This is a genomic window from Novosphingobium sediminicola, assembly GCF_014196525.1.
GTDB classification, from domain to species: domain Bacteria; phylum Pseudomonadota; class Alphaproteobacteria; order Sphingomonadales; family Sphingomonadaceae; genus Novosphingobium; species Novosphingobium sediminicola.
In genome coordinates, this window is the sequence record NZ_JACIDX010000004.1 from 33763 (window position 1) to 264448 (window position 230686).

At 64.0% G+C, this 230686-nt stretch carries 192 protein-coding genes, 4 tRNA genes and 1 riboswitch (2 of these 197 running past the window's edge); of the genes, 94 read left to right on the forward strand and 102 right to left on the reverse strand.

The genetic code is table 11. The annotated features are described in order from the left end of the window. The 3 genes from GGR38_RS06070 to GGR38_RS06080 all read left to right on the forward strand — a co-directional run. Nucleotides 1-1265, forward strand: the 3' portion of a protein-coding gene (locus GGR38_RS06070; protein WP_343059004.1) for an oligosaccharide flippase family protein. The gene continues 259 nt to the left of window position 1, outside the view; 1265 of the gene's 1524 nt are visible here — the last part of the coding sequence; its start codon lies beyond the left edge, outside the window; the stop codon is at nt 1263-1265. An 86-nt stretch (nt 1266-1351) separates the two neighbouring features. Next, nucleotides 1352-2275: a retroviral-like aspartic protease family protein gene (locus GGR38_RS06075; RefSeq protein ID WP_183623693.1), complete on the forward strand. Its 924-nt coding sequence runs from the start codon at nt 1352-1354 to the stop codon at nt 2273-2275. Nucleotides 2276-2324: 49 nt separating this feature from the next. Further along, nucleotides 2325-4181 (forward strand): ABCB family ABC transporter ATP-binding protein/permease, encoded by a 1857-nt coding sequence (locus GGR38_RS06080; RefSeq protein WP_183623695.1) that lies wholly within the window; start codon nt 2325-2327, stop codon nt 4179-4181. A 33-nt stretch (nt 4182-4214) separates the two neighbouring features. On the opposite strand, the gene GGR38_RS06085 is transcribed toward GGR38_RS06080, so the two are convergent. From GGR38_RS06085 to GGR38_RS06100, 4 genes are read right to left on the reverse strand one after another with little or no spacing between them, the layout of a single operon-like run. Then, the gene (locus GGR38_RS06085; protein ID WP_183623697.1) at nt 4215-4421 is read right to left on the reverse strand and encodes a DUF1737 domain-containing protein; all 207 of its coding nucleotides are present in this window, start codon (nt 4419-4421) and stop codon (nt 4215-4217) included. A 49-nt stretch (nt 4422-4470) separates the two neighbouring features. After that, complete coding sequence (gene hslU, locus GGR38_RS06090; RefSeq protein WP_183623699.1) at nt 4471-5772, reverse strand: ATP-dependent protease ATPase subunit HslU; 1302 nt, start codon at nt 5770-5772, stop codon at nt 4471-4473. 6 nt (nt 5773-5778) lie between these two features. Continuing rightward, nucleotides 5779-6354 (reverse strand): ATP-dependent protease subunit HslV, encoded by a 576-nt coding sequence (gene hslV / locus GGR38_RS06095; protein WP_281379369.1) that lies wholly within the window; start codon nt 6352-6354, stop codon nt 5779-5781. Nucleotides 6355-6408: 54 nt separating this feature from the next. Beyond that, entirely contained in the window at nt 6409-6921 is a 513-nt protein-coding gene (locus GGR38_RS06100) for an outer membrane protein assembly factor BamE (RefSeq protein ID WP_172339390.1), read from the reverse strand. Between the two features lie 200 nt (nt 6922-7121). Between GGR38_RS06100 and GGR38_RS06105 the strand changes: the two genes are divergently transcribed. Both GGR38_RS06105 and GGR38_RS06110 read left to right on the forward strand, forming a co-directional pair. Then, nucleotides 7122-7667, forward strand: coding sequence for a ubiquinol-cytochrome C chaperone family protein (locus GGR38_RS06105; protein WP_183623701.1), 546 nt, complete (start codon nt 7122-7124; stop codon nt 7665-7667). Further along, on the forward strand, nt 7664-8179 hold the full coding sequence (locus GGR38_RS06110) for a YceD family protein (protein WP_183623703.1): 516 nt from the start codon (nt 7664-7666) through the stop codon (nt 8177-8179). The genes GGR38_RS06105 and GGR38_RS06110 overlap by 4 nt, the downstream gene beginning before the upstream one ends. A gap of 52 nt (nt 8180-8231) precedes the next feature. Here GGR38_RS06110 and ssb read toward each other — a convergent pair whose 3' ends face one another. From ssb to GGR38_RS06135, 5 genes are all read right to left on the reverse strand, one after another. After that, nucleotides 8232-8822, reverse strand: coding sequence for a single-stranded DNA-binding protein (gene ssb, locus GGR38_RS06115; protein WP_183623705.1), 591 nt, complete (start codon nt 8820-8822; stop codon nt 8232-8234). Between the two features lie 14 nt (nt 8823-8836). Next, complete coding sequence (gene feoB, locus GGR38_RS06120) at nt 8837-10681, reverse strand: FeoB small GTPase domain-containing protein (protein ID WP_183623707.1); 1845 nt, start codon at nt 10679-10681, stop codon at nt 8837-8839. After that, nucleotides 10678-10929: a FeoA family protein gene (locus tag GGR38_RS06125; protein ID WP_183624079.1), complete on the reverse strand. Its 252-nt coding sequence runs from the start codon at nt 10927-10929 to the stop codon at nt 10678-10680. The genes feoB and GGR38_RS06125 overlap by 4 nt, the downstream gene beginning before the upstream one ends. A 144-nt stretch (nt 10930-11073) precedes the next feature. Further along, nucleotides 11074-11739: a COQ9 family protein gene (locus tag GGR38_RS06130; RefSeq protein ID WP_183623710.1), complete on the reverse strand. Its 666-nt coding sequence runs from the start codon at nt 11737-11739 to the stop codon at nt 11074-11076. 11 nt (nt 11740-11750) lie between these two features. Continuing rightward, entirely contained in the window at nt 11751-12371 is a 621-nt protein-coding gene (locus GGR38_RS06135) for an ankyrin repeat domain-containing protein (protein ID WP_343059006.1), read from the reverse strand. Nucleotides 12372-12455: 84 nt separating this feature from the next. Between GGR38_RS06135 and GGR38_RS06140 the strand changes: the two genes are divergently transcribed. Genes GGR38_RS06140 through GGR38_RS06165 form a run of 6 tightly spaced genes read left to right on the forward strand, consistent with a single transcriptional unit; the run spans nt 12456 to nt 16357 of the window. Continuing rightward, nucleotides 12456-13067, forward strand: coding sequence for an SCO family protein (locus tag GGR38_RS06140; protein WP_183623712.1), 612 nt, complete (start codon nt 12456-12458; stop codon nt 13065-13067). After that, complete coding sequence (locus GGR38_RS06145) at nt 13055-13531, forward strand: YcgN family cysteine cluster protein (protein WP_183623714.1); 477 nt, start codon at nt 13055-13057, stop codon at nt 13529-13531. The genes GGR38_RS06140 and GGR38_RS06145 overlap by 13 nt, the downstream gene beginning before the upstream one ends. Next, nucleotides 13531-14259: a M48 family metallopeptidase gene (locus tag GGR38_RS06150; RefSeq protein WP_183623716.1), complete on the forward strand. Its 729-nt coding sequence runs from the start codon at nt 13531-13533 to the stop codon at nt 14257-14259. The genes GGR38_RS06145 and GGR38_RS06150 overlap by 1 nt, the downstream gene beginning before the upstream one ends. A gap of 54 nt (nt 14260-14313) precedes the next feature. Next, nucleotides 14314-14778: a hypothetical protein gene (locus GGR38_RS06155; RefSeq protein WP_183623718.1), complete on the forward strand. Its 465-nt coding sequence runs from the start codon at nt 14314-14316 to the stop codon at nt 14776-14778. After that, nucleotides 14778-15767, forward strand: a complete 990-nt coding sequence (gene ribD / locus GGR38_RS06160; RefSeq protein WP_183623720.1) for a bifunctional diaminohydroxyphosphoribosylaminopyrimidine deaminase/5-amino-6-(5-phosphoribosylamino)uracil reductase RibD — start codon at nt 14778-14780, stop codon at nt 15765-15767. Before GGR38_RS06155 ends, ribD begins: the two co-directional genes overlap by 1 nt. Beyond that, nucleotides 15740-16357: a riboflavin synthase gene (locus GGR38_RS06165; RefSeq protein WP_183623722.1), complete on the forward strand. Its 618-nt coding sequence runs from the start codon at nt 15740-15742 to the stop codon at nt 16355-16357. The genes ribD and GGR38_RS06165 overlap by 28 nt, the downstream gene beginning before the upstream one ends. Before the next feature lie 253 nt (nt 16358-16610). Here GGR38_RS06165 and GGR38_RS06170 read toward each other — a convergent pair whose 3' ends face one another. Then, the gene (locus GGR38_RS06170; protein WP_183623724.1) at nt 16611-17789 is read right to left on the reverse strand and encodes an amino acid aminotransferase; all 1179 of its coding nucleotides are present in this window, start codon (nt 17787-17789) and stop codon (nt 16611-16613) included. A gap of 63 nt (nt 17790-17852) precedes the next feature. After that, nucleotides 17853-18590, reverse strand: coding sequence for a DUF1134 domain-containing protein (locus GGR38_RS06175; protein ID WP_183623726.1), 738 nt, complete (start codon nt 18588-18590; stop codon nt 17853-17855). Nucleotides 18591-18863: 273 nt separating this feature from the next. Between GGR38_RS06175 and GGR38_RS06180 the strand changes: the two genes are divergently transcribed. The 3 genes from GGR38_RS06180 to GGR38_RS06190 all read left to right on the forward strand — a co-directional run bounded on the left by GGR38_RS06180 (nt 18864) and on the right by GGR38_RS06190 (nt 21577). Further along, a tRNA-Ser gene (locus tag GGR38_RS06180) sits at nt 18864-18955 on the forward strand. A 52-nt stretch (nt 18956-19007) separates the two neighbouring features. Continuing rightward, a complete protein-coding gene (locus tag GGR38_RS06185; RefSeq protein WP_183623728.1) occupies nt 19008-19292 on the forward strand; it encodes a hypothetical protein in 285 nt (94 codons plus the stop codon). After that, nucleotides 19289-21577 (forward strand): TonB-dependent receptor domain-containing protein, encoded by a 2289-nt coding sequence (locus GGR38_RS06190; protein WP_183623730.1) that lies wholly within the window; start codon nt 19289-19291, stop codon nt 21575-21577. Before GGR38_RS06185 ends, GGR38_RS06190 begins: the two co-directional genes overlap by 4 nt. A 40-nt stretch (nt 21578-21617) precedes the next feature. On the opposite strand, the gene nadB is transcribed toward GGR38_RS06190, so the two are convergent. From nadB to GGR38_RS06205, 3 genes are all read right to left on the reverse strand, one after another. Continuing rightward, nucleotides 21618-23192: an L-aspartate oxidase gene (nadB, locus tag GGR38_RS06195; protein WP_183623732.1), complete on the reverse strand. Its 1575-nt coding sequence runs from the start codon at nt 23190-23192 to the stop codon at nt 21618-21620. 564 nt (nt 23193-23756) lie between these two features. Continuing rightward, nucleotides 23757-24707, reverse strand: a complete 951-nt coding sequence (locus GGR38_RS06200) for an ABC transporter ATP-binding protein (protein ID WP_183623734.1) — start codon at nt 24705-24707, stop codon at nt 23757-23759. Nucleotides 24708-24748: 41 nt separating this feature from the next. Continuing rightward, nucleotides 24749-26002, reverse strand: coding sequence for a glycosyltransferase (locus GGR38_RS06205; RefSeq protein WP_183623736.1), 1254 nt, complete (start codon nt 26000-26002; stop codon nt 24749-24751). A 314-nt stretch (nt 26003-26316) separates the two neighbouring features. Between GGR38_RS06205 and GGR38_RS06210 the strand changes: the two genes are divergently transcribed. The 3 genes from GGR38_RS06210 to GGR38_RS06220 all read left to right on the forward strand — a co-directional run bounded on the left by GGR38_RS06210 (nt 26317) and on the right by GGR38_RS06220 (nt 28579). Then, entirely contained in the window at nt 26317-26520 is a 204-nt protein-coding gene (locus GGR38_RS06210) for a zinc-finger domain-containing protein (RefSeq protein ID WP_168603085.1), read from the forward strand. A 94-nt stretch (nt 26521-26614) separates the two neighbouring features. After that, nucleotides 26615-28042, forward strand: coding sequence for a metalloprotease TldD (gene tldD, locus GGR38_RS06215; protein ID WP_183623738.1), 1428 nt, complete (start codon nt 26615-26617; stop codon nt 28040-28042). 81 nt (nt 28043-28123) lie between these two features. Beyond that, complete coding sequence (locus GGR38_RS06220) at nt 28124-28579, forward strand: hypothetical protein (protein WP_246404281.1); 456 nt, start codon at nt 28124-28126, stop codon at nt 28577-28579. A 2-nt stretch (nt 28580-28581) separates the two neighbouring features. Here the strand turns inward: GGR38_RS06220 and GGR38_RS06225 are convergent, their stop codons facing one another. The 4 genes from GGR38_RS06225 to GGR38_RS06240 form a co-directional block, all read right to left on the reverse strand. Next, a complete protein-coding gene (locus GGR38_RS06225; protein ID WP_183623740.1) occupies nt 28582-28725 on the reverse strand; it encodes a hypothetical protein in 144 nt (47 codons plus the stop codon). Beyond that, nucleotides 28722-30281, reverse strand: coding sequence for a glutamine-hydrolyzing GMP synthase (gene guaA, locus GGR38_RS06230; protein ID WP_183623742.1), 1560 nt, complete (start codon nt 30279-30281; stop codon nt 28722-28724). The genes GGR38_RS06225 and guaA overlap by 4 nt, the downstream gene beginning before the upstream one ends. Before the next feature lie 437 nt (nt 30282-30718). Beyond that, entirely contained in the window at nt 30719-32839 is a 2121-nt protein-coding gene (locus GGR38_RS06235; RefSeq protein ID WP_183623744.1) for a TonB-dependent receptor, read from the reverse strand. A gap of 180 nt (nt 32840-33019) precedes the next feature. Then, a complete protein-coding gene (locus GGR38_RS06240; RefSeq protein WP_183623746.1) occupies nt 33020-34459 on the reverse strand; it encodes a M20/M25/M40 family metallo-hydrolase in 1440 nt (479 codons plus the stop codon). A 167-nt stretch (nt 34460-34626) separates the two neighbouring features. Between GGR38_RS06240 and gyrB the strand changes: the two genes are divergently transcribed. Beyond that, a complete protein-coding gene (gene gyrB / locus GGR38_RS06245; RefSeq protein WP_246404302.1) occupies nt 34627-37149 on the forward strand; it encodes a DNA topoisomerase (ATP-hydrolyzing) subunit B in 2523 nt (840 codons plus the stop codon). A 43-nt stretch (nt 37150-37192) separates the two neighbouring features. Next, nucleotides 37193-37462: a hypothetical protein gene (locus GGR38_RS06250; protein WP_183624085.1), complete on the forward strand. Its 270-nt coding sequence runs from the start codon at nt 37193-37195 to the stop codon at nt 37460-37462. Nucleotides 37463-37716: 254 nt separating this feature from the next. On the opposite strand, the gene GGR38_RS06255 is transcribed toward GGR38_RS06250, so the two are convergent. The 3 genes from GGR38_RS06255 to lgt form a co-directional block, all read right to left on the reverse strand. Next, the gene (locus GGR38_RS06255; RefSeq protein ID WP_183623749.1) at nt 37717-38412 is read right to left on the reverse strand and encodes a hypothetical protein; all 696 of its coding nucleotides are present in this window, start codon (nt 38410-38412) and stop codon (nt 37717-37719) included. A 108-nt stretch (nt 38413-38520) separates the two neighbouring features. Continuing rightward, a complete protein-coding gene (locus GGR38_RS06260; protein WP_183623751.1) occupies nt 38521-39582 on the reverse strand; it encodes a class I SAM-dependent methyltransferase in 1062 nt (353 codons plus the stop codon). Then, nucleotides 39575-40495: a prolipoprotein diacylglyceryl transferase gene (gene lgt / locus GGR38_RS06265; RefSeq protein WP_183623753.1), complete on the reverse strand. Its 921-nt coding sequence runs from the start codon at nt 40493-40495 to the stop codon at nt 39575-39577. Before lgt ends, GGR38_RS06260 begins: the two co-directional genes overlap by 8 nt. A 199-nt stretch (nt 40496-40694) precedes the next feature. On the opposite strand from lgt, the gene GGR38_RS06270 reads away from it, so the two are divergent. Next, on the forward strand, nt 40695-43448 hold the full coding sequence (locus GGR38_RS06270) for a [protein-PII] uridylyltransferase (protein WP_183623755.1): 2754 nt from the start codon (nt 40695-40697) through the stop codon (nt 43446-43448). Between the two features lie 170 nt (nt 43449-43618). On the opposite strand, the gene gltX is transcribed toward GGR38_RS06270, so the two are convergent. The 6 genes from gltX to crtY form a co-directional block, all read right to left on the reverse strand. Next, complete coding sequence (gene gltX / locus GGR38_RS06275) at nt 43619-44947, reverse strand: glutamate--tRNA ligase (RefSeq protein ID WP_183623757.1); 1329 nt, start codon at nt 44945-44947, stop codon at nt 43619-43621. 107 nt (nt 44948-45054) lie between these two features. Beyond that, on the reverse strand, nt 45055-46716 hold the full coding sequence (locus tag GGR38_RS06280) for an NAD+ synthase (protein WP_183623760.1): 1662 nt from the start codon (nt 46714-46716) through the stop codon (nt 45055-45057). A gap of 382 nt (nt 46717-47098) precedes the next feature. After that, nucleotides 47099-51376 carry a DNA-directed RNA polymerase subunit beta' gene (rpoC, locus tag GGR38_RS06285; protein ID WP_183623762.1) on the reverse strand — a complete coding sequence of 1426 codons (4278 nt, stop codon included), beginning with the start codon at nt 51374-51376 and terminating at the stop codon, nt 47099-47101. A 70-nt stretch (nt 51377-51446) separates the two neighbouring features. After that, complete coding sequence (gene rpoB / locus GGR38_RS06290) at nt 51447-55598, reverse strand: DNA-directed RNA polymerase subunit beta (protein ID WP_183623764.1); 4152 nt, start codon at nt 55596-55598, stop codon at nt 51447-51449. A gap of 540 nt (nt 55599-56138) precedes the next feature. Further along, the gene (locus GGR38_RS06295; RefSeq protein ID WP_183623766.1) at nt 56139-57620 is read right to left on the reverse strand and encodes a phytoene desaturase; all 1482 of its coding nucleotides are present in this window, start codon (nt 57618-57620) and stop codon (nt 56139-56141) included. Continuing rightward, complete coding sequence (gene crtY / locus GGR38_RS06300) at nt 57617-58855, reverse strand: lycopene beta-cyclase CrtY (RefSeq protein WP_183623768.1); 1239 nt, start codon at nt 58853-58855, stop codon at nt 57617-57619. Before crtY ends, GGR38_RS06295 begins: the two co-directional genes overlap by 4 nt. Nucleotides 58856-59006: 151 nt before the next feature. Further along, a riboswitch (TPP riboswitch) is annotated at nt 59007-59112 on the forward strand. An 81-nt stretch (nt 59113-59193) separates the two neighbouring features. Between crtY and GGR38_RS06305 the strand changes: the two genes are divergently transcribed. The 3 genes from GGR38_RS06305 to GGR38_RS06315 all read left to right on the forward strand — a co-directional run bounded on the left by GGR38_RS06305 (nt 59194) and on the right by GGR38_RS06315 (nt 62031). Continuing rightward, nucleotides 59194-59595, forward strand: a complete 402-nt coding sequence (locus GGR38_RS06305) for a hypothetical protein (RefSeq protein ID WP_172342284.1) — start codon at nt 59194-59196, stop codon at nt 59593-59595. Nucleotides 59596-59612: 17 nt separating this feature from the next. Next, complete coding sequence (thiC, locus tag GGR38_RS06310; RefSeq protein WP_183623770.1) at nt 59613-61475, forward strand: phosphomethylpyrimidine synthase ThiC; 1863 nt, start codon at nt 59613-59615, stop codon at nt 61473-61475. Nucleotides 61476-61611: 136 nt separating this feature from the next. Next, entirely contained in the window at nt 61612-62031 is a 420-nt protein-coding gene (locus GGR38_RS06315; RefSeq protein WP_425497041.1) for a DUF4440 domain-containing protein, read from the forward strand. Between the two features lie 277 nt (nt 62032-62308). Here GGR38_RS06315 and GGR38_RS06320 read toward each other — a convergent pair whose 3' ends face one another. The 4 genes from GGR38_RS06320 to GGR38_RS06335 form a co-directional block, all read right to left on the reverse strand. Further along, the gene (locus tag GGR38_RS06320; RefSeq protein WP_168603106.1) at nt 62309-62599 is read right to left on the reverse strand and encodes a hypothetical protein; all 291 of its coding nucleotides are present in this window, start codon (nt 62597-62599) and stop codon (nt 62309-62311) included. A 379-nt stretch (nt 62600-62978) separates the two neighbouring features. Continuing rightward, complete coding sequence (locus GGR38_RS06325; RefSeq protein ID WP_183623772.1) at nt 62979-63419, reverse strand: cupin domain-containing protein; 441 nt, start codon at nt 63417-63419, stop codon at nt 62979-62981. Continuing rightward, entirely contained in the window at nt 63412-64353 is a 942-nt protein-coding gene (locus GGR38_RS06330; RefSeq protein WP_183623774.1) for a 1-phosphofructokinase family hexose kinase, read from the reverse strand. The genes GGR38_RS06325 and GGR38_RS06330 overlap by 8 nt, the downstream gene beginning before the upstream one ends. Nucleotides 64354-64355: 2 nt before the next feature. Next, nucleotides 64356-64661, reverse strand: a complete 306-nt coding sequence (locus GGR38_RS06335; protein ID WP_183623776.1) for an alkylphosphonate utilization protein — start codon at nt 64659-64661, stop codon at nt 64356-64358. A gap of 180 nt (nt 64662-64841) precedes the next feature. Here GGR38_RS06335 and GGR38_RS06340 point away from each other — a divergent pair, with 180 nt between their 5' ends. Beyond that, a complete protein-coding gene (locus tag GGR38_RS06340) occupies nt 64842-65717 on the forward strand; it encodes a hypothetical protein (protein WP_183623778.1) in 876 nt (291 codons plus the stop codon). A 238-nt stretch (nt 65718-65955) separates the two neighbouring features. Further along, nucleotides 65956-67206, forward strand: a complete 1251-nt coding sequence (locus GGR38_RS06345) for an MFS transporter (protein WP_183623780.1) — start codon at nt 65956-65958, stop codon at nt 67204-67206. A 19-nt stretch (nt 67207-67225) separates the two neighbouring features. On the opposite strand, the gene GGR38_RS06350 is transcribed toward GGR38_RS06345, so the two are convergent. Further along, nucleotides 67226-67966: a dienelactone hydrolase family protein gene (locus GGR38_RS06350; RefSeq protein ID WP_183623781.1), complete on the reverse strand. Its 741-nt coding sequence runs from the start codon at nt 67964-67966 to the stop codon at nt 67226-67228. Between the two features lie 129 nt (nt 67967-68095). On the opposite strand from GGR38_RS06350, the gene GGR38_RS06355 reads away from it, so the two are divergent. Next, nucleotides 68096-69652: an aldehyde dehydrogenase (NADP(+)) gene (locus tag GGR38_RS06355; protein ID WP_425497045.1), complete on the forward strand. Its 1557-nt coding sequence runs from the start codon at nt 68096-68098 to the stop codon at nt 69650-69652. Nucleotides 69653-69692: 40 nt separating this feature from the next. Here the strand turns inward: GGR38_RS06355 and GGR38_RS06360 are convergent, their stop codons facing one another. After that, nucleotides 69693-70961 (reverse strand): LysR family transcriptional regulator, encoded by a 1269-nt coding sequence (locus GGR38_RS06360; RefSeq protein ID WP_183623783.1) that lies wholly within the window; start codon nt 70959-70961, stop codon nt 69693-69695. Between the two features lie 449 nt (nt 70962-71410). Here GGR38_RS06360 and GGR38_RS06365 point away from each other — a divergent pair, with 449 nt between their 5' ends. The 10 genes from GGR38_RS06365 to GGR38_RS06410 all read left to right on the forward strand — a co-directional run bounded on the left by GGR38_RS06365 (nt 71411) and on the right by GGR38_RS06410 (nt 84785). Beyond that, nucleotides 71411-72394, forward strand: coding sequence for a PhnD/SsuA/transferrin family substrate-binding protein (locus GGR38_RS06365; protein ID WP_183623784.1), 984 nt, complete (start codon nt 71411-71413; stop codon nt 72392-72394). 15 nt (nt 72395-72409) lie between these two features. Then, entirely contained in the window at nt 72410-73435 is a 1026-nt protein-coding gene (locus GGR38_RS06370) for an amidohydrolase family protein (protein ID WP_183623785.1), read from the forward strand. 65 nt (nt 73436-73500) lie between these two features. After that, on the forward strand, nt 73501-74352 hold the full coding sequence (locus tag GGR38_RS06375) for an amidohydrolase family protein (protein WP_183623786.1): 852 nt from the start codon (nt 73501-73503) through the stop codon (nt 74350-74352). Between the two features lie 24 nt (nt 74353-74376). Further along, nucleotides 74377-75684 carry an MFS transporter gene (locus GGR38_RS06380; protein WP_183623787.1) on the forward strand — a complete coding sequence of 436 codons (1308 nt, stop codon included), beginning with the start codon at nt 74377-74379 and terminating at the stop codon, nt 75682-75684. A gap of 22 nt (nt 75685-75706) precedes the next feature. Then, on the forward strand, nt 75707-76708 hold the full coding sequence (locus GGR38_RS06385; protein WP_183623788.1) for a DODA-type extradiol aromatic ring-opening family dioxygenase: 1002 nt from the start codon (nt 75707-75709) through the stop codon (nt 76706-76708). 25 nt (nt 76709-76733) lie between these two features. After that, the gene (locus GGR38_RS06390; protein WP_183623789.1) at nt 76734-77588 is read left to right on the forward strand and encodes an HpcH/HpaI aldolase family protein; all 855 of its coding nucleotides are present in this window, start codon (nt 76734-76736) and stop codon (nt 77586-77588) included. A 4-nt stretch (nt 77589-77592) separates the two neighbouring features. Beyond that, complete coding sequence (locus GGR38_RS06395; protein ID WP_183623791.1) at nt 77593-79152, forward strand: acetolactate synthase large subunit; 1560 nt, start codon at nt 77593-77595, stop codon at nt 79150-79152. 19 nt (nt 79153-79171) lie between these two features. Then, entirely contained in the window at nt 79172-80068 is an 897-nt protein-coding gene (locus GGR38_RS06400) for a substrate-binding domain-containing protein (protein WP_183623793.1), read from the forward strand. Nucleotides 80069-80508: 440 nt separating this feature from the next. Further along, a complete protein-coding gene (locus GGR38_RS06405) occupies nt 80509-83319 on the forward strand; it encodes a TonB-dependent receptor domain-containing protein (RefSeq protein ID WP_183623795.1) in 2811 nt (936 codons plus the stop codon). Nucleotides 83320-83432: 113 nt separating this feature from the next. Next, nucleotides 83433-84785 (forward strand): alpha/beta fold hydrolase, encoded by a 1353-nt coding sequence (locus GGR38_RS06410; protein WP_183623797.1) that lies wholly within the window; start codon nt 83433-83435, stop codon nt 84783-84785. A gap of 57 nt (nt 84786-84842) precedes the next feature. Here GGR38_RS06410 and GGR38_RS06415 read toward each other — a convergent pair whose 3' ends face one another. After that, complete coding sequence (locus tag GGR38_RS06415) at nt 84843-86048, reverse strand: MFS transporter (RefSeq protein ID WP_183623799.1); 1206 nt, start codon at nt 86046-86048, stop codon at nt 84843-84845. Between the two features lie 212 nt (nt 86049-86260). Here GGR38_RS06415 and GGR38_RS06420 point away from each other — a divergent pair, with 212 nt between their 5' ends. Beyond that, nucleotides 86261-87694, forward strand: a complete 1434-nt coding sequence (locus tag GGR38_RS06420; RefSeq protein ID WP_183623801.1) for an MFS transporter — start codon at nt 86261-86263, stop codon at nt 87692-87694. Between the two features lie 41 nt (nt 87695-87735). Next, nucleotides 87736-88623 (forward strand): LysR family transcriptional regulator, encoded by an 888-nt coding sequence (locus GGR38_RS06425; RefSeq protein WP_183623803.1) that lies wholly within the window; start codon nt 87736-87738, stop codon nt 88621-88623. Nucleotides 88624-88901: 278 nt separating this feature from the next. On the opposite strand, the gene GGR38_RS06430 is transcribed toward GGR38_RS06425, so the two are convergent. Then, on the reverse strand, nt 88902-90230 hold the full coding sequence (locus tag GGR38_RS06430; RefSeq protein WP_183623805.1) for an aminomethyl transferase family protein: 1329 nt from the start codon (nt 90228-90230) through the stop codon (nt 88902-88904). Between the two features lie 255 nt (nt 90231-90485). On the opposite strand from GGR38_RS06430, the gene GGR38_RS06435 reads away from it, so the two are divergent. Genes GGR38_RS06435 through GGR38_RS06445 form a run of 3 tightly spaced genes read left to right on the forward strand, consistent with a single transcriptional unit; the run spans nt 90486 to nt 93059 of the window. Next, on the forward strand, nt 90486-91325 hold the full coding sequence (locus tag GGR38_RS06435) for a methylenetetrahydrofolate reductase (protein WP_246404283.1): 840 nt from the start codon (nt 90486-90488) through the stop codon (nt 91323-91325). 34 nt (nt 91326-91359) lie between these two features. Beyond that, nucleotides 91360-92211 (forward strand): formyltetrahydrofolate deformylase, encoded by an 852-nt coding sequence (purU, locus tag GGR38_RS06440; RefSeq protein WP_183623809.1) that lies wholly within the window; start codon nt 91360-91362, stop codon nt 92209-92211. Nucleotides 92212-92213: 2 nt separating this feature from the next. Next, nucleotides 92214-93059, forward strand: a complete 846-nt coding sequence (locus GGR38_RS06445) for a bifunctional 5,10-methylenetetrahydrofolate dehydrogenase/5,10-methenyltetrahydrofolate cyclohydrolase (protein WP_183623811.1) — start codon at nt 92214-92216, stop codon at nt 93057-93059. Here GGR38_RS06445 and GGR38_RS06450 read toward each other — a convergent pair. From GGR38_RS06450 to GGR38_RS06460, 3 genes are read right to left on the reverse strand one after another with little or no spacing between them, the layout of a single operon-like run. After that, nucleotides 93056-94036, reverse strand: coding sequence for an MBL fold metallo-hydrolase (locus GGR38_RS06450; RefSeq protein WP_183623813.1), 981 nt, complete (start codon nt 94034-94036; stop codon nt 93056-93058). The two genes, GGR38_RS06445 and GGR38_RS06450, sit on opposite strands and share 4 nt — an antisense overlap. Continuing rightward, nucleotides 94033-95331: an aminomethyl transferase family protein gene (locus tag GGR38_RS06455; RefSeq protein WP_183623815.1), complete on the reverse strand. Its 1299-nt coding sequence runs from the start codon at nt 95329-95331 to the stop codon at nt 94033-94035. Before GGR38_RS06455 ends, GGR38_RS06450 begins: the two co-directional genes overlap by 4 nt. 12 nt (nt 95332-95343) lie before the next feature. Beyond that, nucleotides 95344-97620 carry a TonB-dependent receptor gene (locus tag GGR38_RS06460; RefSeq protein WP_183623817.1) on the reverse strand — a complete coding sequence of 759 codons (2277 nt, stop codon included), beginning with the start codon at nt 97618-97620 and terminating at the stop codon, nt 95344-95346. Nucleotides 97621-97874: 254 nt separating this feature from the next. Between GGR38_RS06460 and GGR38_RS06465 the strand changes: the two genes are divergently transcribed. The 11 genes from GGR38_RS06465 (at nt 97875) to GGR38_RS06515 (ending at nt 109462) form a co-directional block, all read left to right on the forward strand. Next, nucleotides 97875-98939 carry an aromatic ring-hydroxylating dioxygenase subunit alpha gene (locus tag GGR38_RS06465; RefSeq protein ID WP_183623819.1) on the forward strand — a complete coding sequence of 355 codons (1065 nt, stop codon included), beginning with the start codon at nt 97875-97877 and terminating at the stop codon, nt 98937-98939. A gap of 155 nt (nt 98940-99094) precedes the next feature. Next, nucleotides 99095-100966, forward strand: coding sequence for a PD40 domain-containing protein (locus GGR38_RS06470; RefSeq protein WP_183623821.1), 1872 nt, complete (start codon nt 99095-99097; stop codon nt 100964-100966). 51 nt (nt 100967-101017) lie between these two features. Then, nucleotides 101018-102073: a hypothetical protein gene (locus GGR38_RS06475; protein WP_183623823.1), complete on the forward strand. Its 1056-nt coding sequence runs from the start codon at nt 101018-101020 to the stop codon at nt 102071-102073. A 29-nt stretch (nt 102074-102102) separates the two neighbouring features. Next, nucleotides 102103-102528: a thioredoxin TrxC gene (gene trxC, locus GGR38_RS06480; RefSeq protein WP_183623825.1), complete on the forward strand. Its 426-nt coding sequence runs from the start codon at nt 102103-102105 to the stop codon at nt 102526-102528. Then, nucleotides 102525-102917, forward strand: coding sequence for a group II truncated hemoglobin (locus GGR38_RS06485; RefSeq protein ID WP_183623827.1), 393 nt, complete (start codon nt 102525-102527; stop codon nt 102915-102917). Before trxC ends, GGR38_RS06485 begins: the two co-directional genes overlap by 4 nt. A gap of 80 nt (nt 102918-102997) precedes the next feature. Continuing rightward, complete coding sequence (locus GGR38_RS06490) at nt 102998-104155, forward strand: M20 aminoacylase family protein (RefSeq protein WP_183623829.1); 1158 nt, start codon at nt 102998-103000, stop codon at nt 104153-104155. Continuing rightward, nucleotides 104152-105414 (forward strand): MFS family transporter, encoded by a 1263-nt coding sequence (locus GGR38_RS06495; protein WP_183623831.1) that lies wholly within the window; start codon nt 104152-104154, stop codon nt 105412-105414. Before GGR38_RS06490 ends, GGR38_RS06495 begins: the two co-directional genes overlap by 4 nt. 141 nt (nt 105415-105555) lie before the next feature. Further along, complete coding sequence (gene cysD / locus GGR38_RS06500; RefSeq protein ID WP_183623832.1) at nt 105556-106476, forward strand: sulfate adenylyltransferase subunit CysD; 921 nt, start codon at nt 105556-105558, stop codon at nt 106474-106476. After that, entirely contained in the window at nt 106476-108413 is a 1938-nt protein-coding gene (cysN, locus tag GGR38_RS06505; protein ID WP_183623834.1) for a sulfate adenylyltransferase subunit CysN, read from the forward strand. Before cysD ends, cysN begins: the two co-directional genes overlap by 1 nt. A 45-nt stretch (nt 108414-108458) precedes the next feature. Further along, nucleotides 108459-108710: a DUF2061 domain-containing protein gene (locus GGR38_RS06510; protein ID WP_172342322.1), complete on the forward strand. Its 252-nt coding sequence runs from the start codon at nt 108459-108461 to the stop codon at nt 108708-108710. A 2-nt stretch (nt 108711-108712) separates the two neighbouring features. Further along, entirely contained in the window at nt 108713-109462 is a 750-nt protein-coding gene (locus tag GGR38_RS06515) for a 3'(2'),5'-bisphosphate nucleotidase CysQ (protein ID WP_183624089.1), read from the forward strand. Here the strand turns inward: GGR38_RS06515 and GGR38_RS06520 are convergent. Continuing rightward, the gene (locus GGR38_RS06520) at nt 109454-110233 is read right to left on the reverse strand and encodes a helix-turn-helix transcriptional regulator (RefSeq protein ID WP_183623836.1); all 780 of its coding nucleotides are present in this window, start codon (nt 110231-110233) and stop codon (nt 109454-109456) included. The genes GGR38_RS06515 and GGR38_RS06520 overlap by 9 nt on opposite strands. Nucleotides 110234-110312: 79 nt before the next feature. On the opposite strand from GGR38_RS06520, the gene GGR38_RS06525 reads away from it, so the two are divergent. Then, the gene (locus tag GGR38_RS06525) at nt 110313-111071 is read left to right on the forward strand and encodes a class I SAM-dependent methyltransferase (protein ID WP_183623838.1); all 759 of its coding nucleotides are present in this window, start codon (nt 110313-110315) and stop codon (nt 111069-111071) included. Between the two features lie 33 nt (nt 111072-111104). On the opposite strand, the gene GGR38_RS06530 is transcribed toward GGR38_RS06525, so the two are convergent. After that, nucleotides 111105-111178: transfer RNA gene (locus GGR38_RS06530), tRNA-Gln, on the reverse strand. Nucleotides 111179-111363: 185 nt separating this feature from the next. Here GGR38_RS06530 and GGR38_RS06535 point away from each other — a divergent pair. Together GGR38_RS06535 and GGR38_RS06540 are read left to right on the forward strand one after the other, a co-directional pair. Then, nucleotides 111364-112719 (forward strand): Ppx/GppA phosphatase family protein, encoded by a 1356-nt coding sequence (locus GGR38_RS06535; RefSeq protein ID WP_183623841.1) that lies wholly within the window; start codon nt 111364-111366, stop codon nt 112717-112719. Beyond that, nucleotides 112716-113408 carry an RlmE family RNA methyltransferase gene (locus GGR38_RS06540; RefSeq protein ID WP_183623842.1) on the forward strand — a complete coding sequence of 231 codons (693 nt, stop codon included), beginning with the start codon at nt 112716-112718 and terminating at the stop codon, nt 113406-113408. Before GGR38_RS06535 ends, GGR38_RS06540 begins: the two co-directional genes overlap by 4 nt. 250 nt (nt 113409-113658) lie before the next feature. On the opposite strand, the gene GGR38_RS06545 is transcribed toward GGR38_RS06540, so the two are convergent. Together GGR38_RS06545 and thrS are read right to left on the reverse strand one after the other, a co-directional pair. Then, entirely contained in the window at nt 113659-114438 is a 780-nt protein-coding gene (locus GGR38_RS06545) for a siderophore-interacting protein (RefSeq protein ID WP_183623844.1), read from the reverse strand. Nucleotides 114439-114665: 227 nt separating this feature from the next. After that, nucleotides 114666-116657: a threonine--tRNA ligase gene (gene thrS / locus GGR38_RS06550; RefSeq protein WP_183623846.1), complete on the reverse strand. Its 1992-nt coding sequence runs from the start codon at nt 116655-116657 to the stop codon at nt 114666-114668. Between the two features lie 89 nt (nt 116658-116746). Here thrS and GGR38_RS06555 point away from each other — a divergent pair, with 89 nt between their 5' ends. The 3 genes from GGR38_RS06555 to GGR38_RS06565 all read left to right on the forward strand — a co-directional run bounded on the left by GGR38_RS06555 (nt 116747) and on the right by GGR38_RS06565 (nt 123299). Next, nucleotides 116747-117481 carry an alpha/beta hydrolase gene (locus tag GGR38_RS06555; protein ID WP_183623848.1) on the forward strand — a complete coding sequence of 245 codons (735 nt, stop codon included), beginning with the start codon at nt 116747-116749 and terminating at the stop codon, nt 117479-117481. A 6-nt stretch (nt 117482-117487) separates the two neighbouring features. After that, nucleotides 117488-118357 (forward strand): tetratricopeptide repeat protein, encoded by an 870-nt coding sequence (locus tag GGR38_RS06560; protein WP_183623850.1) that lies wholly within the window; start codon nt 117488-117490, stop codon nt 118355-118357. A gap of 184 nt (nt 118358-118541) precedes the next feature. Continuing rightward, nucleotides 118542-123299, forward strand: a complete 4758-nt coding sequence (locus GGR38_RS06565; protein WP_183623852.1) for an NAD-glutamate dehydrogenase domain-containing protein — start codon at nt 118542-118544, stop codon at nt 123297-123299. A gap of 238 nt (nt 123300-123537) precedes the next feature. On the opposite strand, the gene queG is transcribed toward GGR38_RS06565, so the two are convergent. Next, on the reverse strand, nt 123538-124602 hold the full coding sequence (gene queG, locus GGR38_RS06570) for a tRNA epoxyqueuosine(34) reductase QueG (protein ID WP_246404285.1): 1065 nt from the start codon (nt 124600-124602) through the stop codon (nt 123538-123540). A gap of 53 nt (nt 124603-124655) precedes the next feature. Between queG and GGR38_RS06575 the strand changes: the two genes are divergently transcribed. The 3 genes from GGR38_RS06575 to msrB all read left to right on the forward strand — a co-directional run bounded on the left by GGR38_RS06575 (nt 124656) and on the right by msrB (nt 127478). Further along, nucleotides 124656-125600, forward strand: coding sequence for an ATP-binding cassette domain-containing protein (locus GGR38_RS06575; RefSeq protein ID WP_183623856.1), 945 nt, complete (start codon nt 124656-124658; stop codon nt 125598-125600). Continuing rightward, nucleotides 125597-126838, forward strand: coding sequence for an ABC transporter permease (locus GGR38_RS06580; protein WP_183623858.1), 1242 nt, complete (start codon nt 125597-125599; stop codon nt 126836-126838). Before GGR38_RS06575 ends, GGR38_RS06580 begins: the two co-directional genes overlap by 4 nt. Before the next feature lie 202 nt (nt 126839-127040). Next, nucleotides 127041-127478: a peptide-methionine (R)-S-oxide reductase MsrB gene (gene msrB, locus GGR38_RS06585; protein WP_246404306.1), complete on the forward strand. Its 438-nt coding sequence runs from the start codon at nt 127041-127043 to the stop codon at nt 127476-127478. Here the strand turns inward: msrB and GGR38_RS06590 are convergent. Genes GGR38_RS06590 through GGR38_RS06600 form a run of 3 tightly spaced genes read right to left on the reverse strand, consistent with a single transcriptional unit; the run spans nt 127475 to nt 131189 of the window. Continuing rightward, the gene (locus GGR38_RS06590; RefSeq protein ID WP_183623862.1) at nt 127475-129187 is read right to left on the reverse strand and encodes a hypothetical protein; all 1713 of its coding nucleotides are present in this window, start codon (nt 129185-129187) and stop codon (nt 127475-127477) included. The two genes, msrB and GGR38_RS06590, sit on opposite strands and share 4 nt — an antisense overlap. Continuing rightward, the gene (locus GGR38_RS06595; RefSeq protein ID WP_183623863.1) at nt 129184-129594 is read right to left on the reverse strand and encodes a GtrA family protein; all 411 of its coding nucleotides are present in this window, start codon (nt 129592-129594) and stop codon (nt 129184-129186) included. Before GGR38_RS06595 ends, GGR38_RS06590 begins: the two co-directional genes overlap by 4 nt. Further along, complete coding sequence (locus tag GGR38_RS06600; RefSeq protein ID WP_246404287.1) at nt 129594-131189, reverse strand: NAD(P)/FAD-dependent oxidoreductase; 1596 nt, start codon at nt 131187-131189, stop codon at nt 129594-129596. Before GGR38_RS06600 ends, GGR38_RS06595 begins: the two co-directional genes overlap by 1 nt. Before the next feature lie 185 nt (nt 131190-131374). On the opposite strand from GGR38_RS06600, the gene GGR38_RS06605 reads away from it, so the two are divergent. Further along, the gene (locus GGR38_RS06605) at nt 131375-133075 is read left to right on the forward strand and encodes a hypothetical protein (RefSeq protein ID WP_183623864.1); all 1701 of its coding nucleotides are present in this window, start codon (nt 131375-131377) and stop codon (nt 133073-133075) included. Here the strand turns inward: GGR38_RS06605 and GGR38_RS06610 are convergent. The 7 genes from GGR38_RS06610 to GGR38_RS06640 form a co-directional block, all read right to left on the reverse strand. Continuing rightward, nucleotides 133062-134153, reverse strand: a complete 1092-nt coding sequence (locus GGR38_RS06610; RefSeq protein ID WP_183623865.1) for a glycosyltransferase family 4 protein — start codon at nt 134151-134153, stop codon at nt 133062-133064. The genes GGR38_RS06605 and GGR38_RS06610 overlap by 14 nt on opposite strands. Nucleotides 134154-134417: 264 nt before the next feature. Further along, nucleotides 134418-134804, reverse strand: a complete 387-nt coding sequence (locus GGR38_RS06615) for a GtrA family protein (protein WP_183623866.1) — start codon at nt 134802-134804, stop codon at nt 134418-134420. Continuing rightward, nucleotides 134801-135499 carry a class I SAM-dependent methyltransferase gene (locus GGR38_RS06620; RefSeq protein ID WP_183623867.1) on the reverse strand — a complete coding sequence of 233 codons (699 nt, stop codon included), beginning with the start codon at nt 135497-135499 and terminating at the stop codon, nt 134801-134803. Before GGR38_RS06620 ends, GGR38_RS06615 begins: the two co-directional genes overlap by 4 nt. Then, nucleotides 135499-136731, reverse strand: coding sequence for a glycosyltransferase (locus GGR38_RS06625; RefSeq protein ID WP_183623868.1), 1233 nt, complete (start codon nt 136729-136731; stop codon nt 135499-135501). Before GGR38_RS06625 ends, GGR38_RS06620 begins: the two co-directional genes overlap by 1 nt. A 32-nt stretch (nt 136732-136763) precedes the next feature. Then, nucleotides 136764-136848: transfer RNA gene (locus GGR38_RS06630), tRNA-Leu, on the reverse strand. A gap of 139 nt (nt 136849-136987) precedes the next feature. Further along, nucleotides 136988-137266 (reverse strand): integration host factor subunit beta, encoded by a 279-nt coding sequence (locus tag GGR38_RS06635; RefSeq protein ID WP_172342343.1) that lies wholly within the window; start codon nt 137264-137266, stop codon nt 136988-136990. Nucleotides 137267-137454: 188 nt separating this feature from the next. After that, the gene (locus GGR38_RS06640) at nt 137455-137808 is read right to left on the reverse strand and encodes a GntR family transcriptional regulator (protein WP_172342344.1); all 354 of its coding nucleotides are present in this window, start codon (nt 137806-137808) and stop codon (nt 137455-137457) included. Nucleotides 137809-137913: 105 nt separating this feature from the next. Between GGR38_RS06640 and GGR38_RS06645 the strand changes: the two genes are divergently transcribed. Together GGR38_RS06645 and GGR38_RS06650 are read left to right on the forward strand one after the other, a co-directional pair. Next, entirely contained in the window at nt 137914-139698 is a 1785-nt protein-coding gene (locus GGR38_RS06645) for a peptide MFS transporter (RefSeq protein ID WP_183623870.1), read from the forward strand. Between the two features lies 1 nt (nt 139699). Continuing rightward, nucleotides 139700-140386, forward strand: coding sequence for an NnrU family protein (locus GGR38_RS06650; RefSeq protein WP_183623872.1), 687 nt, complete (start codon nt 139700-139702; stop codon nt 140384-140386). Between the two features lie 251 nt (nt 140387-140637). Here the strand turns inward: GGR38_RS06650 and GGR38_RS06655 are convergent, their stop codons facing one another. From GGR38_RS06655 to rpe, 6 genes are all read right to left on the reverse strand, one after another. Then, on the reverse strand, nt 140638-141132 hold the full coding sequence (locus tag GGR38_RS06655) for a Fur family transcriptional regulator (protein ID WP_183623874.1): 495 nt from the start codon (nt 141130-141132) through the stop codon (nt 140638-140640). Nucleotides 141133-141151: 19 nt separating this feature from the next. Next, the gene (gene msrA / locus GGR38_RS06660) at nt 141152-141829 is read right to left on the reverse strand and encodes a peptide-methionine (S)-S-oxide reductase MsrA (RefSeq protein ID WP_183623876.1); all 678 of its coding nucleotides are present in this window, start codon (nt 141827-141829) and stop codon (nt 141152-141154) included. A 1-nt stretch (nt 141830) separates the two neighbouring features. Beyond that, nucleotides 141831-142133 (reverse strand): hypothetical protein, encoded by a 303-nt coding sequence (locus GGR38_RS06665; protein ID WP_183623878.1) that lies wholly within the window; start codon nt 142131-142133, stop codon nt 141831-141833. Between the two features lie 17 nt (nt 142134-142150). After that, on the reverse strand, nt 142151-143725 hold the full coding sequence (purH, locus tag GGR38_RS06670; RefSeq protein WP_183623880.1) for a bifunctional phosphoribosylaminoimidazolecarboxamide formyltransferase/IMP cyclohydrolase: 1575 nt from the start codon (nt 143723-143725) through the stop codon (nt 142151-142153). Between the two features lie 321 nt (nt 143726-144046). Then, on the reverse strand, nt 144047-145921 hold the full coding sequence (locus GGR38_RS06675; protein ID WP_183623882.1) for a heparinase II/III family protein: 1875 nt from the start codon (nt 145919-145921) through the stop codon (nt 144047-144049). Nucleotides 145922-145924: 3 nt separating this feature from the next. Next, complete coding sequence (gene rpe, locus GGR38_RS06680; protein ID WP_183623884.1) at nt 145925-146587, reverse strand: ribulose-phosphate 3-epimerase; 663 nt, start codon at nt 146585-146587, stop codon at nt 145925-145927. 452 nt (nt 146588-147039) lie between these two features. Here rpe and GGR38_RS06685 point away from each other — a divergent pair, with 452 nt between their 5' ends. From GGR38_RS06685 to GGR38_RS06730, 10 genes are all read left to right on the forward strand, one after another. Beyond that, the gene (locus GGR38_RS06685) at nt 147040-149043 is read left to right on the forward strand and encodes a putative bifunctional diguanylate cyclase/phosphodiesterase (RefSeq protein ID WP_183623886.1); all 2004 of its coding nucleotides are present in this window, start codon (nt 147040-147042) and stop codon (nt 149041-149043) included. Nucleotides 149044-149073: 30 nt separating this feature from the next. After that, on the forward strand, nt 149074-150861 hold the full coding sequence (locus tag GGR38_RS06690) for a TadE/TadG family type IV pilus assembly protein (RefSeq protein ID WP_183623889.1): 1788 nt from the start codon (nt 149074-149076) through the stop codon (nt 150859-150861). Continuing rightward, on the forward strand, nt 150858-151436 hold the full coding sequence (locus tag GGR38_RS06695; protein WP_183623890.1) for a TadE/TadG family type IV pilus assembly protein: 579 nt from the start codon (nt 150858-150860) through the stop codon (nt 151434-151436). The genes GGR38_RS06690 and GGR38_RS06695 overlap by 4 nt, the downstream gene beginning before the upstream one ends. Continuing rightward, nucleotides 151427-152125, forward strand: a complete 699-nt coding sequence (locus GGR38_RS06700) for a TadE/TadG family type IV pilus assembly protein (RefSeq protein ID WP_183623891.1) — start codon at nt 151427-151429, stop codon at nt 152123-152125. Before GGR38_RS06695 ends, GGR38_RS06700 begins: the two co-directional genes overlap by 10 nt. A 650-nt stretch (nt 152126-152775) precedes the next feature. Then, a complete protein-coding gene (locus tag GGR38_RS06705; protein ID WP_246404289.1) occupies nt 152776-154497 on the forward strand; it encodes an ATP-binding response regulator in 1722 nt (573 codons plus the stop codon). Beyond that, nucleotides 154497-155435, forward strand: coding sequence for a response regulator (locus GGR38_RS06710; RefSeq protein WP_183623893.1), 939 nt, complete (start codon nt 154497-154499; stop codon nt 155433-155435). Before GGR38_RS06705 ends, GGR38_RS06710 begins: the two co-directional genes overlap by 1 nt. A 216-nt stretch (nt 155436-155651) precedes the next feature. Next, the gene (gene bioB, locus GGR38_RS06715) at nt 155652-156722 is read left to right on the forward strand and encodes a biotin synthase BioB (RefSeq protein ID WP_183623894.1); all 1071 of its coding nucleotides are present in this window, start codon (nt 155652-155654) and stop codon (nt 156720-156722) included. Further along, a complete protein-coding gene (locus tag GGR38_RS06720; RefSeq protein WP_183624093.1) occupies nt 156719-157867 on the forward strand; it encodes an aminotransferase class I/II-fold pyridoxal phosphate-dependent enzyme in 1149 nt (382 codons plus the stop codon). Before bioB ends, GGR38_RS06720 begins: the two co-directional genes overlap by 4 nt. Next, nucleotides 157864-158460: an alpha/beta fold hydrolase gene (locus GGR38_RS06725; RefSeq protein ID WP_183623895.1), complete on the forward strand. Its 597-nt coding sequence runs from the start codon at nt 157864-157866 to the stop codon at nt 158458-158460. Before GGR38_RS06720 ends, GGR38_RS06725 begins: the two co-directional genes overlap by 4 nt. 13 nt (nt 158461-158473) lie before the next feature. After that, nucleotides 158474-159214: a methyltransferase gene (locus tag GGR38_RS06730; protein WP_183623897.1), complete on the forward strand. Its 741-nt coding sequence runs from the start codon at nt 158474-158476 to the stop codon at nt 159212-159214. Between the two features lie 231 nt (nt 159215-159445). On the opposite strand, the gene GGR38_RS06735 is transcribed toward GGR38_RS06730, so the two are convergent. The 7 genes from GGR38_RS06735 to GGR38_RS06765 all read right to left on the reverse strand — a co-directional run bounded on the left by GGR38_RS06735 (nt 159446) and on the right by GGR38_RS06765 (nt 168753). Then, nucleotides 159446-160786: an anti-phage deoxyguanosine triphosphatase gene (locus tag GGR38_RS06735; protein ID WP_183623899.1), complete on the reverse strand. Its 1341-nt coding sequence runs from the start codon at nt 160784-160786 to the stop codon at nt 159446-159448. Nucleotides 160787-160805: 19 nt separating this feature from the next. Then, nucleotides 160806-162206 (reverse strand): efflux transporter outer membrane subunit, encoded by a 1401-nt coding sequence (locus GGR38_RS06740; protein ID WP_246404291.1) that lies wholly within the window; start codon nt 162204-162206, stop codon nt 160806-160808. Nucleotides 162207-162214: 8 nt separating this feature from the next. After that, the gene (locus tag GGR38_RS06745; protein ID WP_343059014.1) at nt 162215-163741 is read right to left on the reverse strand and encodes an MDR family MFS transporter; all 1527 of its coding nucleotides are present in this window, start codon (nt 163739-163741) and stop codon (nt 162215-162217) included. Between the two features lie 2 nt (nt 163742-163743). After that, nucleotides 163744-164835, reverse strand: coding sequence for an HlyD family secretion protein (locus tag GGR38_RS06750; protein ID WP_183623901.1), 1092 nt, complete (start codon nt 164833-164835; stop codon nt 163744-163746). 179 nt (nt 164836-165014) lie between these two features. Beyond that, complete coding sequence (locus GGR38_RS06755) at nt 165015-165935, reverse strand: formylglycine-generating enzyme family protein (protein ID WP_183624099.1); 921 nt, start codon at nt 165933-165935, stop codon at nt 165015-165017. Nucleotides 165936-166010: 75 nt separating this feature from the next. Continuing rightward, nucleotides 166011-167720 (reverse strand): sulfatase family protein, encoded by a 1710-nt coding sequence (locus GGR38_RS06760; protein WP_183623903.1) that lies wholly within the window; start codon nt 167718-167720, stop codon nt 166011-166013. Nucleotides 167721-167799: 79 nt separating this feature from the next. Further along, nucleotides 167800-168753 (reverse strand): LacI family DNA-binding transcriptional regulator, encoded by a 954-nt coding sequence (locus GGR38_RS06765; RefSeq protein WP_183623905.1) that lies wholly within the window; start codon nt 168751-168753, stop codon nt 167800-167802. Between the two features lie 237 nt (nt 168754-168990). Here GGR38_RS06765 and GGR38_RS06770 point away from each other — a divergent pair, with 237 nt between their 5' ends. Further along, complete coding sequence (locus GGR38_RS06770) at nt 168991-169527, forward strand: hypothetical protein (protein WP_183623907.1); 537 nt, start codon at nt 168991-168993, stop codon at nt 169525-169527. A 15-nt stretch (nt 169528-169542) separates the two neighbouring features. Here the strand turns inward: GGR38_RS06770 and GGR38_RS06775 are convergent, their stop codons facing one another. Then, on the reverse strand, nt 169543-170409 hold the full coding sequence (locus GGR38_RS06775; RefSeq protein WP_246404311.1) for a response regulator: 867 nt from the start codon (nt 170407-170409) through the stop codon (nt 169543-169545). A 565-nt stretch (nt 170410-170974) separates the two neighbouring features. Here GGR38_RS06775 and GGR38_RS06780 point away from each other — a divergent pair. Continuing rightward, on the forward strand, nt 170975-173167 hold the full coding sequence (locus GGR38_RS06780; RefSeq protein WP_183623909.1) for an ATP-binding protein: 2193 nt from the start codon (nt 170975-170977) through the stop codon (nt 173165-173167). After that, on the forward strand, nt 173164-174120 hold the full coding sequence (locus GGR38_RS06785; RefSeq protein ID WP_183623911.1) for an autotransporter outer membrane beta-barrel domain-containing protein: 957 nt from the start codon (nt 173164-173166) through the stop codon (nt 174118-174120). The genes GGR38_RS06780 and GGR38_RS06785 overlap by 4 nt, the downstream gene beginning before the upstream one ends. On the opposite strand, the gene GGR38_RS06790 is transcribed toward GGR38_RS06785, so the two are convergent. Both GGR38_RS06790 and GGR38_RS06795 read right to left on the reverse strand, forming a co-directional pair. After that, complete coding sequence (locus GGR38_RS06790) at nt 174117-175406, reverse strand: hypothetical protein (RefSeq protein WP_183623913.1); 1290 nt, start codon at nt 175404-175406, stop codon at nt 174117-174119. The two genes, GGR38_RS06785 and GGR38_RS06790, sit on opposite strands and share 4 nt — an antisense overlap. 14 nt (nt 175407-175420) lie before the next feature. Continuing rightward, nucleotides 175421-176557 carry an aldose epimerase family protein gene (locus tag GGR38_RS06795; RefSeq protein ID WP_183623915.1) on the reverse strand — a complete coding sequence of 379 codons (1137 nt, stop codon included), beginning with the start codon at nt 176555-176557 and terminating at the stop codon, nt 175421-175423. A gap of 221 nt (nt 176558-176778) precedes the next feature. Between GGR38_RS06795 and GGR38_RS06800 the strand changes: the two genes are divergently transcribed. Beyond that, on the forward strand, nt 176779-177252 hold the full coding sequence (locus GGR38_RS06800; RefSeq protein WP_183623917.1) for a cupin domain-containing protein: 474 nt from the start codon (nt 176779-176781) through the stop codon (nt 177250-177252). 39 nt (nt 177253-177291) lie between these two features. Here GGR38_RS06800 and GGR38_RS06805 read toward each other — a convergent pair whose 3' ends face one another. The 19 genes from GGR38_RS06805 to GGR38_RS06895 all read right to left on the reverse strand — a co-directional run bounded on the left by GGR38_RS06805 (nt 177292) and on the right by GGR38_RS06895 (nt 202953). Beyond that, entirely contained in the window at nt 177292-178680 is a 1389-nt protein-coding gene (locus tag GGR38_RS06805) for an alpha/beta hydrolase (protein WP_221227027.1), read from the reverse strand. Between the two features lie 93 nt (nt 178681-178773). Beyond that, a complete protein-coding gene (locus GGR38_RS06810; protein ID WP_183623919.1) occupies nt 178774-179916 on the reverse strand; it encodes a lactonase family protein in 1143 nt (380 codons plus the stop codon). A gap of 62 nt (nt 179917-179978) precedes the next feature. Beyond that, nucleotides 179979-181487: a tannase/feruloyl esterase family alpha/beta hydrolase gene (locus tag GGR38_RS06815; RefSeq protein ID WP_183623921.1), complete on the reverse strand. Its 1509-nt coding sequence runs from the start codon at nt 181485-181487 to the stop codon at nt 179979-179981. After that, entirely contained in the window at nt 181484-182062 is a 579-nt protein-coding gene (locus GGR38_RS06820; RefSeq protein ID WP_183623923.1) for a GlcG/HbpS family heme-binding protein, read from the reverse strand. Before GGR38_RS06820 ends, GGR38_RS06815 begins: the two co-directional genes overlap by 4 nt. A 5-nt stretch (nt 182063-182067) precedes the next feature. Continuing rightward, nucleotides 182068-183258 (reverse strand): PepSY-associated TM helix domain-containing protein, encoded by a 1191-nt coding sequence (locus GGR38_RS06825; protein WP_183623925.1) that lies wholly within the window; start codon nt 183256-183258, stop codon nt 182068-182070. 84 nt (nt 183259-183342) lie between these two features. Next, nucleotides 183343-185703, reverse strand: coding sequence for a TonB-dependent receptor (locus GGR38_RS06830; protein WP_183623927.1), 2361 nt, complete (start codon nt 185701-185703; stop codon nt 183343-183345). A 31-nt stretch (nt 185704-185734) separates the two neighbouring features. Next, on the reverse strand, nt 185735-186472 hold the full coding sequence (locus GGR38_RS06835) for a class I SAM-dependent methyltransferase (protein WP_183623929.1): 738 nt from the start codon (nt 186470-186472) through the stop codon (nt 185735-185737). 132 nt (nt 186473-186604) lie between these two features. Further along, on the reverse strand, nt 186605-187936 hold the full coding sequence (locus tag GGR38_RS24540; protein ID WP_183623931.1) for an ATP-binding protein: 1332 nt from the start codon (nt 187934-187936) through the stop codon (nt 186605-186607). Further along, nucleotides 187933-188598 carry a response regulator transcription factor gene (locus GGR38_RS06845; RefSeq protein ID WP_183623933.1) on the reverse strand — a complete coding sequence of 222 codons (666 nt, stop codon included), beginning with the start codon at nt 188596-188598 and terminating at the stop codon, nt 187933-187935. Before GGR38_RS06845 ends, GGR38_RS24540 begins: the two co-directional genes overlap by 4 nt. A 94-nt stretch (nt 188599-188692) precedes the next feature. After that, entirely contained in the window at nt 188693-189964 is a 1272-nt protein-coding gene (locus GGR38_RS06850; RefSeq protein WP_221227028.1) for an MFS transporter, read from the reverse strand. An 8-nt stretch (nt 189965-189972) separates the two neighbouring features. After that, nucleotides 189973-190659 (reverse strand): hypothetical protein, encoded by a 687-nt coding sequence (locus GGR38_RS06855; RefSeq protein ID WP_183623937.1) that lies wholly within the window; start codon nt 190657-190659, stop codon nt 189973-189975. A gap of 90 nt (nt 190660-190749) precedes the next feature. Continuing rightward, nucleotides 190750-191688: a helix-turn-helix domain-containing protein gene (locus GGR38_RS06860; protein WP_183623939.1), complete on the reverse strand. Its 939-nt coding sequence runs from the start codon at nt 191686-191688 to the stop codon at nt 190750-190752. Nucleotides 191689-191843: 155 nt separating this feature from the next. Beyond that, nucleotides 191844-194615, reverse strand: a complete 2772-nt coding sequence (locus tag GGR38_RS06865; RefSeq protein WP_183623941.1) for a TonB-dependent receptor plug domain-containing protein — start codon at nt 194613-194615, stop codon at nt 191844-191846. A gap of 182 nt (nt 194616-194797) precedes the next feature. After that, nucleotides 194798-195712, reverse strand: coding sequence for a ThuA domain-containing protein (locus GGR38_RS06870; RefSeq protein ID WP_183623943.1), 915 nt, complete (start codon nt 195710-195712; stop codon nt 194798-194800). Between the two features lie 15 nt (nt 195713-195727). Further along, on the reverse strand, nt 195728-197959 hold the full coding sequence (locus GGR38_RS06875) for an outer membrane protein assembly factor BamB family protein (RefSeq protein ID WP_183623945.1): 2232 nt from the start codon (nt 197957-197959) through the stop codon (nt 195728-195730). 128 nt (nt 197960-198087) lie between these two features. Continuing rightward, nucleotides 198088-199740 carry a family 43 glycosylhydrolase gene (locus GGR38_RS06880; RefSeq protein WP_183623947.1) on the reverse strand — a complete coding sequence of 551 codons (1653 nt, stop codon included), beginning with the start codon at nt 199738-199740 and terminating at the stop codon, nt 198088-198090. A 77-nt stretch (nt 199741-199817) separates the two neighbouring features. Beyond that, nucleotides 199818-200273, reverse strand: a complete 456-nt coding sequence (cueR, locus tag GGR38_RS06885) for a Cu(I)-responsive transcriptional regulator (RefSeq protein ID WP_183623949.1) — start codon at nt 200271-200273, stop codon at nt 199818-199820. Next, nucleotides 200270-202732, reverse strand: a complete 2463-nt coding sequence (locus GGR38_RS06890) for a heavy metal translocating P-type ATPase (RefSeq protein WP_183623951.1) — start codon at nt 202730-202732, stop codon at nt 200270-200272. Before GGR38_RS06890 ends, cueR begins: the two co-directional genes overlap by 4 nt. A 144-nt stretch (nt 202733-202876) precedes the next feature. Further along, nucleotides 202877-202953 (reverse strand) — tRNA-Arg (locus GGR38_RS06895). A gap of 120 nt (nt 202954-203073) precedes the next feature. Between GGR38_RS06895 and GGR38_RS06900 the strand changes: the two genes are divergently transcribed. After that, a complete protein-coding gene (locus GGR38_RS06900; RefSeq protein ID WP_183623953.1) occupies nt 203074-203478 on the forward strand; it encodes a hypothetical protein in 405 nt (134 codons plus the stop codon). A gap of 28 nt (nt 203479-203506) precedes the next feature. Then, complete coding sequence (locus GGR38_RS06905; RefSeq protein ID WP_183623955.1) at nt 203507-204001, forward strand: MmcB family DNA repair protein; 495 nt, start codon at nt 203507-203509, stop codon at nt 203999-204001. A gap of 332 nt (nt 204002-204333) precedes the next feature. On the opposite strand, the gene GGR38_RS06910 is transcribed toward GGR38_RS06905, so the two are convergent. The 3 genes from GGR38_RS06910 to GGR38_RS06920 form a co-directional block, all read right to left on the reverse strand. After that, on the reverse strand, nt 204334-205035 hold the full coding sequence (locus GGR38_RS06910) for a DUF1013 domain-containing protein (RefSeq protein ID WP_168603213.1): 702 nt from the start codon (nt 205033-205035) through the stop codon (nt 204334-204336). Nucleotides 205036-205193: 158 nt separating this feature from the next. Then, a complete protein-coding gene (locus tag GGR38_RS06915) occupies nt 205194-205844 on the reverse strand; it encodes a glutathione S-transferase family protein (protein ID WP_183624105.1) in 651 nt (216 codons plus the stop codon). A 269-nt stretch (nt 205845-206113) separates the two neighbouring features. Beyond that, the gene (locus GGR38_RS06920) at nt 206114-207118 is read right to left on the reverse strand and encodes an NAD(P)H-quinone oxidoreductase (RefSeq protein ID WP_183623957.1); all 1005 of its coding nucleotides are present in this window, start codon (nt 207116-207118) and stop codon (nt 206114-206116) included. Nucleotides 207119-207215: 97 nt separating this feature from the next. Between GGR38_RS06920 and GGR38_RS06925 the strand changes: the two genes are divergently transcribed. The 6 genes from GGR38_RS06925 to GGR38_RS06950 all read left to right on the forward strand — a co-directional run bounded on the left by GGR38_RS06925 (nt 207216) and on the right by GGR38_RS06950 (nt 212509). Further along, nucleotides 207216-207446, forward strand: a complete 231-nt coding sequence (locus tag GGR38_RS06925; RefSeq protein ID WP_183623959.1) for a DUF1192 domain-containing protein — start codon at nt 207216-207218, stop codon at nt 207444-207446. A 163-nt stretch (nt 207447-207609) separates the two neighbouring features. Continuing rightward, the gene (gene clpA, locus GGR38_RS06930) at nt 207610-210015 is read left to right on the forward strand and encodes an ATP-dependent Clp protease ATP-binding subunit ClpA (protein ID WP_246404293.1); all 2406 of its coding nucleotides are present in this window, start codon (nt 207610-207612) and stop codon (nt 210013-210015) included. A 94-nt stretch (nt 210016-210109) separates the two neighbouring features. Further along, nucleotides 210110-211117 (forward strand): porphobilinogen synthase, encoded by a 1008-nt coding sequence (gene hemB, locus GGR38_RS06935; RefSeq protein ID WP_183623961.1) that lies wholly within the window; start codon nt 210110-210112, stop codon nt 211115-211117. A 2-nt stretch (nt 211118-211119) separates the two neighbouring features. Continuing rightward, the gene (locus GGR38_RS06940) at nt 211120-211659 is read left to right on the forward strand and encodes a GNAT family N-acetyltransferase (RefSeq protein WP_246404295.1); all 540 of its coding nucleotides are present in this window, start codon (nt 211120-211122) and stop codon (nt 211657-211659) included. A gap of 9 nt (nt 211660-211668) precedes the next feature. After that, nucleotides 211669-212241: a gamma carbonic anhydrase family protein gene (locus tag GGR38_RS06945; RefSeq protein ID WP_183623963.1), complete on the forward strand. Its 573-nt coding sequence runs from the start codon at nt 211669-211671 to the stop codon at nt 212239-212241. Next, nucleotides 212228-212509, forward strand: coding sequence for a DUF167 domain-containing protein (locus tag GGR38_RS06950; protein WP_183623965.1), 282 nt, complete (start codon nt 212228-212230; stop codon nt 212507-212509). The genes GGR38_RS06945 and GGR38_RS06950 overlap by 14 nt, the downstream gene beginning before the upstream one ends. Here the strand turns inward: GGR38_RS06950 and GGR38_RS06955 are convergent. From GGR38_RS06955 to GGR38_RS06965, 3 genes are all read right to left on the reverse strand, one after another. Further along, a complete protein-coding gene (locus tag GGR38_RS06955; protein WP_183623967.1) occupies nt 212496-213110 on the reverse strand; it encodes a YoaK family protein in 615 nt (204 codons plus the stop codon). The genes GGR38_RS06950 and GGR38_RS06955 overlap by 14 nt on opposite strands. Further along, nucleotides 213111-213551 (reverse strand): globin domain-containing protein, encoded by a 441-nt coding sequence (locus GGR38_RS06960; RefSeq protein ID WP_343059016.1) that lies wholly within the window; start codon nt 213549-213551, stop codon nt 213111-213113. It lies immediately after the preceding gene. A 73-nt stretch (nt 213552-213624) separates the two neighbouring features. Then, the gene (locus tag GGR38_RS06965; protein ID WP_183623971.1) at nt 213625-215115 is read right to left on the reverse strand and encodes a M23 family metallopeptidase; all 1491 of its coding nucleotides are present in this window, start codon (nt 215113-215115) and stop codon (nt 213625-213627) included. A 151-nt stretch (nt 215116-215266) separates the two neighbouring features. On the opposite strand from GGR38_RS06965, the gene GGR38_RS06970 reads away from it, so the two are divergent. From GGR38_RS06970 to GGR38_RS06990, 5 genes are all read left to right on the forward strand, one after another. Beyond that, nucleotides 215267-217870 (forward strand): helicase-related protein, encoded by a 2604-nt coding sequence (locus tag GGR38_RS06970; RefSeq protein ID WP_183623973.1) that lies wholly within the window; start codon nt 215267-215269, stop codon nt 217868-217870. Then, nucleotides 217870-218184 carry an RNA-binding S4 domain-containing protein gene (locus GGR38_RS06975; RefSeq protein WP_183623975.1) on the forward strand — a complete coding sequence of 105 codons (315 nt, stop codon included), beginning with the start codon at nt 217870-217872 and terminating at the stop codon, nt 218182-218184. Before GGR38_RS06970 ends, GGR38_RS06975 begins: the two co-directional genes overlap by 1 nt. Continuing rightward, nucleotides 218181-218519 (forward strand): ferredoxin FdxA, encoded by a 339-nt coding sequence (gene fdxA / locus GGR38_RS06980; RefSeq protein WP_172340052.1) that lies wholly within the window; start codon nt 218181-218183, stop codon nt 218517-218519. The genes GGR38_RS06975 and fdxA overlap by 4 nt, the downstream gene beginning before the upstream one ends. Nucleotides 218520-218865: 346 nt before the next feature. Beyond that, nucleotides 218866-219399 (forward strand): CarD family transcriptional regulator, encoded by a 534-nt coding sequence (locus tag GGR38_RS06985; protein WP_168603226.1) that lies wholly within the window; start codon nt 218866-218868, stop codon nt 219397-219399. A gap of 128 nt (nt 219400-219527) precedes the next feature. Beyond that, entirely contained in the window at nt 219528-220256 is a 729-nt protein-coding gene (locus GGR38_RS06990) for a head GIN domain-containing protein (protein WP_183623977.1), read from the forward strand. 24 nt (nt 220257-220280) lie between these two features. Here GGR38_RS06990 and GGR38_RS06995 read toward each other — a convergent pair whose 3' ends face one another. Further along, entirely contained in the window at nt 220281-221243 is a 963-nt protein-coding gene (locus GGR38_RS06995; RefSeq protein ID WP_183623979.1) for an L-threonylcarbamoyladenylate synthase, read from the reverse strand. Between the two features lie 53 nt (nt 221244-221296). Between GGR38_RS06995 and GGR38_RS07000 the strand changes: the two genes are divergently transcribed. Further along, entirely contained in the window at nt 221297-222124 is an 828-nt protein-coding gene (locus tag GGR38_RS07000; RefSeq protein ID WP_183623981.1) for an ATP-binding protein, read from the forward strand. Nucleotides 222125-222388: 264 nt separating this feature from the next. Here the strand turns inward: GGR38_RS07000 and GGR38_RS07005 are convergent, their stop codons facing one another. Beyond that, nucleotides 222389-223858 (reverse strand): PQQ-dependent sugar dehydrogenase, encoded by a 1470-nt coding sequence (locus tag GGR38_RS07005; protein ID WP_425497042.1) that lies wholly within the window; start codon nt 223856-223858, stop codon nt 222389-222391. Between the two features lie 101 nt (nt 223859-223959). On the opposite strand from GGR38_RS07005, the gene GGR38_RS07010 reads away from it, so the two are divergent. Further along, the gene (locus GGR38_RS07010; RefSeq protein WP_183623985.1) at nt 223960-224448 is read left to right on the forward strand and encodes a GAF domain-containing protein; all 489 of its coding nucleotides are present in this window, start codon (nt 223960-223962) and stop codon (nt 224446-224448) included. A 99-nt stretch (nt 224449-224547) separates the two neighbouring features. After that, complete coding sequence (locus GGR38_RS07015; RefSeq protein WP_183623987.1) at nt 224548-225033, forward strand: hypothetical protein; 486 nt, start codon at nt 224548-224550, stop codon at nt 225031-225033. A gap of 34 nt (nt 225034-225067) precedes the next feature. Here the strand turns inward: GGR38_RS07015 and GGR38_RS07020 are convergent, their stop codons facing one another. The 6 genes from GGR38_RS07020 to GGR38_RS07045 all read right to left on the reverse strand — a co-directional run. Further along, nucleotides 225068-226039: a ParB/RepB/Spo0J family partition protein gene (locus GGR38_RS07020; protein ID WP_183623989.1), complete on the reverse strand. Its 972-nt coding sequence runs from the start codon at nt 226037-226039 to the stop codon at nt 225068-225070. Then, on the reverse strand, nt 226036-226815 hold the full coding sequence (locus GGR38_RS07025; protein WP_183623991.1) for an AAA family ATPase: 780 nt from the start codon (nt 226813-226815) through the stop codon (nt 226036-226038). Before GGR38_RS07025 ends, GGR38_RS07020 begins: the two co-directional genes overlap by 4 nt. Then, nucleotides 226812-227465, reverse strand: coding sequence for a 16S rRNA (guanine(527)-N(7))-methyltransferase RsmG (rsmG, locus tag GGR38_RS07030; RefSeq protein ID WP_183623993.1), 654 nt, complete (start codon nt 227463-227465; stop codon nt 226812-226814). Before rsmG ends, GGR38_RS07025 begins: the two co-directional genes overlap by 4 nt. A 1-nt stretch (nt 227466) precedes the next feature. Further along, nucleotides 227467-229311: a tRNA uridine-5-carboxymethylaminomethyl(34) synthesis enzyme MnmG gene (gene mnmG / locus GGR38_RS07035; RefSeq protein WP_183623995.1), complete on the reverse strand. Its 1845-nt coding sequence runs from the start codon at nt 229309-229311 to the stop codon at nt 227467-227469. Nucleotides 229312-229376: 65 nt separating this feature from the next. After that, on the reverse strand, nt 229377-230654 hold the full coding sequence (mnmE, locus tag GGR38_RS07040; protein WP_183623997.1) for a tRNA uridine-5-carboxymethylaminomethyl(34) synthesis GTPase MnmE: 1278 nt from the start codon (nt 230652-230654) through the stop codon (nt 229377-229379). Nucleotides 230655-230666: 12 nt separating this feature from the next. Beyond that, nucleotides 230667-230686: the 3' portion of a DUF6489 family protein gene (locus GGR38_RS07045; protein ID WP_172340040.1), read on the reverse strand. The gene runs 226 nt beyond the window's last position; the window shows 20 of its 246 coding nt (coding positions 227-246); its start codon lies off the right edge, out of view — the gene reads right to left on this strand; it ends in the stop codon at nt 230667-230669.

The following is a 230686-nucleotide window of genomic DNA, read 5'->3' on the forward strand; positions in this document are numbered from 1 at the left end:
AGGCCCAGGCGCGATGCAGTTCGGTCGCCCTTACCTTCTCCTTCGTCGTCGCCGGACTGATCGCCGCGCTGGCCCTGCCCATGGCCCATGCTTATCATCAGCCCGCGCTGGCCCCGATGCTGCTGATCATTGCGGGCTCTTATCTCTTTGTGCCGCTGGCGGTGGTGCCGATGGCGCTGATGGCCCGCACGATGAGCTTCCGCTGCCACTTCAGCGTCAATGTCGGCGGCGCTCTGGCGCAGGGCATCGTCGCACTTACGCTGGCGGCGATGGGGTTTTCCGCCTTTGCTTTGGCCTGGGCCACGCTGGCCAATGGCGCGGCGCGCGGGATCATTGCGCAATGGATGCGTCCGGCCCTGCCATGGCCCTTGCGTTTCGACGGCGTCAAACCCATCGTCACCACCGGTTCGCGCCTCACCTTCCTTTATGGCTGGGGGGCGCTGGGCACGCGCACGCCCGACATGATTGTGGGCAAACTGCTCGGCCTGCTGGCGGTAGGCCTCTACAGCCGGGCGACCAGCCTATCCGATCAGTTCCGTATGTTGATGTCGGGCGCCATCGGCAGCGTGTTCTTCCCCGCGTTTGCCCGCATCCGTGATCGCGGTGATCCGCTGGGCCCGGCCTATGCGCGGGTGATCGCGGGTTATACGGCGATCATCTGGCCCGGCATGGCGGGACTGGCGCTGGCAGCCGCTCCGGTGGTGCGCCTCCTTTACGGCGCAAAGTGGATGGCGGTCGCTCCGCTGCTCTCGACCATTTCATTGACCGAGATCTTTCTGGTGATGCTGCCGATGCATACCGACCTGTCCATCCTGATGGGGCGCACCAACCGGCTGATCGGGCTTTACATGGTCGATACGGCCGTCTCGCTCAGCCTGCTGGCCGCAGGATCACTGTTGTGGGGCACGCAGGGCGCAGCATTTTCACGGTTGATCTATGGTGCCTTCTGGGTGCTGCTCTATGGCCGATTCATCCATGGCATCGCGGGTTTCAATGTCCGCGCGGTGATACTTATCTATGCCAAAAGCGCCATTGCCTGCCTTGCAGCATTGGCTCCGCTGGTGCTGACCTATCTGCTCTGGGCGGGGCCCTATGTGATTTCCACGGGCTTGCTTTTTGCCAATGTTGCGCTGGGCGGCGGCCTGTGGCTGGCCGCGATGATAGGCCTGCACCACCCGGCGCTCGATGACCTGATCGGACTTGTTGCCCATTTGCCCGGTGGCCGAAAAATCCACCCTTTGCTGCGCACAATGGTGCGGGTCTGACCCCCTTCGCACTGGCCAAGGCTGCAGCATAGGCGTATAACTCATACATTAGACGACATAAGCCGCATATGCAGGAGAGAATGGCCATGGCTCTGACCGCCATCGCCCTGGCCCTTGCGCTGGCCAGCACCAGCGCCGAGGGTGCGGGTGCTATTGATTTGCCGGTTGCACGTCCCGCATCAGGCCCCATCGAAACCATCGCCGCCAAATCCGACGATTATAACCGCATGACCGTGCCGGTCACCGTGCGGGAGCACGGGCCATTCCGCTTTATGGTCGACACCGGGGCGCAGCGCACCGTCCTTACGGACATGGTCGCCGCGCGACTGGGCGTAACCGGCACGGAGCAGGCGCAGGTGACCGGCGTTGCCGGAACCCGCGTGGTCAATGTGGTCAATGTCGACAAGCTCAAGCTGGGCCGCCGCAGTTGGGAGGGCAAGCAATTGCCCATACTGCTGGCCAATGATGTGGGCGCCGATGGGATTATCGGCCTCGACGGCCTTCAGGGCCAGCGCGTGATGATCGACTTTCGCCGCAACGAGGTGACGCTGATCGACCGGGTAAGCCGGGACCCAGCCGCCGATGGTTTCGAAATCGTGGTCGAGGCCAAGCGCCATAATGGCGAGCTGATCATGACCAATGCGGTCATTGATGGCGTCAAGGTCGACGTGGTGATCGACACCGGTTCCGATGTCAGCGTGGGCAACCGGGCCTTGCAAAAGGCGCTCGGCTCGCGGGTACAGGGCCACACCGAATTGCAAAGCGTGACCGGCCAGAGCATCCAGGCCGAATATGGCACCGCGCGGCAATTCTCGATCGACGGGTTCAAGGTCACCGGCATGCCCATCGCCTATACGGACTCGCCTTCGTTTGCGCTGATGGGGCTGGACCGGCGTCCGGCGCTGCTGCTGGGCATGCCCACGCTGCGCCTGTTCGACCGGATCGCGATTGATTTCGTGGCCAAGCGGGTGATGTTCGACATGCCCGCCGCCTCGATACCCAATTCTTGAATGAAGCGGCCATTGGCGTTTGACCGCTTCCCCCCTACATAGGCGGGCGATGCCTCCTGACCATTCCGCCTCGCCCGCCCCTTCCGCCAAGACGCCGCGCCATGATGGCTGGCAAACCTTGCGCCGGTTCCTGCCCTATCTGTGGCCCCATGACCGGCCCGATCTGCGGATGCGGATCGTGGCTGCGGTGGTCTTCATTCTGGCCTCCACCGCCACGCAGATGTCTTTGCCCTATTTTCTGAAATGGGCGATTGATGCGATGAATCTGACCGGCCCGCGGGTGATGACTGGGGCGATGCTCTTTGTCGTGGCCTATGCGGCGGGGCGCTTCGCCGGGGTTGCCTTCGACAATCTGCGCAACATCGTGTTCGAGCGCGTAGGGCAGGAAGCCACCCGCATTCTGGCCGAAAATGTGTTTTCCCGGCTGCATCAGCTCTCGCTGCGCTTTCACCTTGCCCGCCGCACCGGCGAGGTCACCAAGACCATCGAGCGCGGCACCAAGAGCATCGACACGATGCTCTATTTCATGCTGTTCAACATCGCGCCCACGGTGCTGCAACTGCTCATCGTCGCGGTGATCTTTCAGATCAACTTCGGCTGGGGGCTGGTGGCGGCAACTGCCTTCAGCATCGCGGCCTATATCTATGTCACGCGCAAGATCACCGAATGGCGCACGCATCTGCGCGAAAAGATGAACAAGCTGGACGGGCAGGCCCTGTCGCGCGCGGTCGATTCGCTGCTCAATTACGAGACGGTCAAATATTTCGCCGCCGAAAAGCGCGAGGAAGCCCGCTATTCGGCCGCCACAAGCGCCTATGCCGACGCCGCCACGCGCAGCGAGAACAGCCTTGGCATGCTCAACATCGCGCAGGGGCTGGTGGTCAATCTGCTGATGGCGGGGGCCACTGCCTATACGGTCTGGGGCTGGAGCAAGGGGGAGTACACCTCGGGCCAGCTCGTTTTCGTCCAGACCTATCTGACGCAATTGTTCCGCCCGCTCGACATGCTGGGCATGGTCTATCGCACGATCCGGCAGGGGTTGATCGACATGGCCGACATGTTCCGCCTGCTCGATACCGAACAGGAGGTGAAGGACAAGCCCGGCGCGCCCGCGCTGGTGGTGCATCGCCCCTCGGTGGTGTTTGAGGATGTGGTGTTCGGTTATGACCGCGACCGCACGATCCTGCGCGGCCTGTCGTTTGAGGTGCCGGCGGGCCATCATGTCGCGCTGGTCGGGCCATCGGGCGCGGGCAAGAGCACGATCGGCCGCCTGCTCTTTCGCTTCTATGATCCATGGTCAGGCCGCATCCTGATCGACGGACAGGACATTGCGGCGGTCTCGCAAACCTCGCTGCGCGCAGCCTTGGGCATCGTGCCGCAGGATTCGGTGCTGTTCAACGACACCATCGGCTATAACATCGGCTATGGCCACCCGACCGGCGAGGCCACACCCGCCCAGATCGAGGCCGCCGCGCATGCCGCCGCGCTCTCGGGCCTGATCGACCGCCTGCCCGCCCGTTTCGACACCGAAGTGGGCGAACGCGGGCTGAAACTGTCGGGCGGCGAGAAGCAGCGCGTGGCGATTGCACGCACGCTGGTCAAGAACCCGCCGATCCTTTTGCTAGACGAGGCCACCAGCGCGCTCGACACCCGGACCGAACAGGACATTCTGGCCACACTCCATGCCCTGTCAGAAAACCGCACCAGCCTGTCGATTGCCCACCGCCTGTCCACCATCGTCGATTCCGACTCCATTCTGGTGCTTCAGGACGGGCGGCTGGTCGAACAGGGCAACCATGCGCAATTGCTGCGGATGGACGGGCTCTATGCCGAAATGTGGGCGCGGCAAGCTAATGAGACTCAGGCCAATGAGACGAGCGAAGCGGTCGCCAACGCCGCCGAATGAAGAAAGGGCCGGATCAACCGGCCCTTTTTCGCATCAGATAACAACCTCGTGCCAGACCACCGCCTGCCCGACCTTCACACAGGCATTTTCCGCATCATAGGTCATCGTGGGCGAGCCATAGAGCCGCCACCCCTGCGTCAAGGCTTCGGACACGCGCTCGCAAAAGGCGCGGTCATCCTTGCCGGTCAGCAGGCGGTAGATCGGACGGTCGTCGGGGGTTTGATAGGTTTTATCACTCATCGGGCCGGTTTCCTGAAATAGGGCGGCGTAATCCCGCCGCCCCACATCCTTAAAGAATGAACTTCGACAGATCGGTGTCGTGCGCCAGATTATCCAGCCGCGCCTCGACATAGGCCTTGTCGATGGTGATCGTCTCGCCGCGCCGGTCCTCAGCCTCGAACGAGAGTTCCTCCAACAGTCGCTCCATCACCGTCTGCAAGCGACGAGCGCCGATATTCTCGACATTCTCGTTCACCTGCGCCGCCGTGCGGGCGATGGCATGCACGGCATCTGAGGTAAATTCGACCGAAACATCCTCGGTTTTCAGCAAGGCGCGATATTGCTCGACCAGATTGGCGCGCGTCTCGGCCAGAATGCGCACGAAATCCTCTTCCGACAGCGCCTTGAGCTCAACCCGGATCGGCAGGCGCCCCTGAAGCTCAGGCAGCATATCGCTGGGCTTGGCCACGTGAAACGCGCCGCTGGCGATGAAGAGCACATGGTCGGTCTTCATCGGGCCATATTTGGTGGCGATCGTCGTGCCCTCGATCAGCGGCAGCAGGTCGCGCTGCACACCTTCGCGACTGACCGAACCGCCGCGAACATCCGACACGGCGATCTTGTCGATCTCGTCGATAAACACGATGCCATTGGCCTCGGCATTGGCCAGAGCCACGCGGGCCACATCGTCCTGATCCATCCGCTTTTCGGATTCTTCATCCACCAGACGGTCCCACGCATCGGCCACGCGCATCTTGCGGCGCTTCAAAGGCTTGCCACCCATCGCCTTGCCCAGCATGTCGGACAGGTTGATCATGCCGATGCCACCGCCCATGCCGGGGATCTCCATCGGCGCGGAGGGCGAATCCTCGACCTCCACCTCGACCTCGACCTCATTCATCGCGCCTTCGTTCAAGCGCTGGCGGAAACTCTCACGGGTCGCCTCGCTGGCGCCATCGCCCACCAGCGCCTTGAGCAGCCGGTCCATCGCCGCCTTGCTGGCCGCCTCGCGCACAGCCTCGCGGCGGCGCGCCTTTTCCAGCCGGATCGCTTCCTCGGCCAGGTCGCGCCCGATCTGTTCGACATCGCGCCCGACATAGCCGACCTCGGTGAACTTGGTGGCTTCCACCTTTACAAAGGGCGCATCGGCCAGCTTGGCCAGACGGCGGCTGATCTCGGTCTTGCCGCAGCCCGTCGGCCCGATCATCAGTATGTTCTTGGGGCTCACCTCGTCGCGCAGATCCGCCGAGAGGTGCTGGCGCCGCCAGCGGTTGCGCAGGGCCACCGCCACCGCGCGCTTGGCGTCCTGCTGGCCGATGATATGTTCATCCAGCGCGCGCACGATCGCCTTGGGGGTCAGATTGTCATTCATAGGGGGTCAACCAATGCTCTCGACCGTCACCCGGTCATTGGTGAAAACGCAGATCTCGGCGGCGACAGCCATCGCGCGGCGGGCGATCTTTTCAGCATCCTCTTCGTAATCGGACACCGCCCGCGCAGCCGCCAGCGCATAATTGCCGCCCGAACCAATCGCGGTAATCGTCCCGCTCTCGGTCGCCTCAGGCTCCAGCACATCGCCATTGCCGGTCAGAACCAGCAAGGTTTCGGCATCGGCCACGATCATCAGAGCTTCGAGATTGCGCAGATATTTGTCGGTGCGCCAGTCCTTGGCCAGTTCCACCGCCGCGCGCAGCAATTGCCCGCGATGGGTTTCCAGCTTGCGCTCCAAACGCTCGAACAGGGTAAAGGCATCGGCGGTGGCGCCCGCGAAACCGGCGATGACTTTTCCGCCTTCGCCAATACGGCGCACCTTGCGCGCATTGGGCTTCATCACCGTATTGCCCATTGACACCTGACCATCGCCCGCGATGACGGTCTTGCCGCCCTTCTTCACGCCGACGATGGTTGTGCCATGCCACTGGATCAGCCCGTGGCCGGCTTTGCTGTTATCCATGAGAGGCATATGGGGGCGGGCCGGCATTTGTCCAGACCGCCCTGATGCCAAAGATCAGCTGCCGTTGGGACCGGGGCGACCACCGCCCGTACCGCCCTGACCGCCGCCCATGCCCGCCGCGCCCACGGTACCGATATTGCCAAACAGATCTTCAAGGAAGGTCCGCTTGCGGCCCAGCGTCGGGGTCAGATCCTTGTCGGGATTGAACCGGGCCACCTTTTCCATCCCCGCGCGATCAACGCCCAGCACATTGCCCTTGGCATCGAAACGCACGCGCAGGATCGTCTGCGCCGTCGGCTGCGGACGGCGGAAAGCCAGCTGCTTGGTGTCGGTGGCGATGTAATACCAGTCCTGATCGCCATATTGACTCGACAGGGTGGGACGGCCCAGCGTGCGCTCGACCGACATCTTGTTATCCACGCCCGGCAGCACTGAATCGACCAGCGCCGTATCGACAAAGAACCCGCGATGGTCGCGCACCGTGGTGCAGCCGCCAAGGCCCATCGCCGCCAGCGCCAGAGGCGCCAAAACGCCGATCTTTGCCAGCTTGCCCGAAACTGCCCGCATCCCGCTACTGCTCCATCTATGGCCCGGCCTTGCGCGGCGGGAATATTCCGCCAATCCGCATTGCCAAAGCCTCAAGTCCATGCTTACCGAAAAACGCCTTACGGCTCCTTGGCGGCCTGCGCAACTCTCGTTGCTATGCGCGCTTGGGGTCGGGCGATTGAATAATGGCTGAACGATAAAAGGAGCGGCTGCCAAGCGCCATGACCAGTGCTGCACAACAAAAGCCCTCGCTGTTTTCGCGCCTGTTTGGCGGCAAGAGCGATGATTACGCCGCGGTGCGTCCGCTCTGGCACGCGCTGGTCGCGGCGGCCCGTTCGCGCGAATGGTATGCCCCCGATGGCCGCCCCGGCATTGCCGATACGCTGGCGGGGCGATTCGATGCGATCACGCTGGTGCTTTCCCTCGCGCTGCTGCGCATGGAGGGCGTCGAGGAATTGCGCCTGCCCTCGGTGCGGCTGACCGAATTGTTTGTGACCGATATGGACGGGCAATTGCGCGAATCGGGCGTGGGCGATCTGGTCGTGGGCAAACATATCGGGCGGCTGATGAGCGTGCTGGGCGGGCGTCTTGGCGCCTATCGCACGGCGCTGGCGGGCGATGCCGATCTGGCCGCCGCGCTCGAACGCAATCTGACGCTGGCGCCCGGCGCCGATCTGGCCGCGCTGGCGCAGGGCGCGCGCGAACTGGCCGATCATCTGGCCGCGCTTGACGATACTGCGCTTTTGGAAGGAAGGATCGCCCTATGAGCGACACACCCGAATTTTCCCGCATTCTCGACATCCGCCATCTGGACGAGAAGCCGGTCGAACTGACCGCCACGATCGAGGAATGCAAGGCGCTGGCCAAGCGCTTTCACCTCGTCTCGATCGGCCATCTGCGCGCGAGCGTCACCATTGCCCGCGATGGGGCGATCATCCGCGCCAAGGGCACGCTGTCCTCGGATCTGGTGCAATCCTGCGCGATTTCGGCCGAGGATCTGCCGCAAAGGATCCGCGAGAAGCTGGACCTGCGCTTTGTGCCGGAAAGCGGCGTCGATGGTGGGCCGGATGAGGAAATCGAGCTGAGCGAGGAGGATTGCGACGACATCCCCTATGAAGGCGAGCGTTTCGATCTGGGCGAGGCGGTGGCGCAATCGCTGGCGCTGTCCATTGATCCCTTTGCCGAGGGGCCGGAAGCCGCCAAGGTGCGCGCGGCGGGCCTGTTGGGGCAGGAAAACCTCAGCCCCTTTGCGGCGCTCGAGGCTTTGAAGAAGAAATAAAAAGGGGGCCATCTGGCCCCCTTCGCTTTTGGTGCAACCTGAACGGCCCCGATCAGAACGGGATATCGTCGTCCAGATCTTCGCCATAACCGCCGCCCGAGGACGAGCCGCCGCCAAAGCCGCCGCCCGAACCGCCAGAAGTGCGGCCCCAGTCGCTGCCACCCGACGAGCCGCCGCCCGAACGACCGCCACCATAGGAAGATCCGCCCGAGGAAGCACCGCCCGAGGAGCCACCGCCCCAGTCGCCGCCCGAACGGCCACCGCCGCCCATGCCGCCGCCCTGACCGCCGCCCTGCGGGCCGTCCAGCATGGTCAGAGCGCCGCCCACGCCCACGCTGATCTCGGTGGTGTAACGGTCATTGCCGCTCTGATCCTGCCACTTGCGGGTGCGCAGCTGGCCTTCGATATAGACCTTGCTGCCCTTGCGCAGAAAACGCTCGGCCACGCCAACCAGGCCGTCCGAATTAAGGACCACCTGATGCCACTCGGTGCGCTCTTTGCGCTCTCCGGTGGTGCGGTCCTTCCAGCTTTCGCTGGTGGCGATGCGCAGATTGGCGATACGCCCGCCGTTCTGGAACGACTTGACCTCTGGATCGGCGCCCAGATTGCCGATCAGAATGACCTTGTTGACGCTGCCTGCCATGAAACCCTCTTAGCCTAGAACCCCAGCGCAATCGCGCTCCAATAGGTGATGCCCGCAAAGACATAGGCAAGCGCGAAGAGATAGGCCAGCATGAAGGCAGGCCATTTCCACCCATTTGTTTCACGCCGCGTCACGGCGATGGTGGAAATGCACTGCGGCGCGAAAACGAACCATGCCAGAAAGGCCAGCGCGGTGGGCAGGCTCCAGTGCTTTTGCAACTGGTCGGAAAGCTGATGCGCGGTGGTGTCATCGTCGCCCGCCGCCACGGCATAGGTGGTGGCCAGCGAGGACACCGCCACTTCGCGCGCCATCATCGAGGGGATCAGCGCCAGCGCAATGTCGCGGTTAAACCCGATGGGCTTCAACGCCACGGCCAATCCATTGGCGATATGCCCGGCGAACGAGGCATCGACCTGATCCTGCCCCTTTTGCGCCTGAGGAAAGTTGAGCAGCAGCCACAGGACGATGTTCACCTGAAGGATGATCGTGCCCGCGCGGCGCAGGAAGATCCAGCCGCGCTGAAACAGGCCCAGTCCCAGATCGCGCAGGCGGGGGAGCTGATATTTCGGCATTTCCATGATGAAGCCGCTGGCCGCGCCCTTCGTCACGGAACGGCGCAGGATCAGCGCCACCACCATCGCGCCCACGATGCCAAACACATAAAGCCCGAAAAGCACCAGCCCCTGTAGGCCCACCAAGCCCACCGGACGATTGGGAATAAACGCGGCAATAATCACCGCATAGACCGGCAGACGCGCCGAACAGGTCATCAACGGCGCGATCAGGATCGTGGTCAGCCGGTCCTTGGGATCGGTGATCGACCGCGTGGCCATGATGCCCGGCACCGCGCAGGCAAAGGAGGAAAGCAGCGGAATGAAGCTGCGCCCCGACAGGCCCACGCCCGCCATCATCCGGTCCATCAGGAAAGCCGCGCGGGCCATATAGCCGGTGGCTTCGAGCACGAGGATGAAGAAGAACAGGATGATGATCTGGGGCAGAAACACCACCACCGCGCCCACACCTGCCAGCACGCCATCGGTGATAAAATCGCGCAGCAGGCCTGTCGCCATCTCGGCCTTGACCCCATCGGAGATCAGCCCGACAAAACCTTCCAGCCCATCCTGCAAAGGCGCGGCCCAGGCAAACACCGCCTGAAACACCACGAACAGCAAGGCCAGCAGGAACACCGGCCCCAGCCATGGGTGCAGCAGGAAATCGTCCATACGCGAATGCAGGCGATGCTTGGCGCTTTCCGAAATGATCACGCCATCAGCAATGGAATGAGCCTCCATCCGCCGCTCGGCCATATCGAGGCGCGCGCGCGGATGGGGCGCATCACCCGCATGGCCCTCGGCCTGCGCAATCGCCTCGCCCAATTCGGCAAGGCCGCGCCGCCGCACCGCCACCGTCGGGATCACCGGCACGCCCAATGCATTGGACAGCGCCTTAGGGTCAAGCACCAGTCCATCACGCTCGGCCAGATCGATCATGTTGAGCGCGACCACCGTTGGCTTGCCCAGCGCGATCACTTCCTGCGCAAAGACCAGATGCTGTTCCAGATTGCTGGCATCCAGCACGATCACCAGCACATCGGGCGCAGGCTCTCCGGCCAGTTCGCCAAGGATCACCTTGCGGGTGACTTCCTCATCCGGGCTGGTGGCCTGCAAGCCATAAGAGCCGGGCAGGTCAGTCAATTCAATCGGCGCGCCATTGGGCAAAATCATTCGTCCCGCGCGCTTTTCAACCGTGACGCCGGGGTAATTGGCGATCTTCTGCCGCGCGCCGGTCAAGGCGTTGAACAGGGCGCTCTTGCCCGCATTGGGATTGCCGACCAGCGCGGCTTTGTGCCAGCGGCTCACAGCCCGTTTTCCAATACTGCCACCTGCATCGCGCGGGCATGGGCCCGGCGCAGCGCCACCGTCATGCGGCCAACGCGCAGGGCCAGCGGATCGGCCCCGCCAAACACGCCGCGATGCGACACTGACAATTTCGATCCAACGTCCACGCCCAGCGCCCGCAAGCGCAGCGCCTCTTCCTCGACAAGGGCAGCCCAATCGACGGCCACAATCCGGGCATTTTTCCCCACGGGCAGCTTGTCGAGCGTCATCACGGAATCTGGCATCGCGTTCATACTTCTGCGCTGCCAGAGTTCAGAGCAAATTGCAACTCACTCGCAATAACCGGGTAAGATTTATGATGCGCCGGGGAAGAAGGCCGGTGTCGGGCGTGACGCGGGTGCGTCACGCCAACATCAAAGACTCGCAGGATACCGCAAGCGGCCGAGCAGGCGAACCGGGCTGAAATGCATCGCGTCGCGGCGCAGCAACTGGCCCTTGATCTTCTCAAAACGCATCACCCCTTCGATGCGGCGGTCGAGGAAGGCCAGCGTCTCGGCCTTGTCCTCGCTCTCATCATTGGCGAAAACCGCCAATGTCGCCGCATAGATGCCTGCCAGCGTGGCGCGCTTGGTGTAATGATTGAAATCAACCGCCCGGTCGCCCGCCAGACGCCACATGGCATCCGCGCTCTGCCAGCCCAGCCGGGCCGCAGCCGCCAGATTGCGCGGCCGCGCCATGATCGCCTGAGCGCGGCGCAAGGATTCCTCCGCCCCGCCCAAGGCCGAGAGGCGGAAACGCACCAGCCGCGAAATCCGCTCGCGAATCGGCAATTTGGCCAGCTCCGCCGCAGGCAGCGCCTCGACCATCGCCAGATCGATCGAGGCGATCCATGCCGAGATCATCGCCATCGCGCCCTCATTAAAGGCATAAAGCGCGACATCGGCCGACACGCCCTTTTCCATCGCCGCGGCGCGCACCGCCTCCTCGCCCCAGCCGTCGAACACCGCCGCCCGCGCCACACCGGGCGCCAGCAAAACGCGCAATTCGTCGAGCGAGAGATTATCGGCCTGCATCATCATGCGCTCCTGCGTCAGAACGAAGGCCCATAGGTGTGAGCCTTGTTGTCAGTCTTCTTGGCGTTGGTATTGATCTCTTCGATCAGATTGTCGTTGCGCTCCAGCTTGGCATAGTCTCGCGCGGTACGGCCCGAACTGTCGGCACGGTCGGGGCTGGCGCCAGCCTTGAGCAACACACGCATCATCGTGACATCACGGCGATGCACCGCCGAAATCAGCGGGGTTTCGCCGGTCGAATTGGGTTCATCCACCCGCGCCCCGCCCGCGATCAGCAATTCCATGCCCTCCACAAAGCCGAGGTTGGCCGCCACCACCAGCGGGGTCTGGCCCTTGGCGTCGCGGACATTCGCATCGGCGCCCTTGCCCAGCAGGAAGCTGATCCATGTGGTGTCACGGCGCGCGGTGACGATATGCAGCGCGGTTTCGCCGGTGGAAACATCGCGCGTGTTGATGATCGTCGTGCCCGGTTCGGCCAGAGCGTCGGTGACCTCCTGCCCTTCCTTCTTCTTGACGCTTTCGAGGAACTTGTAGCTTTTCGAAAACTGGGCCTGCGCCGGGCCGGGCAAAGCAACGCCCATCGCCAGCGCCGCAAACAGCGCCACGCGCAGCTTGCGCCGATATGTGCCAGAGATCACTTCACTTCCTCCATAGCCGAATGCGCCGCCCTTAAAGCCTCATGGGCGCATCATCGCACCTTGCGCAAGGGCCTTTAGCAGAGCATGAACAGCCGCGCCATGATCAAGCCCTTTCGTATCCCACTTGCCGCCCTGATCGCGGGCGCGCTGTTGCTGTCGGGTTGCAAATCCGCGCCGTCTCCTTCCGATCCGCCGCTGGCGGGCGCCGCCATCGGCGGGCCGTTCACGCTGGTGAACAAGGATGGCAAGACGGTGCAATGGTCCGATTTCAAGGGCTTCTACCGGATCGTCTATTTCGGCTACACTTTCTGCCCCGATGCCTGCCCCACCGATGTGGCGGTGGCGATGCGCGGGCTGGACGCCTTTGCCAAGACCCATCCCAAAGAGGCCGACCGCATCCGCCCGATCTTCATCTCGATCGACCCGGCGCGCGACACGCCCAAGGTGGTGGGCGAATTTGCCGCCGCCTTCTCACCGCGCCTGATCGGGCTGACCGGAACCCCCGCGCAGGTAGATCAGGCAGCCAAGGCCTTTGCCGCCTATTATGCGCGCGGCAAGGAAACCTCGGGCGGATATCTGATGGATCACAGCCGCATCGCCTATTTGATGGGGCCGGATGGTCAGCCTATCTCGATGCTGCCCGTTGATAAAGGCCCGCAGGCCGTGGCGGAGGACCTGACCACATGGGTGAAATGAGAGACCGCTTCTGGGAACTCCCCCTCCACCGCCTGAGCAAGGCGGAATGGGAAGCGCTGTGCGACGGTTGCGGTCAGTGCTGTCTGCACAAGGTCGAGGATGAGGACAGCGGCGAAATCTTCATGACCAATGTGGCATGCAAGCTGCTCGATCTGCGCACGGGCCAGTGCAGCGATTACAAGAACCGCCGCGCCCATGTGCCCGATTGCATCCGCCTGACGCCCAAGAGCGTGCGGCAATTGAGCTGGCTGCCCGAAACCTGCGCCTATCGGCGGCGGGGCGAGGATCGGCCTTTGCCCGAATGGCATTACCTGCTGACCGGCGACCGCCAGAGCGTCCATGATGCCAAGGCCAGCGTCGCGGGCCGCGCGATCAGCGAAACCGTTGCGGGGCCGCTGCACCATCACATCATCTGGCCCGAAGGCATGGTGCCGATGGAGATCCTCGAAGAGGACGAAGACTGATGCTCGACTGGCTGCTGCGTGGCCAGAAAGAGGAGCATCCCTCGATCGAATTAAACGGCCGGCGCGTGCCGATCGCCATCCGTCGCCTGCCGCAATCGCGCCGCATGACCATGCGCCTCGCCCCCGATGGCAGCGAGGTGCGGATCGCCATGCCCAAATGGGGCCGAACGCAGGACGCGGTGGATTTCGCCAATCTGCGCGCCGACTGGCTGGCCGCGCAACTGGCGCGCCATACGCCCAAGGTGGAGCTGGCGCCGGGCGGGGTGATCCTGTTTGCCGGGGCGCCGCACCGGATTGCCCACAGCCCCGGATCGACCCGCCGCGTGGTCTGCGAAGGCGGCGTGATCCATCTGGGCGGCGCGCTCGATTCGCTCGCCCCCCGCCTCACCCGCTGGATACAGGCGCAGGCGCGCGAGCATTTTACTCAGGATCTGGCCTTTTATTGCGCCCGCGCCGGGGTGCCCGTGCCCCCGCTGGCGCTCTCGGGCGCGCAGGCACGCTGGGGCAGCTGTTCGGCGCGGGGCAGCGTGCGACTCAACTGGCGCCTGATGATGGCCCCCGATTCGGTACGCCGGGCGGTGGTTGCCCATGAAGTCACGCATCTGGTCCATTTCAACCATTCGCCCGCCTTCCACGCCCTGCTTGCCCAATTGTTTGAAGGCAGTATCGAGGAAACCAACCGCTGGCTCAAACGCCATGGGCGCTCGCTCTATACGCCGCTTGGCTGATCCGGGCGCATAGTGCTGGCGTAAGGCGCGATTCATCCCTATTTGCGTGACGTGATGGTTTTCAAACGCAAGAATTCGATGTGGTCCGATGTGTCGCCCACGGGCGCAGTGTCCGATTTCGTCTCGGTGTGGCGCTCGTCGGGGCGGCATCGGTGGCGCTTTGTGCTGGCCGCTTTCGTAGCCAGCGGCACTGTTCTCTCGTTGATTATCCGCGAGGAACATCGCGCGCCTCCACGCCTGCCCTCGATCACCTATATCAATAGCTGGCGCGCGGATCGCAGCGACGAGGAAATCAAGGCCAGCAACCTTGCCTTCCAGAAGATCAAGGATGACCGCCTGCGCGAACAGGCCGAGGCCGAGGAAGAGACGAAAAAGCTCTACCGTACGCTGGGCCGGATTTCGGGCATGGACGTGGACAAGATCGAACGCGATGCCGCAGCGCAACGCGCCGCCGAGGCCAAGGCCGCCGCTGCCGAGGTCGAACACGCCAAGGCCGTGCAGGCCGCCGCCGCAAAATAATGGTCGATAGCGCCGATCTGCGCTGGCTGGCCGCCGCCGCAAGGCTTTCCGCGCGGGCGCGGCCCTTGTCCCGGCCCAATCCGGGCGTGGGGGCAATTATTGTGCGCGATGACGTAGTTGTGTCGCGCGGTTGGACGCAGGGCGGCGGGCGGCCCCATGCCGAGGCGGTGGCGTTAAACGGCGTCGATGCGCGCGGGGCCACGATGTATGTCAGCCTCGAACCCTGCGCCCATGTTTCCTCGCGCGGCCCGGCCTGCGCGGATCTTGTGGCGGCATCGGGGCTAGCGCGGGTGGTGATCGGCTGCGGCGACCCTGATCCGCGCACGGCGGGCGCGGGCATCGCGCGGATTCGCGGCGCGGGCATCGCCGTCGAACAGGTCGATTGCCCCGCCTCGCGCGCCTCGCTGGCAGGCTATCTGGCCCAGCGGACACTGGGGCGGCCGCATGTGACGCTCAAGCTCGCAATGTCGCTCGACGGCTGCATCGCGCGGACTGATGGCGAGAGCCAGTGGATTACCGGGCCTGAGGCGCGCGCCCATACCCACGCGATGCGCGCGCAATCGGACGCGATTCTGGTGGGCGGCGAGACATTGCGGACGGACAATCCGCGCCTCGATGTGCGCCTGCCGGGGCTATCGGCACAGAGCCCCCGGCGTTTGGTTTTAACGCATGGCGAAGCGCCCGAAGGCTGGCAGGCAATCCCCTCGCCCGAGGCGATCCACGGGCTGCGCGATGACCTCTACCTCTTTGTCGAAGGCGGCGCCGGGGCGGCATCGGCTTTCCTGCGGGCCGGACTGGTGGACCGCCTGTTGCTCTATCGCGCGCCCATCCTGATCGGCGGGGGCAGACAGGGCATTGGCGATTATGGCCTTTCCGCTCTGGCGCAGGCGCATGACCGCTGGCACAAGACCGATCAACGCCAGCTTGGCAAGGACACGCTGGAAATCTATGAGGCAAACCCATGTTTACCGGCATTGTCACCGCTTTAGGCACCATCACGCAGGCCACGGGCACGCAGCACGTCCACGCCCGCATCGCCGCCCCCTTTGACCCCGAAGGCATCGCCATCGGCGCATCCATCGCCTGCTCGGGCGTCTGCCTGACCGTGGTGGACAAGGGTGGGGTCGCAGGCGATTCGTGGTTTGCCGTCGATATTTCGGGCGAAACCACCAGCCGCACCGTCGCGGGGCGCTGGGCTGAGGGCACGACGCTCAATCTCGAACCGGCGCTCAAGCTGGGCGATGAACTGGGCGGGCATATCGTTACCGGCCATGTCGACGGCGTGGGCCGCGTGGTCAGCATCAGCACGGTGGGCGATTCGATCCGCGTGATCATCGCCGCGCCCGCAGACCTTGCACCCTATATCGCGGAAAAAGGCTCGATCACCGTCGATGGCATCTCACTGACGGTGAATGACATTGCCGATCAGGCCGATGGCACCTGCCACTTTGCCCTCAACATCATCCCGCACACCGCCAAGGTCACCACCGCAGGCGAGTGGGCCGAGGGCGCTTCGGTCAATCTGGAGATTGATGTGTTGGCGCGGTATCTGAAGCGGATGCAGGCGTTGAAGGGGTGATTTTGAAGGGAGTTTAAATGCGAAGGCCTAGACCCTCGCGCTCCCGTTACTGTCTTTGTTGCGCCATGGGTTCGGCGTTAGGTGTCGGACGCTGCGTTAAAATTTAAAGCCTGCGGCGCCCATTCTCTGCGCCGCAGGCTTTTTAGAAACGAAAAGAGCGCCCCGTTTTCCAACGAAGCGCCCTTCCAGTAACGGGATTGCAAAGGGACCTAGTCCCTTTGCCCGCCGGAGGCATAACCCCCGAAATCCCAAATCAAGCCGTAACGTCAGCCACCGCCGCGATGAACTTGTCGATGTTGCCCATCGTCAGGCCCGCCACGTTGATACGGCCCGAACCGGCCATATAGACGCCGTGCTTTTCGCGCATGGCCAGCACCTGATCGCCATTGAGCGGAACGATCGAGAACAGGCCGTTCTGCGTGCCGAAGGGCGCGAAATCGACCGAGCCCTGAACGCCTGCGCCGCCCAGCTTGGCGCGCACTTCGTTCATGCGCGCACGCATCACGTCCAGCTCGTTCAGCCACGAAGCGGTCAGGCCTGCGTCCGAGAGGATCAGGCGAACCACCGCGCCGCCGTGATCGGGCGGCATCGACCAGGCCGCACGGGCCAGCGTGGCGCCGTTCGACAGCACGATGTTCACCGCATCGGCATTTTGCGCCAGCACATAGAGCGCGCCCACGCGGTCGCGGTAGTAGCCGAAGTTCTTGTCGCAGCTATAGGCGATCAGCGCTTCGGGCACTTCGGCCAGAACGCGGCGGATGCCATAGGCGTCTTCTTCCATGCCCTGACCCAGGCCCTGATAGGCAAGGTCGAGGATCGGCAGGATGCCCTTGGCCTTGATGAGGCCCGCGATTTCGTCCCATTCGGCGTCGGTGTAATCAATGCCGGTCGGGTTGTGGCAGCAGCCGTGCAGCATGATGGCATCGGTGGCTTCGGCCCCGGCAATCGCTTCGCGCAGGGAATCCATGTCGGCAACGCCAGCCTTGGTGGCGTGGTTGAAGCCCTTGATTTCGACGCCGACATCGGCGGCGATCTGGGCATGATTAGGCCAGCTGGGCGTGCCCATCAGGATGCGGCCAACACCGGCCTTCTTGGCCAGAGCCACGGCCAGACGTACCGCGCCCGTGCCGCCCGGGGCCTGCATCCCATCGATGCGGCCGTCCATGGTCGGGTTTGCAGCGCCAAACACATAGGGCATCAGCGCATGGACAAAGCCCATGTCGCCTTCGGGGCCCAGATAGGCTTTGGAATCCTGCGTATCGAGCAGCAGCTTTTCAGCCGCCTTCACCGATTCGAACACGGGCGTGGCGCCCGTATCGGTACGATAGACACCCACGCCGAGGTCAATCTTGTCCTCGCGGGGGTCCGCATTGTGGAGCTTGATCAGCGCCAGAAGCGCGTCGGCGGGCTGTTGCTTGAGATTGTTGAGCATAGTGGCCGCGCCTTTACCCCCACGCGCCGGTGGGGGCAAGGGCGTATCGCCACGAATCGGCGCTTAGAGCGGGTTCCAGTTCTGCTTTTTCGAGAACTTCATATATCCGCCATTGATGCCCAACCGCAGCCCGACCCCCATGCGCACCGGAATCAGCACTACATCGCCGCGCCGCAGATAAGAAACATTGAAGCCTCCCACCATATAGGCCTGCCCCTCGCCCGCGCCAAAGCGGTGATAGAGGTCTTCGGTGTTGTAGAGATTATAGACCAGCACGAAAGTGTTGGCGGCATTGGCACCCGCGTCAAAGCCGATCGAGGGACCCGCCCAATAGGCCGGACGCTGCCCCTCGATCTTGTGATAAAGCGTGCCCGAACCATAGCGCAGGCCAAGTGCAAAGGCGCCGCCCGCCTCACGCCCGACGATATAGCCGTTCGGCTCGCCCTGCTTTTTCAGAATATCCTGAATGATCTGGGCCAGCCCCTTGGCGCCCTTGCCGAACACGCCTTCGGCCGCGCCGATCAGGTCGTCCTGATGATAGGTCCGCCCATCGGCGGGCGATGCGGGCGCTGCAGCCGGTGCGACAGGCTGGGCTGCGGCAGGCGCGGCCGGAGCATAGGTCGCACCACCCGCCGGCGGCGCATAGGCGGGCGCGGGCGCTGCCGGGGCATCGGGCCGGACCAGATCGGAATCGATCGGCGGGTTGCTCTGCGCATGGGCTACCGGCGTCAGAATCATCATGCTCAACGCCACCAGAGCGCCCATCCTTGCGCCATGGCCAGCCATACGGTTCGGCTTCATCGCTTCATTCCTCTCATCGCGGCAGGCCCAGTCTATCGCCCGCCGGCCTTGTGGACAATCCGGCCTTCCCTTGCGCAAGTCGGCAGGCGACAGGCCGAGTCGGATATGCGGCAAAACGTGGCCGGGCCTGCATTGCTGGAGGCTGAAGCGATTTTGCGCCAGCGGTAAATGAACGGCCTGCGCGCTGTTTCCCCAGCGAATAAAAAGAAATCATTCTACCCCCTTGCCGGTTCGAAATACCCCCGCTATAGGCCGCCTTCGCCGCTGCGATCCGGAGACGTGGGTGAGTGGCTGAAACCAGCGGTTTGCTAAACCGTCGAGCCCTTAAGGGGGCTCCCCGGGTTCGAATCCCGGCGTCTCCGCCATCACTGGCCCGATATTCGGGCGCCGGAATTCCGGCCTTGGTGGCGCCTTTGCATGATAGTTGAATTCTCGATCCGGCACGCCTCTGCGGGTGCCTGCGTTGTCCTGCTCCATACTTTATCGCGCGTCGGAAAGTTGATCGCCCACTGCGTCAAATGGATCAGGCTCGATCAAAATCAACCGATATACATCATCATAGAACAACAAATCGGGGAGGATGGATCGCATCCTGCAATGGTCGTTTACGGCCTGCAAAGTCATGCGCCCAAATCGCATGAAGCGATCCGTTCAAAACCCCGAAATAAGAATGACGATATTTCGGGAGGTATTGTATCGTGAGCAAGAATATCACCACCATGCGCAGCATCTTTATGGCCGGAGCCGCCATGGGGCTCGCCATTCCAGCCCTTTTCTGCGCCCAACAGGCCAATGCTCAACAGGCAGAAAAGGGCTTGGGCGAAATCGTGGTCACCGCGCAAAAGCGTGAGGAAAAAGCCCAGAACGTCCCCATCGCGCTGACAGCTCTGGGCACGGCCGAGTTGAAGGCCACGGGCATCACCGATACGCAAAGCCTGCGCGCGGCGGTTCCTGCTCTTAACGTCACTGTGGCGGCGGGCGGCTATGCCCTGCCCCGCATTCGCGGCATCGGCGCCACGGGTCAGGGACCGGGCATCGAAAACCCGGTCGCGGTCTATGTCGACGGCGTCTATTACGGTGCCTCCTTCGGCGTGCTGCAATCGCTGTTCGACGCAAAGCAGGTGACGGTCCTCAAAGGCCCGCAAGGCACGCTGTTCGGCCGCAACGCCACCGGCGGCCTGATCCAGATCACCACCCAAGGCCCCAGCAAGACCTGGACCGGCAAGGCCGAGGTCAGCTATGGCAATTACGAGACGATGAATGGCGCGGCCTATCTCTCGGGGCCGCTGACCGAAAATCTGGCCTTCTCGGTTTCCGGCCAATATGAAAACCGCGACAAGGGCTGGGGCAAGAATCTGTTCACCGGCAAGGACATCAACAGCGGCGAACAATATGTGATGCGCGGCAAGCTGCAATGGCAGCCCGGCCCCGACACCAACATCCTCGCTTCGATCGACAGCAACGGCCGCAACAGTTCCGAACCCGCCTTCCGCAATTTCACGCTCAACACGCTGGGCCAGAATGTGACGAGCCAGATCGTCGCGCTGGGCGGCAATCCGAACACCGATATTTATGCCGATGTCGATCCGGTGCTGCGCACCCGCCAGAGCGGCGGCGGCCTGACCATCGAACAGGGCCTTGGCGGGGTGAAGGTCAAGAGCGTGACCGCCTATCGCAAATCGACCATCCGCGGCTATTTCGACCCCGATGGCACCACCCAGCCCCAGTTGCGCATCGACAACAACCAGTATGACCGCCAGTTGACCCAGGAAGTGAACCTGATGTCGAACGGCGGGGGCAAGCTGCAATGGGTGCTGGGCGGCTTCTATATGTGGAATTCGGCCGGGACCGAGCCGGGCCGCACCACCGGCACCCGCGTGTTTGGCGGCAATGGCTATACCGACAATATCAACAATGTCCGCCTGACCTCGCTCTCGGGCTTTGCCGAGGGCACCTATGCCTTCGATCCCAACACCCATCTGGTGGCGGGCATCCGCTATACCCATGACCAGCGCACGCTGACCGCGCAGGTCAATTCCTATAATGGCGCGACCAGCACCACCACCATCGGCGCGCCCGTCAGCGATGCCCATACGTTCAACAAGGCGACGTGGCGCCTCTCGGTCGATCACCGCTTCTCGCCCGAAGTCATGGTCTATGCCAGCTATAACCGCGGCTTCCGCTCCGGCACCTATATCGCGCAGGCCTTTACGGCCGGTTCGGCCCCGCTGCTCAACCCCGAAGAGGTCGATGCCTATGAAATCGGCGCCAAGACCGACCTGTTCGACCGCCGGGTGCGCCTGAATGTCGCGGGCTTCTATTATGACGAGAAGAACATTCAGGTGATGCAGGTCATCTCCGGGGTTCAGAATGTCTATAATGCCAAGGGTGCGCGGATTTACGGTCTGGACGCCGATATCAACTGGCGCGTGACCGATCATCTGCGGCTGTTCGGCGGGGTCAACCTGACGCATGCCCGCTATACCAGCTTTACCGATGCCGTCCTTTCCACCCCCTATCCGGTGGCATCGGGCTTCAACATCGCCAACCTGACCTATGTGAACAGCAAGACCGGGGCCACCATGGCCAACACAGCTTGCCTTGGCACGTTCGGTTCGCCCGCCGCGCAATTGGGCGGCAATTGCCTCTATTACGGCGACGCCTCGGGCCACAAATTGCAGAACACGCCCGACATCACTTTCAGCCTTGGCGGCTCGTATGAGCTGGGCAAATTCACGCTGGCGGGCAATGTCTATTACAATGGCGGCTATGTCGGCTCGCCCGACGAGCGCGTGACGCAGGCGCAATACACACTGGTCGATGGCTCGCTGACCTATCGGCCCAATGACCGGGTCTATGCCCGCCTGTGGGGCCGCAATCTGGGCAATGCCTTCTATCGCACCCAGATCGGCGCCTCGAACAGCGGCGACAACGGCACCTATGGCGCCCCGCGCACCTATGGCGTCACGCTGGGCTTTGAATATTGATGATGCGACAGGCCGGGCTCACCCCCCGGCCTGTTTCCCTTTATGGCACCAGCACGGTGTCGAGCGGCGGCTCAACCGTCTTGGGGTAATCCAGCGTATAATGCAGGCCCCGGCTCTCGTGCCGCTTGAGCGCTGAACGCACGATCAGATCCGCGCTCTGCAGCAGGTTGCGCAATTCGATCAGATCGGTGGTCACGCGGAAGTGGCCGTAATAGTCATCCACCTCGTCAAACAGCAACTTGATGCGATGGGCCGCGCGCTCCAGCCGTTTGGTGCTGCGCACGATGCCCACGTAATTCCACATGAAGCGGCGGATCTCGGTCCAGTTCTGCTTGATGATGACTTCTTCATCCGAATCCGAAACCCGGCTCTCGTCCCACGCGCGGATCGCGGGGGGCGCATCGAATTCGTCCCAGCGCGCCAGAATATCAGCGGCCGAAGCATCGCCGAACACCAGGCATTCCAGCAAGGAATTGGACGCCAGACGATTCGCCCCATGCAAGCCGCTCTCTGCACATTCCCCGGCGGCATAGAGGCCGGGCAGATCGGTATGCCCATCCAGATCGGTAACGACCCCGCCGCAGGTGTAATGCTGGGCCGGAACGACCGGGATCGGCTCTTTCGTCATATCGATGCCCAGCGAGAGCAGCTTTTCATGGATATTGGGGAAATGCTCGCGCACAAAATCGGCGGGCTTGTGGCTGATGTCCAGATGGACGAAATCGAGGCCGTATTTCTTGATCTCGCTGTCGATGGCGCGGGCCACGACATCGCGCGGGGCCAGTTCGAGGCGTTCATCATAATCGGGCATGAAGCGCTTGCCCGTGCGCGGGTTGATCAGACGCCCGCCCTCGCCGCGCACCGCCTCGGTGATGAGGAAGTTCTTGACCTCCAGATTATAGAGGCAGGTGGGGTGAAACTGCATCATCTCCATGTTTGAAACGCGCGCGCCCGCGCGCCACGCCATGGCGATGCCGTCGCCCGTGGCCCCGCGCGGAGCGGTGGAGAACTGATAGACGCGGCCTGCGCCCCCGGTGGCCAGAATGGTGGCGCGCCCGACATGAGCCTCGACCTTGCCGCTGGCCTCATCCAGCGCATAGACGCCCCACACCCGGCCCGAACCGGAATAGCGCATCTCATGCCGCCCGGTGATGAGATCAATGCAGCTCTGTCCGGGCAGCAGCGTGATGTTGGGATGGGCCTCTGCGGCGCGGATCAGCGCTTCCTGCACCGCCCAGCCGGTGGCGTCGGCCACATGGGCGATGCGGCGATGCGAATGGCCGCCCTCGCGATGCAGATGCAGATGATCGCCCTCGGTGTTGAACGGCACGCCCAGATCGGCCAGTCGGCCAATCGCCAGCGGCGCACGTTCGACCACATATTCGACCGTATCGAGCCGGTTCAGCCCCGCGCCCGCAACCATCGTGTCGCGGATATGATCCTCAAACGTATCGCCCGCATCCAGCACGGCGGCAATCCCGCCCTGCGCCCATGCGGTTGATCCCCCCGTCAGCGTGCCCTTGGCCAGCACCAGCACCTTCAACCGCTGAGCCAGAGAGAGGGCGGCGGTCAAACCGGCAGCGCCCGAACCGATCACGATCACATCAGCATTCATAAGCCATTCCAAACAGGGCCGCTGCCTCATGGGCAGGCGGCACGCGATTCGCGGCCTCGCTTTGCGCCCAAAGGGCCGATTTGGAAAGCAGGCAACGCAACGAAACCGTCATTTTCGCCAAAGAGGGGCGGATATGGTTAAACGCATAAGAAAAAAGAGAAAGTATTTGCAAAATGGGTCAAGCAATTGCTTTTCCCCCGTCAGATTTAGGTATATGCACGTAATTGGATCGAAGATTACATGATTTTACCTGACAAGGTCAGCAGGCGTTTCCTACGAATTCGCCTGCCGTTGACCTGCGCCTGGATGGGGTCGTTACAATGAAACTCGACTTGCCTTTGTGTCTGTTCAACCGCCATGCTCCGCGCCGAAGCAGGGTCAAATGGGACGGGCTTAATTTTGTCGGCGCGTGCCGCTTTTGCAAAAAGCCCATTCGCCGGATGGATAAAGGCCGCTGGGTTCAGGATCAGATGGAAAGCACGACCTCTTCCACATCATCGGACATCTAAGGACGCCGGGGGCAGCAGCCTGCCCCCGCAATCATATCGCCTAGATGATCTGAGTTTACGTGGTCTGGGCCTGAGTGGTCAGGCTGACAAAGACATCCTCCAGATCGGCCTCACGCGTGGTGACATCGACAATGGCCATGCCCTGCGCCTGCACCGCACCAAGGATTTCGCCCGCGTTGGTCTTGTCCTTGTCATAGGTGATTTCGATAATATCGGGGGCCACCGCTGCGCATTTCACAAAAGCAGGATGGCCGGGCAGCGTATCGATCGGCTTTTCAAGCGTAAGCACAACGATCTTTTCACGCGCCATATCGACCAGTTCGCGGGTCGGCTTGTTTGCAATCAGCTCACCATGGTTGATGATGGCGATGCGGTCGCACAATTCCTCGGCTTCCTCCAGGTAATGCGTGGTCAGCACCACCGTCACCCCTTCATCATTGAGCCGCTTGACCAGTTCCCAAAGCTGGCGGCGCAGTTCCACGTCCACGCCCGCCGTCGGCTCGTCCAGCACCAGCACCGGGGGCTGATGCACCATCGCCTTGGCCACCAGCAGGCGCCGCTTCATGCCGCCTGACAGCGTGCGGGCATAGGCCTTGGCCTTGTCCGACAGATGCACATCGGCCAACAATTGTTCGGACAGACGCTCGGCCTTGGGAATGCCGTAGAGGCCCGCAGTGTTCTCCAGCACCTCATAGGGGGTAAAGAACGGGTCGAACACGATTTCCTGCGGCACGATGCCGATGGCGCGACTGGCGTTGCGCCGGTCGTGGTCAATGTCAAAGCCCCAGATCGAGACGGTGCCGCTGGTCTTGCGCACCATGCCCGCCATGATGTTGATCATGGTCGATTTGCCCGCGCCATTGGGGCCCAGCAGACCAAAAATCTGCCCCTGCGGCACATCGAGCGAAACGCCTTTCAGCGCCAGCTTGCCCTCACCGTTACCGGCGGGCGCATAGCGTTTGACAAGATTGCGGATCGAGATGGCGGGGGCGTCAGACTGGCTCATGCGCGCTGCTTAACCCCCTGACGCCATACGCGCAACAGCGCTTAACCTACAGAGCGCACCAGTTCGGGCAGCCGATGTTCGGCCCAGCGATAGACCGCCGAGCGCCGCTCCAGCGCGCGCATCATCGCCGCCGGATAGACCTCGTTCACCAATTGGGCAAAGGTCTTGTTCCAACTGAACCGCTGCACCACATGGTTGCGCGCAGCAGCCCCCATCGCGCGATAATCGCCGCGCCACAGCGCCTGAACATGATCGGCCATCGCGGCGGCATCATCCACCGGCCCCAGCCGCCCCAGACCCATCGGCACGCGCGCGGGCATCGCCCCGCTGGCCACGCCCACAACGGGCAAGCCGCTGGCCTGCGCCTCGATCACCGAAATGCCGAAAGTCTCATCCGCCATGGCCGAAACATAAATGTCCGAAGACGCCAGCGCGACCGCCAGTGCATCCCGATCATCGACAAAGCCGGGCAGCGCCACAGCCAGCCCGCGCGTCTCGCGAATCAGCCGATCCCGCAATTTGCCGTCGCCCAGCATGACCATCGCCGCGCCCATTTCGGGCGGCAGGCGGCGGAACATTTCCACCAGCCGATGCGCGCGCTTCTCATTGTCGATGCGCCCGGCATAGATCAGCAGCGGTCCATGGCCCGCCAGACCCAGCTTTTCGCGGAAATGGGGATCGCGCCGCGCCGGGCTGAACTGATCAGTATCCACGCCCAGCGAGAGCACATCGACATGGCCGATGCCCCATTGCGCCAGCTGATCGCGCACCGGATCGTTGAGCGCATAGAGCCGGTCGAACGCGCCATAGGTCTTTTGCGCATAGGCCACGCCGATCGAACGCAGGCCATCGGCCATGCGGCGGCCAAAGAGCTGCTCGCCCACGCGGTGAATATGCACATTGGGAAAATCGGTGTGATAGCCGGCAACCAACGCGGTTTCAGGATGGGCACGGCGATAGTTGATCGCCGTCCATGGCAAAACCCACGGACAAAGCGATTCGATCACATCGGGCCGGAAATGTTCAAGCACTTCGCGCACCGCGCCGGTGCGCAGGATGAAGCGGTAATTGGGGCTGCCGCGCACCTGTTCGGCGCCGACCTCAACCCAGATATGGCGCCCGGATTCGACCACGCGATCCTCCGGGCCGGGCACGATCTGGATCAGCCGGTGGCCGGTCTGCTCCAGAATATAACGTCGCTTTTCACGTAGATAGGTGCTGACCCCGCCGCCGCCGACGGGTGCATAAGACTGGGTAAGGTCACAAATCAACATTTCTCGATGGGCATGACGCATGCTTATTCGACCTCACCTATGCGGCCGCCCTTCCGTGCCGAAAGACACAGACAGGCAACCCATCAGCGGCGAGGAATGACCCCAGCATCGGCCTCGCACGCTTACTTACGCAAAATTCGGCCCCGTGCGCCCACCCTTAACGGGGTTCATGCAGTTTGGCAAAGGAGATAAATCACGCAAAGCCAAGTAACAAATTGTCTTAAGGAGCCGGGCCGGCTGATGTCGGGGTAAATCGCGCGGGCTGTTTTCCGTGTCAACAAACACGCCCGCGGGCTCTGGAAATCGCGCGAAACTCCTGCTAGTGGCCTTGACCCATGAGCGACCAGCCCGAAACCGTCACCGTTCACACCACCCGCGTTCATTGCGATGGCGCCGAAGCGATCCGCACCGATGGCACGTTCAAGCCCTCGGCGCTGGGTCACCCGCGCGTCTATCTCGAAATCGACGAGCGTGGCTTCGTGGACTGCCCCTATTGCGACAAGCGCTTTGTGCTGGATCAGGCGCACGCGCACCATTGATGCGACCGGCATCGGCGTGACAAGTGCCGCGCCCTTGGTGAGATAACCGTCGCTGTGCCATTGCGCGGCGGCGGCATCGGTCTATATCAACGGCATGACCTTTTCTGCCGATCCCCGCTCGCTGCTCTATCGCCCCGGCCAGCTTGAACCCGATGAGGCCCGCGCCCTGGTGGGCCGCACATTGGCCCAATGCGACGATGGCGAGCTTTACCTGCAATTCATCGCGTCAGAAGCCTTTGGTTTCGACGACGGGCGGCTGAAAACCTGCGATTACAGCCGCGAGGCGGGCTTTGGCCTGCGCGGCGTCTCGGGCGAGATGACCGGCTTTGCCCATGCCAACGAGATTTCCGCCGCAGCCATTGCGCGCGCGGGCGAAACGCTGACCCTGCTCGATCCGGCCAGCGGCCAGCGATCCGCGCCGCCGGTGCGCACCAATCGCCACCTTTACACCGATGCCTCACCGCTCGACGGGGTGGAATTTGCCGCCAAGGTTGCGCTGCTCGAACAGATCGACGCGGCCGCCCGCGCCCGCGATCCGCGCGTGGCTCAGGTCTCGGCCTCGATTTCGGGTTCATGGTCGGTGGTGGAAATCCTGCGCGCCGATGCCGATGCGGTGACCGACATTCGCCCGCTGGTGCGTTTGAACGTCTCGATCGTGGCGGAACAGAACGGGCGGCGCGAAACGGGCAGCTTCGGGATCGGCGGGCGCTATCTCTATGACGATCTGATGAAGCCCGAAACGTGGAACCGCGCCATTGACGCGGCGCTGGCGCAGGCACTGGTCAATCTGGAATCGGTGGCCGCGCCTGCGGGCGAAATGACCGTGCTGCTGGCACCGGGCTGGCCGGGCGTGCTGCTGCATGAGGCGGTGGGCCACGGGCTTGAGGGCGATTTCAACCGCAAGGGCACCAGCGCTTTCTCGGGCCGTCTGGGCGAGCGGGTGGCCGCGCCCGGCGTGACCGTGGTGGACGATGGCAGCATCGCCGGTCGCCGTGGTTCGCTGACGGTGGATGACGAAGGCACGCCGACCCAGGAAAATGTGCTGATCGAGGACGGCATTCTCAAGGGCTATCTTCAGGATCGCCTCAACGCCCGCCTGATGGGCGTGGCCCCCACCGGCAACGGGCGGCGCGAAAATTACGCCCATGCGCCCATGCCGCGCATGACCAACACCTTTATGCGGGCCGGGAATGACGATCCCGCCGAATTGCTGAGCCGCGTCAAAAACGGCATCTTCGCCAAGAGCTTTGGCGGCGGGCAGGTGGACATCACCAGCGGCAAATTCGTCTTTTCCTGCACCGAGGCCTATCGCATCGAGAATGGCAAGCTGGGCGCGCCGATCAAGGGCGCGACGCTGATCGGCGATGGCCCCTCCGTGCTGACCCGCGTGACCGGCATCGGCAATGACCTTGCGCTGGACGAAGGCGTGGGCATTTGCGGCAAGGGCGGCCAGTCCGTTCCCGCAGGCGTGGGCCAGCCCACCCTGCTGGTCGAGGGGCTGACCGTGGGCGGCACGGGTTGACCCGAATCATGGACGCCCGCGCCGACAGGGCGTAGAATGGCAAGTCTGAAGGGGGCGCTTCAGGCCTAAGGAGAAGGCAAAATGTCTGTTCTTTCCATGCTTCGCATCGCCGCTCTGGCTGGCGGCGCATTGGCCGCTCTGGCCGCCCCGACGGTTAACGCGCGCGAGCGCCTGACGCCCGAACAGGAACTGGCCAAGATCATCAAGGATCGCGTGCCGGGCAAGCCCGTCAATTGCATCAACCTGACCGAGATCCGCTCGACCACGATCATCGACAAAACCGCCATCGTCTATGACATGGGCGGCACGATCTATGTGAACCGCCCACCCTATCCGCAATCGCTGGACGATGACGATGTGCTGATCACCAAGACCTGGGGATCGCAATTGTGCAGCGTCGATATCGTGCAACTAGCCACGCGCGGCGGCGGCGCCGGCATGTGGTGGCGCGGTTCGGTGGGCCTTGGCGAATTCGTGCCCTATACCAAGCCCAAGGTGGCACCGGCACCGGCCGCACCCGCCCATCCCGCAGGCTGAAATCAGGGCGCGCGATGCGCCCACCAGATGACGCCCGCGACGATGGCGATGGCCAGCGCCATTTTGCCCGCGAACATATAAATCAGCCAGCGAGGGATGCCCCCGCTGGCTGATTTGTTTTTCGGTGTCGGTTCGGGACCGATCATTCCCACTCAATCGTGCCGGGCGGCTTCGACGTGTAGTCATAGACCACGCGGTTGATGCCCTTGACCTCGTTGATGATACGGGTCGCCACGCGCGACAGGAAGGCCGCGTCGAAGGGATAGATGTCGGCGGTCATGCCATCAGTGCTGGTCACGGCGCGCAGCGCGCAGACATGGTCATAGGTGCGCCCGTCGCCCATCACGCCCACGGTCTTGACCGGCAGCAGCACGGCAAAAGCCTGCCAGATGGCGTCATAGAGACCCGCGTTGCGGATTTCCTCAAGATAGACCGCATCGGCCTTGCGCAGGATGTCGGCGCGTTCGCGGCTGACCTCGCCGGGGATGCGGATGGCAAGGCCGGGTCCGGGGAACGGATGGCGGCCCACGAAAATGTCGGGCAGGCCCAGTTCGCGGCCCAGATCGCGCACTTCGTCCTTGAAGAGTTCGCGCAGCGGCTCGACCAGCTTCATGTTCATGCGCTCGGGCAGGCCGCCGACATTGTGGTGGCTCTTGATCGTGACGCTCGGCCCGCCAGTAAAGCTGACCGATTCGATCACGTCAGGATAGAGCGTGCCCTGAGCAAGGAAGTCGGCGCCGCCGATCTTCTTGGCCTCGTCCTCGAACACGTCGATGAAGGTCTTGCCGATGAACTTGCGCTTGGCCTCGGGGTCGGAAACCCCTTCCAGACCCTTCATGAACAGGGTCGAGGCATCGACATGGACCAACGGAATGTTGAAATGGCCGCGGAACAGGCTGACCACCTGCTCGCTCTCGCCCATACGCATCAACCCGTGGTCGACATAAACGCAGGTGAGCTGCTCGCCGATCGCTTCGTGGATCAGCACCGCCGCCACCGCCGAATCGACGCCGCCCGACAGGCCGCAGATCACCTTGCCGCTGCCGACCTGTTCGCGGATTTCGGCGATCTTGGTCTTGCGAAATTCGGCCATCGTCCAGTCGCCGGTCAGACCGCAGACATGACGCACGAAATTCTTCAGCAGCTTGCCGCCATCGGGCGTGTGGACCACTTCGGGGTGGAACTGCATCGCATAGATGCGCTTTTCATCATTGGCGATGACCGCAAAGGGCGCGCCCGCCGACGAGGCAACCGGGCGGAAGCCGGGGGCAAGGCTGGTCACCTTGTCGCCATGGCTCATCCACACCTGATGCTTTTCGCCAATCGACCACAGGCCGTTGAACAATGCGCAAGTGTCGTTGATGTCGATGAAGGCGCGACCAAATTCGCCGGCATCGCCGCCGGTCACTTCGCCGCCCAACTGATGCATCAGGCTTTGCTGGCCATAGCAGATGCCGAGGATCGGCAAGCCGCTGTCGAGCAGCACCTGCGGGATGCGCGGGCCATTGGCGTCAAGCACGCTGGCGGGCGAACCCGACAGGATGATGCCTTTGGGCTGCATCCGCTCAAAGGCGGCCTCGGCCATGGTGAAGGGGGCGATTTCGGAATAGACGCCCGCCTCGCGCACGCGGCGCGCGATCAGCTGGGTCACCTGGCTGCCGAAATCGACGATGAGGATGGAGTCGGAGGGCTGGACAGTCATGGCAGGCCCCTAAGGTTTACGGGGGCAAATGTCCAGATGGGGCCGGGCACAGGGCGGCAGAAAAGCGCAAGGTGGAGGGATTCAGCTTTACGCGAACAGGATTGCAAAAAACGCAATCGCGCGCGCCCTCTTCGCACGTGCAAAATAAAACTTTGGTCGTATATGCCACCTCACAGACGGCAGTCACTACGCCAAACAGCGTAAGCAGACGCCGCCATAACAACAAACCAGGAGTAATCCCATGTCGCGCAATATCGTGGCTTTTGCCGCAGCTATCAGCGTCAGCGGCCTGTTTTTCGCCGCTGTTCTGGCCTGATCGCCGGCACAAAACTATAGCTTCAATGGTCCTCTCACCCAATGAAGCATCAAAGGGCTGCCCCACTTCGGTGAGGCAGCCCTTCGCATTTGCAGCATAGAAATCCGCCGCAACGCAACAATCACACCGTCAGGCGCACCGACAGGCGAATGTCACGCCCGGCCAGCGGCGCATAATCTTTCAGGAAACTGGCCGCGCGGCGCGCATCCACGTTGAACAGATTGCGCGCGCCCAGCGTGAAGGACAGCCGCCCGTCCTTGCCGCCCGGCTTATAGCCGAACTCGACATTGACCAGCGTATAGGCGGCCGTTGGGGTTTCCTGCGCGGCAATGCGGTTTTGCGCGGTCACATGCTCGACCTCGCCGCGCAGATCCCAGCGCGGATCGCTCAGCGTTACGCCGCCCAGCACGCGCAAGGGGGGAATGCGCGGGGCCGGGCCCACGCCCGAAATCGTCGCCTTGACCGCATCGCCCATCGCATCGGCCTGCAAACGCCACGCGCCGATTTCCGCCAGCGTGACCGCGCCCTGCAATTCGAAACCGTAATAGCGCGCCGGGGCCTGACGCATCTGATAGACGGGCAGGCCATCCTCGACGGCCCCGGTCGGGTCTTCATAGATGAAATTGCCGAACCAGCTATGATAGACCGAGGCCTCGATCGAATAGCCCTTGCCGCCGCCGCGCAGGATCGCCTCGACGCTGGTCGAACGCTCGGTTTTCAGGTTCACATCGCCGATTTCAAACGCCTGCGTGCCTGCATGCGGCCCATTGGCGAACATTTCCTCGGCCGAGGGCGCGCGCTCGGTGCGCGATCCCGACAGGCCCAGCGTCCAGGCCGGATTGACCCGCCATGTCGCCCCGCCCGAGAAGGAGAACGTGTCGAAACTGCGCTGGCCGCCCCAGAACTGCGTCTGATCGGGCAAGGGCATCGCGGAGAGCTTGGAATGCTCATAGCGCCCGCCCGCCTCGAATTTCACCGCGCCCGCATCATAGCTTTGCAGCGTGAAGAGCCCCAGTTGCTGGGTGCTGTTGCGCGGCAAAAAGGCTTCATCGCCGATCACGTTGAAATCGCGGTTGACGAATTGCACCCCGCTCGCCCCCTGCCAGCCACCCAGCTTGGTCTGGGTCACTTCAAGGCGGCCCTCGATCCCGTGGTTGAAAAATCGCGTGCCGACCGCCCCGCTCGGGTCGAGTTCAGCATGCTGATAGGCGGCATAGCCAAAGCGCGCAGCGATCTTGTCGATAGGTCCGCCGACGGGGCGAATTTCCGCGCGCGCGTCCCAACGGTCCTGTTGCAGCTTGATGCGCGGACTTTCCTGATCCTGATCGGCTGCGGTGGCCAATCGGCTGGGGACGCCATAGAGGCTGTCCTTGTGGCTATAGGCGACGCCGATGCTGCCCTGCGCGCCGATATAGGCCAGACCCGCGCCCGCGTCCCAGCTCTTCGCCGCCGTATTGGCCAGGCGGCCCTTGGCATTGGCATTGGCGGCGTAATCAATATCGGGATTGCCCGTGCCGCTGGCCGCCGTGGCCAAGGCCTGCGCCCGCAGCGCCGGGGTCAGCACATAGCCGCCGATTTTCATGTCATCCGACACCGCCCGGCTGCCGTCGGCATGGGCCACCCAGCCCCCGCCCAGCGGCACATCCACTGTGCCCGCCAGCGAACGCTCATTGGCCGCCGAGCCATAGGAGGCGAGCGCCCCGATATGAATCGGCTCCTTGGGCACTTCGGTGGGAATGCGGCGGTCGATCACATTGACCACGCCGCCCACCGCCGCCGAACCATAGAGCAAAGCCTGAGGCCCGCGCAGCACCTCGATCCGTTCGGCCAGCAGGGGGTTAACCGCGGGCGCATGGTCGGCGCTGGTGTTCGACACGTCGATCGAGCCGATGCCATCGACCAGCACGCGCACCCGCTCGCCCTGCATCCCGCGCAGAACGGGGCGCGAGGCGGTGGGGCCGAAAGAGGTGGCCGTCACGCCCGGCGTATGGGCCAGCGTTTCGCCGATAGAGGAGCGCAGGGCCTGATCGAGATGCGCGCCCTTCAGCACGGCGACGCCCGAGAGCACGTCCTGCTGGTTACGGGGCAGCACGCCCGAGACGACGATTTCGGCGGGAGGCGCGGAATGAATCGCATCCTGTGCCGCATCGGCGGCGCTGTCATCCGCGGCAAGGGCGGGAAATGCCAGACCGGCGGCGATGGCCGCAATTGCGCAGGCGGGGGTGTTGCGCGTGAATTTCATGGGGAAAGCCAGACCCTTGTTCTTGTTGCAGCGCAGCTTTGCCGCGCCCTCATGCCCGCCTTCCTAACAGCCCCCAGAAAATGATACAATATTACATATCGTAAAATCTGCCCATTAGCCGCCATCCTGCGGCCAATCGAGGATCGGGGGCGGAATTCGGCCCACCCCCGATCCTGCGCATCACTTGTTGGCGTATTCCGTCACCAGTTCGTTGAGGAATTCGCGCCCCGTATAGACCGCCTTAACAATCGCGCGTTCGTTGAGCCCATGCGCCCCGCTGCCATCGGGATCGCCATAAAGGCCCGGAGGACCGTAAGAGGGAATCCCCACCGCCTCCAGATAGATGCCATCCGTGGCCCCGGTCGACATTACCGGCACCAGCGGCACGCCGGGGTAATATTTGGCCACCAGCCGCTCCGCAGGCCCCACGATAAAGGGCGTAAGCGGCGGCGATTTGGCCAGCGGGCCGCGATCATCGACCTGCTTCACGGTCATCTTCGGATCGGCGATCACCTTGGCCAGCGTCGCGCGCACGTCTTCGGCAGGCACGCCGGGGAAGATACGGCAATTGACATTGGCCCCGGCCCGCTGGGGCAGCGCATTATTGGCATGGCCGCCATCGAGCAGCGTAGCAACGCAAGTGGTGCGCAGCATCGAGTGATAGGAACGGTCCGTGTTGAGCAGCGCCTCGGCAGCCTTGGATTCCGGACTGCCGATGGGGGCGGTGGCGATGGTCACCATCGCCTTGCCCATATCGCCGCCGCGCGCGGGGCCGGCCTTGGCGAAGAACGCCTTGGTCGTGTCATTGAGCATCAGCGGGAAGTCGAAGGCGCGCAATTTGACCAGCGCGTCCGACAATTCATAGATCGCATTGTCGGGGATCGGGATCGAGGAATGGCCGCCCGGATTGGTCGCCTCGATGCGATAGTTCACGACAGTCTTTTCGCCCACATGCATGTTCTGCACGATGACCTTGCCGCCCGATCCGCTGGTGCGCCCGCCCCCGCCTTCATTCAGCGCAAATTCCGCATCGATCAGATCACGCTTATTATTGGCCAGATATTGCGCGCCATTGAAGGCCCAGCTCGTCTCCTCGCCGCAGGTCAGCGCCAGTTTGAGCGTGCGCTTGTTCTTGACGCCTTCCTTCTTCATCCGCGCCATCATGTCGATCCAGATGGCGTCCATCGCCTTCATGTCCGAGGCGCCGCGACCATAGAAATAGCCGCCCTCCTCGACGAATTCATAAGGATTGCGGGTCCAGTCCTCGCGCTTAGCCACCACCACATCGAGATGGCCGAGCAGCAGGATCGGCTTCAAGGTCTTGGACGTGCCCGGCAGGATCACCACCAGACCGCCCTCCTTGGGATGATCGGGCACGGCAAAGCGGGTGATGTCAGCATCGCCATAACCGGCGGCGCGCAGATGCTTTTCCACCTTGTCGGCCAGCAGCGTGCAGGAGCCGGTGGTGATCGAACTGTCGGTTTCCACCAGCTCCTTATAGAGCGCGCGGAAGGCCGCCTGATCGGGGCGCAAAGGCGCGTCCTGAGCCGCAGCAACGCCCCCCACCATAACCCCTGCCAGAGCCGCAGCCCCGGCCAACAACTGCCCACCATGCTTCATGGATGCCTCCTGCTTCGCCCATTCGCGAGTTTCGCGGCAATTCAGCAGGAAAACTCTGTGGAAGGAAGGGGTGAAAGCGCCTTTCGGTCCTGCGCCAAAATGCCTATAGGCTTCTCATGAGCACCGAAAATCCGAACACCGGCCAGTCAGGCACCAGTCAGTCCAGCATGGGTCAGCCCAACACCAACGCCTATGGCGCAGACTCGATCAAGGTCCTCAAGGGGCTGGATGCGGTGCGCAAGCGGCCCGGCATGTATATCGGCGATACCGACGACGGCAGCGGCCTGCACCACATGGTGTTCGAAGTGTCGGACAATGCCATCGACGAGGCGCTGGCCGGGCATTGCGATCTGGTGCTGATCGAGATCAACCCGGACGGTTCGGTCTCGGTCGAGGACAATGGGCGCGGCATCCCCACCGGCCTGCACCCCGAAGAAGGCGTCTCGGCGGCCGAGGTCATCATGACCCAGCTGCACGCGGGCGGCAAATTCGAGAACACCAGCGACGACAATGCCTATAAGGTCTCGGGCGGTCTGCATGGCGTGGGCGTTTCGGTGGTCAACGCGCTTTCGGAATGGCTCGAACTGACCATCTGGCGCGAAGGGCTGGAGCATTGGATGCGTTTCCGTCATGGCGACGCTGAAAACCCGCTGATCGTCAAAGGCGACGCGCCGATCTATGAAAGCGGCACGCGCAAGGGGCAGAAGAAGAACGGCACCCGCGTAACCTTTTTGGCCAGCGACGAGACGTTCAAGAATGTCACCGTCTATGATTTCGACAAGCTGGAGCATCGCTACCGCGAACTGGCGTTCCTGAACTCTGGCGTGCGCATTCTGCTGCGCGACCTGCGCGGCGAGGAGGTCAAGGAGCATGACCTTTATTACGAGGGCGGTATCGCCGCTTTCGTGCGCTATCTTGATCGCAACAAGCAGGCGCTGATCCCCGAACCTATCGCCATCACGGCGGACAAGGACGGAATCGGCATCGACGTGGCGTTGCAATGGAACGATTCCTATTACGAAAACGTCCTGTGCTTCACCAATAACATTCCCCAGCGCGACGGCGGCACGCACCTTGCCGCCTTCCGCGCCGCGCTGACGCGCACGCTCAACAATTATGCCGAGCGTTCGGGCATGTTGAAGAAGGAAAAGGTTTCCCTTTCCGGCGAAGACATGCGCGAGGGCCTGACCGCCATCGTTTCGGTCAAGCTGCCTGATCCCAAATTCTCGTCGCAGACCAAGGACAAGCTGGTCTCCTCCGAAGTGCGTCAGCCGTTGGAAGCGCTGATGGCTGACAAGATGACGCAGTGGCTGGAGGAAAACCCCGCCCACGCCAAGTCGATCATCCAGAAGGTGATTGATGCAGCCGCCGCGCGTGAGGCCGCCAAGCGCGCCCGCGAACTGACCCGCCGCAAGGGGGTGATGGACATCGCCTCGCTGCCGGGCAAGCTGGCCGACTGCCAGGAACGCGATCCGTCCAAGTGCGAACTCTTCCTGGTCGAAGGTGACTCGGCAGGCGGATCGGCCAAGCAGGGCCGCGACCGCCATTATCAGGCGATCCTGCCGCTCAAGGGCAAGATCCTGAACGTCGAGCGTGCGCGCTTTGACCGGATCATTTCGTCGAAGGAAGTCGGCACTCTCATTCAGGCGATGGGCACCGGCATCCGTGACGAGTTTACGCTGGACAAGCTGCGCTATCACAAGATCGTCATCATGACCGACGCCGACGTCGACGGCGCGCACATCCGCACCCTGCTGCTGACGTTCTTCCACCGCCAGATGCCCGACATCATCCGCGCAGGGCATTTGTTCATCGCCCAGCCGCCTTTGTACAAGGTCGCCAAGGGCCGGTCCGAGGTTTACCTCAAGGACAATGCCGCGCTCGACCGCTATCTGGTCGAAGCGGGCCTGTCGGGGCGGATGCTGGAAACCGGCACGGGCGCGCGCTCGGGCCGCGATCTGGAGGATCTGGTCGAACATGCGCTGCGCCTGCGCAACCTGATGGCCTTTGTGCCCCGCCGCTATAACCCCGCCGTGATCGAGGCGATGGCGCTGGCCGGCTCCCTCGAACATGGGCTGAATGCCGAGGATCGCAAGGTCGCACTCGACAAGGCCGCCGCATGGCTGGGCCGCGCCGACCGCGAGGCCAAGTGGGAAGCGGTGCTGACCGAGGCGGGCCATGTCGAATTCCGCCGCCACTGGCGCGGGGTGACCGACTATCACAAGATCGAGGCCGCCTTCCTGATCAGCGCCGAGGCGCGCAAGCTGGCGCGTCTGGCGGGTGAACAGGCCGAGGTTTACGCAACCCCCGCCAAATTCAGTCGGTCGAGCGCGGCAGCGGCCGAACCCGAACCGGTGATGGAGGAAACCGAAGGCGAGGACGCCCCCGTCGCCGCCCGCCCGGTCGATCTGGACGGCTCGATCACCCGCCCGTCGCAATTGCTCGAAGCGGTGCTGGCCACCGGGCGCAAGGGTCTCTCGATCCAGCGCTACAAAGGCCTTGGCGAGATGAACGCGGAACAGCTCTGGGAAACCACGCTCGACCCGAACAACCGCGCCCTGCTTCAGGTCAAGGTCGAAGACGCCGACGTGACCGACGAGATCTTCACCCGCCTGATGGGCGATATCGTCGAGCCGCGCCGCGAATTCATTCAGGAAAATGCTCTCAACGTGGCCAATCTCGATGTCTGACGAAGAAACCCCCAAGCGCGACTTCACCCACGCGGAGGCCTATATGCCCAGCGAAAGCAACCGTGCGACCGTCGACAACATCCCGTGGGACCAGCCCGCGACGATGATCGACCTCGAAGGCCGCGTGCCGGTGATCGCCCATGTGCGCGAATGCGTGACCCATTTCACGCTCTACAAACCCCATGCGCGCGAAAACGCCCGCCTGCTGCTGACCGCCCCTGTGCATCGCGCCGGGCGGATCACGCGGACATGGCTGCTGGAGCCGGTTGAGCTGGAAGCTTTGGCTGAGAGGTTGAAGCGGGAGACGCATTAAGGGATTTGCGGGGGTTTTGCCTCCGGCGGGCAAAGGGTCTCGACCCTTTGCAATCCTATTACTGTCATTGTTGCGCTATTTGGGTGTCAGACGCCAGGTTTAAGATTTAAAAGCCTGCGGCGCCGATCAGCGCAAAACTGCACCGCAGGCTTTATAAATACCGATGCGCCCTCGCCAACTAAGCGCAGCCCCATAACGGGATTGCAAAGGGCCCCCGCCCTTTGCCCGCCGGAGGCATAAAACCTCCCCAAAAATCACCCCTTGGTAAAATCAAACCTGATCCGCACCCAGGTCCCGATCTGCGGCTTGCCGTCGATGCGCGGCGGCCAGACGAGGAACTGCCACGAGGCGCGACGCAGGCCGCGCGCAAGGCCCGAGCCAAGCGGATATTCATCCAGCTCTTGGCAATTCTCGACATGGAAATGGTCGATGGTCTGACAGGCGATGGTCGCCCATGATCCGGGCGGCGCGTTGGCCCCGGCCAGGAAGGGCCGCAATTCGGCGTCGTTGGGCTCACGATACCATTGGGCAGCATAGAGGTGGACGCCCTTGGGCCCTTCGCCCGGCCCGGTAGCGGCGGCGCGCGCAGCGGCGGCATTGGCGGCGGCGACAGCTTCGGTGCGGCGACCGATGGCGCCAATATCCGAGGCCATGAAATCCTCGTGGCTCAGCTTGATATAGTTGGGCGGCGGGGGCGTGGTGGGTTCGGGCTGCGGCGGACTGGGCACCGGGGTCTTGGGAGGCTCGGCCAATTTGGCGACCTTGGGCGATGACACCTGCTGCTGCGCCTTGGCCTGCGCCTGCTGCTTGCCATCGTCCATCTGGATGGACACCAGACGCGGCTCGCCCGGCTGCTTGTTCGCCCCGGCCAGCCCGAGGCTGAGCAAAGCCGCGATGAACAACGCCATGATCGCCAGCGACAAGCCGATGGCTGTCGCGCGGCTGCGCAACCGCGATTGCTGGGCAAAGGAAGGCTGGGCAGAGATGGCGGGACTTTCAGAGCAGGATTCGGTCGGTAAGCGCGGAAGTCTATGCGCAGGGAAAGCTGTATCGCAGATTTACGAAACCGCTGCAGCAGGCGCAAATCCTGCTCCATCGGGCCATTCACGCCCCGCCAGCCCCAGCACCTTGAACAACACGCCCATCTGATCAGGCGCGGTGAGGCGGTGATAGGCTGCCTCGACGGCCTGCGTCTCATCGGGTGCAGCCTTGGCCAGCGCAGCGGCCCGCTCGGCCATGCCCAGCGCCATCAGCCATCCGCCCTGCCCGGCAAGGCCCATCACGCGCGCGCCTTGGGCCTGCGCCACCTGCGCCGCCGTGACGAAATCTACCAGACAGGTCAGATCCGCCTCGCCCGGCGCCTCGAACGGATCGACATGGGCATGGGCGCGCAAGGCCTGAAAGGTCGATCCCATCTGCCTTGGCGCATAACCATAGTCGATAATCAACGCCGCGCCGCCTTGCGCGGCCAGCCTTGCGCCGATTTCGCCCATCACCGCGCTGGTGGCTGGGCTGGTTTCAACAATCGCGCCCGTCTCGGCCTCACGCCATGCCTGCGGCACCGCACTGTCCATCGGCAATCCGCCCGACACCGGCACAAAGCGATCCCCATCCAGCCCCACCATCCGCTCGCGCCAGCCCTGCGGGGTTTTCACCAGTTGACGCACCGGCAGCGCATCGAGAAATTCATTGGCCACCAGCAGGATCGGCGCATCCTCGGGCAGGGTCGAAAGATCCTCATGCCACACCGCCTGCGGGAAAGCGGCGGCCTGCGCGCGGCGCAATTCGGGCGAGCCTTCGATGAAATGCACCTCGGGCATCAGGCCAAAACGCGCCGCCACACGCAAGGCGTCGCGCGCCAGCGTGCCGCGCCCCGGCCCCGGCTCGGCATAAATCACGCGCGCGGGCGATTCGGCCCGCCGCCACACATCGGCCATCCACACGCCCACCATCTCGCCAAACATCTGGCTGATTTCGGGCGCGGTGATGAAATCGCCCCCCGCGCCCAACGGATCGCGCGTGGAATAATAATGGGCATTGGCCTGCGCCATATAGAGCGCGAGCGGGATCGGCCCCTGCATCGCAATCAGGCGGCGTAGGCTGTCCGACAGATCAGCCATCGGCGCCCGACCGCACCGGCACCCGCGCCCCCAACATCGGCCGCGTCAGCGCCCGCACGATCAGGAACAGGCCCAAAAGGATCATCGGCACGGTCAGCCATTGCCCCATCGACATATGCGTGCGGGCGGCAAATTCCTGCAATTGCTGATCCGGCTCGCGAAAGAATTCGACGATGAAACGGGCCAGACCATAGCCCAGCGAGAAAGTGCCCATCAGCATCCCCGGCCGCCAGCGCGCCCGCGTCAGCCAGAACAGCGCAAACAGCACCGCCCCCAGCGTCAGCCCCTCAAGGCCAGCCTCGTAAAGCTGGCTGGGATGGCGCGCGAAATTGCCGGCCGCCTCGTCGGGAAAGACCATCGCCCAGGGCACATCGGGTCCTGCCACCCGGCCCCACAGCTCGCCATTGATAAAATTGGCGATGCGCCCAAAAAACAGCCCCACCGGCGCGCAGGGCGCGACATAATCCATGACCCGGATAAAGGACAGACCGCCCGCCCGGCACACGCCCCAGACCGCCACCAGCACGCCGATCAGCCCGCCATGAAAACTCATGCCGCCCTCCCACAGGCGCAGCATCTTCAAAGGCTCGGTATAGAGCGTGTGGTCATAGAAGGTGGCATAGCCCACACGCCCGCCCAGAATGATCCCCAGCGTGCACCAGAAGAACAGGTCATCGACATGGCGCTGGGCCAGCGGGCTGCCCGGTTGGCGGATCATCCGCGTCATGTGCCAATAGCCGAACACGATGCCCGCCAGATAGGCCAGCGAATAGAAGCGCAGGGTGAAGAAGCCCAGGCTGATGCCCTTTTTCAGCCCCAGATCGGCCCAGAAGATCGGCTGTTTCACCGCGCTTGCCCCGGCCGACAGAATATCGACGAGAGGCAGCGAGACATGCGCAAGGTCGTTCAACATGGAGAACTAAGGTCCGTGGCTGGGGCAAAAAGCCCATTTTTTCCTAATGAGCCGCGCGATACAACAAGGCGATGACAGAAGTCACCTTTTTCTGCGTCAAACCTCTGGCGCGGCCATGGTCCAACGGGGTAGAGTGATAAGTGTCGCTTAAGTAGAGATGTTTAGACTTGGCCTGCAAGCCTCCTGTTGAAAGCCGCCGATGAACGCCATTCGCATCCCCAACCAACGCGCGGTCATCGACCGCCGCGCTTTGACCATCGCCATTGCCGATGCGATGGATGCGGCGGGCAACAAGGCCAGTACCGCGCGCCAGCCCATCGTCGATCTGCTGCGCAAGGCGCTGGCCGATGGGCGCGAGGAGATCAACCGCCGCCTGATGGAACGCCCCGGCGCGGGCCATGATTGTGCCGAGGCGCAGGCTTTCCTGACCGACCAGTTGCTGCGCGTGATCCACGATCATGTGATTTCCGACGTCTATCCTTCGGTCAACCGCACCACGGGCGAACGGCTGACGATCATGGCCGTGGGCGGCTATGGCCGGGGCGAGATGGCGCCTCATTCCGATGTCGATGTGGCCTTCATCACGCCCTCCAAGCAGACCCACTGGTGCGAGCAGGTGATCGAGGCCATGCTCTATTTCCTGTGGGATCTGGGACTGAAAGTCGGCCATTCGAGCCGCAGCCTTGATGACACGGTCCGCATGGCCAAATCGGACATCACGATCTGCACCGCGCTGCTCGAAGGGCGCTATGTCTGGGGCGATCAGGCGCTGTTCGACGAATCGCGCCGCCGGTTTTTCGCCGAGGTGGTCGAGGGCAGCGAGCGCAATTTCGTCACCGAAAAACTGGCCGAGCGCAACGAGCGACACAAGAGGCTGGGCGACAGCCGCTATGTGGTCGAACCCAATGTGAAGGAAGGCAAGGGCGGATTGCGGGATCTGCACACGCTCTACTGGATCGGCAAATATCTGCACAAGGTGCGCAGCCCGGCCGAACTGGTCGATGTGGGCCTGCTCACTCAGGACGAATATCGCGCCTTCCGCCGCGCCGAGAGCTTTTTCTGGGCGGTACGCTGCCATCTGCACACGATCACCAACCGCGCCGAGGACCGGCTGACCTTTGATCTGCAACGGCAGGTGGCCCAGCGCATGGCCTTTGCCGACCGGCCGGGCAAAAGTGCGGTCGAGCGTTTCATGCAATATTTCTTCCTTCAGGCCAAACAGGTCGGCAGCCTGACCGGCGTGTTTCTGGCGCAATTGGAGGAGCAGACCGAGAAGAAGAAGCGCAAGGGCTTCCTCGCCTCGCTGCGCGGGCGCGCCCGCACGATCAAGGGATACAAGGTTTCCCATGGCCGCATCGCCGCGCCATCGGATGACTGGTTCGAGGCTGACCCGGTGCGGTTGCTCGAAATCTTCACGATTGCGGATGCCGAAAGTTTCGAGATCCACCCCGAAACCATGCGCCACATCGCGCGCGACGCCAAACTGATCGACGCCGAGGTCCGCAAGAACCCGCGCGCCAATGAGCTGTTCATGGAGTTGCTGACCAGCCGCCATGATCCTGAAACGGTGCTGCGCTGGCTGAACGAGGCGGGCGTGTTTGGCCGCTTCATCCCCGATTTCGGCCGGGTGAATGCCCAGATGCAGTTCGATATGTATCACCACTATACGGTGGACGAACATACGATCCGCGCGATCGGCCTGCTGGCCCGGATCGAGAAGGGCGAACTGGCCGAGGATCACCCGCTGGCCACCGCGATCATCGGCAAGCTGCATCACCGCCGCGCGCTTTATGCCAGCGTGCTGATGCATGACATCGCCAAGGGGCGCGGGGGCGACCATTCGGTGCTGGGCGCGGAAATCGCGCTGCGCCTGTGCCCGCGTCTGGGCATGACCAGCGAGGAGACCGAACTGGTGAGCTGGCTGGTGCGCCAGCATCTGCTGATGAGCGCCACCGCGATGAAGCGCGATCTGGCCGACTGGAAAACGATCAGCGATTTCGTCGCCGTGGTGCAATCGCTCGAACGGCTGCGGCAATTGACGCTGCTGACCATTGTAGACATTCGCGCGGTGGGTCCGGGCGTGTGGAACGGGTGGAAGCGCCAGTTGCTGACCGAACTGTTCTCCAGCGCCGAGGAACGGCTGCGTCTGGGCCATGTCGAGCGCCACCGCGCCGAACGCATCGCGGCCAAGCAAAAGGTCGTGACCGAACGCATGGGCGCGCAAGGCTCGCTGGTCGCGCGCTATGGCAAGCAGTTCACCGACGCCTACTGGATTGCCGAACCCGACGATGTGATCGCGCGCAACCTCGTGCAATTGCATGAGGCCAAGGGTGCGCCTTTGTCGATCACCACCAGCTATGACGAAACGCGCGGTGCCACGTTGGTCATGGTCATCGCCTCGGACCACCCCGGCCTGTTCTATCGCATCGCGGGCGGCATCCACCTGGCCGGCGGCAACATCATCGACGCGCGCATCCACACCACACGCAGCGGTACGGCGGTGGACAATTTCCTCGTGCAGGACCCGCTGGGGCGGCCCTTTTCCGAACAGTCGCAATTGGAGCGCCTGCAAAAAGCCATCGGCGATGCGCTGGCCAACCGGGTCAAGCTGCTGCCCCAACTCGTCGCCCGGCCCCTGCCCCGCCCGCGTCAGGAAGCGTTCGAAGTGCGCCCGCGCGTCGAATTCGACAATGACGCCTCCAACCGCTTCACCGTGGTCGAAGTCTCGGCCCGCGACCGGCCCGCGCTGCTCAACCGATTGGCGCGCGCGCTGTTCGAATCGCGCCTGATCGTCCATTCCGCCCATATCGCCACCTATGGCGAGCGCGCCGTCGACACGTTCTATGTCACCGACCTGTTCGGCGGAAAAGTCGATGGCGGCGGGCGGCAGAAGACAGTCGAAAAACGCTTGTTGGAGGCGGCCAGCGAAGAGGTGGCGGAGGTGGTGGCTTAAGGTTGCGCCTAAGGTGATGCCTCCGGCGGGTTAAGGGCGGGGGCCCTTAACAATCCCGGTATTGTCGAGATTGCGCTTGGGGTTCGACCTTGGGTGTCGGACGGGATGTTAGAATTTGAAATCCTGCGGCGCTTTTTGACGTGAGTTCGCCGCGCCGGAGGCAAAAACCCTTACCCCTTCAACCGCGCCACAACCTCATCCCGCCCGATCAGCGGCAGGAGAGCGCCCATATCCGGCCCATGCTCCATGCCGGTGATGGCCAGACGCAGCGGCAGGAACAGCGCCTTGCCCTTACGCCCGGTGGCTTCCTTCAACGCCCCGGTCAGCGCGGCCCACGGCCCCTCGTCCCAATCGAGCGTGGCGGCAATATCGGCGGCCTGAGACAGGAACGCGCGGGCTTCCTCATCCTGCGCCGGAGCGTTGATCGGCCCCTTGACCACGGCCCACCAATCCGCCGCCTCGGCCACGGTGTTGAGGTTGGGGCGGATGGCCTCCCATGCTTCCTCGCCCACGCCCTCGGGCAGGCGATCGGCCACGCGGGAATAGGGCATACGGTGGATGATCTGGGCATTGAGCCGCGCCAGTTCGGCCTCGTCAAAGCGGGCGGGTGCACGGCCAAAGCGCGAGAGGTCAAACGCCTCGCAAAGCTGCTCGACCGAGAGCGCGGCATCGACCGGATCGCTGGTGCCAAGGCGGGCCAGCAGGCTGATAATCGCTTCGGGCTCGATGCCCTGTTCGCGCAATTCGGCCACGCCCAACGAACCCAAGCGCTTCGAGAGCTTGCCCTCGGTCCCGGTCAGCAGCGCGCTATGGGCAAAAGCGGGCACAGGCGCGCCAAGGGCGGTAAACATCTGCACCTGCGTTGCAGTGTTCGAGACATGGTCCTCGCCGCGCAGGATCTGCGTCACGCCCATGTCGATATCGTCGATGACGCTGGGCAGCATATAGAGCCAAGACCCATCGGCGCGGCGGATGACCGGATCGGACATGGTGGCCGGGTCGAAATGCTGCGCGCCGCGCACGCCGTCGTCCCACGTGATCGGCTCATCCCGGTTCAGCAGGAAACGCCAGTGGGGCGCCTCGCCTGCGGCCGCCTTGGCCTCATGATCCGCCTCGGTCAGCGCCAACGCGCCGCGATCATAAATCGGTGGCAGGCCCCGGCTGAGCAACACCTTGCGCTTGAGATCCAGTTCCTGAGCCGTCTCATAGCAGCGATAGACACGGCCGCCCTCGACCAGCTTGGTAAATTCGCGCTCATACAGGGCAAAGCGCGCCGACTGCCGCTCCTCGCCCTCGTAGTTCAGCCCCAGCCACGCAAGATCGGCCCTTATGCCATCAACATAGTCCTCCCGGCTGCGCGCGGCATCGGTATCATCGATGCGCAGCAGGAACTTGCCCCCGCTCCTTTGCGCCAGCATCCAGTTGTGCAGCGCGGTGCGGATATTGCCGATGTGGAGCATCCCCGTAGGGCTGGGGGCGAAGCGGGTTACGGTGGTCATGGGGGAGCTATAATCGGGATAGGGAGGGGAGGAAAGAGAGAGATGCCTCCGGCGGGCAAAGGGCCCCCGCCCTTTGCCCGCCGGAGGCACCTTACCCTCTAACGCAATCAAGCCGTCCGAAACGCCTGCGTAATCGGATAGCGCCGATCCCGCCCGAAATTGCGCGACCCCAGCTTGACCCCCGGAGGCGCCTGCCGCCTTTTATATTCGGCCAGGTGGAGCAAGCGCTCGATCCGGCTGACGGTGGCGCGGTCAAAGCCTTCGCTCACCAGTTGCTCGACCGACTTTTCATGCTCGACCAACCCCAGGAGGATGGCGTCCAGCACGTCATAAGGCGGCAGGGAATCGGAATCCTTCTGGTCCGGGCGCAGCTCTGCGCTGGGTGGCTTGGAGATGATATTTTCGGGCATCACCGGCCCATCGGGGCCAAGGCCGATGCGCGGCTTGTTCCAGTTGCGCCATTTCGACAGGGCAAAGACCGTCATTTTATAGACGTCTTTCAGTGGGTTATAGCCTCCATTCATGTCACCATAGATCGTGGCGTAACCCACGCTCATCTCGCTCTTGTTGCCCGTGGTCAACAGCATCGGCCCGAATTTGTTCGACAGCGCCATCAGCGTCACGCCCCGGATACGGCTCTGGATATTCTCCTCGGCCAGATCGGGCGCGCGGCCGGCAAAGGGGCTGGAGAGCATCTCGTCAAAGGCTTTCACCGCCGGGACGATCGGCACGGTGTCATATTTCACGCCCAGCATATGCGCGCATTCGGTCGCGTCGATCAGGCTCTCGGTGCTGGTATAGCGGCTGGGCAGCATCACGCACCACACACGGTCCGCGCCCAAAGCATCGACCGCAATCGCCGCACACAGCGCCGAATCGATCCCGCCCGACAGGCCCAACACCACGCCGGGAAACTTGTTGCGGTTCACATAATCGCGCAGCGCCAGCACCATCGCGCAATAGACATCTTCGGGATGCTCTGCCTGCGGCTCGATCTCGCCCCGGTCGCAGCGCCAGCCCTTGGCGGTCTTGGTCCAGCGGGTCAGAACCTCCTGCTCCTCCCAGTCCTTCATCTGCACCGCAAGGCTGCCATCGCCATTGACCACGAAACTGGCCCCGTCGAACACCAGCTCATCCTGCCCGCCCACGCGGTTCAGATAGGCCAGCGGCACCCCCGCCGCCGAGGCGCGACGCTTGGCCACGCCGTCGATGCGCAGCGTGTCCTTGTCGATCTCATACGGGCTGCCATTGGGGCACAGGAAAATCTCGGCCCCGAAATCGGCCAGATGGCGGCAGACATTGGGGTGCCAGATGTCCTCGCAGATCGGCACACCGATCATGGTGCCGCGAAAGATGATCGGTTCCGGCAAAGGACCGGGCTGAAACAGGCGCATCTCGTCAAACGTGCCGTAATTGGGCAGCTCATGCTTAAAGCGGATCGCCGCCACCTTGCCCTGATCCAGCAAGGCCACGCCATTATGCAGCGCCCCATCGGCCACAAACACGCTGCCTACCAGCATTGCCGGACCGCCCGCCGCCGTGGTCTCGGCCATCTTCTGCAATTCCGCCGCCGCGCGTTCGACCAGACTGGGTTTGAGCACCAGATCCTCGGGCGGATAGCCAACCAACTGCAATTCCGGGAAAGCGATCAGATCCGCCCCCGCCTCTTTCGCACGGTCGCGAGCGGCCAACATGCCTGCGGCATTGCCGGCCAAATCGCCAACGGACTGGTTCAACTGGGCGAGGGTGATTTTCAACGTATCGGGCATGGCCGCAGGTTTAGGAGGGGTTTGTGCGAATGGGAAGGGTGCAAGAGGGTTTTGTTTCATGCCTCCGGCGGGTTAAGGGCGGGGGCCCTTAACAATCCCGATACTGTCGGCGTGGCGCGTGAAAGGCTGCCTTGCGTGTGATTGTGGTGTTTTGATGATAAAGCCTGCGGCGCTTTTAAGCCTGAGCCCGCCGCGCCGCAGGCTTTACAAATCATACCCCAACACACAACCCTCGCCGCCCCACCCCATTATCGGGATTGCAAAGGGCCCTCGCCCTTTGCCCGCCGGAGGCACCTTAACTCCCTCCCTCAAATAACAAAAAACCCCGCCGGATCGCTCCAGCGGGGTTTCCTGTGTTTTCAGCCCGGCAAAGGCGAGAGGATTATTCCTCGCCCTTGTTCAGGTAATCACCGGCATCGGCGTCGAGGCCATGGGTTTCCCCTTCCATCGGCGCCAGCGGATCGACCAGACCAGCAGCCTCAGGCCCCTGAGCCAGTTCGGCCGCATGCTCTTCGGCCGCGGTTGCCGGAGCGATCAGGTGCTCCTGCAGCTTGCGATACGAAGCGCGCAGCGCAGCATCGCGGCTGGAGGCGGCCACGCGGATACGGTTCATGCCCGCGCCGGTACCGGCGGGGATGAGACGGCCCACGATGACGTTTTCCTTCAGACCGATCAGGCTGTCCTTCTTGCCTTCGACCGCCGCCTGCGTGAGCACGCGGGTGGTTTCCTGGAACGAAGCGGCCGAGATGAACGAACGCGTCTGGAGCGAAGCCTTGGTGATACCCAGCAGCACCGGCTTGCCTTCGGCGGGGCGCTGGCCTTCGGTCAGCTTGCCGTTGGTTTCCAGCATCTCTTCCAGATCGACCTGCTCGCCCGGCAGCAGCGTGGTGTCGCCACCAAACGTGATTTCAACCTTTTGCAGCATCTGGCGAACGATCACCTCGATGTGCTTGTCGTTGATCTTCACGCCCTGCAAGCGATAGACTTCCTGAATTTCCGCGACGAGATATTCGGCCAGAGCCTCCACGCCGAGAACTTCGAGGATGTCATGCGGGTTGGGCGAGCCCGAGATCAGGTTGTCGCCCTTCTTGACCCAGTCGCCTTCCTGAACGTCGATCACCTTGCTCTTGGGGATCAGGTATTCGACGGGTTCGCCTTCCTGCGGCACAATGGCGATCTTACGCTTCGCCTTGTAGTCGCGGACAAATTCAATACGGCCAGCGATCTTGGCGATCACCGCATTGTCCTTGGGAATGCGCGCTTCGAACAGTTCGGCCACACGCGGCAGACCGCCGGTGATGTCGCGGGTCTTGGCAGCTTCGCGCGAAGCACGCGCGATAACGTCGCCCGATTCCACGAACTGACCATCCTCGACCGAAAGCGTCGTGCCCGGCGCCAGCATATAGCGTGCCGCCTCGCCCGAACCTTCGTCCAGCAGGGTCAGACGAGGACGCAGATCCTCCTTCTTGCCGCGGCTGGTCGAGCGGTTTTCGGTGATGATGCGCTGGGTCATACCCGTTGCTTCGTCCACCTGCTCGGTCAGCGTGCGACCGTCGATCAGGTCCTGATACTTCACGCTGCCCGACTTTTCGGTGATGATCGGCGTGGTGAACGGGTCCCATTCGGCCAGGCGTTCGCCCTGCTTCACGGTCGCGCCGGTCTTGTGCAGCAGATGCGTACCGTAAGGCACACGGTGCATGGCGCGTTCGCGGCCATCGGTGTCGATCAGCGCGATTTCGCCATTACGGGCCAGCGAGAGCAGACGCCCGCGCTTGTCCACGATGGTCGGGATGTCGCGATATTCGACATGACCGTCGCACAGCGCTTCAAGGTTCGACTGTTCGTTCACCTGCGCCGCGCCACCGATGTGGAACGTACGCATGGTCAGCTGCGTGCCGGGTTCACCGATCGACTGGGCGGCGATAACACCGACCGCTTCACCGATGTTGACCGGCGTACCGCGCGCAAGGTCGCGGCCATAGCAGGTGCCGCAAACGCCCTGGGTCGCCTCGCAGACCAGCGGCGAGCGAATGCGCGCCGACTGGATGCCATGCGATTCGATCAGCGCCACCGCCGGTTCGTCCAGCAGCGTGCCCTTGGCCACGATCACCGAACCGTCCTTGGCAAGGATATCGTCGGCCAGAGTACGACCGAGGATACGCTCGCCCAGCGAGGCAATGGTGCTGCCGCCCTGAACGATCGCGCGCATTTCCAGCGCACGCTCGGTGCCGCAATCGTTGATGACCACGACGCAGTCCTGCGACACGTCCACCAGACGACGGGTCAGGTAACCCGAGTTCGCCGTCTTCAACGCGGTATCCGCCAGGCCCTTACGAGCGCCGTGGGTCGAGTTGAAGTATTCAAGAACGGTCAGACCTTCCTTGAAGTTCGAGATGATCGGCGTTTCGATGATTTCGCCCGAAGGCTTGGCCATCAGACCGCGCATACCGGCCAGCTGCTTCATCTGGGTTGGCGAACCACGCGCGCCCGAGTGGCTCATCATGTAGATCGCGTTGATCGGCTTTTGACGGCCGGTTTCCGGATCGATCGGGCTGGACTTCAGCTCTTCCATCATGGCCGCAGCCACCTGATCGCCGCAACGGCTCCAGGCGTCGATGACCTTGTTGTACTTTTCCTGCTGCGTGATCAGACCGTCCTGATACTGCTGCTCATAGTCAGCCACCAGTTCCTTGGTCTCGGCAACCAGCGCATCCTTGCTGTCGGGGATGATCATGTCATCCTTGCCGAAGGAGATGCCCGCCTTGAACGCGTGGCGGAAGCCAAGGCTCATGATGGCGTCGGCGAACAGGACGGTGTCCTTCTGGCCGGTGTGACGATAGACCTCGTCGATCACGTCGCCCACGTCCTTCTTGGTCAGAAGGCGGTTGACGACGTCGAAGGGCACCTTGTGGCTCTTGGGCAGGCATTCGCCGATCAGCATACGGCCCGGAGTCGTTTCGAAACGCTTCAGGTACGTTTTGCCGTCTTCGTCGGTCTGCGGAACGCGGGCGATGACCTTGGAGTGCAGCGTGACGGCCTTGGCCTCCAACGCCTGATGCACTTCGGCCATATCGGCCAGCAGCATGCCCTCGCCCGGCTCGCCTGCGCGGTCCATCGAGAGGTAATAGATGCCCAGCACCATGTCCTGCGAAGGCACGATGATCGGCTTGCCGTTCGCGGGCGAGAGGATGTTGTTGGTCGACATCATCAGCACGCGCGCTTCCAACTGGGCCTCAAGGCTCAGCGGAACGTGGACGGCCATCTGGTCACCGTCAAAGTCGGCGTTGAAGGCCGAGCAGACCAGCGGGTGAAGCTGGATCGCCTTGCCCTCGATCAGAACGGGTTCAAACGCCTGAATGCCCAGACGGTGCAGCGTGGGCGCACGGTTGAGCATGACGGGGTGTTCGCGGATCACCTCGTCCAGGATGTCCCAGACTTCCTTGCGCTCCTTTTCCACCCACTTCTTGGCCTGCTTCAGGGTCATCGACAGACCCTTGGCGTCCAGACGGGCGTAGATGAACGGCTTGAACAGTTCGAGCGCCATCTTCTTGGGCAGGCCGCACTGATGCAGCTTGAGTTCGGGACCGGTCACAATGACCGAACGGCCCGAATAGTCGACGCGCTTACCCAGCAGGTTCTGACGGAAGCGACCCTGCTTGCCCTTGAGCATGTCGGACAGCGACTTGAGAGGACGCTTGTTGGCACCCGTGATAACGCGGCCGCGGCGGCCGTTGTCAAACAGGGCGTCAACGGCTTCCTGCAACATGCGCTTTTCATTGCGCACGATGATGTCAGGCGCGCGCAGTTCGATCAGGCGCTTCAGACGGTTGTTACGGTTGATCACGCGGCGATACAGATCGTTGAGATCCGAGGTCGCGAAACGGCCACCGTCCAGCGGCACCAGCGGACGCAGATCTGGCGGAATGACCGGCACCACGTCGAGGATCATCCATTCGGGACGGTTGCCCGAATCGATGAACGATTCCACGACCTTGAGGCGCTTGATGATCTTCTTGGGCTTCAGCTCCGACTTCGTCTCGGCCAGTTCCTTGAGAAGGTCTTCCTTCTCCTGAACCATGTCGAGGCTCATCAGCATGTGCTTGACCGCCTCGGCGCCGATGCCGGCGCTGAACGCGTCTTCGCCATACTCGTCCTGATAGTCGAGCAGCTCGTCTTCGGTCAGCAACTGGTACTTTTCAAGCGGGGTCAGACCCGGCTCGATCACCACATAGGATTCAAAGTACAGGATGCGTTCCAGCTGCTTCAACTGCATGTCGAGCAGCAGGCCGATGCGCGAGGGCAGCGACTTGAGGAACCAGATATGCGCAACCGGAGCGGCCAGTTCGATATGGCCCATGCGCTCGCGGCGCACCTTGGTCACGGTCACTTCGACGCCGCACTTTTCGCAGACGACGCCCTTGTACTTCATGCGCTTATACTTACCGCAAAGGCACTCATAGTCCTTCACGGGGCCGAAGATACGCGCGCAGAACAGGCCGTCACGCTCGGGCTTGAACGTGCGATAGTTGATCGTTTCCGGCTTCTTGATCTCGCCGAAGGACCAGCTGCGGATGCGCTCGGGCGAGGCCAGACCGATCTGGATCTGGTCGAAGGTTTCCGGCTTCGCCATCTGATTGGTAAATTTGGTCAGGTCGTTCATATGTCGTCCCTCTAAGGGGTCAAATCTCTGGGGCGATGGGCGGGCGGCCCGTTAAGGCCGCCCGATCCCCTCACTCCGCCGCGTCGGCCAGATCGTCGCCATCCTCGTCAGTCAACGAAGACAGTTCCACGTTCAGGCCCAGCGAGCGCATTTCCTTGACGAGCACGTTGAAGCTTTCGGGGATACCGGCCTCGAACGTGTCGTCGCCCTTGACGATGGCTTCATACACCTTGGTGCGGCCCACCACGTCGTCCGACTTGACGGTGAGCATTTCCTGAAGCGTGTAAGCCGCGCCATAGGCCTGCAGCGCCCACACTTCCATTTCACCAAAGCGCTGACCACCGAACTGCGCCTTACCGCCCAGCGGCTGCTGGGTGACGAGGCTGTAAGGCCCGATCGAACGTGCGTGGATCTTGTCGTCAACAAGGTGGTGCAGCTTGAGCACATATTTCATGCCCACGGTCACCTTGCGGTCGAACGCCTCGCCGGTGCGGCCGTCGAACAGGGTCACCTGACCCGATTCATCCAGCCCGGCCTTGCGCAGCATCGCGGTCACGTCGGCTTCCACCGCGCCGTCGAACACCGGCGAACCCATCGGCACGCCGTTGCGCACGCTCTGGGCCAGCTCGACGATTTCCTGATCACTGCGCGAGCTCAGCTCGGCCGTGTAGTTGTCGCCATAGATGTCCTTGAGCAATTCGCGCACCGCTTCGGGGGCTTCGCCCGCCTGCGGGTTCGGATTGGCTTCGCGCCATGCGTCCAGAGCATCACCGATCTTGCGACCCAGACCGCGTGCGGCCCAGCCCAGATGGGTTTCGAAGATCTGACCCACGTTCATGCGCGAAGGCACGCCCAGCGGGTTGAGCACGAAGTCCACCGGAGTGCCGTCTTCCAGGAAGGGCATGTCTTCCTGCGGCAGGATGCGGCTGATGATACCCTTGTTGCCGTGACGGCCGGCCATCTTGTCGCCCGGCTGCAGCTTGCGCTTCACAGCCACGAAGACCTTGACCATCTTGAGGACGCCCGGAGCCAGCTCGTCGCCGCGTTCCAGCTTTTCCTTACGATCTTCGAACTTCTCGACGATCGCCTTGATGGCCGTGTCATACTGCGCCTTGGTCGCTTCCAGCTGCTGCTGGCGCGCATCGTCGGCCACGGCGAACTTCCACCATTCGTAGCGCTCGACCTCGGCCAGCACTTCCTCGGTGATGTCGATGCCCTTCTTCAGCCCCTTGGGAGCAGCCGCGGCCACCTGACCAATCAGCATGTCCTTGAGGCGGTTGAAGGTGGCGCGGTTCAGAATCGCGCGTTCGTCCTCACGGTCCTTGGCGAGGCGTTCGATTTCCTCGTTCTGGATCGCGCGGGTACGGTCGTCGATTTCGATACCGTGACGGTTGAAGACGCGAACGTCGACAATCGTACCGGCAACGCCCGGGGGCAGACGCAGCGAGGTGTCGCGCACGTCGCTGGCCTTTTCACCGAAGATCGCGCGCAGCAGCTTTTCTTCCGGCGTCATCGGCGATTCGCCCTTCGGCGTGATCTTGCCGACAAGGATGTCGCCCGGATGCACTTCGGCGCCGATGTACACGATGCCCGCTTCGTCGAGATTGCGAAGCGATTCCTCGCCCACATTCGGAATGTCGCGGGTGATGTCTTCAGGCCCAAGCTTGGTGTCGCGGGCCATGACTTCAAATTCCTCGATATGGATCGAGGTAAAGACGTCTTCCTTCACGATGCGTTCGCTGATCAGGATGGAGTCTTCGTAATTGTAGCCATTCCAGGGCATGAACGCGACCAGCACGTTGCGGCCCAGCGCCAGCTCGCCCAGTTCGGTCGAGGGGCCATCGGCAATGATGTCGCCCTTTTCGACGCTGTCGCCCACCTTCACCAGCGGACGCTGGTTGATGCAGGTCGACTGGTTCGAGCGCTCGAACTTCTGCAGCGTGTAGATGTCCACGCCCGACTTGCCGGGTTCAATATCGCCCGACACGCGGATCACGATACGGGTGGCGTCCACCTGATCGACGATGCCCGCGCGGGCGGCAGCGATCGCAGCGCCCGAATCGCGCGCCACGGTTTCTTCCATGCCCGTGCCGACGAAAGGCGCATCGGCCTTCACCAGCGGCACAGCCTGACGCTGCATGTTCGAGCCCATGAGTGCGCGGTTGGCGTCGTCATTTTCCAGGAACGGAATGAGCGAGGCCGCGACCGACACGAGCTGCTTGGGCGAAACGTCCATCAGCGTGATGGTTTCACGCGGAGCCATCACGAATTCGCCGTTCTGACGCGCGCTGACCAGTTCTTCGACGAACGAGCCATCATCGTTGGTCGCGGCCGAAGCCTGCGCCACCGTGTGCTTCTGCTCTTCCATCGCGGACAGGTAGACCACGTCCTTGGTCACATGACCGTCGATCACCTTACGATAAGGCGTTTCGATAAAGCCATACTTGTTGACGCGCGCAAAGGTCGAGAGCGAGTTGATCAGACCGATGTTCGGGCCTTCGGGCGTTTCAATCGGGCAGATACGACCATAGTGGGTCGGATGAACGTCGCGGACTTCAAAGCCTGCACGCTCACGCGTCAGACCGCCCGGCCCGAGCGCCGAAACACGACGCTTGTGCGTCACTTCGGACAGCGGGTTGGTCTGGTCCATGAACTGCGAGAGCTGCGAGGAACCGAAGAACTCACGCACGGCGGCCACGGCGGGCTTGGCGTTGATGAGGTCGTTCGGCATCACGGTCGAAACGTCAACCGAGCTCATGCGCTCCTTGACGGCGCGCTCCATGCGCAGCAGGCCGACGCGATACTGGTTTTCCAGCAATTCGCCCACCGAACGCACGCGGCGGTTGCCAAGGTTGTCGATGTCGTCGACTTCGCCCTTGCCATCCTTCAGGTTCACCAGTTCCTTCACCACCGCCATGATGTCGTTGGTTTCCAGCGTGGTGACCGTGTCCTCGACATTGAGGCCAAGACGCATGTTCAGCTTGACGCGGCCCACGGCCGAGAGGTCATAGCGGTCGGCGTCAAAGAACAGGCCCGCAAACAGCGCTTCGGCGGTTTCGCGCGTCGGCGGTTCGCCGGGGCGCATCACGCGATAGATGTCGGCCAGAGCGTGATCGCGGTCTTCGGCCTTATCGGCCTTCAGCGTGTTGCGGATCCAAGGACCGGTCGAAACATGGTCGATGTCGAGCAGTTCGAAAGCGTCGATCCCGGCAGCGTCGAGCGCCGCAACATTCTCCGCCGTCACTTCCTCGCCGGCCTCGATATAGATACGGCCGGTCGATTCGTTGATGACGTCATTGGCGCTGTAACGGCCAAAGATTTCCTCGGTCGGGATCAGCAGGGTCTTGAGACCATCCTTCTCGGCCTTGTTGGCGGCGCGAGGAGAGATCTTGGTTCCGGCGGCAAACACCACCTCGCCGCTGGTCGCATCGACAATGTCGAAGGTCGGCTTGGCGCCGCGCCATGCTTCGGCCACATACGGGATCTTCCAGCCGCCGCTCGCGCGGTTCCAGACGATCGTCTGATAGAAGTAATGCAGGATCTCTTCGTCGTTCAGGCCCAGCGCATGCAGCAGCGCCGTGACGGGCAGCTTGCGCTTGCGGTCGATACGGACGTTGACGATGTCCTTGGCGTCGAATTCAAAGTCCAGCCACGAACCGCGATACGGGATCACGCGTGCGGCGAACAGGAACTTGCCCGACGAATGCGTCTTGCCGCGGTCATGGTCGAACAGAACGCCCGGCGAACGGTGCATCTGCGACACGATCACGCGCTCGGTGCCGTTGATGACGAAAGTGCCGTTCTCGGTCATGAGCGGCATGTCGCCCATGTACACGTCCTGCTCCTTGATATCGAGCACCGACCGGGTTTCGGTCTCGGCGTCGACTTCAAACACGATCAGGCGCAGCGTCACCTTCATCGGAGCGGCATAGGTGATCCCGCGTTGGCGACATTCGGTGATGTCGTACTTGGGCTCTTCCAACTCGTAATGCACAAAGTCCAGCTCGCTGGTGCCAGCAAAGTCGCGGATCGGGAACACCGAACGCAGCGTCTTTTCCAGACCCGAGACGTAACCCACAGCGGGGTTCGAGCGCAGGAACTGCTCATAGGATTCGCGCTGGACCTGAATCAGGTTCGGCATCTGCGTCACTTCGTGAATATCACCGAAGATCTTGCGGATCCGGCGCTTGGCCGAAGCGCGGGAGATGGGCTGGGTTGCCATAGGGCTTGACTTTGCCTCTTTCGTTGGTGGCGCAGCGGATCTTTTTCGCGGAAAAAAGAGCCGTTAAGCCGGAAAATAATGCCATGCGCGGGGTAAATGGCGGCACCGACAAACGCACAAAAGGCCGCTGGCGAATCACCCCTGCACAGGGATGAAGGCCCGCAGCCTCTGGCGTCAGATGCAAACCACCGCCTCCTTTCGTGGATGACCCCCGCGCTGGGCCGCCCTTGCTCGAAGCGATGGAACCGGCGGGCATTAGGCGCGTGGCGGCGGTTTGTCAATTGTCGGAGGAATGAGGGTTGCCTCCGGCGGGCAAAGGGTCTCGACCCTTTGCAATCCCATGAATGGGGTGAGGCAGGTTGACAAGGTGGCGCCATGCCCGATGGGCATAAAGCCTGCGGCGCGGCAAACTCGCGCCAAAAGCGCCGCAGGCTTTAAATTCCCCGAAACCAAAGGCCGAACCCATAACGCAACGCCGACAGTATCGGGATTGCAAAGGGCCCCCGCCCTTTGCCCGCCGGAGGCAAAAGCCCCAAACCCCTACCCCCGCAGATCCTCAATCATCAACCCGGCGGTTGCCTTCGCGCTGCCCACAACGCCGGGAATCCCCGCCCCCGGATGAGTCCCCGCGCCCACCAAATAGAGATTCGGGATCACATCATCGCGATTATGCCCTCGGAACCACGCGCTCTGCGTCAGGATCGGTTCGAGGCTGAAGGCGCTGCCCATATATGCCGAGAGATCCACCTCGAAATCGGTGGGGGCATAGTGGAACTTGGTGGCCACCCGGTCATGGATATCGGGGATCAGGCGGCGGCCCACCTCGTCCAATATCCGCTTTTCCAGGATCGGCCCCACCTCGTCCCAATCCACCGCCAGCTTGCCGCGATGGGCCACCGGGACCAGCGCATAGAAGGTGCTGCGCCCCTCCGGCGCCATGGACGGATCGGAAGCGGTGGGATGGTGCAGATAGATCGAGAAATCGCGCGGCAGCACGCCATTGTCGAAAATATCCTCCAGCAGCCCTTTATAACGCGGTCCGAACAGGATCATGTGGTGGGGGATATGGGGGAATTGCCCCTCCAGCCCGAAATGGACGACGAACAGGCTGGGCGACCAGCGTTTGCGCGCCAGCGACCGGGCATATTCCACCCCGCGCGGCGTATCGCCCAGCAGGTCGCGATAGGTATGCATCAGATCGCCATTGCTGGCCACCGCGTCGAATCTTTCGCGCCACCCGCTCTTGGTTTCGACCTCATGCGCGCGATTGCCAATCGTATGGATCTTGACCGCACCATCGCCCAGCCGCACCGTCCCGCCCAGCCGTTCAAACAGCGCAACCATGCCCGCCACCAGCCGATTGGTGCCGCCCCGCGCCCACCACACGCCGCCGTCCTTCTCCAGCTTGTGGATCAGCGCATAGATGCTGCTGGTGGCCATCGGATTGCCGCCCACCAGCAGCGTGTGGAAGGACAGCGCCTCACGCAGCTTTTCCGATTGAACAAAACCGGCAACGCGCGAATAGACGCTGCGCCACGCCTGATGCTTCATCAGCGCCGGGGCCGCCTTGATCATGCTCTTGAAGTCAAGGAAGGGCACATGGCCCAGCTTGACATAGCCTTCGCGGTACACCTCGCCCGCGAAATCGAGGAATTGCTGATAGCCCGCCAGATCGCCCGGCGCCACGCGGTTGATCTCGCTGCGCAATTTGGCTTCGTCGTTGGAATAATCGAAATGGCTGCCATCGGTCCATTGCAGGCGATAAAAGGGCATCACCGGCATCAGATCAACATCGCCCGCCATGTCCTGACCCGTCAGCGCCCACAGTTCCGACAGGCAGGACGGATCGGTGATCACCGTGGGGCCGGCGTCGAACGTATGCCCGTCACGCTCCCACACATAAGCGCGCCCGCCCGGACGCTCGCGCGCCTCGACCAGCGTCGTGGCAATTCCGGAGGATTGCAATCGGATGGCCAGAGCCAGTCCGCCGAATCCGGCGCCAATCACACAGGCCTTTTTCATGTTTCCTCGGTTTCCCCGGCAAAGGCCGGTATCGTGGTATCGTGCAAAAGGCGCCTGGGCGCCCCCAGATCGGCCAGCACCCGCCCCCGCCCGGCCAGACAGGCCAGCGCCGCGATCAGCGGCACCGGCGGACGCCCGATCAGCAGGCGGAGCCGGTCCGCCCGGGTCGATTGCCCGGCATAGAAACGTTCAATCAACCTGTCATTGAGGCGATAGAAGCGGGCGAAGACCCGGTACCGCTTGTCCGGCCGCGCCGCGCCAAACAGCATCCGCGCCAGCAGACGATAAAACCGCCCCGAGCGCCAATGGGCCCGCGCATAATTCTCCACCGCCCCGGCAATCGCCTCGCCCGACATATCGGGCAGATCGGCAATCATCATCGCCACGCGCACCGCCGTCGGCAGCGAATAGCCCGTCAGCGGATGAAACAGCCCCGCCGCCACGCCAATCCGCGCCGCGCCATGCATGCCCTCGATCAGAGCATGGGGCTCACCATCGGCCACCACCGGCAACACGCCCTGCTCCTCGTCCAGCACCTCGGCAATGGTCCAGCTGCGGCTGCGGGCATAGGCCGCGATGCGTTCACGCAGGGCCGGAGCGTCAATGTCGGGCGTGTCGGAATAATAGGTGTCCTCGATGAACACCGTATCCTCCGAAAAGGGCAGGACATAGACAAAGCGGAACCCGTCAAATTGGGCGCGGTTGCCATCCATGATGATCGGCGAGGTGAGACCATGAGGCGCGCCGGTCCGCACCATCTGGCCCACGAATTTCTGCCATCCGCCGCGCAGCCCCGGAAAAGCCGCCGCGCCGCGCGCATCGATCACCGCCCCGGCGCGAAACTGCCGCCCATCGGCCAATGTAAAGCCGCGCCGGTCAAAAGCCGTCACCGTCGCCCCGGTCAGGATCGAGCCGGCAGGCAAAGCCTCACGCAGGGCTGCATCAAAGCGGGCGCTGGAAATCGTGCGATAGGGATTGCCCAGATGGCGGCGATTGCCGGAAAAGCGCACGCTGTGGCTGTTCCATTTGCCCACCACCAAAGGTTTGAGCAACCAACGCGAGGCCACCGGAATATCACTGAGGAAAAAGGACCAGAGGTGTTGCCCTCCCAGCTTCTCCTCACGCTCAACCAACAGGATGCGCAAATCGGGCCGCCGCGCCGCCAGAGCCAGCGCTACCAGCCCGCCTGCCAATCCCCCCCCGAGGATGGCAATATCCGTGTCATTTCCCGCCATGGGCCCAAGTCTATGTTAGCAACCGCTTTCCGGCAACCGACCATACGGGCATATCCGGGAGAAATTTCCCGATGGCCGGACCAGCGCCAAAACCGCGCCCAAAACCGGGAGCGGGCGCTTGCCAAGGCCTTCGCCTTCGCATAACCTGCCCTGCATATCCCCGGGGAGCCATGTGGCTGAGAGGTGGGCGTCACGCCCCACGACCCGCTGAACCTGAACCCGTTAATCCGGGCGTAGGGAGGGAAGCGTCTGTCGGCCCGGTATGGTGCCCCCCGCTCCTCCTCTCCTGACGCCGCAGAACATGAAGGCGAGATAAAACGATAAAAACAGGAGAAGGTATGCAAGAAGCTGGAGATCCGACTGCATGGAGCGCCCTCATTCTTGGTCTGGCCGCGCTGGCCGCGGGAGCAGGGGCACTTAGGCAACCGGGAGTTTGGCAGACCATGATCGGCGAGGTGGAAGGCTCGCCCGCCCTGCAATTCCTGTGCGGAATGCTCGAATTGCTGGTGGGCAGCGTGGTCTATCTGGCCAACCCATGGATACCGCATGACCTTCTCACCTGCATCATCAAGGCGCTGGGCGGATTGATGATGGCCGAAAGCCTGGCCATCCTGTTCGCTTGTGATCTTTACACCCAGATGTGGCTGAAAACCCTTGGCAATTTTCACAAGGGCTGGGCCGGCATCACCACTCTCATCGGGCTGGCTTTGACCGTGATCGGCATGGCCCGCTTCGGATAAACAGCAGAAAGCACCCCATGGCCGACATCAACTCCCCCCTTGAAATAGGCGTCACCACCGGCGCGATCCGTGGCTCGAAAAAGATCTACGTCCCCTCGCCCAGTCACCCGGAAATCAAGGTTGCCATGCGCGAAATCGCGCTGGAGTCGTCGGCCAATGAACCGGCCGTGCGCGTCTATGACACGTCCGGCCCCTATACCGATCCCAATGCCACCATCGACATTTCGGCGGGCCTTGCCCCGCTGCGCCGCGAATGGATCATCGCGCGCGGCGATGTCGAGGAATATGACGCCCGCGCGGTCAAGCCCGAGGACAATGGTCTGAAGGGGCCTGATCGCAGCGGCGGCGTCCCTGCCTTCCCGGCGGTCAACCCCCGCCCTCTGCGCGCCAAGGCGGGCGCCAATGTGTCGCAGATGCATTATGCCCGCCGCGGCATCGTCACACCCGAAATGGAATATGTGGCGCAGCGCGAAAACCTTGGCCGCGCGATCCTGAAGGAAAAGCTGGAGCGTGACGGGGAAAGCTGGGGCGCGGAAATCCCTGATTTCGTGACAGGCGAATTTGTCCGGCAGGAAGTGGCCCGCGGCCGCGCGATCATCCCCAACAACATCAACCATCCCGAATCCGAACCGATGGCGATCGGCCGCAATTTCCTGGTCAAGATCAACGCCAATATCGGCAATTCGGCCGTGGCCAGCGATGTGGCATCCGAAGTGGACAAGATGGTCTGGGCCATCCGCCACGGCGCCGACACGGTGATGGACCTGTCCACGGGCCGCAACATTCACGACACGCGCGAATGGATCATCCGCAATTCGCCCGTCCCCATCGGCACCGTGCCGATCTATCAGGCGCTGGAAAAGGTCGGCGGCATTGCCGAGGACCTGAACTGGGAAATCTTCCGCGACACGCTGATCGAACAGGCCGAACAGGGCGTCGACTATTTCACGATCCACGCGGGCGTGCGCCTGCCCTATATCCCGCTGACCGCCAAGCGCGTGACGGGCATCGTGTCGCGCGGCGGCTCGATCATGGCCAAGTGGTGTCTGGCGCATCACAAGGAATCGTTCCTTTACGAGCGTTTCGACGAAATCACCGAGATTATGAAGGCCTATGACGTGGCCTACTCGCTGGGCGACGGCCTGCGCCCCGGATCGATTGCCGACGCCAATGACGAGGCGCAGTTCGCCGAACTCTACACCCTTGGCGAGCTGACCAAGCGTGCGTGGGAGCAGGACGTTCAGGTGATGATCGAAGGCCCCGGCCATGTGCCGATGCACAAGATCAAGGAGAACATGGACAAGCAGCTCAAGGCTTGTGGTGAAGCTCCGTTCTATACGCTCGGGCCGCTCGTGACGGACATCGCGCCGGGCTATGACCACATCACCAGCGGCATTGGCGCGGCAATGATCGGCTGGTTCGGCACGGCGATGCTCTGCTATGTCACGCCCAAGGAGCACCTTGGCCTGCCCGACCGCGATGACGTCAAGGTGGGCGTGGTGACCTATAAGCTGGCGGCCCACGCTGCCGACCTTGCCAAGGGCCACCCGGCGGCGAAATTGCGCGACGACGCCCTGTCGCGCGCGCGCTTCGACTTCCGCTGGCGCGATCAGTTCAACCTGTCGCTCGACCCGGATACCGCTGAGCAGTATCACGACCAGACCCTGCCCGCAGAAGGCGCGAAAACCGCGCATTTCTGCTCGATGTGCGGGCCCAAATTCTGCTCGATGAAGATCACGCAGGAAGTGCGCGACTTTGCCGCCAAGCAGAACGCGCCGATTGAGACCTTCGCCGCCGCCGAGGATGCCGAAGCGGGCATGGCTCAGATGAGCGAGAAGTATAAGGAAGCGGGCGATCTCTACATTCCGGCTGCGGAATAAGGGGGCGTTTGGGATTAACGGAAGGGTCGGGGGCCGGGGTGGCTCTCGGTCCTTTTGTTTTGCGGTTTTTAACAGGTTAAAGGGTGCTTCCTTGTGCCAAACACCCCCTTCCCTAAACCCGAAAAATCGCGCAGCGATGAAACCCATGCATAACCCCACCGCCGATCTTGCCATCCGCCTTGCCCGCGCAGAATTTAACCGCGCGCTGGAACAGGGCGATCTCAATGCCATCACGCCTTTGCTGGCACCGAATGTGACGCTGATCACGGGGACGGACAGCGCGCTGCTGAACGGGCGCAAGGCGCAATTGCTGGCATGGAAGCGCGAGTTTTCCGCTCCGATTGCCCAGCGCACGACCTATCTGCGAACCACTGAGGCGATTACAATTAGCCAAATTGAACCAATCGCGATGGAGTATGGCGCATGGCAGGGCATGGGCGCGAATGGCAAAATTCAGGCTTCGGGGACTTATGCGGCGAAGTGGCGCAATCTGGCGGCCAATGCCCCGCAACCGCGATGGGTGCTTGAAGCCGAGATTTTCGTCACGCTGACGTGATCAACCGACCCGCAAGGGCTCTCAACCAACCCCGTCATAAAAATTCATAAAATTCGCCAATGTGGCCATTTCATTCATGGATTTGTCAGACGCGCCCTGCCATATCGACCTCGCGGCCTAGCCGGCTCTTTTAGAAGAGGCTACCAACCCGGCTGGGCCGCAACTCTCCCCACAGACGCATATGCAAAAAGAGCGGCCGGAATAATCCAGCCGCCCCTTTGTGCGTTTTCGGCACGTATCTCAGCATTCAGAACCGGCCCGATGACGGGCCCGGCCCTTACTGGCCTTCAACAACGTCCTTGTTGTCGAGGTGCTGAACTTCGTGCATGTCGAAGTTGACCGGAGCGCGGTTGAAAGTGCCCGACACGCCGTTCTTCGTCACCTTCAGTTCGAAAGGCACCTTGCCGTTATAGGCCGAGCCCTTGAGAACCTTGACGCCGTTCTGCACTTCCGAGGTGTAGGTGTAGGTCACGCCCTGGTAGGTGAAGCTCTGCTTGGGTGCTTCTTCAGCGAAAGCGACGGTGGGCAGAAGAGCGAAAGCGGCGGCAGCGATAACAGTCTTGATCATGGCAATATCCCCTATTTGGTTAGGAACAATTGCCTCGAAGCACCCTTTATGTTGTTGAATGCCGTTTAACGTGAATGGTGGGAATGTAGCAATTGCATTCACCAACGATATAATTGCATTTTTTGCAATTTAGCCAAAGCTTACCGATGGAAAATCTCCACCTATCCCGTTAGAATTCGGCATATTTTCGCCAAATACCCGAGATTGCGGGCCTGAAATGCCCTATCGCCCCGCATCGACCTTGAATAGGAATGCATACAAGTTCGTCCCGCCCTATCCGGCGAAAAGTGCCAAAATCGCCCCGACATTCCTACGGCGAATCACGTCACGTGCATCACCAAGAAACCATTATGGAATGATGCGTCGCAACATAGAACCATTACCCACCCGGATTCCACCCCGGCGGCGCCAATTCGAACCCGTCAAAGGTAAATCCCGGCGCCACCGCGCAACTGACCAACGCCCAGCCATCACCCGCGCGCGCCGATTGCCAATGCCCGGTCGGGATCACCCCCTGCGGCGCCTCGCCATTCAACACATCGCCGCCCAGACGGATCCAACGCACCGGCCCCGCATCCCCGGCCGCCACGCCCAGATCCAGCGCCGACCCGCTATGCCACAGCCACACCTCGGTCGCATCGATCCGATGCCAGTGCGAGGTCTGCCCGGCCTCCAGCAGGAAATAGATCGTACTGACGCGCCCGCGATCCTCGCCTTCGCGCCACAATTCGACATACCATCCGCCTTCGGGGTGCGGCTGCATCCCCAATCGCTCGATAATCGCCACGGCCTGCGGATCACGCCTTGCGCGTTCACTCATGGCCCAAAGCCTCCCACATCTGCCGCACCGCCTCCGGGTGGCACAGGTCCGTGCCCGGCGACATTACCGCCGCCGTCCCCGCCGCCATGCCCCAGCGGAACGCGCCCGCCGCATCCTCGCCGCGCAAAAAGCCATGGACCATCCCGCCAACGAAACTGTCGCCCGCCCCGGTCGCGCTTTTCACCGGCACGTCCAGCGCGGGCCGCACGATCACCCCGCCCGCATGGGCCAGCACCGCGCCCTCATGCCCCATGGACACGGCCACATGCGCCGCCTTGCCGCTGCGCACCATCTCCATCGCCGCCTCGCCCACGGCCTGCGCATCGGTCAATTTGCGCCCGATCAGCGTTTCAAACTCGCCCTGACTGGGCTTGACCAGATAGAGCCCGCCCTGTTCCAACGCAGCCGCCAGCGCCGGGCCAGACGTATCGACCACCACCCGCACATCGCGCCCGGCCAGAGCCGCCGCAACGCGCGCATAGAAATCCACCGGCACTCCGCGCGGCAAAGACCCGCTGGCCACCAGCCAGCCATGATCGAACCCCGCGACATGATCGAAGGCAGCCTGCCACTCGCCCTCGGCCACCAGCGGCCCATCGGGGACAAAGCGGAACTCCTTGCCGCTCGACCTTTCATAAACGGCCAGCGATTGCCGCGTATGGTCACGGATGGCGATGCGATGCCGGTCCAGCCCATGCTGATCCAGCAATTCGTCGAGCAGCGCGCCTGTCGCCCCGCCCGCCAGATAGATCACCTCGACCGCGCCAAGAGATGAAGCATGGCCCATCCGCGCCAGCACGCGCGCCACATTGATCCCGCCACCGCCCGGATCGTAACGCTCGTCATGCGTGCGGATCTTGTGGGTGGGAAACACCGCCTCGGCCTCGCAGGCGCCGTCGATGGCGGGGTTCATCGTCAATGTGGCGACGCGCATCCTTACCTCTTGCGGACAAATTCGGCGCGCAGCACCAGACCCTTGATCCCGTCATAGCGGCAGTCGATCTCCTGCGGATCGCCCGTCAGGCGGATCGACTTGATCAAGGTGCCGCGCTTCAACGTCTGGCCCGCGCCTTTCACTTCCAGATCCTTGATCAACGTCACCTGATCGCCATCGGCCAACAGATTACCCACCGCATCGCGCACCTCGACCGTATCGGCGGCGGCCTGTTTCGCGGCCAGTTCGGAAGCTGACATCCATTCGCCGCTTTCCTCGTCATACACATAATCTTCATCAGCGCTCATTGTCTGGCTCCTTTCATGCGGCCCTTGGCACGCCATCGCGGCCTTGGCCATCTTCGGCCTCTAGCGGGTAACAAATTGTCGCGCTTTGCGCTGTGTCAGCCTGTGTTCACGCGGATCATGGCAAATGTTACAACAGAATTTCAGACAGGCCATCAATGGCCGATCACCGAGGATAGGCACATGACCCATTCTTTGCAAAAAACCCTGATCGCGGCCAGCGCGATCGCAGTCGGCCTCTCTCCGGTCGCCGCCAGTTACGCCTCGGCCCAGATCGGCTCGCCCTATCCAACCGCATCGTCGGGCCAAACCTACTCCAATCAGGGGACCTATTCCAATCAGGGCAACTACCCCGCCCAGAGTGGCTATCCCAACCAGCCCGGCTACCCCAATCAGGCGCCCTACCCCAATCAGGGCGCCAATGCCCAACAGGGCGGCTATCCCCAGCAAGGCGGCTACGACTATCGCAATCCCCCGCCCGAGCCGACCGAGCCCCAAGGCTATGACGGCCGCACCCCGCCCCCGCCCCCGCAGGGCTATGTCTCGGGCGGCGAGGATTATGGCGCGGATGCCCGCTATGCCGCCGACGCGGAAAACTGGGCGCGCAACAATTGCGTGAAGTCGCGCGGCAACACCGGCGCGGGCGCCTTGGTGGGCGGCGTGCTAGGCGCGATCATCGGCGGCGGATTGGCCGGGCGGCATGACACGGGCGTGGGCATGGCGGCGGGCGCAGCCATCGGCGCCGTGGGCGGCGCGGCCGTGGCCAGCAGCAGCGGCGGCGAAACCAGCCCCGGCTGCCCTCCGGGCTATGTCACGCGCGGCGGCGCTCCGGCCTATGCCTATGTCCAGAGCGATTATGTCTATGCCGCCCCGGCATGGTATCGCCCGTGGGTCTATGTCGACAATGCGTGGATCTATCGCCCCTATCCCTATCACAGCTGGTATGCCCGCACCTATCGCCCGATGCCGCGCGCCTATTATGGCGGGCCGGGCCGGGGCTATTACGGCGGGCGCGGCGGATATGGCTGGCGCGGCGGATATGGTGGCCATCATCGCTGATCGTTGAAAGCCAGTTCATCAGAAGGGGGAGGGCCGGTCATCGCGCCCTCCCCCTTTTTGTATGATCGCTTGGTTGCTCCCCTGATTGCTATCGCGCAGGCCATGGTTTGGATTGGCCGCGCAATGCCTGCATCCCTAACGCTCCCCCCTCGCCCGATCCGTGATGAGGGGGCCATCATGGCCGGATCGGCACAGTTCCTCCTCGACGCGGCCTGCCCGCGCTGATAGCCGGACGACCATGACGCAAGCGCCAAAGCATCCGCTGCATTACCGCGATTTCCAATTCTACTGGCTGGCCCGGCTGACCGCCATGCTGGGTCATAATGCGATGGTGATGGCGCTGGGCTGGGCGGTCTATGACGTGGCGCGCAGCACGTATGGCGTGCGCGCCGCCGCGCTGCGGCTGGGGCTGGTGGGGCTGGCGCAGTTCCTGCCTTTTCTGATCTGCAACCCTTTGGCCGGGCTGGCGGCCGACCGGCATGACCGGCGCAAAGTGGTGCGCGGCGCGCTGATCGGGCAATTGTGCTTTTTGGTCCCGCTGTGCCTGCTGGCGGCGCGGGGCGGGCTGTCGTTGATGGTGCTCTATGTTGTCGCTGCGGGCTTTGCCGCCTCGCGCGCCTTTTACATGCCGGCGATGAATGCGCTGCTCTCGGCCACGGTGCCGCCCGAAACATTGCCGCGCGCGATTGCGCTGGGGGCGATTGCCGGGCGCGTGGGGGGCATTCTGGGGCCGGTGCTGGGCGGCTATGCCTATGCGGTGTCGCCGGGGGCGGCTTTTGGCTTTGCCGCCGCGCTGCTGGTGCTTTCGCTCTGCGCGCAAATGCTGATCAGCGCGGACGCCAGCCATTCGCGCGGTTCGCGGGGGCGCCCGCTCGACCTGATGCGTGAAGGGCTGGCCTATGTGCGCTCGAACCGGCTGCTGTTCGGCACGATCACGCTCGATATGTTCGCCACGCTGCTGGGCGGGGTGACGGCGCTGCTGCCGGTCTATGCGCGCGATATTCTCCATGTCGGGCCGGATGGGCTGGGGCTGCTGCGGGCGGCATCGTCGGTAGGGGCGCTGGGGACGGCATTGTTCGTTTCATGGCGGCCGGTTGGCAGCCATGTTGGGGCCAAGATGCTGGGCGCTGTGGGCATTTATGGGGTCTTTACCGTGGTGTTCGGCCTGTCCACCTCGTTCTGGCTGTCGGCGGGATGTCTGGCGGTGCTGGGGGCGGCCGATATGGTCTCGGTGCTGATCCGGCAGACCTTGATGCAGCTTTCCACCCCCGATGACATGCGCGGGCGGGTGGGGGCGATCTCGACGCTGTTCGTTTCGGCCTCGAATGAATTGGGCGAGATGGAATCGGGCCTTGCCGCCGCGCTGCTGGGACCGGTGGGGGCGGTGGTGTTTGGCGGAGTGGCCTCTATTGCGATTGCGGCGGGATGGGCCCGATTGTTCCCCTCGCTGCTCGACGCCCATGGGTTTGAAAACCGCCCGGTGGCCTAGGACCGGGCGGCTCTCCGCCTTATTTCAACACGCCGTCAAAAAACGGGATCAATGTCTGCCAATGGCGCTCGGCCTGCTCCGGATTATGCACGGGCATATCCTCGGGCACCCAGCCATGGCGCGCGGGATAGGTTTCCACCGTAAAATCCGCCCCGGCCTGATCCAGCGCAGCGATCAGGCGGGCCTTTTGCGCATCGTCGAAATTGGCATCCTCAATGGCGCCCGCGACATAGATCTTAGCCCTGATCCGCCCGGCCAGCAGATGCGGGCTGGTGGGCGTATCATTGGCCAATCCGCCGCCGTGAAACGAGGCCACCGCCGCGATCCGGTCGGGATAGGTCCCTGCCGCGATCAGCGCCAGACGCCCGCCCATGCAATAGCCGGTCACGCCATAGCCGCCCGGCGCCACATCCGCGCGCCCATCCAGAACCGCAAGGAAAGCGGGAAAATCGGCCATCACCGCCTTGGGCGTCGCGGGCGCCATGAAACGCTCGCGATGCGCCTCGCGCAGGGTCTTGTCGGTGAACACCACCTTGGGATCGACCGGATCATAGGCCCCCGAACGATAGAACAGATCGGGCAACAGCACGACATAGCCATGGCCCGACAGCCTTTGCGCCATATGATGCACCGCAGGACGCATGCCCGGCCCGTCCATCAACAGGATCACCCCCGGCCATGGACCTTTGCCCTCGGGCGTATAGACCCATGCCGGGGCGGTTCCCTCCGCCGCTGTCACCGCGATCTGTTCAACAGCCATGTCTTGCGCCTTTCTCGTGAAACCTTGCGGGCGGAATATCGATCAGCCCGCCCGCAGAAGCGATAAGGTTGCCAAAGCGCGCGCGCTCATAGACACCGCCCCACGAGCTATTGAATCTGCGAAGGAGCCATCATGTCGTCTGCCTATCTGATCGGGGCGCAGCGCCGCACCGGCGCCGCAAGCTTTACCGGAATCGAGGCCGCCACCGGCAAGGCGCTGGACGGCGATTTCGCCATCACCACCGCCGATGACATTGCCCAGGCCTGCGCTTTGGCCGGGGCGGCTTTCGACGCCTATCGCGAAACCACGCCCGAGGCGCGCGCGGCTTTCCTCGACGCCATCGCCGCCGCCTTGGAGGCCCGCGCCGAAGCCATCGTCGCCCGCGCGATGCTGGAAAGCGGGTTGCCGCAGGGCCGCCTGAATGGCGAGCTGGGCCGCACCACCGGCCAATTGCGCTTGTTTGCCAAAGTCTTGCGCGAAGGCGACTGGGCGGGCGCGATCATCGAGCCCGCGCTGCCGGAACGCCAGCCCCTGCCCCGCCCCGATCTGCGCGCGCGCCAGATTGCCGTCGGCCCGGTCGCGGTTTTCGGCGCCTCGAACTTCCCGCTGGCCTTTTCGGTGGCGGGCGGCGACACGGCTTCGGCGCTGGCCGCCGGTTGCCCGGTGGTGGTCAAAGCCCATCCGGCCCATCCCGGAACCTCGCTTCTGGCGGGCGAAGCGATTGCCGAAGCGGTGGCCGCCTGCGGCCTGCCCGAGGGCGTTTTCAGCCTGATCCAAGGGCCGGGCAATGACATCGGCACAGCCCTTGTCGCGAATCCCCATATCAAGGCGGTGGGCTTTACCGGCTCGCGCGGGGGCGGTCTGGCGCTGATAGCGGTGGCCGCGAGCCGCCTCGAACCCATTCCGGTCTATGCTGAAATGTCATCGATCAATCCGGTTTTGCTCTTCCCCGCCGCGCTGGCCGCCCGCGCCGAAGATCTGGGCCGCGCCTATGTCGGCTCGCTCAGCCTGTTTGCGGGTCAGTTCTGCACCAACCCCGGCGTGGTGGTGGCACTCGACAGCCCCGACCTCGACCGCTTCCTTGGCGCGGCCAGCGAAGCGCTCAAGGGCGTTGCCCCGCAGGTGATGCTAACGGGCGGGATCGCGGCTGCCTATGCGCGTGGGATCGAGACGCTGAGCGGCGCGGATGGTGTGGCCGTGCTGGCCGCCGGGCCGGATGGGGATGCGCAATGCGGCGCGGCGCGCCTGCTGGCGGTCGATGCCGACGATCTGTTGAGCAATCCGGCGCTCACGCATGAGGTCTTCGGCCCCTCCTCGCTGGTCATCCGCTGCAAGGATGCCGAACAGATCGTCGCGGTTCTCGAAGGTCTGGAAGGGCAATTGACCGCCACGCTGCATATTGACGAGGCCGACTATCCGCTGGCCGCCCCGCTGCTGCCCATTCTGGAGCGCAAGGTCGGACGCATCCTCGCCAATGGCTGGCCCACGGGCGTCGAGGTGTCGCGCAGCATGGTGCATGGCGGGCCGTTCCCGGCCACGTCCGATCCGCGCACGACATCGGTGGGGGCCATGGCGATCCACCGCTTCCTGCGCCCGGTCTGCTATCAGGCGCTGCCCGATGCGTTGTTGCCCGATGCGTTGAAGGCGGGCAATCCGCTGGGTCTGCCGCGCCGTCAGTTCGATTGATCGGAAAAGCCCCGCAGCCGCACACTGCGGGGCTTTTTTTTCAGATGCTCTCCATTTCCAGCGCGGCGGCGGCATTCAACCGCGCATTCACACTGGACACCGCCATCTGATCGCGGATGATCTGCATGAACATGGCATGGGCGCGCGTGGGCAACCAACCCGCGCGGGTGGTGATGCCAAAGGCGGGCACCGGCGCAATCGGCCCGAAAGGCAGCGCCACCAGGCCTTCGCCCTCATGCTGGATCTCGAAAGAGGTCATCAGTGTCAGGCGGTCGCTGCCCTTCAGCAGATGTTTGATGATCGAGAGCGCAGAGGTCGCCACCGGGGCGCGCGCCTCGGTGCGCCCCTCGAACAGATTGGCGAAACAGGTGCGGCGGCTCGACCCCGGCGCGCCGACCAGCCATTCATAACCGGCCAGATCATCGAGCGTCACCTTCTCACGCGCGGCCAGCGGGTGGTCCTTGCGCGCGACAATCGCATGGGGGGTCCGCGTCAGCGCCTCATGCGCCAGATCATCGGGCGTGTCGGCGGGTATCAGGCCCACCACCATATCGACATCGCCCGCGCGCAGGCTCTTGATCATTTCCACCGCGCTTTCATTGCGCACCAGCACCTGCGCGCGCGGTTCGCGGGCCAGATAGGCCTCCAGCACGCTGCCCAGCAGGACATTGCCGCCAAGAGGCATCGCGCCCACGGTGATCGGGGTGATCGCCTCACCCTGCGCGGCGTTGAGTTCGCGGATGCCCCATTCGATTTCCTGCAGCGCCAGTTTGAACCGGCGGCCCAGTTCGATCGCCTCGACCGTGGGCACGGTGCCCGCCGCCGTGCGATAGAACAGGGGCTTGCGCAGATTGCTTTCCAGATCGCGCGCGGCGCGTTGGAGCGTGGCGGGAGAAAGGCCCAACTGTTCGGCAGCGGGGCCGATATTGCCCGCCTCGACAATGGCGATCAGCACGCGCACCTGAGAGCGCAGCAGCCGCGCCGCCGCCGAGCGCGCGCCATTGCGCCCGCCCTCGACATTGAACACGCTGAGCGCTTCCTCGAACTGGGTCAGGAAGCGCGAGACGCGGGCGTAGAAGGCATCGCCCTCTTTGTTGAGATAGCTGCCGCTGGCCCGCCTTTCGACCAGCCGCGCGCCCACCAGCACCTCCAGCTTGGACAAGGATTGCGTGACCGCCGGTTGCGATAAGTTGCAGTCCTCCGAGGCCCGGCGAACACTCTGCAATCTGCCGATGCTTTCGAACAGACGCAACTGCCTGAAACTGATCGCATCAAGGGCCTCAAAATCATAATTTTTTGTGCTTTTCATGGCCTAAACAACCTGACTCCCCGCATCCTTTTTATACCTATTCAAAAGAATGCGCCAGCCCCGACGCGCAAACATCCCGACAGGCCGTTTAGGCAAGGGACGGGAATTGGCAACGAATTGAATTTGCGAAACATCTTTTCCCACCCCTTTGCGCCCCATGCGCAAGGCCCAACCCCAGCCCGGTCGATTCTCCCCATCCGCGATAAGGATCATTCCCCGAATCGCGACGCATCCCGCACGCCCGCGCATCACGCGCCTCTCAACGCATCAGAACGAAACCAGCGAAAATCAGCGCCTAAACACACAGGTCCTCGCGCCTACCTCGCGCATTAAGGGCCACAATGGGGTGATTGAAAATCCGCCGCCGGTCTTTGGTATCGAGGCACCCACGATTGCCTTTGACGCGGGCTGAGAGGAAGGCATTCTGCAAGTCAGATCAGGAGAGCCTCGTGTCTAAAGTCCACCTGAAAATCGCGGTTGCCGAACATCCGCATACCGCCGCGATCCGCAGCGGCGAAATCGCCATCGAAGGCGTCGATGCCGAAATCGTCACCGTCAAGCCGCAGATCGGCGCGTTCCGCCGCATGGTGCGCGATCTGGAATTCGACGTCTGCGAAATCGCGCCCACGACCTATATTATCGCGCGCGCCTATGGGAAGAAATTCAAGGCTCTGCCGATCTTTGTCGTGCGCCGTTTCCACCATTCGGGCCTGTTGGTGCGCCCCGATGCGGGCATCAAGACCCCCAAGGATCTGGAAGGCAAGAACGTTGGCGTGCGAGCCTATTCGGTGACCACGGGCGTATGGACGCGTCAGGTGCTGATCGACGAATTTGGTGTTGATAACAACAAGATCAACTGGTTCGTGGACGACGAGGAACACGTTCAGGAACTGCAGCTCCCCGCCAATGTCAGCCACGTTGCCGCAGGCGACAGCCTTGCCGACATGATGGCGCGCGGTGACATCATTGCCGGTTTCGATGCGGCGGCGGGCATCGGCCGCACCGGCGCCCCCACCGGCGGGTGGCAGGAAGTGGAAACCAACTATCCCGACCTGTTCCCCAATGCCGTCGAACTGGAAGCGGAATATTACGCCCGCACCAAGATCTATCCAATGCACGGCACGATCGTGGTCAAGGATTCGGTGCTGGAAGAACACCCCTGGGTCGCCCGCTCGATCTATGACGCCTTCACCAAGGCCAAGAACGCCTATCTGGAAAAGCTGAATTCGGGCGAAGCGACGGGCCCCACCGCCGACAAGCACCGCGCGATCCAGAGCATCGTCGGCCCCGATCCGCTGCCCTATGGCATCGAGGAAAACCGCGCGACCATCGAGGCGCTGGAAAAGACCGCCTTTGATCAGGGCCTGACCCCGCGCCGGATGAGCATGGACGAACTCTTCGTCGACCCCACCAAGATCGCCGCGCTCGCGTAATCCCGGAGAGCTTTGATGATTATCGATTGCCACGGCCATTTCACCACCGTGCCCAAATCCTTCCGCGATTTCCGGGCCGCGCAGGTGGCCAATGCCGAAACCCCGGCCAACGCCCCGCCGCTGTCCGCCGCCCATGTGTCCGACGATGAAATCCGCGAAGGCGTGGGCAATGGCCAGTTGAAGCTGCAACAGGAACGCGGGTCCGACATCACCCTGTTCTCGCCCATCGCGGGCCTGATGAGCCACCATCTGGGCAATGAACGCACCAGCCTTGAATGGGCCACGATCAGCAATGATCTGGTCCGCAGGGTGTGCGACATCTATCCCGACAATTTCGTGCCGGTGGGCATGTTGCCCCAGTCGCCCTATGCCCCGCCCAAGAATTCGGTGCCGGAATTGAAGCGCATCGTGAATGAGCTGGGCTTTGTCGGCGTCAATGTGAACCCCGATCCCACGGGCGGCTACTGGACCGGCAAGCCTTTCACGGACAAGGAATGGTATCCCCTGTTCGAGGCCCTGTGCGAGCTGGACGTGCCCGCGATGGTGCATGTGGCCGCTTCGTGCAACCCGAACTTCCACGGCACGGGCGCGCATTATCTGAATGCCGACACCAGCGTGTTCATGCAGATCCTGCAATCGAACCTGTTTCAGGATTTCCCCACGCTGCGTCTGGTGATCCCGCATGGCGGCGGCGCGGTGCCCTATCACTGGGGGCGCTATCGCGGCATGTCGCTGGAAATGATGGACCGTCCGCTCGAAGGGCTGCTCGACAACATCTTCTTCGACACCTGCGTCTATCACCACCCCGGCGTTGAATTGCTGACCAAGGTGGTGCCCACCAGCAACGTGATGTTCGGCAGCGAGATGATCGGCGCGGTGCGCGGCAAAGACCCCTGCACCGGCCATTATTTCGACGACACCAAGCGCTATGTGGACGCCTGCGAGGCGCTCTCCGAAGCCGACCGCCACGCGATCTATGAGGGCAATGCCCGCCGCGTCTATCCGCGCCTCGACGCGCATCTCAAGGCCAAGGGCCTGTGATGAACCGGGGCGGGGCGCGCGATGGCCGTCCCGCCCCGCACCATAATTTCCGGGAGGGAAATTTCATGTCCTCTATCTGCGATATTCACCCGCATATCATCTCGGATGACGAGACCCGCTATCCGCCCGCGCCCCTGTTCGGCAAGCGTTCGGATTGGTCGCAGGAACGGCCCAATACGGTGGAAGCCCTGATCGCGGCGATGGATGAGGCGGGCGTGCATAAGGCCGCCGTGGTCCATTCCTCAACCACCTATGGTTTTGACAATGCCTATGTCGTCGATGGCTGCAACGCCTATCCTGACCGCCTGATCGCGGTGGGCAGCGTGGATGTGGCCGCCCCCGATGCCGTGGCCACGATCAAGGATTGGGTGGGCAAGGGCCTGAAGGGCCTGCGCATCTTTACCGGCGGTTCGACCAAGGATTTCGACCCCACCGAGCTGGAAAACCCCGCCGCCTATCCGGCATGGGAATTGCTGGGCGAACTGGGCATTCCGATGTGCATCCAGACCGGCCCGATCGGCCTGCCTCAGGTGCGCGATCTGGCTACGCGGTTTGGCAACGTCAACATCATCCTCGACCATCTGGCTCGCCCCGATGTGCTCGACGGACCGCCCTATGCCAATGCGCAGAGCCTGTGGGATATGGGCGATCTGCCCAATCTCTACATGAAGCTGACCCCGCGCATCATGGGCGATGTGAAGAAGGGCGAGGCCAGCGCCGAGACTTTCTTCCCCAAGGTGGTGGAAACCTTTGGCGCGGATCGTCTGGCATGGGGCTCGAACTTCCCCACCTCGCCCGGCACTTTGGCCGAAATCCGCGCCACGGCGGAAAATCGCCTCGCCTGCCTGTCGGACGAGGATCGCGCATGGATCTTCGGCAAGACCGCGCAGAAGCTCTATCCCGATCTGGCCGACTGAACATAACACAAGAGAGGTCCTGCAATGGCTACGTCCCTTAATTCCCCGGCAACGGAAACGACAGAAACGGACGAAGCCGCAGGCATCTCCGCTCCCTCGTCGTCCAGCACGCGCTGGTTCATCCTGTTCCTGCTGGCGCTGGGGGTGCTGATCTCCTTCATCGACCGCACCAGCATCGGTTCGGCCATTGCCGACAAGGGGTTTGTCAAGGAATTCGGCCTGTCCAATGTCGGGCGCGGCTGGATCAACTCGGCCTTCTTCTGGTCCTATGGCATTGCCCAGGTGCCGATGGGCTGGCTGGTGGACCGCTATGGGGTGAAACGCCCCTATGCGATCTTCTTTGCCATGTGGTGCGTGATCTGCGCGGTCACCGGCACGATCACCCTGCTGCCCGTCCTGTTCGGCGCGCGCCTGCTGGTGGGCGTGGCCGAAGCCATCGTGATCCCGGCCTCCTATCGCTGGATCCGCAACAATTTCGATGAAAGCCGCAGCGGGCTGGCCGTGGGCATTTTCGCCATGGGCAACAAATTCGGCCCGGCCATCGGCGCCCCGGCGGCGGCATGGCTGATCTATAATTATTCGTGGCGCGCGGTGTTCTACGCCATGTGCGCGGTGGGCGTGCTGTGGCTGGCCTCATGGGTGTTTCTGGTGCGTGACGACACGCCCCGCCCCGAGGAACGCGCCGCCATCGCCAAGCGCGCTTCGGGCATCACGTTGGGCGGCGCATTGCGCAGTCCGGTGGTGTGGGGCGGCATGCTCACCAACTTCTGCTATGGCTATTTCACCTTCTACTGCATGACGTGGATGCCCGCCTATCTGGTGGAAAAGCGCGGACTCTCGCTGGCCAAATCAGGCGTGTTCACCTTCTTCAGCTTTGCCGGGATCGCCATCATGGCGGCCATCGCGGGCTGGGCGGCCGATATGCTGATCGCGCGCGGCAAGGACCCCGTGCTGGTGCGCAAGGGCTTTGTCATCGCCGGTTTCTTTGGCGGCTGCACGGTGCTGCTCGGCTCTACCGCCTCGGATCTCAACACCGCGCTGTTCTGGAATGTCACCTCGCTCACCCTGCTGGGTCTGGCCACGGCCAACAATCTTGCGCTGTGCCGCCTGACGCTGATTCCCAAGCAGGCGGTCGGTCTGGTGACGGGCGTGCAGCAGGTGGCCACCAGCCTTGCAGGCGGCGTTTCGGCCAGCCTGTCGGGTTGGCTGCTCGCGGTCAGCGGTTCCTATGATCTGCCGATGAAGGTGATCTTCGTCTTTCTGCTGATCGGGGCGGCGGGCACATGGATTTTGCTGCGCCCTGAATGGGCGCCCAAGATCAACGAAAACTGAACCTCTTTTCGAAAGCATAATCATGGCCAAGATCGTATTTGGTATGGCGGTGCCGCACAGCGGCATGCTGGGGCAAAAGCCCGAAGACTGGCTGACCAATGGCGACCGCGATCGCAAGAACCCGGCGCTGTGGTACAAGGGCAAGACCTATACCTATCCCGAGCTGGAAGCCTTGCGCGGGGCCGCCTTTGCCCCTTTCCTGACCCTTGAGGAACGCACGCAGCGCGCCGCCCGTTGCCGCGCGGCGCTGGATGAAATGGCCGAGGCCTATGCCCGCGCCAATTGCGATGTGGTGATCGTGCTGGGCAAGGATCAGAAGGAAATCTGGCCCGATCAGTCGCCTTCGATCACCATCTATACCGGCGATGAAGTGCATAACGGCCCGCCCCAGCGCCCGGTCTATGCGCCCGACCACCATGTCGTGCATCAGGCCTATCCCGAATTCGCCACCTATCTGATCAACCGGTTTCAGAGCGAAAGCTTCGACCTCAACGATCTGATGGCCTGGCCGCAGAACACATGGATGGAAGCGCGCCAGGGCTATGCGCCCAATTATCCGGTCGTGCCCCATGCCTACAGCTTCGTCTATCATCAGATCATGGGCGATGATGTGCCGCGCCATGTGCCGGTGCTGTTCAACCTGTTCTATCCGCCGACCCAGCCTTCGATGAAGCGCTGCATCGAATTTGGCCGCGTGCTGCGCGAAGCCATCGAGGCATGGCCCGAGGATGTGCGCGTGGGCGTGATTGCATCGGGCGGCCTGACCCACTTCGTCAATGACGAAGATTTCGACCGCGACGTGATGGGTAAGCTGGCCGCGTATGATTACGAAGGCCTGATGACCTATGACGACAGCTGGTATCAGTCCGGCACGTCGGAAGTGAAGATCTATTCCATCGTCATGATGGCCCTTCAGCAGACCGGCGCGCAGATGACGCTGGTCGATTACGTCCCCTGCTGGCGCACCGAGGCAGGCACCGGCGAGGGCATGGGCTTCATGTACTGGGCCGCGCCCGAAGCCTGATTTTCAAGACACAAGGAACACCCCCATGACCACCCGCCTCAACGGCATCATCCGCGCGTTTGAATCCGGCAAGCCCGCCTTCACCTGCTTTGCCAAATCGGACAAGCAAAGCGCCATCGACCTTCAGGACAGCCCCTATGACGGCCTCGTCGTCGAAATGGAGCATAATCCCTTCGACATGAACGCGCTGGGCGATTTCCTGCAATATCTGCTCAACCGCAAGCAGATCTTCAAGGCCGAGACGCTGGCCCCGGCGGTCACGCCCATCGTGCGCATCCCGGCCAATGGCGGCGAGATGGACCAGTGGCAGGCCAAGCAGGCCCTGGACCGCGGCGTCTATGGCATCATCACGCCCCACGTCAAAACCGTGGAGCAGGCCTATAATGCGGTCGCCGCCTGCCGCTATGCAAGGCCCAAGAACGCGCCTTTGTATGAACCCAAGGGTGTGCGCGGCGATGGTCCGGCAACGGCTGCGCGCTATTGGGGCCTGTCTCAGGCCGAATATTACGAACGCGCCGATGTCTGGCCGCTGGCGCCGCAGGGCGAATTGCTGGTCGGCCTGATGATCGAAAGCGAGGAGGCGATCGAGAACCTCGACGATATGCTGGCCAATGTGCCGGGCATCGGCTTCTGCCTGATCGGTGAAGGCGATCTGTCTCAGGAACTGGGCTATGCGCGCCAGTATGAACACCCCGAAGTGCTGGGCGCGATGGCCAAGATCGTCGAGACCTGCAAAAAGCACAATGTCGTCGTCGGCAATCCGCACACCAATGCCAAGAATGTCGAACGCCTGATTTCCGAAGGCTATGGCTTCCTGATGAGCGCCCCCCAGCGCTCCTATGGCGTCATCGGTCAGGCGCGCGAAATGGCGGGGTACTGAGCCGATGACCCAGCCCCAGAATGGCGCCACAACGCTGGTCAACACGCTGGTCGATCATGGCGTCGACATCTGCTTTGCCAATCCCGGCACGTCGGAAATGCATTTTCTGGCCGCCCTCGACAATCCCCGGATGCGCTCGGTGCTGTGCCTGTTCGAAGGCGTGGCGACCGGGGCCGCCGATGGCTGGTATCGCATGAAGGAAACGCCGGCCAGCACCCTGCTGCATCTGGGGCCGGGTCTGGCCAATGGCCTTGCCAATATCCACAATGCCAAACGCGCCAGCAGCGGCATGGTCAATATCGTGGGCGAGCATTCGATCTCGCACCTCAAATATAACCCGCCGCTGTCGTCCGACATCGAGGGGCTGGCGCGACCGCTCAGCCATTGGGTCCGCCGCGCCGACAGCGCCGACACGATTGCGTGGGACACCACGCAGGCCGTGCAGGTGGCCAGCGAACATCCCGGCAAGATCTCGACGCTGATCCTGCCCGGCGATGTGAGCTGGCGCGCGGTGGAAACGCCCATTGTGCCACCGGCGCGCGACGCCGCGCGCAAGGCCCCGCTTCAGGCCCGCATCGACCATATCGCCCGCGTGCTGAAATCGGGCGAACCGGCGATGATTATCCTTGCCAACCGCGCCACGCGGGGACGGGCTTTGGATCTGGCCGGGCGGGTGGCGCGGGCCACCGGTGCGCGTCTGGGTTCGCAATTCTTCACCGCACGCATCGAGCGGGGCGCGGGCCGCACGCCTATCGAACGCATCCCGTATGCCGTCGCGCAGGCCACCGCCTTCCTCGAAGGTTTCCAGCATCTGATCACCGTGGAAACGGTCGAGCCGGTCGCCTTCTTCTCCTATCCCGACAAGCCCAGTCTGATGAAAAAGGAAGGCACCAGCGTCCATGCGCTGGCCGAGGCGGATGAGGATAGCGAACTGGCGTTTGAAATGCTGCTCGACGCGCTGGGCGTGAGCGCTGATGCGCCGCAGATGATCCAGCCGGCGCTGGAAACCGTGCCACCCACCGGCCCGCTCAACCCGATCAGCATCGCTCATGCGCTGGCCGTGGCGATTCCCGAAAACGCCATCGTGGTGGATGAAAGCCTGACCACGGGCCGCGAGAGCATGGGCCTGACCATGGGCGCCGCGCCGCATGATCTGATCAACAACATGGGCGGCTCGATCGGCTATTCGACGCCGGTGGCAACAGGCGCGGCGCTGGCTTGTCCGGATCGTCCGGTCATCTGCATGGTGGGCGATGGCAGCGCGATGTACACGATCCAGTCGCTCTGGACGCAGGCCCGCGAGGGGCTGAACATCACCACGATCATCTTTGCCAACAACAGCTACGCCATCCTCAAGGCCGAATACGCCAATATGGGGGCCGGTACGCCGGGGCCGCAGGCGATGGCGATGATCGACATCGGCAATCCGCGCATCGACTGGCTGGCCATGGCCAAAAGCATGGGCGTGCCTTCGCAGCCGGTGGAAACCGCCGAGGATTTCACCCGCGCGCTGGCCGATGCGGTGCGGCAGCCGGGGCCGAAACTGATCGAAGTTCGACTGTAATTTCAGGGAGAGACAAACCATGGCAACCGTGGACAACGGCGTGCTGACCTTGCGCACCAATCTGGCGGAATCGCCCTATACCAAGGCGATCCATGACGGCCGCGTGACATCGGATATCGTGAAGCTGGACCTGTGCGGGCCGAACCCGGCGCAGGGCGGCTTCAAGGACATGCTGCGCCGCAATATGTACGATTGCGGCGAACTGGCCATCGTCACCTATCTTCAGGCCAAATGCTACAACAAGCCCTGGGTGCTGCTGCCCGCGCCCGTCTCGGGCCGGTTTCAGCACCATTGCGCAGGGTTCAACCGCGAACTGGGCCATCTGAACCCAAAGGATATCGAAGGCCGCAAGGTCGGCGTGCGCACCTATGCCCAGACCACCGGCCTGTGGGTGCGCGGCATCCTTCAGCATGAATATGGCGTCGACCTCAACAAGGTGGATTTCTACACCGTGGGCGAAGGCCACCTTGAGGAATATACCGACCCGGAAAACTGCACCCGCTTGCCCAAGGGTTCGGACATTGGCCAGATGATGCTGGATGGCGAACTGGCCGCGACCTTGCAGGGCGTCGATCTGCCCAAGGACCCGCGCGTCGAACGCCTCATTCCCGATCCCTTCAATGCCGCCAAGGAATGGTTCGCCCGCGAAGGCGTGGTGCCCATCAACCACATCTTCGTCGTGCATCAAGACCTGACCCGCAACAACCCCGAGGCCGTGCGCGAAATCTATCGCATGATTTGCGAAAGCCGCGACCTGACCGAGGGTGGCCTGCCCGATCCCTTCCCGCCGATGGGCGTGGAGGCCAATCGCAAGGGGCTGGAACTGGCCGTCGAATGGGCGTTTGAGCAGAAGATCATCCCGCACAAGTTGAGCGTCGATGAATTGTTTGATGATGTGACGGCGGCGTTGGGGTGATTTGTTTTGGGGGCTTTTTGATGCCTCCGGCGGGCAAAGGGACTCAGTCCCTTTGCAATCCCGTTACTGTCGGCGTGACGCTGTAAATTCGGCCAAGGCTGATCTACGCGGCGTTGCAATTTTAAAGCCTGCGGCGCCAAGCAGCGAAACATCCCCGCGCCGCAGGCTATCAACCCCTTGCCCTATACGCGACGAGGCTGATCCCGCGCCCACCCCATAAAGGGATGCCGGAGGCCCCCTTCCTCCCTTTTCCAAACCCTCACCCCATAAGACAGGTAATCAATCCGTCCCGCCGTCAAATTGATCGGCCCGCAACCGCGCGAGCGGATATGTAACGTTTCAAGGGCGGGTCGCCGCTCTGGAGGCAAACGGACCATGGAGGCGTCATCCAAAGCGATGGCGATGGCCCACAAGATATAAACACAGGTAGAGAGAGCAAAATGCCGAAAATTCTAGCCGCCCTGATGGCGGGCACCAGCTTTGTGACGCTTGTCGGCGCCGCGCAGGCGCAGGACGCCACCCCCGCACAGGACATCATCGTCACCGGTTCGCGCGTGGTCAAAAACGGCGACAACAGCCCGACCCCGGTAACCGTGGTCAGCACCGAGAGCCTGAGCAATCTGCGCCCGACCAGCCTGACGGAATCGATCAACACCCTGCCGGTCTTTTCCGGTTCGCGCGGTCAGTTCAGCAATCCGGGCGTTTCGGGCGGCGTTTCGGGCGGCAATGGCAGCGCGGCCCAGTTGAACCTGCGCAATCTGGGCGGGGTGCGCAATCTGGTGCTGCTTGATGGGCGCCGCGTGCCGCCCACGTCCTATACCAACATCGTTGACGCCGACGTGATCCCGCAATTGCTGGTCAAGCGCGTCGATACCGTCACGGGCGGCGTTTCGGCGGTTTACGGCTCGGACGCGGTTTCGGGCGTGGTCAATTTCGTCACCGATACCAAGTTTGAAGGGCTCAAGGTTCAGGCGCAATATGGTCTCTCGACCTATAGCGACGACCCTTCGATGAATGCGGCCATCGCATGGGGCAGCAAGTTTGCCGGCGGCCGCGGCCATTTCGAGATCAGCTATGAATATCGCAACGATGACGGCATCATGCGCCGCTCGCAGCGCAGCTGGTACAATCGCGCGGTCGTGGTGGGCAATGGCACGACCATCCCCTATTCGCTGATCACCAACGGCACGCTTTCGGCCCAGCCTTTTGGCGGCAAGATCATCTCCTGCGGTACGGGCTGCGCGCTGGCGGGGCAATATTTCGCCAGCAACGGCGTGCTCTCCAGCTTTACCAACGGCACGACCTACAGCGGCACGACCACGCAAAGCGGGGGCGCGGGCGGCTATCTCGACATGTCGCTCAAGGCTTCGCAGCGTTCGCATCAGGTCTATGCCCGCACCGATTACGATTTCAGCGACAATGTGCATGGCTTCCTGACGCTGAGCGGCAATTTCAAGAAGAACGTGTCCTATGGCAGCGACATCAGCCTGGCCAATTACACGCTCTCGACCGGCAATGCGTTCCTGCCCTCGGCCTATGCCGCGCAGATGACCGGATCGACCTTTGTGCTGAGCGAGATCAACACCCAGATCGAACGCGCCCGTTTCGAGCCGCAGACCCGCCAGTTGATGGCCATCGCGGGCCTCGAAGGCAAGCTGGGCGAGTATAACTGGAACGTCTCCTATGTGTATGGAGACTCGCGTCTTTCCACCACCAGCTATAACACAGTCAACAACCAGAAGCTCTCGGCCGCGCTTGACGCGGTCAGCACCGCCGGCGGCCCGGCCTGCTATGCCGCAACGCAGGCGGCCACCGCATCGGCCTATGCCAATTGCGTGCCGCTCAACCTGTTTGGCCCCAGCGCGTCCAGCCAGGCCGCGCTCAACTACATCATGGACACCACCCATTATGTAGCCACCACGCGCCAGCATGACATCAACGCCGCCATTTCGGGCAGCCCCTTCAGCACATGGGCGGGCGAAGTCACTGCCGCGCTCTCGGGCGAATGGCGCGCGCAGTCGTTTATCTCGCAGAGCGACGCCACGCCCTCGATGTATGCCGATTGCACAAATCTGCGCTACAATTGCGTGGCGACCGGCTCGCGCACCCTGCTCTATGCCGGGACGCTGGCGTCGAACCCGCATGTCTCGCAATCGGTGTGGGAGGTCGCGGGCGAAGTGAACGTGCCGCTGCTCAAGGATGTGGCGCTGGCCAAGTCCTTGGCGATCAACGCGGCGGCGCGCTACACCAAATATAACACGGTCGGCACTTACTGGACGTGGAAGCTGGGCGCTGACTGGCACATTATTGATGGCCTGCGTTTCCGCGGCACGATCTCGCGCGACATCCGCGCGCCCACTCTGAACGACCTGTTCTCCTCGACCGCGATCACCATGGTCAACAATCAGGACCTGAAGACCGGCGCGACCAATCTGCTGCCCTCGGTCAATGTGTCGAACCCGAACCTGACGGCCGAAATCGGCAATACCTGGACGGCGGGCCTTGTGGCCAAGCCCTCCTTCCTGCCCGGTTTCAGCCTTGCGGTCGATTATTACGACATCAAGGTCAGCAATGCGATCACCACGGTTCAGGGTTTCCAGCCCACGATCCAGCAGGGCTGCAACACCGGCGGCCTGTCGATCTATTGCAACCTGATCCAGCGCGACAGCAGCGGCAATGTGACCGCATGGTACGTCCAGCCGATCAACCTGTCGAAGATCACCACCTATGGTCTGGACGTGGAGGCCAATTATGTCGGCGCGATTGCCGGGCATAAGCTGGCCCTGCGCGCTCTGGCCGCCTATCAGCCCCATATCCGCTATATCCAGCCCGGCGTCGCCACGGTGGATCAGGGCGGCGTGGCCTTTGGCACCAATGGTCTGACGGCCAGCCCCTCGTGGCGCCTGACCGGCACGGCCAGCTTCAACATCACCGATACGCTGCGCGTCGATGCGATCTATCGCTGGCGCAATGCGATGAAGCTGTGGGGCGATCCCTCGGTGATCTGGGCCACGGGTCAGGGCACGGTGGCGCCCTTCGGGCAACTGGGCATGAACATTTCCAAGACCGTCACCCTGCCCCACAATGGCAAGGCGGATCTGTTCTTCAACGTCCAGAACCTGTTCAACGCCACCCCGCCTGCGGCCAATGCTCCGGGCACCTCGACGGCGCCGGGCGGCTTTGGCGGCTTCTCGGTCGTCGACGATGCAGTGGGCCGCTACTTCACCGCCGGTTTCCGCGCCAAGTTCTAAATAGCCCCTAGGCCCCCCGGTCCCATCGCGGATCGGGGGGCCCTTTTTGTCTTTTATTCTGATGCGGGGCCCTTGCGGCATTGCCCATGGCCCTTGCCGAAAGGGCCTTTTCCATGTCCGCCTTCCATCATCGCCTGCGCCGCGCCCTGCTGCCGCTCAGCCTCGCTCTGGCCGCCCCAGCCGCCGCGCAAACACCCGTCACAACGCAATTCCTGCGCATCGCGCCGGGCGTTCCGGGCGTGCTTTATGCGCCCGCGCAATCGGGGCCGAAATCCTCCACCGGCGTGCTCATCATGCATTCGGCGGCCGATTATCTGGGCTTTCCCGGCTGCACCGAACTGGCCCGACGCGGCTATCGCGCGCTTTGCGTCAATAACAGCACCAGCAAATCGGGCGCCTTCAACGATGGCGTGATCGATCAGGTGATGCTGGAGATCAAGGCGGCGATGCTGGCCCTGCGCGCCCAGCCGGGGATCACGCGCGTGGTTCTGCTGGGCCATAGCGGCGGCGGCACGGTGATGAGCGCCTATCAGATGATCGCCGAGGGCGGGGTCAAATCCTGTCAGGGCGCGGAGAAGATCTGGAAATGCCCGGATGCTCTGGCAGGCCTGCCCGCTGCCGATGGGCTGATGCTGGTCGATTCCAATTGGGGCCTTGGCGCGATGACGCTCTTCAGCCTCGACCCGGCGGTGCGCGATGAAAATGACGCCACCCATCTCGATCCCACGCTGGATATGTTCAACCCGGCCAATGGGTTCAAACCGGCCGGATCGACCTATTCCCCGGCCTTCGTCCAGAGCTTCCTGCGCGCCGAGGGCCAGCGCAGCCGCGCCATCACCGCCCGCGCGCAGGCCGCCTTGGCCAATATCGCGGCGGGCAAAGGCCCCTATCAGGATGATGCCCCCTTCACCGTGGCCGGGGCCAGCCTGCTGGGCGGCAATAACAAGCTGTTTTCGCAGGACATCACCCTGATGGCCCAGACCAAGGCGGCCCATCCCCTGATCCATCCCGATGGCTCGGTGACAACGCAGGTGGTCAAAACCGTGCGCGTGCCGGAAAACACCGAGAATCTCTCGCCCTTCTATCGGCGCGGGGCGCTGCGCACCTCGGTGCGCTCCTATCTCTCGACCTATGCGATCCGCGTGGGAGAGGATTTTTCCTATGACGCCACCGGGGTAAAGGGTGTGGACTGGTCCTCGACCTATGCCAGCCCTCCGGGCAATGTGCAGGGAATTTCCGCGCCGCTGCTGGTGATGGGCATGACCGCGCATTGGGAATTTCTGGCCGCCGAAACGATCTATGATCTGGCCCGCTCGCGCGACAAATCGCTGGCCTTCGTCGAAGGGGCCGATCACCTCTATGTCACCTGCCGCCCTTGCGAAAAGGTGCCGGGCCAATATGGCGACACGCAAAAGACGACCTATGATTACATCGACCGCTGGCTGAGCGCGCCTGGCCGGTTTTGAACAGGGCCGGTTTTAAAACGAAAGGGGCGCTGCCTTCCACAGGCAGCGCCCCTTTCCTCATGCCGCCCGGCGCCGCCAGACCGGATAGCCCAGCAGGCTGAGCACCCCGCCGATCAGGAAAAAGCCCAAAAGCCCGTTCAACCCCATGCCAAGGCTGGCAAAGGCGGCGGGCGGACCGAACAACACGCCCAGCAGCGTGATCTGCGTCACCATCCCGCTGGTCGCGCCCATCGAAGCGGGCGATGGCGCCACCAGCGGCAAAAGCGCCCACATACCCACCAGAATGCCCAGCCCGGCCATCATCCCGCAATCGAGCAGCACCGCGCCCATCAGCCCCATGCGCAGCAACACCAGCCCCGCCCCGCAGCCCAGCACCAGCCCCACCGCGCCAAAGCCCAGCGCACTGGCCCGCACGCCGCGTCCGTACAAAACGCCAAACAGCGCCGCACCGGCAATATTGGCCACCATCGCGGGCAGGGTGAAGGAATGCACCACCGCCTCGTCAACGCCGATGGTCATGCCCAGCACATGCGGCAGGACCGCCACCAGCCCGGTCTGAACAAAGGCCGCCGCCGCAAAGCACAGGCCCAGTTGATAGGTCCCCCCGCTGCGCAACACCGCGCCCAGCCCGTCGAGCCGCGAGGCCCGCGCCCCGCCCTCACGCGCGGGCAGCAGCAGCCGCGCCATCAGTCCCAGCATGGCCACCAGCCCGGCATGGACGCCAAAGCCCATCCGCCAGCCCACATGCGGCCCCACCAGCGCGCCATAAAGGCCCGAGACGATGAAACTGGCCGGGATGACCGTGGACCACAGCGTCAGCGCGGCGACCCGCTGGCGGCCCTGCGTCAGGCGCAGGATCATCGCCACCGCGCCCACCACCATGCAGACATAGCCCAGCCCGCCGACCACGCGCCACGCCAGCAACGTCGACAGCCCGCCCGCCATCATCACCCCCGCCCCGGCCAGCGCCACCAACGCCGCCCCCGCGATCATCACCGGACGGTCGCCGATCCGGTCCACCATCGCCCCGATCAGCAGCGAGGCCAGCGCCGCCGCCAGCGCCGGGATCGACATCACCCAGCCGATGATCGCCGGGGACCGGGGATGAAACTCCGCCGCGATGCCGTGCAACGCAGGCACGGCGATGCTGACCACCAGCATGCCGAAAACACCGATCAGATAGATCAGGATAATGCGCGGCCATGGCGCCGCCGTTGATGGCAGCGCCGCCGATTGCGGCGCCGTTATATATGCCTCTGTCACGGACAGAATTCTCCCAAGGATAATGTTCTTGGCGCGCAGCGTCGCCCGGCGCGGCGCACGTGGCAACCGGGCGCACCCTCACCGCAGTGTCGCGGAATCCGCAACAATCCACCGCTTGCGCGCGGCCCCCCGCTTTGTCACGCTTTGGGCGAAAAGGCGGGCGCGATGCCCCGCGCATGACCATCGCCACGGCGCGATGCGGGAGAAATAATGTGAGCGAGCGTTTGTCGGCCCTTGTCGGGGGGAAATCCATGCTGGTTTCCCTGATCGTGGCGATTGCCTTTTTCATGGAGACGCTGGACGCGACGATCATCGTCACCGCCCTGCCGCAAATGGCGCGCGATTTTGGCGTCGATCCGGCGCGGATGAGCATGGGGATAACCGCCTATCTGATGGCGGCGGCCTGTTTCGTCACGGCCTCGGGCTGGCTGGCGGATCGGGTGGGCACGCGGACCTTGTTTGCAGGCGCCATCGGCCTGTTTGCCATCGCCTCGCTGATCTGCGGCTTTGCGGGCGATTTCACGGTCTTTGTCGGCGGGCGGGCGTTGCAGGGCGCGGCGGCGGCCATGATGTCGCCGGTCGGGCGGCTGGTGGTGCTGAGAACCTCGGAAAAGAAGGATCTGATGCGCGCGCTCTCGGCGCTGATCTGGCCGGGGCTGGTGGCGCCGGTGCTGGGGCCGCCGCTGGGCGGGTGGATCACGGGGATGGCCTCGTGGCACTGGATCTTCTTCGTCAATGTGCCGGTGGCCTTGGTGGGCATCGCGCTGGTGCTGGCCTATGTGCCCAATGAGGTGCAGGCGCCCACGAAATTCGACTTCAAGGGCTTTGTCCTGACCGCGCTGGCGCTGGGGTGCCTGACCTATGGGTTCGATCTGCTGGGGCTGCGCGATATGCGGCATCTGGCGATCGGGCTGGGGCTGATGGCGCTGGCTTGCGGGATCGGCATTGGGGCGCTGCGGCATATGCGCGCGGCGCCGGCCCCGCTGGTGCGGCTCGATGCGTTGCGGGTGCGCTCCTTCTTCATCTCCAGCGTGACGGGCGGCGTCCTGTCGCGCGCGGCGATCAGCGCGACGCCTTTCCTCCTGCCGCTGATGTTCCAGCTCGCCTTTGGCCTGTCCCCGCTGGAGGCTGGGGGCATGTTGATGCTCTATATGCTGGCCAATCTGGCCATGAAGACGATCACCAATCCGATCATCGCGCGCTATGGCATCCGCACCGTGCTGGTGTGGAGCAGCCTGATCGCGGGGGTCACCATCGCGCTTTGCGCCTTTATCGTGCCGGGCAACCATTACGCCTTCAACGCGGCGGTGCTGGCGCTGGCGGGCGCGGGACGCTCGATGCAACTGACCGCGATCACCATGGTCAATTTCGCCGACATTCCGCCGCCCCAGCGCCAGCCTGCCTCGGTGCTGTCATCCCTGACCCAGCAGATCGGCATGGGCGGCGGGGTGGCCGTGGGGGCGCTGCTGCTCACCCTGTCTCAGGCCGCGCGGGGAGCCCCCGTGCTGGGCATCGAGGATTTCCGCATCGCTCTGGTGCTGGCGGGCGTGATGAGCGCGAGCGCGGCGATCTTCTACCTCTCGCTGGCCCATGATGTCGGCGATGAAATCAGCGGCCACGGGAAACGAAAGGGACATGGCGCCTGATCCGGGCTAATCCATCATCATAATAAAAACAGGAGAGAGAGATGGACCGGCTGACCACGATGACGACATTTCTCAAAGTGGTGAAATGCGCCAATTTCACCAGCGCGGCCGAGGAATTGTCGATCTCGCGCACGCTGGTCTCGCGCCATGTGGCCGATCTGGAGGCGCATCTGGGCATCAAGCTGCTCAACCGCACCACGCGGCAGGTGACGCCCACCGAAGCAGGCATCCGCTACAGCGAACTGTGCCAGCGGGTGCTGGGCGATATACGCATGGGCGAGGAGCAGATTTCGGCCATCAAAAACGAGGTCGAGGGCGAAATCTCGATCCTTTGCCCGATCTGGCTGGGCAGTTTCGGGATATCCTCGGCCACGGCGGAATTTTGCGCGGCCCATCCCAAGGTCTCGATCAAGCTGCATTTCGAGGAACCATCAGCCAATCCGCATGAATTCCTCACCCTTGGCCATGACCTGTGCATCCAACCCAACGCGCTGCGCGACAGCTCGATCATGGTCAAGAAGATCGGGCGGATCGAACACCTCCTCGTCGCCTCGCCCTCCTATCTGGCCGCGCGGGGCACGCCCGAAACCATTGCCGATCTGGAAAGCCACGAATGTCTCGGCAAGCTGGGCGATACGCAATGGGTGCTGGCCAATGGTGACAAGCTGCCCCTGCGCATCCCGCCCAAATTCGCCTCCAACAGCGTCTTTGCCCTGCGCGAGGCCGCCGAAGTGGGCCTTGGCATCGCCATGCTGCCGCGCGGGATCATGTGGGGCGCGCTCGAACAGGGCTTGTTGGTCGAGGTCATGGCGCATAATCCGCCCGAAGTGCGCCCGCTCTATGTCGCCTTTCCGCCGGGCGGGGATGCACCCCGGAAAACGCGGGCGTTGATCTCGTTTTTGGGCGAGAAGTTTAAGGGGCGGGGGTGAATTAAGGTAGTGTGCCTCCGGCGGGCAAAGGGCGGGGGCCCTTTGCAATCCCGTTAATGAGTAGGGTTGGGTAGGCAGGCCTTGCGTTTGCCTGATGGTAAAAAAGCCCGCGGCGCTAGTTAATGGCGCCGCGGGCTTTAAAATTTCAACGCTGCGCTCCTTGCGCCTTGGCCTAACCCGACACGCAACGCCGACAGTAACGGGATTGCAAAGGGACAAGTCCCTTTGCCCGCCGGAGGCATAAAAAGGGGAGACCGCAACCGATCCCCCCAAATACCTCAATCCCGCCGATAATCCCCCCGCGCATGATCGTTATAGGGCGAAGGCGCCACGGTGACTTTCAACCGCTGAAACCCGAAATCGCCACCTGCATCATGCCCCGGCCCCGGATGCTCGCCCCAGACGAATTCCAGTTGCGTACCGGGAGCGGCATATTCCTTGTCCACCAGCCCCAGCGAGAGGATGGTGTTCAAAGGCCCGATCAGGCCGGTCTGGAACGACATGCCGACCATCTTGCCATCCTTCTCGACGCGATAGCGGCCATAGGTGTTGAGATAGTCGGGTTGGCCAAAGACGCGGGCAAGGTCGGCCTCGTCGAAGACGAAGGTCACCTTGCGGCGGCGGTGCTCACCCTTGGCCTTTTCCAGCGCCTCGCGGCCGAGGTAGTCGTGGGTGAAGCTGATCGATTTACCATAGCCCAGTTCGAAGGGCGAGACGTAGTAATCCTCGATATTGTCGGAATAGAAGCTGCCGTGAAGCGGCTTTTGCCCTTCATACGAGAACACCGAGAGCCATTCGCGGTAATCGCGCAGTTCCGGGTCGGTGAACACGCCGGGCGTAGGCGTGGGGATCCAGCCGCTTTCGATGCCATTGGTGTAATAGGCCTTGCCGCCCACGTGGTGCAGGCCAAATTCCTCGCCCGCCTGCAGGATGGCTTCCTTGACAGCGGCGGCATCCTTCCAGTCGCCGATGAATTCATAGCCCGGCATCCCCGCCATGCCATGACGAAACGCGCGGAAATGCGCCCCGCCCAGCTCCACCGGGGTCGAATGGAAGAATTTGGTCGAAGGCAGCGGCCCGCCAAACAGCTTTTCCGACAGAGCCATGGCCAGCGGCCCCTGAATCTGGAACCGGAAGATCAGCGGGTCGCCTTCCTTGCGCAGGCCCGAATCCGGGTCCACCTTCATGGCCACATCATAGCCGCCCTTTTCGCCCTGATACCGGATCCAGCTTTGCGAGGCAGGCACGCCCGACAGATTGAAGCGTTCCTCGCCGTCGCGCATCAGGATGCCATCGGTGATCAGATTACCCCGCGCCGTCACCGGCACGAATTGCTTGGCCTGACCCACCACGAAATTCTCGTAATTGTTGGCGCTGTAATCTTTCAGCAGGCGCAGCGCGCCCGGCCCCTCGATCCACAGATCCCACATGTGATGCGACAGATCCGACAGCGCCACGCCATCGCGCCACGCGGCCTGTTCGGCCCGCCATCCGGCATATTCGGGCGCGATCACCGGCACGCTCCACGCCTTGGCGTCGGGTTTCCACACCACGCCCATCGGCGAACCGGCATCGTCAATGGCCTGTTGCAGGCTCTTGGGTTTCATCGGGCAATCCTCTTGTGTTCAAGGGGCCGCAAGAGCGCGGCGCGGGCCAAGGATTAGCAAGCCCCACGGGGGCCAAGGTATTGCCTAAATCGGGGCAACATTGTCGCGGGAACGGGCACAATCGCCCCCCGCCCGAAAGCGCGCAATTGCGCCATTTGCGGCCATGGCGGCACGGGATTGTTGCAGGTTCGGATGCTACCGCCCCGCCCGCAACAATGGCAGGCGAAAGGGATCAACCCAAGGAACCATCCCGCCATGAACGCCCTTTTCAACGCCTATAGTATCGAAGCCACGACAAAGGATGTCGCCACGCTGGGCGCGCTGGATGCCGATGGTCTGCGCCCGGCGCAGGTCTTTGTCCCATGGCTGCCCGAGGAAGGCGACGAGGCGCGCATTGCCGCCTGCGCCGCCGTGGCGAGGGCCGGGTTTGCGCCTGTGCCGCATCTCTCGGCCCGCCGCATCGCCAGTGTCGAGGCGCTCGATGCCCTGCTGGCGGCGCTGCGCCCGCATACCTCCTCGCTGTTCCTGATCGCGGGCGACCTTGCCGCCCCCATCGGCCCCTTTGCCGACAGTCTCTCGGTCATCCGTTCGGGCCTGATCGAGCGGCATGGTTTCGCGCATGTCGGCCTTGCGGGCCATCCCGACGGCCATCCCGATGTTGCGCCCGCCATCCTGTGGGCCGCGATGGAAGACAAGATCGAGGCCCTGCGCCAGCGCGGGATCGAGGCCCAGATCGTCACGCAATTCTCCTTTGACGCGGGCCAGGTCCTGCGCTGGCTCCACGAACTGCGCGCACGCGGGATCACCGCCCCGGTGCGCATCGGCATTCCCGGCCCCGCCAGCGTGCGCACCTTGCTGCGCTTTGCCGCGCGCTGCGGGGTGGCGGCTTCGGCCGGGGTGGTGGGCAAATATGGCCTCTCGCTCACCCGCCTGCTGGGCAATGCCGGGCCGGACCGGTTTCTGGCACAATTGCAGGACGGGCTGGCGGCGCAAGATCTCGGCCCGGTCCATCTGCATGTGTTTCCCTTTGGCGGCTTTGCCCAATTCGCAGGCTGGCTCGACGGCGCCCGCGCGCCGCTGGCCCGTTCGGCCTGATCCCCCATTCAGACATAACATTCAGGAGAGAGAAATGTCCCAGTCCTTCACCCTTACGCTGAGTTGTCCCGACCGGCCCGGCATCGTCCATGGCGTTTCGGGGGCGATCCTGAACCATGGCGGCAATATCCTCGATTCGCGCCAGTTCGATGATCGCGAAACGGGGCGGTTTTTCCTGCGCGTGGTGTTCGAGGCAGAGGGCGATGGCGCGGGGCTGGAGGCGGCGATGCGCGATCTGGCGGCGCAATTTGCGATGGACTGGCGCCTGACGCCCAGCGACCGCCCGGTGCGGACGCTGATTCTGGTGTCGAAATTCGACCATTGCCTTGGCTATCTGCTGTATAAACAGCGGATGGGCGAATTGCCGATGGAGATCGTCGCCATCGCGGGCAACCATCCCAAGGACTCGATGACCGTCAGCCAGATCGGTGACATCCCCTTCCACCACCTGCCCATCACCCGCGACACCAAGACCCAACAGGAGGCCCGGATCAAGGCGCTGGTCGAGGAGACGGGGGCCGAACTGGTCATCCTAGCGCGCTATATGCAGATCCTCTCGGACGATCTGGCCGCGTTTCTCTCGGGGCGCTGCATCAACATCCACCATTCCTTCCTGCCCAGTTTCAAGGGCGCCAAACCCTATCATCAGGCCCACGCACGCGGGGTCAAGATGATCGGCGCGACCGCCCATTACGTCACCGCCGACCTGGACGAAGGGCCGATCATCCATCAGGCCGTCGAAGCCGTATCGCATGAGGACACGCCCGAGGATCTGGTGCGCAAGGGCCGCGAGATCGAGAGCCGCGTGCTGGGCCGGGCGGTGGGCTGGCATCTGGCGCATCGGGTGTTCCTCAACGGCGCGCGCACCGTGGTTTTCGGAAACTGAATATGGCTCAGGTGCTCAGGGGCGACCTTCTGGCCCGCGAGATCGAGGAGGAATTGCGTGGGCGAGTGGCGGCGATGGAGGCCCCGCCCACATTGGCCGTCGTGCTGGTCGGCGATGATCCGGCCAGCCACATCTATGTGTCGCGCAAGCGCAAGGCGGCGGCGCGGGTGGGGATCACCTCGATCGAACACCGCCTGCCCGCCGCAACCGATGAGGCGCAATTGCTGGCGCTGATCGGCGCGCTCAATGATGATCCGGGGGTGCATGGCATTCTGGTGCAATTGCCGCTGCCGGCCGGAATGGCGGCGGACCGGGTGCTGGACGCCATCGCGCCGGGCAAGGATGTCGATGGGTTTCATCCGGTCAATGTCGGGCGCCTCTCAACGGGGGGACAGGGCGGATTGGTCCCTTGCACGCCTTTGGGCTGCATGCTGCTGCTGGATCAGGTGGTGGAGGATTTCCGGGGTTTGAAGGCCGTGGTGATCGGCAAATCGAACATCGTGGGCAAACCTGCCGCGCTCCTGCTGCTGGAGCGCGAATGCACGGTGACGGTGACGCATATTCACACGCGCGGATTGCCCGAGATCTGCCGGGGGGCCGATATCATCATCGCGGCGGCAGGCGTTGCGCATCTGGTGCGGGGGGATTGGGTGAAGCCCGGCGCGATCATCATCGACGTGGGCATCAACCGCATCCCTGCCCCGGATAGCCGCCCGATGATCGTGGGCGATGTGGCGGCGGAAGAATGCGATCACGCCGCCGTCATCACCCCGGTTCCGGGCGGTGTAGGGCCGATGACCATCGCCTGCCTGCTGCGCAACACGCTCGATGCTGCACAGCGGCGTTAGAGGGGAATTTCCAGCAGATCTCGGCCCAGAATGATCTCACCCTTGGGAAAGGCGCGGCGCAGCGGAGCCAGCAGGCTTTCCCCTTCGCCACCCTTGCCCATCACGAAATGGGTCAGCACCAACTTCTTCACCCCCGCCGCGCTGGCCATCGCGCCCAAGGCTTCGGGGGTCAGGTGTTGATACGCCATATGCTGCATCAAGATATCCAGCGCCGCGCCGCTGGTGCCATTGGCCACCAATCCGGCGCGGATCGATTCCAGATCGACGATTTCCGACACCAGCACATCGGCCCCTTTCGCCAGTTCCGCCAGAGCGGACGAAGGCCCAGTGTCACCGGTGAACACCACGCTGCCAGCCGGCGTGTCGAAACGATAGGCATAGGCCTTGTCCACGCCGTAATCATGAGGGGCGCTGCGGATCTCGGCAAAGTGGCTGTTGGCCACGGCGCTGATCTTTATCCCATCGGCATCGGAGAGGACCTGCGGCGCGGTCACATCCCATTCGCGCGGCGGATAGAGGCTGGCCAGAGGGGGCCGGGCGGCGGCCTGCGCGCGGAAAATATCCTCGCCCACGCCAATCGCCGATGCGGTGCGTTCGACCAGCTTGCGTGTGCCGGGCGGCCCCCAGATCGGCATGGGGGCGCTGCGCCCCAGCATCCAGCCCGTGGCCATCAGATAATCCAGACCCAGCGTGTGATCCCAATGCAGATGGGTCAGCAAGGTCAGATCCACCTTGGAAGGCTGTACGCCTGCACGCAGCAATTGCTGTCCCGCATTCTCGCCCGCATCGATCAGGTAGCGCTTGCCGCCCACCTCCAGCAGGGTGGCGGGCTGGCTGCGCGCCAGATGCGGCGGCGGGCCGCCCGCCGTGCCCAGCAGGACGATCCGGGCCTTTGCAGCGCCCTGCGCCCGTACTCCGCACGCCATCATGGCCAGGGCAACACCCCCGGCCTTCAACATCCCACGCCGCTGCATCATGCTCTCTCCAGATCTATGCTCTGATTGCGGCCCTCACTCAGGTAGGGGAAGCGCGCGATCCTTGCTCTTACCTCCTTGATAGGCCCGCCATGATCGCCCCACAGCACCATGACCTCGTTTCCGATCACGGCCTGCGCGATATCAATCGTAGCGTGGGAAATGACCTTGCGGAAATAATAGCTGTAGACCGTGCCGGACGAGACGCCGACCGCCTCGCCGCCCTGCATCACATGATCGGCATGGCCGCATAGGCCGCGATTGGCGGGGGAGACGGGGATCTCCAGATATTTATACTCCGCCCCCTGCCGAAAATGCGAGGCGTAGATGTCGATCACATCTTCCGCCTCCCATTCCAGCGTCACCACCGTCCGGCGTGGATCGGACAATTCCGCCTCGACTGCCGCGCGGCCGGTGAAATCATGGTCGAGACGGATGGACTTCTCCCAGCCGACCTCGACCGGTGTGCGGCATCGGGCGCGCGTGTCATCCCTCGCGATGCTGCCCGCCATGGTCGGATCGGGGAAACGGCCCCCCATAAACGCCCGCCAGCCCGCGTCCCAATGCATGGATGAGGAGAAGGTCCAGAACTGTTGCGGAAAGCCGCCCTCGACATGGTTGACCTGAAATGTCTGCCAGCCGAGCGGTTCGATGCCATGGGGAGTGCCTGCACGCAGGATCGCGTCATAGATGGCGGGCGCATGTTCCATGGGGCCATGCAGTTCAAACGCCAGCGTGCCCGCCATGCCCAGCCGCATGATCTGCACCCGATGCCCCGCCACCTGTGTCTGGCGATAGCGCAGAAAGGCGATGTCGCGCAGGGCTTCCCCCGTGGCCGCCTCCAAAGCCGCCAGCGCGGTCGGCCCGGCGATCTGGAACAGGAAATCATCGCTGACCACCTGCTCCACATCCCCCGAAAAGCGGCTGAAGGCATAGGGCGCCCAGCCCCCAGCGACATAGAGCTTGAACTCCTCCTCGCCCAATTTCTGCAGCACGCCATGGCCCGCGATCAGGCCATTCTCATCACAGGCGATCGCATGTTTGGCCGTGCCGGTGCGAAATTTGGCAAAGCCATTGACGAAGGTCTGCGCCAGAAACGCCCCGGCATCGCGCCCGCGATAGGTGATCTGACCCATGCCCGAGAGGCCTGCGTGGATGTAACAGGTCTTCTTCCACGACAGGCTCTCGGCCTTCCAGCCGTTATATTCCCATTGCCGCACCAATCCGCCCGAGACGCTGAACAGGCCAAATTGCGGATAGAAGGGGATCGCGGCGGGCAGGTTGAAAGGATTATGCACGAAAGCCCCCGATCAGTATTTGAAGCCCAGCGTCACCCCATAGGTGCGCGGCGGAGCAGCCACCCGGTTGTCGCCCACATCCAGCGCGTTCTGCTGCTGCGAGTAAAAAGCGTCGGCCAGATTCTTGCCCCATGCCTTGGCGTACCAGCGATCCCCCGGCGCGCTGTAGGTCAGCGAGGCGTCGAGCAGCGTGTAATGGCGCTGTTGCAGGCGGTTTTGCGGATCGTCGTAATAGCCGCCATTGTAATAGGCATTGCCCGCAAGGCTGATCGTGCCATTGCCCAGCGAGGTCGTATAATCGAACCCGGCGTTCAGGGTCACATCGGGCGTGTTCTGCACATGGCGCCCCGACGCATCGCAGGGGGCAAAGACCGTGCCCGCATAATTCGTCCCCGCCACGCATTGGATCACCGAATTGCCGCCCACCGCATGGAAGAACGGATTGGCGTTCGAGGCCGCATTGGGGATCGGCACCGACCAGAAAGCCGTGTTGAACCCGTTCTTATACCGCGCATGCAGCCAAGCCGCGCTGGCAGTCAGCGTCAATTCGGGGGTCACCTTGATCGCCAGATCCGCGTCCAGCCCATAGTTGATCGAGCCGGGGGCGTTATAGACGTAGAGCTGGCCCTGAATGATCTGGTTAGCCTGAATATTGGTATAGTCGTAATAGAAGGCCGAAAGGTTCAGCCGCACCCGGCGATCCATCAGATCGGTTTTCAACCCCACCTCAAAGGCATCGACCGTTTCGGGCTGCAACACCTGCGGCGGGAAACTGTCGGGCTGATAGGAGCCGCTCTTGAAGCCGCGATTATACGAGGCGTAAGCCATGGCCTGCGGCGAAAAGCGATGATCCAGCGCCACTCGCCACGTCAGCTTGGGGAAAGTCTTGCTGACCAAGGGGGCGTTTACATTGACCACACTGGTCGCGCCGAAGAAGGGGACGGTGGTGATGGTCTGGCTTTCCTCCATCTGGCGCCGGTCGCCGGTATAGCGCAGGCCCAGCGTCAGATTGGTCGCCGGATCAATCGCATAGGAGCCTTGCGCGAAGGCCGCATAGGAGTTGAGCGTCTGCTTCACATTCTGGTTGATGCTGAAATCGGCGCAGGCATAGCCGCAGGCCAGCACGCCGCGCGTGGTGATCGGGTCATATTTGCCCTGTGACCACATATAGAACCCGCCCAGCACCCATTTGAACGGCCCCTTGGCGGTGGAGAGCAATTGCACCTCCTGCGTGAACTGGCGGTCCTTCTGGATCTCGCTGAAGGTCAAGCTGTTGGCGGGCGTCTGATCGGCGTCGATGATGGTGAAGAGCTGCGCCTCGCGATAGGCGGTGATGCTGACCAGTTGTATGGCGGCGAAATCATGGCGGATGTTCAGCATCCCCCCGCCCTGCCGCGTGTTCACCCGCGGATCGACATTCAGGTTGATGTCACGCATCCCACCCGGCGTCGGCGTCCCGGCAATGGTCAGGCCCTGAAAGGTGCGGATCGCCGGATCGCTGCGATTGAGCTTGGCATAATCGCCCGCCAGCGTGATCGAGGTGGCGCCATCCTCCGATGCCCAATGCAGCTTGGCGCGCAGGCCGAAATCCCAGCCCTTCTGAACCTGATGGCCGGTGGCCAGGTTCATGCCATAGCCCTTGTCCTGCTGGTTGAACACGCCCGCAACGCTGGCCGTCAGCCCCTTTGCCAGCCCGCCCGACAGATAGGCCGACCCGCCCCACGTGTCGTAATTGCCATAACGGATTTGGCCCGCTGCGTGGAAATCCTGACTGGGCGCCTTGGTGGTCACCTGTATCACGCCGCCCGTGGCGTTGCGGCCGAACAAAGTGCCTTGCGGGCCTTTGAGAATATCGACCTGCTGCACATCGGCCAGTTGAAAGATCGCGCCGGTGGACGATCCGATATAAACCCCGTCGACATAGGTGGCGACCGGGTTTTCGATGCCCGGCCCGGTGGCCGTGGTGCCGATGCCGCGAATGCGCGGCTGGCCAAAGCCGCCAAGGTTGGTGTTGAAATTGAGCGCGGGGCTAAGCTGCTTCAGCTCGGTCGTATCGGTGATCGAGGCGCGCTCCAGCCGGATGGGGTCGAGCGAGGAAATGGCCACCGGCACATTCTGCGCGGTTTCGGACCGCTTTTGCGCGGTGACGATGATCTCGCCCAGTTGCCCGCTTTGCTGCGCATGAGCGGCGATAGGGGCGCACAGCATGGTGCAGGACAGCGCAAGGATGCGCATCTTTTGAGAACGCGCAAGGATGCGGATGCGCGAAAGGGCGCTCTGATGGCTCATAAACTCTCCCATTGTCGTCTCTTTGCCCTGCCTCATCCGGCGGGTTGGACGGTTCCGATCATGGGATAATGCTTAACCGAGCGCCCCGCCCGGTTCGATAGCCGCGCCTGCAATGCAGTGTCGCGGGTTTGGCGACAATCGCGCGCCTTTCGCGTGCGGAATGCGCAACATTGCGGTTCGGAACCGCGCCTTTTTCGCACGGAAACGCGCGCCTATCCTTGGCCCCATATCCGATAATGGGACGAGGGAATGCTATGTCGATCAAGGCCGATTTCACGCAGGGCTTTGTCCGCAACCACTGGTACGCCGCCGCATGGAGCGAGGAGATCACCGACAGACCGCTGGCCCGCCGCTTGCTGGGCGAAAGGATCGTGCTGTTTCGCGCGCCCGATAGCGCGGTGGGCGCGCTTGAGGATCGCTGTCCGCACCGGCTAGCCCCGCTGTCCATGGGCGAATGCGCCGATGGGGGGCTGCGCTGTGGCTATCACGGCATGGTGTTTGACACGCAGGGCGCCTGCATCGCCATTCCGGGCCAGGACATCATCCCCCCCACCGCGCGCACCCGTGCCTATCCGGCGGTCGAACGCTATGGTCTGGTCTGGGTCTGGACCGGGGTGGGCAAGGCCGATCCTGCGCGCCTGCCCCGGATCGCGGGATATGGCGAGCAAGGCTGGGCCGCGATCACCGGCGGCTATCAGCATCACCATGGCAATTACCGGATCGAGATCGAAAACCTGATGGACCCGGCCCACACCACTTTCCTGCACAAGGAAACCATCGGCAATCGCGCGGCCAAGGATGTGCCGGTACAGGTGGCGCAGGGCGAGCATGGGCTGAAGGCCTATCGCTGGATCGAGAATGTGCCGCCCACCCCGCTCGACCGCAAAAGCCGCGATTTCGGCGAGAGCCATGTCGACCGCCAGATCTCGTTCAACTTCGAACTGCCCGCCACCAGCTTTGTCGATATTGCCGTGATCCCGGCGGGGATGGAGCGATCCGAGCATAATCTGATGCATGGCGGATTGCGGACCTTCAGCTATAAATTCCTCACCCCCGAAACCGACAGTTCGACCCATTTCTTCTGGCTCCACCTGCGCAATTTCCGGCAGGATGACGTCGAATTCGAGGATGCCCTGCGCGCCAGTCTGGAAAAGACCTTTAACGAGGACAAGGACATGGTGACCGCCATCCAGCGCGAACAGGAGGAAACCGGATTGCGCCAGCGCACCGCCATCGCCATCGACCGCGCACCGATCATGGCGCTGCGCATGATCGACCGGATGATCGAGCGTGAGAAGAACCCGCAACTGGCGCATTAAAGCCGTGCTGGTCCTCTCATCCGGGCGATCCAAACATGGCGCGCTGGCATAAGTTCGCCGCCATGGGGGGTGCATTGCCCCCGCACTCTGCCCATAGATCACCCATGGCCTGGATAACGGGCGCCGGATGCGGCATAATTTCGGAGACAGGTCTGATGGATCGACGTAAATTTCTGGGCGTCTCGCTGGCGTCTCTGGCGGGCAGCGCGGCGCATGCGGCGGCGGTCGGCAAAAAGGGCGTGATGTTCATGAACCGCATCGCCCCCTCGATCTCACAGCTTTTCATCGCCAATCTGGACGGCACGGGCGAGCGTAAGCTGCTCTCCGACAGCCAGTATGATTACAATGGCGCGCCCAGCATCAAGGGCGATGCCGTGATCTTCACCTCCGAACGCCGGGGCGATGGGCAGAGCGATATCTATCGCGCCAAAATCGGCGGCAGCGGGATCGAGCCGCTGGTGGTCTCGGACAATGTCGACGATGCGGGCGTGCTTTCGCCCGATGGGACGAAGCTGGCCTTTGTGTCCACCCGCAATGGCTATCGCGCCAATATCTGGGTGCTCGATATTACCAGCGGCGCGCTGAAGCAATTGACCGGCATCAGCGATATCCATGGCGAAGTCGGGATGCCCGATGGCTATTTCCGCCCCGCTTGGTCGCCCGACGGGCAATGGCTGGTGTTTTCGTCCGACCGCAACACGCGCTGGTATGGCCATGATGGCGGCGCGGGCTGGGAGCATACGCAGGAACTGGCAATCTATCGCATCCGCGGCGACGGCACCGGCTTTGAAAAACTGGCCCAGCGCCCCGAATATTGCCTCGGCTCGCCCAAATTTTCGCCCGATGGTACGCGGATTGTGTTTCACGAACTCAGCCGCGAGGCGACATGGGGCGCCCGCCGCCCGAATTATGTCGGCAAAACGCCCTCGCAGATCGTCTCGATGGATCTGGCCAGCCGCGAATGGACCTATCACACCAGCGGCAATGACCTGAAGCTGCAACCGCAATTCATCAATGACACCGAGATCGGCTATCTGGTCAAATACGGCCCGAACGAAGGGCTGCATTACACGTCCGACCGCGCGCCGGTGCTGGGCAAATTCCGTTCGCCCCATTGGACCGCCGACGGCAAGAGCGTGATCTATGAAAAGACCTCTTTCCAGCCGATCCGCCCGCTGGGCAAGGAACTGTTTAGCTGGGACAAGGATTGGGATTACCGCCACATGGACGTGTTCCCGATTATCGGGCGCGATGGCTGGCTGGTCTATACCGAAAAGCAGTTGGGCAATTCCTCGATCTTCATCATGCGCCCCGATGGCAGCGGCAAGTTGAAGGTGTTTGAATCATCCGGCCACGGCCTCGACATTGCGCGGGTCAAAATGGGCCTTGCCGGGGCGTTTCAGCCCAGTTGGTCGGGCGACGGCAAATGGATCGTCTTCGGCCTCGGCTATTGGTTTGCCGAGCGCGGCCATGAAACCGCCGCGATCTGGCGCGTGCGGCGCGACGGCACGGGCGCTGAACAACTGACCGACGGCACGATCCATTCGGGCTTCCCCAGCGTTGACCCCACCAACCCCAACCGCATCGTGTTCCGCGTGTGGAGCGAGAAGGAGAAGGGCCTGCGCCTGATGGACCTGACCACCAAGAAGATCACCGTGCTGACGCAGGAAGCCGACAACCTTCCCGGCTGGTCGCCCAACGGCAAAGCCATCGTCTTTACCCGCAAGCGCGCCGACAGCAATTTCGACGTGTACACGATCGAGCCGGACACCGGCAAATTGCGCCGCATCACCACCCACGAAGGTTCGGACGGCCATGCGGTGTGGTCCTATGACAATCGCATCCTGTGGTCGGGTTCGGAACAGGGCTTCCGCGACGAGGCCGCGCTGTATGAAATGACGTTCCAGCAATATGGCCAGATCTGGGTGTGCGATGCGGATGGCGGCAACAAGCGCATCATCACCGACAGCAAATGGGAGGATTCGATGCCCATTTACGTGCCGAACAACTACTTCCCCCGGAAATGATGATCGGGGCGGCCTGCGATCATCGGCAGGCCGCCCGAACGGGATTGCTCCATGGTTCGTTCTTTCGTCCCGATGCGCCGGGCGGCCCTTGCCCCGGCGTTGCTGCTGGCCCTTACCTGCCCCGCCCATGCGCAGGAGACCAGTCCGGCCCCGCGCGACCTGTTGGCGCGCGAATTTGGCACATCGGGCCTGACGGCGGATATGAACAGCGACGAATTGTTCGGCGCGGTGCAGGCGCGGCTGGGGGCCTATGGCGCGGCCTCGGCCAGCCCTGCGCTCTCGCTCGCCAATCTGGTGCTGCCCAGCCATGTCACGGTGCCGATAAGCGAGGATGGCCGCTGGGTCGTCAAACTGGGCGCGGCGGAAATTTTGGGGACGGCGGCGGACCATGGCGCGCGCCTCAGCGACAGTGCCAGCACCACCAGCCTGGCCCAGATCCAGTATCGCCCATGGGCCGGAACGCTGATCGGCGTGGGCGCGACCTATGAGAGCAATGTGGTCCACGCCGGCGGCGGCGCGCGGATTACGATGACGGGCGCGGGGGTGCGCTTCGATCTGCTGCAAAGGCTGGGCGATCATGCGGGGCTGGCGCTAAAGGCCTCGTGGCTGGATGGCACGACCGGGTTCAACCTGCCCGCCATCGGCCTGTCCTATCGCGCGTCCGACCCGCGCCTCTATGCGCAGGCCGGACTGATCGGCAATTTTTCCGCGCGCGATATGGGCTGGATCCCGCAAGGCTGGAGCCTGCGCCCCGCCGCCCATCTGGTGATCCAGCATTCGACGCAGGCCCAGACCATCAACAGCTATCACCAGAGCGTCCCGCGCGAAGTCAGTGATTATGCGATGGCCATGCTGACCGCCCGTTTGCAGCGCGAGGTGCGCGCCTCCTATCACCTTGCCCCCTTCATCGAGGCCGGGGGCGAGTTTCGCTTGCGTGACCGGCTGGGCGGGGCGGCGAGCGATCCGGCGCTGGCCTATCTGCGCGCGGGGGCGACGATGCGCGCGGGGCGCTGGGGCTTTTTCGACGCCTATCTGGCCCATCACGATTCGCTCGATGGGCGGATGCGGGCCAATGTCGTCGAAATGCTGGCCAGCTTCACCTTTTAATCGCCCACGCCCCGCGCCATATGGGGGGCATGACAAGCGAGATCGTTATCTGTCCGCATTGCGGGAGCGCCAACCGTGTGGCGCGCGAAAGACTGGGCGATGGGCCGCAATGCGGCAAATGCCACAAGGGCCTGTTCACCGGCCATCCTTTGGCGGTGAACGCCGCCGCGTTTGCCGCCCATGTCCATCGCGGCACGCTGCCGGTGCTGGTCGATTTCTGGGCGCCGTGGTGCGGGCCATGCCGGTCGATGGCGCCCGCCTATGAACAGGCCGCCGCCGCGCTCGAACCCTTTATCCGCGTGGTCAAGGTGGATACCGAGGCCGAGCAGGGACTGGGCTCCACCTATGGCATCCGCTCGATCCCCACGCTGATGCTGATCCAAGGCGGGCGTGAGATCAAACGGCAGGCGGGCGCGATGGACGCGCGCCGGATCATCGAATGGGCGCACGCATGAGCCAGACACCCTATGACGCCTTTGGCGGCGAAGCGACCGTTCGGGCGCTGGTGGCGCGTTTCTATGCGCTGATGGACAGCCTGCCCGAGGCCAAGGCCTGCCGCGATGTGCATCCGCCTTCGCTGGCGCGGGCGGAGGAGAAATTGTTCGAATATCTGACCGGATGGCTGGGCGGGCCACCGCTCTATACCGACAAATATGGCCATCCGCGCCTGCGTATGCGCCATTTCGTCGCCCCCATCGGCGCGGCGGAGATCGAGGGCTGGCTTCTTTGCTTTAACCGGGCTTGGGCCGAGATCATCCCGCCTTCGCCTCTGGCCGACACGATCCTTGAAAAGATCGAGGCGCTGGGCTGGCATATGGCCAATCAGCCGCAGCAGGCCAGCTGAGCTAATTTACGCCTATCTCCCTGCGCGATACCGGATTATCACTCTTGGCCTGCCCATTGCCGGGTGCTGAGAGCTGACCGATGACCGATCTTGCCGGGCTGATCGCCCCTCTGGTGACGCTGCGCCGCGATATTCATGCCCATCCCGAACTGGGCTTTGCCGAGCATCGCACGGCGGGGGTGCTGGCGGAGCAATTGCGTGCCATCGGGCTGGAGGTGCATGAGGGCATCGGCGGGACCGGTGTGGTGGCAACGTTGCGGGCGGGCAATGGGGCGCGTTCGATAGGCCTGCGCGCCGATATGGACGCGCTGCCCATCGATGAGAAAACCGGCCTGCCCTATGCCAGCACGATTCCGGGCTGTTTCCACGGCTGCGGCCATGATGGGCATATGGCGATGCTGCTGGGCGCGGCGCAGGCTCTGGCGGCCGATCATGGCGGTCTGGATGGCACCGTCCATTTCATTTTTCAGCCGGCCGAGGAAGGGCAAGGCGGCGCCAAGGCGATGATCGAGGACGGACTGTTCGAACGCTTCCCGTGTGACCGGGTCTATGCGCTGCACAATTGGCCCAGCCTGCCCGCAGGCACAATCGCCACGCGCGCCGGGCCGATCATGGGCGCGGCGGACCGGTTTACCATCCTGCTCAAGGGCAAGGGCGGCCATGCCGCGATCCCGCATGACGCCAATGACGTGGTGCTGGCCTCGGCCAGCATGGTGCAGCAATTGCACTCCATCATCGCGCGCAACATTCCGGCCAGCGCCAATGCGGTGCTGTCGATCACCCAGATCCATGGCGGGCAGGCCTTTAACGTCATCCCGCATGAAGTCAGCATCGGCGGCACGGTGCGCAGCTTTGACCCGGCGGTTCAGGACCGGATCGAACAGCGCCTGCGCCAGATCGCTGCGGGCGTGGCGGCCAGTTTCGAGGTGGAGGCCAGCGTCGAATATACCCGCTATTACCCCGCCACGATCAATGATCCGCAGGCGGCGCAGGACGCGCTGGATGTGGCCGCCACTGTAGGCCATGCTCTGCGCGCGCCTGAACCGGCGGCGACATCGGAGGATTTCTCCTTCATGCTGCAAGTCCGCCCCGGCGCCTATATCTGGCTGGGGCAAGGGGTGGGCGACAATCCGCCGCCGCTGCACAATCCGCATTATGATTTCAACGATGGGGTGATGGAAACGGGCATCCGGCTGCATCTTGAGCTGGTCCGGCATTGGCTGGGCGCTGCCGCATGAGCCGGAAGCAAGGCAGCATCGGCGCGATTGTCGCGGCCTCCAGCGGCAATCTGGTCGAATGGTTCGATTTCTACATCTACGCCTTCTGCTCGATCTATTTCGCCGGAGCCTTTTTTCCCAAGGCCGACCCAACCGGGCAATTGCTCAATACGGCGGGGGTCTTTGCCGCCGGGTTTCTGATGCGGCCCATCGGGGGGTGGTGGTTTGGCCGCTTTGCCGACCGGCATGGGCGCAGGTTGGCGCTGGTGATCTCGGTGGTGACAATGGCGGCGGGGTCTTTGGCCATCGCCTGCCTGCCCACTTATGCCAGCATCGGCACGCTGGCACCTGCCTTGCTGGTGGCGGCGCGGCTGGTGCAGGGTTTCGCGCTGGGCGGGGAATATGGCACGGCGGCCACCTATATGAGCGAGATCGCCACCGAAGGGCGGCGCGGGTTCCTCTCGTCGTTTCAATATGTCACGCTGGTGGGCGGGCAATTGCTGGCGGCGCTGCTGGTGGTAATTCTGCAAGGGTTGATGCCCGAAAGCGAACTCAAGGCTTGGGGCTGGCGCATTCCCTTTGTCATCGGGGCGCTGGCGGCTTTGGTGGCCTTGGCGGCGCGGTCGCGGCTGGAGGAAAGCGGCAGCGCCGATGCGCGCCAAGCGGAGGAGGCGGGCAGCCTGATCGCCCTGCTGCGCCAATATCCGCGCGCGTTCCTCAGCGTGCTTGGCTTTACCGCGGGCGGGTCTTTGGCCTTTTACACCTTCACCACCTATATGCAGAAATATCTGGTCAATTCGGCGGGCCTGCCGATCACCACGGCCAGTCGGGTGATGACGGTCAGCCTGTTTCTGTTCATGATTATCCAGCCCGTCATGGGCGCGCTTTCGGACCGGATCGGGCGGCGGACCAATATGCTGATCTTCAGCGGGGGGCTGGCGGTCTTGACGGTTCCGCTGATCGCGCTGCTCGAAAAGGCCGGGTCGCCGGTGATGGCGGGGGCGTTGATCTGCGTGGCCATGCTGCTGATGAGTTTCTACACCTCGATTTCGGGCATCATCAAGGCCGAGCTGTTTCCCACACAGGTGCGCGCGCTGGGGGTGGGCTTTTCCTATGCGCTGGCCAATGCGATCTTTGGCGGGACGGCCGAATATGCCGCGCTCTGGGCCAAGCAGGCGGGCCATGAGGGCGCGTTCTACTGGTATGTCAGCGCGATGATGGTGATGGTTTTCCTCGTCAGCCTGAGCCTGCCGCGCCGCGCGCCCTATCTGGGCGATTGAGCGCTGCTCATAAGCGTAACCAAAACGCAAAAGATAGCTTTGGGCCGCGCATAGAAAAGCCATGGGGCCAATTGCGCCTTGCCGCGTGTAGTAGGCTGCCCAAGCCGTTTGGCGCCTTATTGCAATTCCCGGAGTGAACCCATGTCGCAAGGTTTGGCCCGATCCACGCTCACGCATTTGGAGCGCTTGGAGGCCGAGAGCATTCACATCATCCGCGAGGTGGTGGCCGAGGCGGAGAACCCGGTGATGCTTTATTCGGTGGGCAAGGACAGCGCGGTGATGCTGCATCTGGCGCGCAAGGCGTTTTATCCCGCGCCGCCGCCCTTCCCGCTGCTGCATGTCGACACGACGTGGAAATTCCGCGCCATGTACGAATTGCGCGACAAGATGGCGGAGCTGTCGGGCATGGACCTCTTGGTCTATCACAACCCCGAGGCGCAGGAGCGCGGGATCAACCCGTTCGACCATGGCGCTCTCCACACCGACATGTGGAAGACCGAAGGGCTGAAGCAGGCGCTGGACAAATATGGTTTCGACGCGGCCTTTGGCGGCGCACGCCGTGACGAGGAAAAGAGCCGCGCCAAGGAGCGCATCTTCTCCTTCCGCACCGCGTCACACGGCTGGGACCCGAAGAACCAGCGCCCGGAATTGTGGAACCTCTACAACGCCAAGAAGGCTAAGGGCGAATCGATCCGCGTCTTCCCGATCAGCAACTGGACCGAGCTGGACGTGTGGCAGTACATCCACCTCAACGACATTCCCATCGTGCCGCTCTACTTTGCCGAGGAACGCCCGACGGTGGAGCGTGATGGCATGCTGTTGATGGTCGATGATGACCGCTTCCCCCTGCGCGAAGGCGAGACGCCGGTGATGCGTTCGATCCGGTTCCGCACTTTGGGTTGCTATCCGCTGACGGGCGCTGTCGAGAGCAGCGCCAAGACCCTGCCCGAGGTCATTCAGGAAACCTTGCTGACCACCACCAGCGAGCGGCAGGGGCGCGCCATCGACAAGGATGCGGGCGGCGCAGGCATGGAAGTCAAAAAGCAGCAGGGGTATTTCTGATGACCGATCCCGTTTACGTCGTCGACTCGCTGATTGCCGAAGACATCGACGCCTATCTCGACACGCATCAGCACAAGACGATGCTGCGCTTCATCACCTGCGGGTCGGTGGACGATGGCAAATCGACGCTGATCGGGCGGTTGCTGTATGATTCGAAGATGATCTTTGAAGATCAGCTGGCAGCCCTTGAGGCCGACAGCAAGAAGGTCGGCACGCAGGGGCAAGGGATCGATTTCGCCCTGCTGGTCGATGGTCTGGCCGCAGAGCGCGAACAGGGCATCACGATCGACGTCGCCTATCGCTTCTTCAACACCGAAAAGCGCAAGTTCATCGTCGCGGACACGCCCGGCCATGAACAATATACGCGCAACATGGTGACGGGCGCCTCGACGGCTGACCTCGCCGTGATCCTGATCGACGCGCGCAAGGGTGTGCTCACGCAAACCCGCCGCCACTCGTTCCTTGCGCATCTGATCGGCATCCGCAACATCGTGCTGGCGGTCAACAAGATGGATCTGGTGGATTATTCCCAGACCCGCTTTGACGAGATCGTCGCCGATTACCGCGCCTTTGCGTCCAGCATCGGCATCGAGGATTTTGTCGCGCTGCCGATTTCCGGCTATATGGGCGACAATATCACCACCCTGTCGGACAACACGCCCTGGTATGCCGCCCCGGCCTATTTCGGGCGCAGCCTTGTCGATCATCTCGAAACGGTCGAGGTGGACACCACGCGCGATCTGGCCAAGCCTTTCCGCATGGCGGTGCAGTGGGTCAATCGCCCCAACCTCGACTTCCGCGGCTTTGCCGGCCTGATCGCCAGTGGCAGCGTGAAGCCGGGCGATGCCATCCGCGTGTTGCCCAGCGGCAAGACCAGCACGGTGGAGCGCATCGTGACGCTGGACGGCGATCTGGACCAAGCCGTTGCGGGCCAATCGGTCACGCTGACCTTTGCTGACGAAATCGACTGCTCGCGCGGCGATGTCATCGCGCTGGCCGATAATCCCCCGCAGGTGGCCGATCAGTTCGAGGCCAGCGTGGTGTGGATGGCCGATCATGCGCTGATCCCGGGCCGCGCCTATTGGCTCAAGATCGGCACGCAGATGGTTTCGGCCACGGTGCAGGCGCCCAAATATACGATCAATGTCAATACGATGGAGCATTGCGCCGCCAAGACGCTGGAGCTCAACGCCATCGGCGTGGCCGAGATCACCACCGACCGCCCGATCACGTTTGAACCCTATGCGGAAAACCGCGCCTTGGGCGGCTTCATCCTGATCGACAAGATCGGCAATGGCACCGTGGCCGCAGGCATGCTGCATTTCAGCCTGCGCCGCGCGCAGAACGTGCATTGGCAGGCGCTGGACGTGACGCGCGAGGCCCGCGCCGAAATCAAGAACCAGCGCCCCGGCGTGCTGTGGTTCACCGGCCTGTCGGGTTCGGGCAAATCGACCATCGCCAATCTGGTCGAGAAAAAACTGCACGCGCTGGGCAAGCACACGTTCCTGCTCGATGGCGACAATGTGCGCCATGGGCTGAACAAGGATCTGGGCTTTACCGAGGCCGACCGCATCGAAAACATCCGCCGGGTGGGCGAGGTGTCGCGTCTGATGACGGATGCGGGCCTGATCGTGCTGACCGCCTTTATCAGCCCGTTCCGCGCCGAACGCGATCTGGCGCGCAGCCTGACGCCCGAGGGTGAATTCTTCGAGGTCTTCATCGACACGCCGCTCGACGTGGCCGAAGGGCGCGATGTGAAGGGCCTGTATAAAAAGGCCCGGTCGGGGGCGCTCAAAAACTTCACCGGGATCGACAGCCCCTATGAAGCGCCGGAAAACCCCGAAATCCGCATCGACACGACCAAGATCAGCCCGCAAGATGCCGCCGAAATGATCGTGGCAAAATTGCTCGGCGACTACTGGATGCCGGAAATCTGAGCCGCTATGGGTTCGGGCATAATAACGCTGGGAGTGAAGTAGAAGATGTTGCTCTTCAATGGCCATGAAACCCATAGCCGCTCGCTGATCAAGGGCATCAGCTGGCGCGTGCTGGGCAGCATCGATACCTTCATTCTCAGCTGGCTGTTTTCGGGCAATGCCAAAACGGCAGGCGCCATCGCCAGCACCGAGATCATCACCAAGGTGGCGCTCTACTATTTCCACGAGCGCGTGTGGAGCTCGATCAACTGGGGCGCGGAACGCGCCGCGCCCAACGATCCGGCAGCGGAAATCTGATGATGAGTGATGCCGATCTGGCCGCCAAACTGGCCCATGTTGCCGGACAATTGCTGATCACCGTGCGTGAAAGCGGGATGGTGACGGGCAAGGATCTGGGCAAGGCGGGCGATGCCACGGCCAACCAGTTCCTCGTCCACGCCCTGCGCCAGCAGCGCGCGGAGGATGGCTTGCTGTCCGAGGAAGAGAAAGACAATTTCGAGCGGCTGACCCAATCGCGCGTGTGGATCGTCGATCCGGTCGACGGCACGCGCGAATATGGCGAGGCGCGGGCCGACTGGGCCGTGCATGTGGGTCTGGCGGTCGATGGCGTGCCGGTGCTGGGCGCGGTGGCGCTGCCGGGCGCGGATGCGGTCTATCGCAGCGATGCGCCCGTGGCCGTCCCCCCCGCCCCAGAGGTCTTGCGCATGGTGGTCAGCCGCACCCGACCTGCCGCAGAAGCCGTGTTCGTGGCCAAGGAGCTGGGCGCAGAACTGGTCCCCATGGGCAGCGCGGGCGCCAAGGCCATGGCCGTGATTCGCGGCGAGGCCGACATCTACCTCCATTCAGGCGGACAATTCGAATGGGACAGCTGCGCGCCGGTCGCGGTCGCTCTGGCCCATGGCCTGCATTGCAGCCGGATCGACGGGTCGCCGCTGGTCTATAATCAGCGCGACACCTATGTGCCCGACCTGCTGATCTGCCGCCCCGAACATGCGCCGCGCGTTCTGGCCGAAGTGGCGCGCTTTCAGGGCGCCAACAGATCAGTCTAGGGGCTGAAGCACCACCAGCCGGAAATCGCCGCGCTCGACCTCGGCCAGAGTGTGCTGGGTAAAGCATAGCGGCCCGCGCGTGGGGTGTTGAAACCGGCGCGTGCCACCCTCGCGCGCCAGCACCTTTTGCTGCGCCCAGGCCTCCCGGAAATCAGCGCTCTGGGCCATCAGGGTCTCCACCATCGCCGCCACGCGCGGATCGCCCAGCACCCGCCCGTAATCGCGCCGGAATTCGGCCAGCACCCGGTGGCACCGCTCGTCCCAGTCGGGCAGGAGAGCGCGGGCCTGCGGGTGGGTGAAGATATAGCGCAGCAGATTGGCCGGTTCGGTCTCAAACAGGCCCACAAACAAATCCCGCGCCCCCGCATTGGCGCAGCACACGCTCCACGCCGGGTCCAGCCCATAGGCGGGCCAGGGCAGCGCCTCGACCATGGCGGCAATCGCAGCGGGGGCCTGCGTGGCGGGGAGGAACGGATCGCGCGGGTCCTCGCGCCCGGCCAGCGTGAAGAGATAGGCCCGCTCCGCCCCGGTCAGGCTCAGCCCTTCGGCCAGACGCGCCAAGGTTGGCGCCGAGGCCCGCACGGAGCGGCCCTGCTCGATCCATGTCACCCAGGTCACGCTGATCCCGGCGCGTTCGGCCAATTCCTCACGGCGCAGGCCCGGCGTGCGGCGGCGGCGACGTTCAGGCATGGCCGGCGTATCGGGCGCGATGCTTTCGCGGCGGGCGCGGACAAAGGCGCCCAGCAGATTGCGATGTTCTTCATCCAGCATGGCAAGGCTTATAACAGGATAATTATGTCCATTGTAACAGGCTAAATCCCGGCCCATCCCGGCGGCGAAGGAGAAAGCCATGACCACCGCCCACGACACTTTGGTCCAGTACCAGTTCGGCCCCACCGCGCAGGACTATGTTTCCAGCACCACCCATGCGCAGGGCGCGGACCTGATCCACATCGCCGCCATGGCCGCTCAGGCGCGCCCTGTTCACGCGCTCGATCTGGGCTGCGGCGGGGGGCATGTCGCCTATGCCATGGCGCCCCATGCCGCACGCATCACCGCCTGCGACCTGTCGGCCGATATGCTGATGGCGGTCGAGACCGAAGCTGCCCGGCGCGGCATCGCCCATATCGCCACCACCCACGCCGCCGCCGAGGCCCTGCCCTTTGCCGATGCCAGCTTCGATTTCCTCGCCTGCCGCTTTTCCGCGCATCATTGGCGCGATGTCGCGCGCGGTCTGGCCGAGGCGCGGCGCGTGTTGCGTCCGGGCGGGCGGGCGGTGTTTGCCGATGTCATCGCCCCGTCGCTGGCCGCCGCCGACACCCATTTGCAGGCCATCGAAGTGCTGCGCGACCCCTCGCACGGGCGCAATTACAGCGCGCGCCAATGGGCCGCGATGCTGGCCGAGGCAGGCTTTACGGTGACGGATGAGCAGCAGGGCCGCCTGCGCATGGAATTTGCCGCATGGACCGCCCGGATGCGCACCCCCGCGCCCGCCATGGAGGCGATACGCCTCATCCAGTCCCGCGCCAGCCAGGAAGTGGCCAAGCATTTCGGGATCGAGGAGGATGGGTCCTATACGCTGGACACGATCATTCTCACTGCGGCCTGAGGCCGGGAATATTGTCAGCGATTTGGGGAGAACTGGATGCCCTGCAAGGATTCGAACCTCGATAGACGGAATCAGAATCCGTAGTCTTACCATTAGACGACAGGGCAATGCCGTTCGGTGGAGCGGGCCTCTAATGCCCTGTTATCAACCCGTCAAGAGGAAAATGACAGGGCATCGCGCCCCCATGCGACAATCCTCCTTATCAACCATTGCTCCGAAGGCCGCTCGGCGCTAGCATGAAGGGCAACATTACCCGCGTATCTCGCGGGATACAGATTTTTGAGAATTACACATGGCGGATCAAACTCCGCCGGACACGCCAGCAAAGGTTCAAAGGCGCGGGGAAAAAGCTAGGCGCCGAGCACGCAAGAGTCGCGCTGCCACCCCGCGCAAGGACCAGAGAGTAGACGTAACCGGCGGCAAGCCCGAAGGCGCAGTCGTGCCTGCGGGGCAGAGCAATTCCGGGGCGGCGGCGCCCCCCACTTCGCGGCGCGGCGCAAGGCGCAGGCGCGGAGCAAAGGCGCGCGAACGCGGCGTGGCGGCCAAATCGGCGCAGGCCAAATCGGCACAGGCAAAATCCGGCGCCAAGGCTGCCGCCAAAACGCCCGATGCCTCCGGCCCTCGGCCTGCACCCTATTTTCATGGGCCGTTCGGCCAATCCTATGCCGCCATCGACCTTGGCACCAACAATTGCCGCCTGCTGATCGCGCGGCCTGCGGGCGACAGTTTCGTGGTGGTCGACGCCTTCAGCCGGGTCGTGCGCCTTGGCGAAGGGCTGGCGCAGACGGGGCAATTGTCGGATGCGGCGATGGAGCGGGCGATGGGCGCGCTGCGGATCTGCGCGGATAAATTGCGCCGCCGGGGCGTGGCGCTGGCCCGCTCGGTGGCAACCGAGGCTTGTCGGCGGGCCACCAATGGGCCGGAATTCATCGAGCGCGTGCGCCGCGAAACCGGCATCGCGCTTGATATCATCTCGGCGCGTGAGGAAGCCCGGCTTGCAGTGCTGGGCTGCCATATCCTGATCGAGCCCGGTCCCGGCCCGGCGCTGGTGTTCGACATTGGCGGCGGCTCGACCGAACTGGTGCTGATCGAGCATCAGGACGATGGCGGCGTGCCGCTGATCCGCGATTTCGTGTCGATCCCCTATGGCGTGGTGTCTTTGACCGAAAGCTGCCGGGCCGAGCTGGATTCGCCGCTGGATCGCGCCGAACGCTATGCCGAAATGCGCGGATTGGTGGATGATGGCTTTGCCGCCTTTGCCGCGCGCATCGCCCCCTTGCGCGAAGGGCTGGTCCACGATCACGGTCCCTTGCGCCTGCTGGGCACCAGCGGAACGGTGACGACGCTGGCCAGCGTCCATCTCGACCTGCCCCATTACGACCGCAGCGCGGTGGACGGCTGCATCGTGCCCGCCGCCAGCATGCGCGCGATCAGCCAGCGCCTGTCCAGCCTGAGCGTGGCCGGGCGGCGCGAGGTGGCCTGCATCGGGCGCGAACGCGCCGATCTGGTGGTGGCGGGATGCGCTATCCTCGAATCGATTCTCGATCTATGGCCGGCGGCGCGCCTCGGCGTGGCCGACCGCGGCATCCGTGAAGGCATCTTGCGCAGCCTGATCGGTATCACACACAGCAAAGGAGGCGCGGCATGAGCCGTTCCGGCCGCGATCCCGGCACAAGACTGAAAAACACCAAGGGGCGCACCGCCTCGCAGGCCCGCTGGCTGCAACGCCAATTGAACGACCCCTATGTGAAAAAAGCCAAGGCGGACGGCTATCGCAGCCGCGCGGCCTATAAGCTCATCGAACTGGACGATAAATTCGGCCTGGTGAAGGGCTCGCGGCGGGTGGTCGATCTGGGCGTGGCGCCGGGCGGGTGGACGCAGGTGGTGCGCCAGCGCGCGCCGCAGGCGGGCGTGGTCGGCATCGACCTGCTGCCCACCGACCCCATTGAGGGCGCGATCCTGTTCGAAATGGACTTCATGGCCGACGAGGCCCCCGATGCGCTGATGGAGGCGCTGGGTGGGCGGCCCGATCTGGTTATCTGCGATATGGCCGCCAACACCGTGGGCCACAAACAAACCGACCACCTGCGCACGATGGGCCTTGTGGAAACGGCTGTGGATTTCGCTGTGCATAACCTGTCCAAAGGCGGTGCATTTGTGGCGAAAGTGTTCGCGGGCGGGACCGATCCGGGGCTGCTGAATATCCTCAAGCGCCATTTCACCGCCGTAAAGCACGCCAAGCCGCCCGCGAGCCGGAAGGATTCGTCGGAGTGGTATGTGATTGCGCAGGGGTTCAAGGGGACTGTGGCGGAATTGGAAGCGAAGGAAGAAGGGTGAGAAATGCGAGGGTCTAGACCCTCGCGCTCCCTTTACTGTCTGCGTTGTGCAAGGGGTTCGGCCGATGGGTGTCGGACGCAGCGTTTGAATTTTCAAAGCCTGCGGCGCCAATCGGCATGAGGCCGCCGCGCCGCAGGCTTTAACCCAATCTCACACACCCGCGATTAAACACCACCCCATTACCGGGATTGCAAAGGGCCCCCGCCCTTTGCCCGCCGGAGGCAAACCTTTTAAAAACCTCCTAAAACCCTTAATCCTCAATCCCCCCATGACTGTCCGCCACCCCGCGCGTCCAATAACCGGCGGCCTTCACCCACTCACGCGGATGGCCGAGCGTATCGACGACATAGGCCTTCAGCGCCCGCGCCATTTCGGTTTCGCCCGCGATAAAGACAAAACCCTCGCCAGCGGGCAGATCCATGCCGCCAAGGGCCGCGATCAGGCGGGCGGCGTCTTCCTTGCCCCCGCTTTGCGCGGCGCCGCGATGAGCCCAGAGGCCCTGCCATGCGGACTTTGCATCAAACACCTGCTCGCTGTCCGGCCCATCGACCACGACGGCGGTGATCACGGGGACGCCCGCGCGCAGTTCCTCGGTGCGGCGGCCGATGGAGGGCAGCGCGGCCTCGTCGCCGATCAGGAGATACCAGTCGAAATCATCGGGCACGACCGCCGAGCCGCGCGGGCCGCCGATGGGCAGCGTGTCGCCGGGCTTGGCGTCGATGGCCCATTGGGTGGCCGGGCCTGCTTCGTGGAGGGCGAAGTCGATGACCAGCACGCCTGCGGCCTTGTCGAAGCGGCGGGGGGTGTAATCGCGCATGAGGGGCTTTTCCTCGCCCGCAGAGGCCGCGAAGAACAGCTTGATATGGTCATCGGGCGAGGCGCTGGCGAAATCATGCAGGTCATCGCAGGAGAAGGTGATGCGGCGCATGTTGGGGCCAAGGGCCTCGATGGTTTGGACGGTCAGCGTGCGGCGGCGGATTTCGTGGCGCATACGGATGACCTGGTGGCGGGGGGCGGTTTCGGTGCTCATGATGGCTTTCCCTTTGGGCGGAAGGTGGGAGGGCAGGTGGCGGCGGCGCAAGATTTCGAGATGAGTCATCATGGAGCGGCCTATTCCTGAATCGCTATGTTGCGGTCAAGATATATCTTACCGCACAAAACACAAGTCCCCCCACGCGATTTTTTGCGACGGGCTCGCAAAAACAAAAACGGCGCCCGAAGGCGCCGTTCCCGTGTCCTGCAAAAATTTCTGCCCGATCAGCGCAGATCAGGCGGGGTCGCCTCGCCCTTCAGCATGGCGATCGCCTCGGCCAGCGGCATGAACTTCTGCTGCTGCTCGCCCAGAATGCGGACCGCCACGGTGCCTTCTTCGGCCTCGCGCTTGCCCACAACCAACAGATAAGGCACCTTTTTGAGGCTGTGCTCACGCACCTTGTAGTTGATCTTCTCGTTGCGCAGATCGCTTTCCACGCGGATGCCCGCTGCGCGCAATTGCGCCACCGCATCCTGCGCATAGCCATCGGCGTCCGACACGATGGTCGCCACCACGGCCTGAACCGGGGCTAGCCACACCGGCAGCTTGCCCGCGAAATGTTCGATCAGGATGCCGATGAAACGCTCATACGAACCAAGGATCGCGCGGTGCAGCATGACGGGGCGGTGCTTTTCGCCATCCTCGGCAATATAGGCGGCATCGAGTCGCTCGGGCAGCACGCGGTCCGACTGGATCGTGCCGCACTGCCATGTGCGCCCGATGGCGTCGGTCAGATGCCATTCCAGCTTGGGCGCATAGAAAGCCCCCTCACCCGGCAGTTCTTCCCAGCCATATTCTTCCGTGGCCAAACCGGCATTGACCACCGCATTGCGCAGTTCCGTCTCGGCCAGATCCCACATTTCCTCGCTGCCGAAACGCTTTTCAGGGCGCAGCGCCAGCTTGATTTCATAGCGGAAGCCGAAATCCTTATACACGCGGTCGGCCAGTTCGCAGAAGGCGCGAACCTCCTCGACGATCTGGTCCTCACGGCAGAAGATATGGCCGTCGTCCTGCGTGAACTGGCGCACGCGCATGATGCCGTGCAGCGCGCCATGAGGCTCATTGCGGTGGCAGCAGCCCATTTCGGCCAGACGCAGCGGAAGCTCGCGATAGGACTTGATGCCCTGACGGAAGATCAGCACATGCGCCGGGCAGTTCATCGGCTTCAACGCCATCCAGTCGGCGTCCTTGGACACGATGGGGCCATCGTCCTCGGTGTTGGGCGCCTCGTCGGGGATGACGAACATGTTTTCGCGATATTTGCCCCAGTGGCCCGATTGCTCCCACTGCTTGGCGTCCATCACCTGCGGGGTCTTGACCTCCTGATAGCCGGTGCCGTCGATGGCGCGGCGCATATAGGCCTCCAGCTCGCGCCAGATCAGATAGCCCTTGGGGTGCCAGAACACGCTGCCATGCGCTTCGGATTGCAGGTGGAACAGGTCCATTTCCGCGCCCAGCTTGCGGTGGTCGCGCTTGGCCGCTTCTTCCAGACGCAGCAGATGCGCATCGAGCTGCTTCTTGTTGAGCCAGCCGGTGCCATAGATGCGCGACAGCATCGCGTTCTTCTGATCGCCGCGCCAATAGGCGCCCGACACGCGCGTCAGCTTGAACGCCGCCGGGTCCAGCTTGCCGGTGCTGGGCAGATGCGGCCCCTTGCACATGTCCAGCCAGTCGTCGCCCGACCAGTAAACGGTCAGTTCCTCATCCTCGGGCAGTTCGGCGGCCCATTCGGCCTTGAAGCTCTCGCCCTGCTGTTTCCAGCGCGAAATCAATTGCTCGCGGCTCCACACTTCGCGGCGCAGCGGCTTATTGGCGGCGATGATCTTGCGCATCTCCGCCTCGATCAGCGGCAGGTCTTCATCGGTGAAGGGGCGTTCGGCAGGGGCGAAGTCGTAATAGAAGCCATCGTCGGTCGCCGGACCAAAGGTGATCTGCGTGCCGGGAAACAGCGCCTGCACCGCCTCGGCCAGAATATGCGCGAAATCATGCCGCGCCAGTTCCAGCGCATCCTTCTCATCCTTGCCCGTCACCAGCGCCAGCGCCGCATCGCCCGTGAAAGTTCGGGTGAGATCGACCAGTTCGCCATCGATGCGCGCGGCAATCGCGGCCTTGGCAAGGCCCGGGCCAATCGCGGCGGCCACATCATAGGGGGTCGAGCCCGGCGCCATCTCGCGCACAGAGCCATCGGGAAGGGTGATTTTGAGCATGGTCGACATGGCTCAAGCCCTTAGCGCCCGCGCGGCCAAGGCTCAACAGCAAAGGCGCCGACTTGTGCCGCCGGAAAAACAGGCCCATCTGATGCGCCATGAGCGACATTGCCTTTCACACGATGCCCGATGGCCGCACCATCGCCTATCGCCACACGCCAGGAACGGGGCCGACCGTCCTCTTCCTGCCCGGCTATATGTCCGACATGGCGGGCAGCAAGGCCAGCGCCGTGTTCGACTGGGCGGCGGCAAACGGGCGGGCATGCCTGCTGATGGACTATTCGGGATGCGGGCAATCGCCGGGGGATTTTGCCGATGGCACGCTCTCGCGCTGGCGCGACGAGGTGCTCTCGATCATCGCGGCCCATGTCGCGGGGCCTGTCGTGCTGGTGGGGTCGAGCATGGGCGGATGGCTGATGCTGCTGGTGGCCCGCGCGATCCCCGACCGCATCGCCGGATTGGTGGGCATCGCCGCTGCTCCCGATTTCACCACATGGGGCTATAGCGAGGCGCAGAAGGCGGAGCTGGCCGCAGGTCAGACCATCCTCGAACCCAACCCCTATGGCCCCGAGCCAACGCCCACCCATGCCGCCTTCTGGGCCGATGGACAGGCGCAATTGCAGCTCGAAACCCCCATTCCCATCGACGCGCCGGTCCGCCTGCTGCACGGAATCGAGGACGCCGATGTCCCGCCCGCCATCGGCCATCGCCTGCTGGAGGCGCTGCGTTCGGACGATGTTCAGCTAACGCTTGTCAAAGGCGGCGATCATCGTCTCAGCCGGGATGAGGACATCGCCCTGCTGCTGCGCACCCTTGCTTCTTTTGCAGATTGATCGCCCATGGCTCTTGTTTTCCTGATCCCCCTCGTTGCTCAGGCCGCCGCTCTCAATGGTCAGGGCGTGGCCGGGCTGAACCTGCCCCAGATCGACCGGCCCAAGCCCGCCGCGCCCCGCCCGCGCGGCATAGTCTTCGACTTTCCCACCCAGACCAGCCATTTCCGCAAATGCATGGATGCCGCCGAAAACGATCCGGTCGGCGGTCTGGCCGATGCGCGCCAATGGGTGAAGGACGCGGCCAAGGAGCATGAGATCGCCCGCGCACAGGCCAATGTCTGCCTTGGCAGCGCGCTGGCCCGGCAGGAGCAATGGAGTTCGGCCCGCGCCGCCTTTGTCGCCGCGCGCGAGGCGACCACCGATCAGCTCTGGCGCGCGCAGGCGGGCGCGATGGCGGGCAATGCCGCGCTGGCGCAGGGGCGCGCCGATGATGCGCTGCCGCTGCTTGATGCCGCGCTGGCCGATGCCCGCGCGGTGAACAAGCCGGTGCTGGCGGGCGGCATTATGGTGGACCGCGCCCGCGCGCTGGTCGCGCTGAACCGCGCGGTCGAGGCAGAACCCGTGCTGGCCGATGCCCGCGCGGCCCTGCCCGATGATGCGCAGGTCTGGCTGCTCTCGGCCACGCTCTCGCGCCGGATGAACAAATTGCCCGAGGCGCAGGTCCAGATCGAGAATGCCGCGCGGATCGAGCCCCGCGACGGCGAAATCGGCGTCGAGGCGGGCGTTATCGCCATGCTCTCGGGCCGCGAGGATGCGGCGCGCAAAAGCTGGGAATCGGTTGTCAAAACCAGCCCCGATTCGGACAGCGCCGCGCGCGCAAAAGCCTATCTGGCGCAGATCGGCCCGCAGACCCCACCCCAAACGGCAGGAAAATAAAGTGTATAAGTGCGATCCTGTCTTGGCGGCATTACGGTAATAAAATAACACAAATGCGTAACCTCTGATGGCTAGACCAGAAGGGGCGAAACAAGACCCAGTCGTATAATACAGGCCCCGGGCAGCCGGGAATCCCCCCTGCCCCGGCCGCATCCCCGGCCACGGGGGGAGAGTGTGTCCGACAATGACAAAGACTGTTCGTAAACCCGAATCCCTTTCCCAAACCCCTGCTATCGACCCGCGCGAGGCCGCGCTGGCCCGCCATCTGGCCGAGGCGCAATTGCCCGGCGACGGCGATCTGGACGCCGATGGCCTGATCGCGGCGGCGCGCTTCCTGCTCTCCGCGGGGGGACGGCGCGAAAGGGCGCGCACTGCGCTCTCCATCGAAAATGTCGGGCGCGAGGGCGGTGGGCGCTTTATGCGCATCGCCATCGTTAACGAGGACATGCCTTTCCTCGTCGATTCGATCGCCACGACGATCTCGGCCCACGGGCTGGTGATCGACCGCCTGCTGCATCCGGTGGTGCCGGTGCTGCGCGACGGACGCGGTGAGATTACCGAGATCCCCGAGGATCATGGCCCGGGCATTCCGCGCGAATCGATGATCTATCTGGAAACCGCGCGGGCGGACGCGCGCACGCGCTCGGCCATTTCAGCGGCGCTGGGCGTAACGCTGGGCGATGTGCGCGCCGCGGTGGGCGACTGGGGCGCGATTCAGCGCGCGATGGTCGATGATGCCGACACCTTGAACGCGATGGACCGGAACGAGGGCGCGGCCCTGCTGCGCTGGTTCAACGATGGGATGCTGACGCAACTGGGCCATGTGATCCGGCGGCGCGACGGCACGCAGACCGGCGCGCTGGGCATTTGCCGGAAAAGCACATGGGAATTGCTCTCCTCTCCCGCCTATGCCCGCTGCTTTGCCTGGTTCGACCAGTTTCTGGCGCGGGGCGGCGCGGGGCGCCTGCCGCTGATCGTCAAATCGAACCGGATCGCCCATGTGCATCGCCGTGTGCCTCTCGACCTGTTCATTCTGCCGGTGATCGAGAATGGCAAGCTGGCCGCGCTTTCGGTCCATGCCGGCGTATGGACCAGCGCCGCGCTGGCCACCGCGCCGGGGCAGGTGCCGCTGATGCGCGCGCAACTCTCCGCGCTGCTGGAAAAGCACGAGTTCAGCTCCAACGGTCATGCGGGCAAGGTGCTGACCCATGCGATGACCAGCCTGCCCCATGACCTGCTGATAGCCTTTGGCGATGCGGATATGGAGCGCGTGGCGCTGGCGCTGATGAGCCTGATCGACCGGCCGCGCCCGCGCATCGCGCTGGTCTGCGCGCCGCTGGAAAGACACATTCACGCCTTCGTCTGGCTGCCGCGCGATGCGGTGGCCACCGAGGTCCGCCACGAAATCGCCCAGATGCTGAGCGAGGCCACGCAGGGCCATGTGATCGACTGGAGCCTTGAGGTCGAGGGATCGAATCTGGCCCAGTTGCGCTTCACCCTCTCGGTGGACGAAAGCCACGAGGCCTGTCCCGAACCCGATGAGGCGGCATTGGATGCCCGCCTGCGCGCGATGCTGCGCGGATGGGGCGATGCGGTCGAGGCCGAGATCGCCCGCACCGAGGAACCGGGCCGCGCCGCCGCCATCGCCGCGCGTTATGCCGGGGCCTTCCCCATCGCCTATCGCAACACCTATGGCGCCGCCGAGGCCGCGCAGGACATCGCCCATCTGCGCCGGATCGCCGCCGCCCCCGATGACGAGGCCCATCAGCGCGGCGTCCGCCTCTATCGCCTGCCGGGCGACGAGGAAGGGCAATTGCGCCTCAAGCTCTATCAGCGTCACGGTTCGCTGGTCCTGTCCGATGTCGTGCCCGCGCTGGAAAATTTCGGCTTCCGCGTGATCGACACGATCCCCACCGCCCTGGGATCGGGCGATGGTTCGCTGGGTTCAATCCACGATTTCGTGCTGAGCTTGCGCGGCGGTCAATCGCTGGGCGAGGTGCTGGGCCATGCGCCGATCATCGAGGATGCGTTGACCGCCATGCTGCATGGCGCGGGCGAGAATGACGGGTTCAACCGGCTGATCGTGGGCGTGGGCCTGTCCGCGCGAGAGGCCAACTGGCTGCGCGCCTTCTATCGCTATCTGCGGCAAACCGGCCTGTCCTATGGCATAGACACGGCGGTCGACGCGCTGCTGGGCGCGCCGATGGTCACGCTGGGTCTGGTCGATCTGCTGCGCGCGCGCCATCAGCCGGGCATCGAGGACCGCGACAAGGCCGAAGCGCTGGCCGAAGAATCGATCCGCGACGGGCTGGCGGGCGTGACGGCGATCAATCAGGACCGCCTGCTGCGCGCCTTCCGTGCGGTGGTCCATGCGTGCCTGCGCACCAACGCCTTTGTCGATGCAGGGCGCGAGGCGCTGGCCTTCAAATTCGATTCCGAACTGGTGCCGGGCCTGCCCAAGCCTGTGCCGTGGCGCGAAATCTTCGTCTATTCGCCGCGCGTCGAGGGCATCCACCTGCGCGCCGGGCCGGTGGCGCGCGGGGGCCTGCGCTGGTCCGACCGGCGCGACGATTTCCGCACCGAGGTGCTGGGCCTGATGAAGGCGCAGCGCGTCAAGAACGCCGTGATCGTGCCCACCGGGGCCAAGGGCGGTTTCTATCCCAAGCAATTGCCCGATCCGGCGCAAAACCGCGACGCATGGGCCAATGAAGGGCGCGAAAGCTACAAGCTCTTCATCCGCACGCTGCTCTCGCTCACCGACAATATCGTCGATGGCGCGGTGGTGCATCCGGCGGGCATGGTGGTGCGCGACGGCGAGGACCCCTATTTCGTGGTCGCCGCCGACAAGGGCACCGCGACCTTCTCCGACACGGCCAACGCATTGGCGGCGGAAAAGGACTTCTGGCTGGATGATGCCTTCGCCAGCGGCGGGTCGAAGGGCTATGACCACAAGGCGATGGGCATCACCGCGCGCGGGGCATGGATTTCGGTCCAGCGCCATTTCCGCGAAATGGGCGTGGATGTTCAGACCGACCCGGTCCGCGTGGTGGGCGTGGGCGATATGTCGGGCGATGTGTTCGGCAATGGGATGCTGTTGTCCAAGGCCATCCGGCTGGTGGCCGCCTTTGACCACCGACATATCTTTATCGACCCCGCGCCGGACGCGGAAAAATCGTGGGAAGAGCGCAACCGCCTCTTCGCCCTGCCCCGGTCGAGCTGGGACGATTATGACAAGAGCCTGATTTCGCAGGGCGGCGGCGTATTCCCCCGCACGCAGAAGTCGATCCCCCTTTCCCCCGAAATCTGCGAGGCCTTAGGCATCGAGGGCGACAGCATCGACCCCGACAGCCTGATGACCGCGATCCTCAAAGCGCCGGTCGATCTGCTCTGGTTCGGGGGCATCGGCACCTATGTAAAGGCCCCGCATGAGGCCCATGCCGATGTGGGCGATCCGGCCAATGATGCGATCCGGGTGAACGGCGCCGATGTGCGCGCCCGCGTGATCGGTGAAGGCGGCAATCTGGGCTGCACCCAGGCGGGGCGCATCGACTATGGCCTGCATGGCGCGCAGGGTGTGGGCGGGCGCGACAACCCGGACTTCATCGACAATTCGGCGGGCGTCGATTGCTCGGACAAAGAGGTCAACATCAAGATCGCGCTGGCCAGCGCCAAGCGTGCGGGCAGGCTGGACGAGGATGGCCGCGTGGCGCTGCTGTCCTCGATGACGGATGATGTGGCCGCCCTCGTGCTGGAGGATAACCGCCTGCAGGCGCTGGGCCTGTCCATCGCGGAAAGCGGCGGGGCGGCGGCGGTGCCCGGCTATGTCCGGTTGATCGAGGTGCTGGAGGATGGCGGCCATCTCGACCGCCGCACCGAGGGATTGGCGGACGCCGACACATTCCACCGCCGCGCCGAGGATGGTGCCGGTATCCAAGGGGGCTTTACCCGTCCCGAACTGGCTGTGCTGCTCTCCAGCGCCAAACTCGTGCTTCAGGATGCGCTGGAACGCTCGGGCGTGCTGGATGATCCGGGGTTGGAGGAAGACCTGCTGGCCGCCTTCCCGCCCGCCATGCGCGAGACATACCGCGAGGACATCCTGAACCACCGCCTGCGCCGGGAAATTCTGGCCACGCGTATCGCCAACCGGCTGGTCAACCGGATGGGCTTTATCCACCCCTTCGAACTGGCCGAAGAAGAAGGCGTGAGCCTTGCCGATGTGGCCGCCGCCTTCCTTGCCGCCGAAAGGCTGTTCGCCATGGGGCCGGTGTGGAACGATATCGAAAGCGGGCAGATGGAAGAACCCGCGCGCATCCTGCTGTTCGAACGCGCGGCGCATGCGCTGCGCGGGCATATGGCCGACCTGCTGCGCGCGGGCGCGGCGCAGGAATTTCCCTCGGTGCTGGCCCATGCGCTGGCCCCGGCGCTGGAGGAAATGGCGGGTGCGCTCGACGGCCTGCTGGTGTCCGAGGCGCGCAGCGGGTCGGCCCGCCTGCGCGCCGAACTCTCGGTGGCGGGGGCCAATGAGGCCGAATTGAGCAGCGTCGTGCGCCTGTTCGACCTTGACGGGGCGGTGGGCATCGCCGCGCTGGCCCATGGCGCCGGGCTGGAAGCCGTCTCGCTGGCCCGGGCCTTTACAAGCCTTGGCGCGGCGCTCGGCCTCGATTGGGCGCAGGCCACCGCCGCGCGCCTCTCGCCCTCCGATCCGTGGGAACGCCTGCTGGTCGGCGGCCTCGCGCGCGATTTCCAGCAGATGCGGCTCGACGCGCTGCGCCGCTGGAATGGCGGTGATCCCCAGGAAGCGGTCAATGGCTGGCTGGTCGCACAGACCGAAGGCGTGGCGCGTTTCTGCGGCATGATCGACCGGGCGCGCAAGGTCGTGCCCACCAGCCCCGCCCTGTTGGCGCAGATTGCCGGGCAGGCGCGGGGGTTGTTGATGCGGTAAAGAGGTAAAGGGCTGATGCGAGGGTCTAGACCCTCGCGCTCCCGTTAATGTCGGCGTTGCGGGTCGGGTTCGGCTGATGGGTGTCGGACGCGGCGTTGGAATATTGAGAGCCTGCGGCGCGGGAATGTCTGAACTCACCGCGCCGCAGGCTTTATTTCCATCCCAACCCCGCCAACCCAGCGCCACCCCATTATCGGGATTGTTAAGGGCCCCCGCCCTTAACCCGCCGGAGGCATAACTACCTCAACCGCCCCAAAGCCCACACCGCCGCCTCGGCCACCGCCTCATCCTCATCCCCCAACAAGGCCTCGACCGGAGCGATCAGCCCCGCATCCCCGCTGTTCCCCGCCGCATAGAGACAGTTGCGGACGAAGCGGTTGCGCCCGATCCGTTTTATGGGCGAGCCGGAAAAGAGCTGCCGAAACCCGGCATCGTCGAGCGCGAGGAGTTCACCGATCCGGGGCGCGACCAGTTCGGCGCGGGGCAGGAAGGCGCGATTGCGCGCGGCGGCATCGGCAAATTTGTTCCACGGGCAGACGGCGAGGCAATCGTCACAGCCATAGATTCGGTTGCCCAGCGCCGCGCGAAATTCCTCCGGGATCGGCCCTTTATGCTCGATGGTCAGGTAGGACACGCAGCGCCGCGCATCGAGTTGATAGGGCGCGGGAAAGGCGCCGGTGGGGCAGGAGTCCTGACAGGCGCGGCATGATCCGCAGCGGTCGCGGCCCTGCTTGTCCGGCTCAAAGGCCAGCGTGGTGTAAATCGCGCCGAGGAACAGCCATGAGCCATGTTCGCGGCTGACCACATTGGTGTGCTTGCCCTGCCATCCCAGCCCTGCGGCGGCGGCAAGGGGCTTTTCCATCACCGGGGCGGTGTCGACAAAGACCTTGACCCCGATCTCGCCCAATCCCGCCTTGGCCGCCGCATCGACCAGCCAGCGGGCCAGCGCCTTGAGCGCCTTTTTGACCACATCGTGATAATCGGTCCCCTGCGAATAGACCGAAATCCGCGCCCTGTCGCCCACCTCGGCCAACGCCAGCGGATCATGGGCGGGGGCATAACTCATGCCCAGCGCAATCACGCTTTGCGCCTCGGGCCACAGGCCTTGCGGGGATCGGCGGTGGTGCAGCCGGTCCGCCATCCAGCCCATCTGACCATAAGACCCGGCCTCCAGCCATTGTTCGAGGCGGGCCGCGCGCGCCTCATCCTCCTGCGCCGCCGCCACGCCAAACGCGGCAAAGCCCAGACGCGCCGCTTCTTCGCCCAAGGCTTTTTGCAGAGAGGGGATGGCATTGTTAAGCAAGGGAAGGCTAGATCCTGTTACGGGCATGACCCGGAGGCTTAGGGGAACCGCAAGTGCTGAGCAATGATTGGGCCATTGAGGCACGCGGCCTCGTCAAACGTTTTGACGGGTTCACCGCCGTCGATGGCGTCGATCTGTCCGTCCCGCAAGGGGCGATTTACGGCATCCTTGGCCCCAATGGCGCGGGCAAGACCACGACTTTGCGGATGCTTCAGGGGATCATCGACCCGGATTCGGGGGTGCGGCGCATTCTGGGAGCCGATCGCCCGCATGATGTGGCCCATCGCATCGGCTATCTGCCTGAAGAGCGCGGACTGTATCCCACGATGAAGACTTATGAGGCGATCGCCTTCATGGGCGCGCTGCGCGGCCTGCCTCTGGCCGAGGGGCGCAGGCGCGGCAAGGCGATGATGGAGGAGCACGGCCTTTCCTATGCCATCGACCGCCAGATCCGCCAGCTTTCCAAAGGCATGGCGCAGCAGGTGCAGATCCTCGGCACGCTGGTCCACAATCCCGATCTGGTGATCTTTGACGAGCCTTTCTCCGGCCTCGACGCGCTCAATCAGGGCAAGCTGGAAAAGATGATCCGCGCGCTGGCGGCGGGCGGGACCACGGTGATTTTCTCCACCCATGTCATCGCCCATGCCGAAAGACTGTGTGACGAAGTGGCGATCATCGCCGGGGGCCGGGTGCCCTTTGCCGGGCCGGTGGATGTGGCGCGCGATCGCATCCCGGCGCAGGTCCGCCTTGAAACCCGCCACGCCGATGGACCATGGCGCGCCGCTCTGCCGCCCGATGCGCGTCATGAAGGCGCCCTGTGGTCCTTCCCCCTGCCCGACACCGGGGTCGAGCCTTTGCTGCGCGCGCTGATCGAGGGCGAGGCGGGCATTCTCTCGCTCTCCATCGAGCGCGCGGGCCTGCATGACGCCTTCGTCGCCATTGCCGGCGAGGCCGCCGCCCGCGCCCTTGGCCAACCCACGCAGGAGGAGGCGGCATGATCCACAAAGGCCGCCTTTCCACGCTGGCGGGCGCGATGGTCGTCGCCCGGCGTGATTTCGTCGCTATCCTGTGGAGCCGCAGCTTCATCTTCTTCCTGCTCGGGCCTTTGTTTCCGCTATTCGTGGGCGCGATGGCGGGCAGCATCGGCGCCCATGTCGAAAATGCCGTCGATACGCCACAAATCGGCCTGATGATGGCGGGCGATGATATCGACGCCATGCTGACCGCGCGCCACGCGCTCGAACCGGCGCTGCGCGATGATCTGCCCGATCTGGTGGTGGTGGCGCGGCTGCATCCGGGCGAAAAAGCCGATCCGCGCGGAGCGCTGGCGGATAAAAGCATCAATGGCGGCAATCTCTCGGCCATCATCTCCGGCACGGCCAGGGCGCCGGTGCTGACCGGCACGCCGGGGCGTCTGGCCGCATGGCAGGGGCCGGTGGCGCTGATCGCGGCGCGGGCCACGGGCCATGGGCCGGATGTGCTGCCCGATGTCGCGCTGGCCCCCACGGCCACCTCGACCGCCGCGCAGGCGCATAATCGCGTGCTGACCGCGCAAGGTGGGCAGACCTTGCTGTTCCTGCTCACCATGCTGCTGGCGGGCATGGTGCTGTCCAATCTGATGGAGGAAAAGGGCAATAAGGTCATCGAGATACTCGCCGCAGCCATCCCGATGGAATCGGTGTTCTTCGGCAAGCTCTTCGCCATGCTGGCAATCAGCTTTGTCGGGATCGGGGTCTGGGCGGTGTCGGGGGCGGCGCTTTCGATGCTGGGCTGGGTGCATATTCCCGAACTGGTGACGCCTGCTCTTGGCTGGCCTTTGTTCATCGCGCTGGGGGTGGCCTATTTCGCCATGGCCTATCTGGTGCTGGGCTCGATCTTTCTGGCGATCGGCTCGATGGCCAATTCGGTGCGCGAGATCCAGACGCTGAACATGCCCGTGACGATGGGCCAGTTGATGGTGTTCTTCTTCGCCTCCTATGCGATGGCGCGCCCCGGATCAGGGATCGAGATCGCCGCCATGGTGGTGCCCTTCTCCTCGCCCTTTGCCATGCTGGCGCGCGCGGCGATGCAGGAAGGGCTGTGGCCGCATCTGGCCGCGCTGGGCTGGCAGGCGCTGTGGGTGGCGATCTTTGTGCGCGGCGGCGCGGCGCTGTTCCGCAAACGGGTGATGAAAAGCGGGCCGCAGGGGACGGGACAAAAACGGGGGCTGATCGCGGCGCTGATGGGCAAAAAGTGATAGCGGCACCGCCCCTCTTCCCCGGCCCTGACACCCTACGGCATACACTTTATGGGTGGCAGGGCCGGGGGAGAGGGCCGGTACCGCAGGAAAATCGCGGAGGGGATTTTCCACCCAACAAGGCAACTTGAAACTTTTCCCCTTTGCGCCACGTATAGGGGGAAAAGGGAGAAGTCTTATGCGCCCCACCCGCCGCCAATTGATGATCGGCCTTTCCGCCGCCGCCCTGTTCCCGGCGCGCGCTTGGGCCGCTTTCCCGCTGACCCTGCCCGATGCCGAATGGCGCAAACGGCTGACGCCCCAGCAATATAATGTGCTGCGCGGCAAGCAGACCGAATACCCCTTCACCTCGCCTTTGCTCAAAGAGCATCGCAAGGGCACCTTCGTCTGCGCGGCGGACAATCACCCGCTTTTCGCCTCTTTCACCAAATTCGATTCGGGCACAGGCTGGCCCAGCTTCTGGCGGCCGCTCGACGGCGCGGTGGGCACCAGCACCGATCACGAACTGGGCTATGCCCGCACCGAGGTCCATTGCGCGCAATGCGGGGGCCATCTGGGCCATGTGTTCGACGATGGGCCGCGCCCCACCGGGCTGCGCTACTGCATGAACGGGGCGGCGATGAAATTCACGCCCGCCTAGAGAACCCGCCAGATCCGCAGCCCCTCGCCATCGGCGGCCACGGGCGCCAGCCATGACGGCGCCCGCCCGGCCAGCAGATCCGCCGCCAGCCCATGCGGCGCCTCACGCGCATAGATCTGCGGCTCGCCCAGATCGGGGCAGAGCGCGACATAGGCGATATGGTTGGCCCGGATGATCGCGCGCGCCTGATCGGGCGGGGCAACAAAGGCGGCGATGGCATCATGCATCCCGCGCGCCCCGCGATGATGGCCGGTGGCCAGCACGCTGTCGTGGCTGCCCAGCAGCAGATCGGGTCCGATGTCGAGCGGGGCCAGAATGGTCCCCTGCGGCAGAGTGTTCAGCGCAGCGGCATGACGCCGCGCCTCGCAGGTCGAAACCCGCTGCGCTGTCGTGGTGGTCGGGCTGGACGCCTTATGCGGCACCATGCCCCAAACCGTGATCGGCGCGGATGGCACCATGGCCGCGACAATCCCCAGCACCGCGAGCCTTTGCCCGCGCCGCGCCGCGCTCAGCCATTCTCCCACCAGCCAGGCCAGCGGCACCGCCGAAAACGCCCCCGCCACCGCCCCTGCCCGCGTCACCAGCACGGCCACGCCCAGCGCCCCGCCAAGGATCAGCGTATATTCCTGCCACCACACGCGCTCCTCGCCCGCGCTGCGCTGGATCAGCCCAGCGCAAGCGAAAAGGGCGAACAAAGGCGGCACCACGGTCTGCAAGGCCGTCGCCCAATCTTGCCGCCATACCGGCAGCCCTTCGGCCACCTGTTGATACCATAGCCGCTGAACCAGCGGGTCGAGCATGTTGAAACTGCCCCCCCGGCATTGCGGTGCAAGACCGACATAGAGCGCCAAAGCCCCTGCGCCCGTGATGGCAAAGCCCACCAGCGCCGGGCCGCGCCACAGGCGCAAAACCACCGCAGCCCAGACGAACATGGCCAGATGCACCGGCGCAATCGCATCGCAATGCTGCGCCCAATCGCCCCAGCGCGTGGCCGCGAAACAGGCCAGCGACACAGCCGCCAGCCCGGTGGCAAAATGCGCCAGCCAATCGCGCGTCTCTCCCCCGCGCAGCCAGCGCCACGCGCCCAGCGCGCCAAACACCGCCGTCAGCGGCAAGCCTTCAAGGCTGATCGACAGGCCAATGGCCAGCGCCGCCCCCGAAACCCACCCGCCGATTCGCGCATGGCGCGTCATCAGCCCTTGCAGCGCCAGCATCGCGGCGGCCACCTGCCAGCCATGATGGTCGATCCGCATCGGCCTGATCTGCGTCACCACCGGCACCGACATGGCCAGCGTCAGGCAGGACAACGTCGCCGCCTCCGCCCCCAGCCTTTCCCACGCCACCCGCGCCACCAGCACCAGCACCATGGCCAGCGTCAGCATCGGTACGATCAGCAAGGCGGCCATTTCCGCCCCCGCCCCGCCCAGCAGGGGCCGCAAGGCCAGCACAACCATCGCCAGCGGCACATCGACAATCCGCGACCAATGCATCGCCACCCCGCCATGGGCCGGGTCGATCCGGTGCTGGGTCACGTCAAACCAGCCTTGTCCGCCCAGCCAGTCGCGCAATTCGACCAGCCGCAATGCATCATCGGGATCGGGGAAACGCCCCGCCGCGATTCCTCCCGCATTGGTCAGCAGCAAAAGCAAAACCACCAGCCCATAGGCCAGCGCCACCCGTTTCAGGAAATCGCGAAAGTCGCCCCTCATGCCGCCGCAAGCCGGGGTTTGAAGATTACCAGCGAGCGCAGCAGCCATGTGGCGATGAAACTGACCCCCACAGCGACAATTTTGGCGAGGCGCGGATCGAAACCGGCCCTTGTGCCCAGTCCCACAATCCCCACCGTCAGGCCCAGCCCGACCAGCGCCGAGCCCACAAAAAGCAACTTTTGCACCCAGCGCGCTGCGCCATCCGCCACCTCAAACACCGCCCGCGCGCAGAGCCACCAGTGCAGCCCAACCCCCAGCCCATAGGCCAGCGCCGAGGCCGGAGCCGCCATCACGCCAAGATGCAGCAGCAGCATAAAGCTGCCCATATCCGCCCCCAGCGCCACCACGCTGACCCCCAGATAGCGCAGCGCCCGCGCCCCCAAGAGGACAGGAATCAGGTCACGCATCAGGCCGCACGTTGCCTGTCATCAGCCAGCCTTTGCGGCACATCGCGGACAGAGGCCAGCGCGGCGGCCTGATCGGGCGTCGGGGTGGCGCTGGTCTGCGCTCCTTCATCGCCCGCCTCGTGATATTCGGCATCCTCATTCACGCGCCAGATGTCATAGATCCGCGCGCGCGCCTTGATATTTTCCACCGTCAGCATCGCGGTCATCATCGCATGATCCTGATTGTTGTATCGGTGCATCCCGTTGCGCCCCACCATATGCAGCGTGGGGAAACGCGACTCAAGATCGGCCCGCATCGCGGAGACATGGGCGGCATAGGTCTCGTCATAGACCGGATAGGCCTTTTCCTGACGCACTACCGATCCGCCGATCACCTGATCCGCGCGCACAAGGCCCAGAATCTCCATCTCACGCGTAGCCAGAGCAATCAGATCCTCATCGCTTTGCGACCACAGACCATCGCCCTCGAAACAGAAATATTCCAGCCCCACGCAGGCCACCCCGCTATCGGGCACCATTTCGGGCGACCAGCTGCGGAAATTCTGGATGCGGCCGACCTGAACCTTGGAATCATGGATATAGATCCAATTGTCCGGAAACAGATCGTCAGACCGGATCTTGAGCGCCACGGTCAGGAAGTCGCGGTATTTCAGCTCCATCGCCTCGGGCAGGGACACTGGCAGGGGATGGATGCGCCCCGCCAGTTCGCGCATCGGGGCGCTGGAAATGACATGGGCGGCGTGGATCACCGTTTCACCGCCACGATGACCGGCCGACACGCGCCATTGCCCGTCGGCGCCTTGCGAGAGTTGTTTCAGCGCATGGCCCATCAACACCTGTCCGCGCCCGCTGGCGATCACATGGTCGCGCGCCGCCTCCCACATCATGCCCGGCCCAAGGCGGGGATAGCGGAAACTTTCCAGCAGCGTCTTGGTCGCCATCCCGTCATTGGGGCGCTTATTGAGGCCCAAGGAGCGCTTCAGCCCATCGACCACCGCGCCCCACAGCGAAAGCCCCTTGATCCGCTGAGCGGCCCAATCGGCGCTCATCTCGTCGCAGGGCATGCCCCAGACCTTTTCGGTATAGGTCTTGAAGAAGATCGAGAACAGCTTCTGCCCGAACTGGTTGATGGTCCAGTCCTCGAAGGATTTGACACTCTTGCGCGGAAACGCTTTTGCCCGCGCGAAACTGGCCATACAGGCCGCGCTGCGCCAGATGCCCAGATTGCGCAAAGCCTCAAAGGCGCGCAGCGGATAGGAATAGAATTTGCCCTCGTAATAGATCCGGCTCATGCGCGGGCGCTGGATGAAATCATCGGGCAGGATCTCGTTCCACAGATCGACCACCGCCTGAGATTTGGAAAAGAAGCGGTGGCCGCCGATGTCAAAGCGATAGCCTTCATGCTCGACCGTGCGCGAAATGCCGCCGACATAGCGCTCATCCTTTTCGATGACCGCCACGCGAAACCCCGCCTTGGTGAGCAGATAGGCAGAGGTCAGCCCGGCCGGACCCGCGCCGATGATCGCCACATCGACCATCGCGGCCCTGCCGCTTTCATCCGCTGTCCTGCCCGCCTGTGGGCCGCCAAAGTCCATCTGATTCCCCAATTTCCATGCTCTTTCGGGGTGAAGGAAAATGGGAAACAAATCGTTAAGCAGCCTCTTCCAACCACGCAAATATGCCTATTTCCGGCGCGACGACCGACCGCGCAAGCGACCGCTGGCCATTTGCCGCGCGCTGGGGCAGGATGGAGACGGTTGGGTAATATAGGGCGGGTCGGATGGGGAATGATGCCGCGCCGGGGGGCCGATGGCTGCCGGCGTTGATGGTGGGGTGGGCGTTGGTGGTGGCGGGCCTGTGGCTGGCCGCGCCGCCCGCGCATCCCGAAATCACCGTGTTCTATCGCAAGCTGCAGGATCAATGGCTGCTGCTGGCGATGCTCTGGGCATGGGCCGGGGCGGGGCTGGCGGTGTGGCGCGGGCCGATCGCAAAACCTTGGCGGATCGGCGCGCGCGGGGTCTGGGCGCTGGCGGGGCTGGCCGCGTTGGCGGCGGCGGCGGGGCATTATCTGGTGCTTTCGGGCTATGATCTGAGCCGCGACGAGCAGATGGTCAGTTTCGACGCCGCGATCTATCGCGCCGGGCGACTGGCATGGCCGGTGCCGGTGGAATGGCGCGGCGATATTCCTGCGCTCAACACCTTGTTCATGATGCCGCTGGCGCGCCCTGCAGCATGGGTGTCGACCTATCTGCCGGGCAATGCGATGCTGGAGGCGCTGCTGGGCCCGATCAAGACGCCCTTGTTGATGGCGGTCTCGGTGCTGGCGCTCTGGCGCGTGGGGCGGCGGTTGCTGGGGCCGGATCAGGACGCGCTGGCGGTGATGATGGCGCTGTTCCTGCTTTCCGGTCAGGTGCTGTTTTCGGCTATGAGCCGCTTTGCCATGCCCTCCCATCTGGCCTTCAATCTGGTCTGGCTGTGGTTGTTCCTGCGCGATACGCGGCGCTGCGATCTGGCGGCGCTGGCGGTGGGCTTTGCGGCCACGGGGCTGCACCAACCGCTGTTTCATCCGATGTTCGTAGCGCCATGGCTGGCGCTCCTGCTATGGGAAAGGCGCTGGGGGCGGCTTGCGCTGTTTGTCGGGGGCTATCTGGCGGCGGGTCTGTTCTGGCTTTGGTGGCCGCATCTGACGCTCGATGCGGTGCGCGGGCCGGATTCGGTGCTGGTCGAGGCGGGCAGCGACTATGTCTCGCGCCTGATGGAAACGCTGGCCCAGAACAGCGACAATGGCACGCTGATGGCAGCCAATCTGCTGCGCATGGTGGCTTGGACGCATCCCGCGCTCTGGGTGCTGGCAGCGATTGGCACATGGGCGGGGCGGCGCGACGGGCGGGTGCTGGCGCTGCTGGGCGGGGCGGTGATCGTGGTCGCGGTGATGGGGCTGATCCTGCCCTATCAGGGCCATGGCTTTGGCTATCGCTATCTGCACCCGATGCTGGGCAATGTGGCGCTGCTGGGCGCGATGGGCTGGCAAAGTCTGGGGATGGCGTGGCGCGACCGGCTGCGCGGGGGGCTGGTGGCGCTTTCGGCGCTGACCCTGCTGGTGCTGATCCCGATGCAGGGGTGGTTTGCCCATCGCCTCTATGGCGCCTTTGCCGATGCCAGCGCGAAGATCGACACGGTCCATGCCGATTACGTCATCATCGGCAATTATGACGCGCCGCTGGCGCTCGATCTGGGCATCAACCGGCCCGATCTGTCGAACCGCCCGCTGCGGCTGATCGAATATGGTCAGGACGATCTGGAGGATATGGCGCCGCGCCTGTGCGCCCATGGCGAGACGGTGGCCCTGCCCGCGCGCAGCTTTTATTTCGGCATCGGCCGCGCGCTCAACATGATGCCCGGCCGCACCACCGAGCGCCGCCGCGATTGGCACACGCAGGAATTTTCCGATGCCGGATGCAAGGTGATCAGCCTGCCATAAGCCCCATAATCGCGCGCGCCATCGCGGCCCATGAATAGCGCCCCGCCGCCCATGCCGCCATTTGCGCGCGTTCGGGCAGGGTCAGGCAGGGCGCATCCAGCATCGCGACCACGCGCGCCGCGCTGCCGTCCGGATCGCTCAGATCGACGGGCACGCCGCGCAGGAATTGCCCCGCCTCGGGGTCGGCCCGGTCGGTAGGCGCGCCGCAGATCACCGGCAGACCGCAGGCCATCGCCTCCTGAATGACCAGCGGATAGCCCTCACCCACGCTGGGCAGCAGCAGGCAATCGGCGCTGCGATAAAGTGCGGCCAATTGCGCAGGCTTCTGCGGCCCCAGATCATGAACATTGGCCAGCCCCCATGAGGCCGGCCGGATCGGCCCCGCACCCGCCAGCAGAAAGCTGATATCCGGGCGCATCGCCGCCGCCGCGCGCAGGATCGACAGGCCTTTCTTCTCAACAAAGCGTCCCACGAACAGCACCCGCCTCTTGCCCTCAGGCAAGCGCTGCGCCGCCGGGCCGATGTGCGTAAAAACTTCGCCATCCACCCCATTGAACAACAAGGCGTAATCGCGCCGCGCCGGATCGCCGATCAAATCGCGCCGCACCGTATCGGAAATAAACACCAACCGGTCCGCCGCCCACAGCATCGGCCGCGTCACCATCGCATTGGCCAACCCCATCACCCACCGCATCACGCTTGAGGCAAAGGGAATGCCCGCAATATGCTGGATCAAGACCACCCGCCGCCCGCGCATCCGGGCCATCACCAGCGCCAGGATCGAGGTCACATACAATGCATCATGCACCACCACCGCATCACAGCGCCCCACCGCGCGCCACAGCGCCGCCATCCCCCCCGGCCCCGGAATCGGCATGGGCAGGCCCGTCAGCTTTTCCGTCGGGTTCACGCAAGGCAGCGCAAGGGCGGGAATATCCACCGGCGCCCTGTCCTGCGCGCTGGCGGCCCATGTCAGCTCCGCCCCCTGCGCGATCATCTGTCGCGACAGGTGGCCCGCCACGCGCTCTATCCCGCCAAGGTGGCTTTCGAAGAAATGGCTGACCATGAGGATGTGCATGGGGTTGCCTTAATGGTTTTGCCTCCGGCGGGCAAAGGGACTTGTCCCTTTGCAATCCCGTTACTGTCAGTGTTGCGTAATGAGTTTTACCTTTGGTGTCGGACGCGGCCTTGGAGTTTCTAAAGCCTGCGGCGCCAATCAGCCCCATCTTGCCGCGCCGCAGGCTATAAAACCATCATCCCATTCACACCCCCAGCCAACCTGGCGCGACCCCATTAACGGGATTGCAAAGGGCCCCCGCCCTTTGCCCGCCGGAGGCAAACCCTACTTCCGAACAATCGCCCACCGCGACAGCAGGAAATTCATCCCCACCATCAGGCACGAGGCCAAAGGCGCAGCATAGACCATCGCCAGCCCCACCGGCCCGCGCAACACCCATGTCACGCCAAGGGCCAGCGGCGTGTTGGTGCTCATGGCAAGGGCATAGCGGCCATAGCGGCCAAGGCTCATCGTTTCACGAAAGGTCAGATGGGAGTGGAGCGCATAGCCGACGAGGGAAACGAGGACGAAGGACAAAGCAAAGCCCACGCTGGAGATAGCCAGCGGCCCCTGCCCTCGCATCGCCCAGTCTGTGCCGATCATCACGCCATTATGCAGGGCAAGGCATGTGGCCGCGACAAAACCATAGGCCAGCCCGGTTCGTAAGCTCATACCGCGACATGCGCCCGGACGAGATAGACACAGGCATTGTCATCGCGCATGGCCGCAGGCGTGACCGCATCCTCGACCACCGCGCGCGCATTCATCACCACCGCCAGCGCGCCCGCGATGATCGGCCCGACCACCGGCACTTTCTTCAGCACAAAGGCAAAGGCGGTCAGCCGGATCATCGTCGTGGTGGCCAGGGGTCCGCAGATCGAGTGCATTTCCTCGGTCACGATCCCGCGCGTTTGCAGATCCAGCACAAGGCCCGTGCGGGTCCAGCGGCGATGGTCCTCGGGATGGGGGTGATAGAACCAACTGCCATGGGTGGACAGGATCAGCGTGCCGCCCGGTTTCAGCAAACGGCGGATTTCGGCGCAATAGGCGTCCAGATCGGGCACATGCTCGAACACCTGTGCGGAAAGGATCGCATCCACGCTGTGATCCGGCAAAGGCACGCGCCCGTCCGGCCCGATCGGCAGCTTGCCCTTGGCCACGGCGTCCGCGTCAATATCGGCCGGGCGATAATCCAGCCCCAGCCCGCGCAGCAGCGAAGCATAGGGCATATCCCCGCACCCCAGATCGACGATGGACGCGCCCTTGGGCAAACGGCCCGCCTGCTCGCGGATCAGTTTCGACAAAGGCGCCAGTTGCAACCAGTCAGTATGCCACATCGAGGGCGAAACGCGGCGCGAATCATGCATCACAGATCTTCCTCACCCGGCACAAAGGCCGCATCATGGCCCGCGATGATCGCCAGCAAAAACCCGCCCAGCGCGGTCTGCACCCCGATGGCGCCCGCCGCCGCCGCCACCACCAGCGGCAGCACCGAGGGCAGCGGCAGATAGCCCCCCGCCCGCCAGTTAATGCCGATCACCGCCAGCGCCGCGCCCGAAAACACCATCAGCCCCAGCCCCAGCACCAGCGCATGTTCGAGCGTCAATATCGGGCTGAACCGGTCAAACCAGCTGTTGAGATCGCGATAGCCGGTGCGCACGCCATAGAAATGCGTGGCCATGGCCATGATCGCGGCAAAATGGCCCACCGTCAGCAGAAACCCGGCCATGATCGTCCAGCCTGCGCCCACCACCGGATTGCCCGCCAGCCAGCCCATGTCAAAGCCCATCGCCACCGCCAGAATCGCCACCGCCGCCAGCATCGCGATCAGCGCGGGCACACCGAACACACATGTGGGGCTGAGCATCAGCAGATAGCGCAAATGCCGCCAGCCATCGCGCCATGGGCGCAGATGCGGCGCCCGGTCGCGCAGATCAGGTTGCAGCTTGGCCGGCACCTGTTCGATATGCAGCCCGCGCAGGGACGCCTTGATCACCATCTCGCTGGCAAATTCCATGCCGGTCGAGGAGAGCGCGCATTCCATAAACGCGCGCTTGGTGATCGCGCGGATGCCGCAATGGGCGTCATCAATCCCGCTGCGATAAAACAGGTTCAAAATGCCCGTCAGTACCGGATTGCCGATATAGCGGTTTTTCCATGGCATCGCGCCCTTGGCGATGCCCCCGGCAAAGCGCGACCCCATGCACAGATCCGCGCCATCGACCAATTGGCCGATCATCGCCACGCCATCGTTGAAATCATACGAGCCATCCGCGTCGCCCATCAGCAGGAAACGCCCATGGCCCCCTTCGCACCCCCCGATCAGCGCCGCGCCATAGCCGCGCCGGGGCACCGCCACCACGCGCGCGCCCTGCGCCGTGGCATAGGCCTGCGACCCATCCGTGCTGCCATTGTCGGCGATCACGATCTCGCTGCGCAGCCCATAGGCCACCTCGATCCGGTGGGCGGCTTCCTTGGCATTGGCAATGCAATGCGGCAGGCTCTGAATCTCATTGAGACAGGGCATGATGATCGAAACATCCACCCCCCGGTCCGTTACTGGAGCACCCGCCACCGGGCCGCCTGCTTGCTCGTTCACCGCATCACCCCGACCCTTATGCGCATCTGCGCTGGTACGGACGGCGGGACTCGAACCCGCACGAGCAAAGCTCAAGGGATTTTAAGTCCCTGGCGTCTACCATTCCGCCACGTCCGCAAGGCAGGACCACGGCTCTGGCAGATCGGCGGGCAAACGGCAAGGGGGCCAAGATCACCCGCCCATTCGACAAAATAAAAAGCGCAGGCACGCCCCCCGGCCGCCTGCGCCTTTTACATCCCTGTGCGGTTACGCTGTCTCAGACGTTGAGACGCGCGCGCATTTCCTTGCCCGGCTTGAAGAAGGGCACCTTCTTGCCCGGCACGTCCACCGCCTCGCCGGTGCGCGGGTTGCGCCCCTTGCGCGGATCGCGTTCGCGCGTCGAAAAAGCGCCAAAGCCGCGCAATTCCACCCGGCCGCCATCGGCCAGACGCTGGGCGATTTCATCAAAAAACACATCCACGATGCGTTCCACATCGTCGGTGCGCAATTCAGGATTGGCCTTTGCCAGTGCCTGCAACAGTTCAGATCTGATCATGAACAAACCCCCTCTGGGCCGCGGTCCCATTCCAATGGCCCGACCGTTCAAACAACCTCTCTCCGGCGCGAGTCTTTTTGCCCGGCTCGGAAGGGTTTATGTACAGAACTTCAAGACTTTGTACAATAGCGCCCCTAGGTGCAATACGGTAAGGCGCCTTTGGCCAGCGATGATCCCGGCGCGGCGCGTCAGGCCAAAGGAACGCTATCGTCCAGCAGGTCATTAACGCGCAGGCCCAGCCGGGCGATCCGCGCCATCACCTCGGGCCATTCATTCTGCAAAAACCGTTTTTTTTCAGCAGCAAGAAGCCATTCGCGCGCGCCGGGCGCAACAATCATGCCCACCCCGCGCTGCACCTCGACCAGGCCATCAAGCTGAAATTGCTGATAAGCCTTGGCCACGGTCAGCGGATTTGCCCCCTGCTCGGCCGCCAGCGCGCGCACCGAAGGCAGCATCGCCCCTTCGGGATAGGTGCCGTCGATGATGGCTGCGGCGATCATGTCGCGCAGCTTGAGATAGACCGGGCGGGTGCTGGCTGTCATGGCGCATCACTGCCATAATACAGCGCCTCACACAAGCGCGACCATCGCAGACAACGGGCAACTTGGCGCTTTCCTTTGCTTACTTCGATGTTAATTTGCGGCCCCATGACCACACCTTCCGACGCGGCCCAAACCCCCGCCACCGGCCCCACATGGATGGGCCACCCGCGCCCGCTGGCCCGCCTGTTCGCCATCGAGATGTGGGAACGTTTTGGCTATTACGGCATGCGCGCGCTGCTCATGCTCTATCTGACCAAACACTTCCTGTTGGGCGACCGGGTCTCGGCGGGGATCTATGGCGGCTATACCGCGCTGGTGTATCTGACGCCGCTGATCGGGGGGCTGCTGGCGGATCAGTATCTGGGGTCGAAACGGGCGGTCAAATTCGGCGCGCTGATTATGGCGGCGGGCTATTTCGCGCTGGCGCTGGGGGGCTCTCCGGCGCGGCCATGGGCCGAATATGACGGCGTGCGCCACCCCATCGAGGTCGCCCATTTCCGCGACGGGCCGACCAGCGCGGCCAATGAAACCCGCGCCGTGATCGACCATGGCCGCCCCCTGCTCATCAAGGGGCAGGAGGACGGCAGCATCGACCTGATCGCGCCCGACGGATCAGTGGCGCGCCATCTGGCCCCGGGCGTGCTGCACGAAGGCGCGGACCGCGACGAGCTGCGTCTGGCCATCACGCTGATGGCGCTCTCGGCGGTGGCGGTGGGCAATGGCTTTTTCAAACCCAATATCGCCACCATCGTCGGCCTGCTCTATGCCGATGGCGACCAGCGGCGCGATGCCGGTTTCAGCATCTTCTATATGGGCATCAACCTTGGCTCGTGGCTGGGCCAGATGGCCTGCCCCATTCTGGCCGATCATTTCGGCTGGGGGGCGGGGCTGGGCTCGGCCGGGGCGGTGATGCTGATCGCATGGGCGATGATGCATTACAGCCAGCGCAGCCTTGGCGGCTTTGGCGAGCCACCCGCGGTGGCAGGGCGCGATCCGGCACTGTGGATTTATCCGGCGGCGATACTGGCGATCCCGGCCTGCTATTTCCTGTTCACCAATCTGATGCATGCCCCTGCTCCTGCGCCGGGCGCGGGTTTTGTCGGCTATCTGATGGGCCTGCCTGTCATGGGCAAATTGCTCTGCGCCACCTTTGGCATCAGCCTGCCCGCGATCCTGATCTGGTCCTGGCGCGCGGGCAGCCGGGCCGAATTCGAGATGATGCTGGCCGCGATCATCCTGATGGTGTTCAACACCGTGTTCTGGAGCCTGTTCGAACAGGCGGGATCGTCGTTAACGCTGTTTGCCGACCGCAATGTGGACCGCTCGGTGTTTGGCTGGTTCGAAATGTCGGCCCCCGCCACCCAGCAGTTCAACGCCATCGGCATCATCACGCTGGCCCCGGTGATGGGGGCCTTGTGGTCGGTGCTGGCCCGGCGCGGGTGGGAGCCTTCGATTCCCGTCAAGTTCAGCATGGGGCTGATCGGCGTGGGCGCGGGCTTCCTGTTCCTCGTGCTGGGCACGCATTTTGCCGGGGCCGATTACCGGGTCGGGCTGGGCTGGCTGGCGGGGCTGTACCTCATTCATTCGGTGGCCGAATTGTGCATTTCGCCCGTCGGCATGTCGATGATCACCAAACTGTCCATCGCCCGCGTGGTCGGGCTGATGATGGGGGCGTGGTATCTCTCGCTGGCCATGGGGCAATATGGCGCGGGATTGCTGGCGCAAATGGCAACAGTCGAAACCGTGGGCGGACAGGTCACCAATCTGAAGCTCAGCCTCGATACCTATGTCGGCGTGTTTACCCAGATCGGGATGGTGACCATCGGCGTGGGATTGGTGCTGCTGGTGCTGTCGGCGCCGATCCGGCGGTTGATGCATGGAGTGAGCTAAAATGGATCAGGCGTTTTCATGGCTGCTGACCGGGGCGATGGCCTTTGTCGGATCGCATCTGCTGATGTCGCACCCATGGCGCGCGGGGCTTTTGGCGCGGCTAGGCGAGAAGGGCTTTATGGGGCTCTACTCGATGGTGTCCTTTGCCACGCTGGGCTGGACGATTGCCGCCTTTCGCAGCGTCGGGCCGGGCGGCGCGCCGCTCTGGGACGGCACGGGCGAAGCGCTCTGGATCATCGCCAGCCTGCTCTCGCTGATCGGTATCACGCTGCTGCTGGGGTCTTTGCACGGCAATCCTGCCATGCCTCAAGTGCCGGGCGAGAAAATCGCCGCCGCGCGGGCCTCTGGCGTCTTTGCCGTCACTCGCCACCCGATGATGTGGGGCATCGCGCTCTGGGCGCTGGCGCATGTTCTGGTGGCCCCCGCGCCGCGCGTCATCGTGCTGATGGTGGCCATGGGTGCGCTGGCCCTGATCGGCGCGCGGCTGCAGGATGGGAAAAAGGCCCTGCTGCTGGGTGCGGCATGGGAAAGCTGGAGCGGGCAGACATCCTATTGGCCGCGTTTGGCCGGGCTGGGTCGGATTTCGCCTCTGCTCTGGGGGATCGGGATCGTGGTCTGGTTGGGGGCCACGTTTGGGCATGTGCATGCCAATCATGTGTTGGCGGGTGTGTGGCGGTGGGTCTTGTGAGGTTTATGCCTCCGGCGGGCAAAGGGCGGGGGCCCTTTGCAATCCCGTTACTGTCGGCGTGGCGCTAAGAGTTCGGCATCAGGTATCGGACGCAGCGTTGGGATTTTTAAGCCTGCGGCGCCAATCAGCGCAACCCAGCCGCGCCGCAGGCTTTCAAACCCATCACGCGACGCCGCAAACCTCACACCACCCCATTAATGGGATTGCAAAGGGACGAGTCCCTTTGCCCGCCGGAGGCACCCTACCTCCCCTCACTCCACCCCCGAAGAACACTCCCCACACATCCCGCGCAATTCCACCACCGGCCGCACATCGGCAAACCCGGCCTCACGCGCGGCCTGAATCAGCGCCCCGGTCAAACGGTCGTCGTCGATATGCACCGCCTTTCCGCATCCATCGCAGATGAGGAAGATGCAGTCGTGGCGGCAACCGGGGTGGGGGTTGGCGATATAGGCGTTGGCGCTTTCGACACGCCGGGCCAGATTCGTCCGCACGAACAGGTCGAGGATGCGATAGACGCTGTTGGCGGCCACGCGCTTGTCGCGCGCTTTGGAGACGGCCTCGGCGATGTCATAGGCGCTGGCGGGCTTGGCGCGTCCGGCAAGGGCGTCGAACACATCGCCGCGCATTTCAGTCCATTGCTCGCCTGCGGTTTCCAGCGCGTTGCGGGCGGCGATGACAAGGCCCTCGCCGCTATATTCGCGGTGGCGGGGATGTTCGTGGACGTGATCGTGGGTAGCGCTCATGAGGCGCTTATAGCCCAAATCAGTTGCGGGTGAAATCAGCCTTATATTCGCCGGGAAACATCTGTTTGAGCGCGGCCACTTTGGGCACATCCCAATAGGCGATATAGGGGTGGGTGGGGTTGAGGACCGCGAAATCCTGATGGTATTTTTCGGCCGGATAGAATTGGCGCAGGGGTTCGATTTTGCTGGCGATGCGGCCATGCCACAGGCCCGATGCGGCAATCTGGGCCAGATAGGCGCGGGCGGCCTTGTCCTGCTCCGGCCCGATGGGGATCAGCGCGCTGCGATATTGCGGGCCGATGTCGGGGCCTTGGCCATTGGCCTGCGTGGGGTCGATGATGACCGAGAAGAAAATGCGCAGCAGCTCGTCATAGCGCACCTGCGCCGGGTCATAGGTGACGTGCACCGCTTCGGCATGGCCGGTGTTGCCTTGGCCCACATCGTCATAATGCGCGGTATTGGCCGCCCCGCCGTGATAGCCCGAGACCGCGCTGGTCACGCCCTTCACATGGCTGAACACTGCCTCGACGCCCCAAAAGCAGCCGCCGGCAAACACCGCCTGTTTCAGGCCGGGCGTTTCCTGCGCCGGGGCGCTGGCCACCGGGGCCGCTATTGTGTGCGTATTGGCCGCATCGGCGTTCTGGCACGCCGCAAGCGCTATTGCGAAAGGCAGGGCAAAGAGGAAGCCCCGCGCCATGCTACTGGCTCGCGTGGGCCGGGGCGGCGATCGCCTGCCCCACAAGGCCGGTCAGGCCACCGGGACCGGCGGACATCACAGCAACAATCAGAGCGCCCCCCAGCGCAAAGCCAATAGCGAAAGAGCGAAACAAATCGCGGTTCAAGAGGCGCATCAGAATAGTCCGGGAAATTGACTGTCGGTCAGCCAGATGGGGATGATTCCCGATTTGTCTAGACCATCCCACCTGAACCCTGCGCAACACCGCGACCAAATGAGGGCTGTTTGCGACGAAATGCTGCAACGCAACGGTGCGTTGCAGCATTTCGTCAGATCAAGCTCTTAATGGCGGAAATGGCGCATGCCGGTAAAGACCATGGCAAGGCCCGCTTCATCGGCAGCCTTGATGACTTCATCGTCGCGCATGCTGCCGCCCGGCTGGATCACCATGGTCGCACCCGCTTCCACCGCGGCCAGCAGGCCGTCGGCAAAGGGGAAGAACGCATCGGAAGCCACCGCGCTGCCCTTGGTGCGCGTTTCGGCAAAACCGTGGGTTTCAGCCGCTTCGGCGGCCTTGGCGGCGGCGATGCGGCTCGAATCGCGGCGGTTCATCTGGCCGGCGCCGATCCCCGCGGTCACGCCTTCCTTGGCATAGACGATGGCGTTCGACTTCACGTGCTTGGCCACGGTCCAGGCGAACAGCGCGTCCTGCAATTCCTGCTCGCTGGGCTGGCGCTGGGTCACGACCTTGAGGTCATCAAGGCTGATGGCGCCATTGTCGCGGTTCTGAACCAGCAGGCCGCCCGCAATCGGCTTGGCGATCAGGCCGCCGCGCTTCGCATCGGGGATTTCACCGATCAGCAGCAGGCGCAGGTTCTTCTTCTTGGCAAACACCGCCTTGGCGTCGTCATTGGCGTCGGGCGCCACGACCACTTCGGTGAAGATGCCGCTGATCGCCTCGGCGGTCGGGCCGTCGAGCGGGCGATTGACAGCGATGATGCCGCCAAAGGCCGAAACGCTGTCGCACTTGAACGCCGCCTCATAGGCCTCGACCAGCGTTGCCGCCGTGGCGACGCCGCAGGGGTTGGCATGCTTGACGATCACCACGGTCGGCTCGGCATCCTTGAATTCGGCCAGCAGTTCGAGCGCGGCGTCGGCGTCGTTGTAATTGTTGTAGCTCAGCTCCTTGCCCTGCACCTGCACGGCCTGGGCCAGACCCTTTTCCTTGGCGCCATGCGGAATGTAGAGCGCGGCGGCCTGATGCGGGTTTTCGCCATAGCGCAGTTCCGACACGCGCGCGCCGGTGATGGCAATGGTTTCAGGGAAAGTCTCGCCCTGATCGACAGTGGCGAACCACTGGCTGATCGCGCCGTCATAGGCGGCGGTCAGCGCATAGGCCTTGGCGGCGAACTTGCGGCGCTGGGCCAGCGTGGTTTCGCCATTGGCCACGATGGCATAATCGGCCGGATCGGTGACGATGGCGACGAAATCGTGGTTCTTGGCCGCGCTGCGCACCATGCTGGGGCCGCCGATGTCGATGTTCTCGATGATCTCTTCGCGCGTGCCGCCCTTCGCCACCGTCTGAACGAAGGGATAGAGGTTGACCACCACCAGATCGATCGCGCCGATCTCATGCTCGTTCATGCTGGCCACATGCTCGGCATTGTCGCGCACGGCCAGCAGGCCGCCGTGAACCTTGGGGTGCAGCGTCTTGACGCGGCCGTCCATCATTTCAGGAAAACCCGTCAGCTCGGAAATGTCCTTCACATCCAGCCCGGCATCGCGCAGCGCCTTGGCCGTGCCGCCGGTCGAAACCAGCTCGACACCCTTGGCGGCCAGCGCCTTGCCCAGATCAACAAGGCCCGTCTTGTCCGAAACAGAGAGCAAAGCCCGGCGAATGGTGACAGTGTCAGTCATGGGTGGAGTCGTCCTGTGAAGATGCGTGTTTGGCGCGGCCCATAAGGATTTTGGCGGTTTTTGGAAGGGTGAAGGGGGTTTCAGGGGAAAGAAAATGCGAGGGACTCGTCCCTCGCGCTCCCGTTAATGTCTTCGTTGCGCCACGGGTTCGGCGGCAAGTGTCGGACGCGGCGTTGGAATTTTGAAAGCCTGCGGCGTCTTTAGCCCAACCTAGCCGCGCCGCAGGCTTTGAATTTATCATCCGCAACGCCGCGATCTTGCCACCACCCCATTAACGGGATTGCAAAGGGACCGAGTCCCTTTGCCCGCCGGAGGCATAACTCACCCCATCTTCTTCAAAATCCACGAGAAGCTCCCGCCACCGCGCGACACCATGCCCTGAATCACCAATTGCTGTACCGGCACCGGCCGCCCCTGCCCATCGGCCCAGATCGATTCCTCGATGGCGATTTCGCCCCCGCCGCTGCGGAATTGCCAATAGGAGCCGTCGGGCAGCGCCATGCCCACGCCCTGCTTGTCGTCGGACAGGCCGACCTCGATGCCGGGGCCGAGGTGGAACCGCAGCGCATAGGAGACCATGCCGCGCTTGCCCTTGCGCCCGGTGGGGACGAGCAGATCCTCGCCGCGCAATTCGGTGCCATCGTCGCGCAGGATCAGGATGCGGCGATGCGTCAGGCCATAGCGCCCGGCATAGCCATCGTGGCTGGCCTCCAGCCGCGTCGCGCCCCATGTACGCCCCGACGATCCGTTGCGTTCGCCCTCAATGCTGCGGCGGTCCACCTCAACCTCGGCCACGCCGGAGCCAAGCCCGCCGTTGATCAGCACCGCGGTCGAATTGGCATCGTCGAGAACCAGCGTCGAATGCGCCGCCGTGGCGCGCAGCCCCTGATCCAGCCGCACCGGCATCAGGCCGCCCGCCGCCGCGCCGCCGCCGCAATTGATGATCACGCGCTGTCCGGCATGGCTCAATTCAAACGCCAGCGTCGAGGCGCAGCCATTGCGTGCGTGACGCGTCAACGGCGGGGGCGCGGCGTCGAACTGCATCACGCTCTTGCCCGCCACCACGCGCTGATAGCCCCATTGGCGCACCTCGCGCAGGGGCCGCGTGCGCACGCCCGTGGCCGCGATCAGCGAGGAAACGTCAGAGGCCGACACCGCCCATCCGCCCTGCCAACTGCCCAAGGCGCCATCGCCATGCGTCAGCGCCAGCAAGGGCGGCACCATCAGCGAAAGGATCGATTCGAGCGCGGCGGGCGGTTCGCGCCGCGTCGCGCGATAGCAGGCGATCAATTGCACCAGGAGCGCAATCGCCTCCATCTGGCCCAGCGGGCTGCGCGCCATGCAGCCGCCGTCATCGCCCAGCAATTCGCCCAGCGAGGCGATCAGCCCAGCCTCGCCATAAAGCCTGCGCGGGCGGCCATCGGGCAACAGCAGCCCGGCCGCGACAATGGCGCACCAGCCCGCCACCTGCGCCAGCGTGTCCTCGCCCTTGGCCACATGGCGGTCCAGCCAGCGCGCATGATCGGCCATCGCCCCCAGCGTCTGCACCCGCAGCGTCTTGTCGTCGCCCGAAAGCAGCAGCGGCGCATGGACCAGCCAGCCCAGCAGCCGCGCGCCCGTATAGGCCACCGTCCACGCCGGGCCTTTGCCGGGGCGCGAGGGCGGCTTGGGATTGGCCATCAGCCAGGCGGCCAAAATCCGCTCGGCCACCGGCGAGACCTGTTCGCGCGGCCCCGCCGCCTCCAGATCGGCCATCCAGTGAAACCCGTGGACCATGCGTTCGAGCGGAGGCACCAACCGGCCCGCGCCCGCCAGATCAAGCTGAGCAATCGGCTGTTTCAGCCCGTGGACCAAAAAGTGCCCGGAGCGCAGCGCCGCGCCCGCTGCCTTGTCGCCCGCCAGCGGGTTCGTGACCGTGGCCAGCAATTTGGGCCGCGCGGGCTTGCGAAACGGCGCCGTCAGCACTTGGCCCGGCACGCCGATGCGATAGGCCAGTCGGATCAGCCTTTCGCCCGCGCCCAGCGAAGGCGGCGTAAAATCGGCCAGCGCCAGCGCGCGGCCCGGTTCGACCACCTGCGCTGATGCCTCGTTGGTTTCGACGCTTTCGCCTTCGTCCAGCGTCGGTAATGGGATAGCCTGCCCCTTGCCCTTCCCCGCCTTGCGGGGCTTGCCCTGTGCAGACATATCCAGGTTCATGGTTCAGCCCAATCCTTTGAGCGCCGCGATATTCGCGGCATAGTGATCCGGCCCGCCCCGGAATGTGGCCGTGCCCGCCACCAGAGCATTGGCCCCGGCCGAAATGGCCAGCGGCGCGGTAGTGGTGTCGATGCCGCCATCCACCTCCAAATGGATCTCGCGCCCGGTCTTGTCGATCATCTTGCGGATCGCCTCGATCTTGCGCAACTGGCTGGAAATGAACTTCTGCCCGCCAAAGCCGGGGTTGACGCTCATCACCAGCACCAGATCGATGTCATCGATCAGATAATCCAGCATCTTGGCAGGCGTGGCCGGGTTGAGCGAGACGCCCGCCTTGCACCCTGTGGCATGGATCGCCTGCACCGTGCGGTGGCTGTGGGGCCCGGCCTCGGGGTGGAAGGTGATGATGTCGGCGCCCGCATCGGCAAAGGCCTGAATATACGGATCGACCGGCTGGATCATCAGATGGACGTCGAAGATCTTCTTCGTATGGGGGCGCAGCGCCTTGACCACCATCGGCCCGATGGTGATGTTGGGCACGAAATGGCCGTCCATAACGTCGACATGGATCCAGTCGGCACCGGCCGCGTCAATCGCGCGCACTTCCTCGCCCAGCCGAGAAAAATCGGCGGAAAGGATCGAAGGGGCAATCAGAGGCAAGCTCATCACACCAGTTCCACACAAGTTGATGCGGCGATAAACGCCATGATTCGCGCGGTCACAAGCACGTACTTCTCCATTTTCCACACACTTATCGCCGCCGGGCGGCTTGGTGCAGGCAAAAGCTGCGGATTTATGCGCCTTTGCGGCGCGTCAAGCCTCCGTTATTCCCGGCAAAGCGACATAAACCAGACCCGCCTGCAGTTTTCTGGGGAAAAACCGCTAGCCCCGCCATCGGGCATAGGCGCCAAGCCGGTCATTCAGGCGCCCCGCACACCACCGTGTTGGTGAAGACTCCGTTAGCCAAAACTAGGGCTAATGACCTGTTGCCGCCCAAAACCTTCCGCAAGGCCCGGCGCGTAAACGTCAACCATGATCGAAGTTCGCCGGGGATCAGGATAGGCTGAAAGACCCCGATTGCAACAAAGCGCTGGCGAGCCGCATGGGTGGGAACAGGAATGGACAGCAAAAGCTCGCCGCAGGACGCCCAGCGCAAAGGGTTGCTGCGCCCCATCAGCGGATTGCTGGTGGGCACGTTATTGTTGCTGGCCATCGCCGCGCAGGTCACCCTTTCCAAGATCAACCTGAGCGCCCATCGTTTCAGCGAGGATATCATCGCCAGAAGCTGGGATCATGACGTGGAGATCTGGCAGGAGACCGTCCGCGCTCTGGCCCATCAGGAACAGGCCCGCGCACGCCTTGCCGCCAATGACACGCGCTGGATCGACGAGGCGATACTCGCCCCGATGCGCGCGGTCACCGGGTCACGCTCGGTCCGGCTGGTCCCTGCGCGCGGGGAGGATGGGATGGCGGGCCTGTGGGTTATCGAGGGTCAGGCAAAGCTCAACCTGCCCTTGGTGCTTTCGGGCGTCGGCCCCTATATGATTCAGGCCACGCTTGATGAGGGCATGGTCACCAGCTTCAGCGCCCAGCATGGCCAGAACGCGGCCATTCTTCAGCTGGGGGGCAAGCTGCCGCCCAATCACATGGTCCTGCCGCTGCGCAATCCCAAAGGGGGCGCGGTGGCGGTGCTGGCATGGCCCGCGCTCGATCCTTACAGCGCGGTGCGTTTCGACCTGCCGATTGCGCTGCTGGCGCTGTTCGGGCTGTTGGCGGCGGCGGCATGGTTCTTTATGCGGCGCAGCAACACCATCGCCAGCGACCTGATCGCCAGCGAGGCGCGCGCGCGCCATCTGGCCTTTCACGACACGCTGACCGGATTGCCCAACCGAGCCATGATGTTTGACCGGCTGGGCCAGAGTCTGGCCATGTCGCGGCGTTATGCCGGGGAAATGGCGGTCCATTGCCTCGATCTGGACCGGTTCAAGGAGGTCAATGACACGCTGGGCCATCATGCGGGCGATGAATTGATCCAGCAGGTGGGCCGCCGCCTGAGCGAATTGTGCCGCGATTCCGACACGGTGGCGCGACTGGGCGGCGATGAATTCGTGATCCTGCAACCCGAGGCCGACGGCACGGGCGCCTCTCATCTGGCCCAGCGCGTGCTCAAACTGTTTGAAACGCCCTTTGAACTGGAAGCGGGCGTGGTCGAGGTGGGGGTTTCCATCGGCGTCACGCTGGTCTCCAATCCCGAAATCGAACCGGCCGAGGCGCTGCGTCAGGCCGATCTGGCGCTGTATGGTTCCAAGGAAAACGGGCGCAACCGCGTCACCTTTTTCGAACCCGACATGGATGCCGCGCTGCGCATGCGGCGCAATCTGGAAAGCGATCTGCGCAAGGCGCTGGCCGACGGCAGCCTGACCATGGTCTATCAGCCCCAGATGAACGGGCGCGGGTCGATCGACGCGATGGAGGCGCTGGTGCGCTGGAATCATCCCGAACGCGGCAGCATCGCCCCCTCGATCTTTGTGCCCTTGTGCGAGGAAAGCGGGCTGATCCTCGATCTGGGCGAATTCGTGTTCCGCCGCGTGTTTCAGGAAACCGCCGGTTGGGGCGACATTCGCGTGGCGATCAATGTCTCGGCGCTGCAATTGCGCTCGCCCATGTTCATGGCCACGCTGACGCGGCTGGTGGCCGAATTCCGGGTCAATCCCGAACGCTATGAAATCGAGATCACCGAAACCGCCCTGCTGGGCGACGATGGCATCACGCGCGACAATATCACCATGCTCAAACAGGAAGGCTTTTCCATCGCGCTGGACGATTTCGGCACCGGCTATTCCAGCCTCAATTCGCTCAAGCGCTTCTCGGTGGACAAGATCAAGATCGACCGCAGCTTCGTTCATAATCTGGAGGCCAATGACGAGGCCGAAGGGCTGGTCGACGCCATCGTCAAGCTGGGCCGCGCGCTGAAACTGGACGTGGTGGCCGAGGGCGTGGAAACCGAGCATCAGCGCGAACGTCTGGCCGCCTGCGGCTGCAACACGTTTCAGGGCTTCCTCGTTTCGCGCCCGGTGCCCGCCGAGGAGCTGGACGGACTGTTTTCCGGCCATAATCCGTAAGAGCCCGGATGGGCGCTTGGCCAAAGGCAAATGTTTGCACGCCATAATGGCATGGTGAAACACGGCCCTTTCCTGTCACGCCTGATCGCCAACCGGCGGGGCAATGCCCTGCCGATGCTGGCGCTGATCCTGTCGTTGCTGATGGCCTTTGTCGGCTGCGCGGTGGACGGGGCGCGGATGTATATGGTCAATGCGCGGCTGCAACAGGCCTGCGATGCCGGGGTTCTGGCCGGGCGCAAGGCGATGACCGACACCACCACCGGCAACACCACGCTGGATGCGACCGCCACGGCGGCGGCCAACGCCTTTTTCGCCAACAATATCCGCACCGGCTGGTACGGCATCACCGCGCTCAGCTTTACCCCCGCCAAGACCACCGACGCCCAGGTGAGCGCGCGGGCCAGCGCGACCATGCCCATGACGCTGATGCGCGTGTTCGGCTACAGCTCGACCACGCTCAACGCCGTGTGTCAGGCCACTTATCAGATCAGCGACACCGATGTGATCTTTGTGCTGGACACCACCGGCTCGATGGCCTGCCTGCCATCGGACGACACCAACACCTGCAACAATTACGTCAATTCGGTCACGGCCACGGCCTATACGCGCCCCGCCGACGGCACCGGCAGCGGCAACACCAGCACCGCCGGATACCCCGGATCGACCGCCTATTACGTGCCGGAAAAATCAGGATCGCGCATCAGCGCGCTGCGCACCGCCGTGCTGTCTTTCTATGACACGATGGCCGCCTCGATCGATGTCAACACGCGGGTGCGCTATGGCTTTGTCACCTATACGTCCACGGTCAATTCGGGCCGCGCGATCATGGATATCAACCCGGCCTATATGGTGGGCGGGGTCGGCAATGTGAACACAAGCTGGAATTATCAGACCCGTGTGCTGACCGGCACGGGGTTTTCCTTCTCTTGCTTCTGCACCCTGCCAAACTGGCAATACAAGCAGAGCCCGCAATTGCTGACCACCTATGTCACCGGCGCGCCCACGGTCGATACCACCAAATTCGTCAACACCACCGACACATGGGACGGGTGCATCGAGGAAGCCTATACCACGCCCGGCGTCACCAGCTTTTCCACCGGCAGCCTGCCCAATGACCTGAACCCCGACCTGAAACCGGGCACCGACATCCGCACGCAGTGGAAGCCGATGTGGACCGCCGTCACCTATGCCCGCAACAATTACACCAGCACCGCCGCGGCCACATCGAGCGGCGACACCAGCAACAGCCCCAATCTCGATCAGGCCGCCTATTACAAGGCCGGCTATATCAGTTGCGGCAAGCCCGTCTCGCGTCTGGCCGTGCTGACGCGCACGCAGGTGTCCAATTACGTCAACGCCACCGACTTTCGCGCGATGGGCGGCACCTATCACGATATCGGCATGATCTGGGGCACGCGGCTGGTTTCGCCCGACGGCATCTTTGCCGCCGACACCGCCGCCGCCACGGGCCGCGATGCGCCCAAGCGGATCATCGTCTTTCTGACCGATGGCGACATGTCGCCCAGCCAGAATGTCTATGGCGCATACGGCGTGGAATATTACGACCAGCGCGTGTCGGGCGGCGATCTGGGTAATCTGAAGACTTACCACAATGCCCGTTTCCTTGCCTCTTGCGCTGCGGCCAAGGCCAAGAACATCAGCGTGTGGACGGTCGCGCTGGGCATGAGCAGCACCACTGAACTGACCCAATGCGCGACCTCGCCCTCGCAGGCGCTCTCGACCACATCGGGATCGGGACTTTCCGCGCAATTCGCCACCATCGCCAGCAAGATCGCCAAGCTGAGGATTTCGAAATGAGGCGGCTGTGGCGTGATCGCAGCGGGGCGGCGCTGGTCGAATTTGCACTGGTGCTGCCGGTGATGCTGCTGATGGGGATGGGCCTGTGCGAAATGGCCTATCAGGCCTATATGCAGGCAATCCTGACGGGCGCGGTGCAAAAGGCCGGGCGCGACAGCACGGTGGAAAGCGCCAACACCACCACCATCGACAATGCCGTGTTGCAGGCGGTCAAGAACATCAACGGCAATGCCGCCTTCGTCGCGGGTTATCCCACGCGCAAATCCTATGCCTCCTTCGGCTATATCTCGCCCGAAAGCTTCGTGGACAGCAACGGCAATGGCGCGCGCGATGCGGGCGAGTGCTTTACCGATGTGAACGGCAACGGCATCTGGGACGCCGATCCAGGCGTATCGGGCAATGGCGGCGCGGGCGACACGGTGCTCTATACCGTTTCGATCACCTATACCCGGCTGTTCCCGCTGGGCCTCTGGCTGGGCTGGGGCAAAACGGCCACGCTTTCGGCCAGCACGATCCTGAAGAACCAGCCATGGGCAACGCAGGCCAGCACGGCGGCGGCGACTGTATGCACATGATACTCCGGCTGATCCGCGATTCCTCCGCCGCCTCCCTGATCGAATTCGCGCTGGCGCTGCCCATCGTGTTCTACATGGGCGGGGCGGGCATCGAATATACCAACATGGCCCGCGTCCAGATGCAGATCAGCCAGATCACGCTCGATCTGGCCGATAATGCCAGCCGAGTGGGCCTGGCCAGCAATCTGGCCGCGACCCAGATCCGCGAAACCGACATGAACGATGTGCTGGCGGGCGCGCGGCTGCAAGGCAACGGACTGGGCCTGACCACCAACGGGCGGGTCATCATCTCCAGCCTCGAAATGGTCCAGCAGTCCTATGACACCGTGCCCGTCCAACGCATCCACTGGCAACGCTGTATCGGGATGAAAAGCGGGGGCGGCTTCGATTCCTCCTATGGCACCACCACCGCCACCGCCGGAACCGACGCCACGCTGGCCAATGCCGGCGCCACCGCCGCCACCGGCATGGGCGACACCGGATACAAAGTCAGCGCGCCGACCGGGGCCGGGGTGATGTTCGTCGAGGTCAATTACACCTACCAGCCCTTCTTCGGCACGATGTTCGTGGCCAACAAGCTGATCCACTACAGCGCCAGCTTTGTGGTCCGCGATCTGCGCGATTATGCGCAGATCTATAATCCCAGCCCGGCGGCGACGCGGATGACGTGTGATAAGTATACGAGTTAGGAAGAGGTAAGATGCGAGGGTCTAGACCCTCGCGCTCCCGTTACTATCTGCGTGGTGCCATGGGTTCGACGTTTCGTGTCGGACGCAGCCTTGGAACTTTAAAGCCTGCGGCGCCAAACAGCGCGAGTTTTCCGCGCCGCAGGCTTTATCAATCCGCCCATAAGCCCGCAAACAAAGCACCACCCATTAATGGGATTGCAAAGGGCCCCCGCCCTTTGCCCGCCGAAGGCATCATTCCATAAAACCCGCCATGAACAGCCGGATGGCGCACGGCAAGCTGCCCCCAGCGCCACACCACCATCCGGCCGTTCGGGAACGCGACATGCCCTGCCGAACGGCATGAACAGATCGCGCGCCCCCTGTTGCAGCTAACGACTTGCCCCCCAAGTCGCCGGCAACATATCGAGACATTGCACCCATTGCTGTCAACGCTTGCAGACCTTGCCCGTAAAGGCAACAGGATCATAAGGTTCTGGCGAAATATCCTTGTCGGGCCCCGCGCCAGCCATTCGTCATTTGACGTAGGATGATGCAGCCCGAATGCGCGCTACACCATGTCTGCAGGAACCGACTGGCGGGGGGCGAGAGATGGTGACAAGCGATGTGACCGACAGGCTCCCGGGCCGCCCTTTGGCGCAGAGGCGCGCCGGATGATCGAAACCCTGCGCCTGATGGACAGAATCAAGTCTGCGCCGGGGCGGTTCATGCTGGTGATGGCGGCCATGGCGGTGATGATGACGGCCATCATCGGGGCGGCTTATTGGGCGCTGGGGCAGAGCCTTCCGGCGCAGAGCATGCCGATGGTGCGCGCTGTTCTGCTGGCCACGCTGGGGGCTCTGCTGGCGCTGGGCGGGGCGCTGGGCGGGTTGATTCTGCGCGCCTATGACAGCCGCCGCGCGGCCCTGTCCGAGGCGCGCCGCCATGTGGCCGACCTGCGGGCCGAGGTGGCCGCGCATAATGCCACGCTGGAGGAACTGCATCTGGCGAAGGAGGTGGCCGAGGCCGCCAACAGCGCCAAGAGCCGCTATCTCGTTTCGGTCAGCCATGAGATCCGCTCGCCGCTCAATTCGATCTATGGCTATGCGCAATTGCTGGAGCGCGGACATGACATCGCCCCCATCGAGGCCGCGCGCATCATCCGCCGGTCGTCCGAGCACCTGACCAATCTGGTCGAGGGGCTGCTCGATATCAGCCATGTCGAAAGCGGGGTGCTGCGCCTGTCGAACGATACGGTGCGCCTCAACAGCTTTCTCGATCAGGTCGCCAGCATGTTCCGCCCGCAGGCTCAATCGCGCGGCCTGACGCTGGCCTATGAAAAACAGAGCGGCCTGCCCGAATTCGTGCGCACCGATCAGAAGCGCCTGCGCCAGATCCTGATCAACCTGCTCTCCAACGCGATCAAATTTACCAAGGCGGGCCAAGTCACTTTCGGCGTCACCTATCGTTCGCAGGTGATGAGTTTCACCATTGCCGACACCGGGATCGGCATCGAGCCTCAGGATCTGACCCGCATCTTCGCCCCCTTTGAACGCGGCACCCATCCCGAGGCGCAGCGGCAAAAGGGCATCGGCCTGGGTCTGGCGATCACCCAGGCGCTGGTGCATATCCTTGGCGGCGATCTGGCCGTGGCCAGCGAGCCGGGCGTGGGCACGACCTTCACCGTACGCCTGATGCTCAGCCCGGTGCAGGCCAGTGTGCAGGAGGTGAAAAGCACCCGCGCGATCACCGGTTTCGACGGACCGCCGCGCCATATTCTGCTGATCGACGATGATCCGGATCAGACCTCGCTGCTGCGCGGGCTGCTCGAACCCATGGGCTTTGTCCTGCATATCGCCCATGACGGCGATTCCGGGCTGGAACTGGCGCGCAAACACCGGCCCGAACTGGTGCTGCTCGATGTCACCATGCCGGGCCTGTCAGGCTGGGAAGTGGCGCGGCGGCTGCGTGCGATGCGGGGCGGCGATATACGCATCATCATGGTGTCGGGCGACGCGCATGAAATCCGGCAGGGCAGCGCGGGCTTCATCGCCCATGACCAGTTCCTGATCAAACCGGTCGATCTGGACGCGCTGATCGATGCGGTGGGCGGCCTGCTGGGCCTGCACTGGCGCGGTCGGGCCGAGGAGGCCGAGGCCCCCGAAGCCGCCCCCGAACGCGAGGCTCTGCCCGATGATGCGCGGCCCTTTCTGACCGATATCGAAAACGATCTGCGCATCGGCCATGTGCGGGGCGTGGAAAAGGCGATCCGCGCGATGGAGGCTGCCGTGCCGCAGGCCGCCCCCTTGGCGCGGCGGCTGCTGGCCAGCCTCGACCGCTTTGATCTGGGCGAACTGGCCGCCGAATTGGCCGCCAACCGGCAAGGGGATCAATGATGCGTCACGATCCGCTGGTGGCGCAGGATCCCCAGCCCCATGTCGATACCGTGCTCGTGGTGGACGATACGCCCGAATCCCTGCGCTTTCTGGCCGATACGCTGGAGGTTGAGGGCATCCGCGTGCTGATCGCCACCAGCGGCGAGGCGGCGCTCTCGCTGCTCAGCCATATCGTGCCCGATCTGATCCTGATGGATGCGGTGATGCCGGGCATCGGCGGTTTTGAGGCCACACGCATCCTCAAACGCAACCCGGCCAGCGCCCGCGTGCCCGTCATCTTCATGACCGGCCTGACCGAGAGCGAACATGTGCTGGCGGCCCTTGAGGCGGGCGGGGTGGATTATGTTCGCAAGCCCTTGGTCATCAACGAACTGATCGCGCGTGTGCGGGTGCATATGGCCAATGCGCGCCTTGCGCAGGACAGTCAGGCGGCGCTGGACGCCAGCGGGCGCCATCTGATTTCGATGGGCCGCGAGGAGCAATTGCTCTGGTGGACGCCGCAGGCAGGCAGCCTGCTGGCGGAAAATTGCCCCGAATGGAGCGTCATGCCCGGTCCGGCCCCCGCCGCGCTGCGCCCTGCTCTCGCCCGTCTGGCCCGCGCCGATGAAAGCGGGGCCAGTGTGCGGCTCGACCTTGCCCATTCGACGCTCGAACTGGTGCTGGTGGCGCGGATGCGCGGGGCCGAATGGCTGGTGCGATTGAACGACGTCAACCCGGCGGGCGACATCGCCCTGCTTCAGGCCCGCCACGGTTTGACCAGCCGCGAGGCCGAGGTCCTGCTGTGGATCAGCTATGGCAAGCCCAACCGCGTGATCAGCGAGATCCTGTCGATCTCTCCGCGCACGGTGAACAAGCATCTGGAGCAGGTTTTCGTCAAACTGGGCGTGGAAACGCGCGCGGCGGCGGCGGCGCTGGCGGTGCGCGCTATCAATGGGTGATGGGCCACTTTTGCAAAGACTCTCTTTGCAAATTTGCAAGATTACCGTGGACGCCGCCGCCGTCCTGACGCATCACCGTGTGAAACGCGCCATGTTATTGCCCATCGGGATGGTCATTTCACCGCTTGATGGCTTGAGCCTTGGCCCGTGCGCGCCTATCGGCATGCGTAACAATGCCCAAGGCCGCGCAGGACAGCGCCGAATGGAGAATACCCAATGACCGTGCCCCCTCTCGACACCCCGGCCAGTTCTCCCATGGCCCGCACCGACTGGACGCGCGAGGAGATCGCGGCCCTGTTCGACCTGCCCTTTACCGAACTGGTCTATCGCGCCGCCGAAATCCACCGCGCCAGCCATCCGGCCAATGAGGTCCAGCTTTCCACGCTGCTCTCGATCAAGACCGGCGGCTGCGTCGAGGATTGCGGCTATTGCAGCCAGAGCGTCAAGGCCGACAGCGGGGTCAAGGCCACCAAGCTGATGGAAGTGCAGTCGGTTTTGCAGGCCGCCGCCCGCGCCAAGGATCAGGGCAGCAGCCGCTTCTGCATGGGCGCGGCATGGCGCAATCCTAAGGACCGCGACATGCCCGCGATCATCGAAATGGTGAAGGGCGTGCGCTCCATGGGCCTTGAAACCTGCATGACGCTGGGGATGCTGAGCGACCATCAGGCCGATATGCTGGCCGATGCGGGCCTCGATTATTACAACCACAATATCGACACCAGCCCTGAGAAATACGAGGAAATCACCAGCACCCGCACGATGGGCGACCGGCTCGACACGCTGGGTCAGGTGCGCCGCGCCGGGATCAACGTGTGCAGCGGCGGGATCGTGGGCATGGGCGAAACCCGCGCCGACCGGGTGGGCTTTGTCCATACGCTGGCCACTTTGCCCTCGCACCCCCAATCGGTGCCGATCAACGCGCTGGTGCCGGTCAAGGGCACGGTGCTGGGCAATATGCTGGCCGATACGCCGCTGGCCAAGATTGATGACGTGGAATTCGTGCGCACCGTGGCGGTGGCGCGCATCACCATGCCGGGATCGATGGTGCGTCTCAGCGCAGGCCGCGAATCGATGTCGGAGATGACGCAGGCGATGTGTTTCCTCGCGGGCGCCAACTCGATCTTCACCGGCGACAAGCTGCTGACCGCGCCCAATGCGGGCGATGACAATGATATGGCGATGTTTGCGCGCCTTGGCCTGAAGCCCATGGCCGTCACCCGCACCGAGGCCGAGATTGCCGCCGAAGCCATGCCCAAGGGCTGCGTCAAGCTGGAGCAGATGATCTGAAGCAATTTGAAACCCATCTTGCCGCCGCGCTGGAACGCATAGACCAGCGCGACGAGCGGCGCATCCTGCGCGCCAGTGTGCCGCAGGATGGCGGGCGGTTGCTGCGCGATGGGGCCGTGCTGGTCGATTTTTCCAGCAATGATTACCTCGGCCTCTCCCGCCATCCGTTGCTGGCGCAAAGGTCGGCGGAATGGGCGCTGGCGCATGGCGCGGGATCGGCGGCGTCAAGGCTGGTGACGGGCACGCAACCGCTGCATCTGGCGGTTGAGGAAAAGATCGCCCGGTTCAAGGGCAAGGAGGCCGCGCTGCTGTTTCCCAGCGGGTGGCATTGCAATGCGGCGGTGCTGGCGGCCTTGCTGCGCGCCGCGCCGGGGGCCTCGCTGTTCACCGACCGGCTGATCCATGGCAGCCTGCACGCGGGCGCATCAGCGCATCGGCAAATCCGCTTTCGCCACAATGATCTGGACCATCTGGCCGAGCTGTTGGCCAAGGCCGAAGGGCCGAAAATCATCGTCACCGAAAGCGTGTTCAGCATGGATGGCGACCGGGCCGATGTGGCGGCGCTGGCTGATCTGGCGCGGACGCATGATGCTTTCCTTTATGTCGACGAGGCCCATGCCACCGGCGTTCTTGGCCCTCAGGGGCGCGGATTGACCCATGGCCTCGACGTCGATCTGGTGATGGGCACATTCAGCAAGGCGCTGGGCTGTATGGGCGCCTATGTCGCGGGCAGCCGGTTGCTGATCGACTATCTGGTCAATGCCTGCGGGGGTTTCATCTTTTCGACCGCGCCCTCGCCCGCGATGCTGGGGGCGGTGGATGCCGCGCTCGATCTGGCGCCGGGGCTGGAGGATGAGCGGGCAATTCTGGCCGATCACGGCGCGTTTTTCCGGCAGAGCCTGAATGATGCAGGCATCGCCACAGCCGACAGCAGCACTCAGATCGTGCCGGTCATTGTGGGCGATGCCGCGGCGGCGCTGGCTCTGGCGCGCGATCTGGTGGCCGAAGGGATGCTGGCCGTGGCGATCCGCCCGCCCACGGTGCCGCCCGGCACCAGCCGGTTGCGCGTGGCGCTGCATGCCAATCATGCGCGCGCCGATGTGGCCGCGCTGGCGCAGGCGATTGCGGCGCGGATTGGGCGGTGAGAATCGCGCTGCTGCATGGCTGGGGGTTTGATGCTTGCGTGTGGGATGCGCTGGCGCCGCTATTAGCGGGCGATGTGGCGCGGATGGATCGCGGCTATTTCGGCGCGCCGGTGGAGAGCGAGCGGCCCGATCTGATGATCGGCCATTCGCTGGGCGCGATGCTGCTGGCGCGGCGTTGGCCGGATGTGCCTTTGGTGGCGATCAATGGGTTTGATCGATTCTGCGGCGTCGATGCCGTGGCCCCGCGCGTGGTTCAGCGGATGGTGAAACGCTTTGGCGAGAACCCGGCCAAGGTGCTGGAGGATTTTCGCGCCAGCATCGACGGCGGCCCGGCCCCGGCGATTGTTTCGCGCGAAAGGCTGGGCGAGGATCTGGCGCTGCTGGCCGATCAGGCCCCGGCCCCGGCCCATCGCGCGCCCGTGCTGGTGCTTCAGACGGAGGATGATCCGCTCTTGCCGCCCGCGCTGCGCCTGAAGGCGTTTGGCAGGGCGACTGGCAGAACAGGGGGGGCGGTCTGCGGCCATGGCGGGCATCTGTTGCCCCTGACTCAGGCGGCATGGTGCGCGGCGCAGATTGCGGATTTTGCGCGATGATGGCCCCCCAATGATGTCTCAACGCCTTGTTTGCGAAGCCTTTGGCCGCGCCGATGATTATGACTCCCATGCCGGGGTGCAGCAACAGGTCGCCGCGATGCTGGCCCATGCGGTGGCGGCGCAGGCATTACCCCCCGCCCCGCGCGTGCTGGAGATCGGTTGCGGCACGGGGTTTTTGGGCGCGGCGCTGATGCCGGTCCTTTCCGATGCGCGATGGGTGATGAGCGATCTGTCGCCCGCCATGCTGGCGCGGGCGCGGGCGCGGTTTGCCGGGCATGACAGGGTAGATTACCGCGTGATGGATGGGCAAACGCCCGATGTGGAGGGGCCGTTCGATCTGATCGTGTCGAGTCTGGCGTTTCAGTGGTTTGACGATCTGGGCGGCGCGGCGGCGCGGTTGCAGACTTTGCTGGCGCCAGGGGGCCTGCTGGCCTTCACCACGATGATCGCGGGCAGCTTTGCCGAATGGCGCGCCGCCCATGAGGATGCACCCTGCGGACTGGTCGATTATCCCGATGCTGCGGATCTGCGCGCGATGGGCTTTGCTGTGCGCGAGGTGGAATGGGCGGTCGAAGGCGGCGGGCGGGGCTTTTTGCGCCACCTGCGCGGGATTGGCGCGGATGTGCCACGTGCGGGCCATCGGCCCTTGTCGGCCGGGCAATTGCGACGGGTGATCGGGCGATTCGATTCGCAAGGGGGCCGCGCGACCTATCGTGTGGCGCTGTGTCTGCGCCGGAATGCTGCGGCGCAATAATTGCGCGCGGTGCGAATGAGCCTTTGGCACAATAAGGATTAGCGCAAAACCGGCCGGAAATGCTGATCTTTGCGTTTACGTAATCGGCAGTTGCGTTCTTTGCACCAAACCCCATCATTTTGCACTTGCGAAGAAGCCGCCCGATCCGCATAAGGAACAGGCCTTTCAGGCATCCTCTCCCAAACTTCCAAAGGCCAGCCTTCGGGCTGGCCATTTTTTTGCCTTTCGTCCTCAGAGCCGGTCGAACACCGAGCCCATGCGCGGGGCAAACAGGCGCTCATAGGTTTTGAGCAGGCTGGTATCGGTCATCGCCGCCACATAATCGCAAATCGCGCGGACCCCATAGGTCTCGTAAAACGGCATCCGGTCGCGGGGCAGCAGGCGCTCTGGATCGGCCTGCATCGCCTCGAACACGGCCACCACCATCGTCTGGCCCTTGAACTCCAGATGCTGGACCGCCGGGCTGGTGATCACCTCGCGCACGACCAGATCCTTCAGCACCTCAAGAAACGCCTTCTGCCCCGGCGCCATGCCCACCCGCCAGCGCAGCAGGGGCGCGTCAAATTCCTCCATCTCGACATAATGCACCGCAGTCAGGAAATGATGGACCAGCCGCCCGATGAAGCGCTTGCGGCTGTTCTCGCCGCCATAAAGCCCATCGACGAATTGACGCATCACATCATTGGCGCTCTCGCCGGGATATTTGGCTTTCAGCGCATCAAGGAAGGTCGGGCAGCGATCCGTCACGGCGGCGGCAAAGGTCTCGCGGTGGATCAGGTCGAGCGCGATGGCGTCCTCAAGGTCATGGACGCCGTAAGCAATATCGTCGGCCACATCCATGATGGAGCAATCGAGCGATTTGTGCCGCGATTTGGCGTGCTTGCCGGGTTTGGCGTCAAAGCTCTGCAACAGCGCGCGATCCCCGGCGCTCAGCGGATCGAGGATCCAGCCCACCACATCGCGCTCGGTATCGAGATAGCATTTGGGCGGCTTGGCGCTGGCCGCATCGATAATCCGCAAGGTGGTGGGTCCGGGCGCAAGGCGCGGCGCAATGGCCGGATTGCGCACGTCGGCATAGGCCACCGGATATTTCAGCACCCCCAGCAAGGTGCGCCGCGCCAGATTGGCCCCCGCCCCTTGCGAGAAAGTCTCCAGCCGCGAGAGGATGCGCAGCGTCTGGCCATTGCCTTCAAACCCGCCCTCGTCGCGCATACAGTAATTGAGCGCCACCTCGCCGCCATGACCGAAGGGCGGATGGCCGAAATCATGGGTGCAGCCGATGGCGTGGATCATGCTGCGCCCCGGCAGGATCGCGGTGGCCACATGATCGGGCGCGTCCTTTTCCAATTGCCGCGCAATGCCGCCCGCGATCTGCGCCACCTCCAGCGAATGGGTCAGCCGCGTGCGGTAGAAATCGCTGTCGCCCAGATTGAGGATCTGGGTCTTGCCCTGCAACCGCCGGAACGAGGCCGAATGGATGACGCGCGCATAGTCTATGTCGCCCCCATCGCGGGCGTCCTCATTTTGCGGGGTCCAGTTTTCGCGGCGGGCCAGCCAGAGCGTTTCATCCATGGCCGCGCCTATAGCGCGATCAGCCCTGCCAGCCCAAGCCCAGCGCCTTGGCAATGGCGATATAATCCACCACCACTTCGGCGCGGCCCTGCGCGCTGGTGATCGCGGCGGACAGCACCTGTGCGTCGCGCTCGGTCTGCTCCAGCTTCGAGGATGTCCCCGCGCTCACCCTTTGCTCGCCAAGGCGGGCATTGGTGCGTGCCGTACCTTCGCCCGCCTCAAGCTGCATCAGCCGCTCGCGCGCCGCGCCAAAGCGCGACAGGCTGCTCTCGGCATCCTCCAGCGCGGAAAGGACCGCACGGCGATATTGCGCCTCGGCCCCGTCACGCTGAGCCTTGGCCTGCGCCACGGTGGCCTTACCCTTGCCCCAATCGAGGCCCGACCATTTCAACTGCGGCAAGATGCCATAGGCCGCCGTCGAAGGATCGACGATGCTGGAGAGCGAGGCGCTGCCCATGCCCAGAATGCCGGTAAAGCTCAGACGCGGCATCAGCTTGCCACGCGCCACGCCGATCTGGGCTGTATTGCCCGCCAGCAGGCGTTCGGCCGCGCGCACATCGGGCCGTCGCGCGATCAGCTCGGCCGGATCGCCCACCGCCACCTTGGCGGGCAGCACGGGCAAAGGCTTGGCCGAAGCCAGCGCCGCGTCCAGTTCGCCCGGCGCCTTGCCGGTCAGCACGGCCAGTTGGTTCATCGCCACCTCGACCTGCGCGCGCAAGGGCGCCGCCTGCGCCATGGCGCTGCGCATATCACCCTCATAGCGCGCCACATCGGCCAGCGTGGCCACGCCCGCGCCATGACGCTGGCGGATCAGGTTCAGCGCCTGTTCGCGCAAGGTCACCACCTGCGCCACCATCGCCTGCCTGCTTTGCGCATCGCGCAGGTTCACATAGGCCTGCGCCACCTGCGCCGACAGGCTCACCTGCGCATCGGCCAGTTGCGCCTTGGCCCGATCGACGCTGGCGCGCGAGGCTTCATTGGTGCGCTTGTTGATGCCCCAGAAATCGGGCTCCCACGAGGCGGTCGCGCCAAGGTTGTAGATTTCGAGCGAGCTGCGTTTGCCCCCTGCGGAAAACGGCGGGAGATCGGCCTTGGCCGCGATCAATGTGGGCGAGACCGAAGGCAGATCGCTGGCCTGCTTTTGCCGCAAGACCGCGCCCGCTTCGCGCACCTTGGCCTGCGCATCCTCGACGCTGGGGCTGTGGGCCAGGGCATCGACGACCAGCGCGTTGAGCTGCTCATCCCCCAGCACTTCCCACCAGCGCGCCAGCACCGGCCCGGCCTCGGCCACCTTGGCGCCGCGCGCGAAACCAGCGCCGCCGGCAACCTTTGGCGGCCCGGCATAATCAGGCCCCATCGCGCAGGCACCCAACGCCAGCGGCAATCCCACAGCAATCATCAGCGGCAAACGGGTCATCATGGCTCTCGTCAATGCATGGGAACGTCAGGGGCCGCTTCGTTCGAAAACGGACGCAGCAACAGGACCAGAGGCAGCACGATCAACGTGCCATAACCCATGATCCGGAAAATGTCGTTATAGGTCATCACCAGCGCCTGAAGCTGAAGCTGGGCCTCAAGCTGAGGCGCGGCGCGGACAAGGCCGCCCAGCGCACGCACCTTCTCCTGCACCAGCACGCTGTTGGCATGGAGCGTTTCCTCCAGCCGGCGGGTGTGCAGCCACAGGCGGTTGTCCTGAATGATGGCAATCCCGGCCAGCGCGATGCTGCCCCCCAGATTACGCACCGAATTGAACAGGCCCGAAGCATCCCCCGCCAGTTCGCGCGGGACCGAGCGCACACAGGCCTGACTGAGGAAGAGCATCCCCAGAATCTGGCCCACGCCGCGCATCAATTGCGAATCGACGAAATCGCCGCCATCCGACCCCATCGTCATGCCCGTATCGATCAATGACGACACGCCCATGATCAGCAGGCCGAAAAACACCGCCACGCGCACATCGATCCGTTTGAGCAGAATCGGCACGATGGCCATCATGAACAGGCTGGGCACGCCGGAAATCAGCACGATCTTGCCCGATTGCAGCGCGTTGTAATTGGCCACCGAGGCAAGAAACTGAGGGATCACATAAGAGGTGCCGTAAAGCACCATGCCCAGCACCAGCCCCATCACCGCCACCGCGCCAAATTGCCGGTCGAGCAGCAGCTTGAGCTGGATCACGGGCCGCACCGCATATTTCTGGCCTATGCCGATGCAGACAAAGCCAAAAGCGCTGACCAATGCCATTTGCCGGATGAGATCAGAGGAGAACCACTGCTCCCTCTGCCCTTCCTCCAGCAACACCGTCAGCCCGCCCAGACCCAGCGCCAGCCCGACAATACCGAACCAGTCCGCCTTGGCGAATTCGCCCAGATGGCTTTTTTCATGCGGCAGACCAAGGATCAGCAGCAGCAAAAGCGCGATACAGACCGGCAAGTTGAGGAAAAAAGCATAGTGCCAGCTGACGTTCTCCGTCAGCCAGCCCCCCACCAGCGGCCCCATCACCGGCCCCATCACCGCCGTCACACCAAAGGCAGCAATGCCGATCGGCTGCTGTTCGCGCGGCAATCGCATGGCAATGATGGTCTGCGCCGTGGGGATCAGCGCCCCCCCGGTAAAGCCCTGCCCCACGCGCCCGATGATCATCATCGTCAGACTGTCGGCCCAGCCGCAGATCATCGAGAAAAAGGTGAACAGGCTGGCCGCGATCAGCAGGAATGTGCGCAGGCCCAGCACCCGCTGAAGCCATGCCGCCAGCGGGATGATGACGATTTCGGCCACCAGATAGGAGGTGGCCACCCACGTCCCCTCGGTGCCCGAAGCGCCGATTTCGCCCTGAATCGTGGGCAGCGCGGAATTGACGATGGAAATGTCGAGCGTCGCCATCAGCGCGCCCAGCGTTCCCGCCGCCACCGCCAGCCATGCCGACAGATCGGCCTTTACCGGAGGCGCCTCCACGATCAGCGCGCCGTTTTCGTGTCCACCATCGCCGTCACCGACAAACCCGGCACCAGCAGGCGGCGCGTATCGGCATTGGCGTCAATGGCGATGCGCACCGGAACGCGCTGGACGATCTTGGTGAAATTGCCGGTCGCATTGCTGGGCGCGATCAGGCTGAAGCTGGCCCCGGTGCCGGGCGCCATGCTTTCGATCTTGCCCTTGATCTTATGGCCGTCCAGCGCGTCGACCTTGATCGACACATCCTGTCCGGGGCGCATATGGGCCAATTGCGTTTCCTTGAAATTGGCCACGACATAGATCTTGGAGAGCGGCACCAGCGTCATCAGCCGCGTGCCGGCCGAAACGAACTGGCCCGGCGTGACGGTCTTGTCGCCGATCCGCCCGTCGATCGAGGCGCGGATGGTGGTGGCGTCCAGATCGACATTGGCCGCGTCAAACTGCGCCTTGCCGCCCAGCCCCTGCGCCACGGCCTGCTTGGCCTGCGCCTCGATGGTGGCGATGCGGCGCTGCTGGGCCTCGATGGCGGCGCTCTGCGCGCGGACCTGGGCTGCGGATTGATCGGCGGCGGATTTCAATTGCGAAAGCTGCTGCGCCTGTTCCGCGCCGCTGGCCACCAAGGGCGCGAAACGCTTGACCTGATCGGCATCGAACTGCGCCTTGGCCTGCGCCGCGGCCAATTGGGCGCGGGCCTGTTCGATCCCGGCGCGCTGTTCGGCAATGGCAGCCTGCGCATTGGCCTGCAGCGCATCGGCAATGGCCACCTGCGCGGAGGCCTGCGCGGTCTTGGCCTTGTAATCGCGCGGGTCGAGCGTGAGCAGCGGCGTGCCCGCCTTCACGTCCTGATTGTCAGTAACCAGAACCTGCGCAACATAGCCCGAAATGCGCGGGGCAACCGCCAAAGTATCGGCGGCGATCTGCGCGTCATTGGTTTCTTCGATATAGCGGCCATGGGTGAAATAATCCCAACCCCACCAGCCGCCGCCCAGCAAAAGCGCCAGCCCGACAAAGGGCAGCACCTTGCGCGCAGGCGAAGGCGAGGAGTTTTCAGAAGATTCAGCCGTCTGGTCAGCCACCTGGGAAGTTTCGGTCATGCAGTACTCTCATACGTGCCAAGGCCATTTCGCATGCCGAACCTATTGGGCAAGCGGGGGTTTCGCAGGCGGTATAGATGATTTTTATTCCTGACAAGCCTGTCATCAGGGGGAATCCGGGGCCAACCATCCGGCGTAAGGGTAAATCAGCCCCCACACACTCTATAACGCCGCTTCTATCATGCCGCGTCCATCACACAGCGAAAGCCGATATGGCTGGTCGAGCTGTCGATGCTTTGCGGATGGCGCGCGGCGGGGCGATAGCGCTGGCAATAGGATGGCGCGCAAAGATGCGATCCGCCCTTGATGACCTTGCGCGGGATTTTCGCGGTCGGCTCGGATGGATCATGACTTTTGGCGCGAAAACCGCCGCGCGGATTGTCGATGGCGCAGCAGGCGCTCTTTTTGCGCGGGCGCGCATCGCCCGGCAGGCTCCACCAATCCTCGCAGATTTCCCAGACATTGCCGATCATGTCGTGGATGCCATAGCCATTGGCGGGAAATTCGCGCACCGGGCTGGTCCGCACCCAGCCGTCGGCGGCGGTATTGGCAAAGGGAAACATGCCCTGCCATGTGTTGGCGCGATGCTCGCCACCCGGGGTCAGTTCATCCCCCCAGGCATATTCGGCGTCCACCAATCCGCCCCGCGCGGCAAATTCAAACTCGGCCTCGGTCGGCAGGCGCTTGCCCGCCCATGCGGCATAGGCGGCGGCATCCTGATGCGTGACATGCACGGCGGGATGGTCGAGAATATCCTCGATCCCGCTCTCCGGCCCCAGCGGATGGCGCCAGCACGCCCCCGCCACCCAGCGCCACCATTGCGAGGGATCGCCCAGATCCACCGGCCGATCCGTCATCGTGAAGACCAGCGACCCGGCCACCGCCAGCGCCGGGTCCATGCCGGGATAATCGCGCGGATCGGGCGCGGTTTCGGCAAAGGTGCGGTATCCGGTGGCATCCACAAACGCGGCGAATTGCGCGTTCGTCACCGGCGTTTCATCGACCCAGAAGGAAGCCACGCGCACCTTGCGGCGCGGCGCTTCCTCTGGATAGAAGGCCGACGATCCCATCATGAACACCCCGCCGGGGACAAGTTGCATGTTGGGCGGGGCGGATGCCGGGGTGCTGCTCATCGCTTGTTTGTATGACCGATCATGCAACTTGCAACAGGGGGCTTACTTTTCCGGGATCTGCTTGAACTGCTGATCGACGGTGGGCGCGTTCATAAAGGGCTTGCCCGCCGCCTGCGCCGCGCCCTTGGCCGGGCTGTCGGGCAGGATGTCATCCATACGGTCGGTGCGGTTGGGTTCGACCAGCCATTCCGCCGGGAAAGGCGCCGCCCCGGTGCCGCCCTTCATCCGGCGCACCGAACCGATCGACTGGCGGCCGGTATAGGGGATCATATGCTTGCCCTGACGGTTGGCCATTTGCTGATAAAGCGCGGCGCGCAGGGTGATCTTGTCATTGAGATGCGCCGGATCGTCGATCAGGTTGGTCATCTCGGTCGGGTCGGCGCCGATGTCATACAGTTCCTCGCGGTCATAGATGCCATGGTACTGAATATACTTCAGATTGCCGCGCGTGATGGCAAAGGTGGTCGGGGTTTCGGGGAAGCTCCATTCCCAGTAATATTCATAGATGAAATCGCTGGGGTTCCATTCGGCAGGCTTCTGCGCGCCGGTGATCAGGCCCCATGCGTTCTGGCCCTCGAACTGTTGCGGCATGGTCTTGACGCCCGCCGCATTGAGGAAGGTCGGCGCGAAATCGAGACCGCGCACCCGCCCCGTATTGACCGCATTGGCAGGCACCGTGCCCGGCTCCCACATCACCAGCGGCACGCGCACCGAGGCCTCATAGGCGGTGCGCTTGTCGATCAACCCGTGGTCGCCGATCTGGAAACCATTGTCGCTGGTGAAGACGACCAGCGTGTCCTTCTCCAGATGGTTCTTTTTCAGATAGGCCATGATCCGGCCCAGCGAGTCATCCACCGCCGAGAGCGTGCCATAGTAATATTTCAGGTATTCAGTCATTTTCATGTCAGAATTGTAAAAGAAATCAATACCATGCCACGTATTGCGCTGGTCATAGACCCAGCGCGGCTTGCCCTTGTAATTTTCCGGCGTGTTTTCAGCGCTGGCGGGCAGGACGAATTTCGCCTTGTCATACTGATGGGCATAGCGCGGCGGGGGCAGCGGGTCGGAATGGACCGCCTTGTGCGACAGATAGAGGAAGAAGGGCTTCTTGGGGTCGCGCTCCTTTTCCAGCCAGTTCATCGCATATTGCGTCAATTCGTCGGTGATATAGCCGGTCTGAGGCACTTCCTTGCCATCGACGTTGAACATATTGGCTTTGCCCGCGGCCACTGCGGCGGCGGGCAGATCGCCGGTGGGGTAATAATGCCCCTGCCCCTTGAAGCTGAGCCATTTGTCGAAGCCGGGGCGCGGGGCGTCGGTGTCATTGCCCATGTGCCACTTGCCGATGAAGGCTGTCTGATACCCGGCCTGTTGCAGATATTTCGGGAAGAAGGTCAGGCCATCTTCGGAGGAATTGTTATTGTCCACCACGCCGTGATTGCGCGCGGTCATGCCGGTCAGGATCGTCGCGCGGCTGGGACTGCACAGCGAGGAAGTGGTCACGCCATTGGGGAAATAGGTCCCCTCGCGCGCCATGCGGTCGATATTGGGGGTCTGCAGCAGGCCGGGCTGGAGGAAGCCCATGCCGTCAAAGCGCAAATCGTCGACCAGCACGAAGATGATGTTGCGCGGGCGCGGCTGTTCGGGCGCATCGGAGGTTTTGGCCTGCGCCAGCCCTCCGGAAAACGCCATGGCGGCAAAGCAAGCCGCGCCACCAAAGATCACTTTACGCAGATTCGCCATAGACCTCATCCCGATTCACAATCGCCTTTATGCCACCAGACATGACGCGGCGATGGGGCGAAGTCAAGAAAATACCAGCGCTAGTACTTTACGCGGATTCGCGGATCACCAGATGATGCGCAAAGCTGGCATCACCATCCCCCCGGTCCAGCGCCATATCCACCGCAATCCGCGCGATCTCCTCCACCGGCTGGTGAACGCTGGTCAGCGCGGGATAGCACATCTGGCCCTCGACCGAATTGTCGAACCCGGCAATCGCCACATCCTGGGGCACGCGAAACCCCAGACGCAGCGCGCAGGCCATCGCGCCCAGCGCCATCTGGTCATTGGCGGCAAAGATCGCCGTGGGCCGCTGCGGCAGGGCCATCAGATCGCGAAACGCCCGCTCGCCCTCGGCATAGGTCATCCCTGCGCGCACCACATGGCTGTCGGGCAAATCCAGCCCGCTGTCGGCCAGCCCGGCGCGAAAGCCGGTCAAACGCTCCTCGGCGGCCATATCCGGGCGCGGCGGCGCGATCATCGCCAGCACCCGATGCCCCCGCCCCGCCAGGTATTGCGCCATTTCGCCCGCAATCGCATGGTCATGCACCTCGACGCTGCGGCCGATCCCGTCATCCTTGCCCGCAATCCGCACCACCGGCTTACCCAGCTTCATCAATGCCGCCAGCACGCGGGGATTATCGGCAAAGGGCGGCACCACGATCACCGCATCCGGCTCGCACGAAAGCGTGATGGAGAGATCTTCGCCATCCATCACCTCGAGCACCAGATGATAGCCCACCTTGCGGCAGGCATCGGCGGTGGCCACCATGATCCGCGAAAAATAGCTGTAGGTCAGGCGCGGGGCGATCATCGCGATGATGAAGCTGCGCCCGCTGGCCAATTGCCGCGCGGCCAGAGCGGGGCGATAATTCAGCTCGCGGATCGCGCGCTCAACCTTTTCGCGCACACCGGGCCGCACCGTCTGCGCGCCATTGATAACGCGCGAAACCGTCTTGATCGAAATGCCCGAAAGCTGCGCCACATCCTTGATCGTCGCCATGGCCTATCCCTTTTTCCGCCATGGCTGATGCGCCATTTTACCTGCGATGCGCAAGAGGCAAGGCAAAAATACCAGCGATGGCACTTTGACAGGCCGCTCGCCTTTTCCGCAAACGATACCATTTGCGTTGGACGAAACCGCCCGCATTCTGTAGGCCGTTTTCACCGGCAGCATCTCCATCCTCAAGCGCTGCCGGCTGAGAGTTGCCATGCTCCCGCTTGCCTTGGGAACATGCCTATGATCAGACAGGGCGAATATCGGCAACCCGACGCGGTCCGTCCTTGGTTCGACCATCCCAGTTCGCCGGCCTTGCAAAGCTCGTTTGAAACGCTTCAGGCCGGGTGCAACTATCTGATCGCGCGCGGCTCCGGCCCGGCGGCGGCCACGAACGCCACCCCCCGGCCCAAGGTGCTGATGCGCGTATCGGGCAACCATCTCAAGGAACTCGAACGCTTCTTTTCGCTGCTGATCGGCGAATATCGCGCCTTCCTGCGCGCGATGGCGCCCCATACGCGGCCCACCCCGGTCGATCTCCACCCGCTCGACAAACATCGCCCGCGCCTGCGCGCGATCCGGCGGCTTCAGGTGGCGGCCTGCGACGGGCCGGTGCGCAACCATTGCGCGATCACCGCCCGCGATCTGGCCATTGCCTCGCTGGGGCTGGCGGGGGGCAAACAGGCTGCGGGCCAACCCTTTGTGCTGGATGATGGGGCGCTGGCCGAAATCGCGCGCTTCTATCTGGCGCTGGCCGGGGATGTGGTTGGGCTGGCCTAATCTGATACGGCCTGATCAGCTTCGGGTGACATGGGGCACAAAGACATAGCCCTCATTGCGCACGGTGCGGATCAGTTCGGACACGCCGCTGCTGCCCGCATCGGTCATCTTGCGGCGCAGGCGCGAGAGCTGCACATCAATCGCGCGGTCGAAATGATCGGCATCGCCCCCGCGTGACCATTCCAGCAACTGATCGCGTGTGACCACCCGGCGCGGATGCTGGGCAAAGGCCAGCAACAGGCGAAACTCGCCCTCGGTCAGCGTAATCATCCGCCCATCGGGGTCGAACAGCAAACGCATGTCCAGATCCATCCGCCAGCCTTCGAAATAGAGCCCATTGGCCCCCGAACCGGACCTGATCGCCGAAACGTCCTGCGCCTCGCCCTCGGTCACCGCCTCGCCCGCGCCGGTCTGGCGCGCCTCGGCGCGGATTTCCCCGGTCTGACGCGCCTGGGCGCGCATTTCCATCGCCTGATCCAGCACCGCCTGCGCCGCCGCCTTGCGCCGCAAAACAGCGCGGATGCGGGCCAGCAATTCGCGCGGGTTGCACGGCTTGGCCAGATAATCGTCGGCGCCCATTTCCAGCCCGACCACACGGTCAATATCCGACCCCACGGCACTGAGCATAATCACCGGCGGCGCATTGGGCCCAAGGCTGCGCAGCGCGGTCAGCCCGTCCTCCTTGGGCATCATCACATCCAGCACGATCAGATCGAACGAGCCGATTTCCAGCATCCGGCGCATTTCCACCGGATTGGCCGCCGTGGCCGTCTGATAGCCATGCTTGCCCAGAAATTCGGACACGACCGTCCGGATGCCCTTGTCATCGTCAACGATCAGGATTTTGGTCGCCAGATCCATGGCATTGTGTTTGGCCTGCATCACGCGCCATTTCCACATTTTTCTGGCCCGCGAATTTCACAAATTTTGCAAAACCCGCCCCGGATCGCCCCGCATGGTGAAATCTGGCCGAAATCACCGCGCAATCGACAGGGATCAGCTTGAGCCCATGTCCGATGCATCGCCCTCTTTTCCTGTGTCCGCCCCCCGGCCATGACGCAGGCCATCGAGAGCCATGACACCGGCCAAAGCCATAGACGAACGGCGAGCGGCCAGACCGATGGAAATGTATCCGCCCCCACTGGTGCATTCCCCGGCCTGACCGCCCTTCCGTCCGCCGCCCTGATCCCGCTCGAAAGCACCATCGCCCCCCCGCTTTCGCTCGGTCCCTGGTCAGGGCGGCGGCATTGGCCTTTGGCGCCTCCTCCCGTTCTGCAGGGATAGGCCGGCCATGTCCGCCCGATCCCCCATATGGTTGCCCAAATCGGATTCCGGTTCCGATGCCGAATCCGCGCGCGCGGCCTCCTCGATCTTTGCGCCGAACCGGCCCGGCCCAACCGGCGATGAGCCATCGCTTTCCCCCGCGATTTATGGCAATTGCCGGGGCATGGCCGCATATTCTTTTCGCCGCAGACTGGCGCTGCCGCTGGGATTGCAAATGCTCGGGCTGCTGGTTGGCGTCCTGATCGTGGCGCAATGCGCAACGCTGGCGCTGACCGTGCTGATCCCGCCCGCCAGCCCCCAGCGCTGGGATCTGGAGGCGGTGGCGCGGATGCTGCTGGGCCATGTTGAAAACGACAATCTGGAAATCCGGGCGATGAAAGGCCCGCCCGACATCAGCGGCTCGGGCTGGCTGGTGTCGGAAACCTCGCGTGAGGCATTGGCGCGGCGGCTGGGGCAACGGGTGGATCACGTTGTGCTGGCCTTTTACACGCAATTGCCGGTGGGCGGGGTGACGGTGCCCGCGGCCGGTTCGCGCGGGCCGATGGCACTGAGCGATCCTGAAGGATCGGGATTGCTTTCGGGTCTTGTCGGCACGGCCCATGCGCAGGGGATGCGCGGCGGCCCGCTGGGCGGCGGCGCGCCGGGCAATGGCTTCCCCGGCGGCGGTTTTCCCGGCGGCGGCTTTCCGGGCGGCGGCTTTCCGGGCGGAGGCTTCCCCGGCGGCGGCCATCCCGGAGGCGGTGTTCCCGGTGGCGGTATTCCGGGCGGGGGCGTCCCCGGTGGCGGTGCTCCCGGCGGTGGTGCTCCCGGTGGCGGCGCTCCGGGCGGAGGGCATCCCGGTGGCGGTGTTCCGGGCGGCGGAGTGCCCGGTGGCGGTGTTTCGGGCGGCAGAGCGCCCGGTGGCGCGGCGCCTGTCGGCGGAAATCCGCCAACCGGCACGCCCGCCAACATAAGCGGCAATATCGGCCCCCGCGCCGCCGCGCCCAGCGTGGTCGGCACCAGCCAGCAACCGCAGACCAGCGGCGCCTCGCGCATCACCGGCCCGACCATCGCCGCACAGGGCCCGGGCGGGCCGGGCGTAAATAGCGGCGCGATGGCCCCTTCGATGGTGGCGCCGATGGCGTCACTGGGCAATCCCGGCCCCGCTTCGGCCCAGCCCGCCGTCACGCCGCGCGCGGCAACGCCGCTCAACGCCGAGGCCCCCGCCCATCCGTCGCCCATGCCCCATGAGGATGCCCCGCAGGCCGAGGTCGCAGCCTCATCCCATGCAGCGTCCGCCACGCCCGCCGAATCCTCCACATCGGCGGCAGGGCTTGACCCGGCGCCGCTGGGCGTGCCGCAACCGATCCCTTTCCGCGAAGGCAGCGGCGTGCTCTCCTTCACCACGCCGCCCTTTATCGAGGGCGATTTCGTCGCCGCCATGCGTCAGGGTGATGGCACATGGATAGCGGTCGCGCCGCGCGCCGAACCCTTTCCCAACCGCTGGCAAAAGCGGGTGATGCTGTGGTTCGTGCTTTCGATGCTGATTACCGTGCCTTTGGCGCTGATGTTTGCCCGGCGCATCGTCAAGCCGCTCGAAGGCTTTGCCCGCGCCGCCGAGGTGCTGGGGCGCGATCCTTCGGCCAATGTCGTGCCTTTGTCGGGACCGGCCGAAGTGGGCCGGGCGGCGCGCGCGTTCAACCAGATGCGCGACCGGCTGCGCGCCTTTGTTGATGATCGCACCGCGATGGTCGGCGCGATCAGCCACGATCTGCGCACGCCTTTGACGCGGCTGCGTTTCCGGCTGGAGGATGTGCCCGACGAACAGCGCGACGCGCTGCTGGCCGAGGTAGACGAGATGGAGATGATGATCAGCCAGGTCATCGCCTTCATCCGCGAGGCATCGACCCCCGGCGCGCGGCAAAGGCTGGATCTGGCCACGCTGGTGGCCGATGCGGTCGAGGATGCGCGCGTGATGGGCGACCGGGTGCGGCTGGACATCACCACCCCGATCCGGGTCGAGGTCGATCCGCTGGGCATTCGCCGCCTCTTGGGAAATCTGCTTGAAAATGCCCTGAAATATGGCCAGCAGGCGCGGGTACGTGTGTTGGTGAATGAGCAGGGGGCCGTGGCCGAAATCGTCGATAATGGGCCGGGCATCCCGCAAGAGGATCGCGAGCGCGCCTTTGAACCCTTTTTCCGCTGTGAACAGGCCATCGAATCGGACAAGCCGGGCAGCGGGCTGGGCCTTGCGGTATGCCGTTCGATTGCGCGGGCGCATGGCGGCGATGTCCTGCTGGAACAGCGCGAGGAAGGCTTTGTCGCCAAGCTGGTGCTGCCCACGCTCTATGACGACATAATGCCCAAGGCCGCGTGATAAAGCAGGCGATCCTTGGGGCCGCCCTCTGGGCGATGACGGGCGGCGCGGCGCAGGCCCAGCAGGCAGAAACCCCGCAGGAAACCCAATCCCCGCAGGACATCAGGCCCGAAAGGCTGGAAATCCCCGCCGCCGCGCCTGCCTCTGCGGTCGAGGTCGCCCCCGCCAATCCCAAGGCGGTCTGGATCGCGAGCGCCACCGGCGGCGTGGTTGACCGCGACACCACATCCTCCAGCCCTTATGGCGCGTTGGCCATCACCCGATACAAGGGGTCGACCTATCTGCGCGCGGCCTACACTTTGTTTGGAGGCACGCTGCAACAGGCCGATGCGGCCATTCCCTCGACCTATCACATCGGTTCGATCGGCGCGGGGGGCAATTGGCACGGCTGGGTGGCCGATGCCTATGTCAGCTATGGCCGACAGGTTTACGGCGCGATTCAGGCGCAGGGCACAACCCGGCAAAGCGGGGTGGCATCGGGGGCCGATTATGTCGCGGCGGGGCTGCGTCTGGGCCGGGTGTTTCAGCCATGGGCGCGCTGGTACATCACCCCCACAATTGCCGGGCAATATGTCTATACCCGCTCGCTGCATCAGCGGTTTGATTTCTCCACCCTGTCATGGTCGGATTTTGAATTGCGCGAAAGGGCGCTGACGGGGATTGCCTCAGTGCGGGTGGACCGCGCGCTGGGGCGGCGGGGCCAGCATTATCTGGGCCTGTCCTATTCGCATTACGTCACCGACAATGGCATGACCACATGGCGCCTTGCGCCCCCGCCCGACACCGCCGGGCCGCAGCCGGTGCGCACCCCCGACGGGTTTGAGGAAGTGGCCCTGTCGGGCATGTGGCAGATCCGGCCCCGGCTCTGGCTGGACACACAGGTGGCGCGCACAGCGGGCGCGGTGGCGGGCAACAGCACCACCGCCTCGCTTGGTTTGCGGGTGCGGTTTTAAAGGCCTTTGGCCAAGGCTTTCAGCCCGCCGACAATCGCATCGCGCGCGCATCCTGGCCGAACGGGCGACCCCATCACCGCATGGGTCGCCCGCGCATAGGCTGCGTCATCCAGCACATAGCCCACCGCGCCTGCTGTCATGGTCACCACGCTGGTAGGCTGGGCAAAGGCGTCCTTGACCCCCTGCCCCAGCACAGTGCCCAGATCCGCCCCCACGCCCGCCAGCGTCACCGGGCCAAGGCGCACCAGCGAGAGCGGGATCACCACATCCCCGGCGGGGCTTTCGACCACGCCATTATTGGCGTCGCGCGCGCGTTTCACGCCGGGACAGACCGCCTGCCCCGCTGCGGCGCCAAGGCTGACCTGCGCCGCCGGGGCAGGCGCGGATTTGAGCGCATCGACCACCGAGGCCGCCAGCGAGCGCGCCTGTACATCAAGGATGGCCCAGCCGCCCGCGCCCTCGTCCTTTGCGGGCAGGCCCCCGGCATCGGCCTGAAGCGACTTATATTGCGAGAGCTGATCCCCCTCGGCCCCGGCGGCATAAAGCACGACCGGAGCGGCGGCATTATCCTCCAGCAGGCGGGAGACGGTGCCGGGCAGATCGCCGGTCACCTCCAGCCCATCGGGGCGGGTCATACTGCGAAACATCACCTCGGCATGGCTGGCATAATCGACCAGCAAGGCGATGCGCCGCCCATCCGCGCCCGTCACCTGCACCACGTCGAGCGATTTGTCCGAAGCAGCGGCAGGATCGCCGGTTTTGACCCCGGTGCTGGCCTCGCCATTGTTGATGTTGACCCAGCCGCGAGAGCGCACAAAGGAAATCCGCGCCGGGGCAAGGCCCGCGATGGCCTGACCCACCGCCGCCACCGCCGCCTTTTGGGTGCGCTCGAGTTCCTGCGCCTGACGCGGGCTGGGCGTATGGCCGTGGAAGAAAACCAGCGGGTTCGAATGGGTATGGGTGGCAAAGACCATCACCTGCGCGGGCGGGACATGGGCGGCCTGCGCCAGCGCGGAAACCATCGCGGCGGGTTCCGGCACATTCACATTCTCGATGCTGACCAGCACGATGCGCTTGCTGCCATCCTCCAACACCAAAGCACGAGTGAAGATATCATCATGGACGCCCACGAAGGGCTTGTCATTGGGCGAGGAGGGAGAGGCATAGGGAAAGGCGTCGGCGGGCGGGGTGATCGAGACCCGCGCCGCGCCCGCGCGCAGATCGCCCGCGATGACAGGAGTAGCAGCGACAGTGGCGAGCAGGGCCAGCGAAAGGGCGGTTTTCATGCAAAGTCTCCGGTTTAGCGCGCCGAGAAGCGATAGGTGATGCGGTGAACATAGGTCTGGCCCGGATCGAGGCGGGCGCTGCCGAAAGCGGGCTTGTTGGGCGTGTCGGGAAACACTTGCGGCTCGACGCAGAAGGCGTCGCCCTGCCGATAGAGCTTGCCGCCCTTGCCCCGGATCGTGCCGTCGAGGAAATTGCCGGTGTAGAATTGCAGGCCAGGCTGGTTGCTCCACACCTCCATCGCGCGGCCGCTGAGAGGATCACGGATCGCGGCCATCAGGTGCTGGTCTTTGGTCGGCCTGTCTGCATTCGGGCGGGTGATCGCCCAATTATGGTCATAGCCGCGCGCCAGCGCCAGTTGCGGATCGCCATCGCGGATATGCGCGCCCATCGCGGTGGGTTTGCGCAAATCAAAGGGCGTGCCCGCCACCGGCGCGATCTCTCCGGTGGGGATCAGCGTGGCGTCGACCGGCGTATAGGCATTGGCCGGGATCATGATGCGATGATCCATGATCGAGCGACCCGAAGCCTCGCCTCCAAGGTTGAAATAGGCGTGGCCCGTCAGATTGACGATGGTGGGCGCATCGGTGGTGGCGCGATAGGTGATCGAAAGCGCGCCTTTGTCATCGAGCGTATAGGTGGCGGTGACGCTCAGCGCGCCGGGATAGCCTTCCTCGCCATCGGGGCTGGTGCGGCGCAGGGTGACGCTGGCCTGCGGGCCGGAGGAAAGCGAGACGACCTGCCACAGATGCCGGTCAAAACCCGCCGCGCCGCCATGCAGGCTGTTGGGGCCGTCATTCTTCGCCAGTGTATATGCCCGCCCGTCCAGCGTGAAATGCGCCCCGCCGATGCGGTTGGCATAGCGGCCCACGCTCGATCCGAAATAATTGGGACGGCTCAGATAGCCATCGAGGCTGGCATAGCCTTCGACCACATCGGCGCGGCGGCCCCGCGCATCAGGCACCATCAGCGATTGCAGGATCGCGCCATAGGACAGGATACGCGCGGAAAAGCCCCGCGCATTGGAAAGCGTGATCGCCTCGACCCGCGCGCCATCGGGCATGGCGCCGAAATCGGCGCGCCGCGCCTGTCCCGCATGGGCCGCCGTCGCCAGCAGCAGCGCGCCGGTCGATAACGCAAGTTTTCCTAGCATGCCTGTCCTCTCCCCTGTCCCGCTTTCGCCGGTTTCATCGGCGATAGGCGAGGCACCCAAACCGAAACCGAACACGCCTTCTGCTGCATCGCCGCTTTACGCCGGGGGCAGAACCATGCCCGCCCGCCAATCAATCGGCGGCGCGCTCATTCCAATCGACAAGCGGGGGGCGGGCTGCGACACATTCGCCGCCAGAGATGATGCCCAAGGAGAGATGCCCGATGAGATTGCCCCTGATTGCGCTTACGCTGATCGCCCTGCCCGTTTCGGCCATGGCGCAGCAGCCCCCTGCCACCAATGCCGCCATCACCGTGCCCGCCGCCGATGTTCAGGCCAAGATCGCCGCCGCACAGGCCGCTGTCGCCTCGGGCAAGCCGTTGCCGCCGATGGAGCTGCTCGCCCTTGCCCCCTATCGCGCCAATATCGAATATCGCACCAGCGTGGGCGGCGCCTCGACCCACCGCGAGGAGAACGAATTCTTCTATGCCATCGAGGGCAGCGGCCATCTGGTGACCGGGGGCAAGCTGGTGGCGGAGAAGGATGGCGGGCGCAATGTCATGGGCAGCGCGATTGAGGGCGGCAGCGGGCGGGATCTGGCCAAGGGAGACTGGGTGATGGTGCCCGCCGGGGTCGCGCATTGGTTCGACCGGATCGACGGGCGGCTGGTGCTGATGTCGATCAAGATGCCAAAATAAGGGGAACGGGGCGGCGCGATCATCGCCGCCCCGGCCCGTTCAGGGCAGGAAACGCCCCGGCGCGCTGACCCATTGATCGACATAATCGAACAGGTTCTTCACCGTGTCGCCGAACTGGCCCGGCGTCTTTTCGCAGGCCTTGCAAGGCGTATAGCCATGGGTTGCCCCCTCGACAAAGGCGATGGCCTTGTCCTTGCTGGCGGCATGGTCATAGATCGTCTCGGCGGCCAGCCCTTCCCAGCCCCCGGTCATGCCCATGGCCAGCACCGGCACATGGATCTTTTCCACATTGCCCACCGGATTGGCATAATTCGATTGCCAGTCCACACCCTTGATCTCGCTGGTTTCGCCATAGGAAAACTCGGGCGTGGTGCGCGTGGCATAGGATGACAGGTAATTTTCCACCGTCGTGCGCAGCGCCCCGCGCATGAAGGAGGGCGAGAGGTTCTCGCGGCTCATCGGCGGGCGGACCGAATGGATGATCTGGGTCACCACGCTGCCATCGGCGCGGATCAGCGGCCATGGCGCCTTGGAATGTTCAAGCAGGCGGGTGTCTTGCGAATAGAGTTTGTTGTTGAAGCCGATGTACGATGAACCGGCGACGACGAAGATCTCGTCATCGGTGAAATCACCCTTGCCCGCCTTGATGGCTTCCTTGCGCGCCTGCGCGGCCTTCAGGATCGTCATGTTGCGCGCGCTGGCCGCGCTCAGGAACTTCCTGCGAAACTCCTCGCTATAGGTCGAACCGGTGATTTTGAACCCGTTGGCCGGGTTGAACATATCGAGCGCAGGGTTGAGATCGGTGCCCTTGCCGAGGCCCTTGACCGCCGGATCGACGCTGAACAGGGTCATGGCCGATTGGCCCCAATTGGAATCGGCCATCACCATGCCATCGGCGGCGGGCAGACCGGCCAGATCATTAGGGCAGACATGGATCTTTTCCGCGCCCTGACACGAGGCCACCCCGCCCTCGGCGATCATCTGATAGGCGGTCATCACCGTATTGCCGCCCGAATGGCCGAACAGCAGCACCTTTTTCACCCCCGGCTGGGCGCGCAGCCACGCCACCCCCGCCTTGGCCTCAATCAGGATACGGTCGAGCGCGCCATCGTCGAACAGGCCATCCTTGCTGGTCGAATTGTTGGCGCACAAAACCTGATAGCCGCGCCGCGCCAGTTCGGTGCAGGCCGGAAAAGCGGTGTAATCGCCATTGGCATGCATCACGAAAAAGGCGATCTGGTTGCGCGGGCTGACCACGGTGGGCGAAAACAGCACCCCCGGCACGCCCGAGGCCAGCCGCACGAAACGGGCATTATCGGGCGACCACGGCGCCTGCGGCCCCATCTGCGCCTGCGCGCTGCCAGTCCATATCGTCGTCCCGGCCAATACCAGCGCCAATGCCGATGCGATTGCCTTCATCCGCTTCATCCCCGCATAATCCTTTTCTGACGCCCGCCAAAACAAAGGGGCCCGTGGCGCCTATGCACCACGGACCCCAAATCCAGACCAAACGGCGGGGGGTTACAGCCCGCTCATCAACACATGGACCGGCTGTTTCGTCTCCAGACTATGGCCGCTGTCGCTCAGCATCCCCGTCACCGGATTGATGGCCAGAACATTGACCCGGTTGCTGTCGCGATTGGCCGCCAAGAGCCAGCGTCCCGTACCGTCCAGCGTGAAATGCCACGGCATGCGGCCCCCGCTCGACAGACGCTGGATCCGGGTCAGTGCGCCGGTTTTCGGATCGACCTTGTGGACGACGATCGTGCTGTCGCCCCGGTTGGCGACATAGACAAAGCGCCCATTGCGGCTGACGGCCACTTCCGATGCGCTGGCTTCGCCCTTGAAACCAGCGGCATTGGTCGACAGGCTCTGCACCAGCGTCAAGCGCCCCTTGACCGCATCCCATGCCAAAGTATCGACATCCGCGGTCAATTCATCGGCCACATAAAGAACCGGGCGCACCGGGCTCCATGCCATATGGCGCGGACCGGTGCCAAAGGGGGCGACATAATGCTGGGGCGAGGTGGCGTCATAGGCGCCCACCTTGCCGGTCTTGCGATCAAAGGGCAGCACCCAGACACGATCCGAGCCCAGATCGCTGACCAGCGCCCATTTGCCCGAAGGATCGACCGAGACGCCATGGGCATGAGGGCTGCCCTGCCGCTTGTGCGGGCCGGAGCCGATGAATTTGGTCAGCGAGGCCACCGCCCCCAGCGTACCATCGGCCCCCACCGGAATCGTCGCCAGCGAGCCGCCGCCGTAATTGGCCGCCAGCATCGTGCGCGACGGCGCATCATACCACAGATGCGTGGTGCCCCCGCCGCCTGCGCGCACATCGGAAATCTTGTCCAGCGCGCCGGTGGCGGTGTTGACGCGATAGGCCTGCACGCCCCCTTGCGCATCGCCGCCATTGCCCGCTTCCTCGTTGAAGAAGATGACGGGCTGGCCCGGCATGCGCAGCCCCCATGTCGGGCGCGCATTGCCGGCCACCGGGCCGATGCTCTCCAGCGTACCCTTGGCGGGATCGAAACGCGCAGCGGTGATCTTGTCGCCATGCATGCCGATATAGACCAACTGGCCAGCCGGCTTTTGCGCCTGAACCCCGCTGGCCAGCGCCAGACAAAGGCTGGCGCCCAGCAGCGCGCGACGGGTGAAATTCATATCCTTGGCCTTTCCTCATCCGGTATTGCGCGATCATGCCCCGGCGCGGGGGCAAAGGGCGATCAATTCTTTGGCACGGCGCATTGGTAGGAAGCCGAAACCGCCAGATCCCCCGCCCCGCGATAGGTCGGCACATCGGGATAGTAACACAAGGGCTGGGTGCGCCCATGTCGGTTGACTTCGCGCGGGGCGCGGCCTGCCTTACGGTCGACCCATGCGTCAATGGCATCAACCTTGTCCCATGCATCGCAGCCATCCGACCCGGCGCAATGGCCCATGCCGGGGATCACGAACATCCGCGCATAATGATCCGCCTTTTCGCCCAGGTGGGAATGGATACGCTTGAGGTAATCGGCCAGCTCGGCCGGATTGTGATAATCATTGCCTCCGACATAGAGCAGCAACCGTCCCCCGCGCGCAGCAAATGCGGTGAAATCATCATCGACATGGATCAGCGGGGCCAGTCGGTCCGAGGCGGCCTTTACGTCCCGCGCCCAATCCATCGCGGAGGCCCGCCACGCCGGATTTTGAAAGGCGGCATAGCGGAACAGATCGGCCGCATTGATGAATTCGCGCCCGTTGATGAAGGGGCTCCATTCCATCTCCGAACCCCGCGCCGGGCCGGGAAAGATCACCTTGCCCGTTTTCGGCTCCACCGGCCCGCGATAGACCATGCGCACGAAATCCACCTGCCGCGCGGTGAGGCAATCGGCGCGATCGCCCTTTTTGCACGCGATGACGCTCGGATCGAACGCACAATGCGCCGGATCCTCAACATAGCCATAGAGCGCGCCCGCCTCCTTCGCGCAGGCCCGCAGCACCGCGCCATGCAGCGCGGCCAGCTTTTGCGGCGTCAGCGCTCGCCGGGGGTCCTGCGCGATCAGCCAGTTCGGCCACAATTGCGCGGCATTGAATAGGGTGAGCGGATTGGGCGGCGCGCCCGCCACCACGCCGTCATAATCCTGCGGGAAGCGCCGCGCCTCGATCAGCCCCTGAAGGCCGCCCAGCGAGCAGCCGATCCAATAGGCCCGCGCAGGCCCCTTGCCATAGGCCCGCGTGATCAGATCCTTGGCCATCACCGTCATCAGATGGTTGGCCCGCCATGCATAATCGACCAGCACCTCAGGCTTGCCGAGGAGAAACTCTCCTCCCTCGCCCCCCTCATGCCCGGTATCATTGCCCGCCACCGCATAGCCACGCGACAGGCCCGCCAGCATATTGGCATAGGGCAGATCGCCGCCCCAGCCGAAATTGCCCACCCCGATCATCTTGCCGTTCCACCCGCGCAGGGGCAGCCAGACCTCGACCCGGATGGCCGAAACGGCGGAAGGTTTGAGCGTGGCGCGGATGCGGCAAAAACCGGGATTGGGGGCCGAGGGCACCTCGCCGGTGATGCTCATGCCCGAAGATGCGCGCGGCGGCAGGGCAAAAGCGCCCGGATCGACCGCCTGCGCGGTAAGACCCACCGCATCGGGCAAGGCCGTCGCCGCCAGCGCCGCACAATCGCTCATATCCTGCGCCGCGACGGGCATGGCCCAGAGCGCGGCGATCAGCGTAAAGAACCTTCTCACAACCGCCCCTTCACCGCCGCCGCGCCTGCGGCCGCGCAAACCTCATCCTGCTGCGCGGTCGCACCGCTGACGCCGATCGCGCCCACCAGCCTGTCGCCCGCCATCAGCGGCACCGCGCCAGGAAACACCACCATCCATGGCTTTACCCGCGCCGCCATCGCCGCATCGCCCTGTTGCAGGCGGGCCTGCACCGCCGAAGTCGGCATGGCAAAGGCAACAGCGGCGGCATTCTTGCGCGATCCGGAGTAAATCCGTCCCGGCCGCGCCCCATCCATCGTCATGCCCAGCAACAGATGCCCGCCCGCATCCGACACCGCGACGCCCACCTCATGCGCATCACGCGCGCATTGGGCCAGCGCCGCCTCCGCCGCGATCAACGCCACCGCGCGCGAGGGCGCGGCAATATTCTCACGCGGGGGTTCGGGCGGGCGGGCGCTGTCGGGGCGCGGCGGGCGCAGCATGGCGGCCATCGGCGGGGGCGGCATATCATCGGGCATCGCGGTGGAGGCAGTTTCCTGCGCCCCCGCCATCGAAGCGGCGCCCAGAAGAGCCAAAGCCAGAGCCTTGATCTGCATGATCCTCAACCTTTCCAGAAAAAGCCGGGCCGACCGCCACCGCGCCGCCGCAACCACATTTCAAAATACATCCATACCCCCGAAATCGAGAGATAGATCAGCGCAAAGCCCGAGATCAGCGCCATCAAACGCGCCGGGATTCCAAACATATAGCCCGAATGGAAATGCTTGATCGCCTCATGCATATCCATGCCGAAGGGAAACTGGCTGCTGGGATAGCCGGGCTCTTCCAGATCCTGCGGACGGCCCGTGGCGGTGTCATAGACGATCTGGCGGGTGACTGTTTCACGTGTGACAATCACGCCCTGACGATAGCCGTAATAGTCGCGCAGGCGGATCGAGCGCATCGCCACCCCCGGCTCGCCCTTGGCAAAAGCCGTCAGCGTGGCCGCCAGCATCGGTTGCACGGCGGCGGCGGGCAAAGGTGCGGTTTCATGGCGCGGCGGGCGGGGCACGAATGTGTGCCATGTGCTTTCAAACCCGATCAGCGTGCCCGACACCGCCATCACGATGACAAAAACACCCGATCCCGTAGCGATCACCCGGTGCAGCGCGCGCCACTTGCCCCCCGCCATCCAGAAAGGATTGGGCCGCTTGATCTTGCGCCTTTGCCGATACAGGCGGATGTAATAGGTCAGCCCGGTATAGATCAGCACGCAAAGCGCGATACCGGCGGCCAGCTCGATATAGACTGCGGGCTTGTCGCCATGGCCGATCTTGACCGAAGGGCCCCAGAAACGGTGCCATTCCTTCATCATCTGGCGCAGCGAAGGGGGCGGGTTGAAGGGCTTCATGTCGATGGGCGCGGCATCGGTGCCGCTCAACGCATCGACCGCCTTCCATACCTTGCCATATTGCCCCTGACCGATCACGCGACCATTATCCACGCGCAGGTCGATGGCATCGGGATCGCGCCCCGGCATCTGGCGCGCCAATCCGGCCTGAACCGTGGCAAAGGCGCGGGGAATATCCAGCCCCACCGGCAAAGCGTCGCCGCCAAAATCCCGCGCGATCACCGCATTATACGGGCCATTGCCGAATTTGCCCTCGTTGATCGACTGCATCGTGACATCGGTTTCGGGCGCGCCGCCCGCCACCGCCCCCAGATCGAGGATTTCCATCAGGCTGCCCGTGGCGGCGATGAACAGCATCAGCGGGGCCACGATGATCGCCAGAATGCGGTGAATGGGTTTCATGTTCGAGCAGATCCGTTCGGCAGGAAAAAAGGGCCGCCCCGCGCGGTGCAGATGACCATGCGAGGCGGCCTAGGAGGCAAGGGTTCAGAACCGGACCGTGGCCCGCACGCCAAAGGTGCGCGGCAGGTTCACGCGGACCCACTGGCCATCGGCGCCCCAGCCCGGCTGCGGCGTGGTGGGCGCGCTTTGCAACTGCACCTTGTTTTCCAGATTGCGCACATAGGCATCGAGCGAGAACTTGCCGCCGTTGGCAGTGTAGCCCAGCGTCAGATCGGTGCGCGTATAGGCGCGCTGGCGATATTGCTGGGGCAGCGCGGTATAGGCGCCGGTAAACGGATTGCCCGTGCCGCCCAGATCGCTCAGCCAGTAGCCATCGGAAAACTTGGTGTTGAAACCCGCCTTGATGAAGCCGCCATCGGCCAATTGGAACTTGTGGTCATAGGCCACCGTGCCCGAAACGCCCGGCACGCGATCCAGCGAACGTCCGCCCCAGTTGACCTGATTGGAAAACACAAAGCCCACACGGGCGGCATCCGGCCCATTGTTGAACTTGGCCTTTTCCAGGCTGAGCGAGAGGTTGAACGTGTCATTCGCGCTCGGTTTCCAGGTCAGCTCGTTTTCCCAGCCATACATCGTGGCCGGCGCCAGCGAGGTATAGATCACCACGCCCACCGCCCCGATGCTGGTCAGCGCCAGGAAGGTCGCGCCGGTCAGCTGATATTTCGAATAATCGTAATAATAAGCGCTGGTATTATAGCTGAGCGTGGGGGTGATCCGGCCCTTGAACCCGGCCTCATAGGCGGTCACGCGCTCGGCGCCATAGGTGCCGGTGGTCTTGGTGGTGGCGGTGGGATCGATGTCGTTGAAGCCGCCGCCCTTATAGCCGGTGGCCACCGAGGCATAGACCATCATACGCGGGGTGATCTGATAATCGGCGCCCACGCGCCATGTGAACGCGCTGGTCGAATTGACGCCGGTGTCGGGCTGCGACTGGGCCGTGCTGACGCAGGGCGCGGGCGGGGCGCAAGGGGCACCGGTTGCCGTCAACCAGCCACCAGCAGGCGCAGGCCCGGCCGAGAGCAGCGCATAGCGCGCCATATCGTCCTTGGAATAACGCCCGCCAAAGGTCAGCTTCAACTTGTCATTCACATGATAGTTGATCTGGCCGAACACGCCCTTGGACGTGTGGATATTGGGGCCCACAATATGCGGATTGGGGGCGTTGCAGCCGGTCGTGCTGGGCTGGGCCACACAGGTGGCGGTGGCCTGCGTCTGCCAGTTGAGGTCAGACTCATTGTTATATTCGTGGATGTAATTGGCGCCCAGCACATAGTCCAGCCGCCCCGGCGTGGCGTTCGACAGGCGCAATTCATGGCTGTCGGTGGTCAGATGCGAGGAATATTGCGTCCAGCTATAGGCCCCCGAATCCGCCGAGCCATTGACCGAGGGGTCGGTGTTATCCTCGCCATGCCACCACATATGCGCGCCGTCATAGGTCACGCGCACCGGGCCAAGGTCAAAGCCGAGTTCCGCATTCACGCCCGCGAAATTGTCATTGGCCCCCTGCGATCCGGCAAAGGGATTGTAATAGACCTTGAACCGGTCCGCGCCCGAGGCCTGCGTCACGCGCGAATAGATCACCGTGCCGCTGCTGTCCGCCCCGCCGACATGACCGAACGTGCCGGTCAGCACCAGCGAACCATTGTTGCCGAAATCATACTTACCGGTGATGCGCGCGGCCCAGTTGTTTTCCGCGCCCAGCGGGGCCTGACGCATCGAGCCGGCAAAGGTGTTCGTGCCCAGCACCGGCTGGATGAACCCTTCGCGGCTGTTCGAGGTGACGGCGGCGCGCAGGGCGAAGCTGTCGGTGACGGGCAGGTTGACCATCGCGTCAAACCGGCGCGTGTTATAATTGCCCAGCTCAGCCGAGGCCGAGGCGGCGAAATCATGCGTGGGCTTGGCGGTAATCACATTGATCGCGCCGCCGGTCGCACTCTTGCCATAAAGCGTGCCCTGCGGCCCGCGCAGCACCTCGACCCGGTCCAGATCGAAGAAGGCCAGCCCCATCAATTGCGGGCGGCCCACCGGGATGCCATCGGTGCTGAAGACGATATCCTGTTCGCCCTTGGATGTGATGTCGGTGGTTGTCACGCCGCGCACCGAGATCGACACGCCATGGGCAGCCGAACCGATTTCCAGCCCCGGCGTCACCGCCGACAGGTTGGACACATTGGTGACACCCTTTTCCTTCAGCTGCTCGCCGGAAAAGACGCTGAGCGCGATCGGCACTTTCGAGGCCACGCTGGCGGTTTTCTGGGCGGTGACGATGATTTCGTCGGTGTTCTGCGCGCCGGTGTTCTGTTCAGCGGCCATCGCGGGCATGGCCAGCGTCAGCACCGCCAGCGCGGCGCTTGCCGTCAGCGTGCTTCTGATCGTGGAATTCATATCTCTCCCCTTCCTTGTTTATTCTGTAAAATCAGTCTTTGCGCGCCATCATCAGCACGGTGTCCAATCGGCTCCACACCACGCGCACCGAGCCGAAACCGGCCTCGCGCATGGCGGCGATCTGTTCTTCCAGGCTGGGCGTGATGAAATCGGGATGGTGGACCGGCGGGCCTTCCTGCTTGGCGGCCAGGTCCAGCGCAATCATCGTCTCGCGCGCCTTGCCAAGACGCGCGGCCCAGCGCGGATCGGCGCGGGTGTGGTCGATCACCGCGATCCAGCCCCCCGATGGCAGCATCGCATAGGCGCGCTTGTGAAAGGCGCGGATGCCGTCGAGATTCTGATGGATGGTCAGCCATGAGGACAGCAGCACATCGACCCCATCGGGCACGCAACCCAGCGAAAGATCGCGCGAAGCGCAGCCGATGCGATAGGACAACCGGTCGCCATAGCGGGCAAAGCGATGCTGGGCGTTGATCTGGTTATTATCGACCGGCTCGGTCCACTGGCCATGGGCCTGCGGGAATTGCGCCATGAAGGCTTCGAGAAATTCGCCGGTGAACGATCCGACATCGACCACCGATTTGGGGCTGGTTCCATCGGCGGCAACAATCGCGGCGGCCAGACGGCGCGCCTCGCCCAGATGGTCGATATGGCCGCCCGGATTCATCGGCTCAAAGGGTACGGGGACATTGGCGTCGGCGGCCATGACCGGCCCGGCCCCAACGCAGCCGGCCAGCAAGGCGGCCGCCATAATTGCGCGAAATCCCATATCTCTCCCTTTTCACGTACCTGCGCGATGCGCGGCCGGTTGGTGAAAAGGGGATTAGCGCAAGGGGCCAAACCGAACCCAAATGGCGGGGGAGCCCGCGAATTTTTACGAAAAACCTTTGGAAACGCGCGATTATATCCGGCGCGGCAGGGTCAGTACCGCGCGCAGGCCACCCATCCGCTCCGAAGGCTCCAGCGCCAGATGGCCGCCATAGAGCTGCGCCAGCTCACCCACGATGCCCAGACCCAGCCCATAGCCCTGCCCGCTTTCATCCAGCCGGGTGCCCAGCGTCAGGGCCTGCGCGATGGCCTCGGGCGGAATGCCCGGCCCGTCATCCTCGACCATCACCGCCACCATTGCCCCCTGCACCTGCGCACTCAGACGCACATGGGCGCGGGAAAAGCGGCAGGCATTGTCGAGCAGATTGCCCAGCATCTCGTCCAGATCCTCCGGGTCCACCGCCAGCATTTGCGCCGCGCTGTCCTCCACGGCAATCGCCTTGCCCTCGTGCAGATGGTGCAGCGCATCGCTCAACACGCGCGCCACCGCGCCCAGATCGGCGCTGGCGCGATCGCCGGTTGAGCGCGCCGCCGCCCTTGCGCGATTCAGGTGATGGTCGATCCTTCGCGCCATTTCGGCCACCAGCGCGCGGCTCTCCGCGCTCGCCCCCTCGCGCGCCAATTTCAGCGTCAGCGTGGCCAAAGGCGTTTTCAGCCCATGCGCCAGATTGCCGACATGGTGGCGGGCATGTTCCAGCCCCGCCTCGTTCTGATCGAGCAGCGCGTTCAATTCCGCCGCAAAGGGCGCCAGTTCGCGCGGCTGCCCCCCCGGCAGGCGGCGCAAACGCCCCTCGCGCACCAGCCCCACCGCATCGCGCAGGCGGAACACTGGCTTCAGGCTGTAGAACAATTGCAGATAGGCCACCACCAGCAGCGCCACGCTCATCAGCGCCAGCGCCACCTGAGTCGGGGTGATCGCGGCATCCATCGCCTCGACCACCAATTGCCGGGGCGCGAAAACGGTGATGCGATAGAGGTGATTGTGCAGCACCACATCCTTGCGCCGCACATGCATCTCCACCCCGGCGCGCGAACGGCCGATGCCAGTATAGATGGTGCCGGTGTGGATCGCCGCGCCATCGCCCGATTTCCACACCACCCGCCCCGGATCGAGCACCGCGCCATAGGCCTGAAGCGCCCCGTCCGATTCCACCCGCCATCCCCATTGCAGGGGCGCGTTCTGGAAATGGGGCAACAGGCGCAGATTGGCGTTTTCGACCCGCCCATCGGGCCGGATCGCATTTTGCAGCAGGTCGATCTGGGTATCGATGCGCGCGTCCAGATTCTGCGTAACCGTATTCGACAGGATCGCCCGGTTGACCAGCAGCGTCAGCGCAATCACCACCACGATCATCACGCCCGCGGCAATGATGAAACGCGCGCGCAGCGACAGGCTGGATTTCACTGATCGGCGCCCACCAGCCGATAGCCCAGCCCGCGCACGGTTTCGATCATCTCATTGCCGATCTTGCGCCGGATGCGCCCGATGATGACCTCCAACGACTGGAAATTCACCTCGGCGTCGAATTCATAGACATGTTCGGCCAGTTCCATGCGCGGCACCACCAGATTTTTGCGCAGGATCAGCGAGGAGAGCACCCGCGCCTCAAAGGCGGTCAGGCGGCATTGCTGCCCATGAAAGGTGAAGGCCCCGCTATGCGTGTCATAGACCAGCGCGCCGCAGCGGATGCGCGAGGAGGCATGGCCCTGCGAACGGCGGATGAGAGCGCGCAGCCGCGTCACCACCTCTTCGGGCAGGAAGGGCTTGGTCAGATAATCATCGGCCCCGGCCTGAAACCCGGCCGCCTTGTCCGACCATGTAGAGCGCGCCGTCAGCACCAGCACCGGCACCGCGCAGGCGTCCGCGCGCCACTTTTCCAATACGCTCAGCCCATCCTCGCCCGGCAGGCCGAGATCGAGCACCACCGCATCATAATGCTCGGTGCTGCCCAGATGGCCGATGTCGACGCCATTATCGGCCACATCGACCACGAAATTATCGGCGCGCAGCACATGGGCCAGTTCATTGGCCAATTGCCCGTCATCCTCGCCCACCAGCACGCGCATGGGTTTCTCCCTGCCTATGATCCCGCCACGGGTCTTAGGGGAAATTCACGCGCGCGCCCCATTCAAAAACTGTCCGGCCCCGATGGAAAGAGGTTCAGGCCGGATTGGGCAGGCGCTCGACCCGATTGACGACAAAGGCATAGGAGGCCGCGCCAAGACAGGCCATCGCCCCGATAAAGATCAGGCCGATGAAGAAGGACCCCGTCCGCCCCACCGTCATGCCGATGATGATCGGCGTAACGATCCCGGCCAGATTGGTGCAAAGGTTGAACAGCCCCCCCGTCAGCCCCGCCAGTCGCGTGGGCGCGATTTCCGACACCAAAGTCCAGCCCAGATTGGACATGCCCTGCCCGAAAAAGGCGATGCTCATCACCGCAATCACGGCGGCGTCGCTTTCCAGCCAGATGGCCAGAATGATGAGGGTAGAGAGCATCAGCCCGGTAATCACCGGCGCCTTGCGCGCCGCCGCCAGCGAGACACCGCCACGCAGCAGCCGGTCCGAAGCCTGCCCCCCGGCCAGCACGCCCAGCGAGGCCGCCATAAAGGGCACCATCGCGTAAACGCCCGCTTTCAGCCAATCCATATGCCGCTCGCTGGCCAGATAGGTGGGAAACCAGGTGAGGAAAAAGACCAAAGTGGAATTGGTGGCAAATTGGCCGATCGAGGCGCCGATGATGCTGCGCTGGCGCAGCAGATAGGCGACATCGCTCCAGCGGAAGGGGCGCGGGGGTTCGGATTGGGTGGCCCCGCCATCGGCCTGAATCAGGGCCAGTTCGGCCTCGTTCACGCCCGGATGCTCCGCCGGATCGCGATAGAGCCGGTGCCATACCAGCCCATAACCGATCCCGATCCCGCCCACGATCCAGAACAAGGCGCGCCAGCCCCAATGGCTGGCCATCCAGAACAGGACCGGGCTGCAAAAGGCGATGCCGAAATACATGCCGACCGAATAGATCGAATTGGCCCGCGCCCGCTCGCCGCGCGGGAACCATGCGATCAGCACGCGGCTGTTGGCGGGAAAGCACGGCGCCTCGGCCGCGCCCAGCCCAAGGCGCACCGCGATCAGCGCCCAGCCGCCGCGCACCATGCCCTGCATCACCGTGCAGGCCGACCAGATAGAGAGCGATAGCGCATAGGTCAGCCGGGTGCCGAAGCGGTCGAGGAAGATTCCCCCCGGCACCTGCGCCAGCGCATAACTCCACGAAAAGGCGGCAAAGACCACGCCCATCATCTCCGGCCCCAACCCCAGCTCGCGGCTCATGGCGGGGGCGGCCACGCCCATCAGCGTGCGGTCGAGATAATTGAGCGCGGTGGCCAAGGCGACCAGCGCCAGCATCGCGTAACGCTTGCGGGTCGGTTTCCCCACCTGCGCCTTCATTGCGCGTCCCGCTTTTCCAGCGTGTAGGCCACATCATAGGCCTGCGCCAAAGGCTCGGCAAAACCGGCCTGTTCAACCGCAGCCACCATGGCGCCCTGCGCCGCGCTCGCCTCGGCCAGTCCCATGCATTCGGCCAGGATGACCAGATCAAAGGGCGGCTCGCTCATCGGCGGGCGCAATTCGGTTTCGGAGGTGCGGATTTCGGAAAAATCGGGCCGGGCGGCGGCCAGATGCACCGATGTCACCTGCGGCATGGCATTAATCGCGGCCAGCGCGGGAGCCAGCGCGCGATGCCCCGCATCCTCATCCATCCCGGCGGGCAGGCGCAGGCGCAGCGACACCAGCGCCCCCCCCACCCCGCGCCCGCCGGTTTCCAGCACTTCACACGCCATGCGCAGGAAATTGCGGAAATGGGGCGCGATGGACTGGGTCCATTCGGTGGGGAAATTCAGGCTGTGGGCATAATCATCGGCCACGAAACCGGCCAGATCAGCCCCTTCATACAGGGTGAAATAGGTCTGGCGATCCAGCCCCCGGTTCACCCCCCGGCGCGAGCGGCGAAACCCGGCGTGGTCCAGTCGCTCGGGCATATGCTGATGCGTGTGCCACTGGTGGTAATCATCATCGCCCTGCGCCGTGATGTCATGCCACATGATGATGAATGCGCGACCTTTGAGCGCCATGGTCTCCCCTTTATGCTTGCCTTGTTGATGCCCGGTCTATCAACAAGGCGGGGCGGCGGCGCTGCTTGTGTGCGAACAATTGCTTGGTTCTCAGTGCAAGGGTTGCGCATGGCGCCATTGCCCCGGCGTCTGGCCGACATGGGCCTTGAAGCGGCGGGAAAAATGGCTGGGGTCGCAAAAGCCCGAACGCCAGCCGATTTCCGACACTGACAATTCGGCAAAACGCGGGTCTTTCAGCAAGGCGCAAGCATGTTGCAGACGCACCGCAAACAGTTCCTGCACATAGGTCGTGCCCTCCTGCGCGAGAATTTTGTGCAGATAACGCGGCGAGATCGCCACCTCGGCGGCGACACAGGCGGCGTCCAGCTCGTGCTCGAAAAAGCGGTTCTGGATCGCGGTGCGGATGCGGCGGTAAAGCTGGCGCGTGTGGTTCGACAGGCGGCTCTCATTGGCCCCCAGCATCAGCGCCAGCGCCCCGCCGATCTGTTGCGTGCAAAGCCTGCGCCATGCCTCATCGCCGCGATCATCGCGGATCGCCTCGGTCAGGGTCGCCTCCAGCACGGCATGCCACGGATCGCCCGCGCGCACTGGCCGCGCCACCGCCGCCTCGGGCGAGGGCAGCCAGCAGCGCACCCATTCGATCGGCAGGCGCGCCACGATATGCTCCGACCCATGCTCGGCCGTCACGCTGTAGGGCTGGCGATTGTCGAGCAGCACCATGTCGCCCGGCCCCAGATCGACCCGGCGGCCATAATGATCGACCTGCCATGCGCCGCTGCGGATCCAGTTGAGGTTGAGATGGGGCTGGCGTTCACGCGCCGCCGCGCCTTGCGAGCGCACCACGCTATGAGCGCTGCCGATGGAAATGGTGCTCAGTTTAAGCGGGCCAAGGTCATGCTGCTGCATGCTGGCCGCCACGCCCTCATCCTTGCTGGTAAAGTCCAGTTCAAAGATCGCCTCACAGATCGCCTCACGCCAGTAAACCAGATGGTTCACTTCGGCATGGGTGTCGGTGGACCATGAACGCATGGCATTTCTCCCGCAATTTTCCGGCATTTTTGCCTCTATCCTCTGTGGTCTCAGCCTAACGCAGGCCGAGCCTCCTGACAATCTGTGTTCACATTGGTACACAAAATAGCCCCGACAGACAGGCTGTCGGGGCCAAGGGTGGATTATTGCCGTGCTCAAAACTTGTGGCTGATTTCAAAGGTCCAGATGCGGCCCCAGACATTGTGGTTGTTGGTATCCACCGCATTGGTGCCCGACAGCACAATGGGCGGGACCTTGTCGGTCAGGTTCTGCACCCCCAGCGCCAGCCGCGTGCCGCTCAGCCAGCGATGGTTCTCGCCAAATTCATAGCCCAGATTGCCGTCGAACGTGGTCCAAGCCGGGATCTGCGTATCGGGCAGCTTCACGCCCGCCACGGTGATCGTGGCATTGTTGAGATAGGAGCCGACATAATTGGCCGCGACATTGGCGTTAAACCCATCCTTGCGCCAGGACACCGAGGCCCGCCCGCGCGAGGACACCTGAAAACCGAACGTATCGAGCGCATTGAACAACGCCCCGGTCGGCGTCAGGCTCTTTTGCAGGTTCAGGATCTTGGTAAAGCTGCCGTCGAAGGCAAAGGTGCCCGCCTTGGTTTCCAGACGATAGTTCAGCGTAAAGTCCAGCCCGCTCTGCTTCACATTGCCAAGGTTCTGCGTGCCGCCATTGACGATCCCGGTCAGCGTGCAATCATTGATCGTGCTGGGGGTAAATACCGCATTCTTGTCGTTCAGGAAGGGCAGATAGGCCGGATTATAGGTCGCGTAATTGCCGTTGACGCAGGTGCTGGGCTGGGGCGCGACGATGAAGTAATCCTTGAACAATTCGCGGTTGGCCGGGCTGGAGAGGACCAGCGCATTGGTCGCCGTCTGGTTGGGCAGGCTCTCGATGCGGTTCTTGTAATTGACGTTGTAATAGGTGACGCCGAATTTCAGATTGGGCGTAAACGAAGGCGTCAGATCCAGCCCCAGCGACCAGACCGTCGCCGATTCCGGCTTCAGCCCCGCCGTATTTCCGGTGCGGTTCAGCACCGCGCTCTGCCCCGTGCTCGACAGCGTGACGGGCACCGAGGGATCATTGGCGCCATTGGCGATATAGGCGCGATTGGTCTGGCCCACGGTGGCCGGATTGCTTTCGATCAGCGTGGGTGCACGGAAGGATGTGCCCCAACTGCCGCGCAGCTTGACCCCGCCCGTCGGCTGCCAGTTCAGCCCGAATTTGGGATTGGCCGTAGTGCCGAAATCGGAATATTTGTCCCATCGCACCGCCGCGCTCAGATCGAGCCGGTCAAAGCCGGGGATGCGGTTGGCCGAACCGAACACCGGAATAAACGCTTCGCCATAGGCCGAGGAGACATGACGCCCGCTCTTGGTGCTGCGCGACACCTGCCATGCGTTTTGCAGGTTGAGTTTGTTTTGCGCCAACAGCCAGAACCAATATTCAGTATATTCCCCGCCCACGGCCACCTTGACCGATCCGGCGGGCAGATCAAACAGCGCCCCGCTGATCTTGGTGCCGAAATCGGCGGTGCGGAATTTGGCCTCCTGCAGGAAACCGCCGATCAGCATGTCGGCCCCGCTCTGCTGCCCCGCCAGATAGGGGTTGAAGGTCGAATAATAGCTGGGCGTATTGGCGATGGCGGCGGCGATGGTGGTGTTGGCCTGGGGCTGACACACGTTGCACCCGGACGAGAAGCCGTAGGAGGCATAGGTCGTCCAGTCGAAGGTCTTGAAGATGCGGGTCTTATATTCCAGCGTGGAGTTGAACGTTTCCTCCTTGTTGCGCTGGGTCAGGTCGTAATTGGCGTAATTGAGGCCCAGATTATAGACCAGCGTCTCGTTGCCTGTGGTCAGGCCGGGGATATACCAGGGGCTGCTGGGGGTCAGGTTGATCGAGATATTGGGCAGGGCCTCCTGCGCGCGGGCGGAATTTTCGCGGCGGTTGTAATTGACCGTGCCGCTCAGCTCGCCCGCGCCGATGGTCTGATGGGCCTTGAGCAGCACGCTGATCTGTTTGCGGCTGGAAAAGTAGTCATACATGTCCGCCGGATCGGCCAGCGTGGGATTGCCCTTCAGCGCCGTCACCTGCGCGGCGGAGGGCACCGCGCCATTGGTGGCGGGCAGGCCGTAAACCGTGCTGCCGATGATCAGCGCGCCGGGCGTTCCGGGAAACACCGTGGTGCCGATCAGATTGTTGTTATTGCCGCCAAAGCTGCGCAGATCATTGCGCAGATAATCGCGCGCGGCGCGCTTGACCGGGTCGCGGTCGGTATAGCTGAAGCCCAGCATGAAGCCACCCTCGCTCCACCGATGGCCCAGCACACCTTCAAACGCACGCTGGTCATAGAGCGTGTGATTATAGCGGCCTGTGATCTCCAGCCCTTCATAATCCTTGCGCAGCACATAGTTGACCACGCCCGCCACCGCGTCCGACCCGTAAATGGCCGAGGCGCCGTCGGTGACGACTTCAACCCGCTCGATCGCGGCAAAGGGGATGACCGAAGGATCGGGGATCTGCGAAATCACCCCCTGCGGCGCCCAGCGATGGCCATCAAACAGCAGCAACGTGGCATTGTTGCCAAGGCCGCGCAGGTTGACGCCCTGTTGCCGCCCGCCGGTCGAATTCTGGCTGGTGCCAAGGCTGGAGCCCTGCGGCAATTGCGCGATCAATTGCGCGGTGTCACGCACCCCGCTGGCCACAAGGCTGGCGCGGTCCATCGTCACCGTGGCCGAGCCGACCGGGGCCACGCCCTTGATCGCGGTGCCCGTCACGATGATTTCGGCATCCTGTTTGATCGAGGATTCAGCGGCCCCGCGTCCGGTGATGTCCTGTGCATGCGCCGCGCCCGCCATGGCCAGCGCCAGATAGGAAATGCCAAAAGCCGCGCGGCCTGTCTGCCCGATCTTCATCCTGTCCCCCTTGTTGATGTCCGGTTGTTTTGCCGGATTATGATCCCGGCATACGCCCGCCCGTCCCCTGCGCCCCTAGCTGCGAAGGCCCCAATCTCTGGACTGAGACTGCACAGGCGGGGACCGGGCAGCGGACAGCAAAACGCCCGGCTTTTGGGGCCGGGCGCTCGCGGGAGGAGAGTTTATTTGCCCTTGGACCGGGGCAGCGCGGGCGGCGCGGGCGGGTCCACTTTCGCGTCCACCAGCCCAAGTGCCCAGCGGATGCCCTGATGCGCCATCTCGCGGAATTTGGGGTCGTCCCACACCTGTTCCTGATGGCCGATGGTCAGATTATAGACCCGGCCCTTGCCATAGGATTTGGCCCAGACCAGCGGGAAATCATCGTCGGCGCGGGTCTTGCGCTGCTGCGGCGTCATCTTGCTCGGGTCCAGCCGCAGGATGACATGCGCGTCCTTGCTGGAAAACGGCATGCGCATCACCGGGAACTGATCGGTATAGGCAAAGCTCTTGGGAAAGACGCCCGCGCCGGGAAAGGTGGGGTCCTCATTGATGATCTGCATCGTATCGACGCGAAACTCGCTTTCCATAAAGGCGCCGATCATCTGGGTGAATTCGGGCCATTCGTAATAGGCGACCGTGGCGGCGTGGCCTGCGATGAAGCCCTTGCCGTCCTGTTTCACGAAAGATAGCAGATCGGCCTTCTGCTGATCGCTCAAGGCCCCTGCCCCGCTGCCCAGATAGAAGACCGCGTCGAACTGATCGAGATTACGCGCATTGACCGGCTTGCCCGCATAGCGCGTGCCTTGACCGACAATCGGGGCCTTGGTGATAAGCTGGCTGTCGGTGCGGATCACGGTGGCCCATTCGCCATGCTCGCGCCCCATCTGTTCGATCACGCCCATCGCATGGTTGATCGAATCGTGATGCCATCCGGTCTGGACATCGGCGATAATCAGCAGCTTCTTCATCCCAGGCCACGGATCGTTGACGCTCGATTGCGGCATCATCGGCGGCGGGGCGGCAGGCGACTGGGCAGGCGGTATTTGGGCCAGCGCCACGGCGGGCAGCAAACCCGCCAGCAAGAACATCTTACGCATCATCCGTACTCCCCCTTACGGCAAGCGATAGGCCACCAGCGTGTCGGACATTTCTGGCCCGCCCACCGCTGTGCCGCCGCCCGCGGCCACCACGACATATTGTTTCCCATCCGCGCCCATATAGGTGATCGGCGTCGAATGGGCCGAGGCCTCCAGCACGCTCTGCCAGAGCAGCTTGCCGGTCTTGGCGTCAAAGGCGCGGAAGCGGTGGTCGTTGGTCGCCCCAATAAAGACCAGCCCGCCCGCCGTGACGATATTGCCGCCGATATTGGGCGCGCCGGTGTTGAGGCCAGCCTTGCCCAGCGCCTCGGTAATGCCCAGAGGCACGCGCCATGCGATGCTGCGCTTCGCCACATCGACCGCCACCAGCTCGCCCCAAGGCGTTGCGCCGCAGGTCAGGTTCACGCCATTGGCGGGATAGGTAAAGCCCTGCGGCGGGCGCGGGCCGGTGGGGCGCGGAGGAGGAGGACCGGCGGGCACATTGCGGTTCATCATCGCCACGCCGGACCCGCCCGCCACCTTGGGGCGATAAACGGGTCGGTTCTGAACATTGACGAAGTAGTATCCCAGCGGCGCGGAATAGCTGCCCCCGCCCCAGTTCGGCCCGCCCACCGGGCTGGGATAGGTAAGCGTGGCATGCGCGCTGCTCTGACGCGGGGCATAGAGGTCGCCCACCACGATGCCGTTCTTGTCCCAGAAATCGGTGCAGGCGGCCTTCATGCCGGGGAGCAGATCGGGGATCTCCTCACGCTTCATCGTAATCCGCGCGATGGGGCCGGGCGCATCGGGGAAAGGCTGGGTCGGCCAGACTTCATCGGTCGGTTCATCGGCGCGGGGCGTGGGCTTTTCATTGAAACCATTGAGCGGCTCGCCCGTCACCCGGTCGAACATGAAGAACAGCCCATGCTTGCCCGTCAGCATTACTGCAGGCACCGATTTGCCCCCCTGCGTCACATCGGCCAGCAGCGGCGGCGTGGGCGAATCCCAGTCCCAGATGTCATGGTGCGTCAATTGGTGATGCCACAGCAGCTTGCCCGTGGCCGCGTCCAACGCCAGCAAAGTGTCGGAATAAAGCTGCGGCCCCTTGGCACCTGAATTGGCGTCGCCGGTGGGGGCGTAAAGGATGCCGCGCGCCTCGTCGATCGCCATGGTCGACCAGACATTGGCCCCCGACGTATCGCGCCATTCATCGCCCACCCAAGTGTCATGATTGGCCTCGCCCGGTTCGGGGATGACGTGGAAGGCCCAAACCTGACGCCCGGTGCGCGCGTCAAAGGCTCGGATGTCGCCGCGCGGCTGAGGCGGGCCGCCCTCGCCCGGACGCGCGCCGGTGATGATAAGATCGCGCCAGATCGTGACCGGATTGGGGATGGTGAAGGTGGACCGGCGCGATTCGCCCACGATTTCCGAGGCCACGCCGATATAGGCGTCGATCACCCCGCCCCGGCCAAAGCCGCGCGCGGGCTGGCCGGTGGTAACGTCCACCGCCATCAGATAGCCCTCATCAGTGCCGAAGATCAGGCGCGGGGCGGTCTTGGCGTCTCCGGGCCAATAGGCGATGCCGCGCCCGTGGATGCCCTTGGGGCTTTCATATTTCCAGATCACCTCGCCGGTTTCGGGGCGGATGGCGGTGATGCTGGCTTTCAGGTCCGGTTTCAGCGGCGTGGCGGGGGTGGAAATATACATCACCCCGCCGATCAGCAGCGGCGTCACTTCAAAGCGCGAATCCAGCCCCTGATCGCCCGCCTTGCTGGGGCCGGTGCCATAGCGGAAGGTCCATGCCGGTTGCAGGCGGGCCACATTCTTCGCGTTGATCTGCGTTAGGCCTGAGAAATTGCCATTGCCCCCGCCGCCGCCATAGGCTGGCCATTGGTTCGCCCCGCTGGGCCGGGGATAGAGCGCCTTGACCTTGGCCTCGCCCTGCGCAACAGGCATCGGGGCGGCCATCGCGCTTTCTTTCGCCTGATAATGGGCGAGGAGGTAGGACCGCACCGCCGCCTCATCCGCCGGGGTGATAATCAACCCCTGCTTCTTCATCTTGGCCAGCGTTTCGTCCCAGTCGGCGGCGCTCTTGGGCTTGGCGGTCACGGTGCCGATGGCGTGGCATTTGCTGCAATTGGCAGCAAATTCGGCGCGGCCCGGCCCCTGCGGCAGGCGCGCGATCCAATCCTCGCCCGTTTGGGCAAGAGCATTGGCCGCGGTAATGGCCAACACGCTGACCATCGCGCCAAACAGGCTCCGTTTCATTCTCTTCTCCCGCATCACGCTTCTTTTGCGTCTATGGGGATTAGAGGGCAAAGCGCCAGCGGTCGCTGGCTGGCGCTGCACCAGATCCTTGCCTGCGAGGGAATTACGCCTGCGAAGGAATTGCCTCCCTAGGGCAGGGCGCGGAAGCGATAGTCCATAAACCGCACCGTCCCCTTGCCGCTGGCATAGAGTGCGGGGCGCAGGGATGAGAGATCATCGACCGTATTGGCCTGATAGCCCGAGACTTCGCTGCGGATGCCGTGGCGGGTCCATGTCTTGCCGTCGAGGCTGTAGTAAAAGGTCACGATCTGGCGGTCATTGACGATTTTCAGATGCAGTTTGCCCACCTTGGGCGCGGGTTCCTGCCAAAAGCTGGCGTGGCCGCCGCGCCAGGTGACCATCTTCTGCCCGTCGATGCCCATGCCCAGAAACAGCCGGTCATCATAAAACAACAGCAAGCCGCCCTGCGCGCCCGCCTCCACATCCACGCTAACGCTGATCTCATAGGCATGGTCGCCCACGGTCTGGGTCAGGGGCGAGCAATCGGCCGGGCTGGTCCCCTTGGCCTCAAGCTCCAGCACGCCGCCGCCGACCTTGGCCCGGCGCTGTTCGCCCGGCGCGGCGCCGTAAAAGCTCCAGCGCGTGCCAAAGGCGGGCCGCGTGAAATCATCGCTGCGGGTAAAGCCGCCATGCGTTCCCGTCCGCCCCGTCGGCATCGGCATGGCCAGCGACAGATCGCCCCCCAGCGCCCTCGGCCAGCCATCGGCATCCCACGTCATCGGCTCCAGCAAGGTCTGGCGGCCCAGCGAGCGGTAGTCCTTTTCATAGCCGTGATAGACCATGTACCAAGCGCCCTTTGGCCCTTCGACCCCCGGCCCCTCCACCATCGTGGCATGGCCGCGCGACCACCATGCTTCCTTGTCGCTATGCGTGCGGACAATCGGATTATGCGGGCAATTGACCCAAGGCCCCTTCGCCGATTTCGACCGCGCGATAATCACCATATGGCTGGTGGCCGGACCCGATGTCCCGCCCACCGCCGAGACGAGGTAGAACCATTCGCCCCGCCGGAACAATTTCGGCCCTTCCAGCGAATAGCCCTCGGTGATCCATTCTTCGGGATAATGCCAGCCATCATAGGCCGGTTCGACCGGGCCGATGGTGGACAGGCCGTCATCGGCCAGCGCCACCCGGTTCACGCCCGAGAGGTACAGGTAACGCTTGCCATCCTCGCCCACCACATGACCCGGATCGATCAGGCCATAGATTTTCAGATCGACCGGATCGCTCCACGGCCCCGCCATGCTGTCGGCATGGATGACATAGATATTGGCGAAACTGTGCAGATCCTTGGCCCATGGGGCGTGCATGAAGGGGATGTAGATATAGTAACGGCCATTATGCATGGCGATATCGACGGCAAACACCGTGCCCAGCGGCTTTTCCAGCGCAGGCCCCATCGGGCGCCAGTTCACCAGATCGCGCGAATGCCAGATGATCAGACCCGGCGCGGCCTCGAAGCTGGAATGGGTCATGTAATAATCGTCACCATCCTTCAGGATCGAAGGATCGGGATAATCGCCCGGCATGATCGGATTGCGATACCAGCCATTGCCAAGATCGGCGCGGCGTTCTCCCTCAGGACCGGTGGCGTGGCCGGTGGCGATGTTGGCGGGGCGCGGTTTGGTCATCGACGGGGCGGCCAAGGCAGGAACAGCGGGCAGCGCGGCCCCCATCGCTCCGGTGGCAAGGCTTTCCAATGCAGAACGTCGCGTAACCATGTCATCCCCTCGGCTTATTTTAGAACCATAGTTCTATTAAACTATGGTAGCGGTAGCAAGGGGAAAAGGAAATCGCCCTATCCGCGCCGGTTGGCTATCGCCCGCTCGCGCAGCCGGGCCTGCGCATCGGGGCGAACCGCAACCCCCGGCTCCTCCAGATCGGCGAGAATCGGGCAATCGGGCCGATCATCCCCCGCGCAGCATCCGATCAGCGTCTGGAGCGTGCTGCGCATTTCCTCCATTGCGGCGATGCGGGCGCTCAATTCCTCGACGTGGGCGGCCGCGATGCGTTTGACGTCGGCGCTGTGACGCGAACGGTCGCGCCACAGGCCCAGCAGTTCCTGAATTTCAGCCACGGCAAAGCCCATGTCGCGCGCGCGGCGGATAAAGCGCAGATTGTGGACATCGGCGGGCGAATAATCGCGGTATCCCGATGTGCGCCGCTCGGCCTTGGGGATCAAACCGGTGGTTTCGTAATAGCGGATCATCTTGGCCGAAACGCCCGATGCCTTTGCCGCCTCGCCAATGTTCATCGCGCGCCTCCTGTGGCGCGAAATTGCCGCAAGCGCAGCGAATTGCCCAGCACAAAGACCGAGGACATCGCCATCGCCCCCGCGGCAAACACCGGCGAGAGGAGCACCGGATACAGCACCCCCGCCGCCACCGGGATCAGCGCAACATTATAGGCAAAGGCCCAGAACAGGTTCTGCCCGATCACCCCCATCGTCGCGCGCGACAGCGCGATGCCATCGCCCACCGCGCCCAGATGACCCGACATCAGCACAACATCGGCGGCCTCAATGGCAATATCGGTGCCCGTGCCCACCGCCATGCCCACATCGGCCTGCGCCAACGCGGGCGCATCGTTGATCCCGTCGCCCACATAGGCAAGGCGGCCATATTGCTCCTGCAACCGGCGCACCGCCTCGACCTTGCCCTCGGGCATGACCTGCGCCACCACCTCGTCAATGCCCAGACGGGCGGCGATGGCATGGGCGGTGGCGCGATTGTCGCCAGTAATCATCGCCACTTTCAGCCCCAGCGCGTGGAATGCAGCAATCGCCTCGGGCGTCCCCGGCTTGACCGGATCGGACACCGCCAGCACCGCCGCCAGCGCGCCATCGATAGCGGCATAGAGCGGGGTCTTGCCCTCTGCCCCCAGCCGCGCCGCCGTTTGCGCAAAACCCGCAAGGTTCAGCCCCATACTCTCCATATAGCGATCTGCGCCCACGGCCACATCATGGCCATCGACCACGCCCCGCGCACCCATGCCGGGGATGGCGGCAAAATCGCCCGCCGCGCCGGGGCTGCGCCCTTCGGCCTGCGCGGCCTCGACAATCGCGCGGGCGATGGGATGTTCGGAGCGTTCCTCAACCGCCGCAATGGCGTCCAGCACCGAACCCCTCTCGAACCCTTCGGCCAGATGCAGGTCGGTCAGCGCCGGATGCCCCAGCGTCAGCGTGCCGGTCTTGTCCAGTCCGATGACTTTGGCCTCGCGCAGCATTTGCAGCGCCTCGCCCCGGCGAAACAGCACGCCCATTTCCGCCGCGCGCCCGGTGCCGACCATAATCGCCGTGGGCGTGGCCAGCCCCATCGCGCAGGGGCAGGCGATAATCAGCACCGCCACCGCATTGACCAGCGCCAGCCCCAGAGCATGGGGCGGCCCAAACGCCAGCCAGCCCGCAAAGGTCAGCGCGGCAGCCGCCATCACCGCCGGGACGAACCACAAGGTGATGCGGTCCACCACCGCCTGAATCGGCAATTTGGAGCCTTGCGCCGCCTCGACCATGGCGATGATTTGCGAGAGCACCGTATCGCCGCCCACAGCCGTAGCGCGAAAGGCCAGCGCGCCCTGCTGGTTGACCGTGCCGCCGACCAGCGCGCTGCCGATGGTCTTGGCCACCGGGATCGGCTCGCCGGTGATCATCGCCTCATCGACGAAACTCTCGCCCTCGATCACCTCGCCATCGACGGGGATGCGCTCGCCGGGGCGGATTTCGATGATGTCACCCGCGATGACATCCCCGATGGCCACTTCCCCGCTGCCGCGCACCCGCGCGGTTCGGGACTGAAGCCGCACCAGCCTTTGGATCGCCTCGGACGTGCGCCCCTTGGCCCGCGCCTCCAGCATGCGGCCCAGCAGGATCAGCGCGACGATGACCGAGGCGGCCTCGTAATAGACATGCACCGTGCCGGGGGGCAGCAGCGCGGGCGCGAAAGTGGCCACGAGCGAATAGGCATAGGCCGCCAGCGTGCCCACCGCGACCAGCGAATGCATATCGGGCGCCATCCGCAGCAGCGCCGGAATGCCATGGCGATAGAAACGCCGTCCCGGAAAACCCAGCACCAGCGTGGTCAGCGCAAATTGGAGATACCAGCTGTTCTGCATACCGATGGTGCGGTGGATCAGCTCATGCATGCCAGGGATCAGATGCGACCCCATTTCCAGCACGAATACCGGCAGGGCCAGCACCAAAGCCAGCAGGAAATCGCGTTTCAATTCCTGCGCTTCCGCCTCGCGGCGGTCCTGCGCCTCGTCGCGCGCCGCCGCGCCGCGATATGCGCGCGCCTGATAGCCCGCCCCGGCCACCGCCGCGATCAGATCCTCGACCGGCGCGCTGCCCCGCACCTGCGCCCGCCCAGTGGCCAGATTGACCGCCGCCGCGGCAACGCCCGGCACGGCCAGCAGCGCCCGCTCGACCCGGCCCACGCAGGATGCGCAGCTCATCCCATCGATCGCCAGTTCATACGCGGCGGAGGGAATGTGATAGCCCGCCTCTTCGACCGCGCGGGCGATGGTGCCATGCTCCACCCCCGCATCGGCCACAATATCGGCCCCCGCCGTCGCCAGATTGACGCTGACCGAGCGCACCCCGGCAACCTTGCCCAGCGCCCTTTCCACCCGCCCCACACAAGAAGCGCAATTCATGCCCTCAATGGCGATATGGCGCCGAATGGGGCCGGTTGCGGGCTGGGTTTGGGGCTTGTTCATGGCTGATGGCTCACGCTGGAAAACAGGTTCTGGCGTGAATGTGGGGCTTGCCATCATGGGAAGGTCAAGGGGAAATGGCGCAGAAATCCCACCACGCAGTCATAGCATGGGCGCAAGCGTGTCATTTTTCAGATTGTGGGGAAATGGTGCACCCGACAGGATTCGAACCTGTGACCCCTGCCTTCGGAGGGCAGTACTCTATCCAGCTGAGCTACGGATGCGCACGAGTTGATTGCGCGGTTAGCAGCGCTTGACCGCCATGGCCAGAGATTTTCGCTTCGTGGTAAAAACTTTGGCGCATTAGGCTTTTGGCAAGAGCTGGTTTCTATAAAGTAGGAGTCATGGAACCTGCGCCTTTCTCTTCCGATGCTCCGGCCCCATCGGGGGCTTTGCCCGGTGATACCGATTCTCCGGGCGCCGATCCTTTGGGAATGCGCTGGGGCGCTCTGCGCGAGGCCGCGCGGGCGATCGGGGCGCTGGCGGGGGAAAATTCGGCTCAGGAAGTGGCCGCGCTGCTGGCCTTTCCGGCCGGTTTGCGCCGGGCCGATCCGCGCCGGGCGCGGTTGATCGAACAATCCATCGGCGATCTGGTGGCGATTATGGAGCCGGGCGTGGCCGCGCTGCTTGCCGTGCATGAGCGCGGTGGGGATGTGAGGCCTGCGGCGCGCGCGCTGTGGCAGGAATTCACCTCGGCGCGCGGCGGGTTGCTGGCGCTGGTGCCGCCGGGCGACGATCAGGGCTTGTAAGTTCGCGTTCTGTTCCTAAAATGGCGAGATGGATATTCCGCCTGATTCGCTGACCACCGGCAGTCTTACGCCCGATGCTCTGGCTGTCGCGCGCGGCATTGGCCGCCTGTTTGCCCGCAACGATATCTGGTGCATGGCCGAAATGCCGCTGCGCAACGGACGGCGGGCCGACCTGATGGGCATCGACGCCAAGGGACAGGTCATCATCGTCGAAATCAAAGTGGCCCGCGCCGACCTGATGGGCGATGGCAAATGGACCGACTATCTCGACCATTGCGACCGCTTCTTCTGGGGGCTGGCCAGCCACCTCGACCGCGCCTGCATGGAAAGCGAAGCCTTCCGCCCCAACCAGTGCGGGCTGATCGTGGCCGATGGCTATGACGCCGAAATCCTGCGACCCGCGCCCCTCATGCCGCTGGCCCCGGCGCGACGCAAGGTCGAGGTCGAGCGGTTGGCGCGAGCAGCCTTGCGGCGGCAGGCGGTGGCGATGGACCCGCGCATTGGGCAATGGGGTGGGGCTTGATCGGGGTTTTGAAGAAGGAAGGATGAATGCGAGGGACTAGTCCCTCGCGCTCCCGTTACTGTCTGCGTTGCGCCATGGGTTCGGCGTTTTGTGTCGGACGCGGCGTTTGGGTTTTAGAGCCTGCGGCGCCGATCAGCGCAAGCTCGCCGCGCCGCAGGCTTTAACAACCACAGCACCACCCACTCCCCTGCAAACCAAAGCGCAACCCCATAACGGGATTGCAAAGGGCCCCCGCCCTTTGCCCGCCGGAGGCCTCTTAAAACCCCTGCAAAACCAAAAAAAAGGGCCACCCGAAGGCAGCCCCCTTTTCCATACCGATGGAACCGAAGCGCTTATTCGCGCCCTTCGGCCTCTGCTGCGCGCTTGGCGGCGAGCCATGCGGCGGCTTCGGCTTCCTGCGCGGCTTCGCTGGCGGCCTTGGCCTGCGCTTCACGGGCGGCGCGCAGTTCTTCGATCAGCGCGTCGCGGTCGCTGCCCAACCGCTGGACGTCGGCCTCGTCATCCTCGGCGCTGCGGCCCTTGGCGGCCTTGGCCACCATCGCGTCCAGTTCGCGCTGCGAGCACAGGCCCAGCGTCACGGGGTCCTTGGCGGTGATGTTGCCGATGTTCCAGTGGCTGCGGTCGCGGATCGCGGCGATGGTGGTGCGGGTGGTCCCGATCAGCTTGCTGATCTGGGCGTCCGACACCTCGGGATGGTTGCGCAGGATCCAGGCGATGCCGTCGGGCTTGTCCTGACGCTTGGACACGGGCGTATAGCGCGGGCCCTTGGTGCGGCTGACGGTGACGGGCGCCTTGAACATCTTGAGGCGATAGTTCGGGTCGTTCTGGCCGCGTTCGATTTCGATGGCGGTCAGTTCGCCCGCGCGCAGCGGATCGCGGCCCATATACTTGGCGCTGGTCAGATCGTCGGCCATCGCCTGCACTTCGAGAATGTGCAGTCCGCAAAAGTCTGCGATCTGCTCAAAGGTGAGCGCGGTATTGTCGACAAGCCACGAGGCCGTTGCATGCGGCATCAGCGGGGTGGGCTGGGTCACGGGTCATCTCCGAGCGTGTTTGCGGCGGGAAAAACCCACCAAAACCGGGCACAAAATAGAAGGGCCGCCCCTTCACGGAGCGGCCTAACCTTTTCCCCATAAGCGCGGGATTGATTCTGGGCAAGCGTTTTGCCGCAAAATCGCGCGGATTTGCGCCGTTAATTCAGCGCGACAAAGCCCGGCAGGGCCTCAATCCGGCTGATCCAGCGTTTGATGGCGGGAAAATCATCCAGAACGAAGCGGCCTTCTTCGGCCACATGAGTATAGGCAAAGAGCACGATATCGGCCAGCGTGATGCCGTGGCCGACAAACCAGTCATGCTTGGCCAGATGCTCGTCCATCAGCCGCAGCGCAGCCTCGCCCGCGCTGCGCTTGGCGCCCAATTGCCCCTTTTGTGCCTCGCTCAGATTCTCCTCGCCGATATAGGCCAGCCAGAAACGCAAGGTGGCCACATTCGGCTCGTGGTTATATTGTTCAAAGAACATCCAGCGCAGCATGTCGGCCTGCGCAAAACGGTCGGTCGGGATCAGGCGCGACCCGCTGGCCAGATACCAGCATGCCGCATTGCTTTCGGGCAGGAAACGAATGCCGCTGGCCCCGGCGATTTCCAGCACCGGGATGCGGCCATTGGCATTGACCCGCGCGAGAAATTCGGGGGTCCGCGTCTCACCCTTGCGGATGTCATAGGCACGGCGCGACAAAGGCAGGCCCAGCAGAGCCGCCGTCAGCCGGATCTTGTAGCAATTGGCCGAAATCGGATCTTCATGCAGGACAAAGGCCTGTCCATGCAGCGAAGCCTTCCAGATCATGTCATCGGGAAAGGCCAGTTCGACGGCCTGTCCGACATTCACCCCGTCCTGTCCATGCACGGCATAGGGCAGGCTGAGCGTGGAATCGACATGCGAGGACGAAATGCAGCAACGCCCCGAGAGCTTGCCGCCTTCATCGCCGCGCCATTCCTGCCCGGCCTTGGCGGCGCCTTCAAAGACGCGCTCCATATCATTCCAGGTGACCGCGCCGCGCCCCTTTCGGATTTCCACCCAGGCCCGGTCATCGCAAAGCCGCAGCAACGGATAGCTCATACCACCTCCAGCACAATCTTGCCGACCAGATCGCCCGATTCCATCTGCGCATGGGCCTGCGCCGCCTGTTCCAGAGGATAGGTGCGCGCCATCACCGGGCGGACCTCGCCCTCATCGACCAGCGGCCAGACATTGGCGGCGATTTCCTGCGCCAGCAGCGTCTTGAACGCATTGGATCGCGCGCGCAGCGTCGATCCCGTCAGCGTCAGGCGGCGCGCCATGACCTGCCACATGGGCACATCGGCCTTGGCCCCGCCCTGCACCGCGATGGTGACATGGCGGCCGTCATCGGCCAGACATTTCAGATTGCGCGCCACATAATCGCCCGCCACCATATCCAGCACCAGATGCACGCCCTCGCCATGGCTGATGCGTTTGACCTCTTCGACGAAATCATGGCTGCGGTAATTGATCGCATGGGCCGCGCCCAGTTCGATCGCGCGTTCGCATTTCTCGTCGCTGCCGCAGGTGACGATCACCTCCAGCCCGAACGCCTTGCCCAGCGTGATCGCCATCGTGCCGATCCCGCTGGTGCCGCCATGGACCAGCACCCGCTCGCCATCGCTGGCCCAGCCGCGTTCGAACACATTGTGCCAAACGGTGAACAGGGTTTCGGGAATGGCCGCCGCCTCGACCATCGAGAGGCCGTCAGGCACAGGAAGGCAAATGCCCGCCTCGGCAATACAGTATTGTGCGTATCCCCCGCCGTTGACCAGTGCACAGACGTTCTGGCCCAGCAGCGCAGGGTCGGCCCCGGCCCCCAGCGCGACCACCTCGCCGGCAACCTCAAGCCCGAGAATGGGCGAATGGCCCTTGGGCGCGGGATATTGGCCAAGGCGTTGAATCACATCGGGACGATTGACCCCGGCAGCGGCCACCTTGATCAAAACCTGCCCCGCCGCAGGCATGGGAACGACCAGGTCCGAGACCTTCAGAACCTGAGCCGGACCCGGCTGATCGAACGTCACCGCCTTCATAAATTCGGGAAGCACAGACCCCATGATTGCCCCGCAATGCTGCAATACACTCAATTTAACTGTAATCTCTAACCGCGCACCCTGTTGACAGCAAGCGAAAGCAGTCCGATGCTCTCGATCTATGGAAGATGAAGATCGCCCCCATGCTTTGGCAAGCGGTCGTAAGGACGCCGCCGCCTCTCTGGCTTCAGAGAGCCTCGATCCCTATTCGGTCGATGAACTGGACGCGCGGGTAAAGCTGCTGGAAAACGAGATCGAGCGGGTGCGGGCGCATAAGGCGCGCAGCAAAACCAGCCGTCTTGCCGCAGAGGCCCTGTTCCGGTCGCCCGCATCATCGGATGGGGCAAGCTGATGCGCCCGCTCCCTCGCAGCGCCCCCCCTCGTAATTGTCCCGGGGATCGCCATATAGGCTTCATCAAACCTGTTGCCCCATATTTTTCCGGGACATCCTCCCGGTCCCTTCGCCCCTCCCTTCCCTCCAGCCCCCAGCCCTCTTAGTAGCGAAAGCGCGACCGATGCCCAGTTTCGCCCAAAGTCTCGAAAAGACCCTCCACGCCGCGCTGAGCCAGGCGTCGGAGCGCAGCCATGAATATGCAACGCTGGAGCATCTCCTGCTGGCGTTGATCGACGATCCCGATGCATCGCAGGTGATGATCGCCTGCGGCGTGGATCTGGGCGATCTGGCCGAGGCGGTGAAGCAATATCTGGATCAGGAATATCAGAGCCTGAAGACCAAGGAAAAGGGCGATCCGGCCCCGACCGCCGGTTTCCAGCGCGTGATCCAGCGCGCCATCCTGCATGTGCAGTCCAGCGGCAAGGATACGGTCACCGGCGCCAATGTGCTGGTCGCGCTGTTTTCCGAGCGCGATTCCTATGCGGTCTATTTCCTGCAGCAGCAGGATATGAGCCGTCTGGATGCTGTCAGCTTTATCAGCCACGGCATCGGCAAGGGCGGCAAGAAGATCGAGGACAAGAGCCCCAAGGGCGCCGAGGCCGAAGAACCGCGTCAGGAAGAAAAGCAGGAAACCAAGTCGGCCGCGGGCGCCAACAAGAAGGATTCCGCGCTCGACCAGTTCTGCGTCAACCTCAATGAAAAGGCGCTGGGCGGCAAGGTCGATCCGCTGATCGGGCGCGGGCCCGAGGTGGACCGCACGATCCAGATCCTGTGCCGCCGGTCGAAGAACAACCCGCTCTATGTGGGCGATCCGGGCGTGGGTAAAACCGCGATCGCCGAGGGCCTTGCGCGCAAGATCGTTGAGGGCGAAGTGCCCGAAGTGCTGGCCAATGCGGTGATCTATTCGCTCGACATGGGCTCGCTGCTGGCGGGCACGCGCTATCGCGGCGATTTTGAAGAGCGGTTGAAGCAGGTCGTTTCCGAACTGGAAAAGATGCCGCATGCGATCCTCTTCATCGACGAGATCCACACCGTGATCGGCGCAGGCGCCACCAGCGGCGGGGCGATGGACGCCTCGAACCTGCTCAAGCCCGCGCTCTCGGGCGGCTCGATCCGCTGCATCGGCTCGACCACCTATAAGGAGTTCCGCAATCACTTCGAAAAGGACCGCGCCCTGCTGCGCCGGTTCCAGAAGATCGACGTGAACGAGCCCAGCGTCGAGGACACGATCAAGATTCTGAAAGGTCTGCGCACCGCGTTTGAGGATCACCACAAGGTGAAATACACGCCCGGCGCGATCAAATCGGCGGTGGAGCTGTCGGCGCGTTACATCAACGACCGCAAGCTGCCCGACAAGGCGATCGACGTGATCGACGAAGTGGGCGCGATGCAGATGCTGGTGCCGCCCTCCAAGCGGAAAAAGACCATCACCGAGCGCGAGATCGAGGCCGTGATCGCCACGATGGCGCGCATCCCGCCCAAGTCGGTCAGCAAGGACGACCGCACGGTTCTGAGCCATTTGGAACGCGATCTCAAGCGTCAGGTGTTCGGTCAGGACAAGGCCATCGAAGTGCTCTCCTCGGCCATGAAGCTGAGCCGGGCGGGCCTGCGCGATCCGGACAAGCCGATCGGCTGCTTCCTCTTCTCGGGCCCCACGGGCGTCGGCAAGACCGAGGTGGCCAAGCGTCTGTCGGAAATCATGGGCATCCCGCTTCAGCGTTTCGACATGTCGGAATATATGGAGCGCCATTCGGTCTCGCGCCTGATCGGCGCCCCTCCGGGCTATGTCGGCTTTGATCAGGGCGGCCTGCTCACCGATGCCATTGATCAGCAGCCCCATTGCGTGCTGCTGCTCGACGAAATCGAAAAGGCCCACCCGGATCTGTTCAACATCCTGCTTCAGGTGATGGACAATGGCCGCCTGACCGATCACCACGGCAAGACGGTCGATTTCCGCAACGTGATCCTGATCATGACCACCAATGCGGGCGCGTCCGACATGGCGCGCAGCGGCATCGGCTTTGGCGATATCTCCAAGGCGGATGCGGGCGAGGAAGCGGTGCGCAACCTCTTCACCCCCGAATTCCGCAACCGTCTGGATGCCATCGTGCCCTTCGCCTATCTGGGCAAGGAAGTGGTCAGCCGCGTGGTGGACAAGTTCATCCTGCAGCTCGAACTGCAACTGGCCGATCAGAACGTGCATATCCAGTTCGACGCCTCGGCGCGCGAATGGCTGGGTGATCGCGGCTATGACCGGCTCTATGGCGCGCGGCCGATGTCGCGCCTCATTCAGGACAAGGTCAAGCAACCGCTGGCCGAGGAACTGCTGTTCGGCAAGCTGGCCCATGGCGGCGAGGTCAATGTCACGGTCAAGGAAGGCGAGGACGGCAAGAGCGAACTGACCTTCCTGCTCGTGCCGGCCGCGCCCAAGCTGGACGCGAAAAAGACGCCCAAGGGCAAGAAGAAGTCGAGCGCCGCATCCGAGCCGTCCGAAAACGGCGGCGAGAATGAGGGCGAGAGCGAATAAGACTATAAATCAAAGGATTGAAGGGTGGGGCAAAACGTCCCGCCCTTCAATTCTCGCTTTTCGTAAAGCCGCAAGGGGTTTAGACCCTGCGCCCATGACCCAGACCATCCCCGCGCCCTTTCCGGCGCTTCGCCTGCGCCGCACCCGAGCCACCGGCTGGTCGCGCGCGCTTCACCGCGAAAACATCCTGACCCCTGCCGATCTGATCTGGCCCCTGTTCGTCACCGAAGGCGCGGGCGTGGAAGAACCGATCCCCTCGCTGCCGGGCGTCTCGCGCTGGAGCGTGGACGGCATCGTGGCGCGCGCCAAGGAAGCCGTGGCGCAGGGCATTCCCGTGCTGGCGCTCTTCCCCAATACGCAGGCCGAACGCCGCAGCGAGGATGGCGCCGAGGCGCTGAACCCCGACAATCTGATGTGCCGCGCCATCCGCGCGATCAAGGACGCCTGCGGCGATGATATCGGCGTGCTCACCGATGTCGCGCTCGACCCCTATACCAGCCATGGTCAGGACGGGCTGATCGACGATGCGGGCTATGTGCTCAATGACGCCACGGTTGATGTGCTGGTGGGCCAATCGCTCAATCAGGCGGCAGCGGGCGCGGATATCATCGCCCCTTCGGACATGATGGATGGCCGCATCGGCACCATTCGCGCCGCGCTGGAGGCCGAAAACCACCATAACGTCCAGATCATGTCCTATGCCGCCAAATATGCCAGCGCCTTCTATGGCCCGTTCCGCGATGCGGTGGGATCGCGCGGGCTGCTGAAGGGCAATAAGAAGACCTATCAGATGGACCCGGCCAATGCCGAGGAAGCGCTGCGCGAGGTCGCCGTCGATCTGGCCGAGGGCGCCGACAGCGTGATGGTCAAGCCCGGCCTGCCCTATCTGGATATCGCCATCCGGGTGAAGCAGCAATTCGGCGTGCCGGTCTTCGCCTATCAGGTGTCGGGCGAATATGCGATGATCGAGGCCGCCGTGGCCGCAGGCGCGGCGGATCGTGATACTATGGTGCTGGAAACCCTGCTGGCGTTTAAGCGGGCGGGGTGCAGCGGGGTGCTGACCTATCATGCGCTGCATGCCGCGCGCCTGATGAATGCCTGAAATTGTCTGACGCGCTGCCGATCATCACCGACAGGCTGATCCTGCGCCCGTGGGAGGATCGCGACCGCGATGCCGCCTGGGCCATGGCGCAGGACGTCGAGGTGATGCGCTACCTGCCCCCGCTTACCCGTGCGGGCAGCGATGCGATGATCGACCGGATGATGGCCATGCAGACCGAACATGGCCATACCTTCTGGGCGATGGAGAGGCGCGGGGATGGGCAATTCCTTGGTATGTGCGGATTTTGCCCGCCCCGCCCACCATTGGCTGAATATGAGATTGGCTGGCGTCTGGCCCGCGCCGCATGGGGGCAAGGGTTTGGCACAGAGGCCGCCAACGCGGTGCTGGACTGGGCATGGGCGCATCGCGATATGGCCACGATCGTCGCCATCACCACGCGCGAAAATGCCAAAAGCCGGGCGCTGATGGTGCGCATCGGCATGGCCCATGCCGCGCATGAAGATTTCGATCACCCTGCCCTTCTGGAAACTGATCGCTTGCGTCCCCATGTTCTCTATCGCATTGCACGGCCGAAGAGCTGAGAGGACACCATGCGTTCAGACGTTACCATCGCCCCGTTCAAGGGCATCTGGCCCCGCATCCATGAAAGTGCTTTTATTGCACCGGGTTGCAGGATTATCGGCAATGTCGAAATCGGGCCGGACGTCAGCATCTGGTATAATTGCGTGATTCGCGGCGATGCCAATTCGATTCGCATCGGCGCGCGCAGCAATATTCAGGACGGCAGCGTGGTCCATTGCGACAGCCCCAAACCGGGGATGCATGATGGTTTTCCCACCGTCATTGGCGAAGATGTGCTGATCGGCCATATGGCGATGGTGCATGGCTGCACGTTGATGGACCGATCCTTCGTCGGACTGGGCGCGATCGTCATGGACGGCTGCGTGGTCGAAGAAGATGCGATGCTGGCTGCAGGCGGGCTGCTCAGCCCCGGAAAGCGCATTCCCAGCCGCCAGATGTGGATCGGCCAACCGGCCCGCTATGCGCGCGAATTGGACGATGCCCAGTTGATCGATATGCAGCGGGGCGTTGCCGCCTATGTCCGCAACGGGCGCGAGCACAAGGCGGCGCTGGACGATATGCTGCTGCATGGCGCGGCCTAAGATTGCCCTGCCCGCGCCCGAGGCCATCCGTGCGCTGGTCGATGGCGAGGGCAGGCTGGCGGTCAAGGTGACGCCCGGCGCACGCAGCGAAGGGCTGGAGATTGTCGAGGGCCGGTTGCTGGTCAAGGTCCGCGCCAAGCCCGAGGATGGTAAGGCGACCGAGGCGGTGATCGAACTGGTGGCGCAGGCGCTGGGCATGGGGTCGAGCCGGGTGACCTTGCTGCGCGGGGCGACCTCGCGGGAAAAACTGCTCTCTATTGCCGGGTGATGCGAATGGCCGCCAATGTGGCCACAGCCGCCCATGCTGCCCCCAGCCACAGCCCTGCCTCTGGATAATGCAGCCCCATGGCCGCACCGCCCACGCCGCCCAGCACCAGTCCCAACCATAAGGCCAGTCCGGCGCCCGCCCCCGGCACCTTCTGCCCGCCCAGCGCCTGGCCCGCTTTCACCAGCGCCCCGGTCACATAGGTCAGCGCGAGGCTACCCTCGCCCTCACGCTGAAACGTGGCGTTCAAGGCCCCCATGGCCAGCACCAACGCGCCTTGCGCCACCACCGTGCCATGCGTCAGCGCGCCCAGCGAGAGCAAGGCGCAGACCATCCCCAGCACCGCCACCTTGCGCCACGGCCCCGAACGCGCCGCCACCGCCGTGCCCAGCGCCACGCCCAGCACAAAGCCCAGGATCAGCCCCGCCGGCACCAGCGCGCGACGCATATCGCTGGCCAGATTGACCGCCATGCGCGTCGAATTGCCCGACATGAAGGAGATGAAATAGCCGCCATTGGCGACAAACCCGCTGGCATCGACAAAGCCCGCCAGCGCCGAAAGCGCGATGGCAAGGCTGCGTCGGGAGCGGTCGAGCCTGTGCATTCAGTCCGCTGATGCCTCAACCGGGGCTTCAACGGGAACCATCGAGCCGGCGATCTCCTCCAGCACGCCCGCCATGGCATCGGCCATCACCCGATCCGCCGGGGCCACATCGGCAATCGCGCGGGCCATGGCGGCGGCCCATTGATCGGCGGTTTCGCGCGCAATCGGCATCCCGCGATGCATGCTCATCATGCATTTGCCCGAGGCGAACCAATCGCGCGGGCCGCCCGACCATCCGGTCAGAAACCCCGCCAGACTTTCGCGCATCGGCCCCAGATCGGCGGCATGCATCGCGCGCAGCTTCGCATAGGCCGGGTCGCTCTCCATCAGATCATAGAAACGATTGGTGATCGCCAGGATGACCTCGCGCCCGCCCAGCCGCTCATAGGGCGTCTTGCGGGCAACCTGTTCGCCTTCGATCTGGTCGGCTTCATCACTCACGGGGGCAATCCTTATGCAGGGGGGTCTATCAAACCTCGCTGCCATGCGCCAGCCTGTCGGGCTTTGACGCCAATCAATAGGCCGCGCGCGGAACCGAACCCATCGCCATATAAGCGCCCATCGGTCCTAGCGCCTCAGAAGGTTTCACGTGAAGCACCGCCGCCAAACGCGCGCGAAACGCGGCCAGCTCGGCCCGGTCCACACCGGCGCGCACGGTAAAGCCCACCGACATCGGATCGACCGCCGCCCCGCCGCGAAACACTTCATAATGCAGATGCGCGCCGGTCGACAGGCCGGTCGAGCCGACATAGCCGATCACCTGCCCCGCGCGCACCCGCATGCCCGGCGACACGGCAAAACGGGAAAGATGGCCATAGCCGGTGGAGACCGCCCCGCCATGATCCAGCCGGATGTAATTGCCATGCCCGCCATGCGGCCCGACGAAATTGACCAGCGCATCGGCCACCGCATAGACCGGCGCGCCCCATGGCGCGGCCAGATCGGTGCCGGAATGCATCCGCGCAAAGCCAAGGATCGGGTGCAGCCGCAGGCCAAAGCCCGAACTGATCCGCGCGCCAGCCACCGGCATCACCAGTGCCTGTGTTGCGCGTTGTTCGACCATGTCGGAGGCATTATAGAATTGCGCATCGCGGCCCTTGCCCCAGCGCAGCAATTGCTTGGCCATTCGCCCATGCGATTCGATCGAGGCATATTGCAGTTCGCCCACCTCGACCTGACCATCGGGCGCGCGTTTGTAGTCGACCACCATGTCGAACACATCGCCCTGATGGACCTCATCAAGGCTGAGATGCGCGTCGATGGCGGCCAGGAATTGCTGGATCGCCTTCATCGGCGCGCCCGCCGCCCGCGCGGCGCGATAGACGCTTGCCCCCGCCACGCCGCGAATGCGCAGCGGCGTTGAATCGACCGGCAAGACATGGCGGACCACGGCAAAACCGCCCGCCGAGCGGGTCAGCGTCAGATCGAGATCGAAACGCGCGCGCAGCGAAAGGCTTTCGAGCAGGCGCGGCCTGTCCGGCGCGGCGGCGCGGCCCAGATGCAGGGCAAAGCGCGTGCCGGGCGCAATATCGTCCAGTACACCCGCCGAAGCCAGCGCGCCGCGCACCGCCGCCACATCATCGGCCGAAACCCCGGCGCGGCCCAGCATCGCCTCGACGCTGTCCTCCTGCGCCAGCATCACCGAGAGGTCGATGCTGGGCCTTTCGGGCGCCTGCGCCAGCGGGACAAGGCGCGATGTCGGCCCCATTCTTTGCCCCGTATCGCCGCCATAGAGCAGCGGCTGCACAGTCTGGCTGCGCCATTGCTCACGCGCGGTGGCGTCCATCGGCTGCGATGGGATCGTCGGCCCTGTCGCAATGCCCGGCCACAGGGCCAGCGCCAGTCCGATCCCGCCCAGCATCACCCCCAGCCCGCGATACCAGCCCGCCGTACCGATGTCCTCGGCCAGATCGGTGGCGAAATCGAAACCGCGCAGCCCAGCCTTCATCCGCGCGGCCAGAGCCGACGGCAAGGCGACAGGGGTGGAAAAAGCGCGGCTTGCCATGATGGCCTTTGCAAAGGAGATTCTACGCCTCCCTCCCTGCCGCAATTGGGTTAAGCCATCGCTAAATCTGTGGTCTTTTGGCCCATTGGCCCCTGAATGCGACAAAGCGCCCCTTGCAGCCTCCCGCACGCTTTGCCACATTCAGGGGGTAATGGCTCAAACCCCCAACTTGCGCGCTTCGTTTCGCCCGCAACAATCCCACGATGGCCGGGTAAAGGCCGTGCTTGGCCCCACCAACACCGGCAAGACCCATCTGGCCATCGAGCGGCTTTGCGCTCATTCCTCGGGCGCCATCGGCTTTCCGCTGCGCCTGCTGGCGCGTGAGGTTTATGAAAAAGTCTGCGCAATCAAGGGGGCGGAGCATGTAGCGCTGATCACCGGCGAGGAACGGATCGAGCCGCCGAACGCGCGCTGGCTGCTCTGCACCGTCGAGGCCATGCCCGTTCGCGGCGGGCCGAAGCAGGGCGGCGCCCAAAACAACAGCGCCCGTTTCACCGACCTGTCCTTTGTCGCCATCGACGAGATCCAATTGTGCGGCGACCGGGATCGCGGGCATATTTTCACCGACCGCCTGCTGCATGCGCGCGGGCGTGATGAAACGATGCTGCTAGGCTCATCGGTGATGGAGCCGATGGTCAAGTCTCTGGTGCCAGAAGCCGAGATCGTCAGCCGCCCGCGTTTTTCCACGCTCAGCCATTCGGGCGCGAAGAAACTTTCGCGCGTGCCCCCACGCAGCGCCATCGTCGCCTTTTCCGCCGAGCAGGTTTACGCCGTGGCCGAAATGCTGCGCCGTTTTCGGGGCGGGGCGGCGGTGGTGATGGGGGCGCTTTCGCCTGAAACCCGCAACCGGCAGGTCGCGCTCTATCAATCGGGCGAGGTCGATTATCTGGTGGCCACCGATGCCATCGGCATGGGGCTTAACCTCGACATCACCCATGTGGCTTTCGCCGGGCTGTCGAAATATGACGGGGTGCGCCAGCGTCGCCTGCTGCCCACCGAAATGGCCCAGATCGCCGGGCGCGCCGGGCGACATCAGCGCGACGGCACCTTTGGTACGCTGGCCGGAACCGGGGGCCATGACGCGGAATTCACCGACGAGGAAATCTATGCGATCGAGGAGCATCGTTTTGCTCCGCTGAGCAAATTGTTCTGGCGCGAAAGCGATCTGTCCTTCGATTCGGTCGCGCGGCTGATCGACTCGCTCGAACGGCCTCCGGCCAAGGCCGAGCTGATCGCCGCGCCGCAAGCCATCGATCTGGCAGTGTTGAAGCGGCTTGCCGAGGACCCCGATATTGCCCCCGGCGTGCGCGGCACCGGCATGGTGCGCCGCTTCTGGGAGGCCTGCTCGCTGCCCGATTTCCGCCAGCAGGGAGCCGAAACCCACGCCCGCTTCGTTGCCCGCCTGTGGGAAGAGTTGCGCCACGGGGTGCTGGGCGCCGACACCGCGCCGCGCGCCATTGCGCAATTGGACAACACGCAGGGCGACATTGACACGTTGCAAGGCCGGATCGCGGCGGTGCGTTCGTGGTCCTATATCTGCCAGCGGCCCGATTGGGTGCTGGCCCGCGATGAAATGGCGGCGCGCGCGCGCGAGGTGGAATCGCGCCTGTCCGATGCTTTGCACGCCCGCCTGACCGAGCGTTTCGTCAACCGGCGCACCACCGTTCTGATGCGCAAGCTGGGGCCGGATGCGGGCCTGCTCTCCGTGGCGATGGAGGGCGACGATGTGCTGGTCGAGGGCGAGAAGATCGGCACGCTGAGCGGCTTTGCCTTTCGTGTTGATCCTTCGGCGCGGCATGAGGATGCGCGGCTGCTTCAGGCGGCGGCGGAAAAGCATCTGCCCGATCTTCTGGCCCGGCGCGCAGGCGAATTGATCGCGACGCTGAATGCGGGCGAGGCCGATGTGGAGATGCAGGGCGAGAGCATCGTCTGGCATGGCCATCCTCTGGCGCGGATTGCGCGGGGGCGGGCGCTGCTCAACCCCACGCTGACACCTGCGCCTTTGCTCGACCGGCTTGCGGCGCCCTTGCGCGCCGATCTGATCGCAGCGCTGGGGCAATGGCTGGCGCGGCGGTGGAAGCCGCTGGCCCCGCTGGCGGCGATGGAGGTGGCCAGCCTTGATCCCGACAGCGGATCGGACCTGCGCGCGCTGCTGATCCGCATGATTGAGGGGGGCGGGATGGTTGATCGCGCCGCCTCGGGGGTGGAAAAGCTCTCGCCGCCCCAGCGCGATGTGCTGCGGCGTTTGGGGGTGCGGATCGGGCCGCTCGATCTGTTTCACCCCGCAATGGTCAAGGCCGCACCGCTGATCCTGTGGCAATCGGCGGTGGGGGCAAAGGGCATCATCGTCCAGCCGATGGCCCCGGTGGTCAAGTTGAGCGAAAAGCCGGTGCCGCGTGGCTATCGCCGGTTGGGTCAGGAGGCGCTGCGCATCGACCGGGCGGACCGGCTGCTGCGCGAGGCCCATGGGCGGCGCAAGGCGGCGGGCGGGAAAGGTGGCAAGGCCAGCTTTTCCCTCGATCCGGCCGAGGCGGTGAAGATCGGCCTCTCGACGCGCGCCTATGCCCATCTGCTGCGGCTGGGCGGATTTCGCCCGATCATGCCGCGCGTGCTGCCGACCGAGGTCTATGGGCCGCCCGCGCCGCTGGTCTGGCGCTGGCAGCCCCCCCGGCGCGAGGCCGAGGCATCGGCCCGCCAGCACGCCGCCATGGATTCCGACAGCCCCTTTGCCGCTCTGGCCTCGCTGGTGGCCTGATGCGGATCGACAAACTCCTGTGGTTTCTACGTCTGGCCAAAACGCGGGGGCTGGCGCAGGAGTGGGTCGAGGCGGGCCATATCCGCCGCAATGGTCAGCGCATCGAACGCTGTTCGGCCTCGGTCGAGATGGGCGATGTGCTGGTGCTGCCGGTGCCTTCGGGGGTGCGGATCATCCGCCTTATCACCATGCCAAACCGGCGCGGACCGGCAAATGAAGCACAAAGCTGTTATGAGGTGCTTGACGAGACACGCCCTTCCCCACTAGCAGCGGGGAAAGTTTGTTCTTCATCGAAAGGGGATTTGCAGCCATGACCTATGTCGTTACCGACGCCTGCATCCGCTGCAAATACATGGATTGCGTGGAAGTCTGCCCGGTTGACGCCTTTTACGAAGGCGAAAACATGCTGGTGATCAATCCGAGCGAATGCATCGACTGCGGCGTTTGCGAACCGGAATGCCCGGCCGAAGCCATTCTGCCCGACACCGAAAGCGGGCTGGAGCAGTGGCTGGAGCTGAACACCAAGTACAGCGCCGAATGGCCCAACATCACCACCAAGAAGGATTCGCCCGCCGACGCCGACGAATTCAAGGGCGTGGAAGGCAAGTTCGAAAAGCTGTTCTCCGAAGCGCCGGGTGAAGGCGACTAAGAGAATATACCGGGGGGCGAATCACCCCCGGAAGGCATTTTCGGATGCCCGAACGATAAAATTTTGCTGCCAGAGGCTGGGGTTGCGATAAACGCACCGCTGGCCTCTGGCAATTTTGTTACAGGCGTGCTATATAATACGACAGTCGCGACAGGCTGTCCCTATGTCTGGCCTGTCGTCATCGCAAAGAACCGGGTCGAACCCCCTGACCATGAAAGGCATCGTTGCAGCACTCGGTTGATGGCGCGCATCATACCGCAGCGAAAGCTCATCACTTTCGCACGGTCTGCGTGAAATCCGCCGTGATCCTCTCCATGTTGCACCGGGCCGAGTGAAAGGACGATAGATGACCGCCAAGGCGCACGCCTTCGATGTCGGAGATTACGTCGTATACCCCAAGCACGGCGTTGGCCGGGTGATCGAACTGCTCGAGCAGGAGATCGCGGGGATGAAGCTTGAACTGTATGTGCTGCGGTTTGAAAAAGAACGCATGACGCTGCGCGTTCCGGTTAACAAGGTCGAAGCCATCGGCATGCGTAAGCTGTCCTCGGACAAGACTTTGCGCGAGGCGATGGACACGCTCAAGGGCAAGCCCAAGGTCAAGCGCACCATGTGGTCGCGCCGCGCTCAGGAATATGAAGCGAAGATCAATTCGGGCGATCTGGTTTCGATCGCCGAAGTGACGCGCGACCTGTTCCGCGCCGACGATCAGCCCGAGCAGTCCTATTCGGAACGCCAGATCTTTGAAGCCGCTTCCAGCCGCCTTGCGCGCGAACTGGCTGCGATGGAAAAGACCGACGAACCGGCTGCTCTTAAGAAGATCCTTGCGATCCTCAACGAGTATGCGCCCAAGTATTACGAGGCCGCCGCCGCCGTTTGATCGGCCGTGGCCCGTATGGGTTTGCAAAGAGGGGCTGCCCGCTGGGGCGGCCCCTTTTTCTTTGGGGCTTCCCTTTGGATGCATGGTGTATTATAACACCAACACGCAATGCGTCAGGGAGCAGCCCCATGGACTTTCGCAAGATCACTTCCGCCTTTGTCCCGATCATGGCCGCCGGCATGGCCACGATGCTTTCAGGATGCCACGACGGCGAGATTTCGCTGCATGGCGCGGGCAAGCCATTGGCCGAACTCGACCTGTCGGGCCCCGCGCCTGACAGTCTGGTGCTGCTCGGCCCCGACAGCGTGAAGATTGAAACGGGCGAAAAACTGGCGATCAAGGTCGAGGGCGATCCCGAACAGGCCGCCCACCTGCGCTTTACGCTCAAAGACGGCACGCTGGGCATCCTGCGCGACCGCAAGGGACAGGGTCAGGCGGTTTCGGTGCTGGTGACGATGCCTGCGCCCAAATCGCTGACCATGACCGGATCGGGACGGATCGCCACCGCCGATCTGGCGCGCAAGGCCGAGATCAACATCGTGGGTTCGGGCGATATCGAAACGCCCAGAGTCGAAGGCGAAAAGCTGGAAGTCTCGATCGGCGGGTCGGGCACCTATCGGGGGGCAGGCCATACCGCCGATCTGGAGGTCAATATCGCGGGCAGCGGCAGCGCCAAGATGGCCGATTTGAAAGCCGATAAGGCCGATATTTCGATCCTTGGCTCAGGCGGCGCGCAATTCGCCTCGGACGGGACGGTCAAGGCCTCGATGATGGGTTCGGGATCGGTGCGCGTCAAAGGCCGCGCCCAATGCGAGGTCAGCGCGATGGGTTCGGGCAAGCTGGTGTGCGAACCCTAAACCGGAGCGGCAGCCCGACAGTTTTTAAAGTGGCGCCGCCGCGCGGCGCAGGCGGTCGTTGATCGCCGCACCAATCCCTTCATCCGGGATCGGGGCGATGGCCACTTTGGACTGCGGCGCATGGGCCGCCTCATGCAGCGCTGCATAAAGCCGCGCTGCAGCCTCTGCGAGGTCGCCTGAGCGCGAAAGCGTGGTATCGCCACCTTCGGCTCCAAAAGTGATGTAAAACTCGTCAGCGGCCTTCTCAGCGGCATTCAGGCGCACCGGCTTGCCCGGCGCATAATGGCTGGTCATTTGCCCCGGCGCCTCGATGCCGCGATCCTCATGCGCCTCGCCCTGCCCCAGCACCGCCGCCAGATCCGCCGAAGTGATCGGGCCGGGGCGCAGAACCTGCCATCCGCCATCGGGCCGCAGGGCCACAATCGTCGATTCAATCCCCGCCTTACACGCCCCGCCATCAACGATCAGCGGCACCCGCTCGCCCAGCGAGGCCGCGACATGGCCTGCCGTGGTCGGGCTAACTCCGCCGCTGCGATTGGCCGAGGGCGCGGCCAGCGGCAGGCCGGATTCGCGCAAAATCGCCTGCATCACTGGATGGGCCGGACAGCGAATCGCCACCGTGGGCAGGCCCGCCGTCACCGCCGCCGCCAAAGGCGCATCGGCCCGGCGCGGCAAAACCATCGTCAAAGGCCCCGGCCAGAACGCCGCCGCCAGCGCCCGCGCGCGATCATCCAGAACCGCCAGCGCCTCGGCACCGGCCAGATCGGGCACATGCACAATCAACGGGTTAAAATCAGGCCGCCCCTTCGCCCGATAGATCGCGGCCACGGCATCGACACTGTCGGCCCGCGCGGCCAGCCCATAAACCGTCTCGGTGGGCACCGCGACAATCGCCCCATCGCGCAAGGCGCGCGCCGCCAGCGCCAGATCGTCGGGCGCGGTCGTCACGATACGGGGAAGATCCCGGGGAAGATCATTGTCAGACATAGCCCTCCCGCTATAGCGCAAGAGCAGCAAAGCCAAGCATAAGGAAAGAATTTATGGCCGATTCCGGCGACCCTCTGGCCCGCATTGCCGATGCTCTGGAGCGGTTAAGCCCCCCTCCCCCGGCGGCGGCACAGTGGCTGGATTATCCCGCCTATGTCTGGGACGGGCGGACGGCGCGCGGCGTGGCGCGGCTGGATGCCCCCGAATTGCGCCTGCTTCAGGGGATCGAGCTGCAGAAAGAAGCCATCGCCGGCAATGTCGAAAGGCTGGCGGCGGGCCATGCCTCGCACGACATGTTGCTGTGGGGTTCGCGCGGCATGGGCAAATCGGCGCTGGTGCGCGCCAGCGTACTGAACGCCGCCAAGGCCCACCCCGGCGCCATCGCGCTGGTTCAGGTCGCCCCCGATGCGCTCTCCTCGCTCTCAGCGCTGTTTGCCATGCTGGGGCGCGTCGAACGGCAATTCCTCACCTTCATTGACGACCTCGGCTTTGAGGAAGGCGACCTCTCCGGCCCGCGCGCGTTGCGCTCTTGGCTCGAAGGCGGGGTAGAGGCGCGCCCGGCCAATGTGCGCCTTGCCGTTACCTCGAACCGCCGCGCTATCGTCGGGCGCTCTCTGGGCGAACAGGACGATCCTATCAACCCGCGCGATGTGGTCGATGACAAGCTCGCGCTGGCCGACCGCTTCGGCCTCTCCATCGGCTTCCACGCCTGCTCTCAGGACGATTATCTCGCGATCATTTCCGGCTATGCGCAGGAATTGGGGCTGAGCTTTGAAGTCGGCGATGCGCTGGAATGGGCCAAGCGGCGCGGTAGCCGGTCGGGGCGGATCGCATGGCATTATGTGCATGAGTTGGCCGGGCGGGCCGGGATGAGGGTTTAAGGGGGTTTAAGGGGAGTTTAGATGCGAGGGACTCGTCCCTCGCGCTCCCGTTACTGTCTATGTCGCGCCATGGTTCGGCGTTTTGTGTCGGACGCACTGGCTGAAATTTTAAAGCCTGCAGCGCCTCTTCTTAGCGCCGCAGGCTTTCAAGTCATCGGGCAAACGCCCCACGCGGGCCACCCCAAGCGCCACCCCATTAACGGGATTGCAAAGGGACTAGTCCCTTTGCCCGCCGGAGGCATAAAAACCCCCAAATTTAACCGATCAATTCTCCCGCACCTTCTGATCGTCCTTGAACTTCAAGCGATACTGGATCTCCGGATCGCCATTGAGGTCCTTCTGCGGCGGCAGATGCTTGACCACGACCGGCTTGATCTCGGCGACGGGCGCAGCGCCCGGGGCCACCACGCGCCAGATGATCCCGGCGGTGTCATCCGAGACCAGCAGCGCGCCGTCCTGGGCAAAGTTCAACCAGGTGGGCCGCCCATGGGTTTCGCCATCCGGCTTGAGGAATCCGGTCAGCACCTTTTCGGGCAGGCCCTGAGGATTGCCATTGGCGTCAAAGCGCACAAAAACAACGTCATAGCCAGCTGCGGGCTTGCGGTTCCACGAGCCATGGCGCGCGATGAAGGCGCCATTGGAATAATGCGCGCCCATCTTCTCGCCGCCCTTCACAAAGGCCAGCCCCAGCGCCGCCACATGCGGCCCCAGCGCATATTCGGGCTTGCGGACATAATCGATCAGGAATTCGGGCATCTGGAATTCAGGCGTGTTCTGATAGACGCGATTGTCCTCATTCTTGCCCCAATAGAACCAAGGCCAGCCATAATGCGAGCCCACCGGCACATTGGTCAGATAGTCGGGCACCAGATCGGGGCCGAGCTGATCGCGCTCGTTCACCACCGTCCAGAGTTCCTGCGTTGAGGGGTTCCACGCCATGCCATTGGCATTGCGCAGGCCCATCGCATAGCGGCGGGCATGGCCGCTGGCAGTGTCGATTTCATAGATCGCGGCGCGACCTTCCTCGGCCTTGGGCCCGCGTTCACCGATGTTCGAGGCCGAACCGATGGCGACATAGAGATGCTTGCCATCGGGGCTGAGCACCAGATTGCGCATCCAGTGATTGCCCGCAGGCGGCAGATCCATCAGCTTTTTGGGTGTCCCGGTCAGGCTGGTCGCGCCAGGCTGATAGTCAAAGGCCAGCACCGCATCATGATTGGCGATGTAGAGCTTGCCATCGCCATAGGCCATGCCCGAGGGCGAGGAGAGCCCTTCACGCAGCACGAAGCGCTGATCGGCCACCCCGGTGCCCTTGCTGTCGCGCAACAGGACGATGCGGTTCGGGCTGGGATCGCCCGCGCCGACAAAGCCCATGAAGATGTTCTGGAAAAATCCGGTGATCCCGCCCGGCCCATTGTCCTTGGGCGCGCCGGTTTCGGCCACCAGCACATCGCCATTGGGCAGCGTGAAGATCGTGCGCGGATGCTGCAACCCGGTAGCAAAACGGCTGACGCTCAGCCCCTGCGCGGCGGTGGGGGCCTCATTGGCGGCCCAACCCACCGATTTGACCAGCCCCACCGTGGGGAAGCTCTCCGGCTCGGGATCAACCAGCTTGGGCTTGCGGCCTTCCATCTGCTCGATCGGCAAATGCGAGACATTGCCATGCGACAGATAGGCAAAGCCACCCCCGCCAACCAGAACGACGGCACCAAGGGCGATAAGCGATTTGCGCAAAGTAGGGCTCATGCGCGTTGAGATAGGGATTTGCCGCGTGGCCCACAAGCCCGGAATGCCACCACTTGGCGGGCGCGGTTTGGCGTATTACATCGGCATCCATGTTCGACTTTTCCCCCTCGGCCGGTGCGCCCAAATCCGAAATCTACCGCGACCTGCGCGAGGCCGCGCTGGCGATCACCGATGGCGAGAGCGATGGCGTGGCCAATATGGCCAATGTGGCGGCGCTGATCTGGCAATTCCTGCCCGATCTCAATTGGGCCGGGTTCTATCGCGCCATCGGTGATGAGCTGGTGCTGGGGCCTTTCGTGGGCAAACCGGCCTGCATCCGCATCCCCTTTGGCCGGGGCGTGTGCGGCACGGCGGCGGCAACCGGCGCGACCCAACTGGTGCGCGATGTCCATGCCTTTCCCGGCCATATCGCCTGTGATGGGGCCAGCGCGTCCGAACTGGTGGTGCCGGTGGTGGTTGATGGGCGCCTGGTGGCGGTGATCGATCTGGACAGCCCGATCCCCGCCCGGTTTGACGATGAGGATGCCATGGGGATCGAGGCTTTGGCTTCGGCTATCGCGGGCGTGTTAACCTCGTAAATTACCGGATGATCGGCTTTAAGCTTTCGCTTGGGCGCGGTGATTGTTTCTGATATTAACCTTTATGAACGAGGTTCCCGTCATGAAGGTGCCAAACCCATGTCCATCCGCGCCCTGCTGATTGCCGCCGGTTTCGTTTCGGCCGGTTTCATAGCCTCCCCCGCCATGGCCCAATCACAGGGACAGGTTTCGGCCATGCCCCTGCCCGCGCCTTCGCTGGCCGGGGCCAGTTACAGCCAGACCGCGCCCGCTGTCGGCGCACCGGTTTCCACCGCCTATGCGCCGCCGCCCACCGCCGGATTGCAGCCCGGCGGAATGCAGCGCGGCCCTTGGCTGGCCGAATGCGAGCGGCGGTTGAACGCCGTGCCTGGGGCCGATGTCTCGCAATCGTCGGGCGCGTGTCAGGACTGGTGGGCCTATTATCAGGGCGGCGGCGCGCCACATCCCACCTATGGCTATTCGATCCCCATCAGCGTGATGGAAGAGGTCAAAGCCGATTGCCCGCCACAGGTAATCGAAAAGCGGGTGATCCAGCGCCGTGTGATCCGGCAAAAGATCGTCCGCGACAAGCGCATCCCGATTTGACGTGGAAAAGGGGGCTTTGCGGCCCCCCTCTTTTTTAGATCCCTTCGCCGGTCAGACGCTGACAGATCAGATCAAGCTGATCGAGCGTGCGATAGCGGATCGTCACCGCGCCGGAACGCGGATCGGCATCCACGGTGATCTTGACCGACAGGCCGAGGAATTCCTCCAGATGCGCCTGCATCGCCTGAATGTCGGCGGATTCGGCGGATTTGAACTCGTTGCGCGCGCGGCGCTGGGTCGGCGCCTCGCGGCCCGACTGGCGGCGCACCATCTGCTCCACCTCGCGCACCGACGAGCCTTTGGCCACTGCCTGACGCGCCAGCGCCTCGGCATCTTCCACCCCGATCAGCGCGCGGGCATGGCCCATCGACAATTCGCCCGCCTCAACCATCTGCGTCACCGGATCGGGCAAGGCCAGCAGGCGCTGGATATTGGCGACATGGCTGCGGCTCTTGTCCACCATCTTGGCGATCTCGGCCTGCGTCATGCTCTCGCTCTCGGCCAGACGCTGATAGGCGCGCGCTTCTTCGATGGGGTTGAGGTCTTCGCGCTGAAGGTTTTCGATCAGCGCGATCGCCATCACCTCGCGCTGAGTCAGCTTGCGGACCAGTGCGGGGATCTCATGCACCTTGGCCCGCTGCGCCGCGCGCCAGCGGCGTTCGCCCGCCACCAACCGATAGTGCCCCTCGCCCAGCGGCACGACGATCACCGGCTGCAACACGCCGCGCGCGGCAATCGAGGCGGCCAGTTCATCCAGCGCGGCCTCGTCAAACTGACGGCGCGGCTGATCGGGATCGGGCTCGATGCTCGACACCAGCAAGGAGGCCAGACCGCTCTCCACCATCACCGGACCATTGCCGCCGCCCGCCGAGGCCACCGGCTCTTCCCGCCGCGTTTCGCCCAGCAGAGCCTGAAGCCCCCGGCCCAGCGCCGCCTTGCGGCGCGGCGCAGCAACACCGGACAGCGCGGCAGAAAGCGGGTTCTGGGTCGAGGTTTCGTCGGTCATGCGGCTTTCCTGTTTTCAGGCAAACGTGAAATCAATTCGCGGGCCAGCGCCAGATAGGCGCGGCTGCCGCTGCAATGCTGGTCATAGATCAGCGCGGGCAGGCCATGGCTGGGCGCTTCGGACAGGCGGACGTTGCGCGGGATCTCGGTGTCGAACACCAGCTTGCCCAGGCAGGAGCGCACATCGTCCGAGACCTGATCGGTCAGGCGGTTGCGGCGGTCAAACATGGTCAGCGCGATGCCGATGATGCCAAGGTCGGCGTTAAAGCGCTGCTGTACCCGCTCGACGGTCTGCAGCAACTGGCTGAGGCCTTCGAGCGCAAAGAACTCGCATTGCAGCGGCACCAGCACCGTATCGGCGGCGCTCAGCGCGTTGAGCGTGAGCAGGCCCAGCGAGGGCGGGCAGTCGATGAAGCAGATGTCATAACGCTCCGATCCACGTGCGAGACCCTTACGCAGCTTGTCGGTACGCCCATCGACCGAGACCAGCTCGACCTCGGCCCCCGACAGATCGACCGTTGCCGCCAGCAGGTGCAGCCCCGGAATGGTGGTTTCCATCGCGCATTCGGCCAGTGTGGCCTCACCCAGCAGCAGATCATAGGTCGAATATTCGCGCGCCGATGCCGGCACGCCAACCCCGGTCGAGGCATTCCCCTGCGGATCAAGATCGATCAGCAGCGTGCGCCAGCCCGCCGCGGCAAAGGCCGTGGCCAGATTGATCGCGGATGTGGTCTTGCCCACCCCGCCTTTCTGATTGGCAATGGCAATGCGGATCACAGCTTCACTCCCTTGGGATTGAGATGGCCGACAATCAGCCCGGCGTCCTGATCGGTCAGCGATTGTTCCACGTGGAACCCTTCGCGCACCGATGCTTTGAGTGCCTCTAACTCTTGCCCTGCCGAACGCCCCTTGGGCAACAGCCAGATCGTGTCCCTTGTGGAAAAGCGGAGAGAGATTTTCAGAAGCTTGTCGAGCGGTGCAAAGGCTCGGGCGGAAATCACCGCAACGGTCCGCGTCTCCACCATCTCCAGCCGCTGCCCCAACACCTGCGCCTTGGGCAGCGCCAGTTCTTCGATGACCCGGTTGAGCCATTCGACTCGCCGCGCGCGCGATTCGACCATCAGAACTTCATGCCCCGGCCTCATCGCCGCGATCACCAGCCCCGGAAAGCCTGCGCCAGTGCCAAGGTCCAGCCATGGTCCCTTGGTCCCATTCCATGTTTCACGTGGAACATGGGCCAGCAATTGCGCGGAATCGGCAATGTGGCGCTGCCACACCATCGGGATCGTCGCGGCGGCCACCAGGTTCTGCCGCTCATTTTCCTCGGCCAGCATGGCGACCAGCTTCTCCAGTCGCTCCATCGCCTCGGGCGTCATTTCCGGGCGCCCTGCCAGCCAGTCGCGGGCCTGTTCCTCATTAGCAATCATATCAGGCCAGCTTCCTTGCATGTACCAACAGCGCCGCCAGAGCCGCCGGAGTCACCCCCGCCACGCGCCCCGCCGCCGCCAGATTTTCCGGACGCGCCCGTGTCAAACGTTCCACCATCTCGCTCGAAAGACCGGCGATCTGACCATAGGGAAAGTCCTCCGCCAGGTGCAGATGCTCGTTCGAACGCAGGTCGGACAGCTCCCTTTCCTGCCGCGCCAAATAGGGGGCATAGGCCGCGTCCTCGGCCACTTCCTCGATCAGCGTCGCGTCCACGTCCAACGCCTCGCCCAGCCATGGGCGCAGCCGGTCGATGGACACGCCATCGAAACGCAGCCATTCCCGCAAGGGCAAACGCCCCGCATCGGCCTTGGCAGTGATGCCCGCAGTGGCCAGATCCTGCGCCGTCACGCCCTGAGCCAGCGCGCCTTCCAGCGCCGCCTTCTCGTCCTGCCGCTGGGCAAACCACGCGGAACGCTCCGCCCCCAAACACCCGGCCGCCGCCGCCAAAGGCGTCAGTCGCGACGAGGCATTGTTGGCCCTAAGCCGCAGCCGATACTCCGCCCGCGCCGTCAGCATCCGGTAAGGCTCACTCACCCCGTGGAGCGTCAGGTCATCGACCATCACCGCCAGATAGGAATTGGCACGATCAATCGCCGGAGCCTCACGCCCCAGCACCGTGGCCGCCGCATTCATCCCCGCGATCAGTCCCTGCGCCGCCGCCTCTTCATAGCCGGTCGTGCCGTTGATCTGGCCCGCGCAATAGAGGCCGGGAATCGCTCGCAGCTCCAGCGAGCTCCGCAGCGCGCGCGGGTCGATATGGTCGTACTCCACCGCATAGCCCGGCACCACCATCTCGACCTGCTCCAACCCTTCCATGTGGCGCAGCATGGTCAATTGCACATCGGCGGGCAGGCTAGTTGAGATACCATTGGGGTAGACCAGATGGGTCGTCAGCCCTTCGGGTTCGAGGAAAATCTGATGGCCATCCCGGTCGGCAAAGCGGTGGATCTTGTCCTCGATGCTGGGGCAATAGCGCGGGCCACGTGCGCCAATCGCCCCGCTGAACAGCGGGGAGCGATGAAGGTTGGCCTGAATCGTTTCATGGACAGCGGCATTGGTCCGCGTGATCGCACAGGCCAATTGCGGGTTCACCCGGCGCGTCTCCAGCGCCGACATGCACCAATGCTCGGCATCGCTCGGCTGCTCCTCCAGCCGCACCCAGTCTATGGTCCGCCCATCGAGACGCGGCGGCGTGCCGGTCTTGAGCCGCGCCATCGGCAGATCCGCCTCGCGCATTTGGGCAGCCAGACGATGCGCCGCGGCCTCGCCAATGCGCCCGCCGACCATCTGCTCTTCCCCGCGAAACAGCGTGCCGCCCAGAAAGGTGCCGGTGCACAGCACAACCGCCGAAGCCGTCAGGCGGGTCCCATCGGCCAGATCCACGCCGGTCACACGGCCCCCGTCCAGCACCAGCGCGGCGACCTCTCCAGCCACCTGCGACAAGTCGCCTTGCTGGGGCAGCATCCGCTGGATCGCCGCCTTAAACAATTTGCGGTCGGCCTGAATGCGGGGGCCTTGCACCGCGCTGCCCTTGCTGCGATTGAGCATGCGATAGTGGATCGAGGCTGCGTCTGCCGCCCGCCCCATCAGCCCGTCGAACGCATCGACCTCGCGCACAAGATGGCCCTTGCCCAGACCGCCGATGGCCGGGTTGCAACTCATGGCGCCGATGGCGTTGAGATCGAAGGAGACCAGCGCCACACGTGCGCCCATACGCGCGGCAACGGCGGCGGCCTCTACGCCGGCATGGCCGCCGCCGACCACGATGATGTCAAAATGCTGCATTCCTCGCCCCTACCCTAAGCGGGCGGGCGGGTCAAAGGTGCGGCGTGTTTCACGTGAAACACGCCTCATTTTCCGATGCAGAAACGTCCGAACAAAGCGTCGAGCATATCCTCGGTCCCCGCCCCGCCCAGCAAACGGTCGAAGGCGGAACGCGCGGCGCGCAGATCTTCGGCGGTCAGCAACAGGTCGCCATCAGGGCGAATGGTCGCCAAAGCGGCAGCGGCTTCGGCGAGCAGGCCATGCTGGCGGGCGTTCAACGCCACCTGTCCGGGCTTGGGCATGGCCATCCGCGCCGTGTCGATCAGGTCGCGGCGCAAGGCATCCACCCCCTCGCCGGTCTTGCCCGACAGGCGATGGCGGGGGGCGGATTTGGCCATGCGCACGGCGGCGTCGATCCGGGATTCGATCTCCCACGCGCCCTGCGGCCCTTCGCCCTCCGGCCCCAGCCAGAGCACCAGATCCGCGCGCGCCATGACATCGCGGGCGCGCTCGATGCCGATGCTTTCCACCACATCGGCGCCATCATCGCGCAGGCCCGCCGTGTCGAGAAACTGAAACGGCACCCCGCCCAGCGCCACCGGGCGCATCAGAATGTCGCGCGTGGTTCCGGCCAGCGGGGTGATGATCGCCGCGTCATCCTCGACCAGCGCGTTGAACAAAGTGCTCTTGCCCGCATTGGGCGGCCCGGCGATCACCACGCGAAACCCTTCGCGCAGAGCCTCGGCACGCGGGCGGGACAACCACTCAGAAAGTTCCACGTGAAACATCGTCAGCGTGGGCCCGAAGGAAGCAGGCAGTCCGCCCACATCACCCTCATCGCCAAAATCCAGCACCGCCTCAACCTGCGCCGAAAGCATCAACACCCGCTCGCGCCAGCCCTTGACCACAACTGACAGAGCGCCGCCCGCCATCGCCACCGCGGCCTGTCGCTGTATCTCCGTCTCGGCGGAAAGCAGATCGCCCAGACCTTCGGCCTCGGCCAGATCCATGCGGCCGTTCAAAAATGCGCGCCGTGTGAACTCGCCCGCCTCGGCGCGGCGCAGGCCCGGCAGAACCGACAGCGCATGCTCCAGCGCCGCGATCACCGCGCGTCCGCCGTGGCAATGGATCTCGGCCAGATCCTCGCCCGTCGCCGTGCGCGTGCCGGGAAACCACAGGACCAACGCGCGATCCAGCTCTGCCCCTGCCCCATCGCGCAGGACCATCAGGCTCGCGCGCCGCTCCACGGGCAAGCGCCCGCCCAGCGCGATCAAGGCCGCGCCCGCCTGCGGCCCGCTGATCCGGATCACCGCAATCGCAGCCGGAGGCATCCCGCTGGAGCAGGCAAAAATCGTGTCAATCATGGAAAGGTGATCTTACTTCTTGCCGCCGGTCG

Bases quoted from the DNA above. Each gene is read 5' to 3' on its own strand.
- GGR38_RS06535 (WP_183623841.1), top strand. From the start codon at position 111,364: ATGGCGGATCAAACTCCGCCGGACACGCCAGCAAAGGTTCAAAGGCGC.
- GGR38_RS06600 (WP_246404287.1), bottom strand. From the start codon at position 131,189: ATGGACTTTGGCGGCCCACAGGCGGGCAGGACAGCGGATGAAAGCGGC.
- GGR38_RS06335 (WP_183623776.1), bottom strand. From the start codon at position 64,661: ATGAGCGCTGATGAAGATTATGTGTATGACGAGGAAAGCGGCGAATGG.
- GGR38_RS06700 (WP_183623891.1), top strand. From the start codon at position 151,427: ATGCACATGATACTCCGGCTGATCCGCGATTCCTCCGCCGCCTCCCTG.
- GGR38_RS06270 (WP_183623755.1), top strand. From the start codon at position 40,695: ATGAACGCCATTCGCATCCCCAACCAACGCGCGGTCATCGACCGCCGC.
- GGR38_RS06555 (WP_183623848.1), top strand. From the start codon at position 116,747: ATGAGCGACATTGCCTTTCACACGATGCCCGATGGCCGCACCATCGCC.
- guaA (WP_183623742.1), bottom strand. From the start codon at position 30,281: ATGACTGTCCAGCCCTCCGACTCCATCCTCATCGTCGATTTCGGCAGC.
- GGR38_RS06475 (WP_183623823.1), top strand. From the start codon at position 101,018: ATGGTTCGTTCTTTCGTCCCGATGCGCCGGGCGGCCCTTGCCCCGGCG.
- GGR38_RS06925 (WP_183623959.1), top strand. From the start codon at position 207,216: ATGGAAGATGAAGATCGCCCCCATGCTTTGGCAAGCGGTCGTAAGGAC.
- GGR38_RS06125 (WP_183624079.1), bottom strand. From the start codon at position 10,929: ATGACGCTCGACAAGCTGCCCGTGGGGAAAAATGCCCGGATTGTGGCC.
- GGR38_RS06425 (WP_183623803.1), top strand. From the start codon at position 87,736: ATGGACCGGCTGACCACGATGACGACATTTCTCAAAGTGGTGAAATGC.
- nadB (WP_183623732.1), bottom strand. From the start codon at position 23,192: ATGAATGCTGATGTGATCGTGATCGGTTCGGGCGCTGCCGGTTTGACC.
- GGR38_RS06800 (WP_183623917.1), top strand. From the start codon at position 176,779: ATGAGATTGCCCCTGATTGCGCTTACGCTGATCGCCCTGCCCGTTTCG.
- GGR38_RS06770 (WP_183623907.1), top strand. From the start codon at position 168,991: ATGATCAGACAGGGCGAATATCGGCAACCCGACGCGGTCCGTCCTTGG.
- gyrB (WP_246404302.1), top strand. From the start codon at position 34,627: ATGGGTCAGCCCAACACCAACGCCTATGGCGCAGACTCGATCAAGGTC.
- GGR38_RS06330 (WP_183623774.1), bottom strand. From the start codon at position 64,353: ATGCGCGTCGCCACATTGACGATGAACCCCGCCATCGACGGCGCCTGC.
- GGR38_RS06075 (WP_183623693.1), top strand. From the start codon at position 1,352: ATGGCTCTGACCGCCATCGCCCTGGCCCTTGCGCTGGCCAGCACCAGC.
- GGR38_RS06080 (WP_183623695.1), top strand. From the start codon at position 2,325: ATGCCTCCTGACCATTCCGCCTCGCCCGCCCCTTCCGCCAAGACGCCG.
- GGR38_RS06250 (WP_183624085.1), top strand. From the start codon at position 37,193: ATGCCCAGCGAAAGCAACCGTGCGACCGTCGACAACATCCCGTGGGAC.
- GGR38_RS06175 (WP_183623726.1), bottom strand. From the start codon at position 18,590: ATGAAGCCGAACCGTATGGCTGGCCATGGCGCAAGGATGGGCGCTCTG.
- GGR38_RS06975 (WP_183623975.1), top strand. From the start codon at position 217,870: ATGCGGATCGACAAACTCCTGTGGTTTCTACGTCTGGCCAAAACGCGG.
- GGR38_RS06540 (WP_183623842.1), top strand. From the start codon at position 112,716: ATGAGCCGTTCCGGCCGCGATCCCGGCACAAGACTGAAAAACACCAAG.
- GGR38_RS06260 (WP_183623751.1), bottom strand. From the start codon at position 39,582: ATGGCTGATCTGTCGGACAGCCTACGCCGCCTGATTGCGATGCAGGGG.
- GGR38_RS06795 (WP_183623915.1), bottom strand. From the start codon at position 176,557: ATGCTAGGAAAACTTGCGTTATCGACCGGCGCGCTGCTGCTGGCGACG.
- GGR38_RS06165 (WP_183623722.1), top strand. From the start codon at position 15,740: ATGTTTACCGGCATTGTCACCGCTTTAGGCACCATCACGCAGGCCACG.
- GGR38_RS06320 (WP_168603106.1), bottom strand. From the start codon at position 62,599: ATGATCAAGACTGTTATCGCTGCCGCCGCTTTCGCTCTTCTGCCCACC.
- GGR38_RS06820 (WP_183623923.1), bottom strand. From the start codon at position 182,062: ATGCAGATCAAGGCTCTGGCTTTGGCTCTTCTGGGCGCCGCTTCGATG.
- GGR38_RS06995 (WP_183623979.1), bottom strand. From the start codon at position 221,243: ATGTCTGACAATGATCTTCCCCGGGATCTTCCCCGTATCGTGACGACC.
- GGR38_RS06295 (WP_183623766.1), bottom strand. From the start codon at position 57,620: ATGAAAAAGGCCTGTGTGATTGGCGCCGGATTCGGCGGACTGGCTCTG.
- GGR38_RS06460 (WP_183623817.1), bottom strand. From the start codon at position 97,620: ATGAGCCATCAGAGCGCCCTTTCGCGCATCCGCATCCTTGCGCGTTCT.
- cysD (WP_183623832.1), top strand. From the start codon at position 105,556: ATGTCGCAAGGTTTGGCCCGATCCACGCTCACGCATTTGGAGCGCTTG.
- GGR38_RS06510 (WP_172342322.1), top strand. From the start codon at position 108,459: ATGTTGCTCTTCAATGGCCATGAAACCCATAGCCGCTCGCTGATCAAG.
- GGR38_RS06655 (WP_183623874.1), bottom strand. From the start codon at position 141,132: ATGAGCGCTACCCACGATCACGTCCACGAACATCCCCGCCACCGCGAA.
- GGR38_RS06620 (WP_183623867.1), bottom strand. From the start codon at position 135,499: ATGCATGATTCGCGCCGCGTTTCGCCCTCGATGTGGCATACTGACTGG.
- GGR38_RS06225 (WP_183623740.1), bottom strand. From the start codon at position 28,725: ATGATCGGTCCCGAACCGACACCGAAAAACAAATCAGCCAGCGGGGGC.
- GGR38_RS06790 (WP_183623913.1), bottom strand. From the start codon at position 175,406: ATGAAAACCGCCCTTTCGCTGGCCCTGCTCGCCACTGTCGCTGCTACT.
- GGR38_RS06950 (WP_183623965.1), top strand. From the start codon at position 212,228: ATGGCGCGGCCTAAGATTGCCCTGCCCGCGCCCGAGGCCATCCGTGCG.
- GGR38_RS06945 (WP_183623963.1), top strand. From the start codon at position 211,669: ATGCGTTCAGACGTTACCATCGCCCCGTTCAAGGGCATCTGGCCCCGC.
- GGR38_RS06685 (WP_183623886.1), top strand. From the start codon at position 147,040: ATGGACAGCAAAAGCTCGCCGCAGGACGCCCAGCGCAAAGGGTTGCTG.
- GGR38_RS06470 (WP_183623821.1), top strand. From the start codon at position 99,095: ATGGATCGACGTAAATTTCTGGGCGTCTCGCTGGCGTCTCTGGCGGGC.
- GGR38_RS06405 (WP_183623795.1), top strand. From the start codon at position 80,509: ATGCCGAAAATTCTAGCCGCCCTGATGGCGGGCACCAGCTTTGTGACG.
- GGR38_RS06100 (WP_172339390.1), bottom strand. From the start codon at position 6,921: ATGCGGGCAGTTTCGGGCAAGCTGGCAAAGATCGGCGTTTTGGCGCCT.
- GGR38_RS06385 (WP_183623788.1), top strand. From the start codon at position 75,707: ATGGCCAAGATCGTATTTGGTATGGCGGTGCCGCACAGCGGCATGCTG.
- GGR38_RS06690 (WP_183623889.1), top strand. From the start codon at position 149,074: ATGTTTGCACGCCATAATGGCATGGTGAAACACGGCCCTTTCCTGTCA.
- GGR38_RS06155 (WP_183623718.1), top strand. From the start codon at position 14,314: ATGGTTTTCAAACGCAAGAATTCGATGTGGTCCGATGTGTCGCCCACG.
- GGR38_RS06735 (WP_183623899.1), bottom strand. From the start codon at position 160,786: ATGGATGAAACGCTCTGGCTGGCCCGCCGCGAAAACTGGACCCCGCAA.
- GGR38_RS06515 (WP_183624089.1), top strand. From the start codon at position 108,713: ATGAGTGATGCCGATCTGGCCGCCAAACTGGCCCATGTTGCCGGACAA.
- GGR38_RS06640 (WP_172342344.1), bottom strand. From the start codon at position 137,808: ATGACAGCCAGCACCCGCCCGGTCTATCTCAAGCTGCGCGACATGATC.
- tldD (WP_183623738.1), top strand. From the start codon at position 26,615: ATGACCTTTTCTGCCGATCCCCGCTCGCTGCTCTATCGCCCCGGCCAG.
- GGR38_RS06140 (WP_183623712.1), top strand. From the start codon at position 12,456: ATGAACAGCCGCGCCATGATCAAGCCCTTTCGTATCCCACTTGCCGCC.
- GGR38_RS06705 (WP_246404289.1), top strand. From the start codon at position 152,776: ATGATCGAAACCCTGCGCCTGATGGACAGAATCAAGTCTGCGCCGGGG.
- cueR (WP_183623949.1), bottom strand. From the start codon at position 200,273: ATGAACATTGGCGAGGCGGCAAAGGCATCGGGCGTTTCGGCCAAGATG.
- GGR38_RS07000 (WP_183623981.1), top strand. From the start codon at position 221,297: ATGGCCGATTCCGGCGACCCTCTGGCCCGCATTGCCGATGCTCTGGAG.
- GGR38_RS06870 (WP_183623943.1), bottom strand. From the start codon at position 195,712: ATGCGTAAGATGTTCTTGCTGGCGGGTTTGCTGCCCGCCGTGGCGCTG.
- mnmE (WP_183623997.1), bottom strand. From the start codon at position 230,654: ATGATTGACACGATTTTTGCCTGCTCCAGCGGGATGCCTCCGGCTGCG.
- rsmG (WP_183623993.1), bottom strand. From the start codon at position 227,465: ATGATTGCTAATGAGGAACAGGCCCGCGACTGGCTGGCAGGGCGCCCG.
- GGR38_RS06645 (WP_183623870.1), top strand. From the start codon at position 137,914: ATGACCACACCTTCCGACGCGGCCCAAACCCCCGCCACCGGCCCCACA.
- GGR38_RS06360 (WP_183623783.1), bottom strand. From the start codon at position 70,961: ATGAAAAGCACAAAAAATTATGATTTTGAGGCCCTTGATGCGATCAGT.
- GGR38_RS06730 (WP_183623897.1), top strand. From the start codon at position 158,474: ATGTCTCAACGCCTTGTTTGCGAAGCCTTTGGCCGCGCCGATGATTAT.
- GGR38_RS06610 (WP_183623865.1), bottom strand. From the start codon at position 134,153: ATGCACATCCTCATGGTCAGCCATTTCTTCGAAAGCCACCTTGGCGGG.
- GGR38_RS06860 (WP_183623939.1), bottom strand. From the start codon at position 191,688: ATGCGTTCATGGTCCACCGACACCCATGCCGAAGTGAACCATCTGGTT.
- GGR38_RS06880 (WP_183623947.1), bottom strand. From the start codon at position 199,740: ATGGTTACGCGACGTTCTGCATTGGAAAGCCTTGCCACCGGAGCGATG.
- hslU (WP_183623699.1), bottom strand. From the start codon at position 5,772: ATGAATGACAATCTGACCCCCAAGGCGATCGTGCGCGCGCTGGATGAA.
- GGR38_RS06185 (WP_183623728.1), top strand. From the start codon at position 19,008: ATGATAGTTGAATTCTCGATCCGGCACGCCTCTGCGGGTGCCTGCGTT.
- trxC (WP_183623825.1), top strand. From the start codon at position 102,103: ATGACAAGCGAGATCGTTATCTGTCCGCATTGCGGGAGCGCCAACCGT.
- GGR38_RS06595 (WP_183623863.1), bottom strand. From the start codon at position 129,594: ATGCGTGACCTGATTCCTGTCCTCTTGGGGGCGCGGGCGCTGCGCTAT.
- GGR38_RS06435 (WP_246404283.1), top strand. From the start codon at position 90,486: ATGAACGCCCTTTTCAACGCCTATAGTATCGAAGCCACGACAAAGGAT.
- GGR38_RS06305 (WP_172342284.1), top strand. From the start codon at position 59,194: ATGCAAGAAGCTGGAGATCCGACTGCATGGAGCGCCCTCATTCTTGGT.
- GGR38_RS06765 (WP_183623905.1), bottom strand. From the start codon at position 168,753: ATGGCGACGATCAAGGATGTGGCGCAGCTTTCGGGCATTTCGATCAAG.
- GGR38_RS06085 (WP_183623697.1), bottom strand. From the start codon at position 4,421: ATGAGTGATAAAACCTATCAAACCCCCGACGACCGTCCGATCTACCGC.
- GGR38_RS06865 (WP_183623941.1), bottom strand. From the start codon at position 194,615: ATGAAGATCGGGCAGACAGGCCGCGCGGCTTTTGGCATTTCCTATCTG.
- GGR38_RS06665 (WP_183623878.1), bottom strand. From the start codon at position 142,133: ATGCTGCAACGCACCGTTGCGTTGCAGCATTTCGTCGCAAACAGCCCT.
- msrA (WP_183623876.1), bottom strand. From the start codon at position 141,829: ATGGCGCGGGGCTTCCTCTTTGCCCTGCCTTTCGCAATAGCGCTTGCG.
- GGR38_RS06390 (WP_183623789.1), top strand. From the start codon at position 76,734: ATGACCACCCGCCTCAACGGCATCATCCGCGCGTTTGAATCCGGCAAG.
- fdxA (WP_172340052.1), top strand. From the start codon at position 218,181: ATGACCTATGTCGTTACCGACGCCTGCATCCGCTGCAAATACATGGAT.
- GGR38_RS06565 (WP_183623852.1), top strand. From the start codon at position 118,542: ATGACAAAGACTGTTCGTAAACCCGAATCCCTTTCCCAAACCCCTGCT.
- GGR38_RS06775 (WP_246404311.1), bottom strand. From the start codon at position 170,409: ATGCAGGCCAAACACAATGCCATGGATCTGGCGACCAAAATCCTGATC.
- thiC (WP_183623770.1), top strand. From the start codon at position 59,613: ATGGCCGACATCAACTCCCCCCTTGAAATAGGCGTCACCACCGGCGCG.
- GGR38_RS06915 (WP_183624105.1), bottom strand. From the start codon at position 205,844: ATGATCTGGAAGGCTTCGCTGCATGGACAGGCCTTTGTCCTGCATGAA.
- GGR38_RS06635 (WP_172342343.1), bottom strand. From the start codon at position 137,266: ATGATCAGATCTGAACTGTTGCAGGCACTGGCAAAGGCCAATCCTGAA.
- GGR38_RS07020 (WP_183623989.1), bottom strand. From the start codon at position 226,039: ATGACCGACGAAACCTCGACCCAGAACCCGCTTTCTGCCGCGCTGTCC.
- cysN (WP_183623834.1), top strand. From the start codon at position 106,476: ATGACCGATCCCGTTTACGTCGTCGACTCGCTGATTGCCGAAGACATC.
- gltX (WP_183623757.1), bottom strand. From the start codon at position 44,947: ATGACCACCGTAACCCGCTTCGCCCCCAGCCCTACGGGGATGCTCCAC.
- GGR38_RS06445 (WP_183623811.1), top strand. From the start codon at position 92,214: ATGGCTCAGGTGCTCAGGGGCGACCTTCTGGCCCGCGAGATCGAGGAG.
- GGR38_RS06760 (WP_183623903.1), bottom strand. From the start codon at position 167,720: ATGAGGTCTATGGCGAATCTGCGTAAAGTGATCTTTGGTGGCGCGGCT.
- GGR38_RS06750 (WP_183623901.1), bottom strand. From the start codon at position 164,835: ATGACCGAAACTTCCCAGGTGGCTGACCAGACGGCTGAATCTTCTGAA.
- GGR38_RS06395 (WP_183623791.1), top strand. From the start codon at position 77,593: ATGACCCAGCCCCAGAATGGCGCCACAACGCTGGTCAACACGCTGGTC.
- GGR38_RS06235 (WP_183623744.1), bottom strand. From the start codon at position 32,839: ATGAAATTCACGCGCAACACCCCCGCCTGCGCAATTGCGGCCATCGCC.
- GGR38_RS06170 (WP_183623724.1), bottom strand. From the start codon at position 17,789: ATGCTCAACAATCTCAAGCAACAGCCCGCCGACGCGCTTCTGGCGCTG.
- hemB (WP_183623961.1), top strand. From the start codon at position 210,110: ATGACCCAGACCATCCCCGCGCCCTTTCCGGCGCTTCGCCTGCGCCGC.
- GGR38_RS06490 (WP_183623829.1), top strand. From the start codon at position 102,998: ATGACCGATCTTGCCGGGCTGATCGCCCCTCTGGTGACGCTGCGCCGC.
- lgt (WP_183623753.1), bottom strand. From the start codon at position 40,495: ATGTTGAACGACCTTGCGCATGTCTCGCTGCCTCTCGTCGATATTCTG.
- GGR38_RS06325 (WP_183623772.1), bottom strand. From the start codon at position 63,419: ATGAGTGAACGCGCAAGGCGTGATCCGCAGGCCGTGGCGATTATCGAG.
- GGR38_RS06545 (WP_183623844.1), bottom strand. From the start codon at position 114,438: ATGAGCACCGAAACCGCCCCCCGCCACCAGGTCATCCGTATGCGCCAC.
- GGR38_RS07010 (WP_183623985.1), top strand. From the start codon at position 223,960: ATGTTCGACTTTTCCCCCTCGGCCGGTGCGCCCAAATCCGAAATCTAC.
- purH (WP_183623880.1), bottom strand. From the start codon at position 143,725: ATGACTGACACTGTCACCATTCGCCGGGCTTTGCTCTCTGTTTCGGAC.
- GGR38_RS06675 (WP_183623882.1), bottom strand. From the start codon at position 145,921: ATGAACCTGGATATGTCTGCACAGGGCAAGCCCCGCAAGGCGGGGAAG.
- GGR38_RS06525 (WP_183623838.1), top strand. From the start codon at position 110,313: ATGACCACCGCCCACGACACTTTGGTCCAGTACCAGTTCGGCCCCACC.
- ssb (WP_183623705.1), bottom strand. From the start codon at position 8,822: ATGGCAGGCAGCGTCAACAAGGTCATTCTGATCGGCAATCTGGGCGCC.
- rpoC (WP_183623762.1), bottom strand. From the start codon at position 51,376: ATGAACGACCTGACCAAATTTACCAATCAGATGGCGAAGCCGGAAACC.
- GGR38_RS06580 (WP_183623858.1), top strand. From the start codon at position 125,597: ATGATCCACAAAGGCCGCCTTTCCACGCTGGCGGGCGCGATGGTCGTC.
- GGR38_RS06905 (WP_183623955.1), top strand. From the start codon at position 203,507: ATGGATATTCCGCCTGATTCGCTGACCACCGGCAGTCTTACGCCCGAT.
- GGR38_RS06345 (WP_183623780.1), top strand. From the start codon at position 65,956: ATGACGCAAGCGCCAAAGCATCCGCTGCATTACCGCGATTTCCAATTC.
- ribD (WP_183623720.1), top strand. From the start codon at position 14,778: ATGGTCGATAGCGCCGATCTGCGCTGGCTGGCCGCCGCCGCAAGGCTT.
- GGR38_RS06150 (WP_183623716.1), top strand. From the start codon at position 13,531: ATGCTCGACTGGCTGCTGCGTGGCCAGAAAGAGGAGCATCCCTCGATC.
- clpA (WP_246404293.1), top strand. From the start codon at position 207,610: ATGCCCAGTTTCGCCCAAAGTCTCGAAAAGACCCTCCACGCCGCGCTG.
- rpoB (WP_183623764.1), bottom strand. From the start codon at position 55,598: ATGGCAACCCAGCCCATCTCCCGCGCTTCGGCCAAGCGCCGGATCCGC.
- GGR38_RS06825 (WP_183623925.1), bottom strand. From the start codon at position 183,258: ATGAAACCCATTCACCGCATTCTGGCGATCATCGTGGCCCCGCTGATG.
- GGR38_RS06875 (WP_183623945.1), bottom strand. From the start codon at position 197,959: ATGAAACGGAGCCTGTTTGGCGCGATGGTCAGCGTGTTGGCCATTACC.
- GGR38_RS06315 (WP_425497041.1), top strand. From the start codon at position 61,612: ATGAAACCCATGCATAACCCCACCGCCGATCTTGCCATCCGCCTTGCC.
- rpe (WP_183623884.1), bottom strand. From the start codon at position 146,587: ATGAGCTTGCCTCTGATTGCCCCTTCGATCCTTTCCGCCGATTTTTCT.
- GGR38_RS06240 (WP_183623746.1), bottom strand. From the start codon at position 34,459: ATGAAGCATGGTGGGCAGTTGTTGGCCGGGGCTGCGGCTCTGGCAGGG.
- GGR38_RS06830 (WP_183623927.1), bottom strand. From the start codon at position 185,703: ATGAATTCCACGATCAGAAGCACGCTGACGGCAAGCGCCGCGCTGGCG.
- GGR38_RS06450 (WP_183623813.1), bottom strand. From the start codon at position 94,036: ATGATGCAGCGGCGTGGGATGTTGAAGGCCGGGGGTGTTGCCCTGGCC.
- GGR38_RS06650 (WP_183623872.1), top strand. From the start codon at position 139,700: ATGGATCAGGCGTTTTCATGGCTGCTGACCGGGGCGATGGCCTTTGTC.
- GGR38_RS06520 (WP_183623836.1), bottom strand. From the start codon at position 110,233: ATGCTGGATGAAGAACATCGCAATCTGCTGGGCGCCTTTGTCCGCGCC.
- GGR38_RS06430 (WP_183623805.1), bottom strand. From the start codon at position 90,230: ATGAAACCCAAGAGCCTGCAACAGGCCATTGACGATGCCGGTTCGCCG.
- GGR38_RS06130 (WP_183623710.1), bottom strand. From the start codon at position 11,739: ATGATGATGCAGGCCGATAATCTCTCGCTCGACGAATTGCGCGTTTTG.
- GGR38_RS06410 (WP_183623797.1), top strand. From the start codon at position 83,433: ATGTCCGCCTTCCATCATCGCCTGCGCCGCGCCCTGCTGCCGCTCAGC.
- GGR38_RS06110 (WP_183623703.1), top strand. From the start codon at position 7,664: ATGAGCGACACACCCGAATTTTCCCGCATTCTCGACATCCGCCATCTG.
- GGR38_RS06495 (WP_183623831.1), top strand. From the start codon at position 104,152: ATGAGCCGGAAGCAAGGCAGCATCGGCGCGATTGTCGCGGCCTCCAGC.
- GGR38_RS06340 (WP_183623778.1), top strand. From the start codon at position 64,842: ATGACCCATTCTTTGCAAAAAACCCTGATCGCGGCCAGCGCGATCGCA.
- GGR38_RS06615 (WP_183623866.1), bottom strand. From the start codon at position 134,804: ATGAGCTTACGAACCGGGCTGGCCTATGGTTTTGTCGCGGCCACATGC.
- GGR38_RS06780 (WP_183623909.1), top strand. From the start codon at position 170,975: ATGGCCGCATATTCTTTTCGCCGCAGACTGGCGCTGCCGCTGGGATTG.
- GGR38_RS06560 (WP_183623850.1), top strand. From the start codon at position 117,488: ATGGCTCTTGTTTTCCTGATCCCCCTCGTTGCTCAGGCCGCCGCTCTC.
- GGR38_RS06465 (WP_183623819.1), top strand. From the start codon at position 97,875: ATGTCGATCAAGGCCGATTTCACGCAGGGCTTTGTCCGCAACCACTGG.
- GGR38_RS06280 (WP_183623760.1), bottom strand. From the start codon at position 46,716: ATGCCCGATACGTTGAAAATCACCCTCGCCCAGTTGAACCAGTCCGTT.
- GGR38_RS06380 (WP_183623787.1), top strand. From the start codon at position 74,377: ATGGCTACGTCCCTTAATTCCCCGGCAACGGAAACGACAGAAACGGAC.
- GGR38_RS06205 (WP_183623736.1), bottom strand. From the start codon at position 26,002: ATGCGTCATGCCCATCGAGAAATGTTGATTTGTGACCTTACCCAGTCT.
- GGR38_RS06810 (WP_183623919.1), bottom strand. From the start codon at position 179,916: ATGAATTTCACCCGTCGCGCGCTGCTGGGCGCCAGCCTTTGTCTGGCG.
- GGR38_RS06920 (WP_183623957.1), bottom strand. From the start codon at position 207,118: ATGGGGTCTGTGCTTCCCGAATTTATGAAGGCGGTGACGTTCGATCAG.
- GGR38_RS06605 (WP_183623864.1), top strand. From the start codon at position 131,375: ATGGGGAATGATGCCGCGCCGGGGGGCCGATGGCTGCCGGCGTTGATG.
- hslV (WP_281379369.1), bottom strand. From the start codon at position 6,354: ATGGATAACAGCAAAGCCGGCCACGGGCTGATCCAGTGGCATGGCACA.
- msrB (WP_246404306.1), top strand. From the start codon at position 127,041: ATGATCGGCCTTTCCGCCGCCGCCCTGTTCCCGGCGCGCGCTTGGGCC.
- GGR38_RS06400 (WP_183623793.1), top strand. From the start codon at position 79,172: ATGGCAACCGTGGACAACGGCGTGCTGACCTTGCGCACCAATCTGGCG.
- purU (WP_183623809.1), top strand. From the start codon at position 91,360: ATGTCCCAGTCCTTCACCCTTACGCTGAGTTGTCCCGACCGGCCCGGC.
- GGR38_RS06350 (WP_183623781.1), bottom strand. From the start codon at position 67,966: ATGGCTGTTGAACAGATCGCGGTGACAGCGGCGGAGGGAACCGCCCCG.
- GGR38_RS06970 (WP_183623973.1), top strand. From the start codon at position 215,267: ATGGCTCAAACCCCCAACTTGCGCGCTTCGTTTCGCCCGCAACAATCC.
- thrS (WP_183623846.1), bottom strand. From the start codon at position 116,657: ATGTCGACCATGCTCAAAATCACCCTTCCCGATGGCTCTGTGCGCGAG.
- GGR38_RS06845 (WP_183623933.1), bottom strand. From the start codon at position 188,598: ATGCGCGTGCTGGTGGGCGAGGATGACGGGCAATTGGCCAATGAACTG.
- GGR38_RS07015 (WP_183623987.1), top strand. From the start codon at position 224,548: ATGTCCATCCGCGCCCTGCTGATTGCCGCCGGTTTCGTTTCGGCCGGT.
- GGR38_RS06695 (WP_183623890.1), top strand. From the start codon at position 150,858: ATGAGGCGGCTGTGGCGTGATCGCAGCGGGGCGGCGCTGGTCGAATTT.
- GGR38_RS06105 (WP_183623701.1), top strand. From the start codon at position 7,122: ATGACCAGTGCTGCACAACAAAAGCCCTCGCTGTTTTCGCGCCTGTTT.
- GGR38_RS06200 (WP_183623734.1), bottom strand. From the start codon at position 24,707: ATGAGCCAGTCTGACGCCCCCGCCATCTCGATCCGCAATCTTGTCAAA.
- GGR38_RS06855 (WP_183623937.1), bottom strand. From the start codon at position 190,659: ATGGCGCTCAAAGGTCGCGCATTCATCATCATGTGGCATGACATCACG.
- mnmG (WP_183623995.1), bottom strand. From the start codon at position 229,311: ATGCAGCATTTTGACATCATCGTGGTCGGCGGCGGCCATGCCGGCGTA.
- GGR38_RS06710 (WP_183623893.1), top strand. From the start codon at position 154,497: ATGCGTCACGATCCGCTGGTGGCGCAGGATCCCCAGCCCCATGTCGAT.
- GGR38_RS06210 (WP_168603085.1), top strand. From the start codon at position 26,317: ATGAGCGACCAGCCCGAAACCGTCACCGTTCACACCACCCGCGTTCAT.
- GGR38_RS06985 (WP_168603226.1), top strand. From the start codon at position 218,866: ATGACCGCCAAGGCGCACGCCTTCGATGTCGGAGATTACGTCGTATAC.
- GGR38_RS06835 (WP_183623929.1), bottom strand. From the start codon at position 186,472: ATGGGATTTCGCGCAATTATGGCGGCCGCCTTGCTGGCCGGCTGCGTT.
- GGR38_RS06220 (WP_246404281.1), top strand. From the start codon at position 28,124: ATGTCTGTTCTTTCCATGCTTCGCATCGCCGCTCTGGCTGGCGGCGCA.
- GGR38_RS06990 (WP_183623977.1), top strand. From the start codon at position 219,528: ATGGACTTTCGCAAGATCACTTCCGCCTTTGTCCCGATCATGGCCGCC.
- GGR38_RS06485 (WP_183623827.1), top strand. From the start codon at position 102,525: ATGAGCCAGACACCCTATGACGCCTTTGGCGGCGAAGCGACCGTTCGG.
- GGR38_RS06805 (WP_221227027.1), bottom strand. From the start codon at position 178,680: ATGAAGCGGATGAAGGCAATCGCATCGGCATTGGCGCTGGTATTGGCC.
- GGR38_RS06890 (WP_183623951.1), bottom strand. From the start codon at position 202,732: ATGAACAAGCCCCAAACCCAGCCCGCAACCGGCCCCATTCGGCGCCAT.
- GGR38_RS06755 (WP_183624099.1), bottom strand. From the start codon at position 165,935: ATGCAACTTGTCCCCGGCGGGGTGTTCATGATGGGATCGTCGGCCTTC.
- GGR38_RS06900 (WP_183623953.1), top strand. From the start codon at position 203,074: ATGGAACCTGCGCCTTTCTCTTCCGATGCTCCGGCCCCATCGGGGGCT.
- GGR38_RS06590 (WP_183623862.1), bottom strand. From the start codon at position 129,187: ATGAGGGGCGACTTTCGCGATTTCCTGAAACGGGTGGCGCTGGCCTAT.
- GGR38_RS06955 (WP_183623967.1), bottom strand. From the start codon at position 213,110: ATGCACAGGCTCGACCGCTCCCGACGCAGCCTTGCCATCGCGCTTTCG.
- crtY (WP_183623768.1), bottom strand. From the start codon at position 58,855: ATGGCGGGAAATGACACGGATATTGCCATCCTCGGGGGGGGATTGGCA.
- GGR38_RS06740 (WP_246404291.1), bottom strand. From the start codon at position 162,206: ATGATGACCCGTTTGCCGCTGATGATTGCTGTGGGATTGCCGCTGGCG.
- GGR38_RS06965 (WP_183623971.1), bottom strand. From the start codon at position 215,115: ATGGCAAGCCGCGCTTTTTCCACCCCTGTCGCCTTGCCGTCGGCTCTG.
- bioB (WP_183623894.1), top strand. From the start codon at position 155,652: ATGACCGTGCCCCCTCTCGACACCCCGGCCAGTTCTCCCATGGCCCGC.
- GGR38_RS06370 (WP_183623785.1), top strand. From the start codon at position 72,410: ATGATTATCGATTGCCACGGCCATTTCACCACCGTGCCCAAATCCTTC.
- GGR38_RS06145 (WP_183623714.1), top strand. From the start codon at position 13,055: ATGGGTGAAATGAGAGACCGCTTCTGGGAACTCCCCCTCCACCGCCTG.
- GGR38_RS06375 (WP_183623786.1), top strand. From the start codon at position 73,501: ATGTCCTCTATCTGCGATATTCACCCGCATATCATCTCGGATGACGAG.